Origin of the sequence: Clavibacter sp. VKM Ac-2873 (assembly GCF_015351075.1) — a bacterium.
Classification (GTDB): Bacteria; Actinomycetota; Actinomycetes; order Actinomycetales; family Microbacteriaceae; genus Clavibacter.
In genome coordinates, this window is the sequence record NZ_JADKRS010000003.1 from 224,069 (window position 1) to 399,716 (window position 175,648).

Consider the following 175,648-nt stretch of genomic DNA (forward strand, 5'->3'; position numbering starts at 1 on the left):
GAGCGGCACCCTCATCGACGGCGCGATCATGGTCACGCCGACGGTCGTGACGGCGCAGACCGAGATCCCCGTCGTCTCCATCGACCCGCACACCGGGCCCGCCGACCTGCCGAGCGTCGAGTCCGACAGCCTCGGCGGCGCGCTCCAGGCGACGCGGCACCTCCTCGAGCTCGGGCACCGGCGGATCGGGTTCCTCGCGGGCCGACCGGACCTCCGCTCCGCGAGCCTGCGCGAGGCCGGCTACCGCCGCGCGCTGCAGGACGCCGGCATCGCGTTCGACCCGGCGCTCGTCCGCGCGGGCCTGTTCCTCACCGCGGCCGCGCGGGAGCCGGCGCGCGCCCTGCTCTCGATGCCGGACCGGCCGACCGCGATCTTCGCCGCCAACGACCTCTCGGGCATCGCGATCCTCCAGGTGGCCGCCGAGCTCGGCATGCGCGTGCCCGAGGACCTCTCCGTCATCGGATTCGACGACATCCCGGAGGCCTCGCAGATGACCCCGCCGCTGACCACGATCCGCCAGCCCATGCAGCGCCTCGGCACCACCGCGGTGGACCTGCTCATGTCGCTCATGGCGGGCACCGAGCCGGAGGCCATGCGCGTGCAGCTGCCGACGCGGCTCGTGCGCCGGGCGACGACGGGTCCGCCGCCGCGCAGCCGCTGACCGGCCCCGCGCCTGCCAGGCTGGCCGGATGGATCACGACGACTGGGACGCCCGGGTCGCCGCCTTCTGGGCGAGCGCCGACGACGAGCGCGCCGACGAGACCGTCGCGGAGATGGGCGCGCTGGTCGCCGAGCGGTCGGCCGACGATCCGCGGGCGCTCTTCGAGCTGGCGTGCGCGCACGACTTCGTGGGGCGCGAGGCGGAGGCCGTGCCGCTGTACCGGACAGCCATCGCGGGCGGGTTGGATCCGGAGCACGAGCCGCTCGCGGTGATCCAGCTCGCGAGCTCCCTGCGGAACGTGGGCGAGGCCGCCGAGGCGGTCGCTCTGCTCGAGGCCATGCCCGACGACGCGCACTCGCCCGGCCGCGACGCGTTCCTCGCGCTCGCCCTGCACGACGCCGGCCGCCCGACGGAGGCGCTGGCCCTGGCGCTGCGCCGGCTCGCGCCCACGCTGCCCGAGTACGGGCGCGCGGTCGCGGCCTACGCGGAGGAGCTCGTGGAGCGCAGTCAGGCAGAGGGCTGACGTCCCGATTCCATCCGCGTCACCGCCCGTCGCGCGGTCCGAACGCGGCCATCGCATCACGGTCGCTCGCCGGTCGGCCGACCGCCTCCTCCAGCCAGGCCCGGAAGTCCGGGGTCACCGGTGATGCGGCCGTCTCGCGGATGAGCTCGTCGGCCTCGATGGGCGTGCGTCCGATCGTGACCGCGCCGGCCTCGAGCACCGCCCAGTGGGCGCCACTCCGCCCGCACGGCAGCCCGACGCTCCCGGCGTCGATCACCAGCCGGCCGTCGACGAGCCGGACGAACGGCATGTGGGTGTGGCCGGAGACGACCGTGCGGACAGCGGGGGCCACGTCGCGCAGGACCTCATCCCAGCGCTCCGGGCGGATGTCGATGAGCAGGACCCTCCTCATCGTCCCGCGGGGTGGCATGGCAGAGGAGCACGGGGCCGAAGCCATCGACGTCGACCGTCAGGTGCTCGGGCATGAGCTCGAGGAGCTGCTGATGAGCGGGAGTGAGCTGGGCGGCGCCCCGCACCGAAAGGCGGTCGTCAGCGAGACACACGTCGATCCCATGCGACATGCGCAGCAGTTCTCGGTCGGCGTTGCCGCGGATCAGGACGACGCGGTCGCCGAGGCCGGTGAGGCGGTCGAGCACTTCCGTCGGCTGCGATCCCCACGTGTGGTTCCCGGTCACGACGATCAGCTCGGCCCCCTCGACCGCGGGCTCTCGGAGCACCCGGTCCAACGCGGGGAGCATGCCGTGGATGTCGGAGAGGACGGCGATGGACGACGGTGTGGAACCGTCATGCCACGTGAGGCGGCCTAGGTCGGCCGCGCGCTGCGAGCCAGGTCTGCGACCGGGGGCGATGGAAGCCGCTCCATCGGCATGGACATCTGTCTCCGCCGCATCCGCATCAGTCTGCTTCGCGCGACCGAGGCGGATCGTGGCCTCATCACTCGAGGACGCTCATGGTCGTCTCTGCCACCAGCGCCTTCTGCGAGCGGCTTTCTCGTACGGCGGCAGCGGGGTCGCGTGCCCATCGAAGTCATCCGGTCGTTCACCCCTGCTGTCATCAGGAGCCCGGCCGCTCTCAGCTCGCTGCCGCCGTGCCTGCGCTTCCGCTAGGGCGGCCGAGAGCCGTCCATTGAATCCCATCACGTCATCGCTCCTCACTCCTCTGCCTAATTCCGCACGCGCAGATACGACGGGCGCGCGACACCTCGGCATTTCCTCCTACGAGGATATTGCCCGCACATCGCGGGCCTCCATCTTGTCGCTGACCACCTGCGGCAATGCCATCACAGCGCCGTGTTTCGATTTGTTACCTCGCCCTGTTGCGAATGTGGGATGGTTCCGGCGAGTTGAACCTTGAAGCTCACTTTCAAAAGAGACACCAACGAAAGGAACCATCTGATGAAAAGAAAGCAAATCGCAATTGCATCATTTGTATCCACTGCCGCATTGGCGATGACTGTGGCGACGCCAGCGCAAGCAGCGACCGCGACCTTCTTCGACGGAAGTGCGGCTCCTGATGTCATCTACATGGAGGGGACCGTATATCAAAGCCGTACCGGGATCACGGCCGGATTCACCGAGGAGACGATCACCGGTCTCGCCAACATACAGGTTTGGCTCGGCACAGCCACTACGAATGCGTGGAGCTATGAGGCCACGATCTACGACACCCGGAACTACCGCAAGGGTGCGTTCAGGTGGAAGTCGCCAGGTGAGACCGCCAGCCTCAACGCCAGGGCCACGGCCTTGGATGTCGGCCGGATCCGCAGTGATGCCGTCAACGATTCCACAGCTGCCGAGGTGCACGTCGAAGGCCCTGCCGCCCCGACCTCCGCCTTGGCCCAAGTCGCCTCCGCGTCCGGTTTCTCGAAGGATGACCTGGTCGCAATCGGTCAGTACGAGGGGGTGCAGCTGTGGAAGGCGTCGAACGCGTCCGACACTTTCCTGTTCACGTCCGGCGACTCAGAGGATGACTACGTCACATCCGCCCGGGCGTCTAACATCAGCTTCTCTCAGCGCGCGATCTCCGTCCGAAACAGCATACCGGAAGCGGATGGCGCCGTTCATACTCATCAGTTCGTCCTCACGGACGACGCCCACGAGGCGGATATCGCATCTGTCGATGGCATGAGCAACATCGGACACGACCTGTTCGTGGACACCAGAGCCGACGAGCGCGGAGAAGATCAAATCACCACCTTCGGCGCAGAAGGCACCGTCCTGACGAGCGAAGCCGGTGAGGCAGGTGAGCCCGCCAGCTATGCGTTTGCGCTCTCCGGTACGCAGTGATCGTCTGCGGACGGATGTCTGACTGACGTCGACACGATCTGAGATGGTCTCGGCTCTCCCAGCTCGATGGCCGGGGGAGCACAGCCACCGTCACGATGACTGCGCCCCTCGCCGGCCTCCGCTCCTGGATGCGGCTCGCCTGTCGCGCAGAGCGGACTACACGGCGCGACGCGGCACGGCGGCCGGTCTAGCTATGCGTCAGCGCGAGGGAACGACTAGGCAGCCGGGGTCGTACGCGGAGGGTCCACCGCAGCGGGCGAAGCTTCGAAAGCCGACGGCTCGCCCGCATCCGCCTCCGCCTTCTTCTCGCGCGCCAGCCGGATCGCCGCGCGACCCGACGGCAGCGAGATGGCGACCGTGATCACCACGACGGTGATGATCCCCGCCGCCACGAGCAGCTCCTGCACGCGGAACACGTCCGCGAGCGGGCCGAACGCGACCGCGCCGATCGGGGTCGCGAGCGCCATGACGATCCCGACGTAGCTGAAGACGCGGCCGTGCATCTCGGGCGCGACGGTCTCCTGCACGAGCGTCATGAACGGCGCCGAGAACAGCGGCACGAACAGGCCGATCGCGAACATGAAGCCGTAGAACACCCCGAGGTTCGGGCTGAGGCCGAGGCCCGCGGTGAAGACCGCGAAGCCGAAGCAGCTGACGAGGATCAGGGTCATGCGGTCGGACTTCGCGAACAGCGTCGACACGAGCGCGCCGCCGCCGAGCATGCCGACGCTGAAGGCGATCTCCAGCACCGTCACCATCCACACCTCGGTGCCGTACGTGCGGGCGACCAGCAGCGGCGTGATGAACGACGGCGCGACCGTGAGCAGGAAGATGATCGCGAAGACCACGAGCAGCCAGCGCACGACCGGGTTGCCGCCGATGTAGCGGATCCCCTCGACGAGGTCCTCGCGGTACGTCGACGTCTTGTCCGCGATGGACGCGAGCGTCGGCACGGCCACCGACAGCAGGAACGCGATGCCGATCGCGGCCGTGATCGCGTCGACGAAGAACAGCGGCACGAGCCCGTAGGCGGCGAAGACCGCGCCCGCGGCGGCCGGCGCGAGCAGGGCCATCGCCGACTGGATGGTGCCGAAGATGCCGTTGACGCGCAGCAGCTGCTCAGGCGGCACGATCTGCGGGATCATCGCCTGCACCGCGGGCGTCTGGAACCCGGCGCCGACGGAGCGCACGGCGACCGCGAGCAGGATGATCCAGAGGTCGGTGACGCCGTTCGTCATCAGCAGGGCGAGCGCCAGGGTGACGATGGCGATGCTGCTGTCGGACACGATCACGAGCACGCGCCTGTTCATGCGGTCGGCGAGCGTGCCGCCGAAGATCGAGACGATCCCCTGCGGCAGGAACGCGCAGACCGCGTAGAGCGCGACCGCGAGACCCGACCGGGTCTCGAAGGTGACGTACCACATGACCGCGTACTGGACGAGCATCGAGCCGAACAGCGAGACGGTCTGGCCGCTGAGGAAGAGGGTCGCGTTGCGCTTCCAGCGCGCGGCGACGACGGACTGGTCGGCCGCGCTCATGGCGGGCACGCCGGGCACGTCGGCCTGCGCTGCCGGGTCGCTCATCGGATCCTCGCCGCTCGCTTTTCCTCGGGTGTGGAACGCCAGGTTACGGGGTGGCGCGTGCGGTGCGCTAGGGGTGGGGCATGGCGATCGGAGCTCTGGCTCAGCGCTCCAAGCGAGGCGCGGGCGGGACCGCGGCGCGTTCCGGCAGCCCACCTTCGAGGATGCCCCCGACCATGCGCATCGCCCTCTCGGACAGGCAGTCGCCCGGGTAGTAGGCCTCGAACACCTCCTCGGCACCGCCGACCGAGGAGACACCGCAGATGGTCAGCAGCTGTGCGATGTCCTCGTCATCGCGTCCAGGCCGGTTCGCGTTCAGCTTCATCGCCAACAGCGCCTCCGCCGATGCCAGCTGGATGGTCACGCCGTCCCGGTCGAAGACCGTCTGCCAGTCGACCTCTCGGCCGAACAGCGGGATGAAGCCCTTGCCCGCGTCGTTGATCCAATCGTGCTGCCATCCGCGCCGCATCGCGATGAGCTGCACGACTTCGGCGATGTCCGCATCGAACCGGAGCCGCGCGTCGATGTCGACGGTAGTCTCCCGGTCGAAGAGCCCGAGAGCCAGCGCGGCCCCGCCGAAGATCTGGATCTCGCCGGCGATCCCCCTCTCGAGCAGGATCGTCGCGAGCTCACGCAGCGCCGACTCGAGGTCATGCCTGTCGAGCATCGCCATCTAGACGCTCGCGAGGGTGTCGACGTCGAGCAGGACGCCGTGGCGGAGGAACGCCTCGGGCACTCGCGCGCGATCCACCGGGATGTCGTAGCGGCCCGACCCGAACGTCCACTCGTGGGAGAGGTGTCGCCCATCGGACCTCACCCAGGACGGCAGAGGCAGTCCGCCCTCTTGGAGCCGATGCTCCACCAGCGCGGCGATGGCCGCGTCCCAGTGCTCCGCACCTGTCGGCTGCGGCTCCGCGATGGTGAGGGCGAAGCGGACGGCCTCGTGCTCCGCAGCGAGATCATCGGCGAGCTGGATGAACTGCCGCACCGCGCGATCACCTCGTCGGTCGACGATGCTCCGTGCGATGCCCTCAGCGGCGGAAGCCGCGTCCGCTCGGCGAGTGGGGATGGCTATGAGCTGATGGCCGGTGGCGCGGAGGAGACGATCGACGGTGGTCGAGCTGGGGATCCGGTGACCCGACTCGACCTCCGAGACCGTCGATTGCGCGACGCCCGAGATGCTGCTCAGCTCGCGTTGGGAGAGGCCGCTCGCCCTCCGCGCTGCCTGGAGCACCTGCCCGACCGCCATGCGCGTCCCCCTCCGTGATAGCGAGGATGCTATCAGAAGGCTGCGACGCGCTAGAGGTCCCGGCTCGCCAGCACCACGTCGGAGTCGGAGGGCGTGATCTGCACCGTGCGGATCCGATCCATCGGGAGGCTCGAGGTGGCGGCGAGCAGGCGCGACTCCGCCTGGCCCGCGCCCCAGGTGGCGACGACCGTGCGCGTGCCGTCGTCGTCGATCGCGACGAGGTCGTAGGCGCCCTGGCCGACGCCGCCGCCCGCGTAGGCGCAGCTCCAGTCGAAGCGCGTGCCCCACGGCTGGGGCGTCACGGCGAGCTGCGCGGTCACGCCCTCGGCGAGATCGGAGCGCATGCTCACGGCGTCGGCGGGCAGGCCCACGGACAGGTCCCTGGACGGGTCCGAGGCGGGCGAGGAGGAGGCCGAGGTCGGATCAGCGACGGGCCCGCTCACGCCGGCGCGCAGCGCGGAGCCGAGGCCCGCGCCGCCGACCAGGAGCACGACGGCGGCGGCGGCGAGGATCCAGCCGCCCGTCCGACGCGACAGCGGCACGCGCGCGGCGCCCGCGAGGGGCCGACGCCGACGACGCGGCACCCGGTGGGTCGGCGCCTCCTGCCGCAGCGCGACGGGCTGCGGGACGACGGGCGCCTCGGGCTCGTCCATGAGCGCGATCGCCTCCTCGACGGGCAGCATCCGCAGCACGCCGGGCAGGCCGGAGAACTCGACGAGGGAGCGCATGCACGCGTCGCAGCCCTCGAGGTGGGCTTCGAAGAGCGCGCGGTCGGTGGCGCTCAGGCTGCCCAGCACGTACGCGGCATCCCACTCGTGGATGTCGTCGGCGCGGTCGTTCATCGGGTGACTCCTCGTTCCTGCAGGGCGAGACGGAGCGCCTTGAGCGCGTAGTGGAGGCGGGACTTGATGGTGCCGGGCGGGACGCCCTCGCGTTCCGCCGTCTCCACGACCGTGCGGCCCAGGTGGTAGCAGCTGACGACCGCGCGGCGGTGCTCGGCCGAGAGCGACGCGAGCGCCTCGGCGACGAGCAGACGGTCGATGATGGCGTCGGACGCGTCCGCGACGGGATCCTCCGGCAGCACGTCCGTCGGCGTCTCGCGACCGCGCCAGGCACTGCGCCGGTCGTCGATCACGAGGTTCCGCACGACGGTGAAGAGCCAGCGGCGGGCCGACTCGTCGTCCTCCGCGAGGATCGCGGGCGAGCGCCAGGCCCGCAGCAGCGCCTCCTGCACGACGTCCTCGGCGAGCGCCGGATCGCCCGTGAGCCGAAGCGCGTACCGCTGCAACGCCGGTGCGTGCGCATCGTGCAGCGCCCGCATGCGGGCCGTGCTCTCCGTGGTCATCCGTGCCTCCTCCTCCCACGACGAGACGGACGGCCGGATGGTTCACCGCTCCCGCGAATCATCTCAGGGGGAGCCGCGAACCTGGCAGGAACCTGAGCCCGTGAACCATCTCCGCGGCTGGTCCGTCGTCCCTGGTGTCGGCGCAGCCTCTCGCGGCGATCAGATGAGCACCATCCGGATCAGGAGACCCCCATGCAGAAGAAGACCAAGATCATCCTCGGCACGAGCGCGGCCGTGGTGGTCGTGCTCGGTGTCAGCGCCGCCGCGTTCGGCCCCGCCTTCTACCGCGACGTGATCGTCGGCGCCCCCGCGGCCGCCCCGTCCGTCTCGGCCGACCCCGCCGACTCCACGCTCGACACGAGCAACCTGTCCGGCGAGTGGCAGATCGGCACCGGCAGCACCGCCGGCTACCGCGTCGCCGAGGTGCTCAACGGCACCGACGTGACCGTCGTCGGCAAGACCGAGGACGTCACCGGCAGCATCACCGTCGACGGATCCACCCTCTCGGCCGCGACCGTGAAGGTCGACGTCGCGAGCATCGCCACCGACGCGGCCCCCCGCGACGAGTACTTCCGCAGCACCGCCATGGAGGTCTCGAAGTACCCGGACGCGACCTTCATGCTGACCCAGCCCGTCGACGCGGCCGTGCCCGCCGACGGCCAGGTCGCGACGGTCCAGGCGACCGGCGAGCTGACCATGCACGGCGTGACGCAGACCGTCACCGTGCCGCTGCAGGCCGCGCTCTCGGGCGGCGGCGTGCAGGTGAGCGGATCCATCCCCGTCACCTTCTCCGACTACGGCGTCCAGGCCCCGAGCCTCGGCTTCGTGAGCGTCGAGGACAAGGGCACGGTCGAGTTCCTGGTGTCGGCCACGCCGACGAAGTAGCCGTCGGCGCGGCCATCGGGCCGTGCGGGACGGGAGGGGAGGAGGAGCGCATCCGGGTCGCGCCTCCTCCCCTTCGTGCGTCCCGGGCTAGCCGGCCGAGCGCACGACCGCGGTCAGCGGCCAGAGGCTCTGCTCGAAGGCAGCGCGTCGCCCAGCAGGCGCGCGAACGGCGCGCGGTCCTCCGGGGTCGCGAAGCCGGGCAGCGGCGCGGATCCGTAGAGGTCGTCGTCCGCGTAGCGCGGGAAGACGTGGACGTGGAGGTGCCACACGTCCTGGCCGCCCGCGGTCTCGTTGTGCTGCCGGATCGAGATGCCCGCGCAGCCGTAGGACGCGCGCATCGCGACGGCGACCTCCTGGACGAGGTCCATCACGGCGTGCAGGTCGGCGGGCGTCACGGAGTAGAGGTCGCGGACGTGGATCCGCGGGATCACCAGGGCGTGCCCGCGGTTGCGCGGCCACCAGCGCGGCGCGATGACGGCGATCGCGCGGTCGCGCTCGGCCACCACGTCCTGGGGCAGCGGCGCGACCATCGGCGCGTCGTCGAGCAGCGCGCAGAACGGGCAGGGCGCCTCGACGTCTCCCGGCCCGCTCACGAGGACGACGCCCCGAGCAGCGCCCGGGCCGCGTCGCGCGCGGCCGCCATCGGGCGGGCGAACGTCCCCATGCCGAGCGTCACGAGGCCACCCTCGTAGAGCAGCATCAGCGTGCGGGAGGTGGCGGCCGGATCCGGCACCGCGGCCTCGCGGCACAGGTCCCGGAGCAGCTCGAGCAGCCACGCCTTCTGCCGCATCACCTCGGGGAGCACGTCGTGGCCGTCGTCCTCGTCGCCGAGGTCGCCGGCGCCGAGCTCCGCGCGCGCGTTGATCGCGCTGCAGCCCTTGGGCGTGTTCGCGTCGGCCCAGGTGACGGCCGCGTCGAACACCGCCAGCACCCGGTCGATCCCGGGGTCCGGCGTGCGGGCGAGTCGCGCCGCGAGATGCTCGCGCCAGCGGGCGTCGCGGTGCTGCAGGTACGCCACCACGAGCTGCTCCTTGGAGCCGAAGCGGTCGTAGATCGTCTTCTTGGTGACCCCGGCGGCCGCGGCCACGGCGTCGACGCCGACCACGTGGATCCCCCGCGCGTAGAAGAGCTCGGACGCCGCGTCGAGCACGCGGCGGGCGCCGGGGGTGAGCGGGGCGAGGTCGGGGACGGCGGTGCGCATGCGTCGAATATACCGGTCTGTATAGTCGAGCCCATGATGAGTAGACAGATCGGTATACCTCGGCGGCTCGTGACGTCCGCCGCCGCCGCGGGCTTCGTGCTCGCGTGGAGCTCGGGCTTCCTCATCGCGGCCGTCGGCACGGTCGAGGTGCCCGCGACGACGCTGCTCGTCTGGCGGTTCGCGCCGCTCGCCGTGCTGCTCGTGGGTCTCGTCGTCGTGACGGGCGCGGCCCGCGGGATCGCCCCGCGGACGCTCGGGCGCCAGGCGCTCATCGGCGCGTGCGCGCAGCTCGGCTACTGCGCGTTCGTCTACGCGGCGATCGGCGCGGGGATCGCGACCGGCACGACGGCCCTCATCGACGCCGTGCAGCCGCTCGTCGTCGCGACGCTCGTCGGGCCTCTCCTCGGGCTGCGCGTGCGCGGCGCGCAGTGGGCCGGGCTCGCGCTCGGCGCCGTCGGCGTGGTGCTCGTGGTGCGGTCGCAGGCGGGGGCGGCGGACGCGGATCCGGTCGCCTACCTGCTGCCCGCGGCGGCGATGGCGTGCCTCGTCGCCGGCACGTTCCTCGAGCGCCGGTCGCACGGGCGGCCGCCCGTGCTCGTGACGCTGACCGTGCACGTCGTCGTCACGACGGTCGCGCTCGTGGTCGCCGCGGTGGCGACCGGCACGCTGGTGCCGCCCGCGGATCCGGCGTTCTGGATCACCACGGTGGTCGCCGCGCTCGTGCCGACCCTCGCCGCCTACGGGCTGTACTGGTGGCTGCTCGAGCGGGTCGGGATCACGGCGCTCAACGCGCTGCTGTTCCTGGTCGCGCCGACGACCGCGGTGGCGGGCGCGCTGCTGCTCGGGGAGCGGATCACGCCGGTCACGCTCGCGGGGTTCGCGCTGTGCGGCGCGGGCGTGGCGGCGGTGCTCGCGTCGGAGGCGCGGCGGGCGACCGCGGCGCCCGACGGGGACTCCGCGGACACCGGGCACGCGGACGACCACCCCAGTCCGGGTGCGGATCGTCGCGAGCCGGCCACCCGGGCCGCGAGACGCCCTAGCGTCGGGGCATGAGCGCTCCGCGGACCACCGTCGGCTGGGTGGCGGTGTGCGCGGCCGCCGTCCTCACGATGAGCGGGTGCGCGTTGCCCAGCGGGGCGGGCGGGCTCGCGTCGGAGGACCCGCCGATCATCCTGCCGACGTCCACGGCGACGCCGACACCGACCGTCGACCCCGAGGAGGGCGGCTTCACGGAATGCGCGGACGCCTCCCCCGCCGCGCTCGCCGCCGTGAACGCGAGCATCGCCGCGCATCCCGGGCCTTCCCCGGGCCTCCACCTCGACGGTCTCGAGACCGTCTGGGACGCGGACGAGGAGGTCTGGACGCTGGCCGGCATGGTGGGCCCGATGGGCGAGCCCGTGAGCTCCACGTCCGGGCACATGGTGGCGCTCTGGGCGACGGACCAGGATCCGACCCGCGAGGACTTCGCGGGCACGATCTGGTCGGCCGTCAACGGGTCCGACATGGTCTCCGACGCCCCGCGTCTCGAATCGTTCCGACCACTGACCATGGACGACCCCGACCCGGCGGGGCTCTGGTGCAGCGACCTCTACCCGGAGGCGGACGGCGGCACAGGCGGCTGATCCGCCGCCGGCAGCCCGCGCAACCACACGTCGACCTCGCGGGTCGAGCGCAGCCGCACGATCCGGAGGTGCGGGTGCTCGACGGCTGCGAGCACGACGCGCTTGCGCGTCTTCGCGCGACCGCGCCACCCCCAGCGCACGATGTGGTCGGGGTCGGTGAGGACGGTGCGCATCGGCGGCTCGACGTTGCCGTGCCAGAGCGGCTCGCGGCGCCAGCGGCGGACGACCGTGCGGCGGATCAGCCGCCCCATCTGCACGTCGACGGGCAGGTCCAGCCAGACGAGGGTGTCGGCGCGCGACGGCAGCAGATCCCCGAGCTGGGTCGTGTACTGCCACTCGGTGACCCACGCGTCGCGCGACGAGAAGGCCTCGACGTCGGCGTGGAAGGTGGGCAGCTCCGTCCAGTCGGGGCCGTGGAAGAGGGAGTCCATCTCGGTGTGCGGGAGGCCCGTGCGCTCCTGGATGCGCCGGGCCAACGTGGTCTTGCCGGCTCCCGATGGCCCGCCGATGAGGATGCGCCGGGCGGGCGGATCCAGGCGCTGGAGGGGTCCGAGCATCTCGCGATCCTAGGGCGGGCGGGCGGAGCCCCGTCGGGATGCGCCCCCACCCTCCCTCCCGACGTGACGACCCGGTACCGTGGTGCCGCCCCCGGGCATGGACGCCGACCGGAAGGACCCGATCATCGGATCGCCCTCGCGCGACGACGCGCACCACTCCCCCGTCTTCACGACCGCGACCTCGGCGCCGACCTGGGAGGAGGGGATCCTCGTCGGCAGCGGACGCGTCGGCGCCGTCGCGCACGGGCCGGCCGACGCGATCACCGTCTCCCTCGCGCACGAGCGCTGGTTCCCGCCGGTGAACCCGCGGCCGCACGCTCCCGATCTCCGGCCCCGCATCGACGCCATCCGCCGCGCGCTCCTCGACGGCGACCCGGACACGGCGACCGCCGAGCTGATGGCGGGCGCGCGGGACAGCGGCTACGGCGACGACCTCGTCTGGACGGATCCGCTCGGCATCTGCGCGACCGTCGTGATCCGCACCCCCGGCGGCGTCGCGGGCACGCGGCGCACCATGGACCCGGTCGGGGGCGAGTCCGCGATCGCGTGGACCGACCTCGCCGGCGGCCGCCACGCGCTGCGCCTCCTCGCGCCGCGCGACGGGGAGGCCTGCTGGCTGGCGCTCGAATCCGACCGGGAGACCGAGGCGGTCGTCGAGCTCGGCCTCGGCGCGGGCGACGCGTCGGCCCTCGTCACGGGCGGGCCGGACGCGTCCGCCGCGGTGCGCGCGACCGTGGCGGGAGGGGCGCGCGGGATCCTCACGGCCGAGGCCCGCGCGGGCGACGCCGCGCTGCGGACGGTCACGGCGGTCGACGCGGGCGACCCGGGCAGCGCGTGGGAGGTCGACGGCGGATCCGCGCGCGCGACCGTCCGCACCGGCCCGGGCGCGACGCGGCTGCTGCGCCTGGCCGTCGCGACGGGTCCGGCCGCCGCGGATCCCACGCCCGACGGCCCTCCGGAGCCCGTGTCCGCGTGGGACGACCTGCGCGCCGCCCAGCGCGCGACGCACGGCGCCCTCGTCGGCGCATCCGCCCTCGACCTCGGCGGCGCGACGCCCGCGGGCGACGGCGCCGACCCCACCACCGAGGACCTCTGGGCCGCGGCGCGCGCGGGCGATCCCGCCGCCCGCCGCCGCGTCGTCGAGGTCGCCTACCTCAGCGGTCGCGCCGCGATCGTCTCCTCCACCGGCGAGCTGCCCGCGACGCTGCAGGGCGTGTGGCAGGGCACCTGGCGCCCGGCCTGGTCGGCGGACTACACGCTCAACGGCAACGTGCAGAACGGCGGCATCGCGAGCCTCATCCCCACCGGCACGCCCGAGCTCGCCCGGAGCCTCCTCGAGCTGGTGCTCCCCCACCTCGACGACTTCCGCGAGAACGCGCGCCGCGTGTACGGCGCCGAGGGCATGCTGCTGCCGGCGCGCATGTCCACGCACGGCCGGGCCGACCACTTCGACGCCGACTACCCGATGCCGTTCTGGCAGGGCTGCGGCGGCTGGATCCTCCGCGTCGCGGCCGACCTCGTCGCCACCACCGGCGACCGCGGCATCGTCGACGACCGGCTGTGGGAGCTGGCCCGCGGGGTGCTGCGCTTCGCCGAGACCGCGACCGTGATGGTCGACGGGGTGCGGCGCCTCGTCCCCTCCTACTCGCCGGAGAACACCCCCGGCGGCGAGCGCGTGCCGGCCGCCACCGACGCGACCATGGACGTCGCGATCCTCCGCGACGCCGCCCGCGCCACGGCCCTCCTCGGCCGGGCCCGCGGCGACTCCTCGCTCGACGCACGCTGGGCCGCCGTGGTCCGCGACCTGCCGCCCTACCGCGTGGCCGACGACGGCACGCTCGCCGAGTGGCTGGATCCGCGCTGGCCCGAGCGGATCGCGCACCGCCACGCGTCCCAGCTCCACCCGCTCGGGGACGAGGCGGATCCGGCGTTCGTCGGCGACGGGGACGCGGCCGTCCGCCTCCGCGCCGCGGCCGCGCGGACCGTCGCCGCGAAGATCGCGTGGCGCGCGGAGGACCCGACCGCGTCTCCCGGCCGGATGGTGATGGCGTTCGGCCTGGTGCAGGTGGGGCTCGCGGCGGCGGTCCTCGGCGACGGCGCGTCCGCGCTCACGTGCGTCGAGTGGCTCGCCGTCGACCACTGGAGCCCGACCCTCACGACCCGGCACGACGCGGGCCGCCTCTTCAACCTCGACGCGAGCGGCGGCCTGCCCGCGCTCGTGGCGGCGATGCTGCTCGGGTCCGACGCGGCCTCGCTCGCGGTCCTCCCCGCGCTGCCGGCGGCGTGGGCGCGCGGATCCGTCAGCGGGCTCCGCGCGCGCGGCGGGCTGGTCGTCGACCGGCTCGACTGGGATCCGGAGGGCGCGTCCCTCGTGGTGCGGCGCGTGCCGGGCGCGGAGTGGCTGGCGCCCGCGGACGGCACGACGCTGCGGTTGCCGCGGGCGGCGACGGTGCGGGTGGACGGGCGCGAGCACGACGCCGACGAGCGCATCGCGTTCGGCACGCGGCCGTTCCGGATCGAGCTCCGGTGGCTGCCCGAGCCCGTACCGTGATCCCCGTGCCCGCCACCCCCGCCGCCCTCCTCGCCGCCTACGACGCCCAGCTCCGCACCGACGCCGAGACGCCGAGCGCGCTCGACGTGCGGGAGCTCGGCCCGCTGCGCCTCATCGTCTTCCTCGGCGGACGCGGCTTCATCACGTACGCCGACCTCGGCGGCCTCGACGAGGCCGGCCTGCGCGAGCTCGTCCCCGCCGCGCTCGCGCGCTACCGCGACGACCCCGCGATCGCGACCGTGGAGTGGAAGACCCGGGGCCACGACCACGCCCCCGGGCTCGACGGGATCCTGCGGGAGAACGGCTTCGTGCCCGAGGAGCGCGAGTCGATCATGCTGGGCGAGGCGCGGGCGCTCGCGGTCGACGTGCCGCTCCCCGCGGGCGTGACGCTCCGGCGCATCACCGCGGACGCCGACGTGCGGGCGATGAGCGCCATGCAGGACGAGGTCTTCGGCGACCGGGTCTCCTCCGCCCACGCCGACGCGATCCTCCGCCGCCTCCGGCTCGACGACGGCATGGAGCTGTGGGTCGCCGAGGCCGACGGGCGGATCGTCTCCGCGGGCCGGCTCGAGCCCGTCGCGGGATCCGACTTCGCCGGGCTCTGGGGCGGCGCGACCCTGCCGGAGTGGCGCGGCCGGGGCATCTACCGCGCCCTCACCGCGGCCCGGGCGCGCTCGGCCCTCGCCGCCGGCCGCACGCTGATGCACAGCGACTCGACCGACTTCTCCCGCCCCATCCTCGAGCGCTCCGGCCTCGTCGCCTGCTCGACGACCACGCCGTACGCCTGGACGCGCTGACCGGGTCGGCGTTCCCCACCCGGGGTACCGTTGTCGCGTGAGCATCACGAGCAGCACGACGCCCTCGGGGCGTGGGGAGGTCGTCGGCGGCACGTCCGTCGGCACCAGGTAGTCACCGGATCCGTCGCCGCGCCCCGCTCGGGCCGGCCGCACCCGGCGCCCCGTCGATCCGCGAGGATCCGGCCGCCGTCCCCGACACCCACCTCCGCGGCACCGCCGCGACCCCGCACGAAGGGCTCCACATGCTCCCCCTGACCGAATCCGACATCCGCGCCTCCCTCGTCAACGCGTCGCAGCGCGAGGCGCGCGACCTCCGCCTCCCCGAGGGCTTCGCCGACCTCGCCTGGGACCGCCTGGACTTCCTCGGCTGGCGCGACCCGAAGGCCCCGCAGCGCGGCATCGTCGTCGCGCCCGTGGGTGACGAGCTGATCGGCGTGCTGCTGCAGCAGTCCTCCACCGCACCGCGGTCCCGCGCGCAGTGCACGTGGTGCCAGGACGTGCGCCTGCCGAACCCGGTCGGGTTCTACGGCGCGCGCCGGGCGGGCGCCGCGGGCCGCAACGGCAACACGGTCGGCACGCTCGTGTGCACCGACTTCGAGTGCAGCGCCAACGTGCGGAAGCCCCGGCCGATCCCGTACCTCGGCTTCGACCCCGCGGCGGCGACGGCCCAGCTCATCGACGACCTGCGGACCCGGGTGGCGGCGTTCGCCGCCGACATCGCGTCGACCGCCTGACGCGGGCCGCGAGGGCTGACCCGCGCGACCGCTTCCGCCATGCTCGGAGCATGCTGCTGCGCACCGTGATCCTGTTCGCCCTCGCCGCGGCCGCCGAGATCGGCGGCGCCTGGCTCGTCTGGCAGGCGGTGCGCGAGGCGAAGCCGTGGTGGTGGGCCGGGCTCGGCGTCATGGCTCTCGGCGCCTACGGCTTCATCGCGTCGCTGCAGGCGGACGCGTCGTTCGGGCGGATCCTCGCGGCCTACGGCGGCGTCTTCGTCGCGGGCTCGCTCGTCTGGGGCGCCGTCGTGGACGGCTACCGCCCGGACAGGTGGGACGTGATCGGCTCCGTCATCTGCCTCCTCGGCGTCGCCGTGATCATGTTCGGGCCGCGCGGGCAGGGCGCCTGACGCGAGCGGAGGACGACGGCGCGCGTCCGCCCCGGAGGGCGGACGCGCGCGGTTCGTTGGGTGGGCCGGGCCAGCGCATCGGGGCAGCGGGCCCGACCGGGTCGGTGGGGCGGCTCAGGACTCCGGCGTGCAGAGGGTCGCGAGGGCCGTGCGGAACGCCTTGCGGTGCGCGTCGTCGAGGCCCTGGCCGAGCTCGCCGCGGGCGTTCGTGACGAGGTGGTGGCACGACGCGTCGTCGAGGGCGACGGACGCGGCGCCGATGGCCGGGACGAGCCGGGCGTCGACCGCGTTGATGCGCGGGCGGACGCTCGTGGTGAGGTCGGGCGCGGTCGTCGGCGCCTGCGCGGGGTTCGCGCGCCAGAAGGAGATGAGCGCGTACTGCACCTGCTTGCTCGCGATGATCTGCGCGCGGATGACGCGCTCGGCGGCGACGGGGTCGACCCCGTCGGCCTTCGCCGCGGCGATGGTGGCGTCGATCACGGCCTGCTCGCGCGCGGGATCCGCGACGGCCTTGCCCGACAGGAACTTCGACGCGGCCACGTCGTCGGCGATCTCGAGGCGGTCGAGGGCGGCGGACGCGACGGCGGTGACCGCCTGCTGCTCCGCCGGGTCGCGCGGGCACGCCTGCGCGGGCGCGGCGGCGCCGAGGAGGGCGGCGAGGGTGACGGCGAACGCGGACGTGGCGAGCAGGGCGCGGCGGGGCATGGCGGATCCGTTCGTGAGGAGCGGGCGGAGGGGGCGAGCGCGGGTGGACCGGGTCGGGTGCCGTGAGCTTAGGCAGACGACGCGCCCGGGCGGTCGCCGGAGTCCACAGGCTGCCCCGGTCGGGGGCGCGCGCCCGCGGCGGGCCCGTCGCTAGCGTGGGCGGATGACGACGCCCGACGCCGCCCCCTCATCCGCACCCGCGGCCGCACCCGCACCCGCATCCGCACCCGCACCCGCACCTCACCCGGATCGCGTGATCCGCGGCGCCCGCGGCGCGCTCCTCGCGCTGGCCGTCGGCGTCGCCGCCGCGGTGCTCGGGCTGCTGCCGTGGATCCTCGCGGGCCTGCGCCTCCCGCTGCAGAACCTGTGGCGGGAGGACATCACGTCCGCGGCCGACATGCCCATCGCGCTGCTGCCGTTCAACCAGTACACGGCGGGCCTGCTGGCCGCGGTGATCCTGGTGGGCGGCGGCATCGCGGGCACCGCCGCCCGCGCGCTGCGGTCGCGGCTCCCCCGGCACGGCTCGTGGCTGGTGGTCGCGGGGCTGCTCCTCGTGCAGGTCGTCGCGCTCGTGCAGACCGCCACCGTGACGGCCGACGGGCTCGGCGTGGACGACGTCTCCGGCGCGGGCGGCCGCACGGGCGCGGGCATCAGCGAAGCGCAGGTGTACCTCGTCGCGTTCGTCGCCGGCACCGCGGCGATGGTGCTGCTCGCGGCGGTCGTCGCGGTGCTCCTCGCCCGCGCGTCCGCCGGCCTCGCGGTCGTCGCGGCGGCATTCCCGGTCGTGCTGCTCGGCGAGTGGTCGGGCGGGCTCGTGTCCCCCGGCGAGGACGGGATGCTGAGCGACACGGCGTACGCGATCCTGCCCGTGATCTCGTGGGTGCCGTCCGTCGTGCTCGGCGTCGCCATCGCGCTCACGGGGCTGCGGTCGGTCGGCCGCGTGATCGGGTCGGTCGCCGCGGTGCTGCTGCTCTGGCTCGGGACGGCGGTGGTGGTCGGCGTCACGTACGCCCTGGGCAACCGCAGCATGCTGCGCTACCCGCTCGAGCTGGTGCAGGCGGGCGGCATGGTGGGCGGCGAGGTGCTCCGAGGCCAGGGCGGCGTGCTCGGGCAGCTCGCGGTGGCGGTCGTCGTGGGGATCCTCGGCGCGCTCGTCGCGCGCGCGGTGCGGCGGCGGGCCGTCAGCGCGGGCTGACCGGATCCTCGTCGGCCGGCCGGGCGGGATCCCCGGCTCAGCCCGCGAGCCCGCGCACGAGCCGCGGCAGTTCGCGCATGTCGTCGAAGACGACGGCGCCCGCATCGCGCAGGCGGTCCGCCGGGGTGAGTCCGCCCGCGTAGCCGAGCGCCCGCATGCCCGCGGCGAGCGCGCCCTGGACGCCGTACGGGCTGTCCTCCACGACGACGCAGCGCGCGGGATCCACGCCCATCCGCGACGCCGCGAGGAGGAAGAGGTCGGGCGCCGGCTTGCCGTGCGCGACCTCGGTGGCGCTCGAGATCCGGCCGTCGAAGCGCGGGAGCAGGCCCGTGCGCGCGAGGTTCGCACGGATCTTCGGGTGGTCGCCGCTCGATGCCACGCACGTCGGCGTCGCGATGCGGTCGAGCGCGTCCGCGATGCCGTCGACCGGCCGCAGGTGCTGCTCGAACGCGTCCGCGTACCAGCGCGCGTAGGGCGCGTCCCAGTCGTCGGCGAGGTCGCGGCCGAGGTGCGCGGCGACCTCGGCGGTGAAGGTCGCGTGCGACTTCCCGACGAACCGCTCCACGATCTCCTCGATCGAGAGGTCCCAGCCGAGCTCCGCGAGCACCCGCCGGTCGACCTCCACCGCGAGCACCTCGCTGTCGACGAGGACGCCGTCGCAGTCGAGGATCACCAGGTCGACGGGGGCGCTCACGCCGTCGTGCGCTCCGCCGCGGCGGCGCGCATCACGCCCGACGGGTCCACGAGGACGCGCGCGAAGGCGAGCTCGGCCGCGCCGATCATCAGCCGGTCGGGGCCGAGGGCCGCGCGCCGGATCCGCAGGGCCTCGCGCGCGCCGGGCAGCGCCTGGGCGGTGGCGCGGGCGAGGATGCGGTCGGGATCCGCCGCGTGCAGCGACCCGAGGAACCCGCCGAGCACCACGAGCGACGGGTTGAAGATGTTGACGACGTTGCGCAGCGCGACCGCGAGGTTGTCGATCTGCCGCTCGACCTCTGCCGTGACGGCCGGGTCGCCCGCCGCGAGGGCCGCCGCGAGCACGTCGCCCAGCTCGTCGGCGCGGGCGCGCGGGAGGCCCGTGACCTCGAGCAGCGCGTCCTGGCCGACGGTGGTCTCCAGGCAGCCGACCGCGCCGCAGTGGCAGAGCTCGCCGCCGGAGTCGACGAGGGTGTGGCCGAGCTCGCCGCCGTAGCCCTCCGCGCCGCCGAACGGGCGCCGGCCGATGAGCACGCCGCCGCCGACGCCCGACGCGCCGCCGTTGAGGTAGACGAGGTCGTCGACGTCGCGGCCGGATCCGAACCGGCCCTCGGCGACGGCCGCGAGGCTCGCGTCGTTGGCGGCGAGCGCGGGCAGCCCGGTCGCCTCGGCGAGGAGCCCGGCGAACGGCTCGTCGACCCAGCCGAGGTGCGGCGCGAGGCGCACGAGCCCGCCGTCGAAGCGCACGAGGCCGGGGACCGCGACGCCGATGCCGAGCACGAGGGCATCGGGTCGGGTCGCGCGCAGGCCGACGCGCAGCTCGGCGATGATCGCGGCGGCGAGCCCGGCGGCCTCGGCCGCGGTGGGCACGCCGTCGGTGTCGCGACGGATCCGCTGCTGCACCACGCCGTCGAGGCCGACGAGGCCGACGGTCACGGCGTCGATCTCGGGGTTCACGGCGAAGACGACCACGCGCGGGTCGGCGGAGACGATGGGGCTCGGCCGGCCGACGCGGTTGGTGCCGGGCGGCTCCGACTCGACCACGAGCCCGAGCTCCTGCAGCTCGCCCACGAGGGCCGCGATGGTGGACCGGTTGAGGCCCGTCTCCCGCGTCAGCTCGGAGCGGGACGCGGGGCCGGTCTCGTGCACGATCTGGAGGACGGTCGCGAGGTTGGAGCGGCGGACGTGGTCGGGCGTGGTGCCGCGGGAGCGGGCGTCGCCGGTGGGCGGGATCTCGCGCGAGCGCGGATCCGGCGCGAGCGGCACGACGCCGCCCGCCTCGTCGCCGGTCACTGGATCCCCACCCGACGAGGCTACCCGGCGGCGGCCGGGCGGACGACGGCCGGGGAGCCCGCCGGGACCTCGACGACCGGCGGCCCCTGGAGCGCCTCGCGCACGCCGCGCGCACGCCACGACTCGAGCCGCGCGCGCACGTCGTCGCGCCGCTCGTCGGCGAGCGCGGTCGCGTACGCGCGCTCGAGCACGTCGTCGATCGCGAGCCGCGCGCCCGTGCCCTTCGACTCGATCGCGGCCTCCACCATGGCGAGGCTCATCACGTTGCCGTGCACCTCGCCGTGCGGCCGCGCCCCCGTGCGGAGCGCCCGGACGAACGCGCGCAGCGATCCGGCGATCCCCACGCCGACGGACCCGGCGGGCTCGGGCTCCGCGGGCGGGCCGCCGGGCGCGTCCGGGATCTCGCTCGTGGGCGCGTGGTCGCCGTCCCAGAGCGCGGTGCCGTGCGCGCCGCTCACCCGCCAGGATCCGTTCCACGACGTCTCCGCGCCCGGGCTGCACCAGCTGCCCGTGTAGGCGTACCGCACGCCGCCCTCGAAGGCGAAGACCGCGGTCGCGCCCGCGTCGCCGCGGTACCAGCTCCACGCGGGGTTGTAGGACTCGCAGTAGACGCTCACGGGATCCGCGTCGAGCAGGTACCGCACGGCGTCGAACTGGTGCACGGCCATGTCGAGCAGCAGCACGTCGTCCATCTCCTCGCGGAACCCGCCGAAGCGCGGGGCCTTGAAGAACTCCGTGGTGACGATGCCGACGCCGCCGAGGTCGGCCGCCCGCCGCTTGAGGGCGACGAGGTGGTCGTCGTAGCGGCGCGACTGGCTGACCATGAACAGCTCGCCCGTGACCTCCGCGGCCGCCGCGAGCGACAGGCCCTCGGCGACCGTGAGGGCGACCGGCTTCTCGCCGAGCACCGGGATCCCCGCGAACAGCGCCTGCGTGGTGACGGGATGGTGCGCCCGCGGGATGGTGACGTCGATCACCGCGTCGGGCCGGACGCGCGCGAGGATCTCCCCGAGGTCGGTGGACCACTCCGCCGACGCCCCGTGCGCGGCGGCCCCGGCCCGCGCCGCCTCCTCATCGAGGTCGACGACGCCCACGAGCTCGACGTCGGGATCCTCCGCGACGGCCTGCAGCCACTGCTGGCCCATGCCGCCCGCCCCGACCTGCACGACGCGCAGCCGCGCGCCGTCGGCGGGCGCGACGATCCGATGCGCGGCGCCCGCGCGCTTCCCGACGTCGGTCATCGCTCGAGCGCCCCGGCGTAGTCGGTGCCGTCGTAGTACTCGCCGAGCTCGTAGCGCAGCAGCGTGGGCGTCTCGCGCCGGTCGGGCCGCGCCCACTCGCAGGCGTTCGCGATCACGCGGCGGACGTCGCGGTGGTGGTAGACGGGGAAGTCCTGGTCGCCGGGCGAGAAGAAGAAGATCCGGCCGAAGCCGCGGCGGTAGGTCATGCCGCTGCGGAACACCTCGCCGCCCGTGAAGCCGGAGATGAAGACGAGCTCGTCGGGCGTGGGCACGTCGAAGTACTCGCCGTACATCTCCTGCTCGTCGATGACGATGGGGTTCGGCACGCCGCGCGTGATGGGGTGCTGCGGGTTCACGGTCCACACGAGCTCGCGGTCGTGCTCGCTGCGCCAGCGGAGCGTGCAAGTGGTGCCCATCAGGCGCGTGAAGATCTTCGACCAGTGCCCGGAGTGCAGCACGATGAGCCCCATCCCGTCGAGCACGTGGCGGTGCACGCGCTCGACGACCCGGTCGTCCACCTCGGCGTGGGCCGCGTGGCCCCACCAGGTGAGGACGTCGGTGCGGGCGAGCAGCTCCTCGGTGAGGCCGTGCTCGGGCTGGTCCATCGTCGCGATCTCGACGTGCGCGTCGGGCAGGTTCTCCCGCACGCCCTCGGCGACCGCGCCGTGCATCCCGGTCGGGTAGCGGTCGCGGACGTGCTGCTCGATCTGCTCGTGGCGGTTCTCGCCCCAGACGGTGACGCGGAGCGGGGATGCGGTGTCGGTCATGGTGCCTCTCGGAGGGGTCGCGGGATCCGGGCCACGACGACACCGCGGTCCGCCGTCGCGGACGCAGGCGGGAGCGTCGTCGCGGACCCGATGGCGGCGACGCTAACACCGCGCGGCCGCATCTGTGAACCGGTTAACCAGCGGCGTGTCCGCTCCCGCCCTTTACGCGCGGCCGCCCGGCGCGGATCATGGCGTCCACACCCGAGCTCGAGGAGGAGCGCGTGCGACGACTCACCGCAGGCCTGTTCACGTCCGTCGACGGCGTCGTGGAGTCGCCGCACCTGTTCCAGTTCGACTCGTTCGACCCCGAGCTCGGCGCCGGCCTCGGCCGCATGATCTCGTCGGTCACCACGGCCGTGATGGGCCGCCGCGGCTTCGAGGACTGGTCGGCGCACTGGCCGGCCGCGCCCGCCGACGATCCGTTCGCGGCGTTCGTCAACCCGCTCGAGAAGCTCGTGGCCACGACCACCCTCACGGGCGACCTCGGCTGGAACGCGACGCGCATCGAGGGCGACGCGCTGGCGGCGATCGCGCGGCTGAAGGAGACGGAGGGCGGCGAGATCGCCGTGCTGTCGAGCATCTCGCTCACGCGCGCGCTGCTGTTCGCGGGCCTGCTCGACGAGCTGACCCTCATGGTCCACCCGGTCGTCGCGGGCGCCGGCCGCCGCCTCTTCGAGCCCGACGACCCGACCACGCGGCTGGAGCTGCGCCGCTCCGAGATCACGAGCGCGGGCAACGCGGTGCTGACCTACGCGCGGCGCGCCGCCGACTGATCCGCCTCCCGGCCGGATCCCGCGCGGACCGCGCCCGGACGCGCCGACGCCCCCGATGCGGCATCGGGGGCGTCGGTCGTCGTCGTGAGAGGCGCGGCTAGCGCAGGGTCACGTGCGGGGAGCGGACCGTGTACACGATCCAGTGCGTCCACCGCGTGTCGACGGTGCCCGTCGTCCAGCGGTAGTTCATGCCACGCGAGCAGGCGAAGTCGCTGTAGGACGACACCGTGTAGCGCGCGTTCGCGAGCAGGTCGACGTCGATCTCGGTCCAGATGGGGAGGCCGGACTGGGGCAGGTCGACGCAGCGCGACCAGCCGGGCCGGCCGTTGCCGGGGTTCGGCCCCTGCACCAGGATCGACACGACGACGTCGCCGTACCGCTGCATCTGCGCGGAGAAGCGCACGGTCTGCCGGCGCACGTAGTAGTCGGACGCGGCGACCGGGTCGCCGGCGGGGGCGACGGTGGTCGCGGCGGGAGGGGCGACCGTGGTGGTCGTCGCGGCCGCCGGAGCGGCGGCGGACGCCTGCGCGGCCGGGGCGGTGCCGACGCCGACGAGCGCGGAGCCCGCGATGACGAGGGCGGCGAGGGCGACGCGGGAGCGGCGCGGGCGGGGAGCGGTGGTGCGAGCGTGCACGGGGTTCTCCGATCGGGTGGGGGATGCGGGTGGCGACCCGCGGGACGCCGGTAGGACCGCGACCGGGTGCGGATCAGTCCGCCAGACGAACGTCTGGTGAAGAGCGGGGTCGGGCGCATCGACGGTCGGTCCGGTGAGGGACGGCCCGCGTCGGGCCACGACGCTCCGGGCCCGGCGGAGGACGCGGATCCGGAGACGCAGCGCGCGGCGCCGCGCGCGTGCCGCCCGCCGATAGGGTCGCGGGATGCGGATCTCAGTGCTCTTCGGCGGCGAGAGCGAGGAGCGCGACGTCTCCATCGCCAGCGCCGCGCAGGTCGTCCCGGCCCTCCGGGCGCTCGGGCACGAGGTGGTCGCGGTCGACACCGCGCGCGGCGCGCTCGGCGCGGCCGACGAGGCCCGGATCCTCACCCCCGACGTCGGCGTCCGCCCGCCGACCTCCGCCGAGCTCGCCACCGCGGGCGCGGGCGGATCCGCCGCGGTGCTGCGCCTGCCGACCGACCTCCGCGACAGCGACCTCGTGTTCCTCGCGCTGCACGGCGGATCCGGCGAGGACGGCCGCCTGCAGGCGCTCCTGGAGCTCGCGGGCATCCCGTTCACCGGATCCAGCTCCCTCGGCAGCGCGCTCGCGATGGACAAGGACGTCGCCAAGACGCTGCTGCGCGCCGGCGGCGTTCGGACGCCCGACTGGCTGATCGACCCGGAGCCCGGCGCGGTCGGGCCCGCCCTCGGGTTCCCGGTGGTCGTGAAGCCGACCGGGCAGGGATCCACCGTCGGCCTCTCCGTGGTGCGCGCCGCCGCGGAGCTGCCCGCGGCGCTCGAGCTCGCCGGCCGGCACGGCACGGTCATGGTCGAGCGGTTCGTGCGCGGCCGCGAGCTGACGGTCGGCGTGCTCGACGGCGAGGCGCTCGCGGTCGGCGAGATCGGCGTGCCCGTGGACGAGGCGTTCACCTACGCCGCGAAGTACCAGGCGGGCGCCATCGCGGAGACCTTCCCGGCCGACCTGCCCGACGACGTCGCGGACGAGGCGCGGGCGGCGGCGCTGGCGGCCCACCGGATCCTCCGGCTCGCCGGGTACAGCCGCTCCGACTTCCGCCTCGACGACGCGGGCGCACTGTGGATCATCGAGGCGAACAGCCTCCCGGGCCTCACCGCGACGAGCCTCCTGCCGCAGTCGGCCGCGGCGGTCGGCATCGGCTACCAGGAGCTGTGCGACCGGATCGCGCGCCTCGCGCGGCGAGGTCGCGCGGGCTGACCGCGCGCGCGGCCTGGCGGGTCGCGCTAGCGCGACGGCGCCACCGGCGGCAGCAGCCCCTGCTCGGCGGCGGCCGCGCGGGCGATCAACAGGGTCGGGTCCACGATGCCGCCCGCGGCGATGAGCGCGTCGAGCTCCGCGACGGGCATGCGGACGAGGCGCACCTGCTCGGACGGGTCGGAGCGGTCGGCCGTGCCCGGCGTCGTCGGGGTCGTGCAGGCGAAGACGTGCACGAGCCAGGACGCGCGGCCCGGGTTCACCGCGTAGGTGCGCAGCGGGCGGATCTCCGACGCGACGAGGCCGAGCTCCTCCTCGAGCTCGCGGCGGGCGGACTCGACGGGCTGCTCGCGGGCGTCGCCCGCGCCGCCGGGGAGGTCGAGGATCCACCGCCCGAGCGGATACCGGAACTGGCGCGTCAGGAGCACGTGGTCGCCGTCGATCACGAGGGTCGCGACCGCGAACGGCACGCTCTCGTCCACCTCGTACCTGGTCGCGGATCCGTCGGGCAGCCGCACCTCGTGGTCGACCAGCACCACGCGACCGCGGTGGACGTCGGTGCGCCCGGTCGTGGTCCAGTCGAGCTCGGGTCCGTGATCCGCGTCGGCAGAGGGCATGCAGGGAGCCTAGGGGCGTCGCCGCGCCGGCCGCGGATCCGGCGGTTCAGGCGGCGAGGGCGGCGACGGCGGTGCGGATCCCGAGGAGCACGAGCGTGGCGGCGGCCAGCAGGAGGAGGGCGGCGCGGACTCGCGGGGAGGTCGCCACACCCGGGATGCCCCGCACCAGCGCCCCGAGCAGCGAGAGCCAGCCGAGCATCATCGCCATGTGCACCGCGGCGAAGACGAGGAAGAGCGCGGGCCCGTCGAGGCCCGAGCCGCGCAGGGTGGGGACGACGAGCACGTAGAAGCCGATCGCCTTGACGTTGGTGACGACGGCGACGAACGCCGCGAGCACGAGGCGCGGGCGCAGCCCATCGGGGCGCGCGCCGGCCGGGGCGCGACGCAGCGCGGAGATCCCCGACGCGACGCCCATCCCGACCAGCACCGCGCCGCCGACGATGCCGAGCACGAGGCGCGCCCGCGGATCCCCGGACACGAGCTGGGCGAGCCCGCTGAAGCCGAGGGTCGCCGCGATGAGGAGCACGCCGAGCGCGGTCCCCGCCCAGACGCGCAGCGCCGCGCGTCGGTCCCCTGTCGCGGCGGCGCCGATCGTGAGCGTGAAGCTCGCGCCCGGGCTCACGACGAACGGGAGCGCGGTGGACGCCAGGAGCGCGAGGTTCACCGCGCGCCCGGGCGGGGTCGGGGGAGCACGGGCACGGGGACTCCTCGGGGACGGGGCGACGGACGGTCGCCCCATGATGCCGATCCGGGCGTCGCGCCGGGAGGGCCTTGCGCGGCCGGGCGGATGCGCGCCGGTGCGCCCCGCGGATCAACCGGAGCGGCGGGCCGTGATGGCGACATGCGGCCGGGATCCGGGACCGCGGCGCGTGTGCACCTCGTCCACGGCGAAGCCGGCCGCCCGGATCTCCGCGGCCAGGGCGTCCGGCGACCAGCGCCACGCGCGCGTGACGGCGTGGTCGAAGGGCTCGGCGTCCGGGATCCCGGCGGGGCCCGCGAACCCGCCGACGAGCAGGCCCCCGCCGGGCCGCACCACTCGCGCCAGCTCGCCGAGCGGCACGCCGATCCGCGCGGGCGCGTGGTGGATGAGCGAGTACCAGGCGAGCGCGCCGCCGAGCGCGCCGTCGCCGGCGTCGAGCGCGTCCAGGTCGCCGACCGCGAACGGGACGCCCGGATGCGCGACGCGGGCGTGCGCGACGAAGGCGGGCACGAGGTCCACGCCGCGCGCGTCGAGGCCGCGGGAGGCGAGGAACGCGGTCCAGTGGCCGGGTCCGCACCCGGCGTCGAGCACCTGTCCCGTGATCCCGTCGGCCCATGTCGTGACGAGCGCGAGATCCGCGGGGTGCACCGCGTCGAGGGTGCCGAGGCGCTCCGCGTACTCGGCGGCGCGCGCGGCGTAGGCGGCGGCGACGGTGACGGTGACGGTGTCCGTCATCCCCGGCGGTCCGGGTCCGCGGCCGGTCCGAGCGGGCGCGACCACGCGACCTCGCGCGCCAGCTGGCCGCTCGCGCGGAACGCGACCACCTGGCGGGCGTCCGGCAGCGCGGCGGCCAGCGCGTCGCGATCCGCCGCCGCGAAGCCGAGGCCCTGCCAGAACGGACCCGACCTCCGCGAGAACAGCCAGGCGCGCTCGGCGCCGGCGGCCGCCGCCTCGGCGAGCGCGTGCCGCGCGAGCGTCGAGCCGAGGCCCGCGGACCGCAGCGCGGCCGCGACGGCGACGCTGCGGATCAGCGCGTGCCGTCCGTCCGCGCTGAGCTCGAAGCCGGTGCTCGCGGCGATGCGGCCGTCGGCGTCACGCTGGATCCAGAGCCGCACGCCCGGGTCGTCGAGCCCGGTCACCGTGAGGTCCGCCGCCGCGAGGAAGTCGTGGAGGGCCGGCACGTCCGCGGCACCGACGGGCGAGAGGGCCGTCACAGCGCCTGGCCCACCACGATCCCGAGACCGGCCGCCGCGACGCAGACGACGAGCATCCCGACGCCGTTCGCGAGCGCCGCGCCGATGCGGCCCGCCTGGGCGAGCCGCACCGTCTCGAGGCTCGCGGTGCTGAAGGTCGTGTAGCCGCCCATGAGGCCGCCGCCGAGGATGAGGAGCAGGTCGTGCGGGAGGCCCGCCTGCGCGGCCGCGCCCGTGAGGAGGCCCAGCCCGAGGGATCCGGTGACGTTGATGACGGTCGTGCCCCACGGGTACGCGGAGCCGAGGCGGGCGCGGACGGCGCCGTCGACGAGGAGGCGGAGGGCGGCCCCGACGCCGCCGGCCACGCAGATCAGCGCGAACACGAGCGGACCGGTCACGACGCCGCCCCCGTCGCCCGGCCTGCCGCCGTGCGACGGTGGAGCGCGGCGCCCGCGGCGATCCCGGCGACGGACGCCGCCGCCCCCGCGACGAGCGAGAGCGCGGCGTAGGCGAGCGCGACGCCGAGCGCGGATCCGGCGAGCGACGCCGCGTCGGTGGCGAGCGAGCTGTACGTGGTGAAGCCGCCGAGCACGCCCGTGCCCACGAGCAGGCGGAGCGCGCGGCGGCGGCCCGCGTCGGGCCCCCGCCGGGCGAGCGCCTCCAGCAGGGCGCCGAGCACGAAGGCGCCGACCACGTTGATGAGGAGGATGGTCACGGGCACGCCACCGGCCGGCGCGGGCCAGGTGAGCGCGAGCGCCTCGCGGATCCCCGTGCCCACCGCGCCGCCGAGCGCGACGAGGCCGAGCGACGACCAGCAGAGGTGGACGGGGCGGCCCGGGTCGTCGTCCACCTCGATGTCGCTGTCGAGGGGTGCGCCGTCGCGGACCTCGTGGTCGTCGGGCTGCGCGTGGTCGGTCATGGGGTCTCCCATCTCGGAGGGCATGGCTAGCCGTGAGACAGGGACTGTCGTCGACGAGGGTGTCGAGGTTGGGGACGGCGAGCCCCACCGCCGTGCCGCCCGCGGGAAGCACGGCCATTGAACCACGCGGGTCAGGCGGGTCGCGGCGCGTAGCCTGAGCGGATGCGGACCCGCCCCCTGCTCGTCGCCATCGGGGCCGCCGCCGCGGTCGCCCTCGTCGCCAGCGAGGTCGCGCACCGCCTGGCCAGCACGCGCGGGCTCGATCCGAGACGGGCGGACGCCGAGATCGGCCGCGAGGCGATCGTCGTGCTGGGCTACGGCAACCGCGGCCCGCGCGCCAACGCCATCAACCGGTACCGCGTCCGCGCGGGGCTGCGCTCGATGCATCCGCGCGCCACCTCGAGCACCCTCGTCCTCTGCGGCGGATCGGTGAGGGGCACCGAGCCCGAGGCGCGGATCCTCGCCAGGTACGCCCGCGACGAGCTCGGCTACCGGGGTCCCCTCGTCCTCGAGGACACGAGCACCAGCACGCGCGAGAACATCGCGAACGCGATCCCGTTCCTCGAGGACGCGGACACGATCCGCATCGTCTCCGACTCGGTGCACGCGGCGAAGGCCCGGCCGTACCTCCGCGCGCTGCGGCCGGACCTCGCCGAGCGCCTCGCGCGCGCCGAGGAGTACCGCGTCGGCGAGGTGCCGTGGATGAAGCCGACCGTGCTCGTCGTGCTCCTGCTGAAGCGCTGGGGCCTGGCGTAGGAGCGCAGCCCAGGGTCGCGTAATGCTCGAATACCGCACACGTGATGGGATTTTCCACAGGGGCCAGGGGCGTGCGGGAGGCGCCTGCCCGCCGGCTCCGGAATCGGGCCGGGAATGGCGCCCGTTGCGCGTCCGTGATGTCCGCTGACGGCCCTCTCGGGGCGCCTGTAGATAGTTTCCCTATCATTGCAGGATGACCGCCCTGCCCATTTCCGAGCTCGCCGAACGATCCGGCTGCTCCGTCGCCACCATCAAGTACTACCTGCGCGAGGGGCTGCTCCACCCGGGCGACAAGGTCAACGCCCGCCGGACCGCGTTCGACGAGACGCACCTGGCCCGGCTGCGCCTCGTGCGCGGCCTGATCCACGTGGTCGGCGTCACCATCGAGCAGGCGGGGACGATCCTCGACCTCGTCGCGGATCCCGACCAGAGCGTCGTGGGCGCGATGCGGAAGGCCACGGCGGCGCTCCCCAGCGGGGATCGCTCCACGTCGGCCGGCGAGGCCCCTCCGGCGCGCTCCACCGCGGGCACAGAGGCCCTGCTGGACCGCCTCGGCGTGCAGCACACGGCCGACTCCGTGCCCGTCGCGCAGCTCGATCGGGCGCTCGAGCTCGCCGAGGAGGCGGGGATCGCGCTCGACGAGTCGCAGATCCGCACCTACGTCGACGCGGTGCGGCACATCGCGGACGCGGACTTCTCCCGCGTCCCGTGGTCGGACCCGCAGGGCGCCGTGGAGTTCGCGGTGCTGGGCACGGCCCTCTACGAGCCGGTGCTGCTCGCCCTCCGCCGCGTCGCGCACCACGAGAAGGGCCTCACCCTGGAGCGCGGGGACGCCTGACCGGCTCGGCATGCGCCCCCGCACGGGGCACGGACGACTGCCCGCACGGTGCGGGTGTTGGTTGCGGCTCCCGGCAAAACCCCCAGAACGGGGGGCATTGGACGGAGTCTGGAAATAAGGCCCCGAGAAGCGTCCGCCGCGCGCCGGGAATGGCCGCATCCTCGTTCCACCAGGCAATCCCCAGGATCCTGTGCCCGCGACCCGAGTCGATGAGCCCACTCGCCGACAGACGCTGATCACGATCCTGTCCACAATCGGCCCTTTAGCGTTCAACTACCACGTTCGATGCGTTCGCATGACCCCTTGACAGCGCCGACCTACCATCGGTTACCTTCGTGCTCGACGCCGCCGGCACCCGCCGTGGCACCTCCCGGAGAACGACAGAGGAAGAGGGATGCGGGAAATGGTCGAATCACACGAGGTACGAGGATGGCTGATCGAGAAGATCGCCGTGCGCACGGGCCTGGAAGCGCATGAGGTGCGCCCCGACATGTTCTTCGACGAATTCGAGCTGGATTCCACGGAGGCCCTGGTGCTGGCGGGCGAGCTGGAGGAATGGCTCGGATTCGCGCTCGCCCCCACGGCCCTCTGGTACTTCCCCACCATCGAGAAGCTCGCCGAGCACGTGGCGAGCGCCTCCGAACCCGAGTCCGTCCCCCGCTGAGACCGTGCCCACCGACACGCCTCCCCAGGGGCGACCCCGGGTCCACGTCATCCACCCGGGCACCCTGCCCGCCTCCGCGTACGGGCCGCTGGGCGAGGCGTGCACCGGGGTCGACTGGGGCGTGAGCGACCTCGGCACCCGTCGCGACTACGCCCACGCCGGCTTCGACCCGGCCGCGTCGGACCTCAGCATGGACGAGCTCGTCACGCGGCTCCTCGACGAAGACGGAGCGCTCCTCGACCAGGCGGATCTCCTGGTCGGCTGGTCATTCGGCGGCCTCGTGGCACTCGCGGTCCGCGAGCGCTCCCCCCGGGATCCCGCCGTCCTGCTGCTCGACACGGTGGCACCCACGATCGACGTCGAGGGCTCGCGGACGCACCTCGCGCGCTGGTTCGCCGACTACCTCGGCACCCGCGCGGGACGCCCGCTCGCGGCCCCGCCCCCCGGATCCGACGACAGGCGGGAGCCCCTCGCTGCCCTCCACGGACCCGCCGTCGAGGCGGGCGCCATCGCCCCCGACGTGAGCCGCGGCGGGTTCCTCGCGCTGGCACGCGCCTACACCGGCGGGCTCGAGCGGAACGTGCGGATGACCGCATCACGGGAATGGCCGAGGCCCGCCCGGATCGCGCTCGTGAAACCCGTCGACGGCCTCCTCCCGGAAAGCGCGGCGAACGGCTGGGAGGACGCGGCGGATTCCGTCGAGGTCATCCCGTGCCCCGGCGACCACTATTCGATGCTCTCCGACCCGACGAGTCGCGGGGTGATCGCCGAGCAGATCATCGCCCGCGCCATGGAAATGCGACCGGAATTCTCCGGACATATCACCTCGCACCCGTCGGGTGCCGAGCGGAATTCATCATCTCGATTGGGAGAAGAATGAACGAGAACATCGGCGACGCGGAACTCGACCGTCGTCTGGCGCGCACCCCGCTCGCCGTCGTGGGCATTTCGAGCCTGTTCCCGGGATCCTCCGACGTGGAGGGATTCTGGAATGGCATCGTGGATCGCGTGGATTCCATCCGCGACATCCCGGAATGGCACTGGGACGTCGCCGACCACTATTCGGCGGACCGTTCGGCGCCGGACAAGACCTACTCCCGGCGCGGCGGCTTCATCGACCCGGTGCCGTTCCACCCCATCGAGTTCGGGATCCCGCCGGCACAGCTCGACGTGACCGACGTGCTGCAGCTGCTCAGCCTCGTCGTCACCCGCGACGTGCTGGAGGACGCCCGCGCCGAGGGCAGCGGCTGGTTCGACCGCGAGCGCACGGGCATCGTGCTCGGCGTCACGGGCGCCAACCAGCTGACCCAGCCGCTCTCGGCCCGGCTGCAGACCCCCGCCGTGCGCCGCGCGGCGCGCTCCATCGGCCTGAGCGAGGCCGACGCCGACGAGCTCGCCCGCCGCTTCAGCGCCGGGTTCGCGCCCTGGGAGGAGAACTCGTTCCCCGGGATGCTCGGCAACGTGGTGGCCGGTCGCGTGGCCAACCGCTTCGACCTCGGCGGCATGAACATGACGGTGGACGCGGCCTGCGCCAGCTCCCTCGGCGCCCTCCGCGCGGCCGCGGCCGAGCTCGTGGACCACCGCGCCGACACCATGATCACGGGCGGCTGCGACGCCGAGAACACGATCTTCATGTACCTGTGCTTCTCGAAGACGCCCGCCTTCAGCCCCACGGGCGACGTGCGGCCGTTCGACTCCTCGTCCGACGGCACCCTCATCGGCGAGGGCATCGGCATGCTCGCCCTCCGCCGCCTCGACGACGCCGAGCGCGACGGCAACCGGATCTACTCGGTGATCCGCGGCATCGGCTCGGCGAGCGACGGCCGGTACAAGTCCATCTACGCGCCGCGGGCGAGCGGGCAGCAGCTCGCGCTCCGCCGCGCGTACGAGGACGCCGACTGCTCCCCCACGTCGGTCTCGATCATCGAGGCGCACGGCACGGGCACCGCGGTCGGCGACGCCACCGAGCTCAGCGCCCTCGCCGAGGTGCTGACCGAGAGCGGCGCGGCGGAGTCGTCCATCGGCATCGGATCCGTGAAGTCGCAGATCGGGCACACCAAGGCCGCGGCGGGGGCCGCCGGCCTCATCAAGCTCTCGCTCGCGCTGCAGCACCGCATCCTGCCGCCCACCATCAAGGTCGAGAAGCCCGCGGACGCGTTCACGGGCAGCCCGCTGCACGTGGCCACGCGCACCCGGCCGTGGTTCCGGACCCCCGAGCGGCCCGTGCGCCGCGCGGGCCTGTCCGCCTTCGGGTTCGGGGGCACGAACTTCCACGTGGTGCTCGAGGAGCACCCCCGGTCGCGGGAGCTCGGCAACGCGCTCGACCGCCCCACCGTGTGGCTCTGGACCGCGCCGACCGCCGAGGAGCTCGCCGCCGCGCTGGACGCGGGGGCCGCGCCCGTGCCGTCGGGCACCGCCATCGACGCGGATGCGCCCCGCATCGCCGTGGTCGCCGTGACGGAGGCCGCGCGCGACGCGCTCCTGCCGGCCGCCGCGCGGCGCCTGCGGGAGACGCCGGAGCGCGCGTGGTCCGATCCGCGCGGGATCCACCACCGGCCGGCCGCCCTCCGCGGCACCGTCGGGATCCTCTTCTCCGGCCAGGGCAGCCAGCACGTCGACGCCGGCCTCGGCGCCGTGCTCCGCGAGCCGCTGCTGATGGACGCGCTGGAGGACGCGTACGCGACCCCGGGCCTCGAGCACCTGGCCGCCCTCGCCTACCCGCCGCCGCCCGCCGACGAGGCCGCCGGAGCCGAGGCCGAGCGCGCGCTCCGGGCGACGGAGAACGCGCAGCCCGCCATCGGCGCGCTGTCCGCCGCGCACCACCGGCTCCTCGGCGAGCAGGGGCTCGGGCTCGCCGCATCCGGCTTCGTCGGGCACAGCTTCGGCGAGCTGACGGCGCTCTGGGCGGCCGGGTCCTTCGACCACGGCACGTTCCTCACGCTCGCCCGCGAGCGCGGCCGGGCCATGGCCGACGCGGCGAGCGCGCACGGCGACGCCGGATCCATGGCCGCCGTGCTCGCCGACCGGGAGACCGTCGACCGGCTCCTCGCCGCCAGCGAGGGCGTCCTGCTCTGCAACGCCAACAGCCCGCGCCAGTTCGTCGTCGGCGGGCCCGTCCAGGCCGTCGCCGAGCTCGTGCGCCGGGCCGAGGCCGACGGGATCCGCGTGGTCGAGCTGCCCGTGTCCGCCGCGTTCCACACGCCCGCCGTCGCGGGCGCCGTGGGCGCGTTCGGGGACGCGGTGCGCTCGCACGGCGTCGGCGCCCCGACCCGGGGCGCGGTCTACGCGAACACGGCGGGCGAGGAGTACGGCGAGGACGCCGCGGCGAACGCCCGGATCCTCGCGGACCAGCTCGCCCGGCCCGTGGACTTCGAGCGGGCCGTCCGGCGCATGCACGACGACGGCATCCGGATCCTCGTGGAGTGCGGCCCCGGGAACGTCCTCGGCCGCCTGGCGACGAGCATCCTCGCCGACGACCCCGACGTGCTCGTCGTGAGCGCGGACGCGGGCGACCCCGACGCCTCCCCGCAGGCGCTCGCCACCGCGATCGCGCAGCTCGCCGTCGCCGGCGCGCTCCCGCGCTGGCAGAGCGCGGGCCTCCGCGCACGACCCGCTGCCCGCCCGGGCAAGGGCCCCGCGGTGATGCTCGCGGGCGTGAACCACGTGTCCGCCGACCGCGCGGCCGCGTATGAGGAGCTCCTGGCCACCCCGTACGCGCTCCGCGCCGATGCCCCCCACGAGCAGGACGCCTCCACCGCGCCGCTGCGCGCGTCGACCCCGGCCGACGATCCCACGGCCCCGCGCCCGCGCGCGGAGCTCGTGCCCTCCACCCCCCTCCCGTTCCTCCCGCGAAGCGAGTCATCCACCATGAGCATCACCTCCGCATCCACCGCCACCCGCACCACCCCCGTCTCCGCCGACCAGCTCGACCTCGCGAAGGAGCAGCTGCACGTCCACGCCGCGTTCCTCTCCGGCCAGCAGAACGTCAGCGAGTCCCTGCTCGCGATGCTCGACGGGGGCGCCGGCCGCCTCTCCGTGGACGGGATGCGCGAGATCGTCGCGCAGTGCATCGCCGTCGGCGACGCGCACGTGCAGGTCAACCGCCTGATCACCGGCATCGGCGACGGCGGGGCCGCCCCGGCAACCGCGCTGCCGACCGCGCGGGACGGCGGCGCGCTCCTCGCCCGCCCCCGGGTGGAGGCGACCGCCGCTCCCGCCGAGCCCGCCGCCGGGCTGCACCCCGTGCCCGCGCCGGCGCCCGCGCCCGCCCCGGCACCCGCGCCGACCCCCGCGGCCGCCCCGGCAGCAGCGCCGGCCCCCGCCCCCGCGGCCGCGTCCGCATCCGCCGCCGCGCCGGCCACGACCCCGGCACCCGTCGCCGCGGCACCCGCCGCCGCCGCCGCCCCCGCGGATCCGGCCGCCGAGGTGGACGTCGACGCGCTCGTCCGGGGGATCGTGGCCGAGAAGACCGGCTACTCGGCCGACATCCTCGAGTCCGACATGGGCATCGAGGCGGACCTCGGCATCGACTCGATCAAGCGGGTCGAGATCCTCGGCGCCATCGGCGAGCGCTTCCCCGGCCGCGCGCCGTTCTCGCCCGAGGAGGTCGCCGAGCTGCGGACCCTGGGCGACATCGTCGAGGCGCTCCGCGGCCAGACCACCGGCACCAGCCGGGAGCGCCGCGCGTCCGCCGCCGCGGACGACGAGGAGGCTGCGCCAGGGATCCGCAGGTCGACGGTGCGCTGGGCGCGCATCGCGGGACCCGACCTCCCGGCGACCGTGGCGTCCCGCGTGGTGCGGGTGCGTGACGGATCCGCGTCGGGCATCGCGCCCCGGCTGCGGGACGAGCTCCGGGCGGCCGGGCACGACGTGCGGATCGACGGGGACGGCGACCACGCCGACCACGCGGACGCCGACCTCGTGCTCATCGTCGGCCCCCGCCCGGACGCCGACGCGACGGAGACGCTCGTGGAGGCGCTCGAGGCGGTCCGCGGATTCGCCCTGGCCGTCGCGGACCGCGCGGCCGCGGCCGCCGGCCCGGGTGCCGACGGCGTCCACGCGGCCCCGCAGCTGCTCGCGGTCGGGCTCGTCGACGACCGGGACGGCACCGACGCGCGCGGCATCGCCGCCGCCGGGCTCGCGGGCCTCGTCCGCACGCTGCGCATCGAGCACCCGGGGATCCGGGCCCGCGCCCTGCTCCTCGAGGGCGGCGCGGACGACCCCGCCCCCGCCCTCATCGCCTGGGAGCTCGACGACACCGCCGACGGGCTCGACACCGTCCGGTGGCGCGACGGCCGGCGCGAGGCGCCCGTCGTCGAGCCGGAGGCGCCCGCCCCCGACGCGGACGCCTCCGGCCGGGCCGCCTACGCGGACCTCGGAGCCGGCGACCTGGTGCTCGTGACCGGCGGCGCGCAGGGCATCACGGCCCGCTGCATCCGCGACCTCGCCGCGGCGCACCCCGGCCCGGGCCTCGTCCTCGTCGGGCGCACGCCGCTCGACGAGGAGGAGGGCTGGTCGCGCGGCCTCGCCGAGGAGGCCGACCTCCGCGCCGCGGCCACCGAGCACCTCCGCAGCACCGACCGGCGCCCCACCCCGCGCTCCGTGGGCGCGCTCGTGGCGTCCGTCGCCGCGCGCCGCCAGGTGCGGGACCAGCTCGCCCGGCTCCGCGCGGACGGCACCGAGGTGCACTACGCGAGCGTCGACCTCACCGACCGCGACGCCACCGCCCGCGCCCTCGCGCCGTACGCCGACCGCATCGCCGGCATCGTGCACGGCACCGGCGCCATCGCCGACCGGCTGCTCGTCGACAAGACCCCCGAGGACGCCACGCGCGTCATCTCCACCAAGGTCCGCGGCCTCGAGAACGCGATCGCCGCCCTCGGCGGCACGGCGCGGCTCCGGCACGTGGCCCTGTTCGCCTCGGTCGCCGGCCTCTTCGGCAACCGCGGCCAGTCCGACTACGCCATGGCCAACGCCGTGCTCGACCGCTGGGCCGAGTCCCTCGCCGACCGCCTGCCCGACGCGCACGTGGTCGCCATCGACTGGGGCGCGTGGGAGGGCGGCATGGTCTCCGACGCGGTCCGCGAGCTGTTCCGCTCGCGCGGGTACGCGCTGGTGGGCCAGGACGACGGGGCGCGCCTGTTCGTCGAGCAGTTCGGATCCGCGCGCACGGCGCAGACGCACGTGCTGCTGGGCCCGGCCGAGCCGCTCTCCGGGGATCCGGCGCCGCTGCGTCCCACGCGCAGCGCCCAGCCGCTGGGCGAGCTGCTCGACTCCGAGCTGGTGCACGCCCACGCGCTGGAGGGGCGGCGGATCCTGCCCACGGCCGCGGCCGTGTGCCTGCTGGCGGGCGCCGCGATCCGCCACACCGGGCACGGCATCGCGCGGATCGAGGACATCCGCGTGACCGCGGGCATCGAGGAGGGCACGGGCTCCTCGTTCGCCGTCTCGCTGGAGGAGGGGCCCGCCGCGGCGGACGGCTCCACGACCGTGCGGGCCGCCCTCGCGAGCGTCGGGGACGGGCCCGCGGGCACCGACCGGCCCCGGTTCACGGCCGCGTTCGTGAGCGGATCGGCGGCGACGGCCCTCCCGGCGGGATCCGCGGGATCCGCCGCATCCGCGGGTGCGCTCCCGCCGCTCCGCCCCATCGACCCCTACGCCTCCGGCCTGCTCTTCCACGGCGACGCGCTGCGCGCCGTGACGGGGATCGCCCGGGATGGCGCCGACGTGATCGTGGGGGCGGTGGATCCCGCCGTCCCGCGCCCCGCCGAGACCCGCGGCGCGGGCCCCGTGGACGCCGCGACGCTCGACGTGCTCCTGCAGGCCGCCCTGGTCGCCGCCCACGAGGCCACCGGGATGCGCACGCTGCCGTCGGCCATCGGCACGCTGCGCTGGACGGGGGAGGTGTCGCCGGGAGACGCGCTCACCGTCCGCGCCACCCGGATCGAGGAGCGGCCGGACGGCGTGCGGATGGACCTCGAGGCGCGCACCGGCGACCGCGTGTTCGCGATGCTCGACGGCGTCGTCGTCACCCGCCGGCCCGAGCCCGTGGCCGAGGCCGCCGCGGCGGCCGCCTCCGCGACGACCGCCGAGATCCACGCCGCCTCGCTCCCGACGGCGATCCGCGCATGAGCACCCGGATCGCCGTGGTGGCGATGGACTGCCTGCTGCCCGGCGCCGTCGGGGTGGACGCCTTCGCGGAGCTGCTGACCGACGCCCGCGACGCGCGCGGCGCCGACGACCCCCGCCTCCCGCGCGCCGACTCCGCCGCGGGCGCCGCGTTCGCGTCCCGGCGCGGCGGCTTCCTCGACCAGGACGCCCGGGCACGGGCGCGCGCCGAGAGCGGGCTCGGCCCGGACGCCGACGACGCGCGCTGCTGGGCGTCCTTCGTGGTCCGCCGCGCCCTCGAGGGCGTGGGCGGACCGACGCCGGACCGCTCCCGCACCGGCCTCGTCCTCGGCTGCTACACCTTCCCCACGGAGCGCTCCGCCGCCGTGTCCCTGCCGCTCATCGAGGAGGAGGTGCGCCAGGGGCTGGGCGACGCGGGCTTCGCCACGGTGCCCGGGCGGGTGCCCGCGAGCGCGGATCCGGGCCACGTCGACGCCGCGGGATCCGTGGCCGACGCGGTCGCGGACGCCGCGGGCCTCGGCGGCCAGCGCCTCGTGCTCGACGCGGCGTGCGCATCCGGCCTCTACGCCGTGCGCCTCGCCTGCGACGCGCTCGCGCTCGGCACGGCGGACACGGTCGTCGCGGGCGCGGTCTGCGCGCCCGACCTGCCGCTGCTCCACCTCTCCTTCTCCGACCTCGGCGCGTACGGGCGCGGCGCGTCGGCGCCGTTCCGCGCGGACAGCACGGGGATCCTCACGGGCGAGGGCGCCGCGGTCGTGGTCCTCCGCCGGCTCGACGACGCGCTGCGCGACGGCGACGAGGTGCTCGCGGTCATCGAGGGATCCGCCCTCGTCAACGACGGCGCCGGGCAGCACCCGCTCGTGCCCGGGCAGGCGGGACAGCGCACCTGCTACGAGCTCGCCCACGCCGACGCGGGCATCGCGCCGGCCGACATCGACTACATCGAGTGCCACGCCACGGGCACGCCCGTGGGCGACCGCACCGAGCTGGCGTCGCTCACGGCGCACTTCGGCGAGCGGATGCCGCTGCTCGGGTCGGTGAAGGGCAACATCGGCCACCTGCTGACCGCCGCGGGGATCACGAGCCTCATCAAGGTCGTCGTCGCCATGCGGTCGGGGACCATCCCGGCCACGGTCGGCAGCGCGACCGACGCGCCGTCCCTCCACCCGCACGTCGTCCGCGCCGCCACCCCCTGGCCCGCGACGGACGGCCCGCGTCGCGCCGCCGTGTCCGCGTTCGGGTTCGGCGGCGCCAACGCGCACGTCGTGGTGTCGCACGACCCGGCGGGCGAGCGGGCCGCGACGGCCGCGGCCGTCGCGGACGACGCGGGGCGGGCGGGCGGATCCGGGCCCCTGCCGTGCGTCGCCGTCACGGGCGTCGGCGCGTACGTGGGCGCCGGCGCGCGCGTCGCCGACCTCGCGCACGCCGAGGGCAGCGGCGACCTCGCCGCCCTCGCGGGCGCCGACACCGTCCCGCGCCTCACCGGCACGCCGGCCGACGGCCGCGCGCTCGGGCCCATCGCGCTCGACCCCATCGGCGACCGCATCCCGCCCCGCGACATCCCGCACCTCAACCCGGCCCCGCTCGCCGTCGCGCGCGCGGTCGGCGACGCGTTCGCCGACGCCGACCGCATCGGCGGGCGGGCGGGCGGCGCCGCGCGGCGCTTCGGATCGCGCACGGCCGTCGTCGTCGCGCTCGACCTCGACGCCCGCGCGCACGAGCGCCTCGCGCACCTGCGCGCCGACGAGCTGCTCGCGCGCGTCCTGGAGGCGGGGGCCGTCGACCCGGACCTGGTGCAGACCGTCCGCGACGCGCTGCACTCCCCCCTCAGCGCCACCGAGGTCATGAGCTACATCGGCAGCATCACGGCGTCGCGCATCAGCTCCACCTGGAACCTCACGGGTCCGTCGTTCACGGTCTCCGCCGGGCCGCTCGGCGTGATCCGGGCCGTGGAGGCCGCGCAGCTCCTCCTCGCCGACCCGACGATCGAGGCGGTCGTGGTGGCGGGCGTGGACCTCGCGGTCACCGCCGAGCGCGCCCTCCTGCCGGGCGCGTCCCCGCGACCGCTCGACGCCGCCACCGCGTTCGTCCTGCGCCGACCGGCGGACGCGGACGACGCGTACGCGCTCGTCGACGTCCCCGCGTCCGCCGTCGCCGCCGCCGCTGCCGGGGAGCGCCCCGACGCGGATCCCGCCCCGCAGGCCGTGGACGTGCACGCGCCCACCGCCGCGGAGCGCGCCGACCTCGTCGCCGGCGTCCTCGACGCGCACCCGGACGCCACGGGGATGGCCGTCACCAGCACGCGCGAGACCTGGGGCGACGCCGCCAACGCCGCCGCCGGCCTCATGCTGCTGCGCACGGTCCTCGGGCTCCACGGCCGCGTCCTGCCGGCCACCCGGGCCGACCTCGACCTGCCCGCCGACCTGCGCCTGCGCCTCGACGCGGCGGCGAGCGGCGAGGCGGTCCCCGGCACGCCCTGGCTCCCACGGCGGGGCGCACCCCGGAGCGGGCTGATCCGCGTGCTCGGCCACGACGGCGCGACGGGATCGCTCCGGGTCGTCGAGCCGGCGCTCCGACGGCCGGTGGATCCCGGTGCCGCATGGCGCGCGGGCGGCGGCCGACGGCTCGTGCGCCTGGACGCCGCCACGCGCGAGGACCTCGCCGAGGCGCTGGGCCGCCTCGCCGCCGGCGTCGCGCCCGAGGACCTGCCCGCGACCGCCGGCGGCCCCGAGCGCCTGGCGCTCGTCTGCCGGGATCGCGCGGCCCTCCCCCGCGAGGCCGCCCGCGCCCGCGACGCCCTCGCGTCCCTCGCGCCCGGCGCGCGCTGGGCGGCGCCCGGCGGCAGCAGGTACGCGACCGTGGACCCGGCGCACCCGCCGCGCATCGGCTACGCGTTCCCCGGTGCATTCACCGCCTACCCGCGCTTCGGCGCCGACCTGCTCCGGATGCTGCCCGCGGCGATGGACGCGTTCGACGCGATCGTCGACGAGTCGTCCGAGGAGGTCCGCCTCGGGCGCCTGCACCCGTGGCGCCACGAGGCCGCGTCGCCCGCCGAGCTGATGCGGTACGAGGAGGAGCTGCAGCGCGACGTGCCCTTCATGCTCGGCGTCGGCACGACGTTCGCCATGGCCTACGCCGACCTGCTCCAGGGCGTGACGGGCCGGGCGCCCGCGGCGACCATCGGCTACTCGCTCGGCGCGTCCTCGATGCTGTTCGCCACCCGGCGCTGGGACAGGCACCGCCGCGCGCTCGGGCGGATCATCGCGTCGCCCGTGTTCCAGGACGAGCTCGCCGGGGAGCTCATGACCGTGCGCCGCGCCGTCGGCATGGATGCGTCCACGCCGCTGCACGAGGTGTGGCGCGCGGTCGTCGTGCTCGCGCCGGCCGAGGAGGTGGCGGCGCGCGTCGCCGGATCCCCGCGGCTGCACGTCACGCACGTCAACACCCCGGGCGAGGTCGTCGTCGCGGGTCCCGCGGCGGACGTGCACGCCTTCGTGCACGCGAGCGTATTCCGCACCGCGCCGTCGCCCGTCGTCTCCCCGCTGCACTCGCCGCTCGCGGAGGAGTGGGCGGACGAGCTCACCGCGCTGCACCGCTTCCCGCTCGGCGAGGGCACGGATGCGCTGCTCCTCGACTCGGTCGACGGCCGGCCCCTCCCGGCCACGGCCGACGAGGAGGGGCTGGCCCGCTCCATCGCCCGCTCGGTGATCGAGCCGGTGGACTTCCCGCGACTGGTGGAGGCGATCGCCGCCCACGCCGATCTCGTGCTCGAGGCCGGCCCCGGCGGCACCTGCGCCCGCTGGATCACCGACACCGCCGTCCCCGGGCTCCGCGCCCTCGCGCCCGACCACCGCGGCGCGCCGTTCGGCAGCACCTGGCCCGCGTTCCTGGCCGAGCTGATCACGCAGGGCGTCGACGTGGGGATCGGGGCCCTCGCCCTGGATCCCGTGCCCGAGCCCGCGACCGGTCCGCTCGTCGGCCGCACCACGTCGATCCGCCGGGACGTCGCCGCCGCGTTCGCGCGCGAGCGGACGCCGCGGCGGGAGGCGGAGCCCGCGCCGGTGTCGGTGCCCGTCGCCGCGCCGGAGCCCGCGGTCGCGACCGCCGTCGCGCGCCTGTCCTGGGATCCCCGTGCCGCGGCCCTCGGCCCGTGGTGGCGGCCGGGCGGCGACGCGCCCGCCGTCCCCGCCGCCGCCGTCCCCCGCGCATCCGACGGCGAGGTCGCGGACCTCGTGCTCCACGGCCGTCGGCAGCTGGCCCGCCAGGTCATGCGCGCCCACCGGGACACGCTGCGCTTCCAGCACGCGACGCTCGTCCGGGCCGCACGCGCGCTCCCGGAGGACCCGACCGCCCGCCCGGCCATCGCGCCTCCGGCAGCGGCACCGGCTCCGGATCCCGCGCCGGCTCCCGCCACCACGACCGCGGCCGCCACCGCGACCACGGCCGCCATCTGGGACGAGCAGGACCTCCTCGAGTTCGCGACGGGCGACATCGCCCGCGTGTTCGGCCCCGATTACGCCGAGATCGACGGCTTCGCGACGCGCGTGCGCCTCCCCGCGCCGCCGTACCACTTCGTCTCGCGCGTCGTCGACGTGCAGGGCGAGCGCGGCCGGTTCGAGCGCTCGACCATCACGACCGAGTACGACGTGCCGCTCGACGCCTGGTACCTGGTCGACGACGGGGTGCCGGCGGCCGTCACGATCGAGGCCGGGCAGGGCGACCTGCTCCTCGTCTCGTGGCTCGGCATCGACGCGGAGAACCGCGGGCTCCGCACCTACCGCCTCCTCGACAGCACGCTCGTCTTCCACGGCGACCTGCCGCGGGCGGGGCAGACGCTGCGCTACGAGATCACCATCGAGCGGTTCATCCGCAACGGCCCGACGACCCTGTTCTACTTCGGCTACCGCTGCTACGCCGACGGCGTCCTCATCCTCGAGCTCACGAAGGCGACCGCCGGCTTCTTCAGCCAGGAGGAGCTCGAGGCGCCGCTCGGGATCCTGCCGGAGCCGCAGGGCCCCGAGGTGCCGGCGACCGGGCCCGGGCGCCCGTGGCGGAAGCCGGTCGAGCCGACCGACCACCACGCGCTCGACGCCGCCGACCTCGCCCGGCTCGCCGCGGGCGACGTCGCGGGTGTCTTCGGCCCGCGGCACGGCCAGCCCGCGGGCGCGAACCCCGGGCTCCGACTGCCGACCGCGCAGCTGCGCATGATCGACCGGGTCGAGATCGACCCCGAGGGCGGCAGCCACCGGCTCGGCAAGGTCACCGCGCACCTGGACCTCGATCCCGACGGCTGGTACTTCCGCTGCCACTTCACCGACGACCCGGTGCTCGCCGGATCCCTGGTGGCGGAGGGCGCCGTGCAGGCCCTGCAGGTGCTCCTCCTGCACGAGGGCTTCCACCTGGTGCTGCCGGACGCGCGCTTCCAGACCATCCCGGGCGTCCACACCGAGGTCGCCGTGCGCGGCCAGATCGTGCCGGGCGACGCCCGGCTCCGCTACGAGCTCGACATCCGCGAGCTCGGCCTGCTCCCCCGACCGACGGTCATCGCCGACGTGCTCGTGTACCGCGACGACCAGCCGGTCGTCCGGATGCGGAACTTCGGCGTGCAGATCCGCGAGAAGGAGGGCTCCCCGTACCGCCCGGGGACGGGTGGTCGTTCCCCGTTCCTCGGGCGCCTCTCGAGCCGCGGCGTGCCCACCGTGGTGAACGAGCTGCAGCTGGCGCACGCCGCCCGCGGCGACCTCGGCACCGCGATGGGACCCGAGTTCGACGTCTACGGCGACCGGCGCGCGCCGCACATCCCGAACCGCGACTTCCAGTTCGTGGACCGGATCGAGTCCGTCACGGGCGAGCGCGGCCGGCTCGTGCCCGGGATGGTGATGGTGAGCGAGTACGACGCGCACGCCGACAGCTGGTACCACCGCGAGAACCCGGCGGGGACGATGCCGCACGCCGTCCTCCTCGAGTCGTCGCTGCAGGCCGCGATCCTGCTCGGCTACTACCAGGGCGCGACGCTCGACCAGCCCGCCGTGGAGTTCGCGATCCGCAACCTCGACGGATCCGCCGAGCTCGTCGGGCCGCAGCCCGCGCCCGGCAGCACGATCCGGCAGACGACGACGCTCCTGTTCAGCTCGGCCGTCGAGGGCAACGTGCTGCAGAAGTTCCGCTACGAGCTCGCGGGCGACGACGGCGTGTTCTACCACGGCGAGTCCGTCTTCGGGTACTTCTCGGACGCCGCGCTCGCCACACAGACCGGCCTCGACGCGGGCGCCCGCACGGTCCCGCGCTCGCTCGAAGCGGGATCCGACGCGCCCGACCTGGTCCTCGACGCCGCCGCCCTCGACGCCCGCCACCGGCAGCGGCCCGACCGGCTCGCGCTCCCGGGCGGCCGGCTCGCGCTGTTGGACGAGGTGCGGATCCACCTCGACCAGGGCCCCGCGGGCCTCGGCTCGATCTGGGGCCGCCGCGACGTGACGCCCGACGACTGGTACTTCACGCGCCACTTCCACCGCGACCCGGTGCAGCCCGGCTCTCTCGGCATCGAGTCGATGCTCCAGGCCCTGCAGGTGCTCGCGATCGAGAAGGGGCTCGTCGACGGGTTCCGGGATCCCCGCATCGAGCTCGCGCAGGGCGTGACGACCACGTGGACCTACCGCGGCCAGGTCGCGACCACCGACGCGGACTGCCAGGTGGAGGTCGACATCACGTCGATCGACCGCGCGCCCGGCGCCGTCACCGTCGTCGCCGACAGCTCGCTGTGGAAGGGCGACCTGCGCATCTACGCCGTCACCGGGCTCGCGATCCGCATCCACGACGACACCCCCACCACCGCACGCACCCACGAGGAGACGAACGATGACTGACACCTGGGGCTGGACCGGCCCCGACACCCCCGATCCCTCGGCGGAGGCCCTCGCCCGGGCCCTGCACGACGTGGAGCGCCCCGTCTTCGTGGTCGAGACGGCCGACGGCCCCGCCGTCGTCTCGACCGGCGGGATCTCGGCCGCGCCCAGCGCGCGCCTGCTCGCCGCGGCGGGCGCCGTGGATCCGGACGCCCTCGGCTCCGCGGCGTTCCGCGCGGACCACGGCGTGCGCGCCGCGTACATGGCGGGCGCGATGGCCGGCGGGATCGCCTCGGTCGAGCTCGTCGCGGCCCTCGCGAACTCGGGGTACCTGGCCTCCTACGGCGCGGCGGGGCAGCTCCCCGAGCACATCGACCACGCCGTGGAGCGGATCCGCCGGGCCGCGCCCGGGCGCCCCTTCGCGGTCAACGTCATCCACAGCCCCAGCGAGGCGGCCCTCGAGGACGGCGTGGTCGACGTCCTGCTGGGCCGGGGGGTCCACCTCGTGGAGGCGTCGGCGTACCTCGAGCTCACGGAGCCGCTCGTGCGCTACCGGCTCACCGGAGCGCACCGCACGCCCGACGGGCGCGTCGTGGCGCCGAACCGGGTGATCGCCAAGGTGTCGCGGCCCGAGACGGCCCGGCTGTTCCTCCAGCCGCCGCCCGCCGCGATCGTCCGCCGCCTGGAGGAGCGCGGCGCGATCACGGCGGCCGAGGCCGCCCTCGCCGGCGAGGTGCGCATGGCCGACGACATCACCGCGGAGGCCGACTCGGGCGGGCACACCGACCGGCGGCCGCTGATGCCGCTGCTGTCGAGCATCATCCTGCTGCGGGACCGCATGACGCCGGCGGGCACGGTCGGCCCGCGCGTCGGGGCCGCCGGCGGGCTCGGCACCCCCGAGGCGCTCGCGGCGGCCTTCGCGATGGGCGCGGAGTACGTGGTCACCGGATCGGTGAACCAGTCGTGCGTCGAGTCGGGCACGAGCGACGCGGCCCGCGAGATGCTGGCCGCCGCCGAGCTCACGGACTTCGCCATGGCCCCCGCCGCCGACATGTTCGAGCTCGGCGTGGAGCTGCAGGTGCTCCGGAAGGGCACGATGTTCCCGATGCGGGCGTCGCGCCTGCTGACCATGTACCGGGCGGCCACGTCCCTGGAGGCGCTCGCCCCGGACGACCGCGAGTGGCTCGAGCGCGTGGTGCTGCGGGCGCCCGTCGAGGAGGTCTGGGCGAGCTGCGTGGAGTACTTCACGCGGCGGGATCCGGATCAGCTCACGCGCGCCGCGGGCGATCCCCGCCGCCGGATGGCGCTCGTCTTCCGCTGGTACCTCGGGATGGCCTCCCGCTGGGCGTCCGTCGGCGAGCCGGGCCGCGAGGCCGACTACCAGGTCTGGGCGGGGCCGGCCCTCGGCGCCTTCAACGCCTGGGTCGAGGGCACGCCGCTCGAGCGGCCGGAGGGCCGGCACGTGGCCCGCGTGGCCGACGTGCTCCTCCGCGGCGCCGCCGTCGCGACGCGCGCCACCGTCCTCACGGCGAGCGGGGTGCGCACGGGCGCGGTGGACGCCGCCCGCCTCCTCGACGCGGTGGCCGCGCACGCCGCGGCCGCCGCCGCCCCTGCCCCCGACGACGCGGATGCCGCCGTCCCCGCGGGCGGAGCGCACCGATGACGCTCACCGCTCCCGCGACCGAGACGCGCGCCCCGGACACGGACCTCCGCTGGCTCGGCGACCCGTTCGCCCCCGACAACCCGGCGGGCTTCGCGCAGGCCGTCGCGCGGTCCCGGCGCGGGGTCCGGCCGGTCAAGGTGCTCGAGCGCGCGCGCCGCGCCGGCCTGCACCTCATCTACACGCCGCGGATCTGGGGCGGCGCCCTCGAGGATCCGGTCGCCTCCGGCCGCATCGCCCGCACGCTGGTGGCGCGCGACGCCGACATCATGACGAACCTCCTCATGTCGCTCACGCCCGTGCTCATCAGCGGCCTCCTCGGCGACGACGCGCAGCGGGCGGACGTGGTCGCCACGGTCGTCCGCGGCGGGCACGTCGGCTACGCGCTCTCGGAGCGGCGGCACGGATCCGACCTCCTGCACCTGGAGACGCGCGCCGAGCACGACGGCGACCGCATCACCCTCACCGGCCGCAAGTGGTGGGTCGGCCAGGCGCCCACCGCCGAGCGCCTTGTGGTCATCGCGCGCAGCGGCGAGCGGGGACCGCTCGCGTTCTCGGCCTACGACGTGGCCGCCCCCGCGCCCGGGCTGGCGGTGCGCCCGCCGCACGCCACCGCCGGGTTCCGGGGCACCGAGTTCAGCGACGTGGACCTCGACGGCGTGGTCGTGCCCGGATCCGCGCTCCTCGGCGAGCAGGGCGCCGCGCTCGGCGCCGTGCTCACCTCCCAGTCGATCGTGCGGACGCTGAGCCTGCCCGGCGCGCTCGCGTGCATGGACGCCGACCGGCTGCTGCTCACCCGGCTCTCCGCGGAGATCCGCGGGGGCAAGGCGCTGCGCGACGACGTCGTGTTCCTCGCCGAGGTGGGGCGCATCGCCGCGCGCGTGCTCGCCGCCGAGGCGGTGGCCGAGGCCGCCCTGCGGGAGATGGCGACGGATCCCGCCTCCGCGGTCCTCCGCTCCGCGTTCGCCAAGCACGTCGTGTCGCGCTGCACCCAGGAGGTGCACGACCTGGTGGGCGACGCGCTCTCGACGCGCGGCATCGCGGGCGACGGGGCCTGGGGGATGCACGACAAGGTCGTGAGCGACGCGCGCGCCATCCGCGTCATCGACGGCAGCCCGCTCGCGACCCTCCGCACGGTCGCCGGGTTCCTCCCGCGCTGCGTCGCCGACGCGGGCGAGGAGCCGCCGACCGTCCAGCGGGACGCGGACCTCCGCGGCTTCGACCCGGCCCGGGTCGCGATGACCCCGCCGCGCCGCGACGAGGCCGTCGCGCTCCTCCGCCGGGACGAGGACGCGCTCCGGGCCACGCCGGACGGCGCGTCGCGCGCCCCCATCGGCGCGCTCCTCGCGGCGCTCGACGACTCGACCCGCCGCATCGGCGCCGCGGCCTCCGCCGCGCGCGAGCTCCGGCCGGCCGCGCTCCTCGCCGAGACCCGGCGCCACGCCTGGCTGTCGAGCGCGGCGAGCGCCGTGGTCGCGCGCCGCTCCGGGCTCGTCGGCCCGGTCGCCGCGCGCCTCGGCGGGTGCAGCATCCCGCTCGCCGTGGCCGCGCTGCTGGAGGGCGCCGGTATCCCCGGCGTCGAGCCCTCGGTCGCGGAGGCGGCCGACCTCGGCCGCGCCCTGCTGGACGCGGGCGCCGACGAATTGCGGGAGTGGGGCGGAGATGCCTGAGCGGCGTCCGATGGAACCGTCGACCGATCCCGACGGCCGCGTCCGCCGCCTCGCGCTCGGCCGCGCGTTCGAGTCCGCCATGGGCGACCCGTGGGGCGAGGGTCCGTTCGGGTTCCCCGCCGCCCGGATCCGCGACGAGACCGAGCGCGAGGCGAGCGCCGAGCTCCGGGACCTCCTCGCGACGGGCTTCGTCCGCTGGACCGTGCCCGCCTCCGCGGGCGGCGAGGCGGTCGACGTCGACGAGACGTTCCTCCTCGCCCGCCTGCTCTCCCGCCGCGACCAGTCGCTCGCCGTCACGGCGATGGCCACGACGGTCGGCTACCTCCCGGTGTGGGTGGGCGGCACCGACGCGCAGCGGGCGGACCTCGGCGCCCGGGTGCTCGCGGGCGACCGCGTGGGCTTCGCGCTGTCGGAGCGCACGCACGGCAGCGACGTGCTGGCCAACGAGACGGTCGCGACGCGCGTGCCCGGCGGCTGGAGCGTCGACGGATCCAAGGAGGGCATCGGCAACGCCGAGCACGCGCGCTTCTTCACGTGCGTGGCGCGCACGGGATCCCGGCCCGGCCCCGGCAGCATGTCGATCCTGCTGGTCGACCGCGAGCGCGCCGGCGCCGCCGACGCCGTGCGGGACGCGCGCACCTGGCGGATGACGGGCCTCCGCGGCTTCGCCCTCGGCGACGTGGCGTTCCACGACGCCCGCGTGCCGGACGACGGCCTCGTCGCCCCCGAGGGCCACGGCCTGGAGACGCTGCTGCGCTCCGGTCAGGTCGCGCGGGCGCTCATCACCGCGCTGCCCCTCGGCGGCACCGACACCTCGCTCCGGCTCGCGCTCGACTTCGCGCGCCGCCGGCGGATCTTCGGCGGCCGCGTCTCCGACGCCCCGTACACCCGCCGCCAGCTCGCCGAGTGCTTCGCGCGCCTGATCCTCACGGAGAGCGGCAACACCGCCGCCATCCGCGGGATCCAGGCCTTCCCCGGCCAGGCGGTCGTGCTCAGCAGCGCGGTGAAGTACGCGATCCCGCGGCAGCTGACGGTGATCCAGGACACCCTCACCGACGTCATCGGCGCCCGCCACTTCGACCGCGAGCACCCCCGCTTCTCCCCGCACGCGAAGGCCGTGCGCGACGGCCGGGTGGCGCACTTCGCGGACGGCAACGCGGTCGTGGTCCTCAAGGCCGTCGCGGCGGCGCTCGACCGCGTGCTGCCCGGGGACCACGCGATCACCGCGGCCGGGGATCCGCCTGCCGACCCGTCCGCCGACCCGCGCGACGACCTCGCCCGGGTCGCCGACCTCTCCGCGACGCTGCCCGGCTTCCACCCCCAGCACCAGACGATCGCCGCGCAGGGACCGGACGTCGCGACCGCCGCGCTCGCGGGAGCGGCGCGCCGCCTCGCGGCCCTCGCGGCCGACCCGGCGGAGGGCGACGCGGCGGAGGGCGACGCCGCCAGCGCCGACGCCGGCCCCGCCCTGTCCGCCCTCGCCCGCCGCGCATCCGACGACCTCGCCCGCATCTGGGAGCGCGGCCGCGCCGCCCGCGCCCGGCACGCGCGGGCCCTCGCCGCCGAGGGGCCGCGGTACCTCGCCTCGGCCGGGCCGCTGCGCACGGCCGAGCTCGGCTGCGGGATCGTCATGGCCGGCTGCGCGTGCGCCGCCTGGTCCGGCAACCCCACCGCGCTCGGCACCGCGCGGGAGACGCTCGCGGTCCTCGCGCTCGGCCTCGCCCTCGACGCGGGCACCGCCGACGACGTCGACCCGGGCGTCGTGGAGCTGGTCGCGCGCGTGGCCGAGCGCCTGCACGACGAGGGCCGCCTGTTCTCGTACCTGCCCGTGGAGCTCGCGCCCGAGGCCGAGGAGCCGTCGTGGGCCTGATGCGCGGCAGGTCCGCGACCGCGACCGCGCCGGCCGCCCCGCCCGCGCCCGTCGCCCCGACCGCGCCCGCCGCCCCGGAGTCCCCGCCCCGCGCATCCGTCCTGCTCGCCGGCGCCGCCGACATGCGGGAGCTCGCCCGCCGCCCGCTCGCGCACCAGGCCGATCGCGAGCGGCGCGACGCGATGCGGTCCGAGCGCGCGCGCACCCGCTTCACGGCCAGCCGCGTCCTCGCCGCCGAGCTCCTCGAGCGCCACGACCTCCCCGGCCCGCCGCGCATCACGGCCGACCCCCTCGGCCGGCCGCTGCTCCCCGAGCGCTGCGGCCTGTCGGTGAGCATCTCCCACACCGAGTCGTGGATCGCCGTCGCCCTGTCGTCGAGCCCGAGCTGCGGCGTCGACGTGCAGTCCCCCGTGGATCCGGCGCGCTTCACGACCGTGATCCTGGAGCGGTTCCTGCCGCCCGGCTGGGTCGACCTCCTGGACCGGGAGCTCGACCCCACCCGCCGCTTCACGCGCATGTGGGCCTCCGTGGAGGCCGGCCTCAAGTGGCACGGCACGGGCTTCGCCGTGGGGGTCGACGCCCTCGACTGGCGCACCGACGGCCTCGCCTCCCGGGTCACGGATCCCGCGTCGGGCCGCTCGGCGCGCATCCACGTGCACGACCTCGACGACGGATCCGCCCTCGCCTTCGCGTCGGCCCCCTGCGCGCCCCGCGACGTCGAGCTCGGCACCCTCCGCGAGCGCCTGCGCCTCCCCGACGACACCATCCGATCCCCCGCATCCCCGACCCTCCCAGGAAGAGGTAGACCATGACCGACGCACTCCCCCGGCTCGCGATCATCGGCGCCGGCATCTCCGGCATCGCGGCCGCCTACGAGGCCCGCGACCGCGCCCGCATCGTGATGTACGAGGCCGCTGAACAGCCGGGCGGCCACGCGTGCTCCATCGACGTGGGCCACGGCATCGGCCTCGACACGGGCTTCGTCGTCTTCAACCGCCCCAACTACCCGCGCCTGGCGGCGTTCTTCGCGGAGCTGGGCGTCGAGACGACGCCGCACCGGGGCCAGTTCACCTTCTTCGACCACGTCGGCGGCCGCGTCTACGGCTCCCCGGAGCTCGAGTCGGAGACCGAGCCCGAGGATCCGGAGCTGGCCCTGATCTGGCGCGAGTCGGCGCGCTTCGGCCGGGAGGGCCGCCGCGACTTCCTGCGCGGCCAGGCCGACATGCCGCTCCGCGAGTACCTCGACCGGAACGGGTACGCGCGCTCGTTCCAGGACGGCTACATCGTGCGCCTCAGCACGGCCGTGTGGTCGGCCCCCTTCGACCTCGTCTGGGACATGCCCGCCGCGACCGTGATCGCGTACTTCCTCGCGCACGGCAACAGCTCGCTGGGCGGGCGGGGCGTCGGCTGGGAGACGGTCACGGGCGGATCCCGCCGGTACGTCGACGCCGCCCTCGCGGCCATCCGGCCGGACCTCCGCCTCTCCACCCCGGTCTCCGCCGTCGCCGAGGACGCGGACGGCGTGACCGTCACGACCGCGGCGGGCGACGTCGAGCGCTTCGACGCCGTCGTGATCGCGACGCACGGCGACACCGCGCGGGGGATCCTCGCCACGCCGACCGACGGCCAGCGGCGGGCGCTCGCGGGCATCCGGTACTCCACGAGCCGCATGGTGCTGCACACCGACACGAGCGTGCTGCCCGCCGACCGCGCCCGCTGGACGAGCTGGAACTACGGCGACCACGAGGGCCCCGCCGGGCCCGTGCCGTACGTGGCCTGGTACCTCAACGAGCTCCAGGGCTTCGAGTCGGCGACCGACTACGTGGTCACGCTCGACTACGCGGGCGAGATCGCGCCCGAGCACGTCATCGCCGACCACCGGGTCCAGCACCCGATCATCGACCTGCCGCTCCGGCAGCTGCAGAAGGAGATCCACCGGCTGACCACGAGCGACCGCGTGGCGCTGGCGGGCTCGTACTTCCACTCCTCGGACCTCGGCTGGGACGTGATCGGATCCCACGAGGCCGGGTTCACCTCCGGCACGCGCGCCGCCCGCGCGCTGCTGGCGACGCGGGCGGCGGAGACGCCGCCGGCGGTGACCGGCACGGCCGTCCCCGCCTGATCCGCGGACGCACGCGAGAGGGGCGGCGGGCCGATGCCCGCCGCCCCTCCTCCGTGCCGTCGGGCGCTACCCCTCCGCGAGCTTCTGGTGCACGCGCGTGCGCGCGTCCGGCCACGCGGCGGGGAGCGACGTGCGCGGTGCCTCCCAGAAGACGAACACGCTCGACTTCATGCTCGCCGTCTGGCTGCGCTGCGCCGTGGCGTGCGGCTCCTGGCGCGCGTACGCGTAGATGGCGGCCTTCGACTCCCACGCCGACAGCGTCCAGAACTCGCGCTTGAGCGGCAGCGCCTGGAGCGCGACCCCGACGTTGCCGGACGCGCGACGCGCCTGCAGCCACGCCTTGATGGAGTGCACGAAGAACGCCGGCACCGCGCGCACGGTCGTGAGCTCGAACCGCGAGGCCATGATCACGACCTCGGCGGACGCGGACGCGGAAGCGGTGCGGGATGCGGGCCCGGAGGTCCAGGGGATCATGGGCATGGTCGTTCCTCCATCACACGGTGGCGCCCGCGCGGGCGGGCCGGGCCGGGTCGGCGACGGCGTCGCCTCCGGTGCTGCTCGGGGTCGGTGCGGCCGCGGGCCGGGCGGCGCGCGGCAGGGCGAACATGGCGATGGCGCCCACGCCCGTGATGATCCCGCACGTGAGGAGCGCGGGGCGCATCCCGTCCACGAAGGGCTGGCCGGGCAGGTAGTCGCCGTTGCCGACGAAGATCGCGGTGGCCAGGGCGATGCCGACGGCCATGCCGAGCTGGCGGAGCGTGCTGTTCACGCTCGACGCGATCCCGTGCTCCGACTCCCGGCGCCCCATGAGCACCGCGTTGGCGAGCGGCGCGAAGGTGAGCCCCATGCCGATGCCCGCGACGATCATCGGGACCACGACGGTGCCGTACTCGGTCTGCGCCTCCACCACGGAGGCGATGACGAGGATCGCGCCCGCCTGGAGCGCCAGCCCCACGATGAGCACGGGCTTCACGCCGAACCGCTGCACGATGAACCCGCTGAGCGGCGCGACGACCATGGGCGCGAGCGTCCACGGCGCGGCGCGGAGGCCGGCCTCGAGCGCGCCGTACCCCATCGACACCTGCAGGAACTGGCTGAGCAGGAAGATCGCGCCGAAGACGCCGGCGCTGAACAGCAGGCCGCCCACGTTGGCGAGCGCGAAGGCGCGCTCGCGGAAGAAGCGCAGCGGCAGGAACGCGCGCGGGCTGCGGTGCTCGTGCCAGATGAAGGCGGCGAGCCCCGCGGCCGAGATGGCGAACGCGCCGACGATCTCCGGGGCCGACCAGCCGCGCTCCTCCCCCTCGACGACCGCCCAGATGAGCGGGAGGGTGAACACGATGCCGAGGACGGATCCGGCGCCGTCGAAGCCGAGGCCGGTGCCCTTCGACTCCCGCAGCGCGAGCGCCACGAGCACGAGGGTCACGACGCCGATGGGCACGTTGAGCCAGAAGATGCCGGGCCACGTGAAGCCCTCCACGACGGCGCCGCCGATGATGGGTCCCGCCGCGATGCCGAGGCCGTTGACGCCGCCCCACACGCCGATCGCGATGGGCCGGATCTTCGGCGTGGTCGACGCGGAGACGAGGGCGAGGGAGAGCGGGACGATGCCCGCGGCGCCGAGGCCCTGCAGCGCCCGGGCCGCGATGAGCATCTCGGAGCTGGTCGCCAGCGCCGCGGCCATCGACGCGACCGTGAAGAGCGCGACGCCGCCGAGGAACACCCGGCGGCGGCCGATCCGGTCGCCGAGCGCCGCGACGGGGAGCATGAACGCGGTGAACACCACGCTGTACGAGTTGACGAACCACTGCAGCTGCTCGACGGTCGCGTCGAGGTCCTGCTTGATGATCGGCAGCGCGAAGGTCATGACGAGGCTGTCGAGGGCTGCCATGAACATCGGCAGGGACGCCGCGGTGACGGCGAGGACCACTCCGCGAGGCGGGCGGTCGGCGAGTTCGCGGGACATCGGTCTCCCCTGATAGGTGGTGGGCGGACATGTGGATAGTAGCACTTCCTAGTTGACGCCGACAGGGCCGGATCGCGCACGCAGGGGCCGCCGCCCTGGCCGCGACCGCGTGCCGCCGGTACCGTCGCCGCATGAACGCCCACGGCATCGTCGCCCCGCCCCCGCCGCCGGACGGGCGGAAGGCGAAGGGACCCGCCTCCTACTTCCCGAGCATCGAGACGACGTACGGTCAGCCCGTGCAGCACTGGATCGACCTCGCCGACGCGCGCCTCGACGACGAGACGCACATGCAGGTCGTCGCCTGGCTGAAGGCCGAGCACGGCCTCGGGCACGGGCACGCGAACGCGGTCGTCGCGTTCGTGAAGGCGGCGCGCGCCGCCTGACGCGCGCCCTACCTCATCGAGCGCCCGCGCGCGCGGATCATCCCGAGCGGGCCGCGTCTCCCCAGGCCGCCGCCGCTTCTCCGCGCGGGGGGTTAGCGTCAGCCGCGATGAACACGCTCCGCCCCCTCCTCGTGATGGACTACGCCTTCTCCTACCTCGGTGGGGCCCAGACGGCCGTCGTCCAGCAGGCGCTCGCGCTCGCGCGCGCGGGCCACGCGGTCACCGTCGCGGCACCCGACGCGACCTCCGTCCGCGAGCTGCACGGCACGGGCATCGCCCTGCACGACGTCGCGCCCACCCTGCCCGTGCCCCTCCTCGGCCTGCCGGTGATCCGCGCCGACGCCGCCACCCGTCGCGACCTCGGCGCGCTGATGGAGGCGGCCGGCACCGACCTCATCCTCACCCACTCCGAGCACGGGCTGGCCGCGACCACGCTCCGGCTCGGGCGCGAGCGGGGGATCCCGACCCTGCACACCGTGCACACCTTCTTCCTGCGCGGCCCGGCCTGGGGCGCGTGCCTCGCCCCCGCCGTCACGGCCGTCCACCGCATGATGACCGGGCTGCCGGATCCGCGGGTGCGGCTGGCCCCCCGCCGCCTCGACAGCGCCCTCCGCGGCATGACCCTCGCCGTCTGCCGCGAGGCCGACCTCGTGATCTCCCCCTCCGCGCACCAGGCCGTCGCCCTCCGGCGCGCGGGCCTGCCCGCCGTCGAGGTGCTGTCCAACACGAGCTGCACCGCGCGCGGGGCGTCCGCCGAGCTCCCCGCGAGCGGCGCGCTGCGGCTCGTCTGGGCGGCGCGGTTCGCGCCCGAGAAGCGTCTCGACGTGATGCTCGAGGCGATGGCGCTGGTCGCCGAGAGGAGCGGGCCGGACGCCGTCCACCTCGACCTCGCGGGCGGCCGGCCGCGCGGCGTCACCCCGCCCGGCGTCACCGCGCACGGCCGGGTGTCGACCGCCACGGTCACCGCGCTCCTCCGCGGGGCGCACGCGGCCGTGATCACGTCGCTGGGCTACGACAACCAGCCGATGATCGCCATGGAGGCCTTCGCGGAGGGGCGCCCCGCGCTCGTCAGCGACGCCGTCCTCGCCGCGGAGTTCTGCGGGGCCGCGCTGCTCGCGGACGGCACGGACGCGGAGGGGCTGGCCACGACGATCCTCCGGATGGCCGGCGACCGGCGCCTCCTCGACGCCCCCGCCGGGGAGGCGCGTCGGCTCGCCGCCGCCGTCGCCCCCGCCGCGCACGCGCGCGCCGTCGAGCAGGCGTGCCGTCGCGTGGGCGGCGCGCGGCGCGGATCGGCCTCCGCGTGAGCCGGGTGACCGCGCGACCGGGGGCGCCGGCCGACAGCGGGGCCGCGATCGTGGGATCCTCGTCCGTGCGCATCCTCCTCTCCGTCGTCCGCATCGCCACCGCGATCGCCGCCGTCGTGGGCGTCATCGCCCAGTACCACGTCAACTACGCCTACTGGCAGGACATCGGCGTCACCGGCATCGCCGGCAAGTCGCTCGACTTCGCCCTCTTCTTCACCGTCGACGCGAACCTGCTCGGCGCGGTCGTGCTGATCGTCGGCGGCGTGCGGCTCGCGCGGGGCCGCGTGGCGGATCCGGGGGTCGGCTGGGTCACGCTGCGCCTCGCGTCCACCGTCTACCTCGTCATCACCGGCATCGTCTGGAACCTGCTGCTGCGCGGCCAGCCCCAGCCGGAGCCCCTCAAGCTCGACTGGGCCGACCAGATCGTGCACGTCGCCGTGCCGCTGATCGTGCTGCTCGACTGGATCATCGCGCCCGACCGCCGGCCGCTCCGCGCGGGCGCCATCGGCCGCGTCATCGCGTTCCCCCTCGCCTGGATCCTCGTCACGCTCCTCCGCGGCCCGTTCACCGGCGACGAGGTCTTCCGCACCGCCACCTACTACCCCTACGGGTTCCTGAACCCGGACTCGTCGCCCGGCGGGTACGGCACGGTCGCCGCGTACGTGGTGGGCCTCACGCTCGCGGTCTGCGCGATCACGGGCGCGCTCATCCTCGTCTCGCGGCTCCGCGCCCCGACCGCCCCGCGCCGGGCCGCGGACCCCGCTATACGCTGAGCAGGCGCCCGGCCGACGACCCGGCCCGCGCCGCCCGACCTCGAGGAGCCGCCATCCCGACCATGCGAGAGGTCGCCGCGCGCGCGGGGGTCTCGATCGCCACGGTCTCCTTCGTCGTCAACGGCACCAAGGCCGTCTCCGCGCCGACGCGGCGCGCCGTCACCGAGGCGATGGAGGAGCTCGGCTACCGCAACAACGTCGTGGCCCGCGCGCTCGCCAGCAAGCGCACCCGCATCGTCGCGCTGCTGTTCCCCGCCGACGTGCAGCGCCTCAGCCGCATCGCCCTCGAGATCTTCATGAGCGCCGCCACGCGCGCGTCGGAGCTCGGCTACCACCTCGTGCTCTGGCCCACGGGCACGTCGCCCGACGACGTGTCCGACCTCGTGAGCGGCCGGCTCGTCGACGGCGTGATCGTGATGGAGGTGCGCATGGACGACGCGCGCATCCGGGAGCTCGCCGCGCTCGACGTGCCGTTCGTCTCCATCGGGCGCACCGCCGAGACACGCGACCTGCCGTTCGTCGACATGGACTTCGCGCGCACGGTCGCCGACGGCCTCGACCACCTGCACGGCCTCGGCCACCGCCGGTTCGGGCTCCTGGTGGAGGACCTCGAGGGCGGGCCGCTGCGCGGATACGGCCCGACGACGCGCACCGAGCGGGCGTTCCTCGGGGAGACGGCGGCGCGCGGGCTCGGCGGACGGGTCGCCCGGTGCGCGCCGACGCCCGCGGGAGGACGCGCGGCGGCGGGCGAGCTGCTGGCGGCGGATCCGGGGATCACGGCGATCCTGCTCCTCAACGACCCGGCGGCGCGCGGCCTCATCTCGGGGTTCGACGCGGCGGGGCGACGGGTCCCGGACGACGTCTCGATCCTGTCGCTCGCGTCGTCCGCCGAGGCGGGCGCGCTCGTCGAGCCCGCTCTCAGCACCATGGACGCGCCCGGCCAGGAGCTCGGCCGCCTCGCCGTCGAGATGCTGCTCGCGCGGCTCGACGGCACGGCCGCGGAGCTGCCGCACGCGCTGCTGCCGTGCCCGCTGCACGTGGCCGCGTCGACCGGTCCGGCGCCGGCCGCCCGCTGAGGCGCGGGCGACCGGCTAGCGGCTGCGGCTGCGGTCAGCCGAGCGCGTGATCCGCGGCGACCCGCTCCGGCAGGACGTCGCCCTGCTCGTGGTCGACCCGCGCGAACGTCGCCGACGGTCCCGATGCGGCGTCCGCCCCGGTGCCCTGGTCCGGAGCCGCGAAGATCCCGGCGGAGCCGCCCGTCACGAACCACTGGGTGGCCGCGTCGCCCGGCAGGCGCGAGGGCCGCAGGTAGAGGAGGTACGTGGATCCGCTCGCCAGCATCGCCGCCGGGCCCGGCTGCGCCGCCGTGCCGATCTGCCGCACCTCGATCTCGTTGCCGGCCGCGACGCCGCGCGCGGTCTTCGCGACTGACGTGACCCGCACCGTCGAGACCGTGGCCGGGGCGCTCGGCCCGAGGTCGGCCACCTCGCGCTGCGCGACGACGGTGCCCGTGACGACCTCGACGCTGTCGTCCGCGAGCGCGGAGAGCGAGGCGTAGAGGGTGTGGCGGGATCCGTGGGTGTGCGATCCCGGCCCCGCTTCCATCGGCATGTCCATGCCGGGGTCCATCGGCGCCGCCACGGAGGCGTCGCCCGCGGGGGCGTCCGGGGAGGCCCCCGTGGGCGCGGCGGCGCAGCCGGCCAGCAGGAGCACGCCGGCTCCCAGGGCGAGGGCGGCGACGCGGATCGTCGGTGCGGTCGTGGACGTGTTCGTGTTCATGCGCGTGCCCATCAGTAGAGGGAGTCGATCCCGGCGACCTCGTCGTCGGTGAGGCCGGACACGCCGTCGTCGTAGGCGTCGGATGCCCGGTAGTACATGACGTGGTCGATCCCCGGCACGTGGGCGAGCCCGAGGACGTGCCCCGTCTCGTGCTCCCACACCACCTTCAGCCGGGTGGTGGGCATCGAGTCGTCGAGGTACTCGGTGTTGAGGTGCATCGACGCCGTGTACGTGTGGTCGTCGCCGTCGTAGCTCCAGGTCGAGTAGCCCTCGTAGCCGTCGTCCCCCGCGTCGATGACCTGCGCGCTCCACGGCGAGCCCGTCGTGTCCGCGGTGGTGACGGACGCGTCGGTGCGCGCGGTGTACTCGGCGGCCGCGTCGCCGAGGGCGTCGTGGAACGCGCCCGCGGGCACCGCGGTCGTGTCCACCGTCAGCTTCGCGGTGGGCCAGTGCGGGCCCTCCCGGTTGAAGGCCTGGGCGGGAGCGGCGACGGCGAGCGCGGCCAGCGCGGCGAGGGCCGCGGTGGCGAGCAGGGTGACGCGGCCGCGTCGGCGGGCAGGGGCAGGTGACCTCATGGGACCTCCGGGGATGTGGAGCAGGTGCATCCCGGCGTCCCCGCCCGTGCCTCCCCGCGGCCCGAAGGTAGGGCCCACCCGTCCGCCCGCGCGCGGATCCCTCCCAGGCGGTCGCCCGACGCGCCCGGATCCGCCCGGCCGGGTCAGGCGATCGCTCGACGCGCCCGGATCCGCCCGGCGGGTCAGGCGCCGGCCGGATCCACCGTCGTCCACGCGCTGCCGGCGGCCGAGCTGCGCTCCACGGCGTCGAGCACGCGCTGCACGCGGAGGCCGTCGGCGAAGGACGGCTGGGGCTCCTGGCCCGCGGCGATGTCGTGCACGAGGTCGCGCACCTGGTGGGTGAACGCGTGCTCGTAGCCGAGGCCGTGGCCGGTCGGCCACCACGCGGCGGCGTACGGGTGCTCGGGCTCGGTGACGAGGATCCGCCGGAAGCCCAGCCGGTCGGCGGGCGCGGTCGCGTCGTACAGCTCGATCTCGTTGAGGCGCTCGAGGTCGAAGGAGATGGCGCCGTCGGATCCGCTGAACTCCAGCCGTAGCGCGTTCTTGCGGCCCGTGGCCATGCGGGTCGCCTCGAAGCTGGCGAGCGCGCCGCCGGCGAGCTTCCCGGTGAAGTACGCCGCGTCGTCGACGGTGACCCTGCCGCGCTCGCTCGACGCGACGCCGCCGAGGCCGCGCGTCTCGGCGAGCAGCGGACGCTCCTCGACGAACGTGCGGAGCAGGCCGCTCACCGCGTCGAGCCGCTCGCCGGTGATGAACTGCACCGCGTCGACGATGTGCGCGCCGATGTCGCCGAGCGCGCCGGATCCGGCCGCCTCCTTGTCGAGGCGCCACGTCATGGGGCCCTCGGCGTCGGTCAGCCAGTCCTGCAGGTAGAGCGCGCGCACCTGGCGGAGCTCGCCGAGCGCGCCCTGGGCGACGAGGTCGCGCGCGAACGTGATGGCGGGCACGCGGCGGTAGCTGAAGCCGACCATCGCGCGGATCCCCTTGGCTGCTGCCTTCTCCGCTGCGGCCGCCATGATCTCGGCCTCCTCCACCGTGTTCGCGAGCGGCTTCTCGCACAGCACGTGCTTGCCGGCTTCGAGCGCGGCGACGGCGATCTCCACGTGCGTGCTGCCGGGCGAGCAGATGTCCACGACGTCGATGTCGTCGCGCTCGATGGCGGCGCGCCAGTCGGTCTCCGCACGCTCCCAGCCCCAGCGGTCCGCGGACCCCTGCGTGCGCGCCCGGTCGCGTCCGACGACGGAGACCATGCGCGGCGCGAGCGGCAGGTCGAAGAACGCGGGGGCGACGCGCCAGGCCTGCGAGTGGGCGGCGCCCATGAACCCGTGGCCGACCATCGCGACGCCGAGGGCGCCTCCGGTCTCCGTGGCGGGGGCGGCGGGCTGCGTGTCGGACATGGGACTCCTTCGTCTCATACGGGGTGCGGATCCGCGTGCGGGTGATTCGTTGCGGGTCACGTCAAATGTACGGGGAGGCCGCAGGGCGGGACAAGGCGGGCGGTCAGGACTTCCGTCGCCGGGCCGCCGAGCGCGGCGGCGCGGCTCGGAGGTGCGTGGTGACCGCGCCGAGGATCCGCGCGAGGTGCGCGGCGTCCTCGTCCGACAGAGGTGCGAAGAGCAGGCCGTGCACGGTCTGGATGTGACCGGGGAAGACGGTCGCGAGCACCTCGCGGCCCGCGTCGGTGAGGGCGACCACGGTGCTGCGCTCGTCATCCGGGGACGGCGAGCGGGTGATCAGGCCCCGCTGCTCGAGGAGCTGCGCCTGGTACGTGAGTCCGCTGCGGCTGTAGACGACCCCGTCGGCGAGGTCGGTCATGCGGAGGTGGCCGTCCGGGGTGTCGCCGAGCCGCGCCAGGAGCTGGAACTGCACGTAGCTGAGGCCGCCGGCATCACGGAGCTGCGCCTCGACCGCGGGGCGCAGCAGGCTGCCGACCTCGGTGAACGCGAGGTACGCGTCGAGCTGCGTCGGGGTCAGGGATCGGGGGGCCGGCGTCATGGATCCCATCCTAGGTGTTGCTTCGCATTCGAAGCAGTGTTAGCTTCGGGTCATTGCTTCGAACTCGAAGCACAATCGAAGGGAAGAGACCATGAAGGCAGTGCAGTTCCGGGAGGTCGGCGGACCCGAGGTCCTGGAGATCGTGGACATCGAGGTGCCCGAGCCCGGTGCCGGGCAGGTGCGGATCCGCGTCGTCGCGGCGGCGCACAACGCAGCGGATGCGGGGATGCGGGGTGGCTTCCTGCCGATCCCGATCGAGCTCCCGCACATCCCCGGCTACGACGTGTCGGGCACCGTGGACGCGGTCGGCGCGGACGTGACGGGCCTCGCGGTCGGCGACGACGTGATCGCGTTCCTCCCGATGACGACGGATGGTGGCGCGGCCGAGCAGGTGCTCGCGCCCGCCGAGGCCGTGGTGGCCGCGCCGACCCGGATCCCGCTGGCCGACGCGGCCGCGCTGCCGTCGGTCGCGCTCACCGCGTGGCAGGCGCTCTTCGACGACGGCCGCCTCGAGCGCGGCCAGCGGGTGCTGATCGTCGGCGCCGGCGGCGTGGTCGGCAAGTACGCGATCCAGCTCGCCGCGCGCGCGGGAGCGCATGTCATCGCCACGGCGAGCCCACGCAGCGCCGAGGCCGTCCGCGCCGCCGGAGCGGACGAGGTCGTCGACCGCACGACGACCGACCTCCTCGGCGCGCTCGACGGGCAGGTGGACGTGCTCCTCAACCTCGCGCCACTCGAGCCGGAGACGTTCGGCGCCTACGTGGCGGCCGTGCGCGACGGCGGCGTCGTGGTCAGCACGACCGCCTTCCTGGCGACCCCCGGCGACGAGGCGCGCGGAGTGCGTGCGGCCACGGTGTTCGTGCGGCCCGATCGGGAGAGGCTGGCGGAGCTGGTGTCGCTGGTCGACGCCGGCGCGCTCACGGTGGAAGTGACGCGCCGGATCCCGCTGGAGGGGCTCCCCGCACTGCACGTCGAGGCCGAGGCCGGGCGCATCGCCGGGAAGGTGATCGTCCTCCCCTGAGGTCGCGCCCGATCGCGACGACGGCCGGACCCCCGCGGGGATCCGGCCGTCGTCGTGCGTGGTGCGGGTGCTGCCGTGCCGCTACTCCGCGGAGCGCAGGCGACGGCGGGCGACGAGCGTACCCGCGCCGGCCAGCGCCATCAGGGCGCCGAGGCCGCCGAGGCCGAGGGCCGCGGCGCCGTCCGTGCCCGTGACGGGCAGCGTGTCGTCGTGGTTCGCGGCCGGCTTCGCGATCGGCTTCGGGGCGGTGCCCGCGGGGTCGATCGAGGGCGTGGTGGGCGTCGGGGTCGGGATGCCCGGGACGACCGGTCCGCCTGCGTCCTCGGCCGTCAGCTCGACGGTGCCGCCCTGCGTGAGGCCCGACTCGAGGCCCAGGACGGACACCTTGTAGGTGCCCGGCTGGATGTCGCCGAACAGGATGATCGGCTGCGCGAACATGCCATCGACGTCGGCGCGCACGAGGTCCTTGAGCGAGCGCGTGCTGACGCCCACGCCGCCGGTGGCGTCGCTGAGCTGGATCGCGCGGCCGTCGGGCGCGGTGACCGTGACCTCGACGGCCTCGTAGCGGAGGTAGCCGGTCGCGGTGACCTCGAGGCCGCCGAGCAGGCTGGTCGCCTGGGCGACGGTGGTCGGCGAGATGGTCGAGAACGACGCCTCGGCGCGCACGAACGGGCCGACGGGCGCCTCGGCGAAGCGCACCAGGCCGCGGATCTCGCCCTTGATCGTAAGGTCGAGGCCGACCTGCGTGAGCGTGACGCTCGCGGTCTTCGATCCCTGGAGCAGCTCGGTGAAGCTCGCGGGGAACGCGTACGTGCCGTCCTCGCCGACGATGCCGATGCCGGCGATCGACTTGACGCCCACTGCGTTGAAGTAGCTGGCCGTGACGATGCTGCCCGCGGTGCCGGTGCCGGCGAACGGCACGGCCTCGTTGATCGGGAGGGCGACGCCGCGGTCGGGCGTGGTCCAGGTGAAGGGCAGCTCGACGACGGGGACGGTCGGCTCGAGCGCCGGGAGGCCGGTCGTCGGGGCGCCGGGGGCGGTCGGGACGGCCGGGGTCGGCGTCGTCTCGGCCGGGGCGTCGGCGACGGGGGCGGCCTCGGTGGGCGCGGGGGTCGGCGTCGCGTCGGCGACGGGGGCGTCGGCGGCCGGGGTCGGCGTGGCGGCGGGTGCCTCGACGGACGGCGCGTCGACGGCGACGGGCGCGGAGTCGACCGGGACGGTCTCGGCGTGGGCGGCGGGCGCCATCGCCAGGGGCAGGATCACGAGCGAGGCCGAGAGGCAGGCGCCGGCGGCCGCGCGGCGGAACGACCTGCCGCGACCGGCGGCGGGGGTGGGACGGGTCATGACAGCTCCAGTGGTGCAGGACCGCCCGTGCGCGCCATTGCTGTGCCGCGATCGTGCGGTGGAGGAGACGCGCTCGGGGGTCTCGAGGACGCGTCGGGGAGGTTCAGCTCCCCGATCCCGACTGTAGGGACTTCCTTTCCCCACCTGGGGAGATATGTCGCGCAGTGTGACGCGTGTGACTCGTGATCCCCGGAGTTGCGAGGGTGACTCGCCGCACCGGCCCCCGGATTGGGGTGGCCGCAAGCGGGCCGGTCAGGACGAGGAGGGCGTCAGACGGCGGGCGCGAGCACCAGGTCGTCACCCGCCACGGCGATCAGCGCGACCTGGTCGCGACCCGACCGGCGTCCGGTCACGGACGGCAGGTCGAGGAGCGCGCGCGGGGCGACGAGGTCCCAGCCGGCGTCCGTCAGCCGGTGCACCAGCTCACGACGGGAGAGTCGACGCGTCGGCTCCTCGGCGAGCGCCTGCACGACGACGAGGTCCATGGGATCCAGCGCCAGCGGCACGCCCGCGAGCCACGCCTCGCCCGTGGTCGGGTCGAGCACGAGGTCGCCCGCGGTGATCGTCGCCGGGGCGAGACCGCGCCGGCGGAAGAGCACGCGCAGCGTCTCGACGACCTCCTCGAGGCCGAACGGCTTGGTGACGTAGTCGTCGGCGCCCGCGCCGAAGGCCGCGAGCCGGTCCTCCAGCGAGTCGCGCCCGGTGAGGAACAGGACGGGGGTGGCGACGCCCGCCCGCCGCAGCTCGCCGACCACCTCGACGCCGGAGACGTCGGGCAGCATCATGTCGAGCAGGATCGCGTCGGGCGCGGCATCCACGGCGGCGGCGATCGCGGCGCGGCCGGTGGCGAAGACGCGCACGTCCCAGCCCTCCATCCGCAGCGCGAGCGACAGCAGCTGCGTGATGGGCGCCTCCTCGTCGACCACGAAGACGCGGAGCGCGCGGGGTGCGTCGGGCAGGGCCTGCTCGTCGTCGCGGGCGGCGGGGCTCATGGTGCCGGTCATGCGGATCCTCTTCCGTCGGATGCGCCGCCGGCCCGGGGGGACGGGCCGGCGGCGGGTGCTCCTCGCGGAGCGTGCGGCCGGGGGTGGGCCGCGCCTCCATCCTCGCGAGCGGGGAGCTGCCCGTCGTCATCCGCGGGGACCGTCACGGGTAGTCCCTACGGCGCGCACGGGCAGGGCACCGGAGATGGCGAGGAGGCGCACGGCGCGTCCGCAGGCGGGCCGTGCACGCGCTGCCCCGCGACACCGGCCACGGGATCCGGGAGACTGATCCGCACGCCGACCTCACGGATCACCCCGCCCCGGCGTCTACCCGGTGTGGAGATGATGCAGCCGTTCGACAGGGTCGTGACCGAGCACGGCGCCGTGGTGCTCCGCGTGTGCCGGGCGGTGCTCGGCGGGCACGCGGACGCCGAGGACGCGTGGTCGGAGACGTTCCTGTCGGCTCTCGTCGCGTACCCGCGGCTCGGGCCGCGCGCCGACGTGCGCGCCTGGCTCGTCACCATCGCGCACCGCAAGGCCCTCGACGCGATCCGCGCCCGTCGCCGACGGGCGGTCCCCGTCGACGAGGTGCCCGAGCGGGTCTCGGACCTCGGCGTGCCCGGATCCCGCGATCCCGACCTCTGGCGCGCCGTCGCCGGCCTGCCCGAGCGGCAGCGGCTCGCGGTCGCGTACCGGTACCTCGGCGGGCTGCCGTCCGCGGAGGTGGCGGCGATCGTCGGCGGGACGCCCGAGGCCGTGCGGCGTGCCGCGGCGGACGGGGTCGCGAGCCTCCGTCGGACGATGGGAGCGGATCCGCCCGCCGCCCCGCGCGCACCAGCACCCGCACCCGCACCCGCACGAGGAGGACGACCGTGACCGACCCCGACGACGCCGCCGCGAACCTCGACGCCGCCTTCCTCGACGCCGACGCGCTCGACCGCGCCGACCCGACCGCTACCGCCCTCGCCGCCCTGCGCCTCCGCCTCGCGGACGCCGCCGAGGCCGACGGCGCCCTCGACGTCGGCTTCACCACGATCGACTCCCCGGTCGGCCCGCTGCTGCTCGCCGCCACCGAGCGCGGCCTGATCCGCGTCGCCTACTCCCGCGAGGACCACGACACCGTGCTCGGCGACCTCGCGCGGCGGCTCGGCCCGCGGATCCTCCGCGCCCCGAAGCGCCTCGACCAGGCCGCCCGCGAGCTCGACGAGTACTTCGCCGGCCGCCGCCGCGCATTCGACCTGCCGCTCGACCGCCGCCTGTCGACCGGCTTCCGCGACCGGGTCCAGCGGCTGCTCCCGGAGATCCCGTACGGATCCACGCGCACCTACCGCGAGGTCGCCGAGACCGCCGGCAGCCCGGCGGCCACGCGCGCAGTCGGCACGGCGTGCTCGACGAACCCGCTGCCCGTCGTGATCCCCTGCCACCGCGTCCTCCGCTCCGACGGCACGCTCGGCGGCTACATCGGCGGGCTCGCGGCGAAGACGACGCTGCTGGAGCTGGAGGGGCGGATCTGATCCGGCTCCCCCATCCGGCGGATGCGGGCGCGCCGCGCGGCTGCCTAGCGTGAGGGCATGACCGATCCGATGACGCCCGGCCGCCCCGCGGATCCGCCCGCCGAGGACGACGCCGACTCGAACCCGAACCTCGCGCTCGGCATCGTCTTCGGGATGCTCGGCCTCGTGCTCATGCTCACCCTCGAGGACACGCGCGTCGCCGGGCTGCCGTTCGTGGTCCTCGGCATCACCTACGCCGTGATGGGCATCCGTCCCGCGGCGGCGAAGCGCCGGCGCGCGGCGGCGGACGGCGGGACGCCCCCGCCCCCGCCGGCGTAGACAGGGTCATGGCCACATCGCCCGACCACCCGCGCCTGCTGCAGACCGTGCTCGACGCGCCGGATCCGCGCCGCCTCGCCGAGTTCTACCGCGAGCTCCTCGGCTTCCGGTACCGCCCCGGCGACGAGCCCGACGAGACGGGACCGGATCCGGACTGGCTGGTGCTCGTCGACCACGACGGCGCCCGCCGCCTCGCCTTCCAGCTCGCGCCGGACATGCCCGCACCCCGCTGGCCCGAGGGATCGCCGCCGCAGATGATGCACCTCGACCTCACCGTCGGATCCGGCGCGGACCTCGAACGACACCGGACCCGCGCGGTCGCGCTCGGCGCCGAGGTGCTGCAGGACCGGTCAGCGGATCCGCACGAGCCCCTGTACGTGCTGCGGGATCCCGCCGGCCACCCGTTCTGCGTCTTCGTCGCGCCCGAGCCGCCGGACGCAGCGCAGGCCTGAGCGGCGCCGCGCCGCGGATCAGCGCGCGCCGTACGCCGTCGACCGGCTGCGGTCCGCCCACGCGTCGACGTCGGCGCGCAGGTCGTCGAGCGCGCCTGTGACGATCTCGACCGCGTCGCCGCCGAGCAGCAGGTAGAAGGGAGCGCCCTCCTCGACCGCGTCCACGAGCACCTTCGCGCCGAGCGCCGGGTCGTTCGGCTGCGTGCCGTCGGTGGTGTCGTTCTCCTTGCGGCGCGTGCCCGCGGTCTCGGCGTAGTCGTCGATCACGGTGGCCGACTGCGTGAGCGAGCGGCCGGAGAAGTCGGTGCGGAAGGATCCGGGCGCCACCACGGTCGCGACGATCCCGAGCGGCGCGAGCTCGGTGCGCAGCGCCATGGTCATCTGCTCGATGGCGGCCTTCACGGCGCCGTAGTAGCCGGATCCGGCGCCCGTGCGCGCGGCGCCGATGGACGAGAGGTTCACGATGGTGCCGCTGCGGCGCTGGCGCATGCCGGGCAGCACCGCCTTGATCATGCGGACGCTGCCGTGGAACTGGGTGTCGAACAGGCGCGCGACGTCCTCGTCGTCGCCCTCCTCGACGGCCGCGCGGTAGCCGTAGCCCGCGTTGTTGACGAGCACGTCGACGCCGCCGAAGCGCGCGGTCGCCTCGTCGACCGCGAGCGACACCTGCGCCGGGTCGGTCACGTCGAGGTCGAGTGCGAGGGCGTGCTCGGGGAAGCGGTCGGCGAGGTCCTGCACGGCCGCCGCGTCGCGCGCCGTGACGACGACGTCGTTCCCGCGCGCCAGCGCCTCCTCCGCGAAGGCCCGCCCGAGCCCCGTGGAGCATCCCGTGATCAGCCAGGTCGTCATGCGCGTTCCTCTTCCTCGTGGATGCGGGTGTGGCGGCCCCTCCGGCGCGCCCTCATCGAGGCTAGGCGCATCGCGCGGCGGCAGCACCGCGAGCGGCGGGCGGCCGTCGCCGGGCACGGCACCCGGGATCGGGATGCCGCCCGTGCCCACCTCAGGGGCGTGCAGGCGGCAGCCCGGACCGATCAGTGCTGGATGTCGTGGCAGAAGAAGTACTTGCTCGGGTCGTTCTTGAGCACGCAGACGTCCACGCCCTTGGGGTGGAAGACGTACGCAGCCGCGCCCTGCACGACGGGTGCGGCCTGCGCAGCGGTCGCGGCCAGCGGGGTGAGCGCGAGCGCACCGGCGAGGGCGCCGACTGCCAGCGCGGAGCGCGCGGTGATGGAGCGGGTAGGGCGGATGGGCATGGTGATCCTGCTTTCTCGAGGGGGTGGCCGTCCGGGTCACGCGGGTACTCGAGGACGGATCCGCCACCGAGTCGCGGACGCGGAAGGATGCCCGTGGAATCTAGGGCCCCGCCTCGGCCCGCCCTGCTCCCGCTGCACAGGACGACGGGGACGCCCGTGGAGGAGCCGCTCGGCGGCGACCGGTCTACTGTCGGGACGGATGAGCGACGACGCCCGAGACCCGGCCCCCGATCCCGATCCCGATCCGCGGACGTCGTGGACCGCGCGCCGCGGACCGCTCCTGACCGTCGCCCTCATCGTCGGCATCTCGCCCTTCGCGACCGACCTCTACATCCCCGGCCTGCCTGCCATCGCCACCGACCTCGACGCCTCCACGGCCTCGGTGCAGCTGACGCTCACCGCCTTCCTCGTCGCGTTCGCGGTCGGCCAGCTGGTCATCGGGCCGATCAGCGACGGCGCGGGCCGCCGCCGCATCCTGCTCGCCGGGACCGCGCTCTTCACCCTCGCCAGCGTCGTCTGCGCGATCTCGCCCGACGTGACGACGCTGATCCTCGCCCGCGTCGTGCAGGGCCTGGGCGGTGCTGCCGCCGCTGTCTCGGCCCGCGCCATGGTGGGCGACGCCGCCACCGGCGCCCTCCGCAGCCGCCTCTTCGCGACGCTCGCGGTCGTCAACTCGGTCGGCCCGGTCGTCGCTCCGCTCGTCGGCGGGCTCGTGCTGACCTTCTCGTCCTGGCGCGCCGCGTTCCTCGTGCTGGCCGCGCTGGGACTCGCCCTCACGCTCACCGCGGCGCGCCTGCTGCCGGAGACGCTCGTCCGCTCGGATGCGGGCGGCACCTCCCTCCGCGCGGTGCTGGGTCGCATGGCGGAGCTGCTGAGGATCCCCCGCTTCCGCTGGTACCTCATCACCGGGTGCGCCGCGACCATCGGGTTCTTCTCCTACATCGCCACCTCCTCCTTCGTGTTCCAGGAGCAGTACGGATTCGGCGAGGGGCTCTACACGCTGGTGTTCGCCTCCAACGCGTCCTGCATGATCGCGTCGACCCTGGTCTTCCGCCGCCTCATCGGGCGCTTCGACGAGGACCGCCTCTTCACCATCGGCCTCGCCACCTGCGCGCTCGGCTCGACCCTCGTGCTCGTCGGCGCGCTCGCGGGCACGGGACCCGCGCTGGTCTGGCCGGCCCTCGCCCTCGTCACCGCGGGCTGGGGCTGGGTGATCCCGGGCTCGATCACCCTCACGCAGGCGCTCGGCCACCGCCACCCGGGGACGGCCTCGGCGCTCGTGGGCGGCCTGCAGTTCGGCCTCGGGGGCCTGGCGACGCCGTTCGCGGGCGCGCTCGGCGGCACCGCCACCGCCATGGGCGCGCTGATGTGCGGCTTCATCGTGGTGGGTCTCGCCGCGCAGCTGTGGGCGTCCCGGGCGCGGCACGGCGGCTGATCACGGCGGTCGAGGACACGGGTCGCGGGCCTCTCCCCCGACAGGCGGTGCCCTAGCCTCGGGATGGACGCCTCGCGATGCGTCCACCGCAGCGAGAGGGACGCCTGGACATGGACGCTCCCGATCCGACCCTGCTCGAGTCCGTCGTGCGGCACGCGCTGGCCGCCCCCGTCCCCGGCGTCCGCGTCATCGGCGTCGACGGGCCGTCCGGATCCGGGAAGAGCACCCTCGCGCGTCCCCTCGCCGCGCGGCTGGGCGCCCCCGTCATCGAGGTCGACGACTTCGTGTCCTGGGTCGACTTCTCCGGATGGTGGCCCCGCTTCGAGGAGCAGGTGCTCGCGCCCCTCCTCGCCGGCGAGGACGCCGTGTACCAGCGCCGCGACTGGGCCGGCGACGAGTTCGGGGCCGGGCTCGGGGAGTGGCGGACGGTGCCGTGGGCGCCCGTCGTCGTCATCGAGGGCGTCACCTGCACCCGCGCCGCGACCGCCGACCGCCTCGCCTGCCGCATCTGGGTGGAGGCCCCGGCCGACGAACGGCTCCGCCGCGGCCTCGAGCGCGACGGCCACGGCGCGACCCACCGCGGACGCTGGAAGAGGTGGATGGAGGAGGAGGACGCGTTCTTCCCCGCGGACGGCGCGCGGGACCGGGCCCACTTCCTGGTCACCACCGGCTGACGGGATCCGCGCGGGGTCGCCGCCCCGTTCCTGCACCATGCTGGGCACATGACCCGGACGGCGCCCGCGACCCTGCGCGACGTGGCGCAGGCCGCCGGCGTCTCGACCCAGACCGTGTCGCGCGTCCTCACGAGCCCCGACCGCGTCGCGGCGGCGACCCGGTCCCGCGTGCAGGACGCCATCGACGATCTCGGGTACGTGCCCCACGAGGCCGCGCGGCGGCTCCAGTCGGCCCGGCACCCGGGGACCGGGCGCGGCGGGACGATCGGCGTTCTCGCGCATCAGCTGACCGCCACCGGCCCGGCGGGGATCACGACCGCCGCGATGCGCGAGCTCCAGCGGTCGGGGTACTCCCTCGACGTCGCCTACCTGCCCGACGACGACGTCGACGCGATCACGTCCGTCCTGCGCCGGTTCGCGACCTCGACGGTCGGCGTCCTGGCGATGGCGCAGACCGCGGACGCCCGGCGCGCCGTCCTGGCGGTGGACCTGCCCGTCCCGCTCTTCGTCGACGAGGGGCTCGACCGCGGCACCGCCGACCGCCCGGGGAACGAGGAGCGCATCGGCGTGGCGGCGGCCGAGCACCTGCACCGACGCGGACACCGCTCGGTGCTGCACATCCCGGGACCCGGTGGCTCCCTCTCGGCGACGTACCGGGAGGGGGCGTTCCGCGACGCGTGCGCGACCCGGGGCATGGAGGTCCGGTGCACGCCGCCCGGCGACTGGACCGAGCGGTCGGGCGCGACGGCGATCGAGCGGACGGAGCTCCACGGCGCGACCGCGGTCTTCGCCGCGAACGACGCCATGGCGATCGGCGCCCTCGACGCGCTCGCGCGATCCGGGCTCCGCGTCCCCGAGGACATCGCCGTCCTCGGCGCCGACGACATCCCCGCCGCCGCGTTCGTCACCCCGTCCCTGAGCTCGGTCGCGCACGACCTCGACGAGCAGGGACGTCACGCGGCGAGGACGCTCCTCACGGCGCTCGGCGACGACCACGGGGCCGTCGCCGCCGCCGACCCGGCCTTCTGGGTCGCGATCCGGGAGCGCTCGTCGACCGCGAGCGCGGCGGACCCCCGACCGGATCCGCCCGCGGAGGGGCCAGTCCCCGGCGCCCCTACTCCGGGTCGCAGGGCCACCGCGCCCCGAACGCCGCGCGGACCTTCGTGAGCGCCTTGTCGGGACCCCACGTCTCGACGTCGGAGCAGTCCGCCGTGTACCGCGCCGCGATCACCCCGTGGTCGCCCACGTCCTCGTAGGCGTACCGGGTGGCGTCGTCGCCCTCAGCGGCGACCGTACCTCCGCCGCCGGAGATGGCGATGCGGTCGCCGGACGGGAAGAGGATGGTGGATCCGACGGGGCGGCAGGAGAGTCGTGCGGCGTCCGTGAGCTCGTCGGCCGGGATGTCCCTGGTCGTCGCGCAGGCCGGCTCGGTGAGCTCGTCCGCGCCCAGACGCAGGATTCCCTGGTCGCCGCACCCGCTCACAGCCGCGACGGCGAGGAGCGCCGCCACGACGGCGGCAGGTCTCGTGCGGGGCATGGTGATCATCGTCCTCCCTTGCCGCCCCTGCCGCGGTCTGCCATCGTCGCCTCTCGGTCTCGCCTGAGGTCCCGGTGGTCGAGCAGGGGATCCCGGCCGGCGATCCCCCTCGCCGCCCGCCGCCGACCATCCGCCCAGCGCCCGCCCGCATGACCGCCGCCTCCACGCCCACCCGCCTCCCGCCCGGAAGTGGCACGATGGGCCGACGATGTTGCCGGGCCCGACCGTCGCAGCCGCGAGACGGGGTCCTGGCGCCGCCTCAGGAGGATCACCCGTGCACTGCCCGGATCACGGTCAGATGACGTCACCGCTCCGCCGCGCCACCTCGGCGGCCCGCTCGTGAGCGCGCCGGAGCTGCTGCGCGCGCCCGAGCAGCGACGCGCCCGCGCCGGGATCACCGCCTGGCTCCTCGACGGCCTGCCCGGCGCGTCCGGCGCGCACCCCGGTCCGCACGCCGAGACCGTCGAGAAGACGCACTCCTGGTGGCGCGTCATGTGCCTCACGGGCGTCGACTACTTCTCCACGCTCGGCTACCAGCCCGCCATCGCGGCGGTCGCGGCGGGCCTGCTGTCGCCGCTCGCGACGCTCGTCCTCATCCTCCTGACGCTGCTCGGCGCGCTCCCCGTCTACCGGCGCGTGGCGCGCGAGAGCCCCCGCGGCGAGGGATCCATCGCCATGCTCGAGCGCCTGCTCCCGTGGTGGGGCGGCAAGCTCTTCGTGCTCGTGCTGCTCGGGTTCGCGGCGACGGACTTCCTCATCACCATCACGCTGTCGGCCGCGGATGCGACCGCGCACGCCGTCGAGAACCCGTTCGCGCCGTCGTGGTTCCAGGGCAACGAGGTGCTGCTGACCCTCGTGCTGCTGGCCGCGCTCGCGTTCGTGTTCCTGCGCGGGTTCCGCGAGGCGATCTCGATCGCGGTCGTGCTCGTGGGCGTCTTCCTCACGCTCAACGCCGTCGTGATCGTCGTCTCCCTCTTCCACGTCGCCGGCAACCTGCAGGTCATCGACGACTGGTGGCTCGCCCTCACCGCGCAGCACGGCAACCCGCTCGTGATGGTGGGCATCGCGCTCATCGTCTTCCCGAAGCTCGCGCTCGGCCTCTCCGGATTCGAGACGGGCGTCGCGGTGATGCCGCAGGTGCGCGGCGAGGACGACGCCGACGGGGTGCCGCGCACGCGGATCCACGGCACGAAGCGCCTGCTCGCGACGGCGGCGTTCATCATGAGCGCGTTCCTCATCACGTCGAGCTTCGTCACGACGCTGCTGATCCCCCAGGCCGAGTTCCAGGACGGCGGCAAGGCCAGCGGCCGCGCGCTCGCGTACCTCGCGCACCAGTTCCTCGGCGACGGGTTCGGCACGCTCTACGACATCAGCACGATCTGCATCCTGTGGTTCGCGGGCGCCTCCGCGATGGCCGGGCTCCTCAACATCGTGCCGCGCTACCTGCCGCGCTACGGCATGGCGCCGCACTGGGCCGCAGCCGTGCGCCCGCTCGTGCTCGTCTTCACGGCCATCGCCGTGATCGTGACGCTCGTCTTCCAGGCCGACGTGGACGCGCAGGCGGGCGCCTACGCGACCGGCGTGCTCGTGCTCATCACCTCGGCCTCGGTCGCGGTGACGCTGTCGGCGAAGAAGGCGGGGCAGCGCAAGCGCACGGTCGGCTTCGCGGTCATCGCGGCGGTGTTCGCGTACACGACGGTCGTCAACGTGATTGAGCGGCCGGACGGCGTGCGCATCGCGGCCCTGTTCATCCTCGGGATCCTCGCGGTGTCGATCGTCAGCCGGATCCAGCGCTCGTTCCAGCTGCGCGCGACCTCACTCACGATGGACGAGCAGGCCCGCGCCTTCGTCACCGAGGACGCGGAGGACTACGGCGCGGTGAGCATCATCGCCCACGAGCCGGACGAGCCCGACGAGGCGCTGACGGAGGAGGAGCGCATCGCCGAGTACCGCCGCAAGGCGAGCGACGAGCGGCGCGACAGCGGGATCCCGGCGCGCGCGCCCGTGATCTTCCTCGAGGTGACGCCGGGCGACTCGTCGGAGTTCGAGGAGGACCTCGTGGTGCGCGGCATCGTGCGCTGCGGCTTCCGCGTGCTCCAGGTCACGAGCGGCAACGTCCCCAACACGATCGCGGCCGTGCTGCTCGCCGTGCGCGACCTCACGGGCGTGAAGCCGGGCGTGTACTTCGAGTGGACGGAAGGGTCGCCGGTCGGCAACCTCCTCCGCTTCCTCGTCACGGGCACGGGCGAGGTCGCGCCGGTCACGCGCGAGGTGCTGCGGCGGGCGGAGCCGGTGCGGGCCCGGCGGCCGGACGTGCACGTGAGCTGAGGCGACCTGTGCAGTAGCGCCACGCGCGGAGCGGCAGAGGCCTACGTTCAGCGCGACGTCGATCGGCGTCACGAACCGAATGGAATCCCGTGCGCATCCACGCCCGGGGAGCGACGATGCTCCTCGCCTTGGCAGTCACCATCTCCCTCGATGGCCTCATGGCCGACGCGGCATCCGCCGCGGATAGCGCGAGCGACATGTCCACGCACGCTCTCGTGGAACGGGCGCTCGTCGCAGTCGGTCAGGGCGACCGCACCGATCTCGGATGGACCGCTCCGGATGATCCGGCCGCTTCCCCTGGGCTCACCACGGCATCCGGCACGGTGAGCGTCACGCCTGCCGCTTCGGAGGATTCGCTCGTCCAGGCGAGCTCGGGCGAGGTCCAGGCGGTGACGGTCCTCCGCGACGGAGCCAACACCACGGCCTTCTCCCTCGATCTCCCCGACGGCTTCCGGGCGGTGCCCCGGGGAGCGGGCTTCGATATCGTCGCCCTCGCACCGGACGCGGGGAGCATCACCGCCGGACACATCGACGCTCCGTGGGCGGTCGACGCGCACGGCCGTCCGATCCCGACGCACTTCTCGCTCGACGGGCACACGCTCACGCAGACCATCGTTCCTGGCCAGGCAGCGTTCCCCGTGGTCCTGGACCCGCTCGTGACCTTCGGGCTCGGCAACGCCGCTCAGGGCATCGGGTTCTACGTGAACCTCCTCGGCTCCCAGATGCGCGCGATCGCCGCAGCGGCTGCGTTCCTCGGCTCGGCAGGAGTAGCGACCCTGTGCGCCGGGTCATCGAAGATCCCCAGCGCGGTTCGGTGGTTCATCATCGCGGGCTGCGCAGCGTTCGGCGCTCCGCGACTGGGCGACATCATCAGCTTCGTGAGCCGCGCCTACAAATCCGGCAGCTACGGCTTCTCCACCTGCTACCAGACCCGCGTAGAAGGCAATCGGCCATGGGTCCGGACTGATCATGCGAACTGCGAGTGAGCCGGAGATGACCAGGATGAAGCGCTTCAGACCTTCGGACATCCTCTACCTGGCGATCTTGGTCGGGGTCGGCACGCTCAGTATCGTGCTCCCACAGGACCGCGCTCTCGTTCAGGGGATCGCGATCGGGGCGACAGCGGTCCTCCTGGTGGTCGGGTTCCTCGAGCACCGAGCCCGCAGGCGACGCGAGGCCGACCAGGATGCCTCGCGCGACCGCCCCGAGGGCAGCGGAGCGGATACCCCGCCGGTGACGTGACAGGAGGATCGAGTCAGCCGGGTTGCCCCCTCCTCCACTTTCTCATGACGGGCACGGGCGAGGTCGCCCCCGTCACCCGCGAGGTGCTGCGGCTCGCGGAACCGGTCCGGGCACGGCGGCCGGACGTGCACGTGAGCTGAGGCGGCTCCACGGCTGCCGAGGTCGATGCCGCCAGGCCCCCGCATTCGCCACGGGCCCGCATCTCCCCTATCGTTCACCTGAACGATAACGAGGAGGGCCCGTCCCGATGCCATCGATCGTCCCCATCCGCAGCGCGCTCGTCGGCGCGAGCGCGCGCACCCTGCGCATCGCCGACCGGCCTGACCGCCCCGACCGCCCGAGCACCCCCAGCCGACGGGCCGTCCTCGCGGGCACCGCCGGGATCGCCGGGCTCGGCCTGCTCGCCCTCACCGGATGCAGCACGGGCGCGAGCAGCACCACCATCCCCGAGGCCGCCGCCACCGGCACGCCCGTGCCGGGCGGCCGCCTCCGCGTCGCGCGGCCGGCCGCGTCGGCCGCCGAGACCCTCGACTCCGCCAGCTCGCTCTCCGCGTACGAGTACCTCGGCGCCCTCTACAACCGGCTCGTCAAGCTCGACGAGAAGGGCGAGACGATCCCCGACCTCGCCGAGGAGTGGTCGGCGAGCGCCGACGGCGTCACCTGGACCTTCCGCCTCCGCCGCGACGTGCGCTTCCACGACGGCACGCGCTTCACGGCCGACGACGCGATCGCCTCCATCCAGCACGTCATCGATCCCGCGACGGCCTCCCCGCAGGGCGGCGTGCTCGGGGACATGCTCGACCCGGGCAGCATGTCGGCGCCGGATCCGCACACCCTCGTCTTCCAGCTGAAGACCCCCAACGCGGAGTTCCCGTCGCTGCTCACGGCGTACCAGTGCTACATCGTGCCGGCCGACGCGATCGCGACCATCGGCCGCACCGGCATCGGGACGGGGCCGTTCCGCCTCTCGTCCTTCCACCCCGCGGGATCCGGCAGCGTCGAGGCCTTCGAGGACCACTTCGCCGGTCGGCCGGTGCTCGACGGCATCGACTTCTCCTCCATCCAGGACACGACGGCGCGCGTGAACGCGCTGCTCGCCGGGCAGATCGACCTCATCTCGCAGACCAACCTCGACTTCGCCACGGCCCGCGTCGTCTCCGCGTCGAGCCGCGCCACGGTCGCGCGGGTGGTGGACGCGCAGTGGTACACGATCCCGATGCTCGCCACGAGCGCCGAGTTCCAGGATCCGCTCGTGCGCCAGGCCATGAAGCTCGCGTACGACCCCGAGCAGATCGTCGCGACCGCGCTGCAGGGCACGGGCACGGCCGGCTGGGACAACCCGGTGCCGCCGTCGCTCGCCGCGTTCGTCGACGTCGACCGCGCCTACGACCCCGACCAGGCCAAGGCGCTGCTCGCGAAGGCGGGCGTGCCGGGGCTGCGGACGACGATCCACACCTCCAGCTACGAGTCGGTGTTCACGCCCATGGCGGTCGCCTACCGCGACCAGGTGAAGGCCGCGGGCATCGACCTCACGGTCACGAACGCCTCCTCCGACTCGTACTACACGGAGATCTGGATGCAGAAGCCGCTGATGGTGAGCTACTGGTTCACCGGCCGGCCCATCGACCAGCTGCTCAACCAGATCTTCCGCACCGGCTCCTCCTACAACGAGAGCGCGTGGTCGAACCCGACCTTCGACACGCTCCTCGACGACGCCCGCGCCACGATGGACGACGACAAGCGGCGGATGCTCTACCAGGACGCCCAGCGGATCGTCGTCGAGGACAGCGCCGACATGACGCCCATGTTCGGCGACCGGCTCGTGGGCATCTCGCGCGACGTCGTGAACTACCGCGAGTACGGCTTCGAGTTCGACCACCTCGCGATCGGATTCCGCCGATGAACGTCACCACGCAGGTCCTCCGCCGCCTCGGCACCGCGCTCCTCACGATCGTGCTCGCGTCGCTGTTCGTGTTCCTCGCGATCCAGCTGCTACCCGGCGACGTCGCGCAGCAGCTCCTCGGCCAGGACGCCACCCCCGAGGCCGTCGCGACCCTGCGCGAGTCGCTCGGCCTCGACCGGAACGTGTGGCTGCGCTACGGCGACTGGCTGCTCGGCGCCGCGCGCGGCGACTTCGGCACCTCGCTCGTGAGCGGGGATCCGGTCGGGCCGGCGCTGCTCGTCGCGTTCCGCAACAGCATGCTCATCGCGGTGCCGGCGATGCTCGTCGGCGTGACGCTGTCGCTCGTGCTCGGCGTCGCCGCCGGCGTGCGCCGCGGACGCACCAGCGACTCGGTGATCAGCATCGTGAGCCTCGTCGTGATGAGCGTCCCCGAGTTCATGGTCGCCACCGTGCTCGTGCTGCTGTTCGCCATCACCATCCCGGTCTTCCCCGCCGTGGTGCTCCGCGGTAGCGACGCGACGGTCGCCGAGCTGCTGCCCTCGGTGTGGCTGCCGGTGATCGTGCTGACGCTCGCGATGGCCGCCTACATCGTGCGCACCATGCGCTCGGCGACGATCGACGTGATGGCGTCCGAGTTCGTCACCACGGCCGAGCTCAAGGGGCTCACGACCCGGCAGGTGGTGTGGCGGCACGCGGTGCCGAGCGCGCTGCTGCCGACGCTGAACGTCGTGGCGCTCAACGTCGCCTGGCTGCTCGGCGGCGTCGTCGTGGTGGAGAACGTCTTCAACTACCCGGGCATGGGCAAGCTCATGCTCGAGTCGGTGTTCACGCGCGACCTGCCGACGATCCAGGCCATCGCGCTGCTGAGCGCCGCCGTGTACGTGGTCTGCAACCTGGCGGCCGACCTCGTGGCCCTCGCGCTGGATCCGCGGCTCCGCACGAGGCAGAGCGCGCGCCGCACCCGGCCCGCCCGATCCGCCGCCCGACCCACCACCCGACGGAAGGCCCGCGCATGACCGCGACGCCCCTGCCCACCCGCCGAGGCTCCCGCCTGCGCGGGTGGATGACGCCGCTCCGGGCGTCGACCGCGCTCTCCGTGGGGCTCGCGATCATCGCGATCCACGTCGTGCTCGCGGTGCTCGCGCCGTGGATCGCCGGGCACGACCCGGTCGCGACCGACTCGACCGACGTGCTCTCCGGCACCACGTGGGCGCACTGGCTCGGCACCGACCAGTACGGGCGCGACGTGCTCTCCCGCACCCTCAACGGCGGCCGGTACGCGCTCCTCGTCACCTTCCTCGCGACCACCATCGCCGTCGCGGTCGGCACGGTCGTCGGCTGCGTCACCGCGTACGCCGAGGGCTGGCTCGACGAGGTCGTGATGCGGATCGTGGACGCGCTGCTGAGCGTGCCGTCGATCCTCGCGCTGCTCGTGGTCGTGACGGTGTTCGGATCCGGCCTCGGGGTGATCGTGCTCGCGGTGACGGTCGTGTACGCGCCCGCCGTGACGCGCGTGGTGCGCGGCGCGGCGCGGACCGTGATCACGCAGGACTACGTCACGGCCGCGCGCGCCCGGGGCGAGCGGCCGCTCAGCATCGTGTTCCGCGAGATCCTGCCGAACGTGCTCGACGTCGTGCTCGTGGAGTACGCGATGCGGGCCTCCTGGATCGTGCTGCTCATCTCCTCGCTCTCGTTCCTCGGCTTCGGCGCGAACCCGCCGACGCCCGACTGGGGGCTCATGGTGCAGGAGAACCGCACCGCCCTCACGGTCGTGCCGCTCGGCACGCTCGCGCCCATCGTCGCGCTCGCGACCCTCGTGGTCGGCCTCAACCTCAGCGCCGACGGGCTCAGCAAGTCGCTCGGCGTCGACCGCGCGCAGAGGGGGATCGCATGATGCCCGGCAACGTCGAGGACACCCTCACCGGCCAGGTGCGGCTCGGCACCGTCGTCCGCGTCGCCGACCTCGCCATCTCCTACGCGGCCGGGCGCACCGACGTGCCCGTGGTCCGCGGCGTGAGCTTCGAGATCCGCGCCGGTCGCGCGCTCGGGCTCGTCGGGGAGTCGGGCAGCGGCAAGTCCACGGTCGCCCGGACGCTGCTCGCGCACCTGCGGCGGGGATCCCGCATCGTGGGCGGATCCGTCGAGGTCGCCGGCGACGACGTGTTCGCCCTCTCGCCCGCCGCGACGCGGGAGCTGCGCGGCGGCACCGCGGCGGTCGTCGCGCAGAACGCCGGCCAGGCGCTCACCCCCTCGATGCGCGTGGGCCGCCAGCTCCGCGAGGCGCTCGAGAGCCACGGGCTGCCGAGCGACGACGAGCGGGTCGCGGAGCTGATCCGGCTCGTGCGCCTCCCGGATCCCGCGACCATCGTCCGGCGCTACCCGCACCAGCTCTCCGGCGGGCAGCAGCAGCGCATCGCGATCGCCATGGCCGTCGCCGCGCGCCCCCGGGTGCTCGTGCTCGACGAGCCGACGACCGCGCTCGACGTCGTGACGCAGGCCGCGGTGCTGACCCTGATCCGCGACCTCGCCCGCGAGCTCGGCATGGCCGTGCTGCTCGTCAGCCACGACCTCGGCGTCGTCTCGACGATGGTCGACGAGATCGCGGTGATGCGCGACGGCGTCATCGTGGAGCACCGGCCGACCGCGGAGCTGTTCGCGTCGCCGGAGCACGCGTACACGCGCGAGCTGCTGGCGGCGATCCCGGGCGGCGCCGGCCCGGCGGCCCCGCCCGCCGCCGCCCCCGAGACCCCGATGGTCGTCGCCGACGGCCTCGTCGTCCGCTACGGTCGCGGGCTGCCGCCTGCGGTGTCCGACGTCTCGTTCACCATCGCGCCGCGCGAGACCCTCGCGGTCGTCGGCGAGTCCGGCAGCGGCAAGACCACGCTCGCGACCGCCCTCGCCGGTCTCGTGCCCACCGAGTCGGGCACGTTCCGGTTCGAGGGCGACGGCGTCTCGGGCGACCTGACCTCCGCGGTCGCCGGGCGCTCGCCCGCGCTGCGGCGCGCGGTGCAGCTGGTGTTCCAGAACGCGGACACCTCGCTCAACCCGCGGCGGACCGTCGGCGCGGCGATCGCCCGGCCGCTGAAGCTCTTCACGGGTCGGGCGTCGGCCGAGCGCGTGGGCGAGATCCTCACCGAGGTGGGGCTGTCGCCGGACTTCGCGGCACGGCTCCCGAGCCAGCTCTCGGGCGGCCAGCGGCAGCGCGTCGGGATCGCCCGGGCGCTGGCCGCGGATCCGCAGCTCGTCATCGCGGACGAGATCACGACCGCGCTCGACGTGCGCGTGCAGGCCGAGATCCTCGACCTGCTCGCCGGCCTGCAGCGCGACAAGGGCCTCAGCTGCCTCTTCATCAGCCACGACCTCGCCGTCGTCCGCGGGGTCGCGGACCGCGTGGCCGTGATGACCGGCGGCCGGATCGTGGAGATCGGCCCGACCGAGCGCGTGTTCCGCGGGCCGAACCACCCGTACACGCGGCAGCTGCTCGCCGCGACGCTCGAGCCCGGCGCCACCGAGCTGCCGGCCGTGGAGGACGTGACGGCCACCTGGCGCGACGCCCCGGGTGGCGGGTGGCGGGAGCTCGGCGACGGGCACCGGATCCGGGACTGGGAGGACGCACGATGACCGACGCCGCAGGAGAGACGACCGCGAACGCGACCGAGGCCGGGGCTGGCGACGGGGACGGCGTGACGCATCGCGACGTCTGGATCCCCATGCCCGACGGCACCCCGCTCCACGCCCGCGTCTGGGCGCCCGCGGGCGACGAGCCCGTCCCCGCGCTCCTCGAGTACCTGCCCTACCGGCTGGACGACTGGACCGCGCCGCGCGACAGCGAGCGGCACCCCTGGTACGCGGCCCACGGCTACGCGTCCATCCGGGTCGACATCCGCGGCACGGGATCCTCCGACGGCCTGTTCGTCGACGAGTACTCCGCGCAGGAGCTCGACGACGGCGTCGCGGTCATCGAGTGGATCGCCGCGCAGGACTGGTGCACGGGCGCCGTCGGCGTCTTCGGGATCTCGTGGGGCGGCTTCAACGGCCTGCAGCTCGCGGCCCGCGCGCCCGAGGCCCTCAAGGCCGTGGTGACGGTGTGCTCCACCGACGACCGGTTCGACAACGACGTGCACTACATGGGCGGCGCGGTGCTCGGCATCGACATGGCGGCGTGGGGCGCGACGATGTTCGCGTTCAACTCGCGGCCGCCGCGGCCCGAGGTCGTGGGCGACTGCTGGGTCGGCCGCTGGCGCGAGCGCCTCGAGGCGAACCGGCCGATGACCCCGACCTGGCTCGCGCACCAGGAGCGCGACGACTACTGGCGGCACGGCAGCGTGTGCGAGGACTACTCGTCGATCGGCGCGGCCGTGCTCGCGGTCGGCGGCTGGGCGGATCCGTACCGGGACGCCGTCCTGCGCCTCGTGGAGAACCTCCCCGGTCCCGTGAAGGGCATCGTCGGCCCGTGGTCGCACCAGTACCCGGACCGCGGCCTCGCGCCGGGCCCGTCGATCGGCTTCCTGCAGGAGACGCTGCGCTGGTGGGACCGCTGGCTGAAGGGCGTCGACACCGGCGTGGAGGCGGATCCCGCCCTCCGCGCGTTCCTCAGCGACTCCGAGCCGCCCGCCACGAGCTACCCCGAGCGCACCGGGCGGTGGGTCGCCGCGGAGTCGTGGCCGCCGCCCGCGTCCGACGCCGCCCAGCCCGTGCTGTCGCTGACCGCGTTCCACGGGCCGGCCGCCGTGGGAGACGCCGTCGTGGTCCGCTCCCCGCAGCGCACGGGCCTCGACGCGGGGCGCTTCTTCCCCTTCGGCAACGCGACCGACCTGCCGCCGGACCAGCGCGCCGAGGACGGCCTCTCCGTGTGCTTCGACCTGCTCCTCGACGAGCCGCTCGACGTGCTCGGCAACGTGCTCGTCGACCTCGCGGTCACGAGCGACCTTCCCGACGCGAACCTCGTGTTGCGGCTCTGCGACGTGGCGCCCGACGGCGCGTCCACCCTCGTGACGCGCGGCGCGCTCAACCTGAACACGCGGATCGACCGCGCCCGCAACGACCCGATGGTGCCCGGCTCCGAGGAGGTCGTGCGCGTGCCGCTCGTCTCCACCGGGCACGCGTTCCCCGCGGGGCACCGGCTGCGGATCGCGGTGTCGTCGGCGTACTGGCCGTGGATCTGGCCGCACGCCCACGAGGCGACCCTCGTCGTCGCGCCCTCCCGCAGCGCCGTGACCCTGCCGGTCTGGACGCGCGCGGAGGACGACGGCGTGCGCTTCGCGGAGCCCGAGCAGTCGACGCCGATCGCCATCCAGCGCATCCCGGGCGACTCCGACCTGCCCGAGCGCAGCGTCTCGCACGACGTCGCGACCGGCGAGTGGACGCTCGACGTCGACCCCGGCTACGGCGGATCCCGGATCTACCCCGACGGCCTGGTCTTCACCGAGTCGAGCCGCGAGACGTACCGGATCACCGAGGGCGACCCGACGTCGGCCGTCGCCGAATCGCGCTGGGCCATCGGCATGGAGCAGCCGGGCTGGCGCGCGCGCCTGGAGACGACCTCGCGCGTGACGGCCGACGCGGACGCGTTCCGCATCGTCAACACGCTCCAGGCCTGGGCGCGCGACGGCGGCCCGGATGCGCCGGAGGTGCTCGTCGCCGACCGCGCGTTCGACGACGTCGTGCCGCGGACGTCCGCGTGAGCGCGGGCACGGGCACGAGCACGGGCGCCGCGACCGCGACCGCCGCCCGCCGCGGCGGCAAGCGCGAGAAGCCCGAGGTGCGGCGCGCGATGATCGTCGAGTCGGCGCGCGCGGTGATCCTCCGCCAGGGCCTCACCGCCACCGGCCTCCGCGACATCGCGGCCGAGGGCGGCGTCTCAGTCGGGACCGTGACGTACCACTTCGCGAGCGTGGCGGAGATCCTCGACGAGGTCGTCGTGCTCGAGACCGACCGGTTCTACGCCGGGGCCGTCGAGGAGGTCGACGCGGATCCGGATCCGGTGCACGGCATCCGCCTGCTCGTCGAGCCGCTCTTCGACGGCACCGACGCCTCCGAGGCGCACTGGCGGCTCTGGTCGGACTACTGGACGGCCGTCGCCCGCAAGCCCGCCCTCACGCCCGAGCGCCTCGAGCGCCTCCGCGTGTGGGAGGCGTGCCTCGTCCGCACGATCCGCCGCGGCGTCGATGCCGGCGCGTTCCGTGCGGTGGACGCGCCCGAGGTCGGGCTCAAGCTCGCGGCCTACAGCGACGGGATCGCGACGCAGCTGTCCCAGAAGGTCCCCGGCCTCGACCACGCGCGTGCGCTGGAGTGGATCTGGACCTTCCTCGACGCCGAGCTCGCCGCCGGGACGCCGCTCTTCCGCTGAGCGCCCTGATCGCCTCATCCACCTGCCGGTCGGATCGCGATGCCGGCGATCGCGGCGTCCGCGATCCGGTCGCGGATGACGGGGTCCACCCCCGCCTCCGCGAGCGCCTCGAGACCCCGATGCGTGGTCAGGATCAGCCCGCCGAGCGCCTCGGCGTCCGCGGATGGGTCGACGAGACCCGCGCGCTGCGCCTGCTCGACGAGCTGGCGGCAGCTGTCGAGCAGTCCGTCGAACGCGGCGAGGGAGCGGGCCGCGATGGCGTCGTTCGCCCAGGCGAGTTCAGCGGTCCCCTTCGCCAGGAGGCAGTCGCGCCTCGGGGTGTCGTCCCCCGGCGAGCGCAGCCACGCGTGCAGCCGGACGAGCGCCTGATCCTCCGGCCCCTCGACGAGCGCGGCGACACCACCGGTCGCCTCGGCGCAGTACTCGTCGAACACCCTCTCGAAGAGGGCCTCCTTGTCGCCGAACGCCCCGTACAGGCTGCCCTTGCTGAGGCCGGTCACCCGGGACAGCTCGTCCACCGACGTGCCGTGGTACCCGGTCTCCGTGAACCGCTGGCGCGCCGCCGCCAGCACGTCCTGCTCGTCGAACTTCCGAGGTCGCGCCATGGGCTGATCCTACGCGGTTCTGGACCCTGGGTTCAGAACTTCTGAACTTTCAGTCCAGAACCGGTACGGTGGCTGGCATGACCACTTGCATCACCCCTTCCGAGACCACCGAGTTCGCCGGCAAGCGCGCCATCGTCACCGGTGGCACGCGCGGCATCGGCGCGGCGATCGTGCAGCGGCTGCTCGACGGCGGAGCCTCCGTCGTCGCCACCGCACGCAGCGCCACAGCCGAGACACCCGAGGCGGCCACGTTCATCGCCGGCGACATCAGCACGGTCGACGGCGTGAAGACCCTCGCCGCGGCCGCGCTCGCAGCGCTCGGCGGCGTCGACATCGTCGTCAACAACGCGGGCGCCGCGCGCTTCCACGTCGGCGGCATCGGGACGATCCCCGACGAGGAATGGGTCGACGCGCTCGACCTCAACTACCTCTCCGCCGTACGGGTCACCGACGCCCTGCTGCCGGCGCTCCACGAGGCAGGGGCCGGCAGCGCGATCATCAACATCTCGTCCGCCGCAGCGCTCAACGCGGCCCCGCAGCTCGCTCATTACGGCGCCGCCAAGGCGGCCCTCAACGCGTACGGGAGGACACTGGCCTCCCAGCTCGCGCCCGCGGGGATCCGCGTCGCCACCGTCACCCCCGGCAACGTCCTCACCCCCGGCGCGGATGCGATCCGCCAGGACCTCGCCGATGCCATGGGGATCCCCCTCGAGGCCACCACTTCGGACACCCCGCTCGGGCGCCCGGGCGACCCGCGGGACATCGCGGAGGCGGTCGCCTACCTCGCGTCGGACCGCGCGCAGTGGATCACCGGGTCGAACCTGGTCGTCGACGGCGGCGAGCTCTCCCGCCGCTAGGTCGCGACCGTCCAGCAGGGCGGCCGCGCCGCGGGGCATGATGATCGAGGCGACGCGGCCCGACGGCCCGCGGGACGCCGACCGCCCGCCCACCGCCGAACGCCCGGAGGACCCATGCTCATCGAACCCGTCGACGCCGCCCGCGCCCACGTCAGCGACCACGTCGATCCGGACGACTTCGACGCCTTCTGGGCCGACACCCTCGCCGAGGCCGCGCGGCACGACCTCGACGTGCGGCTCGCGCAGGTGGAGACCGACCTCGCGCTCGTCGACGTGCAGGACGTGACCTTCGCCGGATCCGGCGGCACCGACGTGCGCGCCTGGCTCCGCACCCCCGCGGGCGCGACCGGTCCGCTGCCCACCGTCGTCTCGTACGTCGGCTACGGCGGCGGTCGCGGACGCGCCGAGGAGACGCTGATCTACGCGGCCGCCGGCTTCGCGCACCTGCAGATGGACACGCGCGGCCAGGGCTCGTACTGGAGCGCGGGCGACACCGCCGACCACGGCGAGGCCGGACCCGCGATCCCCGGCTTCATGACCCGCGGGATCGCGTCGCGTGAGACGTACTACTACCGCCGCCTCTTCACCGACGCGGTGCGCGCGGTCGACGTGGCCAGGTCGCTCGACGTCGTGGATCCGGCGCGCATCGCCGTGCAGGGCGGCAGCCAGGGCGGCGGCATGGCCCTCGCGGTCGCCGGCCTCCGCGACGACGTCGCCGCGGTCTCCGCGTACGTGCCGTTCCTCTGCGACATCGAGCGGGCCACCCACATCACCGACGCGTACCCGTACCACGAGGTCGTCGACTACCTGAAGACGCACCGGGGCCGCGGCGCGGACGTGCACGCCGTGCTGCGGTACTTCGACGGCGTCGCGTTCTCCCGCCGCGCGACCGCGCCCGCCCGCTTCTCGGTCGGGCTGATGGACGCGACCTGCCCGCCCTCGACCGTGTACGGGGCCTTCAACGCGTACGCGGGCGAGAAGGAGATCGTCGAGTGGGAGTACAACGGCCACGACGGCGGCGGCATCGACGACGAGCTCGGCACGCTCGCGTTCCTGCGGCGCACGATGGGCTGAGACCGGCCCGGCGACGACCGCCGACGACGCCCGCGGATCCGCACGGGGATGGGGGCGCGAACCGCCCCGCTGTCGGCCGTTCCGCGTACCCTGGGAGCACCTCGCCGGTGGAGCGAGCGGACCGGGAGGACATCATGCCCCGGCCCCGCATCCGCCCCGCGAAGCCCTCCAAGCCGGGCGCCCCGCCGCCGTCCGTGGCCGCCCGCGTCGCCGCGGATCCGGCGCAGAAGGAGGTCCTCGTCGAGGAGGCGCTGCTGCTCGTGGGCGTCGCGCTGCGGATCCAGATGGTGAACCTCATCATCCTGCGCACCCTGCGGGAGCGCCGCCCGTACGACGAGGAGTCGCTCATCGAGGCGCTCCGCGGCGAGCTGGCCGAGCTCATCGGCGAGAAGCGCGGCGAGGCCGAGCGGCTGCGCATGGCGCGCGACCGCGCGGCGCTGCGCGACGGCAAGGGACGCCGGCCCGACGACTACCGCGAGGGCGACGTGCCGGGGCTCCGGCTGCGCGCCGAGATCGCCGAGGAGATGGTGGAGCGGCTGGGTGCGCTCTCGCGCGACCCGGAGGCGCTCCGCGAGGTGCTGGTCATCGCGCGCGACGCGGCGCTCGAGCAGATCGTGCGCGCGCGGCTCGCCCCGCAGCTGCTGCCGGGCGCGTTCCCCGCGGAGGGGCGCGACGACCGGGTCGGCGAGCTGCGCGACGAGCTGGCGCGGCTGGCGGCGGATCGGGAGCGGGCGGCCGAGCGGGCCGAGGCGCGGGATCCGGTCCGCACCCGCGTGCGCACCGGCGGCCGTGGGCGACCGCAGAAGGTCTGACGCCGGACGGCTCCCCGCCTCAGGGCGCGAGCGCGAAGCGGGGCTCGACGCGCTCGCCGGTCGCCGCATCCGCCGCGAGGCTGCCGATGAGCGGCGCGAACTTGGCGCCGTGGCCGGAGCAGGGCGAGACGATCGTGATCCCGTCGACCCGGTCGATCACGAAGTCCTCGCTGGGCGTGCTCGTGAACAGGCACGTCGCCTCCGCGTATGGCACGGGTTCGACGCCCGGCAGGTTGCGGCGCACCCAGTCGACGACGCGGGCGCGGTTGGCCGGATCCACGACGCCGTCCTGGTGCGCGGCCGACGGGATCACGCGCCCGCCGTCGAACTCGGCCACCTTGTGGCCGCGGCCGTCCACGTCGCGGCCGCCGGGGAGCGCGTAGACCTGCATGCGCTCGTCCATGTGGATGGAGGTCGGCACGGCCCGGGCGGGCGGCCCGTCCATGTAGGGGAAGTGGAACACCTGCTCCTGCCGCACGCGCAGCGGCGGGATCCGGTCGAGGGCCGCGCGCGGCAGCGGCAGGGCGCCGCCGAGCAGCTCGGGCAGCCACGCGCCGGCGCCCACCACGACGCTGTCGCCCGCGACGCGGCGGCCGTCGTCGGAGACGACCGCGAAGCCCGCGCCGACCCGCTCGACGGACACGGCTTCCCAGCCCTCGTGCACGACGGCGCCGTGCGCGACCGCGAGGTCGAGCATCGTGCGCACCGCGGCCTCGGCGTCGACGACGCCCGCGGCCGGGTGGAACAGCACGTCGGAGTCGAACGCCATCTCCGGCCAGCGGCCCTCCGCCTCGCGCGCGCCCATCAGCTCGTGCTCGACGCCGACGCGCTCGAGCACGCGCGCGAGCTCGGCGGGGCGGCGCACCAGGCCGGAGTCGACGGATCCGGTCGGGGTCACGAGCCGCGCGCCCGTGGTGCGCTCGAGGCGGTCCCAGAGCACGCGGGCGTCGCGCACGAGGCGCACGTAGAAGGGGTCGTCGTAGGCGTAGCGGAGGATGCGCGCGGACCCGTGCGAGCTGCCGAGCATGCCCGCCGGCCGGTCGCGCTCCAGCACCGTGACCTCGTGCCCGCGGCTCGCGAGCTGCCAGGCGGTGGCCGCCCCCGCGAGCCCCGCGCCGATGACGACATGGTGCGATGCGCGCCCGCGCCCGGTGGATCCCGCCATGCATCCAGGCTACGGGCGCGCGCCGCGGACGACCGGGCCCGGCGGGAGGCCGTAAGCGGTGGGGGCTCCAGCTACCCTGTCGCGATGATCGCCACCCCGCCCGGTCGTCCGTGTGCCTGACGCGAAGGCCACGGCCGCCGTCTACGTCGACGGCTTCAACCTCTACCGCCGGCTGCTGACGCACGAACCATCGCTGAAGTGGCTGGACCTCGCTGCCCTGTGCGACCTGCTGCTCCCGTCCTTCGACGTCGTCCGCGTCCGGTACTTCACCGCGCTCATCCGGGCCACGGCGGGGACGGACCCTCGGAGCCCCGTCCGTCAGCAGGCCTACGTACGCGCCCTCCGCACCTCGCCGAGGGTCTCCGTCCACCTCGGCACGTTCCGGGTGGACAAGCGGACGATGCCCGTCCATCCGGTCCGGTTCGACGCTGACGGCGGGCTCGTCAAGGTCAACGTGCGGAAGACCGAGGAGAAGGGCTCCGACGTGAACCTCGCCGCCCACATGCTGGTCGACGCGTTCCGCGGAGTCTCCGACGCGTGCTTCCTGCTGTCCAACGACTCGGACTTCACCGACGCCTTCCGCCTCGTCCGAGACGAGGCGGGTGCCGAGATCGGTCTCATCTCACCGACGGACCGCCCCTCCGCTTCGCTGCTCGGCGTCGGGCCTGCGCACATCAGGAAGATCCGACGCGGGGCGCTCGAGCGATCGCAGTTCCCGGCCATCATCGGCGACTCCGTCGGGGAGGTCCACAGACCGGAAGCCTGGCGTCACATGGCTGAGGCTCCTTCCGGGGAAGGAGCCTCGCGCCCGGAAGCCGAAGCGACCGGGGGTGTGCCTCCATGTTAGCCGACCCCAGCTCCTCCTGAGGAGAGGCGTCTCGCGACTTGGTCGGCGAGGGAAGGGGGTCAGCTCAATCGAGCAGGATGCCGACGACGACGGCCAGCAGGCCGACCACGGCGAAGGGCAGGGGGGCGAGGTACACCGACCTCGGCGCCGGCTCGTTCGTCCGAGACATGTGATTCAGCGTGCGGAAGAAGCCCACCCCCCACGCCGATGATGCAGACGATGGTCACGAGCTGCAGAGCCTTCGCCAGCAGATCAGGCACGGGCCCGCCTCCGCGACCGCATCGCGCGCACCGTCGCCCACCCGAGCCCCGCGAGGCCGAACAGCACGAGGATGCCGGCGTACAGCCAAGCCGGCGCCTCCCACCGGAACCCGCCCTCGGTCGACAGGTCCGGCACGAGCCCCACGATCAGCAGGCCCAGCATCAGCGTGAACGCCCCGAAGCCCGCGAGCGTGCGCACCTTCCCGCCCTCGACCTCATCCGTGTCGCCCGCGCCCATCCCGCCTCCGCTCGTCCCGCGTCGGAGCGCGGCGTCCCCTCCATCGTGGCCGACGCGGCATCGCCCGGCTGCCACGCGTCCGGGAGGATGGACGCATGACCGCACCCGTCACGCTCACCGCCCGCGCGCTCCTCCTCGACATGGACGGGACGCTCGTCGACTCGACCGCGCTCGTCGAGGGGATCTGGACGATGCTCGCGCACCGCTTCGGCCACGACCCTGCCGACCTCCTGCGACGGATCCACGGCGTGCGCGCCGTCGACAGCATCGCCCGGTTCGCACCCGCCGACACGGACGTTCCCACGCTCCTCGCCGAGCTCGACCGGCTCGAGCTCGACGGCAGCCCCGCGACGGTCGAGATCCCCGGTGCCCGCGACCTCGTCGCGGCGCTGCCCGCCGGATCCCACGCCCTCGTCACGAGCGCCGGCCGCGAGCTCGCGCGCGCCCGCCTCACCGGCGCCGGCGTCCGGGTGCCCGACCTGCTCGTCACCGCCGAGGACGTGGCGGCCGGCAAGCCCGACCCGTCCGGGTACCTGCTCGCGGCATCGCGCCTGGGCGTGGATCCTGCGGACGCGATCGTCTACGAGGACGCCGAGGCCGGGATCCGCGCGGGCCTCGCCGCCGGCATGCGCGTCGTCGTCGTGGGCGACCACGAGAGCGACGCCACCGTCGGCCTCCCCCGCGTCCGCGACCACCGCGGCACGACGGTCGAGGTGCGCGACGGCGTCGTCACGCTCACCCTCCCCGGCGCCTGACGCCGGCCGTGCCCCTGCGGATCCGCCGGGAGGCGCCTACGCGGGAGATGCGATTGGGCCACGTGGCCGAATCCCGCGATACGGTCTTCCCATGACCTCGACGTCCCGCATCCGCCGCCCCGGAGCCCCCTCATGAGGTGGCTCCTCCTCGGCGGCGCCATCGCCTCCGAGGTCACCGCCTCCCTCGCCCTGCAGGCCGCCGTCGACGCGCCCGGCTGGTACGCGCTCGTGGTCGTCGGATACCTGGTCGCGTTCGGCTTCCTCACCCGGGTGCTGAAGGCGGGCATGGCCGTCGGCGTCGCCTACGGGATCTGGGGAGCGGCCGGCGTCGCGCTCACGGCGGTCGGCGCCACGGTGCTGTTCGGGCAGCCGCTCACCGGGCCCATGGTCCTCGGCCTCGTGCTCATCGTCGCGGGCGTGCTGCTGGTCGAGCTCGGCTCGCAGCGCGCGCACGCGGCCCGCGCGGCCGCCGCATCTGCCGCATCCGCCGCCGCAGCACCCACCCGCGCCGCCCCGACCGGCGAGGCCCGCTGATGGCCGGGCTGCTGCTCGCGATCGCCATCGTCACCGAGGTCGTCGCGACCATCTCCCTCAAGCTCGCGACCGACGGCCGGAAGCGCTGGTACGCGGTGGTCGCGGTCGGCTACGTCACGGCGTTCTCGATGCTCGCGGGCGCGCTCTCGCTCGGCCTGCCGATCGGCGTCGCGTACGGCATCTGGGCGGCGACCGGCGTGGCCCTCACGGCGATCCTCGGCCGCGTAATCTTCCGCGACCCGCTGACGCGCACGATGCTGGCGGGCATCGCGCTCATCATCGGCGGCGTGCTGCTCATCGAGCTCGGGCACTGACTCCGCGCGACCGGCTCTGGCACCATGTCCGCATGACATGGACGGACGCGGGCGACCCGCAGCGGTACGGCGCGGGGATCCTGCAGGGCGAGCGGATCCGGCTGCGTGCGCTCGAGGACGCCGACCTGCCCGACCTCGTGCGCTGGTGGCGCGACCCGGAGTGGGCGGTCGTGCAGCAGCTCACGGTGCGGCCTCGGCCCGAGGGCGACGTCGCCGAGATGTTCCGGAAGTGGAGCGACAACGAGCCCGCCGGCGCGGTGGGCTTCTGCGTCACCGACCGGATCTCCGGCCGACTCGTCGGCCACGTGACGCTCTTCGGCGCGAAGCTCCTGACGCGCGCGGCCACTCTCACGGTGATGATCGGATCCGAGCACACGGGCTCCGGCTACGGCACCGACGCCGTCCGCACGCTCGTCGACTACGGCTTCCGGGAGATGGGCCTGAACCGGATCGAGCTGCACGTCTTCGCGTACAACGCCCGCGCCCGCGCGACCTACCGGAAGGTCGGCTTCGTCGAGGAGGGCGTGCTCCGCGAGACGGTCTTCCACGACGGGACGTTCCACGACGAGGTGGTCATGTCGGTGCTGGCGAAGGACTGGTTCGCTCGCTGACGGCCCGCACTACTACGGGTGCGGCGTCTCCCCGCGCTCGAGCATCGCGACGAGCTTCGCGAGCCGGTTCGCGCGGACGGTCGCGTTCGGCGCGGTCGACACCCGGTGGATCACGGCGTAGCGGTTGACCGCGGACAGCGTCGCGAAGGTGGCGGCTGCGGCGGGCGATGCGGCGAGCGCGGCCAGCAGGTCGGCGGGCTCGGCCGCCGACGCCTGGCCCGCGTAGGCGCGCTCCCACCGGCCGTCGGCCTGCGCGCGCTCCACCTCGCGGATCCCGGCCGGCCGCATCCGGCCCTCCGCGGTGAGCGTCGCCACCAGGCCGATGTTGCGCTCCGACCACAGCGACGCCTTCCGCCGGGCGTGAACCGGCGCCGGAAGATCCTGTCGTCGATGCTCGCGGTCTGCCCGTCGATCCATCCGCTGCACAGCGCCTCGTCGAGGGCCTCGGCGTAGGTGAGCGAGGTCGGATCCGTGGTGCCCTTCTTCGCGAGCACGAGCCATACGCCGTCGGACGCCTCCTCGTGCGCGTCGAGCCAGGCGCGCCAGGCGGCCCGGTCGGGGACGGTCAGGACCTCGTGCGCGGCGGCGGGCATGGGTCCGATGCTACGGACGGACCCCGACACCTACCGCGTCGGCATCTCCATCATCCCGTCCGCGGTCATCTGCATCGCGCCGTCACCCGCCATCGGACCCATGTCGCCGAAGGCGGAGGGCGCGGCCGAGGCCGTCTGCGCCCGGCCCGAGCCGCAGGGCACCGTGACGTCGATGGTGGCGGTGTGCGCGGTCTCGTCCATCCCGGCCACGGAGACGGACATGCCGTCGGCGAGCGACACCTTCTCGCCGGGCTGCACGAGCTCGTCGCCGACGCTCGTGTCGCCGGGGCGGATGAGGATCGTCCCCGAGTCCGGCACGGTCGGGTCGGTGCGCAGGATCTGCACGCCGGACGGCCGCTGGACCTTGAAGCCGGAGATCCACAGCGGGTCGTACGCGGACTGGTCGACCACGTCGGCGTACTGCACGTAGTACCGGACCGACGGGCGCTTCGGGTCCGTCCAGGAGATGATGCGCAGCGCGTCGAAGCCCGCGCTCATGGTCTGGATGGGGATGCGCCGCGTGGCGCCGCACGTGGGGACGGCGCGACGCGAGATCAGGCCGATCCGGTCGAGCGAGGGCCCCGACGCCGGGTAGTAGGAGTACGAGGAGCCCATCAGGTCCGTGGTGTTCCCGTACTCGTCGCGCGAGCAGGAGGAGGGCAGCCCGTTCGAGGCGTCGAAGTCCCAGCCGGTGGTGCACCGGATGCCGGAGGCGTGGTGCAGGGAGAGGTTGTGCCCGAGCTCGTGGGTCAGGGCCGCCGGCGTGATGTCCGTGATGTAGGCCGTGCCCCCGGAGTCGATGCCGTCCCCCTGGTCGCCGGAGGAGAAGTCGCCGCACTGCATCCCGCCGGGGGTGAAGGCGACGAGGTCCTTGTCGGGGCCCGGCGTCCAGCCGGTCTGCGCCCGGGCGAAGGTGACGACCGCGTCGGGGTCGGTGCAGACGATGCTCGGGTCGCTCGGCTGGATCCAGTCGGTCACCGACGCGGTGTGGAACTGCACGAAGCCGTTCGACTCGTGCGCCCAGTACGCGGACGCGTCCTGGATGGTGGCGATGGCGTCGTCCCGGGTGAAGTCCCGCCTGGTGCCGGCCGGGGCGATGAGCACCGCCGTGATCTCGTGCACGGCCTTCGCCCCCGCGGGCGCCGACCGCACCACCGTGTACGGAGCCGTCGCCGCCAGCGCGGAGTCGGCCGGCACCGCGGACGTGACGGCCGCCATGAGCAGGAGCCCGGGCAGGATGAGCAGGGTCAGCGGTCTCCGCATGGGGATGCCTCACTCCCCGCGGGCGGGGCTTCACGCCGCAGGAGCTCCGCAACGTCGAGGAAGCTAGCGGACCGCCGCGGTCGCGCGGGGGCCCACCGCACAGGTGACGCGCCGGCCGGACGCCGGACTGCGCCCGTGGCCGCGGCGACTAGAGGACCACCACGAGCTTCCGCGCCGAGACGCCCGCGCGCAGCCGGTCCATCGCGGGCTGGATGCTCTCCAGCCCGGTGCCGACGACCTCCGCCTGCGGCGCCGCGACGTAGCGGCCCTCGGCGAGCGCGTCGGGCAGGAACCGCTCCCAGAGCATCGCGCCGACGCCGTCGTGCATGAGCGCGCTGCCCCAGATGAAGCTCGCCCGGATGCCGCGGACGCGCGCGCGGATCATGAGGGCCGGGGTGGCCGTGCCCATGCGGATCCCGAGGCGCACGAGCGGCAGGCCCACCCGGCCGCCGCGCGGCAGGGTGTCGAAGGAGACGGGCGGGCTCGCCATGCTGACCCGCGTCGCGCCCGTGGCGGCGGCGATGTCGACGGCCGGGCCGCCGGATCCGGTGCCGATGGCGAGCACGCCCGCGACCCCCTGACCGCGCGCCGCGAGGTCCGCCACGATGTCCTGCACCGCCGTCGGGCTCCGGTAGTCGAACGCGCGGCTCGCGCCGAGGGAGCGCACGAGCTCGTGGTTGCGCGGCGAGGCGGTGGTCACGACGTCGTACCCGGCCGCGACCGCGAGCTGGATCGCGTTGAGCCCCACGCTCGTGGATCCGCCCCACACCACCACGGTCTCGCCCGTCGCCGGGGTGGTCGCGTCGGGCGTGCGCAGACCGAGCTGGCCGGCGCCGAACAGCGCGGAGGCGGCGGTCGAGATCCCGAGCGGGAGCACGGCGGCGTCCTCGAAGGGCAGCGCGTCCGGGATCGGCGCCGCGAGGTCGGTGCGCACGACGACGCGCGTCTGGAACCCGCCCTCCGGCGCGTGCCGCCGCCCCTTCTCCATGCCGACCGCGTACGCGACGACCCGGTCGCCCACCGCGAAGCGCGTGACCCCGGGGCCGACCTCCTCGACGACGCCCGCGACGTCCTCGCCGAGCACGGCGGGGTGCGGGAGCCAGCGGTACATGAGGTCGCCCATGTGCTGCTTCATGGTGTCGAGCGGGTTGATCGCGACGGCACGGACGCGGATCGCGACCTCACCCTCCCGGGGCGCGGTCCGCGGCGCGGGGCCGACGGTCAGGTCGGCGGCGGACGAGGCGAGCCAGGCGGCGGATTCGGTGGGCACGGCGGTTCTCCGATCGAGGGGTGCGCTCCGCCTGATGACATCGCGTGTCATCACCATACACGCCGATGACACGTCGTGTCATCAGGTTGATGCCGGGCTGTCACGAGATGCCGTCCCGCCATCGGGTGCCGGTCGATAGATTCGTGTTCCCGTCCGGAAGGAAGCGCCATGACGACCACGCCCTCGGAACCGACCGCCCCGCTCGGCGAGGCGGAGCGGAGCTGGCGCCGACAGGTCGTCGACGAGACCCGCGCGTCGACCACCCTGGAGGGCGGCAGCTCGACGGACGCCATGCGCGATCTGCAGGAGCAGTGGGTCGATGGCCGCATCACCGCCGACGAGCTGCTCGCCGGAGCGCGCCGGCTCCACCCGACCACCGCACCCCGCTGATCCGCATGTCGACGGACGATCGCCCCTGGGAGACGGCGACCAGCCCCGAAGGCCGCTGGGCGGGATACCTCGATCCGAGCACCGGACTGCTCCGCACCCTCTCCGCCGAGCCGCTGGAGACGCAGGCCGAGCTACGGGGCTTCGAGGACGACCACGTGGAAGCACGGTCGATCGAGGCCCGCGTCCGGCCCATCACCGGCTCGTACGGCATCGATCACCTCCAAGCCATCCACCGCCGCCTCTTCCAGGACGTCTACCCGTGGGCGGGCGAGATCCGGACTGTCAACATCTCCAAGGGCATTCCCCCGGAGCCGTTCCTGTCGCCGGAGCACGCCGCGTCCGCCGTGGACCGCACCGCCCGGCGCATGCACGAGGACGGCATGCTGCGCCCGGGCATGGATCACGAGCGCTTCGTCGACCTGCTCGCCCGGAGGTTCTCCGAGATCAACGAGGCGCACCCCTTCCGAGAGGGCAACGGGCGGACCCAGCGCCACTACTTCGACCTGGTGGCGCGTGACGCGGGCCGGCGCATCGACTGGTCCCAGCTCACCTCGGCGCAGAACATCGCCATCTCCGCGAAGGCCCGCGCGGGTCGCCTCGCCCCGCTGCGTGACACCCTGCGCGGCATCGTCACGGTCGCCCCGGTGGGTGCAGGACGTCCCGCGAGCGATGGTGATCTGCGGATCCCGCAGGCGCGGCCGGCCACCGCGCGGACCGCCGATCCCCTCGGCCGCTCCTCGGCGCGACCGGGACGCGGCGGTGGTCGCGGCTCCTGACAGGCGGCGGATCGAGCCACCCGCGAGCCGGCCTCTTGAGCACGGTACGGCCATGGCACGGGATGTCATCACTAGGATCGACGCATGAGCAGATGGCAGCCGGACACGCGCGAGCGCCTGGCCGCCGCCGCTCTCGAGCTGTTCCACGAGCGGGGTTTCGCGGAGACGACCGTGCCCGAGATCACCGCCCGCGCCGGCCTGACGACCCGCACCTTCTTCCGCCACTTCGCCGACAAGCGCGAGGTGCTCTTCGCCGAGGAGGACGAGCTGCCGGCGCTCGTCACGCGCATCATCCGCGAGGCGCCCGCCGACCGCTCGCCGCTCCAGGTCGTCGAGGACGGCTTCCCGGAGGTCGTCGCCTCGCAGTTCGCGGAGGGGCGCGCGACGCTGCTCGCCCGCAAGCGCATCATCGGCGACGACCCGGGGCTGCAGGAGCGCGAGATGCGCAAGGTCCAGGCGATGCAGGAGGCCGTGCGCGCGGGCTTCGTGGAGCGCGGGTCGGATCCGCTCACCGCCGTGCTCGTGGCCCACGCCACCGCGACGGTCTTCGGCGTCTCCATCGGCCGGTGGCTCGCCGACGGCGACGGCACGACCGACCTCGCAGAGGTGCTGCGCGAGACGCTCGACGCGCTCCGCCGGGTGATGGCGGAGGGTGCGTGATGCGGGTTACGTACGACCCGGTCGCGGATGCCGCGTACATCGCGCTCGCGGGGCCGGTCGGTGACGGCGGGGCGGCCACGACGATCCACTCGATCCTGACGCCCGGCGACCGCGGCGAGGTCGCCCTCGACTTCGACGCCGACAGCTGCCTCCTCGGCATCGAGGTGCTGCGCGCGAGCGCGGTGCTGCCGGCGGCGGTGCTGGCGGATGCGGTGCGGATCGGCTAGCTGCCGCGCACCCCCCCTGGGCCTAAGCACGAGTGGTACGCTTTCCGGTACCACCTCAAGGAGCCCAGCATGTCCGCCATCACCGCATCCGACGCGCGTCGGAACCTGTTCGGCCTCATCCAGCAGGTCAACGACGACCACTCCCCGGTGGAGGTCGTCTCCAAGCACGGCAACGCCGTCCTGATCTCGAAGGACGACTTCGACGCCATGACGGAGACGGCCTACCTGCTCCGCAACGCCAAGGGTGCCGAGCGGCTGCTGCGATCGCTGGAGCGCGCGCGACGAGGCGAATTCGAGACGCACGAGCTGATCGAGGAGTGACGCGCCAGCTCTCCTTCGAGTCGGACGGCTGGGAGGACTACACCTATTGGCAGACCCAGGACCGGAAGACGCTGAAGCGGATCAACGCACTTATCCGCGACGTCATGCGCGACCCGTTCGAGGGACCGGGCAAGCCCGAGCCCCTCAAGCACATCCTCTCGGGCGCCTGGTCGCGGCGCATCGACGACGCGAATCGTCTGGTCTACCTGGTCACCGACGCGCACATCGTGATCCTGCAAGCGCGCGATCACTACTGATCGCGGCGCAGCCCTCAGCTCCGCAGCACCTTCTGCATGGGCCGCCCGCGGGCGATCTCGTCGACGAGCTTGTCGAGGATGCGGACCTTCTTCATCAGCGGGTCGTCGATCTCCTCGATGCGGACGCCGCAGATCACGCCGCGGACCTCGTCGGCGAGCGGGTTCATGCGGGCCGCGGCGAAGAAGTCGTGGAAGGTGGTCTCCGCGTCGAGGTGGCGCTGGAGCTCCGCGGCGTCGAAGCCGGTGAGCCAGGTGATGACCTGGTCGACCTCGGCCTACGTATGACCCTTGCGCTCGGCCTTCTTCACGTAGAGCGGGTAGACCGCGGCGAACGGCGTCGTGAAGATGCGGTGCATGTCCGGAGCGTAGGCCGAGGCCGACGCGGGGTCGAGGCCGGGAATAGCCGAGCGCCCCGGCGCGGTTCGACTCCATGCAGACGCATCCACCCGGATCCGTCGCCGTCGAGCACCGAGGAGCGCCCCATGGCCACGAAGATCGGCTTCCTGTCGTTCAACCACTGGCAGGACGTGCGCGGATCCCGCGTGCGCACCGCCCAGGACTCGCTGCTCCAGTCGATCGACCTCGCGGTCGCGGCCGAGGAGATCGGCATCGACGGCGCGTACTTCCGCGTGCACCACTTCGCGCCGCAGCAGGCGTCGCCGTTCCCGCTGCTGGCCGCCATCGCGAGCCGCACCAGCCGGATCGAGATCGGCACCGGCGTCGTCGACATGCGCTACGAGAACCCCCTCTACATGGCGGAGGAGGCGGCCATGACGGACCTCATCGCCAACCGCCGGGTGCAGCTCGGCATCAGCCGCGGATCGCCCGAGCAGGTCGAGGCCGGCTACGAGTCCTTCGGCTACGTGCCGCTCGACGGCGAGACCGACGCCGACATGGCCCGCCGCCACACGGGCCTCTTCCTCCGCGCGCTCGAGGGCGAGGAGCTCGCGACCGCGGCCCCGCAGCGCGGCATGATCGCGGGCGGCGTGGCCATCACGCCGCAGTCGCCGGGCCTCCGCGAACGGATCTGGTGGGGCGCCGGCACGCGCGCGACCGGCCAGTGGGCGGCCGAGCAGGGCATGAACCTCATGTCGTCGACGCTCCTCTCCGAGGACACCGGCGTGCCGCTCGACGTGCTCCAGGCCGAGCAGATCCAGCTGTTCCGCGACGGCTGGGCCGCCGCCGGGCACGCGTGGGAGCCGCGCGTGAGCGTCAGCCGCAGCATCATCCCGATCGTCGACGACGAGTCGGAGATGTACTTCGGGGTCCGCTCGCAGATCGAGGGCCGCGACCAGGTGGGCGAGGTCGGCGGCGAGAAGTGGCGCTTCGGCCGCTCCTACATCGGCACCCCGGAGCGCCTCATCGAGGAGCTCGGAGCCGACCAGGCGATCGCCGCGGCCGACACCCTCCTCGTCACGATCCCCAACCAGCTCGGCGTGGACTTCAACCTGCGCTCGCTCGCGGCGATCAAGCAGATCGGCGAGGCCTTGGGGTGGGACCGGGCCGACGTCGCGGTGGGAGCGTCGGCTTGATTGGTTGACGCCTGCCCGCCGCGCGCTCAGTCGCCGGTCGGCCGCTTGCGCTGCTGCTTCGTCGCGGAGCGCTGCGTCTTGGCCGCGAGGCGCCTCTTCTGGGATCCCTTCGTGGGGCGGGTCGGTCGTCGCGGGGCGGCATCGGGCGCGAGCGCCTCGGCGACGAGCTGACGCAGCCCGTCGATCGCGGCGACCCGGTTGCGCAGCTGCGACCGCTGCTCGGAGACCGTCACCGTGATCGTCCCGGCGACCAGGCGCCGGCCGAGCCGGTCGAGGATCCGCTCCCGCTGCGGGTCGGTGAGCACGAGCGATCCCGCGACGTCCCACGTGAGCTGCACCCGGCTGTCCGACGTGTTGACGTGCTGTCCGCCGGGCCCGGACGACCGCGAGAACCGCCACTGCAGCTCGGCGGCGGGGATGGTCAGCCCCGGCGACACGACGAGATCCATGCGCCAAGGGTCGCATAGTCCGCCTAAATGCCGCTGGAAACCGAGAGCCAATTAAGCGATCAGTGGGCAGGGTTCGACCTACGCTCGCTAGCCAGCACACATTAGGCCAGCCAGACAACACGCACTAAACCCCTGGGAGGCGTAGGCGCGCACCGCTCCCCTCTTCTTACGGACGCGGACTGCCACAAGCCCGGCACGCACGCACGCACGCACGCACGCACGGCAGACATAAGCAATAATGATTTCAATGGCACGGGCTCACCCGCATCAGGTATATGTACGTCGCGGGTATCGGTAGACCAAGAGCCGGAAAACAATACCCCCCCCTACTGGGTTATATACATAGGCACCGACAGGGCTATATATTGGCACTTTAAGCTCAGGCATCCGCGTTCGTGGGCCATTATCATCAGCCAGTCGGCGCTATAAACAGTGTCCAGCTCAGCTTCGGCAATACCATTTCTTCTCGAACGAAAGGCGCACACTTGAGGGATACGTTTCGCGCGTACTATTCATTAGACGAGCAAGAGCTGGAGTCCCTGTGGGCAAATGCGATCATAGTTCTCGACACGAATACGCTGTTAAATTTCTTCCGCTACACGCCGGGGACTAGAGATGAGTTTCTGCGAGTACTCGAAAGCCTGCAGGAAACGCTCTGGCTTCCCTACCAGGTGGGCCTTGAATTTCAAGAGCGACGTCTCGACGTAATTCGAGGAACGTCTGAAGCATTCACTAAAGTTAAGGGCTCTGTCGATTCTGCAAAAAACACCGTATTTAAAACACTCAACGAGTATAAGCATCACCCCTCGTTAAATCGGAGCGAGGTAACGACAGATCTCAACGAACTGTTCGCCGCGTTCACAAAAAAGATCGATGAGCAGCGAGTCACTCACGAGGAGTGGCTTGCGACCGAAGGCGATCCGGAAAAGACATTTTTGAGGATAAGCGCGCTCTATAAGGAGCGAGTGGGGAGCGCATTTTCAGCTGAGCAACTTGTGGAACTGAAGAGCGAGGGTGAAAAGCGTTATGAAGAAAAGGTCCCGCCCGGGTACAAAGATGCGGGTAAGACCAATGGCAATCAATACGGAGATTGGATCCTCTGGAAAGAGATATTAAACAGGGGGAAGCTTGTCAACCAACCAATTATCTTTGTGACAGATGATGCCAAAGAAGATTGGTGGAGAATTGAACACGGCGAAACGCAAGGTCCTCGAATCGAATTAACTGATGAGTACTGGAAAGCATCGGGGCATCGATTGCACATGTATGAGCCCCTGCAATTCTTGCGGCATGCTAAAGTGCGAACCAAAATCCCGGTCAGCGAGGGCTCGCTTGAAGAGGTTAAGGAAGTTTCGAACGCGAGCGATCGCGCGCTTCGGGTACTTCGGGAGCGGCGTGAACGACTTATTCAACAACGAGAAGCTCAAACGCAGAGCATCGAGCGACGCCGCCGGGATTCACTTAATCCGGAGCAACAGGCATCCTTGCGCGCGGAAATTACAGCGTTGCAAGTAGAGCAGCAGGATATGGAAATGCAGCGAGACCGCTTTGCTTCGTCGGTAGACGAGCTCATGTCAAAACTTTCTGGCACTCATAACGAAGATGCCCGAACGGAAGTAATCTCGCGGCTTGCGAACCAGATCTCGCATCGCACGGAGCTCGAAAATCAACTGCAAATTATTGTTCGACGTAGAGCCGAGCTTGAAAGGCAGCTGAGGCGGAGTGACCACAATGAGGATAGAATTTCAGATTTGTGGCTCCGTCGACTACGGTCGCTCGAGGATGAGCTAAAAGAAGTCTCTCTAGCCTTAGATGAGCTGGGTGGGTAGTCATGTGTTATTTGTCTCTCAACAAGCCTTGACTACCCCGCGGAGTAGTTGATGTGCGCACAATAAGCGCCCCAAACGAATAGCAAGATGCCGGGCTGGAGAGGTTCTAGGCAAACATCTCTCTTGGTTCCACTTGGGCGGAACATATCATCGGCGTGTCACCTCGGGCCGCCGCGCCGTCAGGTACAACCGATGCGCCGTGATCACCAGCGCCAGCCACGCGCCGCCGAGGAAGAAGGCAGCCAGCACGTCCGTGAACCAGTGGTGGCCGAGGTAGACGCGGGTGGCGCCGATGGTGACGGCGAAGACCACGGCGACCGTGATCGAGAGCACGCGCGTCGCGCGACGGTGCTGGCGGAGGAGGAGCAGGTAGGCGAGGATCCCGGCGATCGCGACCGCGTTCAGCGTGTGGCCGCTCGGGAACGACGGCGACGTCTCGTACGGCGGCACCGCGTCGGCGAGGTCGGGACGGGCGCGGGCGATGATGTCCTTGCCCGCGATGGTGAGCAGCAGGGATCCGGCGCCGGCCGCGAGCACGAGGATGACCGGGGTCCACGAGCGGCGGCGCACCGCGAGGAACAGCATCGTCACCACCGCGATGATCGGCATGCCGACGACGCCCGCGACGTCCGTGTAGGCGGTCGCCGCGTCGTTCAGCCACGGCGTGCGGATGCCGATCATGAAGGCGAGGAGCGGCCGGTCGAGGCCGGCGACCCCGTCGGCGTCGGTCACGTTGTCGTAGACCTGCGCGGCGATCGCGGCGAGGCCGAACGCGAGCACGAGGCCCACCAGCAGCGTGATCACGAGGGCCCCGTACGGGCCGAGCGCGCGCACGATCCGCTGCACGAGCCGCACCAGCGCGCGGCCGGGCGGCGTCGCCCAGCGGGTGAGGTCGCGCGCGCCGAGGTAGCGGTCGCGGCGGAGCTCGCCCTCGACGCCCCGGTCGGCCGGATCCAGCGGGTCGAGGGGCCTGCGCCTCGGGGTCTCGCTCATGTCGTCCACCTCGTCATCGGCGGAACCCCCGCACGTCCACGCTACCGACGCGGACCGGCGGCGACCTGCGAGCGCGCGTGCCCGGTCCCACCGGGACATCCCTCACCCTGCGGCGGATGCGAGGAGCCGGAGGGCGCCTTCTGCGTGCGCCGCCGCCGCGCGCCGGGAGGGGGCCGGATCCAGGGCCAGCAGACGACGGCGGTGCGCCTCGCCGAGCAGGAGCGAATAGAGGGCCGCCGCCCTGTCCCGGGCATCCCCGATCCCGCCGCCCTCCGCGCGCATGGCGCCCTGCAGCAGCCGGATGGAGTGCCCCGGCCCGGCCGCGTAGAACCGCGCGGCGAGCTCCGGGAAGCGCGGCGCCTCCGCGATGACCGCGCGATGCAGCGCCACCGCCCGATCGGAGTGCAGGACCACCACGATCTCCGTCGCCACATCGATCAGGGATCCCGCGTCCGCCGCCGACGCGCGGAGCCGATCGTGCTCGCGCTCGACCGCGGCGGCGAACAGGGCGGCCTTGTCGCCGATGTCGACGTAGATCGTGCGCTTGGTCACGCCCGCGGCGGCGGCGATCTCGTCGAGCCCGGCCGATCCGAACCCGTGCGCGGCGAACGCCTGGACCGCGCCGTCCAGGATGCGGTCGCGCCGTCCCTCGCGCTCGTCGGCGGTGGGTCTCCCCCGTTTGGCCATGCGTGCCTCCACAAGAATGATACTGTGCAGTCTCATTCAAGGAGGACGCCGTGGCAGCCATCGCGCACATCGCCATCGTCGACGACTGGGAGTCGGCGCGGAACATGGGGGAGTACGAGATCTCCACCCGGGGAGTGAGCCTCGCGGAGGCGGGCTTCGTGCACGCCGTCGCGCTCGACGGCATCCGCCGCGTGCTCGACGACCACTACGCCGACATAGCCTACGGGCTCGTGCTGGTGGTCCTCGACTCCGACGCCCTCGCCGCGGATGGCATCGCCGTCACCGAGGAGACCCCCGGCCTCCCGCACGTGCACGGCGCGCTCCCCACGGAGGGCGACGCGGTGCTGGCCGTGCTCCCGATCGAGAGCGCGGACGGCAGGCTCGTGATCCCGGACCTGCGCCGGTTCGACGGAGGCGCCACCGGCCGGTAGGCGATCCGCGGAAGTCCGCTCGCCGCAGGAGGGCCGCCGCGGATCCCGCCGCGTGCTTCGCTGTAAGGGACGCTGCGACGAGGATCCGCCGGATGGCAGCCGCGAGGACGAAGGAGTCCGCCATGCCCGACATCACGAAGGTCACCGTCCTCGGGGCGGGCGTGCTCGGCGCGCAGATCGCGTTCCAGGCCGCGAACCACGGGAAGACCGTGACGAGCTACGACGTGGACGACGCCGCGCTCGAGGCCGCGCGCGGACGGCTCGACGCGATCGTCGCGCAGTTCGTGTCCGAGACCGGCGAGGAGACGCGGGAGTCCGCGACCGCCGCCGCCGCGGGCATCCGGCTCACGAGCGACCTCGCCGCCTCCGTCGCCGACGCCGACCTCGTGATCGAGGCGGTCCCCGAGCGCCTCGACCTCAAGCAGGACGTCTACCGCCGCATCGCCGACGCCGCTCCCGAGCGCACGGTCTTCGCCACGAACTCGTCGACGCTCCTGCCGAGCGACATCGCCGACTCCACCGGCCGCCCCGACCGCTTCCTCGCGCTGCACTTCGCGAATCACGTGTGGGTGCAGAACACGGCCGAGATCATGGGCACCGAGCGCACGTCGCCCGCGGTGTTCGACCGGGTCGTCGCGTTCGCGGAGGAGATCGGCATGGTCCCGATCCCGCTCAAGAAGGAGCAGCCCGGCTACGTGCTCAACTCGCTCCTCGTGCCGCTGCTGGGGGCGGCTGCGGGCCTCGTGCTGACGGGCGTCGCGGATCCGAAGACGGTCGACACCACCTGGCGCATCGCGACCGGCGCGCCCCTCGGCCCGTTCCAGATCTTCGACCTCATCGGCCTCCGCACCGCCTACGCGGTCTCCGCCGCGAGCGACGAGCCGGGCGCGCAGGCGTGGGCGGCGCACCTCCAGAGCGAGTACCTCGACAAGGGCAAGCTCGGCAGGGAGTCGGGCGAGGGGTTCTACGCGTACCAGTGACGCCCGGGCCCCAGCCAGGTCCCGCCCCGCGCATGCGCCAAGCTGGTCTCCGGCCGCGGACGCCCCGCCGCCGACCCGCGAGGAGGGCACCGCATGATCACCCTGGCCGCCGCATCCGCCATGGCCGTCGTGGCCCTCGGCATGGTCCTCACGCCGGGCCCGAACATGATGTACCTGGTCTCGCGCAGCATCAGCCAGGGCCGTCGTGCGGGACTCGTCTCGTTGGCCGGCACCGGCGTGGGCTTCGTCGTCTACATGACCATGGCCAACGTCGGCCTCGCGGCGGTCTTCGTCGTGGTGCCATGGCTCTACACGGGGCTCAAGGTCGCCGGGGCGGCGTACCTGCTGTGGCTGGCGTGGTCCACGCTGCGCCCGGGCGGCGCCTCCGTCTTCGACACGCGGGACCTGCCGCGCGACTCCACCGCGAAGCTCTTCCGCATGGGGCTCGTCACGAACCTGCTCAACCCGAAGGCCGCGATCATGTACCTCGCGCTCATCCCGCAGTTCGTCGACCGGGGCGCGGGCGACGTCGTCGCGCAGGGCTTCCAGTTGGGGGCGGTGCAGATCCTGGTGAGCCTCGCGGTCAACGCCGGGATCGTCCTCGCGTCCGGCTCGATCGCCGTCTTCCTGCGCGGCCGACCCCGCTGGATGCGCTGGCAGCGCTGGGCCACCGGCGGGCTCCTCGGCGCGGTCGGCGTGAAGCTCGCCATCGAGGCTCCGGCGCCGGCCTAGGTCCCGTCCCAGAGGATCCCGCTACCGCGGACCCGCCGCCCCACCCGCCGCGAACGACCGCGCCGCGCGCGTGACCGCCTCCGACAGCGCGCGCATCGCCGGGGTCTCGACGCGCCGGGCCAGCGACGCGAGGTAGATGGTGCGTGCCGGGATCCGGTCGGCGGGCCGGAACGACACCGCCCGCACGTCCTCGCGGTGCGACGCGAGCGCGAGCCGCGGTGCCATCGCGATGCCGACGCCGGCCGCCACCATCGCCTGGACCTCCTGGTAGTCGTACGCCTCGTACGCGACGTCCGGCCGGATGCCCGCCGCGGCGCAGCTGCGGTAGAGCACGTCCGCCGCCGGATGCCCGCCGTTCCGCGTGATCCACGACTCCCGCCGCAGCGACTTGAGCGACACCCCGTCGCGGATGGGGCTGTCGGCCGCGACGAGCAGCATCGTCTCGTCCTCCACCAGCTTCCGCAGCGCGAGGTGCTTCTCGGCCTCCTCGGTCCACGCGTAGCTCCACAGGAGCGCGAGCTCCACCTCGCCGGAGCTGAGCTTGTCGATCAGCTCGGGCCGGAGCGCCGACTGCACGCGGATCTCGATGCCCGGCCACGCCGCGTGCGCGTCCTTGAGCGCGTCCGCCAGCAACGACGCGCTCACGGTGGGGAAGGACCCGAGCCGCACGGTGCCGTGCTCGAGCCCGCGGATCGCCTCCAGCTCCCCCTCGGCGGCCCGCAGCTCGCGGCGCACCGTGCGCGCCTTGGCCGCGAGCACCTGGCCCGCCTCGGTCAGGCGCATGCCGCGCGGGAGGCGGTCGAGCACGGGCTGGCCGATGAGCTGCTCGAGCTTCGCGATGCGCTGCGACGCCGCCGACGTGGTCATCCGCGAGCGGGCCGCGCCGCCGGTCAGCGTGCCGGTGTCGACCACGTCGAGCAGCAGATCCAACGTGACGAGGTCGAAGGAGGCCATGAGCTGACTTTAGCCCAGCTGAACGGGCACGTAGGAGATCGAGCTTCTGCTTGAGCCTCCGGATTCGTAGCGTGAGCACATCGACGACGACCAGGAGGCCTCGTGAGCATCCCCGCCACCCTCATGCGCGGAGGGACCAGCAAGTGCTGGCTCTTCGACCGCGACGCCGTCCCGGCCGACCGGGACGCGCTCGCCGAGCTCCTCATCGAGCTGTTCGGCGCCGACGACCCGCGGCAGCTCGACGGCGTCGGCGGCGGCACATCCGTGACATCGAAGGCCGTCATCGTGGGCCGGAGCGACGAGCCCGGCATCGACGTCGACTACCTCTTCGCCCAGGTCGCGATCGGCGCGCACGTCGTGGAGTGGGGCAGCAACTGCGGCAACTGCGCCACGGCCGTCGCGCAGTGGTCGGTCGAGCGGTTCGGGCTCGCGGGCGCCGGCGACGCGGCCACCACCGTGCGGATGCGCAACCTCAACACCTCCGCGGTCGTCGTCGCCCAGGTCGCGGGCGCACGGGACGTGAAGGTCTCCGTGCCCGGCGTCCGCGGTTCCGGCACCGCGGTCGACCTCGCGTTCGTCGACCCGGCCGGATCCACCACCGGCTCCCTCTTCCCCACCGGCGCAGTCCGCGAGGAGCTCGTCGTCGACGGCACCGCCTACGAGGTGACCATGGCCGACGCGGGCGCGCCCGTCGTGCTGCTCGCGGCGGCCGACCTCGGACTGCCGGCGGCCGCGACCGAGATCGAGATCCTCGCCGCCGTGCCGCTGCTGCGCCGGATCCGCGCGCACGCCGCCGTCGCGATGGGCATCGCGCCGAGCGTCGCCGAGGCAGGCGACGCGGTGCCGAAGGTCGGCGTCGTCGGCCCGGCCGTCGACCACGTCACCACGCTCGGCCAGGAGGTGCGCGCCGCGGACCACGACGTCTCCGTGCGCATGCTCTCCATGAACGCCGCGCACCCCACCATCGGCCTCACGAGCGCCGTCGCCCTGGCCCTCGCGGCCCGCGAGCCCGGCACCGTGCTCGCGCGCGTCGGCGTGGATCCGGCCACCTCGCCCCTGCGCCTCGGCACCCTCGGCGGACCCTTGCGCGCCGGCGTCGAGGTCGACGCCTCCGGCACGCGGGTCCTGCTCCAGCGGGCGGCCCGCCGCCTCGCGGACTCGGAGCTCCTCACGCACCACGAACCCATCCCGCTCGCCCCCACCCGCTGACGCGTCGCGCGCCCGCGATCACCAGGAGAAGACAGTGTCGTCTATCGAGATCATCCCCCTCATCGGCCTCGTCGTGATGTTCGTCATCGCGACCGTGTTCCCGATCAACATCGGCTTCCTCGGCTTCATCGGGGCCTTCCTCGTGGGCGCCATCGCGTTCGGCTACGACGACAAGGAGATCCTCGAGGTCTTCCCGTCGTCGATCGTGCTCACGATCATCGGCGTCACCTACTTCTTCGGCATGGCGAAGCAGAACGGCACCATCGACCTGATGGTGAGCGCCTGCATCCGTGCCGTGCGCGGGAAGCTCTACCTCATCCCGTGGGTCTTCTTCCTCGTCGCCGCGTTCCTCACCTCGCTCGGCACGTTCAGCCCGGCCGCGGTCGCGCTCATCGCCCCGGCCGCCATGAGCTTCGCCGGCCGCACGCGCATGAGCCCGCTCGTGATGGGGATCATGACGATCAACGGCGCGCACGCCGGCGCCTTCTCGCCCATATCCGTCTCGGGCGTGCTGGTGCGCGACATCGTCGAGGGCAACGGCCTGTCGCTCGACCCGTGGCTGCTGTTCCTCTCCAGCTTCGGGATCAACACGCTCCTGTCGGTGCTGACCGTCGCGGCGTACGCCATCACGAGCCGCGTGAAGACGCTCGAGTACACGGCCACCGGCAGCGTCATGACCATCGAGGACGACACCATCGACGCCGACCACGTGCCGCTCACCCGGGTGCGCATGCTGACGCTCGCGCTCATCGCCGCCATCCTCGTGATCGTGCTGGTGGGCCACCAGCCGATCAGCTTCGTGGCGATCGCCGCGGGAGTCCTCCTGTCCTTCACCGACCTGAAGAGCACGAGCCGGTCGATCGCCGGCATCAGCTGGCCGACCGTGCTGCTGGTCGCCGGCATGATCACCTACATCGCGATGCTCGAGGAGCTCGGCACCATCGACCACCTCGCCGACATGGCCCTGCTCATCGGCGCCCCCGTGGCCGTCGCGCTCGTGCTCTGCTACGTGATCGGCATCTCCTCGGCCTTCGCCTCATCCACGGCGCTGCTCGCGGCGATCATCCCGCTGTCCCTGCCGCTGCTCCAGCTCGGCGAGCTGCCCGTGGTGGGCGTGGTCGCGGCGCTCTCGATCGCGGCCACGGTGGTCGACGTCTCGCCCTTCTCGACGAACGGGGCGCTCGTGCTGGCGAACGCGCAGGGCATCGACCGCACGGTCTTCTACCGGCAGCTGCTGCTCAACGCCGGGGCCGTGGTGGCGGTGGCGCCGCTCATCTGCTGGGTGCTGCTGGTGGTCGTGCCGAACGCCTTCGCCTGATCCGACCGCACGACCCGTGCCGCCGCGGCACGGGAGGGAGAGCATGGAGCATGACCGCACCGATCCGCATCGCCGTCCTCGACGACTACCAGGGCGTCTCCGCCGGCCTCGCCGACTGGGGCGCGATCCCCGGGGCCATCGCCACCGCGTTCCGCGCGCACCTCGGATCCACCGAGGAGGTGATCACCGCGCTCCAGCCCTTCGACGTGGTGGTGGCCATGCGCGAGCGGACCCGGTTCGACCAGGCCGTGCTCTCCGCCCTCCCCGCGCTGCGCCTCCTCGTGACCACGGGACGCGCGAACGCGGCCATCGACCTGGGTGCGGCCGCGCGCGCCGGGATCCTGGTCTCGAGCGGCGCGACCGGCGGCAGCTCGGGAGCCGCCGAGCTCACGTGGGCGCTGATCCTCGCCGCCGTGCGGCACCTCCCCGAGGAGGATCGCCGGGTGCGCGACGGCCTCTGGCAGGGCACCGTCGGCGGCGACCTCCAGGGGCGGCGGCTCGGCATCGTCGGGCTCGGGGCGATCGGCGCGCGCGTCGCCCGGGTCGCGCTCGCCTTCGACATGGAGGTGGCGGCGTGGAGCCGGCACCTGGATCCGGAGCGGGCGCGCGCCCTGGGCGTCATCCCCGTCGACAAGGACGAGCTGATCGCCACCTCCGACGTGCTCAGCGTGCACGCCAAGCTCGACCCGGCATCCGTGGGGCTCATCGGCGCGCGCGACATCGCCGCGATGAAGCCCACGGCGATCCTCGTCAACACCGCCCGCGGCCCGCTCGTCGACGAGGCCGCGCTGTTCGCGGCCCTGCACGCGGGCCGGATCGGCGGCGCCGCGCTCGACGTCTTCGACCGCGAGCCGCTGCCGCTCGACTCGCCGTGGCGGTCGGCGCCGCGCACGGTGCTCACGCCGCACCTCGGCTACGTGACGGACGACACCTACCGCCGCTTCTTCGCCGAGGCGCACGAGAGCGTGGCCGCGTGGGCCGCGGGCGCGCCGATCCGGTTGCTCGGGTGACGAGCCTCGGCTGACGACCCTCGGCTGATCAGCGCGGGCGCGTGCCTGCCGCCGACCCGGGCGCCCCACCGCCGCCCAGCACGAACCGCACCAGCCGCCTCACGCTCTCCGCGTGGTCGCCCTTCCGGCCGAGCACGCGCAGCACGATGACGCCGAGGATCGCCTGGCCGAGCTCCTCGACGGGCGCGTCTGCCGGGAGCTGGCCCGCGCGGATCCCCGAGGCCAGGCGCTCCGAGAGGTCGCGGTCGACGCCGAGGCTCGCGCTCAGGCTGTCGCCGACGGCCGCGTCCTCCGCGGCGGCCGCCACGAGCGAGCGGACGAGCGGGCCGCCGGTCGGGGCGTCGAGCACGGCCAGCACGCCCGTGAGCCAGCGCTCGATGTCGGCGAGGAGGTCGCCCGTGTCGGGCACGGCGAACTCCACCGGCATCAGGCGGCCCTCCGTCATGCACTCGGCGATGAGGGCGCCGCGCGACGGCCACCACCGGTAGATCGTCTGCTTGCCGACGCCGGCCTCCTTGGCGACGCCCTCGATCGTGAGGTGGTCGTAGCCGACGGCGTGGATGAGGCGCACGGTCGCGCCGAGGATCGCCTCGCGGGCCGCCTCGCTGCGGACCCTGCCGGTTCGGTGCTCGTTCACCTGCACAGGGTAGCTCCAGAAACTAGACGAGACGTAGCGTATCGTCGAGCCGTCCGAAGGAGATGACATGGCGTCAGTGCTGTACCGGCTCGGTTCGATGGCCGCGCGTCGCGCGTGGCTCGTGATCGTCTCGTGGGTGGTGATCCTCGGGATCGGCGTGGGCTCGTTCCTCGCGTTCGCCGGCACCCTCGGCAACAGCTTCGACATCCCCGGCACGGCGTCCGGCGCCGTCACCGACGAGCTCGCGCGGACGCTCCCCGACACCGCGGGCGGCACCGGCACGGTCGTGTACCGCACCATCGACGGCTCGGCCTTCACCGACGAGCAGAAGGCCGACATCTCCGCCCTCGCCACCAGCGCGGGCGACCTCCCGGGCGTCGCGCGCGTGGTGGATCCGTTCGCCGTCACGCAGCAGCGCGCCGACCAGGCCGCGCAGCTCACGAGCGGCGACGCGCAGATCACCGCCGGCCGCGCCCAGCTCGACGAGGCGCAGCAGCAGCTCGACGCCGGGAAGGCGCAGCTCGAGGCGGGCCAGCAGCAGCTCACCGCCGCGCGCCAGCAGGCCGAGGCCGCGGGTGCTCCGGCCGCGCAGATCGCCGCGCTCGACGCGCGGCAGGCGCAGCTCGACCAGCAGACCCAGGCGCTCCAGCAGCAGCAGTCCACGGTCGACGCCAACCGCACGCAGCTGGAGTCCGGCGCCGAGCAGGCCGAGCTCGGCCGCACGCTCCTCAGCCTCACGGACGGCATCGGCGTCGTCTCGCAGGACGGCTCGACCGCCATCGTCAACGTCTCCTTCACGGATCCGCGCCTCCAGCTCTCCGAGGAGACCAAGCAGGACGCCATCTCCCACTTCCAGGACTCCCCCGTCGCCGGCACGAGCGTCGACTTCGCGACCGACCTCGCGCAGGGCGTGCCCGAGATCTTCGGCGTCGGCGAGGTCGTCGGACTCGTGTTCGCGGCGATCGTGCTCATCGTGATGCTCGGCACGCTCATCGCCGCGTCGCTGCCCATCGTCACCGCGGTGGTCGGCGTGGGCGTCGGCGTCACCGCATCGCTCGCGTTCTCCGGGGTCGTCTCCATGGCGTCCGTGACCCCGGTGCTGGGCGTGATGCTCGGCCTCGCGGTCGGCATCGACTACTCCCTCTTCATCGTCAACCGGCATCGCAAGCAGATGCTCGCGGGCACGGGCGTGCGCGAGTCGATCGGGCTCGCGAACGGCACGTCGGGCACGGCGGTCGTGTTCGCGGGATCCACCGTGATCGTCGCGCTCCTCGCCCTCAACGTGACGGGCGTGCCGTTCCTCGGGCTGATGGGCACGGTCGGCGCGGTCTGCGTGCTCGTCGCCGTGCTGGTCGCGATCACGCTGACGCCCGCGGTGCTCGGCCTCGCCGGCACGCGCGTGCTGCGGAAGCGCGACCGCGCGCGGATGGCGGCCGCCGACCCGGCCCGCGCGCAGGACGCCGCGGCGACGCTCAAGCCCATGTCGAACGCGCGCGCCGTGCTCACGGTGCTCGGCACGGTCGTCGCCCTGCTCGTCATCGCGATCCCCAGCCTCTCGATGCGGCTGGGCCTCCCCGACGGATCCAGCGAGCCGGCCGGATCCACCAGCCAGCGCGCCTTCACCACGGTCGCCGACGAGTTCGGCGAGGGCGCCAACGGCCCGCTGCTCGTGGTCGCCGACGTGCCCGCGGGCCTCGCCGACGGCGACCTCCTCGCCACGCAGGTCGAGGTCGCGCAGGCGCTGCACGACCTCGACGACGTCGTGGCCGTCGCGCCCGTCGCCAACACCGACGACAACACCGTGCTCGCGTTCCAGGTGCTCCCGCAGGAGGGCCCGAACAGCGCATCCACGGAACGGCTCGTGCAGGACATCCGCGCGCTGCCCGGGCTCGACGGCGGCATCACGCTCGGCGTCGCCGGGCAGGCCGCCACCAACATCGACATCTCGGAGGCGCTGGCCGCCGTGCTGCCGCTCTACCTGCTCGTGGTCGTGGGGCTGTCGCTGCTGATCCTGATCGTGGTGTTCCGCTCGATCCTCCTGCCGCTCATCGCGACCGGCGGGTTCGTGCTGTCGCTGTTCGCGACCTACGGCCTCATCGTCGCCGTGTTCCAGTTCGGCTGGGGCGCGGGGCTCATCGGGCTGGAGAGCCCGGGGCCGATCCTGAGCTTCCTGCCGGTGATCCTCGTCGGGATCCTGTTCGGGCTCGCCATGGACTACCAGCTGTTCCTCGCCAGCGGCATGCGGGAGGCGTACGTGCACGGCGCCGACGCGCGGCTCGCGGTGGTGCAGGGCTTCCGGGCAGGACGCGCGGTCGTCACGGCGGCGGCGCTCATCATGGTGTCGGTGTTCGGCGGCTTCGTCTTCTCGGAGTCGACCATCATCCGCTCGATCGGCTTCGGCCTCGCGTTCGGCGTGCTCCTCGACGCGTTCGTGGTGCGGATGCTGCTGATGCCCGCGCTCATGCACCTGCTGGGCCGCTCGGCCTGGTGGCTGCCGCGCTGGCTCGACCGGATCCTGCCGGACGTCGACATCGAGGGCGCCGCGCTCGAGCGCACGCACCCGCACGCGTCGGCGGCGTCGGCGCCGGATCTCCCGGCCGGCCTCCCGGCGGACGGCGGGCACGGCGCGCACGCGGCCCCGCCCACGGCGTCCACCATCCAGGCCGAGACGGCGGCGGCCCCGCGCGACTGAGCGCACGCCCGGTATCGTCGGAGCGGGCTCGCCGTCGTGCCCGGGAGGCGAGCACCATGACCACGTCCGATCGCCGACCGGGGGCCGCCGACGCACCCGCATCCGCGCGCCTGCCCGTCGTCGTGGTGGGCGCCGGCGTCATGGGCGCGCTGTGGATCCGGATGCTCGCCGACTCCCCGCACGCCGCGCTCGTGGGGGTCGTCGACCTCGACGTGCCGCTCGCGGAGTCCGCCGTGCGCGAGGCCGGGCTCGACGGGATCGCCGTGGGCGCGTCCGTCGCCGAGGTCGCCGCGCGCTCGGGTGCCCGGGCCGTGGTGAACGTGACCGTGCCGCAGGCGCACCGCGTCGTGAACGAGCAGGCGCTCCGCGCGGGCCTCCCGGTGCTGTGCGAGAAGCCGCTCGCGCCGACCGTCGCCGAGGCGCTGCGCCAGGTCGCGCTCGCCGACATCACCGGCGGGCTCCTCATGGTCAGCCAGTCGCGCCGGTACTTCACGCACCTCACCGCCTTCCGCGCGGCCGTCGCGCAGCTCGGGCCGCTCGCGGTCGTGCACGCGCAGTTCCTGCACGAGGACCACGAGCCCGGCTTCCGCGAGCAGATGGCGCATCCGCTGCTCGTCGACATGTCCATCCACCACTTCGACCAGCTGCGCTACGCGACGGGCGAGGAGCCCGTGGCCGTGCGCTGCAGCTCGTGGAACCCTCCGTGGAGCTGGTTCGCGGGCGATGCCGCGGCCACCGCCGACTTCGAGCTCGCGTCCGGCGCGCGCTTCGCGTACGTCGGCAGCCGCTGCACGCCCGGCATGCCCACCTCGTGGAACGCCGACTGGCGCGCGTACGGCGAGCGCGGCGCGGCGCACTGGGACGGCGACGACGTCGTCGGGCTCGACGTCCCGGGCGGCCGGTTCGACGTGCCCGCGCACCCCGAGGGCATCGCCGCGTCGCTCGAGGAGTTCGTCGGATCCCTCCGCGCCGGCACCACCCCGCCGACGGAGGTGCGGCACAACGTGCTCAGCCTCGCGATGGTGGAGGGCGCGATCCGCAGCAGCGAGCGGGGCGGGGGGCGCGTCGTCATCGCCGACCTGCTCGAGGACGCGCTCGCCCAGGCCATCGCCGACGAGCGGAGCGCCGACGTCGCCGATGCGCTGCGCTCCTGGACGAGCGCGGCGGACGGCATCCGCACGCCGGCCTGGGGATCCGCGCCCGCCGCCACCCCGCCCGCCCCGACCGCCCCGCGCGACGCCCGCTGACCGACGCGCCCGCCTCCCGTCCGGCGCCGTCCCATCCCGCCGCGGCAGGCTGGCCTCGACCGCACCTCCCCTCCGTCTCGACAGAAGGAAGCCCGATCATGACCGACAGCACCGCGACCGCGACCGCCACTCCCGCGATCCCCAAGCCCGAGCACCCGCGCCCGCAGTCCACGCGCCCCGACTGGCTGAACCTCAACGGCCCGTGGCAGTTCGAGCGCGACCGCGGCGACAGCGGCCTCGAGCGCGGGCTCCTCGAGCGGGATCTCGCGGAGGAGATCCTCGTGCCGTTCGCCCCGGAGTCCACCGCGTCGGGCGTCGGCGACGTCGACTTCCTCACGGCCGTCTGGTACCGCCGCACCGTGCGGATCCCCGCGGGCTGGAGCGGCCGCCGCGTCCTCCTCCACTTCGGCGCCGTCGACCACGACGCGACCGTGTGGGCGAACGGCGAGGAGGTCGCCCGGCACCGCGGCGGCTTCACGTCGTTCACGGCGGATCTCGGCGTGCGCGCCGACGAGGAGGAGCTGACCATCGTGGTCCGCGCCCGCGACACCCGCGACGAGCCGCAGGCCCGCGGCAAGCAGGCGACCTGGTTCGAGAACACGTCCTGCTTCTACACGCGCACCACCGGGATCTGGCAGACGGTGTGGCTGGAGCCCGTTCCCGATGCCCACATCCGCTCGGCCCACATCGAGCCGCAGCGCGCGGACTCGTCGTTCACCGTCACCCCCGAGCTCTCGCATCGCACGGCGGGCCTGTCGTTCGAAGCGGTGCTCGCGGACGCTGCCGGCGAGATCACGCGGGCGCGGATCCCCGCGGGCGACCTGGGCGCGCGCGTCACGCTCCGCATCCCCGAGGACCGCGTGCGCCTGTGGTCACCCGAGGACCCGCACCTCTACGACATCACGCTGCGCCTGGTCGACGCCTCGGGCGCCGACGACGCCGTGGTCGACGAGGTCGCCTCCTACGGTGGACTCCGCTCCATCGCGATCGACGGCCGCGACGTGCTCCTCAACGGCCGCCGCGTCTTCCAGCGGCTCGTGCTCGACCAGGGCTACTGGCCGGACACCCTGATGACCTCGCCCGACGACGCCGCGCTCGTCCGCGACATCGAGCTGTCGATGGCCGCGGGCTTCAACGGAGCCCGCCTGCACCAGAAGGTGTTCGAGGAGCGCTTCCTCTTCCACGCCGACCGGCTCGGCTACCTGGTGTGGGGCGAGTTCGGCGACTGGGGCGCGGGCGGCGGCCTCGGGAAGGACGCGCAGCAGCCGACGGCGTCGTTCATCACCCAGTGGATCGAGGCGGTCACGCGCGACCGCTCGCACCCGTCGATCGTCGGCTGGTGCCCGCTGAACGAGACGTACCAGGCGATCCACGACCGCATCACCCAGCTCGACGACGTGACCGCCGGCATGTACCTCGCGACGAAGGCGGCGGATCCGAGCCGTCCCGTCCTCGACGCGTCCGGCTACTCGCACCGGGTGCGCGCCGCCGACGTCTACGACTCCCACTCCTACGAGCAGGACCCGGAGGCGTTCCGCCGCGAGCAGGCCGGCCTCGCCGACGGCCGCCCGTTCGTCAACGACCTCGACGGCCGCGCGATCTCCGTGCCGTACGCCGGGCAGCCCTTCTTCGTCTCGGAGTACGGCGGCATCTGGTGGAACCCGGACGAGATCGACCGCCCGCAGGCCGACGCCAGCGACCCGGCGCGCGCCGTCTCGTGGGGCTACGGCGAGCGCGTCGCGAGCGTCGAGGAGTGGCACGCCCGCTTCCGCGGCCTCACCGAGGTGCTGCTCGAGGATCCGCTCATGTTCGGCTACTGCTTCACGCAGCTCACCGACACGTTCCAGGAGCAGAACGGCATCTACGACTTCCACCGCCGCCCCAAGTTCGACATCGCCCGGATCCGCGAGGTGCAGGAGCGGCGGGCGGCGTACGAGATGCGCGACGACGCGTGACCGGCTGCCGCCGCGATCCTGATGGATCACGAGCGCCGGCTCTCGTACCCGGCGACTCACTCTCCCCGGCCCCGTTCCGCTGGACAAGCGTGTCGACGACGAGCTGTCCAGCGCAGCACGCGTCGCGATCACCGTGGCAACGCGAATGGCCGACCGGCTTGCTCGTACACGCGAGGAGGCCGCTCGCACCGGGCAGGGCCGCTCCGAGCACGAGGTGAAGCAGCTCCAGCAGCGCCTCAGGGCCGAGCGCGACGCCGCAGTGGCGAAGGTCTCCGTCGTCGAGCGGCCCGAGTACTGGGAGCGCTCGTCCCTCATGGACCAGGCGTCCATGCACGAGACCGCGCAGCAGTGGAAGGACGCCGACCCGCGGGCCCAGGCAGCCTCCGAGACCATCGGCCGGGAGCTGCGCGAGCGATACGGCATCGACGTCACCAACCCGCAGGCGAACCCCGACGCCGTGCGCGCCGCCCTCCGCGAGCGTGCCGACGTGGAGGCAGCACAGAACGCGGCGGCAGCGGAGAAGTCCGGACGCGGCGAGGCGGCCGTCGAGACGGCCCTCGGCGGCGCCGCGCTCGACGAGGCCGCACGGCTCGACGCGCGCGCCGCGTCAGAGCGCAACGACGGCCAAGCCATCGCCACCGAGCCGAACGCCGATGTCGACACCAGACGAACCGATCGGGCCGCCGAGCTCGAGCTCCAGGCGCGCGAGTACGACTCCCAGGCCGAAGCCGGTGGCGACATCGCCGGTCCCACTCCGGACGAGCTCCGTGAGCTCGCCGAGGACGCCCGCACGCAGGCGCAGCTCCACCGGGAGCCTGCAGAGGTCGGCGCCGCGCAGAGCGCCCCGCAGCAGGCCGCACAGGCCGGCGCCGAGACGAACGCCGCCAGCGACCAGGGCCCGCGAACGCCGAGCGCAGCGCGGGGGAGGCCCACTACGACAGCGCTGAGCGTCAGACGGCGATGGCCGCCGAGCTCGGCCGTCGGGGGGTGCCCCAGCAGACCGTCGACGTCCGCATGCGCGCCGAGGTCGCTCACGGGCGGCCCGCCTCCGAGGCACCCGTCCAGGGGCAGCAGGTGAACGTGCCGCAGACCAAGCGCGGCCGCGGCGCGAACCGCGCCACGGAGCGCATGCAGCAGGACCGGTGACGACGACGAGCGACGCCCGTCCGGCGACTACAGAGCGCTGGACCGAGTACCGGCAGATGCGCGACAACGACGCAGCCCGAGCCGCCCGCGGGGCCCCTCTCGTGAGGAAGCCTCCAGCGACTCCTACTACCGAGACGACATCGGCAAGCCGGGGCGCATGACCAGTCTCGGATCCAGAGTCGACCGGGACCACGAACCACCCCGCACCATCGCCGAGGAGAAGGCATTGATGCAGGCCGACGTCGACAGGCAAGTCACCGCTCTCAGCGATGCCGGAGTCCCGCCGGAAGCGATCTACGTCCAGATGCGGAGCCACCTCGCCGCGACCATGGCCGCCCAGATGCAGCGCGACGCCCAGGCCGCGGAGCTGCTGTCCTACCAGGGGGTCTCAGCCGAGACCCTCACCGCCCACATGCAGGCCTCGATCGAAGCTGGAGACGCCGTGGTCGCGGACCTTCGTGATCGCCTGCTCGCGCCCCAGGCAGATCCGCGACAGGAACGCGCGGACTCGCTGAGGGAGCTCGGCGTGCCCGAGGCCGCGATCGCGGCTCAGATGCGCGCCGGTGCCGCCACCCCGAGCGTGACGACGCAGGCCACCCCGAGTACCGCAACCGCTGATGCGCCACAGACGCGAATGGCGCGGCTCGCAGCTCGAGTCACGGGCCGCAGCGCGCCGCACGCGGCCGCCGAGAGGTAGCCGGGCGAACACGCAGAAGGGGGGGAGCGCGAATGCGCTCCCCCCCCCCTCGTCATGCTCGGTTGGGGTACTCCTCGTCGTCGTAGATCCCCGATGGCTGCCCACCCGGCTCGACGAGCGCCGATGATGGCCGCTGCGTGGGGGTCGTACGCGTTATCGGACATAACGTAAATTATCTGCACAATTCAACGAGCATCATGGAAGCTCACAGCATGGCTGTATTGAGGTCGTACGCGGCCCTGGCGCATTGGATGCCAGTGCACGAATGTGCACAGGCATCCTCTGTTATCAGAAGCTAGGGGTATTGCCGACGATGAGGCGTCAGTTGGACGCCGACGCCTCATCTACGATGAGACGACTGCAACGCAATCGGCTCCAGCAGTTGCATGCTGGAGCCGATTTGGCGTTTAACTCAACGCTGATTCTACTTGCGCGTCTTACCTACCTGAACCGAGCCGCGGACCACGACGACAGCGGTCATGATGATAGCTACGACGAGGAGGGCGAGGATGATGATTTTGAGAGCACCATCTTCCATGTAGTTGAGACCCAGGACAGCGAGGATCACTTCTACCGCGAGTATGACAAGGTAAAGAATTAACATGGGGCGTTTCACGAGGTTCTCTTCTCTTAATCACATTGTGCGTTGATGTCGGCAATTGCGTATCCCAGGCCGCCGACAGAAGCAATGAAGCCGATTGCTGCGGCTGCTCCTGCGAACACGGTGGGAGCGCCGACAACGACTCCGACCCCGGAGGCAAGAACACCGATAGCCGCAAGAATACCGAATGCGATGGCCCCTGCACAGTTGAGGCCGGTGGGATCGGAGTTGTTGATCGGGTTGCATGAGGCGTAGGCGTAGGGCTGCTTCTCCTGGCCGCTGGGATCCATCTGCGTGAAGCGTCCCAGGGTGGCGTCGTAGTAGCGCGCGCCCATCTTGTACAGGTTGGTCGACTCCTGGTAGCCGCCGATGTAGCGCAGCGAGTTCAGTGCGACCGCGCTGTTGGTCGACGTCGCCCGCTCCTCGCCGTAGGGGCTGTAGGAGTACCCGCCTTCCCAGATGCCTGCACCTGAGAACATGCCGATGACAGAGCCGAGCAGATCGGAGACGTAGTAGTGGCTGGACGAGATCCGGAAGCCGACTGCTTCGCCGTCATCGGTACGGCTGTAGTTCTGCACCAGGCTGGCAGACGTGTTCGTCTGGCGTGAGAGACCGAGTAGCGAGTTAGAGAAGGACCGGCCCCCGGTGGCGCTCTGGGTGTCCGTGTTGCCCTCGCCGAAGGCGGCGAAGTTCGTCGCTCCGATGCTCTGGACCTGGCCGCGGTCACCGTAGGTTGCGACGGCGCCGGTGATGCCGTTCTTGACCTGGTTGCCGGCGGCGTCGTAGACCCACTGGGTGGTGTCGTCGCTGGAGCCGACGAGTTGGTTGGCGGCGTTGTACCGGTAGTCCGTGGCGGTGTCCTGCGCTCCGCCAGTACTGCCGGCGCGGATCTGCGAGAGGCGGTTGCCGGCGGCGTCATAGGAGTACGCCCACATGGCGTTGGTATTGCCGCCGGCCTTCTCCTCTGCGATCTCGAGTCGGTTCAGCGAGTCGTACTGGTACGCGGTCACCGCGCCGGCGGGGACGCCTTCTTCCTTGCCGCTGACGCGGGTCTGGATCGTGGTGGTGTCCTTGCCGTCCTTCGCATACGTGTAGGCGACATCAGCGGTCACGTTGCCGGCGGCGTTCTTGGCTTGCACCTGGGTGGTGCGGCCGGACTTGTCGATGGTGGTGACCATCTGTGCGCCGGCCGGGAACACGCGTCGGGTCTCTGCACTGTTCGCGTTGTACTCGAAGAGCGTGCATCCGCTGTTCGCGGCGGGGTTGCCGCTGGTGGGGCAGACTCCGCCGGGCTCGCGCTGGGTGACGAGCTCGTTGGCACCGTTGTAGGTGTTGGTCGTGACGCCGCTGGTGTCCTCGAAGGTGAGGATGTTCCCGGCCGCGTCGTAGCTGTACTTCTGGTTGAGGCCGGCGAGAGCACCGATCTGGCTGGTGGTGTTGCCGAGGGTGTCGTACTCGTACTGCTTGGTCCCGGCGAAGCTGTCGGAGTCGTACTGGACGAGTCCATTCGGGTAGTACGTCTTCGCGAGGGTGCTGCCGTTGGCGAACGTGATGACCGTCTGGCGGTCACGGACGTCATACGCGTACTTGGTCACCTTGCCGCGCGGGTCGGTGACGCTGGTGACGCGAGAGAGCGCGTCGTACGTGTACGTCGTCGCACCCTGCGGCGCCGGCGGGGTGACCTTGATCAGGTTGTACATGCCGTCGTAGTTGTAGCGGGTGACGTTCCCGTTTCCGTCCTTGGCGGAGCAGAGCTGGCCCGGGGAGCCGCCACAGATGGTGTGGTCCCAGTTGTCGTACACGCGCTCGAATTCGACAGCGCCGGTTCCACCGGCGGTGGTGTCCGCCTTCTTGGTGGGGTTGCCGGCGGCGTCGTAGTCGTAGCTGGCGGTGTTGCCGCTGGCGTCGGTGGAGCACTTGACCTGGAAGGAGTCGCCGCCGCTCGAAGCGCAACCGGCGCCAGCCGAGTACACGGCGGAGGCTGCGGCACCGGTGGGCAGCTCGGTCTTCGTGGCGTTGTTGAGGCCGTCGTACTGGAACTTGGTGTCATTGCCGGGCGTGCTGCCGGATCCAAGAGCGTCGGTCGAGGTCTGGATGTCGCTGTTCGCGGTCCAGGTCTGCGAGCGGGTGCGGTTCAGCGGGTTCTTGGTGGAGGTGACGCGGCCCTGGTTGTCGTACGTGAAGGTCGAGGCCTTCCCGTTCGGGTTGGTGACGACGGTGTTGCCGCTGTTGTACGCGAAGTTCGTGACGACGTCGGCCTTGTCCCCGTACGTCGGGGAGGTGGACTTCTGCGTGATCTTGGTGACCTTGTGCGCGGTGTTGTAGCCGAACGTGATCGTCGTCGTACCGGGCGCGGACGGCACGGTCAGCGTGGAGAGCCGGCCCGTGGTGTCGTACGTCATCGTGGTGACGGCACCGCCGGGCTTCTCGATCTTCGTCAGCTGGCCGGAGCCGTTCCGCGTGTACGTGGTCGTGCGGTTGGCCGAGTCGAGGATCGAGGTGATCTTCGGGTCCGTGCCGGTGGTGTGGTTCACGCGCGTGAAGCGGCCGGAGGTGTCCTTGACCGCGTAGGTCGTGGCGGACGTGGTCCAGTCGTTGGTGAGGCCGATGCCGTTGCGGTCCACGTGGTAGATCAGACGCTTCGTGTTCACGTCGAAGTGGTAGGCCTCGCCGTTCTCGTTGTAACGCAGCTGCCAGGTGAACTCGCCCTTGTTGAGGGTGGCCTTGAAGCCGGCCGGGGCGGCCCAGGCGCCGCTGCTGTTCTTGGTGAACTTGGCCTGGAACCCGTTCGGGCCGACGAAGATCGCTTCGGTTTCGCCGCTGTTCACGGAGAGGCCGAAGTCCATGTAGCTCATGACGGAGGACCAGCCGCCGCCGAGGGCGCCGGCGGAGCTCGAGAGGCCGTTGTAGAACCGGTCTGCGCGGACGCCGATGCCCGCGGCCGAGCTCGTGCCGTCGTTCGCGGTCAGGAGCAGGTTGCCGTTGGCCACGTTGACGCGGGCGACCGTGTCGTCGGAGAGCGTGATGTCCTGGAACGACATGTAGGGCAGTGCGCCGAGTCCTGGCGCGCCGACCGGCGTGCCAGCCGGTGCGCGGTTGGCGGTCCCTGCCTTGGTGAGCGAGCGGTCCGAGCTTGGGATCTTCCACTCGGTTGGCTCAGCCGCGGGCGTGCCCGCATCGGCCGGCTCCGCCGAAATGCTGCCGGGCGTCCAGACCGCGTCCTTAGCGGCCTTCTGGGCCTCGTCCTGCATCTGCTTGTTGACCTGCGCAGGATCCTGCGTCTGGTCCTCGAACTGGACCGGCCCTGCGGCGGTCTCGGCGGTGGCCGGCAATGCGCCAAGCCCCGTGATCATCACGGTGCTCGTCGCGATGATCGCGATCGTGCACCTCACTTTGCCGGCCGTACGCCGGCTCAAGACGCGTTGACCGCGCATTTTGCTCCCCTAGTCGTGAGTGGGCATCGTCACCCGTTCCTCAAGCTAGGGGTTTCCTAACAGTTCGGCCTCAAATCGCTGTTTTCACCCCCCACTTCTGGGGCGCTAATCGGCCGGACGCCCCTGTGGGACACAGGGGGTGATCGTTTCGCAAGTCAGCGAAAGGGGGGACAAGCTGCATCTGGCGCTGGGCGCGAGCGGCGCCGGGGCTAAGTTGATGAAATGGGTAGTAGTGGCGCCTGACGGGTGGCCATGATGTGCACCGTGGGTACGAGAATCGTGCCCTGGGAAATCGGGGACAGAAACATGCGAGCACGTCAATATTGGATCACCGCTGCCGTGATTACGGCACTCGGAATTACGTCAGTCGCCCCAGCGTACGGGGCGGGGAACAGTCACGCTTTCGGAAAGGCGTCTACCAAAGTCGCCGTAGGTGAAATGGACGCTGAGTCACAGGATGCGGCTTTCATCGCGGAGGCCACCGGACGACCGTTTGAGGAGGTGTACGCGGAGAAGCACCGTCACATGCTCTTCGGGCAGGCACTCGCGAAGCTGCAGAGCGTCGACGGGTTCGCGTCCGCCGGCAAGGACGCCACCGGACCCGGGTACTGGGTCGCCTTCTCCGGCGACGTACCCGCGGGCGCGCTCGAGCCGTTGAACGAGCTCGCGTCCGACGTGCGCACCACCACGGACGCGCCCCTCACCGCTGAGGAGCGATCGATTGCTGTCGCCGCCGCAGCCCAGAGCGTGCAGGCGCAGCTCGGTGCCGAGAGCGTCGAGGCCAGCATGAGCGAAGACGGCACCACCATCACCGCCGCAGCCGTCCTCCCCGCCACCGCGCCCCTCACCGAGACCAGCGGCGCCGCGGCCGCAGGACAGGCCGCGGCCGAGGCCTCCGTCGACGGCGCGGCGCAGGTGCAGGTGCAGGTCGAGGTCGCTCTGACCGACGACGCTCCGGAACAGGAAGTCCTCTCCGGCGGCACGGCACTCGGCCTCGGCACCACCAGCCAGCTCGCCTGCACCGCCGGATTCACCGTCCGGAACGCCCGCACCGCGGCCACCGGCCTCATCACTGCGTCCCACTGCCCGGACGACCTCAACTACGAGTCCCGCCCCATCCTCACCTTCGAGGGCCGCGGCGACAGCGCCCAGCTCGACCAGCAGTGGTTCAGCTCCACCGAGGCCGCGCAGGGCGAGTTCATCAGCCAGAAGGCCGGCTCCACCCTTCTCCGCCGCAAGGTCACGGCCGTCGCCGCACCCTTTGTCGGCATGTCGGTCTGCAAGTACGGCACCGTCACCGGCAACGGCTGCTCGACCGTGATCAACGGGCCCACCACCACGGTGAACGCGAACGGCGTCACCTACGGGAACCTCTGGCAGGTCCAGAGCTACATCACTGCCGAGGGTGACAGCGGCGGCCCCTGGTTCTACGGCACCACCGCCTACGGCATCCACTACGGCAACGTCCCCCGCGACGGCTCCGACCGCAGCGCCTTCACCTCGGTCACCTCGATCGAGGCAGCCACGGACCTGCGCGTCCTGCGCTAGCCCGCGCGGCACGACGAAGGCCCGCCGCTCACAGAGTGGCGGGCCTTCGTCTCAGGCCCGGTGTGGGTACTCGTCGTCGTCGTAGATCCCCGGTGGTTGCCGGTCGGGCTCGAAGAGCGCCGCCGGCGGCCGCTTGTAGGGCAGCGGCTGTGTGCTGCGAGAAGTCGTTCTCCCGCACGCCGCCGAGGTACGCGAACACGTCGGACGCGGAGAAGAGCTTCAGCATGCCTTCCTTGCCGAACACCGCGACGCCCTGCGACCAGGACTGGAAGACCGACATGATCGGGTCCCGCGCGACCCGAAGTGCGAGCACAGGTCAAGTCCCGCCACCGGCACACGTTCGCGGCCTCGTCGAGGATCCCGACCAGCGGCGCCCGCATGCGGCCGCCGGCGCTGCCGTCCGCGAGGGCCGTTGCCGCCTCGAGGGTCGCCGCGGTGAGGGCGGTGACGAGAGGGCCGGTCGTCCTGCGGGCCGCGACATCTGACCCGATATGGCTCTTCGCACGACGAGAGCCCGCCCCCGCGATCCATCCGGACCACGGGGGCGGGCTCTCGTCGGGGGCGCGCCCGCATCACCTCCCGGCGAGCGACCCGCCGATCCCGCCGACGCTGAAGTACTTGTTCAGCAGGGCGAAGATCAGCACGGGCGGCAGCATCATGATGACCGCGACCGCCATCACCGAGCCCCAGTCGGCCGCGTTCTGCTGGAAGAACGTGTTGAGGCCGATGGGGAGGGTGTACTTCGTGAAGTCCTGCAGGAACAGGAGCGCGATCAGGTAGTCGTTCCACGCCAGCAGGAACGAGAAGATCGCGGTCGACAGGATGCCCGGCAGGGAGTTCCGCAGCACGACGTGGATGAAGCCGCTGAACACGCTCGCGCCGTCCATCCACGCCGCCTCCTCGAGGGTGATGGGGATGGAGTCGATGTAGGCCGCCATCATCCAGATCGCGACCGACATGGTCGACCCGATGTAGATGATCGCCACGCCCTGCAGCGTGTTGATGAGCCCGAGCGCCGAGAACGTGATGAACAGCGGGATCGCCGCGGTCACCACCGGCAGGGCCTGCACCACGAACAGCACGAGCGAGTACCCGGAGACGAGCTTCGACCGCGAGCGGCTGAGCACGTAGCCGGCCGGCGCCGCGATCACGACCGAGACGAGCACGGTCACGAGCGCGACGATGAGGCTGTTTCCGAGCCAGATCATCACGTCGGTGCCGCCGAGCACGCGCTCGAAGTTCTCGAACGTGAACCCGGTGGCCGTGGAGTTCTGCCCCGGCTGGGTGGAGAGGAACAGCACCGCGAGGATGGGCGTGATCACCACAAGCGTGATCACCGCGATGAGCAGGAAGCGCCACCACTGGCCCTTCTGCTCGCGCTGCTTCGCGGAGGTCCGCTTGACGCCCCCGAGGGTCGCCGACGTGGCGCCCCCGACGGCGAGTGCCTGGCTCATTCGATGTCCGCCTTCTTGATCTGCCGGTACAGCAGCGTCGACACGAGGACGAGCACGGCCGTCATCATGAAGGCCACCGCGGTCGCCGGGCCGGTCTGCAGGTTCTGGAACGCCTGCTGGTACGCCAGCACGATCAGCGACGTCGTCGCGTTCACGGGACCGCCCTGCGTGAGCAGGAAGATCGTCGGGAAGTCGTTGACGCAGAAGATCGTCATCAGCACCCAGCTGATGTACGTGGTGCGGGAGATGATCGGGAGGGTCACGCCGCGGAACGCCTGCCACGCGCTCGCGCCGTCCATCTTCGCCGCCTCGTAGACGTTGGTGTCCACCGACGCCAGCGCCGACGACATCATCATCAGCATGAACGGGAAGCTGATCCACACCTTGAAGACGCAGACCACGATCTGCGCCAGCACCGGATCCCCGAGGAAGTTCGCGTCGGGGAACCCGAGCCTGTCCAGGATGATCGGCACCGGGCTCTGCGGCGTCGCCACCAGCCAGTTCCACGAGGTCGCCGAGACGACCACGGGGACGATCCACGGCAGGAGGAGCAGCACCTTGAAGAACCCGTTGCCGGGGATCCGGGTGCGCAGCAGCAGCGCCAGCGCGAGCCCCACGATCCACGACCCGAACACGCCCACGACCGTGAAGACGATCGTGAACGTGGTCGCGTTGCGGAACGACTCCGAGGTGAGCACGTTCGCGTAGTTCTCGAACCCGACGAACGGCGTCTGCCACGGCAGCGTCGACGGCGTGCCCTTCTGGAGGGACTGCAGGAACGAGTACACGACCGGGTAGACGTTGAGCAGCACGAGCAGGAGGAGGGACGGCAGCGCGAACAGCGCCAGCGTCTTCCCCGCCCGGCCGAGCGGCGTCTTCCCGCGGCCCGTCCGCGGCGCGCTCGGCGGGCGGCCGGGGCCGGCCACGCCGACGCCGCGGCGGGCCAGCCCGATCTTGTCCGCGACGCGGGTGTCGCGGGTGTCGACGGCCATCAGATCATCCCGTCCACTTCACGGCCCGGGGGACGACGCGGGTCACGCGCCGGCCTCCAGCTCCTTCTGCAGGGTCTCGAGGGAGGCCTTCGCCGTGACCGTGCCGCCGAGGACCGCCTGCGCGAACGAGATCGTCGGCTGCGTGCCGTCGACCTTGGTCACGTTCTGGAAGACCGTGTTCGAGCCGGGGGCGCCCCACGTCTTCGAGATGGGCTGCCAGTCGTTGAGGATCTTCAGGGTGTTCGGGTCGTCGGCGTAGGCCTCGTCGGCGATGGACTTCAGCGGCGGCAGGCCGATGCCCGTCTGCTTCGTCCAGAGCGACTTCATGTTCTGGTAGTAGTACGTGAGGAACGCCTCGCTGTTCTCCTGGCTCGGCGTCGACTTGTACATCATGATGTTGTTCGGGAAGTAGAGCGCGCCCTTCTCGCCGCCGGGGCCCACGAGCGGGTCGCCCACCACCATCTGCGCGGCCGTCTCGGGCGTCACGTTGGCCGTGGCTCCCGCGCCGTCCCAGAACATGCCGAACGTGCCGGCGTCCATCTGCTGGTACGCGTTGTCGGACGTGTAGGTGGCGCTGCGGGGATCCACGTAGCCGTTCTTCACCATGCCGAGCACCCACTCGACGGCCTGGATGTTGGCGTCGGTGACGACGTCCGGGTTCTGGTCGGCGTCGAAGAGGCCGCCGCCGTTGTTGATCATGTGGGCGACGATCTGGTGGAAGCCGGTGAAGGCGCCGGCGCCCGAGCGGGTGCCGTAGCCGTAGACGCCGATCTTCTTGAGGGCGGCGCACGCGGCCTCGTAGCTGTCCCAGTCGGTCGGCACGTCCGCGCCGGCCTTCTCGAGCAGGTCCTTGCGGTACCAGTACATGCGCATGTCGAGGTTGTACGGGACGGCCGCGTAGCCGTTGGCCGTCTTCAGGGTGTCGACGAGACCGGGCAGGAAGTCGTCGTAGATCCCGTTGCCCTTCCACGTCTCGATGAGGTCGTCGGCGTACGCGATCTTGCCCTGCGACTCGAACAGGAACGCCGTGGTGCCGCCGCCCGAGCTCACGGCCGGGCCGTTGTTGGCGGCGACCGCGGTCGAGAAGGTCTGCGTGAAGTTGGCCCACTGGACCTGCTGGTAGCTCACGGCGCCCATGCCGCTCGCCGGCTTGTAGGCCGCGGAGATCACCTTGTCCTCGGTGAGGAAGGCGGGCGCGCCCCAGGGCATGTTCCAGAACTTGAGGGGCGCGCCGGGCCCCGATGTGCCTCCGCCTCCGCTGCAGGCGGCGAGGAGGCCGACCGCCGCGGCGCCGACGCCCGCGCTCAGGAGGGATCGTCGGGTGAGGCCGTTGCCGAAGGCGCTGGATGACTGCTGTGGCATTTCTGACTCCGTTGTCCGGTGGTGCTGTGTGTGGTGGAAGGGAAGGGGCTGGGTCTAGGGGCGCGCGTCGGCGGCGAGCGCGGGCGCGGCGGCGAGGAGGGAGCGGAGGTCGGCGACGTCGTCGGGCACGCATCGGCCGTGGGCGGCGTCGCGGGCCAGGCGCATCGCCGTGCGGTGGCCGGACTCGAACACGACGGGGAGGTCCTCGCGGCCGGCGGCGTCCGTGACGCTCGCGCGCCCGGGTGCGGCGGTGCCCGGCGCGGGGAGGACGACGTGGGCGGCGCGGTCGCCGACGACGAGCCGGAAGGTCGCGCACGCGTGGGCGTGGGCGGTCACGACCGCGCTCACGATCACGTGGACGCCCGCGGCGGTCCGGCCCGAGAGCATCAGGTGGTCGGGCGTCGACGCGAGCGGCGCGAGCTCCGTCAGCGGGGATCCGACGAGGGCCTGCGTGGTGAGGGCGAGCGCGCGGGCTGCGCCCGGGAGGTCGTCGGTCGACGCGACGGTGGCACGCGCCTCGAACAGGGCGCCGGGGGCGACGAGCCGGTGGATCCGCGGGGCGACCCGGCGGACGGCCTCGTCGTGCCGCCACGGCACGTCGAGCACCACGGGGACGCCCGCCGCGGCCAGGCCGGCCAGCTCGGCATCGGCGGCGGTGCCGGGATCGAGCACGAGGAGGGCGCGCGCGCCGGAGCGGCCCGCGGCCGTCGCGCGACCGGCCCAGCCGTCGCCGCCGGCGACCACGACCACATCGCCCGCGTCGTCCGTGCGGCGGAAGGACTCGGGCAGCGAGGCGAGGGTCGCGACGGCCGCGTGCGCGTGGCTCGCCGACGCCGCGGGGTCGATGCGGAGGGTGAGGGCGGTCATGCCGCGACCTCCGTCCGCGCGGCGCGGGCGTCGGATCCGGTCCCCGTCTCGGCGGGGACGGCGCCGCCCGCGCGGATGATCGCCGCGCTCTGCTCCGCGATGTCGGTCGCGAGGTCGAGGTCGGCGAGCTGCGCCCCCATGTCCACCGGCGCGGCCCGGCCGGTGATCACGTCGTGCACGTGCTCCCACTCGCCGAGGTAGCCGTTGTCGGCGTAGGGGCCCCAGCCGGTGGTGCCGCGGGCGTCGGTGAGGGTGGCGGTGCTGGATCCGGCGTGCACGTAGGAGAGGGAGAAGTCGAGGTGGAGGGTGCGGTCGCGCGCGACGGCGTCGAGCGTCCACTCCGGATCCCACGAGGCGCCGCCGATGCCGTGGATCTCGAGCACGCTCTCCCCCACCATCGCGACGATCTGGTAGCCCCAGGGCCGGAGGGCGCGCGCGCTGATCACGCGCGGGCGCCCGTCGGGCAGGAGGCGACGCGCGAGCGGGAGGTCGTGGATCGCGAGGCCGAGCACGCCGCCGGTGACCGCGAGCGCCTGCGCCTCGACGTCCGGCTCGCCCGCGACGCGCGCGGCAGGGCGGCCGACGATCTCGGTGGCGGAGTCCTCGGAGTCCGGGTTCGGGGGGATGACGGCCGAGATGCGGACGGTGTGCGGCGCGCGGCCGCACGCGTCCCAGGCGTCGGCCGCGGCGATCCACGCGGGGTCGAACGCGTGCATGGTGCCGACGATCACGGGGACGCCGTGCTCGGCGGACGCACGGGCGATGGCCCGGCCCTCCGCGGCGGAGACGGCGAGCGGCTTCTCGCAGAGCACGGCGCGCTTGCCGGCGCGGCACGCGGCGATGACCTGCTCGGCGTGGAAGCGGTTCGGGCTGCCGATGACGACGACGTCGACATCGGGATCCGCGATGAGCGCGTCCGCGTCGGTCGAGTGCCGTGCTCCCGCGCGGGCGGCGACGCGCTCGGCGACCTCGGCGTCGACGTCCATGACGTGGACCACCCGGAAGCGGTCGCCCATGCGCGCCAGCGTCGGCAGGTGGATGGCCTGCCCGACCGGCCCGGCCCCGACCAGGCCCACACCGAACACCTCTTCGCCCACGACGCCCTCGTCCCTAGCAATGATCACCGCGGAACGAATACTGACGCTTCGTTTACGATTGAGTCACTGTACGTCCGGGTCCACGCAGGCACAAGAGGGAGGATCCGCATCGTGACCGAGTCGAGGAGCGCCGGCCCGAAGCGCCGGGCATCACCCGCCCAGGTGGAAACTTTTCCGCTTGCTGACGGGGATCCGAGCCCACATGGAGGTGCCGACGCGACCGGTGGGACTGCCCCGCGCGGCCTCTATTCGGCGGGCGTCCGGCGACGCGCGGAGATCGTCGCCGCAGCTGTACGCGTGTTCGGTATTCGCGGCTACGGCGCCGCCACGATCAAGGAGATCGCCGACGAGGTGGGCGTCTCGCCCGCAGCTGTGCTCCGCTACTTCCGCAAGGAGGAGCTCTTGACGGAGGTGCTCCGGCAGTGGGACCGGCAGCAGCCCTTCGTCTCCGAGGCCGCTCCCGGCCTGCCCGCGATCCGCGCCTTCGTCGACCTGATGCGGTACCACGTGGAGCACCGCGGCTTCCTCGAGCTGTACCTGACCTTCGCGACCGAGACCAGCGACGCGACGCACCCGGCCCACGCGTACATGCGCGGCCGGTACGCCCGCACCATCGCGCAGATCCGCCGCCGCATCGGCGAGGCGGTCGCGCTCGGGCAGGTGCCGCCGATGGACGACGCGACGCTCGACTACGAGGCCGCGTGCTTCCTAGCGATCCTCGACGGCCTCGAGATCCAGTGGATCCACAACCCGACGCTCGACCTGCCCGCCCTCGTCGGCGAGTACGTGGAGCAGTCGATCGCGCGCTGGCGCGGGGGTTCTCGCGCTGCGGTCCCGCCGGGCGCCGCGAGCTGGGACTGAGGTGGGCGACGTGCGCCCCCGCGATCCCGAGCGCGTGCCGCGGATCGTCCGGATCCTCTGGATCGCGGGCTTCGGCATCGGCACCACCACCCACGTCCTCGACATCGTGATCGGCGGGGCGGACGTCTACGCCGGCTTCCCGCTCGTGCTCCGCGCCTTCTGGCTGTCGCTCACGGTGCTGGATCCGCTCGTCATCGCCCTGCTGGCCCGACGGCGCCGCACCGGGGTCGCGCTCGGCAGCGCCGTGATCGTCGCCGACATCGCGGTCAACTGGACGGTGTTCGCGACGATCGGCGGCCTGTCGGTGTGGGGCGTGGTGGACCAGACCCTGTTCGCGATCCTCGTGCTGACCACCGCGCCCACGCTGCTCCGGCGGTGACGACGCCCGGAGGCTGCGGCCCGCTAGCGCCGGCGATCGGCGGCGACGCCCGGTCGGCGACGCCGCGTCAGCGCCCGCCAGCGCGGCTGCTCGGTGATCACCACCGCGACGCACAGCGCCGTCACCGCCACGGCGATCCACGTGGGCCAGATCGCCCAGGCGGCGAGCGACGCCGCGGCCAGCTGCAGCAGCACGAGCAGGATCGTCACGATGCCGGGCGCCGCCACCGGGCCGTCGCCGCCGGGCCGGTCGCCCGGGGTGCTGAACACGGCGGGCAGGCCGATCAGCAGCACGACAGCGCCGACGGCGAGCGGGATCGAGTGCAGCCACAGCGCCCACGGCGTCGCGACCCACGCGACGAGCTCGGCGAGGAAGCGCAGCCCGCCGGCGAGGGGGTCGTGCCCGGGCGGGCGGGGCCGCGTCCCCGGCCGCGTGCCCGCGCGGACGCCGCTCACGATGCGCGCCCGCCGTCGGCCGCCGCCCGCAGGCCGCCGTCGAGGAACGCGACGATCCAGCCGAAGCTCACGTCGATGTCGGTCGCCATCTGGAAGTCGTCGGCGACCTCCAGGGTCGCGAAGCCGTGCAGCGCGCTCCGCAGCATCCGCAGGGCGTGGATCCGGTCGGCCTCGCCCAGCCGGTAGCCGTGCAGCACGGCGGAGAGGGCGCCGAGGGCGCGCTCGCGGGCGGGGTCGAGCGGATCCCCGTCGCCCCGCGACCGCGCGCCGACCGTCGCCGCGTAGCGCCCCGGGTGAGACGTCACGTAGTCGCGCAGCGCGTGCGCGGCGCCGGTGAGGGCCTCCTGGCCCGAGCGGCCCTGCGTCGCGTCGCGCATCGCGTCGCCCGCCTCGACGGTGGCGAGCACGGCGATGCGGTGCTGCAGGTCGGCGAGCGAGGCGACGTGCTTGTAGAGCGACGGCGTCTTGACGCCCAGCCGCTCGGCGACCGCGCCCATGCTGAGGCCCGCGAGGCCGATCTCGTCCGCGAGCGCGGCGCCCGCCTCGGTGACCGTCGCGGCGTCGAGCCCGGCCCTAGGCACGGGTCCCCGGGGTCGTCGCGGCGAGCGTGCGGCCGAGGAACGGCAGCACGAGAGCCAGCACCTGATCCGGCGTCTCGGCGTGGGGGTAGTGCCCGGCGCCGTCGATGACCGCGAGCTCGCCGAGGCCGGCGGGGAGGTCGGCGAGGATCCGCGCGCCCTCGGCCCGCGGATCGGCCCAGTCGGGATCCGCCCCGCCCTCGATCACGAGCATCGGGCACCGCACGTCGGCGAGCCGCGCGCCCGCGTCCGCCGGGCTCGTCTTCGCCATCGCCCGCAGCACGGCCATGCGCTCCGGTCGGCCGAGGCTCGCGCGGATGCGGGCGCTCTCCGCGGCCCAGTCGGCGGGCTTCGTGGGGAAGGCGAGGTCGAGGTACCGCATCCAGCCGGCGAGGCTCCCGGAGAGGAGCACGCGGGCGAGCTGCACGGTGGCCTTCCGATGGGTCGCGGCGCGGAGCAGGCCGCCGAGGTCCGCCGACTGCGCGCGGGTGAACGGCGCGAGCTCGACGACGCCGGAGATGACGTCGGGGGCGTCGGCCGCCGCGATGGTCGCCGCGCCGCCGCTGATGGACTGCCCGACGACGACCGCCGGGCCGCCGAGGTGCCGCACCAGGGCCACGAGGTCGCCCGCGATGTCGGTGCGGCTGTAGCCGCTCCAGCCGGTGCTGGACTCCCCGCAGCCGCGGATGTCGACGTTCGCCACCCGGTAGCCGGCGGCCACGAGCCCGGGCACGAGGAAGCGGTAGGAGCGGCGGCTGTCGCCCATCCCGTGGGCGAGCACGACGAGCGGGCCGTCGCCGACCAGGTCGTAGGCGAGGGTCTCCGCGCCGATGGAAAGGGTGTCGCTCATCGTGTCCTCCCGGGCAGCTAATTGTCTTAGCTAAAAGCTAACACAATTAGCTCCGAAACGGAACAGAGCTTCCGGCCCTACTGCTCGAGAGCCTGACCCACGGCCGCGACCGCGGCGTCGATGCGGGAACCCATCGTCTCGATCGTGAGAGCGTCGGCGCCGTGGGCGGAGGCTCGCCTCGGAAGTCGCGGCAGCGCTGACCGCAGCCGCTCGAGGTAGTCCCGTGCCGGTGACGGACGGACACCGAACAGATCGAGCGCGTCCTCGGCGGCGAACGCCTCGAGCCTCGCCTCGCGATCGCCGAGGAGCGCCAACTGGTGCAGCTCCCCGTTGCCGAGCGGCTCCGGGTTCACGTCGAACACGGGAGCGAGGTCCCAGGCCGTCCCCCGACGAAGGAAGCCGTGGTTGCGCAGATGGTCATCGAGGTTCCCGATGAGCGCACCGAAGACAGAGCGGCGCCATAGCTCCGTCGTGTCGGCGCCGGCCACGCGAGCGAAGTCGACGAGATCGAGCCAGTCGCCTCCGTCCCCGTCGGTGGCCTCGAGAGCGGCCATCGCCGAGATGTACGGGACGCGGACGGCATCGGCGGTGCGGTCGAAGCGCCTCAGGAACAGCACCGTGCGTCGGGTGCCCTCCACCATGATCGCCTTCGTGATGTGCTGCGGGACGTCGATCCCCATCTCGCCCATCACGTCGAGCGTCGCCGCTTCCCATGCCATCACGTCCCACTCGTCGCCGGTGGGCTTGGGGAACTTCGCCAGCCACAGGTCCGCGCCGATCCTCACGTTCGCCTTGGGGCGGGCCCCACCCAGCGAGCCGGTCGCCCGGAAGAGGCGCCGGACCGCGGCGTCGTCGATCTCCGCCTCGCCACGCTCGATCTGGTCGGCGACATGGATGATCTGGGACAGGTCTGCTTCGACGGGGACCCCGGCGCCCGGCGCCATCGCGACACCGCCCTCCCAGAAGCGGGTCGCCCCCTGTCGCCCTTCGTCGTTGACGCCGAGCATCAGCGTGAGCTCGTCGAGGGTGCGGCCGGCGGCACGGTTCTGCACCTTCCGACCCCAGGTGTCCGGTGCCGAGTCGCTGAAGGGGTTGGTGGGAGAGAGCGACTGGGCACCGGGGAACAGACCCAGGGCAGGCACGAGCGCGAACGCGTCCCGCCGTCGCAGGTAGTCCGAGTCGTACTCGAACGATCCGGAGGTCCTCGTGCGGTAGATCCTGCCGGCGAGCACCTCATCGCGGCCGAGCACCGTCGTCACCTCGTAGACGTCAGCCACGCTTGCGCACCCGGACCCGTTCCGGCAGCTTCTCATCGGCCATCAGCCGGCCTCGCTCGGTCCCGAAGGGATCGGTCGCGAGAACGACGGCGTCCATGAGGCCCAGGACGCGCAGGACCCGGAGCGTGATCTCCAGGCTGGTGCCCTGGCCGTTCTCGAGCTTGCTGATGGTCTGCTGCGTCGTCCCGGCACGCTCCGCAACCATCTTCGCCGTCAGTCCCAGCAGCTTCCGCTGGGTGGAGAGGTTGCTCCCGACGGTGCGCATCGCTCGGGAGACGGGGGGAGGCGTGGGCGGCATGACCTCACCTTAGATCAAGCATGCTGCAACTTGAACGGCCTTGCATCAAGCAGATGGGAAGCTACGGCCCGGATGTCCTCGTGGGGCAGCTGGCGCGGCCACGCCCGCGCGTCGCCGCTAGTGCGCCGCGACGCCCTCCGGCATCGGCTCCGCCGGGCGACGCACGAAGAACGACGCGACGATGGCGGCGAGCGAGATGAACCCGCCGATCATGAAGGCCGCCTGCACGCCGGCCGCGGTGGCCGTGACCTCCGACTGCCCGTCGGCGAGGCCCGCGACGGTCGTGGTCGTGAGCACCGTGACGAACAACGCCGTGCCCGCGGCGCCCGCGAGCTGCTGCATCGTGGAGACCGTCGCGCTGCCGTGCGAGTAGAGGCGCGGCGGCAGGGATCCGAGCGCCGAGGTGAGCAGCGGCGTGAACATGAACGCGAGCCCGGCGTTGAGCACCAGGTGCACCGCGATGACCCAGCCGATCGACGTGCCCTCGTGCAGCATCGTGGTCATGCCCCAGAGGGCGATGCTCACGACGATGGCGCCGGGGATCACGAGCGGGCGCGGCCCGACGCGGTCGAACAGGCGGCCGACGATGGGCGACAGGATCGCCATCAGCGCGCCACCCGGGAGCAGCAGCAGACCGGTCTCGAGCGTGCCGAGCTCCAGCACGTTCTGCAGGTAGAGCGGCAGGACGATGAGGCTGCCGAACAGCGCCATCATGCTGACGCTCACCATGATGATCGCGACCACGAACGGGCGGCTGCGGAAGGTGCGCAGGTCCATGAGGGCGCGATCCTGGCGCTGCAGCGAGATCTGACGGGTGATGAACGCGGCGAGCGCGAGCACGCCGACCGTGATCGGGATCCACAGCGGCAGCGGCGCGTCGCCCTCGGCCGACTCGCCCAGGCTCGAGAGGCCGAAGATCAGGCCGCCGAACGCGAGCGTGGAGAGCACGACCGAGAGGATGTCGAACGGCAGCTTCCGCGGGGTCGTGAGGTTCGTGATCTTCCAGAGCCCGAGCGTGAGCGCGACGAGCGCGATGGGCAGCACGATCCAGAACATCCAGCGCCACGACAGCGAGCTGAGGATGAGGCCGGACACCGTCGGGCCGATCGCCGGGGCGACCGCGATGACGATGGAGATGACGCCCATCAGGCGGCCGCGGCGCGCGGCGGGCACGAGGTTGAGGACGGTCGTGAACAGCAGCGGCATCATGATCGCCGTGCCGCTGGCCTGCACGATGCGGCCCACGAGCAGGATCCCGAAGCCGGGCGCGATCGCGGCGATGAGCGTGCCGAGCGAGAACAGCGTCATGGCGGCGCCGAACACCTGGCGCGTGGTGAAGCGCTGGAGGATGAAGCCGGTCGCGGGGATCACGACGGCCATCGTCAGCATGAAGCCCGTCGTGAGCCACTGCGCGGTGGCGGTGGTGATGTCGAGGTCGGCCATGAGGCTCGGCAGCGCGACGCTCATGATCGTCTCGTTGAGGATCACCACGAACGCGGCGACGACGAGCAGGCCGATGACGAGCGGGGCGCCGTGCGGCAGGCGCTCGTCCTCCGGGGTGGCGGCGCGGTCGGATGCGGCGCGATCCGTGGTGGGGAGTGTCTCGCGCCGGGTGTCGGCGGAAGGCGGCGTGCTCATGGGGTTCTCCGGTGGAGTGGATGGCGGGGCGCGCGCGACGGTGCGGGGCCGGGGACGATCCAGATGTCAGACTCGGACCATGTGGCAGTCTATGACACGAACGGCGGATCCGGCAGGTCGGCTCTGCGAGAGGCGGATGACGACATGAGCGCAGCGAGCGACCCGGCGGAGGCGTCTGGCCCCGGCACGACCGGCCTCCGCGAGCGGCGGCGCATGGCGACGACCACCGAGATCAGCGAGGCGGCGCTCGCGCTGTTCGAGGAGCGCGGCATGGCGGCCACGACGATCCACGACATCGCGCAGGCCGCGGGCGTCTCCGACCGCACGTGCTTCCGCTACTTCCCGAGCAAGGAGGAGTCGGTCCTCACGCTCCACCCCGTGTTCGACGCGCCGCTCGACGCGTGGCTCGCCGACGTCGACCGCGGATCCGCCCCGCTCCCCCAGCTCGAGGCCGTCTACGAGCGCGTGCTCGCCAGCCTGGACGGCGACCTCTCCGCCATCGCCCACCAGCAGCTCCGCGTGCGCCGGCTCATGGCCGACGAGCCGCAGCTGCGGTCGGCCGCGGTCTCCATCGACGCGACGCGCTCGTGGGAGCTGGCCGAGCGGATCACGACGGCGTTCGGCGGCCGCATCACCGCCCAGGAGGCGCGTCTCGTGACGGAGCTCGCCGGTGTCGCGGTGCGCGCGGCCTTCGACGAGTGGGCGGATGCGCGCACGGCCGGCCTCGACGCGACCCTGGTCGCCTCCCACGCCGCCGTGCGCCGCCGGCTCCGCGACATCGCGGGCACGGTCTGAGCCCCCTCCGTCGCGCGTCAAATTAACTCTAGGAGCGTTAGAGGTAGTGACGACCGGCGGGACGAACGCCTACCGTCTCAGCCGAACAGGTTCGCCCGGAGCCCGCCCGGCGCCAGCTCGTCGCGGAGGATGCCGCGTCGGCGGAGCACGGGCACGAGGTCGTCGAGCATGCGGTGCAGCGTGACCGGGTGCAGGTCGCCCGAGAGGAGCAGGCCGTCGTTGTCGGCGTCCTCGCCGAGCTCCTCGACGAAGTCGGCGAACGCCTCGGCCGTGCCGACGAACCCGGCTCGCTCGGCGACCAGCCCCTTGCGCGCCTTGCGGGTGAGCAGCTCGCGCAGAGGCGCATCCTCGGTGCCGCCGTAGAGGCCCGCGATGGTGCCGTGCGATACGTGCTCGCCGAAGAGGCCGCGGTCCACCGGGCGGTCGAGGTCGAGACCCGTGAGGTCGGTCTCCAGGTCGCTCGACCAGCCGAGCGCGATCGCCCGCAGCTGCGCGTCGGTCGGGTGCCGCGACGCATCCACGACCCGGCGCGCCTCCTCCTCGCTCGCCACGATCTCGGGCTTCACGACGAAGAGGATCCGGATGTCGCCCGGCCCGCGCCCGTGCGCGGCCGCCGCGTCGAGCACCTTCCCGCGGTACGCGAGGAGCTTCGCGGGCTCGAGCGGCGCGAGGCCGAGCTGCACGTCGGACTGGGTGCCGGCGAAGGACAGGCCGCGCGGGGATCCGCCGGGCGAGACGATCACGGGGTCGCCGAACGCGGAGGGCACGGCGTTGAGCGGCCCGTCGACGGAGAAGTGGGCGCCGCGGTGCTGGAACCCGTCGAGCAGGGATCCGTCGGCGAAGCAATCGGTGGCCGGATCCTCGACGAGCGCGCCGCCGTCCCAGCTGTGCCAGAGGCGGCGGACCACCTCCATCCACTCGTCGGCGCGGTCGTACGCGCCGTCGTGCGAGAGCGGTTCGCGGCCCACGTGCCGGGCGCTCCCGACGTCGGTGACGAGGTTGATCCCGAACCGCCCCGCACTCAGGTGCTGCAGCGTCTGCGCCTGCCGGGCCGCGAGGTACGGAGGCGTGATCCCGGCGTTGATCGTCGGCACGAGGCCGATGCGCGAGGTCGCCGCGAAGAGCCACGGCGCGAGCAGCAGCGGGTCGTGCTTGGGGCCGCCGTACGCGCCGCGGACACGCAGGTCGAGCGTCTCGGGCGAGCCGAGGGAGACGGCGTCCTCCATCACGATGAGCTCGAACCCGGCCTGCTCGAGCTCGCGCGCGGACTGCTGGTAGAGGTCGGGCCGCGTCCAGTCGTGGTTCCACTCGCGGTACGGGTGGCCCCAGCCTTGCGGCCCGAAGCCGCGGGACAGGAACCAGCCGAGGTGCTGGCGGCGCGCCACCGTCAGGATCCGATCGCGCGCGCGGCATCGAGGCCGCGCTCGAGGTCCCGCAGGATGTCGGCGATGTCCTCGATGCCGATGGAGACGCGCAGGAGCCCCGGCCAGATCCCCGCGGCGTCGCGCTCCTCGGGGGTGCGGCCCGCGTGCGTGGTGGACGCCGGGTGCAGCACGAGCGAGCGCACGTCGCCGAGGTGGGTCATGCGGCTGAACAGCCGCACCGCGTCGGTGAACGCCTCGGCCGCGGGCTCGCCGCCCGCGAGCGTGAACGAGAACACGGATCCCTGGCCGTCCGGCAGGTACCTGAGCGCCAGGTCGTGCGACGGGCTCGACTCCAGCCCCGGGTAGTCGACCGACGACACCTCGGGTCGCTGCTCGAGGAAGCGCGCCACCGCGAGCGCGTTGGCGGAATGCCGCTCGACCCGCAGCGAGAGCGTCTCGATCCCCTGCCGCAGCAGGAACGCGTTGAAGGGCGCGGGCGTCGGGCCGAAGCGGGAGGCCACGACCTCGCGGGCGTACGCCACGAACGCGCCGCGGCCGAACCGGTCGGCCCAGCTCGCGCCGCCGAAGGAGCGCTCGGGCTGGGTGAGGTGCGGGAAGAGGTCGGGCCGGGCGGCCCAGTCGAAGGTCCCGCCGTCCACCACCACGCCACCGAGCACCGCGCCGTGGCCCGCGAGGAACTTGCTCGTCGAGTGCACGACGACGTCGGCGCCGTGCTCGATCGGCCGCAGCAGGTAAGGCGTCGCGAGCGTGTCGTCGACCACGAACGGCAGGCCGTGGCGGTGCGCGACGTCGGCGATCCCGGAGAGGTCGAGCAGGTCGTTCTTGGGGTTCGGGATGGGCTCGCCGAACAGCACGCGCGTCTCCGGGGTGATCCGGCTGGCCCACTCGTCGAGGTCGCGGTGGTCGTCCACGAAGTCGACGCCGATGCCGAGCCGGCCGAGGTTCTGGCGGAAGAGCACGCGGTTGCCCTCGTAGACGCTGCTCGAGGAGAGGATCCGGTCGCCGGCCTGGAGGATCGCCAGCAGCGCCGTGGTGGTCGCCGCCTGGCCGCTCGCCAGGAGGATCGCCTCGGTGCCGCCCTCGAGCTCGGCGAGGCGCTTCTCGACCTCGTCGGTCGTGGGGTTGCCGTTGCGCGTGTAGAGGTAGCCCTCGTCGACCCCGGCGAAGCGGTCGCGGGCCTCGGCGAAGCTGTCGAAGACGAAGCCGGCGCTGAGGTGCACGGGCGAGACGCGGGCGCCGTGGTCGCGGTCGATCGCGGATCCGGCGTGGACCTGGCGCGTGGTGAAGCCGGCGGGCACCGGGGCGTCGGAGACCGGTGCGCCGTCGACCGCGCCCTCGCGCGGGGCGGCGGCGCGGATCCCGTCGAGCGCGCTCACGCGCCGAACGCCCGACGCGAGGCGATGGCCGCGCCCTCGACGAGCGCGCCGAGCTTCGCCCACGCCACGTCGGTGGCGACGAACTCGTAGCTCGCGAAGGTCGAGAGGCCGCAGTCGGTGCCGGCGATCACGCGGGTCGGGTCGCCCACGGCGTCGACGACCTCGAGGATCCGCTTGGCGATCACCTGCGGGTGCTCCAGGTAGTTGGTGGTCACGTCCACGACGCCCGGGATGAGCACGGCGCCGTCGGGCAGCGGATGCGCGCGGAACGACGGCGCCTCGTGCTGGTGCGCCGGGTTGCCGAGCGGGATGCTGAACGCGCCCACGTTCGCCCGGTACAGGTGGGGGAGGAGCACGTCGACGGGCACGTCGTCCTGGTGCGGGCCCTGCCAGTTGCCCCAGCACACGTGCAGTCGCACCCTCTCGCGGGGGATGTCGCGGATCGCGTGGTTGAGCGCGTCGACGTGCAGGTCGACGGCGGCGAGGAACTCCTCGAGGGTGGCGTCGCCGAACTGGATCACCCGCTCCATCGCGAGGTCGGGCGCGTCGAGCTGCAGCGTGTGGCCGCGCGCGACGATCGCGTCGTACTCGAGCTTCAGCTGGTCGGCGAGCGCGAAGACGTAGGCGCGGTCGTCGCCGTAGTGCGGGTTCGCGGCGTCGAGCAGCAGGGTCGTCGAGACGATCCCGGGAGTCGCCGCGGAGAAGAACGTGCCGGCGGGCACGAGGCCGTGCCCGGCCTGCACGGCGAGCTCGCGGTCGAACCCGTCGAGGTCCTCCGTGATCCCGGCGAGCGCGGGGTCGTACTCCAGCAGGCCCTGCGCGACCGGCGGATCCCAGACCCGCGCCACCTCGGCCCCCTCCACGATCTGCTTCGCCTGGAACGCGGCGTAGTCGGGGAACTTGATCGAGTCGAGCGTGGGCTTGCGGTGCCCGGCGCCGCCGAAGCCGTCGATGCGCTCGAGCACGTAGGTCGAGAAGCCGACGCGCGGCACCTCGCCGTCGTTGACGACGTCGAGGCCGGTCTCGAGCTGCCGGCGCACGGTGTCGGCGACGGCGGACGCGGTGACCTCCGCGAGCTCGTCCTGGTCGAACGCGCGCCGCTGGTCGCGGGCGACGAGCAGGCGGGTCAGCTCGGGCGTGCGCGGGAGGCTGCCGGCGTGCGTGGTCAGGATGCGGTCGGTCATGCGGGGGCTCCTCGGTGGATGGCGGCGCGGGCGGGGGCGGAAGCGGAGACGGCGGAAGCGGACGACGCGGCGGATCCGACGGCGGCCGCGATCCGGCGCACGGCCTCCCGCAGCACGTCGGGATCGCAGGCGAGGTTGAGGCGCGCGTGGCCGGCGCCCCCGGTGCCGTAGCAGTGGCCGGCGTTGAGGGCGACTCGAGCCCGCTCGAGCAGCACCGCGGCGGGATCGGCACCGAGGCCGAGCGGGCGGAGGTCGAGCCAGGCGAGGTAGCCGGCGGCGGGGCGGTGGTGGACGACGCCGGGCAGGTGCTCGGCGAGGAGGGAGGCGAGGAGCTGGTCGTTCGCGACGATTCGGGCGATGGCATCGTCGAGCCAGTCGGTACAGGAGAACGCGACGACGTTCGCGTGCAGCCCGAGGATGCTCGTGCGACAGGCCACCTCCTCCACGAGGCCGTCGAGCAGCGCGTGGGTGCGCGGATCCCCCGCGATGACGAGCGAGCACTTCGCGCCCGCGAGGTTCCAGCCCTTGCTCGCCGAGGTGACGCAGACGGAGCTCGCGCCGAGCGCCTCGGCCAGCGGCGCGAACGGCGTGAACGTCGCGCCCGGCAGCGTGAGCGGCGCGTGCACCTCGTCGCTGATCACGAGCACGTCGTGGCGGGCGGCCAGCCGGGCGACGGCCGCGAGGGTCCGGGCGTCGTGCACGAGCCCCATCGGGTTGTGCGGGTTGCAGAGGAGGAACGCGTCGACCCCGGACGCGAACGCGCGCTCGAGCCCCGCGAGGTCGAGCGACGCGCGGCCGTCGGACACCAGGAGTGGCACCTCCTCGACGCGCGCGCCCGCCTCCTCCACCAGCTCGAAGAACGGCGGGTACACGGGCGGCGTGACGACCACGCGTCCGCCGCGCGGCACCGCGAGCCGCAGCGTCTCGACGATGCCGACGCTCACGTCGGTGGCGATGCGCACGCGGGACTCGTCCACGGTCCAGCCCCAGCGCTCGCGGGCGAACCGCGCGAAGGCGGGCGCGAGCGGCCCGGGACCGTCGAGGTAGCCGACGTCGGACGCGCGCACGCGCCGCACCAGCTCCTCGACGACGGGCTCGGCGATCGCGTAGTCCATCTCGGCCACGAACAGGGGCAGCACGTCCGCGGGGAACCGCGTCCACTTGATGCTCGTGCGCTGGCCGCGGATCTCGTCGATCGGCGCCGTCGTGACCTCCACCATGGCGGCCATGGTGCCGCCCGCGGGGCAGCGGCCGCGAGCGGGCGCGTCACACGGAGACACGCGCCGACGTCGGCGCCGCTCCCCGGTCACGCCGCGGTGCGCTGCGTGTGGACAGATCCGCTGACCTCCAGGGACCGCTCGCTACGGTGCACCGTCCGACCGCGGGTCCCCGCGCACCCGACCGAGGAGCCCCCCGCATGCGTCATCCCCTGCACCGCGCGCTGCCCCTCCTCTGCGCGGCGGCCGCCCTCGGCGCCGGGTGCGTGGCCGCCCTCGTCGTCGGCACGTCCCTCGTGTCGGGCACCGTCGGGCTGCACCGGCTCCTGCTCGCGGATCCGGTCGCGCCCGCCGCCGCCACCTGAGCCACCGTCCCGCTCACCTCCCCCACCCGCCCCGCCGCCGTACCCGACCGGCGCGCCCCACCCCGACGGAAGCCGCGACATGTCCTCGTACCTCCTCTGCGCCCCGCCCATCTACGGCCACCTGGCGCCGCTCGTCGCCATCGGCCGGGGCCTCGTCGCCCGCGGCGCCGACGTCACCCTGCTGACGGGCGCGAAGTACCGCGAGGTCGTCATCGAGGCCGGGCTCACCTTCGCCGCGCTGCCCGCCGACGTCGACTTCGACGACGCGCAGCTCGACGGCCTGCTCGGCGAGGCCAACGCCGCGCGTGGCGTCGCCGCGATCCGCACGGGCATGATCGCCATGTTCGTGCGCGTGATCCCCGGCCAGCACCGCGCGCTCCTCGCGCTCCTGGAGCAGGGCCGGTTCGACGCGGTGCTCAGCGAGTCGGCGTTCACCGGGGTCGCGCCCTACGTCGAGCTCCCCCGGGCCGACCGCCTCCCCGTCCTGGGGCTGGCGACCACGCCCGTGACGCTCACGAGCGTCGACGCGGCGCCGTTCGGCGCGGCCCTCCCGCCCGGTCGCGGACCGCTCGGCCATCTCCGCGACCGGGCGCTGACGGCGGCGATCCGTCCCGGGCTCACCCGCCCGCTCCGGCGCGCGGTCGACGCCGTGCTCGCCGAGATCGGCGCGGCGCCCTCGCGCACGGACACCTTCGACTTCCCCTACCTCTCCTTCGACGAGCTCTTCCAGCTGAGCGTCTCCGCCCTCGAGTACCCGCGCCGCGAGCTGCCCGACACGGTGCGCTTCGTGGGGCCGCTCCGGCCCGCGACGGGCGGCGCGCACGACGCGGAGCTGCCGGACTGGTGGCCCGACCTGGTCGGCGACCGCCCGGTCGTGCACGTCACCCAGGGCACCATCGACAACGTCGACCTCGGCCGGCTCGTCGTCCCGACGCTGCGCGCGCTCGCCGACGAGGACGTGCTCGTCATCGCCTCCACGGGCGGGCGCCCGCTCGCGGAGCTGGAGCGCGCGCTCGACGGGCCGCTCCCCGCGAACGCGCGCGTGGCGGAGTTCCTCCCCCACGACCTGCTCCTGCCGCTCTGCAGCGCGGTCGTCACCAACGGCGGCTTCGGCGGCGTGCAGCGGACGCTGGCGCACGGCGTGCCGCTGGTGGTCGCGGGATCCACGGAGGACAAGCCCGAGGTCGCGGCCCGCGTCGCCTGGGCCGGATGCGGGAAGGACCTGCGGACGGGCAAACCGCGGCAGAGCGCGATCCGGAGCGCGGTGCGCGACGTCCTCAGCACGCCGTCGTACCGCGCGCGCAGCCGGGAGCTCGCCACCGCGATCGCCGCGCTCCCGGATCCGTTGGACGTCATCGCGGCCGGGCTGGACGCGGCCGTGGCGGCGCGGCGGGGCCCGTCGGCGACGCACGACGCCTGAGCGGGCCGGGCTCGGCCGCTAGCGAGCTAGCTGGCCAGCTGGCCAGTACGGGCGGTACTGCGAGAGCTCTCAGAGGATCCCGCTGATCACGAGCATCACGGCACCGGACGCGAGCAGCCCGACGGAGGACAGCGCGATGCCGCCCCCGATGAGGCGCGGCCGCTCCGCCGGATGCCGTCGCGCCTCGCCGATCCCCCGCCGGACGCCCACGATCCCGATCACGAGGGTGGCGATCGACACGGCAGCGAACAGCACCGCCCCGATCAGCAACTGCGGTTGGGGGACCAGCCAGGCGCCCATGATCGACGCGGCGACCCCCGCCGGCCCGATGAGGCTGAGCCAGCCGAGTCGCCAGGCGCGGGATCGCGGGCGGAGGGCGGCGTCATGCGGATCCGTCATGGGTGCAGGGTATTCGCAGGCCGCGCCTCAGCGACGGCTGCGCGCCCCCGTCGCGGCCCGTGCGGCGACACGGACGCTCACGCGATGCGGATCAGCTTCCGGTTCGCGAACTCGTCGACCGCGTGGCGGCCGAGCTCGCGGCCCGAGCCCGAGCGCTTCACGCCGCCGAAGGGCAGCTCGGCCGCATCGCCGAGCACGAGGTTGACCCAGACCATGCCCGCGTCGATCCCGTCGGCGACCCGCAGCGCCTGCTCCGGATCCGTCGTGTAGACGTACGAGCCGAGGCCGAAGGGGGTGTCGTTCGCGAGCGCGACCGCCTCCTCCTCCGATCGCACGCGGTAGAGCGCGGCGACGGGGCCGAAGAACTCCTCGCGGTAGGCGTCCATCTCGGGGGTCACGTCGGCGAGCACCGCGGGCGGGAACAGGTTGCCCACGGGCTCGCCGCTCGCGAGCACCGTGGCGCCCTGGTCGACCGCGCGGGCCAGCTGCTCCGCGAGCCGCTCGGTCGCGGCGCGCGAGGAGAGCGGGCCGAGCAGGGTGCCGTCGGCCATCGGATCCGCGGGCTGGGCCGCCGTGAGCTCCGCGGTGAAGCGCGCGGCGAAGTCGTCGTAGAGGTGGTCCATCACGAGGAAGCGCTTGGCGCCGTTGCAGGACTGGCCGTTGTTGTCGAGGCGGGCGGCGACGGCGTCCGTGACGGCGGCGTCGAGGTCGTCCGTCGACAGCAGGATGAAGGGGTCGGATCCGCCGAGCTCCAGCACGACCTTCTTCAGGTGCCGCCCGGCGATCTCCGCGACGGCGGCGCCCGCCCGCTCGGATCCCGTGACGGAGACGCCCTGCACGCGCGGGTCGGCGATCACGCCCTCGATCTGCGCGTTCGTCGCGAGCACGCTCACGTACACGCCCGCGTCGGCACCCAGCTCGGCCGCCGCGTCGCGGTACATCTTCTGGATCGCCTCGGCCGACTCCGGGCACTGCGGCGCGTGCTTGAGCAGGATCGCGTTGCCGGTCACGATCGCGGGTCCGGCGAACCGGGCCACCTGGTAGTAGGGGAAGTTCCACGGCATGATCCCGAGCAGCACGCCGAGGCCCGAGCGGCGCACGAACGCGGATCCGGTGCCGTCGGCGAGCGCGATGGCCTCGTCGGCGAGGAACTCCTCGGCGTTCCGCGCGTAGTAGCCGAGGATGTCGGCGGCGAAGTCGACCTCGCCGAGGGCCTGGTCGAGCGGCTTGCCCATCTCGCGCACGATGATCCGCGCCAGCTCGTCCCGGCGCTCCACGTGCAGCTCGGCGACGCGCGCGACGAGGGCGGCGCGCTCGGCGATCGTGGTGCGGCGCGACCAGCCGCGGTACGCGCCCTCGGCGGCGGCGATCGCCTCCTGCAGCTCCTGGTCGGTGATCTCGGGATGCTCGGCGACGGTCTCGCCGGTGGTCGGATCGGTGACGGCGTAGCTGCTCATGGGGGCTCCTCCTCTTGCTGCCGCGCGGGTCACGCGGATGGGCCCACGATATCGAGCGGGTGGCGCTCCCCCCGTTCGCGTCCGGGCCCTTGAGCCGGGGCGCGGACTGTGGGACGTTCGTGAGCGGGGGAGGACGCATCGTCGTCGCCTCGCGCGCATTCCTGGGGGGGGGATCCGATGAGCGACGTCCGGGGTGCCGAGCAGACGAGGGCGATGCGCCCGGGACAACCGCTGGGGCTGCGGCTCGACGCCCGCGTCGACGAGTTCCACGCGCTGCTGCTGCAGTGCCCGCTCGACGAGGTCCGGCCCGCCGGCCGCGACTGGCTCCGCCTCCGGTACGCCGAGATCGTGCCGCTGGTGCTCGGATCCGCGCTGTCGTCCGTCGAGCACGGTCGCCCGCTCCCCGCCTCCTGCCTCGACGACCTGCGAGCGGTCGCCCGACGCAGCGCCGCCGAGCCGGACGTCGACCTCTCCGTCGCCCTCCGCGGTGCCCTGCCCGCGCTCCGCGTCTTCGCGCTGGTGATGCAGGCCGCCGTCGCCGAGCGGAACGGGATGCTCATCGTCGCGATGGCCCGGGCGTCGCACGTGGCGCACGAGCTCGGCACCTGCTGGGTGGAGGCGTGGGCGCAGCACCGGGCGGAGGATGCCGCGCGGCCCGCGGTGCCGGCCGCGGTGCCCGTCGCGGTCACGGTGCCCGTCACCGCGGCGGCGGATCCCGAGGCGGAGCCGGAGCTGGACCTCGTGGCCCGCGCCGCCGACCTCGACGACGTGGAGGAGCGCATGCTCGCCCTCACCGCGTACGGGATGTCGAACGACGAGATCGCGCGGGCCACCTCGTACAGCAGGCAGGCCGTGGCCTGGCACCTCGGCCGCCTCATGCGCAGCTGGAACGCCCCGAACCGCACGCCGCTCGTCTCGGTAGCGTTCGTGCGCGGCGTGATCCGGTCCCGGCGGGTGCGGCGACCCCGCGGCGCGGCGGCGCAGCCCCGTGCCATCACGGGCACGACGGACGACCGCCCCGCCATCCCAGGAGGATGACGGGGCGGTCGCGGTGCAGCGCTCTCGAGGGGATCAGCCGCCGTTGATGCTGATGACGTTGTCCGTCTTCACCTGGTTGCCGAGCACGCCCCAGTTGAGGAAGCCGCCGTCGCCGTTGTTGGTGACGCGACCGGGGCCGTCGAACCAGTAGATGACGTAGCTGCCGCCCTTGATGTCGATGGGCTGCGCATCGACGATCGCGCCGGTGACGTCGATGGGCTGGTTCTTGTTGACGACCGCGACGGTGAGGCGGTCGGGGTTGCCCGCGTTGTAGTACCCCACGTCGAGCGCGGCGAGCACGGCGCCGTTGCGGTCGCCCTGGTCGTTCACCGCCTCGCTGATGGCACCGACGATGGCCACCGGGTCGAGGGTGACGCTGCCCGTGATGGGGCTGTTCACCTCGCTCGATGCAGCGGGTGCCGGCTCTGCGGCCTGGGCGGGGGCCGCGGCGAATCCGCTCAGCCCCGCGATCAGCGCACCGCTCAGGGTGGCCGTGGCGATGATCTTCGTGCTCTTCGACGTCAGCTTGCTCATGATTTCGTCCTCTTCCAATAGGGGTTCGGATTGATCTGTCGTGGTGTCGAATCGGCGATGCCGACGAGGAAGAGACTGCGGCAGGCGGCGCCCCGGCGCACGCGTCCGGGGCGGTCGTTGGTCGGTCGTCCAACGTCCGGCGGGACCCGGCTCGGACGGGTGTATCGGGGCGGCCGCGGTCAGTGCCCGGCGCCGAGGCGGCCGGCGAGGCGGCCGTGCATGGCGGCGGAGGAGTCGTTCATGCCGGTGATCTCCGCGCGCGCGCCGTGGCGCTCGTACTTGTACGTGATGGCGTCGAGGGCCGCGACGGTCGAGGCGTCCCACACGTGGGATCCGGACATGTCGATGACGACGCGCTCCGGGTCGCCCGCGTAGTCGAACTGCGTGGTGAGGTCGTTGCTGGAGGCGAAGAACAGCTCGCCGATCACGGCGTAGTGCGCGGTCTCGACGCCGTCGGCGTCCACCCGCACGGTGCGCTCGACCGTGGCGAAGTGCGCGACGCGGCGGGCGAACACGATCATCGCGGCGATGACGCCGACGATGACGCCGATGGCGAGGTTGTCGGTGAGGACCACGACGATCACCGTGAGCACCATGACGAGCGTCTCGCCCACGGGCATGCGGCGCAGCGTCGACGGCCGGATGCTGTGCCAGTCGAAGGTGCCGACCGAGACCATGACCATCACGGCCACGAGCGCGGCCATCGGGATGATCGCGACGACGTCGCCGAGGCCCACCACGAGGATCAGCAGGAAGACGCCCGCGAGGAACGTGGAGATGCGCGTGCGGGCGCCCGAGGCCTTCACGTTGATCATCGTCTGGCCGATCATCGCGCAGCCGCCCATGCCGCCGAACAGGCCCGAGAGGATGTTGGCGCCGCCCTGGCCGAGCGTCTCGCGGGTCTTGCGCGACGGGGTGTCGGTGATGTCGTCGACGAGCTTCGCGGTCATGAGCGACTCGAGGATCCCGACGAGCGCCAGGGCGAGCGCGTACGGCGCGATGATCCGCAGCGTGTCGAACGTGAGCGGCACGTCCGGGATGAAGAGGGTCGGCAGGCTGTCGGGCAGCGCGCCCTCGTCGCCCACGGTGGGCACGGCGAGCGCGGTGACGACCACCGCGACCGTGACCACGACGATGGCGACGAGCGGCGCCGGGATGACCTTCGTGATCCGCGGCATCACCACGATGATCGCGATCCCCGCCGCGACCAGCGGGTAGACGAGCCACGGCACGCCCACGAGGTTCGGGATCTGCGCGGAGAAGATGAGGATCGCGAGCGCGTTGACGAACCCGACCATCACGCTGCGCGGGATGAATCGCATGAGCTTCGCGACCCCGAGGAGGCCGAGGACGACCTGCAGGATCCCGCCGAGGATGACGGTGGCGATGAGGTAGTCGAGGCCGTGGTCGCGCACGACCGGCGCCACGACGAGCGCGACGGCGCCCGTGGCCGCGGTGATCATGGCGGGCCGGCCGCCGAGGAACGCGATCGCGACGGCCATCACGAACGAGGAGAAGAGGCCGACGCGCGGATCCACGCCGGCGATGATCGAGAACGAGATCGCCTCGGGGATGAGCGCGAGCGCGACCACGAGGCCCGCGAGCACCTCGCGGCTGAGGAGGCGCGGGCTCGTCAGCGCCTGGAGGACGGTGGGGCTGGGATGTCGCGCGGGCGGCGCGACGGCGGTCGGGGTGGCTGTTCCTGAGGCCATGGAGGGACTCCGTTCTGTCGCGGGCTGCGCGCCCGCTCTGATGAGGTCGTGGGCGCGTCGTCGCGCGGGTGACGGGCGGCCGTCCGGACGGCCGGGAGGGGACGGGGATCGGAGCGGGGCTCCTGCGGCCAACCCTAACGTGAAGGGAGGGTTGGCGTCACCTCGGCTCGTCGAGCGGGCGCGCGCGGAGCGCCCCGGCGGACTCCCCGGCGCGGGCATGGGAGACTCGACCCTGACCGCGCATCGCGCACCGCCGCTCCCCACCGTGACACGGACCCCAGTCGACACCGGCTGGTCCCTGATCCGACCGGGCGCGAGACGGCACCAGCACGACGCGCATCGCTCCCGCCCCCGTCGTCCGCGACCCGGCGCCGCACCACCCGTCCTCGCGGACGGCCCCTGAACATCACCGGAGGCACCGTCTCCACGCACGAACCGCGCGAGCACGATCCGCGCACCTCGGCATCACCCGCACGACCTGACCAGAAAGGCACCATGCCTCCCACCTCCCACGCCCACGCCCTCGACATCGCCAAGCCCGGGCGCCTGCCCCGCGGCGGCCTGCGCGTCACGCCCCTCGGCGGCCTCGGCGACGTCGGCCGCAACATGACGCTGTTCGAGTACGAGGGCGAGCTGCTCATCGTCGACTGCGGCGTCCTCTTCCCCGAGGAGAGCCAGCCCGGCATCAACGTGATCCTCCCCGACTTCAGCACCCTGCGCGGGCGCCTCGACAAGATCACGGGCATCGTCCTCACGCACGGCCACGAGGACCACATCGGCGGCGTCCCCTACCTCCTGCAGGAGCGGCCCGACATCCCCATCATCGGATCCCGCCTCACGCTCGCGTTCATCAGCGCGAAGCTCGAGGAGCACAAGATCAAGCCCGTCACGCGCCAGGTCAAGGAGGGCGACCGCATCGGCGCCGGCAAGTTCGACCTCGAGTTCGTCGCCGTGAACCACTCCATCCCCGACGGCCTCGCCGTCGCGATCCGCACCGGCGCCGGCATGGTCCTGCACACGGGCGACTTCAAGATGGACCAGTTCCCGATGGACCGCCGCCTCACCGACCTCGGCGCGTTCGCCCGCCTCGGCGAGGAGGGCGTCGACCTGTTCCTCGTCGACTCCACCAACGCGGAGGTCCCCGGCTTCGTCACCCCGGAGAAGGACATCGCGCCCGCCATCGAGCAGGTGTTCCGCACGGCGCCCAAGCGGATCGTCGTCTCCAGCTTCGCGAGCCACGTGCACCGGATCCAGCAGGTGCTCGACTCCGCCGAGAAGCACGGCCGCAAGGTCTCGTTCGTGGGCCGCTCCATGGTGCGGAACATGAAGATCGCCTCCGACCTCGGCTACCTGCGCATCCCGCGGGGCCTCGTCATCGACCTCAAGGCGCTGAACAAGCTGCCGGATGACAAGGTCACGCTCATCTGCACCGGGTCGCAGGGCGAGCCGATGGCCGCGCTCAGCCGCATGGCGCGCCGCGAGCACATCATCGAGGTGGGCGAGGGCGACACGATCCTCCTGGCCAGCTCGCTCATCCCCGGCAACGAGAACGCCATCTACGGCGTGATCAACGGCCTCATCCGCTGGGGCGCCGACGTCGTGCACAAGGGCAACGCGAAGGTGCACGTCTCCGGCCACGCCAGCGCCGGAGAGCTCGTGTACTGCTACAACATCGTGAAGCCCCGCAACGTGCTGCCCGTGCACGGCGAGTGGCGCCACCTGGTCGCCAACGCCGCGCTCGCGGAGAGCACGGGCGTGAAGAACGCGCTCGTCATCGAGGACGGCGTGAGCGTCGACCTCGTCAACGGCCGCGCCAGCATCTCCGGCCGCGTGCCCGCGCCCTACGTCTTCGTCGACGGCATGACCATCGGCGTCGCCACCGAGGACGCCCTCGAGGAGCGCCGCACGCTCGCCGCCGAGGGGCAGATCACCGTGCTCGGCATCTTCGACGAGAAGGAGCAGAAGCTCATCCACCCGGCCGAGCTCATCACGCGCGGCTTCGTGGAGCACGACGGCTGGATCCCCGAGGCCGAGGCCGCGATCAGCACCGCCCTGAAGAACGCGGCCGCCAAGCGCCACCTCGACGGCGTCGCCGCCGAGCGCGCCATGAGCGACGGCCTGCAGCGCTGGCTCCAGCGCCGCCACCGCCGCACGCCGGTGGTCACGGTGATCGTGGTGGACGCCGACTAGCTCGACCCGCGGAGACGCGACGGGGGCGTGTGCGGGGCTGAGCCCGGCACGCGCCCCTCGTACGATGCAGCATGCCCACCCGGATCCACCTCGCCGCCGACGGCGACCTCGACGCGCTGCAGCGGATCGAGGACGACGCCGACCGCCTGCTCGTCGACCTCCTGGCGCCGGAGGACTGGCCGCCCGCGCCGACCGGGGCGGCGCGGGCCGCGGAGCCGGGGTTCCTGCTCGTCGCGGAGGATCCCGTCGCGGGATCCCGCGGCGGACCCGGCGCCGTGCTCGTCGGCTTCGCGCACGTCCTCGAAGTGGACGGCCTCGCGCACCTGGAGCAGGTCTCCGTGCCGCCCGAGCACGGCCGCCGCGGCCACGGCCGCGCGCTCGTCGAGGCGTCCGCCGCCGAGGGCCGGCGCCGCGGGCACCGGCGGATCACGCTGCGCACGTTCGCGGACGTGCCGTGGAACGCGCCCGCCTACGCGCGCATGGGGTTCGCCGAGGAGCCGCCCGCGACGCCGTTCCACGCGGCGCTCGTGGAGACGGAGGCGCGGCTCGGCCTCGATCGGCTCGGGCGGCGGATCCAGATGGGGCGCGAGCTGGACGCATGATCGACCCGACCGACCTGACGCTCGCCGAGGGCGACCGTCGGCGGCTCATCGTCTGGGCGGCGGCGTGCGGAGCCCGGCTCCTCCCGGCCTTCTCCGCCGAGCGCCCGGACGACGGCCGGCTGCGCGACGCCATCACCGGCGCGGCCGCGTTCGCGGACGGGAGTCTGGGCGTCGGCGCGATGCGATCCCTCGCGTTCGCCTGCCATGCCGCCGCCCGCGACGCCGAATCCGCGGAGGCGACCGCCGTCGCGCGCGCGGTCGGGCAGGCCGCGGCCGTGGCCCACATGGCGGCCCACGGCCGCCAGATCCCGCGGTACACGCGGAAGGCGCTGTCGGGCGAGGCGCTCGTGGCGGAGCTGGAGTGGCAGCGCGAGAATGTGCCCTCGGAGTTCGCCGCGTACGTCTTCGGCTGAGAGGTCCGGCGGCGCGACGGGCCGGGCGGTTGCGCGGCGGACCGGATCCGCGGGCGGCCCGGGCGCGCGCTGCCCGCGGCCGCCACGATCTCCCTCGGGCGCCTGCGGCGCGGTGATCCGCACGCACCGCATCGACGCTGATGCGGCGCGCACCCGACCGTCCCATCGCGCCTCTCCCCGGGACAGGGACCGAGGTCCCGGGACGCCTCCGACCCCGTGCCGCCGCTGCGGCCGGTCAGGCGCCGGCCCACGCGGGCGCGTCCGACGCCGCACCCAGGGGCCGCTCCGCCAGCGGATGGAGGACGCGCGCCTCCGCGCGCGCCAGTGCACGCGCGAGCACGGCGAGGACATCCCCGAGGTCGCCGACTGGACCTGGGCCGACTCGGTCACGGGCAGCGTGCGCGGCGCGAACGTGGGCGTCGGGCAGCTGTCGGTCGCGAGCTCCACGGGCGGGGACGACGAGTAGGGCGGGGCGCGCGGGCCGGACCGCCGGACCGCGCGGGCATCCCGGCCGATAGGCTCCGAGGAGGCCCGGGATCCGGTGCGCGCACGCGTCTCGTGCGGCACCGACGGCTCGGGCGCCGAGGGGAACGGGACGGTCATGCGCGCTCTGAGGATCTTCCGCACGCGACCCGTCCTGCGGGGGCTGCTCTTCTGCGTCGTCGGCGCGCTGATCACCGGGACCGGCGTCTTCGGCATCGTCTCGGCGCTGCACGAGGCGGGCGCGCGCGACGCCCTGACGGACGGCGCCGGCGTCACCGCGGACGCGACGCTGACCGAGGTGGTCACGATCGACTCCGCGACGGACCGCAGCCGGAACTCCGGCAGGGAGGTCTGCCCGCGCTACGGCTTCACGGCCGCCGACGGCTCGACGCACACCGTGCTCGACCGGTCGCAGTGCAGCCGTCGAGCGGCGGACTTCACGATCGGCTCCACCATCCCCGTCGTCTACGACCCGGCGGATCCCGATGGCGCCCTCATCGACACCCCTGAGGCCCGCGGCGGCTCCCGCTTCGGGCTGGTCTTCGCGATCGCGATGACGCTCCTCGGCGGCGGGATCCTGGTCGCCGCGCCGTCCGCCGTGCGACGCGCGCGGCGGAACCGCGAGGCCGAGGACGCGGCGGACGCCGTGCGCGCGGAGATGCCCGCGACGAGCGGTGAGTCGACGGCGTACCCCGAGGTCGCCGCAGCCGCTGCCGCGGCCGGCACCGGCACCGCCGCCGGCACCGCCACGGAGCGGTTCGCGCGCCGGGTGGCGGCCGGCCTCGACGGCACCCCGTTCACGGTGGAGCCGCGACCGGACGGATTCCGCGTGGGGTACGCGCTGGCGGACGCGCGCTGGTGGTCGATCCTCCAGTACTCCGACGTGCGGGACAGCATCACCTACACGGTGCGCGTCGACGAGCGGCGGAACCGGTTCCGCATCACCGACACCCTCCGCACGCTGACCTGGACCGCGGGCGCGACCGGGATGGTGCCGCGTCTCGGGCTGTCGTTCTCGATCGTGTCCGGGCGCGTCCGGTACCGCCGGATCATCCAGCTGGGACTCGTGCCGGGCGGGACCCTCACGGCGTTCAGCCCCGACGCCGAGCGCGCCCGCATCGTGGAGACGGGCCGGTCGCTCGGGCTCCGGCAGGGCGCGGGCCGCTCCACGCTCATCGGCCTGTGGGCGGCGGGCGGCGCGATCGGCCTCTGCATCATCGGCGCGGCGACCGCGCTGCTGATCACGGCGCTGACGCGGTAGTCGCCGGACCCGCGCCGGACTACCGCCCCCTGGCCACCCGCCCGCGCCACAGCAGCCACACGAAGTACGGGGTGCCGACGAGCGCGGTCACGAGGCCCGCGCCGAGCTGGCCCGGGGCGATCACGGTGCGGCCGAGCAGGTCGGCGAGGGTCACGAGGGCGGCGCCCAGCAGGATCGCGACGGGCACGACGCGCGCATGGCGGGATCCGACGAGCGCGCGGGCGGCGTGCGGCGCGACCAGGCCGACGAAGCCGATCACGCCCACCGCCGCGACCGCCGTCGCCGTGAGCACCACCGCGATCGTGAGGGCCAGCAGGCGGGAGCGCCCGAGCGAGACGCCGAGAAGGCGCGGGGTGTCGTCGTCGAGGGCGACGAGGTCGAGCATCCGGTGCCGCGGTGCCGCGACCGCCACCGCGAGCACGAGCGCGGCCAGCACCGGCAGGGCGTCGTCGAATCCGCGGCCGTAGGTGGATCCGGACAGCCAGGTGAGCGCCTTCGCCCCGTTGAACGGGTCGGTGAGCACGATGATCATGCTGATGGCTGCGGCCGTGCCCGCCGAGACGCCGACGCCGATGAGCACGAGCCGGTTCTGCGGGAAGCCGCCGCGCGCGGCGAGGCCGAAGACGACGCCGGCCGCCGCGAGCGCGCCCAGCCCGGCCGCGCCGGCGATGCCCCAGCCGGACGCGAGCGGCGCGGTGGTCACGAACAGCACGGCGCCGAGGCCCGCGCCGCCGGAGACGCCGAGGATCGCGGGATCCGCGAGCGGGTTCCGGGTCACGGCCTGCACGAGCACGCCCGCGAGCGCGAGCGCGGCGCCCGCGAGCACGGCCGCGAGCACGCGCGGCACGCGGGTGTCGAGCACGTAGCTGACGACGGGGCCGGCGGTGCCGCGGATCCCGTTCGCGAGGTCGCCGAGGAGCAGCTTCGCGTCGCCGAGGAGCACGGAGGCGAGGAGCAGGCCGACGAGCACGGCGACCAGCGCGCCGACCACGAGCGCGGCGCGACGGCGGGTGATCACGCCGTGCCGCTCGGTGGGCGCGGGCGTCGCGCTGTCGCGGGTGCGGACGGCCAGCACCACGAGCACGACCGCGCCGATGAGGGAGGTGACGAGCCCGGTCGGCACGGCGACCGACGCCTCGGCGCCGACGACCGCGCGCAGCAGCACGTCGGCGAGCAGCACGACGGCCGCGCCCATGAGGCCCGCGACGGGCACGAAGACCCACGAGCGGCGGACGCCCGGCACGAGCCGGCGCAGCGGCCGCACGAAGGCGGGCGCGTACAGGCCGACGAAGCCGATGGGCCCTGCCACCGTCACGGCGGCGGCGGCGAGCAGCACCGACGCGAGCACGGCGATCACGCGGGTCGCCCGCACGTCCACGCCGAGGCTGCGGGCGGCGTCGTCGCCGAGCCCGAGCGCGTCGAGGCGGCGGGTGATGAGGAGCAGGATCCCGAGCGCGACCACCACGACGGGCGCCATCTGCGCGACCGCGTCGAACCCGTTCTGGCCGATGCCGCCCTGGCCCCAGCGGTAGAGGCCGCTGGTCTGTTGCGGGAAGAGGAGTAGGAGCGCGCTGGTGACGGATCCGAGGCCGAGCGCGAGCGCGCTGCCCGCGAGCACGAGGCGCACGGTGCCGGATCCGAGGCCCGAGACCGCGAGCACGACCGCCGCCGCGACGAGCCCGCCGACGAACGCGACGCCCGCGCCGGCGAGCACCGGCAGCGTGAGCCCGGTGACGGCCGCGACCGCGAGGGCCGCGTACGCGCCCGCGTTCACGGCGAGCGTGTCGGGCGAGGCGAGCACGTTGCGGCTCACCGTCTGGAGGGCGGCGCCGGCGGCGCCGAGGGCGAGGCCCACGAGGATCCCCGCGGCCATGCGCGGCAGCCGGGACGCGACCACGACGGACGCGTCGCCCGGCGTCGCGCGCCCGGTGAGCGCCTCCCACACCTCCCGCGGGCCGACCGCTGCGGTGCCCTGGGTGACGTCGATCACCGCGAGCACCGCCACGACGAGCGCGAGGACGGCGACGACCGCGATCGCCCGCACCGGGATCCGGCCGGCCCCGTCGGCGCGCGCGACGGCGGCGGGCGACGGGGCGGGATCCGGGATCGCCGCCGCGCGGGCCGACGCCTCGGGGGCGTCGGCCGACGGGGGCGCGGTGCGGACGGGAGCGGTCATCGGTTCGGCGGGGTGCGGGTCAGCCGGCCAGCAGGTCGGAGACGGCCTTCGCGTACGCCGTCATCGACGCCGGGCCGCCGAACGCCCAGATGCCGTCGGGCATGCGGTGCACCTCGCCCGCCGTGACGAACGGCAGCGACTGCCAGACGGCGTTGCCGGCGAGCGTCGAGGTGAACGGGTCGTCGCCCTGCGTGGAGTTGGAGTTGTAGAGGAACTGCACGTCACCGATGGTCGTGAGGCCCTCGACGTCGGTGGATCCGAGGCCGTACGCCGGGTCGACCTCGCCCGTCCACGCGTTCTCGAGGCCGAGCTCGGTGGTCACGTCGCCGATGAGGGAGCCCTTCCCGAACGGGCGGACGGTGACGGCTCCGGCGTCCACGTACGCGTCGGCGAACAGGAACTTCGATCCCGCGACCCCGGCCGCGTCGAGCTTCGCCTTCGCGTCGGCCACGGCCTGGTCGTAGCCGTCGATGACCTTCGTCGCCTGGTCCTCGGTGCCCGTCGCCTTCGCGATGAGCTCGAGGTTGTCCTCGCTCTGCTGGATCTGCTTCGCGCCGTCGGCCGACTTCACTTGCAGCACGGGCGCGATCGCCGTGAGCTGCGTCACGGCGTCCGCGGGCAGGTCGTCGGTGGCGACGATGAGGTCGGGCGCGAGCGACGCGATGGTCTCCACGCTCGGCTCGCCGCGCGTGCCGATGTCTGCGGGCTCGTTCACGAGCGGGACGGCCGACGACCAGGCGCTGTAGCCCGCGACGTCCGCGATGCCGACGGGATCCACGCCCAGCGACACGAGGTTCTCCACGACGTTCCACTCGGTGCCGACGACCTTCGTCGCGGGCCCGTCGAGCGTGACCTCCGCGCCGGTGCCGTCGGTGAGGGTGATCTGCTGGCCGGCCGGCGTCGTGCCGGTGCCCGTCGATGCCTCCTCGGTCGTGCCGCATGCGGTCAGCGTGAGGGCTGTCGCGGCGGCGAGGGCGGTCATCGCCAGGGTTCGTCGTCTCGTGATCACGGGTGGAGCCTCTCGTTCCTGTGGTGGTGGCGGGCGACCGCGCGGGTGCGCAGGCTGCCCGTCGTCGGGTCCGCGTGGACCTCGACGGGGATGCCGTAGACCTCGGTGAGGAGGTCGGGGGTGAGCACCTCGGATGGGGTGCCGGTCTTCACGATCCGGCCGTCGGAGAGCAGCGCGACGGTGTCGGCGAGCGCGGCGGCCTGATCGAGGTCGTGGAGGACGACGCCGACGGCGATCGATGCGTCGTCGGCGAGGTCGCGCACCAGGTCGAGGAGCTCGACCTGGTAGCGGAGGTCGAGGTAGGTGGTGGGCTCGTCGAGGAGCAGCACCCCCGTCTCCTGGGCGAGGCAGCTCGCGAGCCAGACGCGCTGGAGCTGGCCGCCGGAGAGCTGGTCGACGCCGCGGTCGGCGAGGGCGACGAGGCCCGTGAGGTCGAGCGCGCGATCCACGGCGGCGCGGCCCTCGGGATCCGCCCCGCCGAATCGGCCGCGGTGCGGGTAGCGGCCGAACTCGACGACGTCGCGGACGCTGAGGCCGCCGGGCGTCGGCCGGCCCTGCGTGAGGAGCGCGACGCGGCGGGCGAAGCGGCGGAGGGAGAGGTCGAGGGCGTCGGACTCGCGGGCGTCGGCGCCGTGCGCCCCTGTCCCGTCGCCGCTCTCGTCGCGCAGCACGAGCGACCCGGAGCGCGCCGCCTGCAGCCGCGCCATCGTCCGCAGCAGCGTCGACTTCCCGCTGCCGTTCGGGCCGACGAGCGCGGTGACGCAGCCCGGCCGGATCTCGAGCCCCGCGCCGTGCACGACCTCCGTGTCGCCGTACGCGACCGTGATGCCGCGGGCCTCGAGGGCGGATGCGGCGGGCGACGCGGGCGTCGGATCCGGATCCGCGGCGCGCGCGATCGGGGCGGTCGAGGCGGGGGAGGTCACGATAGGTGAGGTTAGCCTAACCTCACGTCGGGCGACAACCCGTGGCCGGCGGCGCGGCCCGATCGGCGCCGGCGACCGCTCAGCGCGGCAGGCCCCCCGCGCCCAGCCGATGCGCCCCGCGCAGCCACGCGACGAGCTGCGCCGCCGTGGCATCGGGGGACGACGGCAGCGGATCCGCGCTCGCCAGCGCGTGCGCGATCTCGCCCGGCGCGCTGCCCAGCACGGCGTCGAGCAGCGCGGGGCCCCGCAGCCCGACCTCGCCGAGCAGCTCGACCTCCCGCGCGTTCAGGCCCACCGGGAGGTCGCCGTTGCCGAGGTCGGTGCCGTACGCGATCCGGCCGCCGAGCGCGACGTACCGCCGGGCGTTCTCGAGGGCCGTCGCGAGGTCGGCGCCGTCGTGGATCGCCAGGGTCGAGATCCAGAGCACGTCCCGCTCCGCCGACACCCGCAGCGCCCGGTCGTCCAGCCGCTCGGTCCACGGCACGTGCACGAGCACGTCGGCGCCGGCGCGGATCGCGCGCGCCGCCTGCCCCGCGCCCTCCGCGTGCACGGCGGCCGGGAGCCCGGCGTCGTGCGCGGCGTCGACCAGCGCGGCCAGCACGTCGTCGGCGAGGAGCGGACCGCCGTCGTGCAGCACGATCTTCACCGCGCCGGATCCGCCCGCCCGGGCCTTGGCCACGGCTCCCGCCGCGTCCTCCGCGCGCGCCACCTCGCGCACCGCGGCCGCGGGCGCCCACGCGCGATCGGAGGGGTAACCGCCCAGGGCGGTGTGGAACGGACCCGCGTAGCGGACGGCGACACCGTCCGGCGGCCGGGCGGCGATGCGGGCGATCTCCGCCGGATCCCACCCGAGGTCGACCACGGCCGTGACGGGCGATCCCGCGAGCGCCGCGTGCTCCACGAGGCCGAGGTGCACGTGCCGGTCGACCACGCCGTCGCTGATCGACAGGTCGAGCCGCCCGAGCACCCCCTCCGCCGGGTCGGCGAGCGCCACGAGACCGCCCGTGATCCGCACGACGACCTCGCGGTGGATCCGGTCGAGCCGCAGCTCCCGCACGCGCCAGGTGCCGTCGCGGGCATCCGGTGCGGCCTCGACGGCCCCCTCGTCCATGTGCCTCCCCGGGTCCCGCCGAACCTAGCGCGCCGCGGCATGTGCAGGAGCCGCGCCGCCGGATCCGCGCGGCCCGTAGCCTCATGGACCTCCCGTCCGAGCACAGCCCGAGGTCCCATGCCGCACGCACCGCACCCGCGCACGCCGTCGGCCGCCGGTCCGTGGCGCGCCCGCGGCCCGCACCGCAGCCGCGCGCGCCGCATCGCCCCGGGAGCCGGCGCGTGCTGAGCAGCCCCGATCGCGACGACGACCTCCTGCAGGAGCGGCTCCGCGCGCTGCACGACGTGTGGCCCGGGGATCCCGCCGACGACGACCCGCTCCGCGCGACCCGGCGCGCGGCGGGCGCCCTCGCGGCCCACGACGCCGGCATCCCGCGGCTGCCCGGCCTCGTCCGATACGGGTGCCGCGCGATCCTCCGCCGCCTCGGCGCCAGCGCCGCCGGCCTGCTCCTCCCGCCTGCCGCCGATCTCCCGCCCGCCGCGGATCCCCCGCCGGCCGACGACCCGCCGCCCGCGCACCCCTGACCCTCCCGCGCGCGGTGCCCCCGCATCGCTACCGTGGACCCGTGCCCACCGCCGCCCCGGACCCCGCGCCGATCCCCGCCCCCGCCGCCGCCCGCGGGCTGCCCGCCCCGCGGATCCGGGCATGAGCCGCCCCGGCGCCGCCCCCACCATCCACGACGTGGCCGCGCGCGCGGGCGTGTCCAAGTCCGTCGTCTCCCGCGCGCTCTCCGGCGCGACGGGCGTGGCCCCCGCCACGCAGCAGGCCGTCCGCGCCGCCGCCGCCGCGCTCGGCTACGTCGCCAACGCGCACGCGCGCGGGATGTCGGCGCACCGCACCCACACGCTCGGCGTCCTGGTGCGCGACGCGTCCACGCCCTTCTACGGGCACCTCCTCACGGCGCTCCAGCAGCGGGCGTCGGAGCGCGGGTACCGGGTCGTGACCGCGACGGGCTTCGGCGCCTTCGACGTCGACGAGGAGCGCAAGGCCCTCGAGACGCTCGTCTCGCTGCAGGTCGAGGGGCTCATCGTGTGCAGCGGCGCGCTCCCGGTCGCGGACATCCTGCCGTCCGCGCGCCGGATCCCCACGGTCGTCGCGGGCCGCCCCGAGGTGGACGCGTCGCTCAGCAGCGTCTACTGCGACGAGACGGCGGGTGGCCGCGGGCTCGCCGACCACGTGGCGTCGCTCGGCCACCGCCGCGTCGCCGTGCTCACGCTCCCGCCCACCATCTCGCTCACGATGTCCGCCCGCACCTTCGCGATGCTCGACCGCCTCACCGAGCTCGGCCTCGACGTCCTGCACGTGCGTGGCGAGGAGCACGCGGGCGGGCGCCTCGAGGGCGCGGACGGCATCGCGCAGGCGATCGTCGACGCAGGCGGCGTGACCGCGGTCATGGCGCCGAGCGACGGGTGGGCCCTCGCGATCCTCGACGGCCTCGGCCGCCTCGGCATCACCGCCCCGGCGGACGTCTCCATCACCGGCTACGACGGCCTGCCGCCCTTCACGAGCGCGCTCCTCGGCTTCACCACGTGGAGCCAGCCGGTCCCCGTCATCGGCGCCCTCGCCGTCGACGCGGTGGTCGACCGCATCGACGGCACCGTCACGACCACCTGCCACACCGCGGTCGACGGCGAGCTGATCCCGGGCCGCACGGCCGTCCCGCTCCGCGCCTGACGCGCACCGGACGCCCGCCCGGCTGACGCCGCGCCGCGCCTCGCCGCCCGCACCGCCCGCACCGCCCGTCCATCGTCCGTTCACCCCGCGGCCGCTCCCGCCCGCCCACGGTGTGGCACGGTTGTCGTCGCGTCGTAGGGAACGTTCCCTGCGCTCGCTCGACGCCTGGAGGATCCCCATGGACCACGACGACCCCACCGCCTACGCGCTCGCCGCCCCCGACACCGCGCCCGCGTCGGCCAGCCGGGTCGAGATGCGCCCGTCGCTGCTCCCCCGCGACGACAGCGACCCCTACCGCTACGGGATCTTCCTCCGCCCCGACCCGCGCACCTGCCGGGCCGTGACCGTCGTCACCGACCAGATCCGCGCGCAGTACGGCCTCGTGTCCGCGGGCGCGTTCCCCCCGCACGCGACGCTCATCGGGAGCCAGCCGTTCGGGCACGACGAGGCCCGGGTGATCGCGGCGGTCACCGAGCTCCTCGCCGACCGCCCCGCGTTCCCCGTGCACAACGCGGGCGTCCGCGAGCACGGCTTCGGCTTCGTCTACGACGTGGACGGCCTGCCGGACGGCAGCAAGAACGCCCAGCTGCTCGCGCTCGCGGCGGACATCGACCGCGTCGCGGCCCCGTTCCGCCGGCCCATGGACTCCCCCGAGCACCACTCGTTCGACCCCGCGCGCTTCAGCGCCCACCTCTCGCTCGCCTCGCACGACCTCCTCGTGCGCCCCGACCTGCACGACGAGGTCGGCGCCTTCATCCGCGAGCTCGACGAGCCCGTCCCGACAGGCTTCGTCGGCGACACGGTCGTCATGTACCGCACCGCCAGCCCGGACTGGTCCGGCCGCTGGTGGAACACCCTCACCTGGGAGCACGTGCGCACCTGGACCCTCGGCGGCACCTCCCGCTGAGACCGGATCCGCGGTGGGCGGGGCCTCTCACCCTCGCCTCACCCTCGGATCACCCGCACTTCGTGCACGACATGTCCCCCTAAATGAGGACCGGCGTCGTAGAGTCTTCTCAGCACAGCGGGTTCCCCCGATGCCGCGGTGCGAATGGATGCCCGACGAGCACCTCGCCGCGTCCCCCGCCTGGCGAGGCCGCTCATCAGATCCCTCCGCGATCCGACCCGAACGGACGCGGCAGCAGCAGGAGCCCGGCGCGCACCGTACCCGCGGACGCGCCGGGCTCTTGCTCGGAGCCGAGGGAACGGGTGGCGCCCCGACGTCGGGCGATGTCCGACGCGCGCGCCCCGTCCCCCGTCATCGACCGTGACGCGCGAGGATGGGGGGACGGCCTGAGGGGGACCCATGCGCACGACCGTCTACACGAGCACCGCCACGCGACCCATGAGCGACGACGACCTCGCCGAGCTCCTGGGCGAGTGCATCACGAACAACGAGCAGGCCGGGCTCACGGGCCTGCTCCTGCACCGCGACGGCCGCTTCATGCAGGTGCTCGAGGGCCCGCACGACGCGGTGGAGGCGGTCTACGCGACCATCGAGGCGGATCCCCGCCACACCGACGTGCGCCTGCTGCTCGACGAGGAGATCCCCGCCCGGCAGTTCCCGCAGTGGTCGATGGGCTTCCGCACGGTGGACGACGCGACGCTCCGCCACCTCCGCGGCTACGACGACTTCCTCGACACGCCGGTGTCCGCCGCGGCCCGCCCCGACGCGCCGTCCCGCGCCCGCTGGCTCCTGGAGTGGTTCCGCACCCACCCGGTGTGATCCGCGCGGGCCTCGACACGTGGCCGGAGCGCGTGCGACCATATCGACATTCGTTGTAACGATGATCGATGGGACATGACATGGGACGCTCGCCCCTCGCCGGCACCGGGTCCGGAGCGCGCCTCACGCGCGGCGTCCTGTGGACGGCCATCGCCATCGCCGTGCTCGTGCTGCTCGCGGTCGCCGCGGCTGCCGTCGCGAGCGCGGTGGAGACCCTGCGGACCGGGGTGGTGCACACGTCGCTCGAGATGCGCGGCTCCCTGCCCGCCGAGGCCGACGCCGGCCCCGCCGACCTGCGCTCGGGCGCGTACCGCACGGCCGAGGTGGCGGTGGGCGAGCTGCCCGGCGGGATCGTCGCGCTGCACGTCGTCCGCATCGCGCTGGACGCCTCCGTGGGCATCGCGCTCGCGGGCACCGTCGCGGTCCTCGCCCGGCGGCTGCTCCGGCCGGATCCGCTCGCCCGCCGCCTCAGCCTCGTGGTGACGCTCGCGGGCGGCACCGTGATGATCGCGGCGCTGCTCTCGCTCGCCGCGCGCACGGGCGTCGCGTGGATGGTCGGCGACGCGCTCAACGACCCGGACGTGGGGCTCGACGGGTTCTGGCCCGTCATCGCGGAGGTCGACGCCTCCACCATCGCGCTCGGCTTCGCCCTGATGATCGTGGGCCTCGTGGTCGAGCACGGCGAGACCCTGCAGCGCGACACCCGCGGCCTCGTCTGATGGGCGCCGACGACGACGGCCCCACCGGCGTCCACTGCCGCCTCGACGAGCTGCTCGCCGCGCGCGGCATGACGCTCACGCGGCTGAGCGCGATCGTGGGCGTGAGCCAGGTCAACCTGTCGGTGCTGAAGAACGACCGCGCCCGGGCGATCCGCTACTCGACCCTCGTCGCGGTCTGCCGCGCGCTCGAGTGCGAGATCGGCGAGCTGCTCGTGCTGGATCCGCCGGCCGCCTGACGCGCGCGGCCCGCGGTGGCCGCGGTGTCCGGCGGGTCAGCCGCGCAGCGCCGCCAGCGCCTTCTCCACCCGGCGCTGCCGGGTCTCATCCGTCTTCGCCTCGGCGATCGGATCCACGAGGGCGCGCTGCCGGCTCGACGACAGCGCGCCGAACGCCGCGGCGAGCGCCGGCTCCGCCGCGAGCGCGGCGGCCACCTCCTCCGGGACGACGGCCTCGCGGGGCGCGGCGTCGAGCTCGATGGTCACCTCGACCTCGTCGTCGGCGGCGACGCCCGACGCGGCCCGGTGCACGGCGGCGAGCGGGATCAGGGCCTGCCCGCCCATCGCGCCGACGCTCGTGCGGTAGGTGTAGCCCGCGACGGTGACGACCACGGCGGGCCGCTTGCCCGCGCCCAGCTCCTCGAGCGCCTCCGGGGGCACCGGCAGACCGGTCGCGTTGACGCGGGCCTGCAGGACGCGGGTGCGGAAGGTGGGCATGGCGACTCCTCGGCGAGCGGGCGCGGCACGGGGAGCCGCGGTAGGCCCGAGGCTAGGCCGGGGTGTCCGGCGTCGTCGAGACGGCGACCGTGAACTTCGCGTTCCGGCCCGCCTCGCGCGTGGGGCCGACGATGCGCGCCAGCTGCGGACGGTAGCCGAGCGGGCTGTTGTAGACGGTCCAGAGCTGGCCGCCGGGGCGGAGCATGCGCGCCGCCGCGGCGAACAGGCGCGGCGCGAGGCCCGCGTGCACGGTCGCGCCCGTGTGGAACGGCGGGTTCAGGAGCACGAGGTCGGCGGATCCGTCGGGCACGGTGGATCCCGCGTCGTCGCGCACCACGGTCACCCGGTCGGCGACCCCGTTCGCGGCGACGGTCGCGCGCGCCGAGTCGACGGCCGCCCACGACTGGTCGGTCGCGATGACGCGGATTCCCGGCCGCGCGAGCGCGACGGCCGACGCGATGGCGCCGGTGCCGCACCCGAGGTCGACCGCGACGCGGGCGTCGGCGGGCAGGTCGGTGAGGAAGGAGAGGAGGAAGCGCGTGCCGATGTCGATCTTGGATCCGGCGAAGGCGGCGCCGTGCGCGCGCACCTCGAGGCCGAGGTCGGGGTGGGACGCGCGGCGAGGGTAGGCGGCGGACTCGTCGGCGGTCGGGCGCTGGGGCTCGCGCGCCACGAGGATCCGGGACTTCTGCCGGGCGAGCGTCGCGTGGACGTCGCCGAAGCGGCGGGCGAGCACCTCGGTCATCGCGGGCGTCATGTGCTTCACGCGGCCGCCGGCGAGCACGGTCACGTCGTCGGCGGCGGCACGTGCGACCACGCCCGCCCACTCGTCGAGGGCGTCGAGGCTGCGCGGCAGGCGCGCGACGACGACGCGGGCGCCCACGGCCAGGGCGTCGCCGAGGCCGTGGTGCTCGAGGTCGGCGGTCTCGCCGACCAGCTCCGCGTTGAGGCGGAGGGCCGTCTCGGACGCGAGCGCGTCCTGGTGCACGCGGATCCGCAGGGGATCCACCGCCCCGGCACGACGCAGGGCCGCCGCGGCGCCCAGCGCGAGCGCGCCGTACTGGTCGCCGATCACGACGAGCTCGTCGGGCCGCACCGGACGGCCCGCGTCAGCCGCGGAGGCGAGGAGCGCCACGAGCTCGTCGAGGAGCAGCCGGTCGGCCGCGTCCGCGGCGAAGAGGTTCTCGGCCTCGATGTCGGGCCGGCGGCGCAGCGCACCGAGGTCGAGCAGGTCGTCGGCGGCGGATGCGGATGCGGCGTCGGGAGCGTCGCTCACCGCGCGTCGCGCCCGGCGCCGTCGCGGTCGTCGCCCGGCATCGCGAGCGCCGCCCGGTACAGCACGACCTCGGTCTGCCGCGACGGCCGCACGCCCGCGCGCAGCGACACCACGTCGCCGTCGCCGCGGGCCGCGAACACGCGGCGGCCGGGACGGGACAGCAGCTCGTCGGCGAGCGCCGACTCCAGCTGGCGCACGCGCCCGCGGAGCTCGGACACCTGGTTCTCGAGCTCGAGGATCCGCGCGATGCCCTCCAGGCTCACGCCCTCCGCGCCCAGCCGGGCGACCTCCCGCAGCTGCACGATGTCGCGCATCGAGTAGCGGCGGCTCCGCCCGGCGGTGCGGGTGGGCGACACGAGCCCGAGGCGGTCGTACTGCCGGAGCGTCTGCGGATGCATGCCCGACAGCTCGGCCGCCACGGAGATCACGAAGACGGGGGCGTCCTCGTCCATCGTGTCGCGGGGATCCACGTCAGCTCCTGGCCCGCTCGATGAGCTCCCGGCGCGGGTCCTCCTCGGGACCCGAGCTCGCGAACGCGTCGAGCGCCACGCGCTGGGCGTCGGTGAGCCGCGACGGCACCGCGACCTCGATGCGCGCGAGCAGGTCGCCCGTGCCCTTCGGGGTCGTGACGCCACGGCCCTTGACGCGCAGCACCTTGCCGCTGGACGTGCCGGGCGCGACCTTGAGCCGCACCGGGTCGCCGCCGAGCGTGGGCACCTCGATGGTCGCGCCGAGCGCGGCCTCGGGGAACGTGACAGGCACGTTGACCCGGAGGTTCAGCCCGTCCCGCTCGAACACCGGATGCGGTCGCACGTGCACCGTGAGGATGATGTCGCCCGACGCGCCGCCGTCGCCCGACGGCTCGCCCTTGCCGGCGAGCCGGATCTTCTGCCCGTCGGAGACCCCGGCCGGCACGCGCACCGTGAGGGGGCGGCCGTCGGAGTCCTGCAGGCGCACGACGTCGCCCTGCACCGCGGTGAGGAAGTCGATCGTGGTGGACGCGGTGACGTCGCGCCCCTTGGTGGGCGCGCCGTAGCCCCGGTAGCCGCCGGTCGACTGGCCGAAGCCGCCGTTGCCGAACATGCCGCCGAGGATGTCCTCGAACCCGCCCTGGCTGTACTGCGGCTGGCCGGATCCGAACCCGGCTGCCCGCCGCCCGCGACCGCCGGCCTGCTGGCCGAACATGCCGCCGAACACGTCCTCGAACCCGCCGCCGGGGGCACCGGCACCCGGGGCGCTGAAGCGCGCACCGGATCCCATGGCGCGGATCTGGTCGTACTCCTTGCGCTGCTCCTTGTCGGCCAGCACGGCGTGCGCTTCGCTGATCTCCTTGAAGCGCGACTCGGCGGCCGGATCCGGGTTGCTGTCCGGGTGGTACTGCCGCGCGAGCTTGCGGTAGGCCTTCTTCAGGTCGGCCTCCGAGACGTCCTTGGACACTCCGAGGACCTTGTAGAAGTCCTTGTCGAACCAGTCCTGGCTGGCCATCAGACGCCTCCCTTCTTCGTCGTCTCGTGGTGGGGGCCGCACGACCCGATCCGGGCGCCCGCGCGTGCGGACGCCCGGACCGGGATGGGTGCAGCCGGATCGATGCTGCGGTTGATGGCGCTACTCCGGCTTGTCGACGACGACCTTCGCGGCCCGCAGCAGCGTCTCGCCGATGTAGTAGCCACTCTCGACGACGTCCGCCACGGTGTCCACCTGGACCTCGGGGTTCGGCTTCTGGAAGATCGCCTCGTGCACCTGCGGGTCGAAGGCGTCGCCGACTGCGCCCACCTTGACCAGCCCGATGCGCTCCACGTTCGTCCGCAGCTTGGCGACGATCGCGGTGAGCGGTCCGCCCTCCGCGAGGTCGCCGTGCTTCTCGGCCCGGTCGAGGTCGTCGAGCACCGGGAGGATGCCCTTGACCACGTCGCCGATCGCGCGCTGGCGCTCGACCTCGCGGTTGGCCTCGGTGCGCTTGCGGTAGTTGGCGTACTCGGCGCTGACGCGCTTCAGGTCCGCGAGGTGCTCGGAGTCGCCCTCGGCGGGCTCGGCCCGGGTCTGCTCGATGAGGTCCTGGAGCTCGTCGTCCATGGCGTCGGTCGTCTCGACGTCGGGGCCCTCGGCCTCGACGAACGCGCCGTCCGCGCCGGGGACGGAGGCCGCGTCGGCCGCAGCGCCCGCCGTGGCGTCAGGCCCGGCCGAGGCCGGGGAGGCCGACTGCTCGGCCCCCTCGTCCTCGGGCGTCGTGCCCTCGCCGTTCGCGGTGTCCTCGGTCATCGGTCGGTCTTCTTGTCCTCGTCCTCGTCCACGACCTCGGCGTCGACGATGTCCTCGTCGTCCTTCTTCGCCTCGGGCGCGCCCTCGGCCGCCTCGCCCGCGGCCTGCTCCTGCTGGCCCTGCGCGTAGATGGCCTCGCCGAGCTTGGTCTGGCTCGCGGACAGCTTGTCGAAGGCGGTCTTGACCGCGTCCTCGTCGTCGCCGGCGAGGGCGCTCTTCAGGCCGTCGACGTCGCCCTGGACCTCGGACTTGACGTCCTCGGGCAGCTTGTCGTCGTTCTCCTTGATGAGCTTGTCGATCGAGTAGGCGAGCTGCTCCGCGTTGTTGCGGACCTCGGCCTGCTCGCGGCGCGTCTTGTCCTCCGCCGCGTGCTCCTCGGCCTCGCGCACCATGCGCTCGATGTCCTCCTTGCCGAGCGAGGATCCGCCCGTGATGGTCATCGACTGCTCCTTGCCGGTGCCCTTGTCCTTGGCGGACACGTGCACGATGCCGTTGGCGTCGATGTCGAAGGTGACCTCGACCTGCGGGATCCCGCGGGGCGCCGGCGCGATGCCGGTGAGCTCGAAGGTGCCGAGGTTCTTGTTGTCGCGGGTGAACTCGCGCTCGCCCTGGAAGACCTGGATGGCCACGGACGGCTGGTTGTCGTCTGCCGTGGTGAAGGTCTCGCTGCGCTTGGTCGGGATGGCCGTGTTGCGCTCGATGAGCTTGGTCATGATGCCGCCCTTGGTCTCGATGCCGAGGCTCAGGGGGGTGACGTCGATGAGGAGGACGTCCTTGCGCTCGCCCTTCAGCACGCCGGCCTGGAGCGCGGCGCCGACGGCGACGACCTCGTCCGGGTTGACGCCCTTGTTGGGCTCCTTGCCGCCCGTGAGCTTCTTCACGAGGTCGACGACGGCGGGCATGCGGGTGGATCCGCCGACGAGGACCACGTGGGCCACGTCGCCGACCGAGACGCCGGCCTCGCGGATGACGTCCTCGAAGGGCTTGCGGGTGCGCTCGAGCAGGTCGTTCGTCAGCTCCTCGAACTTGGCGCGGGTGAGCGTCTCGTCGAGGTTGGCCGGGCCGTTCTCCGTGAGGGAGAGGTACGGCAGCTGGATGCTCGTGCTGGTGGAGGAGCTGAGCTCCTTCTTCGCCTGCTCCGCGGCCTCCTTGAGGCGCTGCTTGGCGATCTTGTCGTTGGAGACGTCGACGCCCGTCGACTCCTTGAAGCGCTTGACGAGGTGGTCGACGATGCGCTGGTCCCAGTCGTCGCCGCCGAGGCGGTTGTCGCCCGCGGTGGAGCGGACCTGGATGGTGCTGAAGTCGTCGTCCTTGCCGACCTCGAGGAGGGAGACGTCGAACGTGCCGCCGCCGAGGTCGAAGACGAGGATGAGCTCGTCCTCCTTGCCCCGGTCGAGGCCGTAGGCGAGCGCCGCGGCGGTGGGCTCGTTGATGATGCGGAGCACGTTGAGGCCCGCGATCTCGCCGGCCTCCTTCGTGGCCTGGCGCTCGGCGTCGTTGAAGTACGCCGGGACGGTGATGACGGCGTCGGTGACCGAGTCGCCCAGGTACTGCTCCGCGTCGCGCTTGAGCTTGCCGAGGATGCGGGCGGACAGCTCCTGCGACGTGTACTTCTTGTCGTCGATGCCGACGGTCCAGTCGGTGCCCATGTGGCGCTTGACGGACGAGATGGTGCGGTCGACGTTGGTGACGTTCTGGCGCTTGGCGGTCTCGCCGACCAGCACCTCGCCGTCCTTGGTGAACGCGACGACGGACGGCGTGGTGCGCGCGCCCTCGGCGTTGGCGATGACGGTGGGCTCCCCGCCCTCCAGGACCGAGACCACCGAGTTGGTGGTACCCAGGTCGATTCCTACTGCACGAGCCATGGGGTGTTCTCCTTCTGTTGCCGCGGCGCCCGGATCACGGGGGTCGCTTCGTGGGGTGACGCGGGTGTCCCGCGGAGTCTCGCTCGCGGTGCCGCTTCGTCAGCGGCGTGCTACTTGAGCCGCGATGACTCAACTCTACCCACGGCGAGGCGAGCGTCAAGTCGGAGCCGTGCAAGTTGAGCGATGTCGGCTCAACTCACAGGATCCGGGGTCGTCGACCGGGCCCCGCGAGGGCGATGTGCCCCACCCGGGGGGCCAGAGGGGCGAGACGGGGGCTACTGGTTCACCTAGATCGCTACTGGGCCCCTTTTCCCGGGTCGACCGGCGGATTTAGCGTTGCCGACGCAGGGGCCGGGGGGCCTCCCGGCGTCCCGGATGGGGACGCGATCTCCAGGGGGTGGTCGAGGTGGTGGGTACGCGTGCGCGCCATGCCGCCGGACCGGATCCGGTCGCCTCCGGCGCGCGCTCCCGCCCCGCGATCCGTCGCCTGGCCGCGCTCGCCGCCGCCGCCGTGGGAGCCGCGCTGCTCGTGACCCTGCCCGTCCAGACCGCGACCGCGGCGTCGCAGCTGGTCGCCGAGTCGTTCAGCGGGACGAGCGTCACCGACGCCGCATGGAAGCCGCTCGGCAGCGCGTGCCTCACCCGCGCCACCTCCGCCCCGACGAGCGGGTCGACCATCGGCGTGTGCTCGAGCCGGAACCAGTCGCTGCCCGCGAGCGCGAGCCCCGGCGCCCTCCAGCTCACCGACAACCGCGCCAGCGCGGTCGGCGGCGTCGTCTACGACAACGCGATCCCGGCCAACGGCGGGCTCGACATCAAGTTCGACCAGTACCAGTACGGCACCTCGTCCGGAGGCGCCGACGGCATCGGCTTCTTCCTCACCGACGGATCCGTGCCCCTGACCGCGGCGGGCCCCTCCGGCGGGTCCCTCGGCTACGCCCAGACCACGACCGCGCCGGGCGTCCCGGGCGGCTACCTCGGCATCGGGCTCGACGCGTTCGGCAACTTCTCGAGCCCCACCGAGGGACGCGGCACGGGCTGCACCACCCCGGGCGCCGGCGTCGGCCAGCGCCCCAACGCGATCGCGCTGCGCGGACCCGGCACGGGCCTCACGGGCTACTGCTACCTGACGGGCACCACGCCGGCGACGAGCCTGCGCGCGACCACCACCCTGAGCACGCCCACCACGGACCTCGGCCGGACCATCCGCATCACGGTCTCCTCCGCGCGGCTCCCCGTCGTCACCGTCTACATGGGCGCGACGGCCGGCGCGGCCGCCTCCTCTCTCACGCAGGTCCTGCAGTACACGATGACGACCCCCGCCCCCTCCTCCTACAAGCTCGGCTACCTGGCATCGACGGGCACCTCCACGGACACGCACCTGATCCGCGAGGTGAGCGTGTCGAGCATCGACAACCTGTCCGCCCTCACCCTCGTGAAGCAGATCGACCGGACCACGGCGCAGCCGGCGGCCTACGCCGAGGGGCAGACGATCCCGTACCAGTTCGTGGTCTCGAACACCGCCACGCTCACGCTCTCGAACCTGGCCGTGAACGATCCCCTCATCTCGTCGATCTCCTGCCCGGGCGGCCTGCTCGGGCTGGGCGTGTTCCTCGCCGGCAGGTCGGTGACGTGCACGGGCGTCCACGTCGTGACGCCCGCCGAGGCCGTGTCGAGCACGCTCACGAACACCGCGACGGCGACAGCCGTCCTCACGTTGACGACGCCGGTGTCGAGCACGAGCTCCGTCACCGCCGCGATCGTGACGCCCGCCCCCGCGCTCGCGCTCACCAAGACCGGCGTGCTCACGGACGCGAACGGCAACGGCAAGGCCGACGTCGGCGAGAAGATCGCCTACTCGTTCGTCGGGCGCAACGCCGGGAACGTGTCGCTGCGGCAGGTGGCGGTCACGGATCCGCGCGTCACCGGGATCAGCCCCGCCTCCGTCACCCTCGCGCCCGGCGCCTCCCAGACCTTCACCTCCACCGCGTACACGGTGACCCAGGCCGACGTGGACGCAGCGGTGCCGCTCGTGAACACCGCCACCGTCTCCGGCCAGACCTTCGCCGGCGTGGCCGCCCCGACCGCGACCTCCTCGACGAGCACGCCCGTCAACGGCTCAGCGGCCCTCACGCTCACGAAGGGCGCCACGCTCACGGGCGGCTCCACGGCGGGCGCGACGGTCGCGTACTCCTTCTCCTTCACGAACACCGGCACCGTGCCGCTCACCGGGGTGGCGCTCACGGACCCGCTGCCCGGGCTGTCGGCCGTGACGTACGCGTGGCCGGGCACCGCGGGCACGCTCGCGCCCGGGGCGACCGCCACCGCGACCGCGGGCTACACGGTGCGGCAGTCCGACGTCGACGCGGGGCAGATCGCGAACACGGCGACCGTGCGCGGCGCGAGCTCCGGCGGCGTGCAGGCGCAGGCGACCGCGACCCGCACCGTGACCCTCGACCGCACGTCCACCATGACCCTCACCAAGACGGCGACCCCCGGGAACGTGCCGGCGGCGGGCGGCGTCGTGACGTACGCGTTCCGGCTGGCGAACACCGGCGCGACCACCCTGACGGGCGTCACCATCGCGGATCCGCGCACCGGCGTCTCCGCCCTCGCGTACACGTGGCCGGGGACCGCGGGCACGCTCCTCCCCGGCCAGGTGGTGACCGCCACCGCCACGTACACGGCCACGGCCGCCGACGTGACCGCCGGATCCATCGTCAACACCGCGACCGCCACCGCGACCGCGCCGACCGGGACCATCACCAGCACCGCGACCGCGACCGTGCTCGCCGTGGCCGACCCGCTGCCCGACGCCGCGACGACGCCGCAGGGCGTGCCGGTGGTGATCGACGTGCTCGCCAACGACGGACGCGCCGCGACGGGCGCGACGTTCAGCCGCGCGCAGCTCTCGGCGACGCCGGCGCTCGTCGGCGGCGCGGTGGGCCCCGTGCCCGCGTCGCCGACCGCCGGCAGCGCCACGTGCGTCGCGAGCGGCACCGACCGCGGGCGGTGCACGTACCGGTCGGCGGACGGGTTCACGGGCGTCGACGTCTTCGACTACGCGCTGCAGAGCGGCGCGGGCACCTGGAACGTGCGGGTCACGGTCACCGTCACGGCGGTCAACAGCACGGCCGTCGCGCGGCCCGACCGGCTGGTGGCCACGGTCGGCGGGCCGGACGTGACGATCGACCCCCGGGCGAACGACACCGACGTCGACGGCGACTCCCTCGCGATCACGGGCGCCACCCCGCCCGCGGCCCTGCCCGGGACGTTCAGCTGCACGGCCGTCCTGTGCACGTACCGGCCGCCGGCGACGGGGACGCCGGGATCCACCGTCGTCGCCTACGCGATCACCGACCGCCCCTCGGCGCCCGGCACCGGGCTCGCCGCGGCGTCCACCATCACGGTCCTCCTGGATCCCGCGCCCCTCCTGCCCCGCGGCTTCACGCACCGGGACGACACCGCGCTCGGCGCATCCGCGGGCACCTGGACGAGCACGACGACCGTCACCGCCGCGACCGCGAGCTGCGTCGCCGGCCGCCCGGTCACGGCGGTCGCGTGGAGCGCCGTCCCCGGCGCCACCGACCAGCTCGTCGAGCGCCGCATCGCGGGCACGACGCCCGGCGCGTGGATCACGGTCGCCCGGCTCTCCGGGTCCGCCACCTCGTTCTCGGACGACCGGGTCGGCGAGGCCCGCTCCTACCAGTGGCGCGTCCGACCCGACCTGCAGCGCTGGGTCGGCGTCGCGAGCGCGCCATCCGCCGCCGTCGCCCAGCCGGCGGTCGTCTCCGCGGTGGGCTGCTGATGCCCGCCCCGCCTCCCCCGGTGCCGCATCCGCCGCCCGGCACCGGGCCATCCGACCAGACCGGACGACAGCACCGCACCACCGACACCACCACAGCACGCATCGCATCGCATCGCACGACCCCATCGAGAGGAACGACCATCATGAGCACCACCACAGCACCCGAGACCCGCCGCCCCTGGAAGAAGATCGTCGCCACCGGCGCGATCATCGCCGGAGGCGGAGCCCTCATCGCCGGCGGAGCGTTCGCCATCTTCACCGACTCGGCCTCGACGACGCTCGGCGTCGACGCGGGCCAGCTCGACATCGCCGCGACGGGCAGCTACACCGTCGCGGACATCGCGCCGGGCGACACCGTGCAGCGCCCGATCCTGATCGAGCTGCCGAACGCCACGAACGACGGCAACCTGGTGCAGTCCATCCAGCTGTCGTACGCCGTGACCGGGCAGACGGTCGGGACGGACGACCCCAACGTCCCCGGCGGCGGCGAGTCCATCGTCACGGGCACGGACGGGCTCACCTACAGCCTGCTGACCTGCGTCGGCGGCACCTGGACGGCCGGCCCGACCACCACGCCGACCGGTCCGTACACGTGCGGCGGGACGACGCAGACGACGGGCAGCGGCACGCTCTCCTCCATCACGGGCGCGGGCAACTCCACCACGCTCACGCCGGCGGCCTTCGGCCTCACGCCCACGGCCGACGGCACGTTCCCGAGCGACACGGCCGACGTGACGCTCAACACGCTGATGGTGCTGCAGCTGCCGAACGGCGCCGACAGCGACTACGAGAACGCGTCCGCGCAGCTCACCTTCACGGCGGCGGCGATCCAGCGCGGCGGCCTGCAGCGCTGACCCGGTCCGATCGGGTCCCGGCACTCGCCGGGGCCCGGTCGGCCCGCTCGACCCCGCATCCACGCACCGCAGCACCCGAGGACACGCCCATGCGCGCACGCACCGGAACCGGCATCGCCGCCGTCGCGCTGTGCCTGGCGCTCGGGGCCGCAGCGCCCGCGTCCGGATCCGTGACCACCACGACGGACGCGCCCGCTTCCCCGTCCCCTTCCCCTTCCCCTTTCCCGTCGTCCCCCTGGGACGGCATGCCCCCTCTCGCCCCGGCCGACGGGTCCCTCGAGGTGGAGGAGAGGACCGGCCCCGACATCCCGCTCTCCGGTCTCGCCCCCGGCGACACCGTCGACTGGGCCGCGGACGTCACCAACGTCTCCGGCGCCGGATCCCCGCTCTCCGTGCGCCTCGACTCCATGCGGTCGATGGCCCTCACCGGCGACCCCCTGGGCGGCATCCAGCTGGACGTGCGCCTCTGCGCCGGCGGCTTCGACCCCACGACCTCGTGGATGAGCTGCCCCGGCTTCCTCGACCCCCTCGGCTCCGGCCCCGCCGCCATGCTCGACCACGTCGACACGAGCGCTCCCCTCGCGCCCGGCGAGACCGTCGGGATCCTCGTGCGCATCCGCTTCCCCGCCGAGGCGGACAACGGCATGGAGCGCACCGCCGGCATGCTGCGGGTGAGCTTCGCGCTCACCGACGACACGGGCGCCGTCCCCACGCCGGGCTCCGGAAGCGGATCGGGCACCGGGGCCGGCTCTCCCCCCGCCAGCGTCGGCGGCGGATCCGCGACCGCGTCCGGCCGCGTCCCCCGCGACCTGCTCCCCGTCACGGGCCGCGACATCGCCGCCGCGCTCACGGGCGCCCTGCTCGCCCTCCTCGGCGGCGGGATCCTCTACCTCGTCGCCCGCCGGGACCGCGCCGACGCCGAGGCCGCCTCATGACCCGCGGGCGAGGCGCACCGCGCGGCCCCCTCCGCCGCGCGCTCGGGATCCTGGGCGGGACCGCGACCGTCGTCCTGGTGCTCGCCGTCGTCGGGGTGATCGCGCTCTCCGCGCTCGGCGTCACCCGGTTCGTCCCCGTGCTCTCGAACTCGATGGCGCCGGGCATGCCCGTCGGCTCGCTGGCCATCACGGAACGCGTGCCGCGCGCGGACGTCGCGGTCGGCGACGTGGTCGTCTTCACGGCGCCGCTCGGCCCGAGCGTGCGGGTGATCCACCGCGTGACGCGCGTGTTCGGGCCCGACGACGCGGATCAGCTCGAGGACTGGTCCGCCGACCGCCTCGCCATCCAGACCAAGGGCGACAACAACCCCGCGGGCGATCCGTGGATCGTCACCATCGGCGACGACGCCGTCTGGCGACGCAGCGCCGTCCTGCCCGTGCTGGGGTGGCCGTTCGTCTGGCTGGGCGACCCCACCATCCGGTTGCTCGCCTTCGGCGTCGCGGGCGCGGGGGCGATGGCCTGGGCGCTCAGCGCCGTGTGGCGCCGCCCCGCGCGCGTCGTCTCCGTGGACGGCGGCGGCGCATGAGCGCCCGCGCCCGCCACCGCGGGGGCAGGGGACGCCACGCGCGCGGCACCGGAGCCCGCGTGCGCCCGCTCCTCATCCCGGCGATCTCCGCGGCGCTCGTGCTCGCCGGCGCCGGGACCGCGTACGCCGTGCTCACCGATCGCGCCTCGACGACCGTCTCGGTCACGGCCGGTGCCGTGGCGCTCGGCTGGGGCGGGGGCGGGGCGGATCAGCTCGCCGTCCCCGTCACCGGGCTGCGACCGGGCGACGCGCAGGTGCGGCTCGTGGACCTCGCGAACACGGGCACGATCGCGGTGTCGGACCTCATGGTCACGCTCGGCGGCACGGCCGTGGCGAGCACGTCCGACGGCCTGCAGGTGGCGTTCGACCGCTGCCCGGTCGCCTGGACCGGCGCCCCGGGCACCGCGCTCTGCTCCGGCACGGTGACCTCCGTGGTCGCCGACCGCCCCGCCGCGGGGCGGTTCGCGCTCCCCGACTCCCCGGCCCGCGCGGTCGGCGGTCGGGACCACCTGCGCGTCACGGTGCGGCTCTCCGCGTCCGCGCCCACCACCGCGCAGGGCGCCACCGGATCCGTGACCCTCCGGGTCGACGGCAACCAGCGCGCGGGCATCCAGCGATGACCCCCCACACGTCCCGCTCGGCGACCGCCGCAGCCGGGGATCGACCGTCCAGGGTCACGAAAGCATCACGGGACCCATCGCCCTGGCGAGGGGCGCCGAATGACCCTGCGACTCCAACCGGCGACCACGTCGGCCGCCACAAAAGACAAGGATCCATCATGCGCAATCTCACCAAGTCCGTCTTCGGCCTCGCCACCGCGGGCTTCCTCGTCGTCGGCCTCGCGGCCTGCTCGACCCCCGCCGAGAGCCCGGCGTCCTCGACGTCCTCCGCTCCCGCCGCATCCGCGACGACCGAGGCGAACCCCACCCCGCTCGCGTCGATCCCGACCCTGACCGGCGTCGACACCAAGGTCACCCTCGACTCCGGCTTCACCGGCGCCCTGAAGACCCTGGGCCTGACCCCCGGCGTCATCGGCACCGCGACCCTCGATGGCTCCACCGGCACCCTCGCGTTCCCCATCACCGGCGGCAACGTGAAGTACTTCGACCCCAAGGCCTCCTACCGCCC

171 protein-coding genes and 4 pseudogenes (1 of these 175 only partly in view) are annotated in these 175,648 nt (G+C 73.7%); 97 read left to right on the forward strand and 78 right to left on the reverse strand.

Annotated features, from left to right (window positions below; genetic code table 11):
• Together ITJ44_RS10930 and ITJ44_RS10935 are read left to right on the forward strand one after the other, a co-directional pair.
• Positions 1–661, forward strand: partial view of a LacI family DNA-binding transcriptional regulator gene (locus ITJ44_RS10930; RefSeq protein ID WP_194635426.1) — the 3' portion only. 347 nt of this gene lie to the left of the window's left edge; 661 of the gene's 1,008 nt are visible here — the last part of the coding sequence; the start codon falls outside the window, past its left edge; the stop codon is at positions 659–661.
• A gap of 28 nt (positions 662–689) precedes the next feature.
• Positions 690–1,184: a tetratricopeptide repeat protein gene (locus tag ITJ44_RS10935; protein ID WP_194635428.1), complete on the forward strand. Its 495-nt coding sequence runs from the start codon at positions 690–692 to the stop codon at positions 1,182–1,184.
• A gap of 19 nt (positions 1,185–1,203) precedes the next feature.
• Here the strand turns inward: ITJ44_RS10935 and ITJ44_RS16030 are convergent, their stop codons facing one another.
• Positions 1,204–1,575 carry a metallophosphoesterase gene (locus ITJ44_RS16030; RefSeq protein WP_255524418.1) on the reverse strand — a complete coding sequence of 124 codons (372 nt, stop codon included), beginning with the start codon at positions 1,573–1,575 and terminating at the stop codon, positions 1,204–1,206.
• Entirely contained in the window at positions 1,529–1,921 is a 393-nt protein-coding gene (locus ITJ44_RS16170) for a hypothetical protein (protein ID WP_370551679.1), read from the reverse strand. Before ITJ44_RS16170 ends, ITJ44_RS16030 begins: the two co-directional genes overlap by 47 nt.
• Before the next feature lie 657 nt (positions 1,922–2,578).
• Here ITJ44_RS16170 and ITJ44_RS10945 point away from each other — a divergent pair.
• The gene (locus ITJ44_RS10945; RefSeq protein WP_194635430.1) at positions 2,579–3,469 is read left to right on the forward strand and encodes a hypothetical protein; all 891 of its coding nucleotides are present in this window, start codon (positions 2,579–2,581) and stop codon (positions 3,467–3,469) included.
• A 215-nt stretch (positions 3,470–3,684) separates the two neighbouring features.
• Here the strand turns inward: ITJ44_RS10945 and ITJ44_RS10950 are convergent, their stop codons facing one another.
• From ITJ44_RS10950 to ITJ44_RS10970, 6 genes and pseudogenes are all read right to left on the reverse strand, one after another.
• Entirely contained in the window at positions 3,685–5,052 is a 1,368-nt protein-coding gene (locus tag ITJ44_RS10950) for an MFS transporter (protein WP_194635432.1), read from the reverse strand.
• A 100-nt stretch (positions 5,053–5,152) separates the two neighbouring features.
• A complete protein-coding gene (locus tag ITJ44_RS10955) occupies positions 5,153–5,722 on the reverse strand; it encodes a DUF6036 family nucleotidyltransferase (protein ID WP_228494977.1) in 570 nt (189 codons plus the stop codon).
• Positions 5,723–6,037, reverse strand: a complete 315-nt coding sequence (locus ITJ44_RS16175; protein ID WP_370551688.1) for a hypothetical protein — start codon at positions 6,035–6,037, stop codon at positions 5,723–5,725.
• A gap of 108 nt (positions 6,038–6,145) precedes the next feature.
• A pseudogene (locus ITJ44_RS16180) lies at positions 6,146–6,298 on the reverse strand (helix-turn-helix domain-containing protein); the annotation flags it as partial.
• 50 nt (positions 6,299–6,348) lie between these two features.
• Entirely contained in the window at positions 6,349–7,140 is a 792-nt protein-coding gene (locus tag ITJ44_RS10965) for a zf-HC2 domain-containing protein (protein ID WP_194635436.1), read from the reverse strand.
• Complete coding sequence (locus ITJ44_RS10970) at positions 7,137–7,643, reverse strand: sigma-70 family RNA polymerase sigma factor (protein ID WP_011931510.1); 507 nt, start codon at positions 7,641–7,643, stop codon at positions 7,137–7,139. Before ITJ44_RS10970 ends, ITJ44_RS10965 begins: the two co-directional genes overlap by 4 nt.
• 192 nt (positions 7,644–7,835) lie before the next feature.
• On the opposite strand from ITJ44_RS10970, the gene ITJ44_RS10975 reads away from it, so the two are divergent.
• Complete coding sequence (locus ITJ44_RS10975; protein ID WP_194635438.1) at positions 7,836–8,528, forward strand: YceI family protein; 693 nt, start codon at positions 7,836–7,838, stop codon at positions 8,526–8,528.
• Between the two features lie 113 nt (positions 8,529–8,641).
• On the opposite strand, the gene ITJ44_RS10980 is transcribed toward ITJ44_RS10975, so the two are convergent.
• Positions 8,642–9,121 carry an HIT family protein gene (locus ITJ44_RS10980; RefSeq protein WP_370551680.1) on the reverse strand — a complete coding sequence of 160 codons (480 nt, stop codon included), beginning with the start codon at positions 9,119–9,121 and terminating at the stop codon, positions 8,642–8,644.
• On the reverse strand, positions 9,118–9,729 hold the full coding sequence (locus tag ITJ44_RS10985; RefSeq protein WP_194635440.1) for a TetR/AcrR family transcriptional regulator: 612 nt from the start codon (positions 9,727–9,729) through the stop codon (positions 9,118–9,120). Before ITJ44_RS10985 ends, ITJ44_RS10980 begins: the two co-directional genes overlap by 4 nt.
• Before the next feature lie 33 nt (positions 9,730–9,762).
• Between ITJ44_RS10985 and ITJ44_RS10990 the strand changes: the two genes are divergently transcribed.
• Positions 9,763–10,782, forward strand: coding sequence for a DMT family transporter (locus ITJ44_RS10990; RefSeq protein ID WP_228494978.1), 1,020 nt, complete (start codon positions 9,763–9,765; stop codon positions 10,780–10,782).
• Complete coding sequence (locus ITJ44_RS10995) at positions 10,779–11,351, forward strand: hypothetical protein (RefSeq protein ID WP_194635442.1); 573 nt, start codon at positions 10,779–10,781, stop codon at positions 11,349–11,351. The genes ITJ44_RS10990 and ITJ44_RS10995 overlap by 4 nt, the downstream gene beginning before the upstream one ends.
• Here ITJ44_RS10995 and ITJ44_RS11000 read toward each other — a convergent pair.
• Positions 11,318–11,908, reverse strand: coding sequence for an AAA family ATPase (locus ITJ44_RS11000; RefSeq protein ID WP_194635444.1), 591 nt, complete (start codon positions 11,906–11,908; stop codon positions 11,318–11,320). The two genes, ITJ44_RS10995 and ITJ44_RS11000, sit on opposite strands and share 34 nt — an antisense overlap.
• 79 nt (positions 11,909–11,987) lie before the next feature.
• Between ITJ44_RS11000 and ITJ44_RS11005 the strand changes: the two genes are divergently transcribed.
• From ITJ44_RS11005 to ITJ44_RS11020, 4 genes are all read left to right on the forward strand, one after another.
• Positions 11,988–14,459, forward strand: coding sequence for a glycoside hydrolase family 95-like protein (locus ITJ44_RS11005; RefSeq protein WP_194635446.1), 2,472 nt, complete (start codon positions 11,988–11,990; stop codon positions 14,457–14,459).
• A 5-nt stretch (positions 14,460–14,464) separates the two neighbouring features.
• The gene (locus ITJ44_RS11010) at positions 14,465–15,256 is read left to right on the forward strand and encodes a GNAT family N-acetyltransferase (protein ID WP_194635448.1); all 792 of its coding nucleotides are present in this window, start codon (positions 14,465–14,467) and stop codon (positions 15,254–15,256) included.
• 242 nt (positions 15,257–15,498) lie between these two features.
• Positions 15,499–15,990 (forward strand): FBP domain-containing protein, encoded by a 492-nt coding sequence (locus ITJ44_RS11015; protein WP_194635450.1) that lies wholly within the window; start codon positions 15,499–15,501, stop codon positions 15,988–15,990.
• A 50-nt stretch (positions 15,991–16,040) separates the two neighbouring features.
• Positions 16,041–16,379, forward strand: coding sequence for a YnfA family protein (locus tag ITJ44_RS11020; protein WP_194635452.1), 339 nt, complete (start codon positions 16,041–16,043; stop codon positions 16,377–16,379).
• Between the two features lie 114 nt (positions 16,380–16,493).
• On the opposite strand, the gene aroQ is transcribed toward ITJ44_RS11020, so the two are convergent.
• Positions 16,494–17,084, reverse strand: a complete 591-nt coding sequence (gene aroQ / locus ITJ44_RS11025) for a gamma subclass chorismate mutase AroQ (protein ID WP_194635453.1) — start codon at positions 17,082–17,084, stop codon at positions 16,494–16,496.
• Positions 17,085–17,247: 163 nt separating this feature from the next.
• Between aroQ and ITJ44_RS11030 the strand changes: the two genes are divergently transcribed.
• Positions 17,248–18,279 carry a hypothetical protein gene (locus ITJ44_RS11030; protein ID WP_194635455.1) on the forward strand — a complete coding sequence of 344 codons (1,032 nt, stop codon included), beginning with the start codon at positions 17,248–17,250 and terminating at the stop codon, positions 18,277–18,279.
• Between the two features lie 37 nt (positions 18,280–18,316).
• Here the strand turns inward: ITJ44_RS11030 and ITJ44_RS11035 are convergent, their stop codons facing one another.
• Genes ITJ44_RS11035 through ITJ44_RS11050 form a run of 4 tightly spaced genes read right to left on the reverse strand, consistent with a single transcriptional unit; the run spans position 18,317 to position 22,273 of the window.
• Positions 18,317–18,973 carry an HAD family hydrolase gene (locus ITJ44_RS11035; protein WP_194635457.1) on the reverse strand — a complete coding sequence of 219 codons (657 nt, stop codon included), beginning with the start codon at positions 18,971–18,973 and terminating at the stop codon, positions 18,317–18,319.
• Positions 18,970–20,265 carry an ROK family transcriptional regulator gene (locus ITJ44_RS11040; protein ID WP_194635459.1) on the reverse strand — a complete coding sequence of 432 codons (1,296 nt, stop codon included), beginning with the start codon at positions 20,263–20,265 and terminating at the stop codon, positions 18,970–18,972. The genes ITJ44_RS11035 and ITJ44_RS11040 overlap by 4 nt, the downstream gene beginning before the upstream one ends.
• 20 nt (positions 20,266–20,285) lie before the next feature.
• Positions 20,286–21,506, reverse strand: coding sequence for a Gfo/Idh/MocA family protein (locus ITJ44_RS11045; RefSeq protein ID WP_194635461.1), 1,221 nt, complete (start codon positions 21,504–21,506; stop codon positions 20,286–20,288).
• Positions 21,503–22,273, reverse strand: a complete 771-nt coding sequence (locus ITJ44_RS11050; RefSeq protein WP_194635463.1) for a ThuA domain-containing protein — start codon at positions 22,271–22,273, stop codon at positions 21,503–21,505. The genes ITJ44_RS11045 and ITJ44_RS11050 overlap by 4 nt, the downstream gene beginning before the upstream one ends.
• Before the next feature lie 188 nt (positions 22,274–22,461).
• On the opposite strand from ITJ44_RS11050, the gene ITJ44_RS11055 reads away from it, so the two are divergent.
• Positions 22,462–23,046, forward strand: a complete 585-nt coding sequence (locus ITJ44_RS11055; protein ID WP_194635466.1) for a dihydrofolate reductase family protein — start codon at positions 22,462–22,464, stop codon at positions 23,044–23,046.
• A gap of 97 nt (positions 23,047–23,143) precedes the next feature.
• Here ITJ44_RS11055 and ITJ44_RS11060 read toward each other — a convergent pair whose 3' ends face one another.
• Positions 23,144–23,680, reverse strand: coding sequence for a hypothetical protein (locus ITJ44_RS11060; protein ID WP_194635468.1), 537 nt, complete (start codon positions 23,678–23,680; stop codon positions 23,144–23,146).
• A gap of 244 nt (positions 23,681–23,924) precedes the next feature.
• Between ITJ44_RS11060 and ITJ44_RS11065 the strand changes: the two genes are divergently transcribed.
• Positions 23,925–24,932 carry a D-alanine--D-alanine ligase gene (locus tag ITJ44_RS11065; RefSeq protein WP_194635470.1) on the forward strand — a complete coding sequence of 336 codons (1,008 nt, stop codon included), beginning with the start codon at positions 23,925–23,927 and terminating at the stop codon, positions 24,930–24,932.
• Between the two features lie 26 nt (positions 24,933–24,958).
• On the opposite strand, the gene ITJ44_RS11070 is transcribed toward ITJ44_RS11065, so the two are convergent.
• The 6 genes from ITJ44_RS11070 to ITJ44_RS11095 all read right to left on the reverse strand — a co-directional run bounded on the left by ITJ44_RS11070 (position 24,959) and on the right by ITJ44_RS11095 (position 28,358).
• Positions 24,959–25,546, reverse strand: a complete 588-nt coding sequence (locus ITJ44_RS11070; RefSeq protein WP_194635472.1) for an NUDIX hydrolase — start codon at positions 25,544–25,546, stop codon at positions 24,959–24,961.
• A 46-nt stretch (positions 25,547–25,592) separates the two neighbouring features.
• Entirely contained in the window at positions 25,593–26,210 is a 618-nt protein-coding gene (locus ITJ44_RS11075; RefSeq protein ID WP_194635474.1) for a LysE family transporter, read from the reverse strand.
• Between the two features lie 147 nt (positions 26,211–26,357).
• A complete protein-coding gene (locus tag ITJ44_RS11080) occupies positions 26,358–26,981 on the reverse strand; it encodes a class I SAM-dependent methyltransferase (protein WP_194635476.1) in 624 nt (207 codons plus the stop codon).
• Positions 26,978–27,460: a GNAT family N-acetyltransferase gene (locus ITJ44_RS11085; RefSeq protein WP_194635478.1), complete on the reverse strand. Its 483-nt coding sequence runs from the start codon at positions 27,458–27,460 to the stop codon at positions 26,978–26,980. The genes ITJ44_RS11080 and ITJ44_RS11085 overlap by 4 nt, the downstream gene beginning before the upstream one ends.
• The gene (locus ITJ44_RS11090) at positions 27,457–27,837 is read right to left on the reverse strand and encodes a CrcB family protein (RefSeq protein WP_194635481.1); all 381 of its coding nucleotides are present in this window, start codon (positions 27,835–27,837) and stop codon (positions 27,457–27,459) included. The genes ITJ44_RS11085 and ITJ44_RS11090 overlap by 4 nt, the downstream gene beginning before the upstream one ends.
• On the reverse strand, positions 27,834–28,358 hold the full coding sequence (locus ITJ44_RS11095; RefSeq protein WP_194635483.1) for a CrcB family protein: 525 nt from the start codon (positions 28,356–28,358) through the stop codon (positions 27,834–27,836). The genes ITJ44_RS11090 and ITJ44_RS11095 overlap by 4 nt, the downstream gene beginning before the upstream one ends.
• A gap of 162 nt (positions 28,359–28,520) precedes the next feature.
• Here ITJ44_RS11095 and ITJ44_RS11100 point away from each other — a divergent pair, with 162 nt between their 5' ends.
• The 11 genes from ITJ44_RS11100 (at position 28,521) to ITJ44_RS11150 (ending at position 51,908) form a co-directional block, all read left to right on the forward strand.
• Positions 28,521–29,114 (forward strand): YdcF family protein, encoded by a 594-nt coding sequence (locus ITJ44_RS11100; protein ID WP_194635484.1) that lies wholly within the window; start codon positions 28,521–28,523, stop codon positions 29,112–29,114.
• A gap of 193 nt (positions 29,115–29,307) precedes the next feature.
• Positions 29,308–29,952 (forward strand): MerR family transcriptional regulator, encoded by a 645-nt coding sequence (locus ITJ44_RS11105; protein WP_194635486.1) that lies wholly within the window; start codon positions 29,308–29,310, stop codon positions 29,950–29,952.
• Between the two features lie 403 nt (positions 29,953–30,355).
• On the forward strand, positions 30,356–30,616 hold the full coding sequence (locus tag ITJ44_RS11110; RefSeq protein WP_228494980.1) for an acyl carrier protein: 261 nt from the start codon (positions 30,356–30,358) through the stop codon (positions 30,614–30,616).
• 4 nt (positions 30,617–30,620) lie between these two features.
• A complete protein-coding gene (locus ITJ44_RS11115) occupies positions 30,621–31,496 on the forward strand; it encodes a hypothetical protein (protein ID WP_194635490.1) in 876 nt (291 codons plus the stop codon).
• Positions 31,493–37,747, forward strand: a complete 6,255-nt coding sequence (locus tag ITJ44_RS11120) for a type I polyketide synthase (protein WP_194635492.1) — start codon at positions 31,493–31,495, stop codon at positions 37,745–37,747. Before ITJ44_RS11115 ends, ITJ44_RS11120 begins: the two co-directional genes overlap by 4 nt.
• Positions 37,744–44,607, forward strand: a complete 6,864-nt coding sequence (locus ITJ44_RS11125) for a beta-ketoacyl synthase N-terminal-like domain-containing protein (protein WP_194635494.1) — start codon at positions 37,744–37,746, stop codon at positions 44,605–44,607. Before ITJ44_RS11120 ends, ITJ44_RS11125 begins: the two co-directional genes overlap by 4 nt.
• Positions 44,600–46,249: a PfaD family polyunsaturated fatty acid/polyketide biosynthesis protein gene (locus tag ITJ44_RS11130; protein WP_194635496.1), complete on the forward strand. Its 1,650-nt coding sequence runs from the start codon at positions 44,600–44,602 to the stop codon at positions 46,247–46,249. The genes ITJ44_RS11125 and ITJ44_RS11130 overlap by 8 nt, the downstream gene beginning before the upstream one ends.
• A complete protein-coding gene (locus ITJ44_RS11135; protein ID WP_194635498.1) occupies positions 46,246–47,916 on the forward strand; it encodes an acyl-CoA dehydrogenase family protein in 1,671 nt (556 codons plus the stop codon). The genes ITJ44_RS11130 and ITJ44_RS11135 overlap by 4 nt, the downstream gene beginning before the upstream one ends.
• A 10-nt stretch (positions 47,917–47,926) precedes the next feature.
• Positions 47,927–49,786, forward strand: coding sequence for an acyl-CoA dehydrogenase family protein (locus tag ITJ44_RS11140; RefSeq protein ID WP_194635500.1), 1,860 nt, complete (start codon positions 47,927–47,929; stop codon positions 49,784–49,786).
• The gene (locus tag ITJ44_RS11145; RefSeq protein ID WP_228494981.1) at positions 49,777–50,598 is read left to right on the forward strand and encodes a 4'-phosphopantetheinyl transferase superfamily protein; all 822 of its coding nucleotides are present in this window, start codon (positions 49,777–49,779) and stop codon (positions 50,596–50,598) included. Before ITJ44_RS11140 ends, ITJ44_RS11145 begins: the two co-directional genes overlap by 10 nt.
• Positions 50,595–51,908 carry an NAD(P)/FAD-dependent oxidoreductase gene (locus ITJ44_RS11150; protein ID WP_194635503.1) on the forward strand — a complete coding sequence of 438 codons (1,314 nt, stop codon included), beginning with the start codon at positions 50,595–50,597 and terminating at the stop codon, positions 51,906–51,908. The genes ITJ44_RS11145 and ITJ44_RS11150 overlap by 4 nt, the downstream gene beginning before the upstream one ends.
• 66 nt (positions 51,909–51,974) lie before the next feature.
• Here the strand turns inward: ITJ44_RS11150 and ITJ44_RS11155 are convergent, their stop codons facing one another.
• Positions 51,975–52,388 (reverse strand): hypothetical protein, encoded by a 414-nt coding sequence (locus tag ITJ44_RS11155; protein WP_228494982.1) that lies wholly within the window; start codon positions 52,386–52,388, stop codon positions 51,975–51,977.
• Positions 52,389–52,401: 13 nt separating this feature from the next.
• Positions 52,402–53,871 (reverse strand): DHA2 family efflux MFS transporter permease subunit, encoded by a 1,470-nt coding sequence (locus ITJ44_RS11160; protein WP_194635505.1) that lies wholly within the window; start codon positions 53,869–53,871, stop codon positions 52,402–52,404.
• A gap of 131 nt (positions 53,872–54,002) precedes the next feature.
• On the opposite strand from ITJ44_RS11160, the gene ITJ44_RS11165 reads away from it, so the two are divergent.
• The 4 genes from ITJ44_RS11165 (at position 54,003) to ITJ44_RS11180 (ending at position 57,410) form a co-directional block, all read left to right on the forward strand.
• On the forward strand, positions 54,003–54,254 hold the full coding sequence (locus tag ITJ44_RS11165) for a DUF4287 domain-containing protein (RefSeq protein WP_194635507.1): 252 nt from the start codon (positions 54,003–54,005) through the stop codon (positions 54,252–54,254).
• Positions 54,255–54,361: 107 nt separating this feature from the next.
• Complete coding sequence (locus tag ITJ44_RS11170) at positions 54,362–55,561, forward strand: glycosyltransferase family 4 protein (protein ID WP_194635509.1); 1,200 nt, start codon at positions 54,362–54,364, stop codon at positions 55,559–55,561.
• A 65-nt stretch (positions 55,562–55,626) separates the two neighbouring features.
• Positions 55,627–56,334, forward strand: a complete 708-nt coding sequence (locus ITJ44_RS11175) for a Pr6Pr family membrane protein (RefSeq protein ID WP_370551681.1) — start codon at positions 55,627–55,629, stop codon at positions 56,332–56,334.
• 62 nt (positions 56,335–56,396) lie between these two features.
• Entirely contained in the window at positions 56,397–57,410 is a 1,014-nt protein-coding gene (locus ITJ44_RS11180; protein WP_194635511.1) for a LacI family DNA-binding transcriptional regulator, read from the forward strand.
• 34 nt (positions 57,411–57,444) lie between these two features.
• Here the strand turns inward: ITJ44_RS11180 and ITJ44_RS11185 are convergent, their stop codons facing one another.
• The 4 genes from ITJ44_RS11185 to ITJ44_RS11200 form a co-directional block, all read right to left on the reverse strand.
• Positions 57,445–58,113 (reverse strand): hypothetical protein, encoded by a 669-nt coding sequence (locus ITJ44_RS11185; RefSeq protein ID WP_194635513.1) that lies wholly within the window; start codon positions 58,111–58,113, stop codon positions 57,445–57,447.
• A gap of 11 nt (positions 58,114–58,124) precedes the next feature.
• On the reverse strand, positions 58,125–58,688 hold the full coding sequence (locus ITJ44_RS11190; protein WP_194635515.1) for a matrixin family metalloprotease: 564 nt from the start codon (positions 58,686–58,688) through the stop codon (positions 58,125–58,127).
• 182 nt (positions 58,689–58,870) lie between these two features.
• Positions 58,871–60,085 carry a Gfo/Idh/MocA family protein gene (locus ITJ44_RS11195; protein WP_194635517.1) on the reverse strand — a complete coding sequence of 405 codons (1,215 nt, stop codon included), beginning with the start codon at positions 60,083–60,085 and terminating at the stop codon, positions 58,871–58,873.
• A 103-nt stretch (positions 60,086–60,188) separates the two neighbouring features.
• Complete coding sequence (locus ITJ44_RS11200) at positions 60,189–60,683, reverse strand: MarR family winged helix-turn-helix transcriptional regulator (RefSeq protein ID WP_194635519.1); 495 nt, start codon at positions 60,681–60,683, stop codon at positions 60,189–60,191.
• 91 nt (positions 60,684–60,774) lie between these two features.
• Here ITJ44_RS11200 and ITJ44_RS11205 point away from each other — a divergent pair, with 91 nt between their 5' ends.
• The gene (locus ITJ44_RS11205; RefSeq protein WP_194635522.1) at positions 60,775–61,704 is read left to right on the forward strand and encodes an NADP-dependent oxidoreductase; all 930 of its coding nucleotides are present in this window, start codon (positions 60,775–60,777) and stop codon (positions 61,702–61,704) included.
• Positions 61,705–61,785: 81 nt separating this feature from the next.
• Here ITJ44_RS11205 and ITJ44_RS11210 read toward each other — a convergent pair whose 3' ends face one another.
• Both ITJ44_RS11210 and ITJ44_RS11215 read right to left on the reverse strand, forming a co-directional pair.
• Entirely contained in the window at positions 61,786–63,048 is a 1,263-nt protein-coding gene (locus tag ITJ44_RS11210; RefSeq protein WP_194635524.1) for a sortase, read from the reverse strand.
• Between the two features lie 269 nt (positions 63,049–63,317).
• A complete protein-coding gene (locus tag ITJ44_RS11215) occupies positions 63,318–64,052 on the reverse strand; it encodes a response regulator transcription factor (protein WP_194635526.1) in 735 nt (244 codons plus the stop codon).
• Positions 64,053–64,376: 324 nt separating this feature from the next.
• Between ITJ44_RS11215 and ITJ44_RS11220 the strand changes: the two genes are divergently transcribed.
• From ITJ44_RS11220 to ITJ44_RS11235, 4 genes are read left to right on the forward strand one after another with little or no spacing between them, the layout of a single operon-like run.
• Positions 64,377–64,907 carry an RNA polymerase sigma factor gene (locus ITJ44_RS11220; RefSeq protein WP_194635746.1) on the forward strand — a complete coding sequence of 177 codons (531 nt, stop codon included), beginning with the start codon at positions 64,377–64,379 and terminating at the stop codon, positions 64,905–64,907.
• Complete coding sequence (locus ITJ44_RS11225) at positions 64,904–65,545, forward strand: methylated-DNA--[protein]-cysteine S-methyltransferase (protein WP_194635528.1); 642 nt, start codon at positions 64,904–64,906, stop codon at positions 65,543–65,545. Before ITJ44_RS11220 ends, ITJ44_RS11225 begins: the two co-directional genes overlap by 4 nt.
• 57 nt (positions 65,546–65,602) lie before the next feature.
• A complete protein-coding gene (locus ITJ44_RS11230) occupies positions 65,603–65,863 on the forward strand; it encodes a hypothetical protein (protein ID WP_194635529.1) in 261 nt (86 codons plus the stop codon).
• A gap of 8 nt (positions 65,864–65,871) precedes the next feature.
• Positions 65,872–66,315 carry a VOC family protein gene (locus ITJ44_RS11235; protein ID WP_194635532.1) on the forward strand — a complete coding sequence of 148 codons (444 nt, stop codon included), beginning with the start codon at positions 65,872–65,874 and terminating at the stop codon, positions 66,313–66,315.
• A gap of 18 nt (positions 66,316–66,333) precedes the next feature.
• Here ITJ44_RS11235 and ITJ44_RS11240 read toward each other — a convergent pair whose 3' ends face one another.
• Complete coding sequence (locus ITJ44_RS11240; RefSeq protein ID WP_194635534.1) at positions 66,334–67,164, reverse strand: oxidoreductase; 831 nt, start codon at positions 67,162–67,164, stop codon at positions 66,334–66,336.
• Positions 67,165–67,346: 182 nt separating this feature from the next.
• Positions 67,347–67,568 (reverse strand): hypothetical protein, encoded by a 222-nt coding sequence (locus tag ITJ44_RS11245; protein ID WP_194635536.1) that lies wholly within the window; start codon positions 67,566–67,568, stop codon positions 67,347–67,349.
• Positions 67,569–67,767: 199 nt separating this feature from the next.
• On the opposite strand from ITJ44_RS11245, the gene ITJ44_RS11250 reads away from it, so the two are divergent.
• The 3 genes from ITJ44_RS11250 to ITJ44_RS11260 all read left to right on the forward strand — a co-directional run bounded on the left by ITJ44_RS11250 (position 67,768) and on the right by ITJ44_RS11260 (position 70,844).
• A complete protein-coding gene (locus ITJ44_RS11250) occupies positions 67,768–69,003 on the forward strand; it encodes a multidrug effflux MFS transporter (RefSeq protein ID WP_194635537.1) in 1,236 nt (411 codons plus the stop codon).
• A gap of 110 nt (positions 69,004–69,113) precedes the next feature.
• A complete protein-coding gene (locus ITJ44_RS11255; protein WP_194635539.1) occupies positions 69,114–69,677 on the forward strand; it encodes a uridine kinase in 564 nt (187 codons plus the stop codon).
• Positions 69,678–69,725: 48 nt separating this feature from the next.
• Positions 69,726–70,844, forward strand: coding sequence for a LacI family DNA-binding transcriptional regulator (locus ITJ44_RS11260; RefSeq protein WP_194635541.1), 1,119 nt, complete (start codon positions 69,726–69,728; stop codon positions 70,842–70,844).
• Here ITJ44_RS11260 and ITJ44_RS11265 read toward each other — a convergent pair.
• Positions 70,792–71,214, reverse strand: a complete 423-nt coding sequence (locus ITJ44_RS11265) for a hypothetical protein (protein WP_194635543.1) — start codon at positions 71,212–71,214, stop codon at positions 70,792–70,794. The two genes, ITJ44_RS11260 and ITJ44_RS11265, sit on opposite strands and share 53 nt — an antisense overlap.
• A gap of 339 nt (positions 71,215–71,553) precedes the next feature.
• On the opposite strand from ITJ44_RS11265, the gene ITJ44_RS11270 reads away from it, so the two are divergent.
• The 9 genes from ITJ44_RS11270 (at position 71,554) to ITJ44_RS11310 (ending at position 83,036) form a co-directional block, all read left to right on the forward strand.
• Positions 71,554–73,542: an amino acid transporter gene (locus tag ITJ44_RS11270; protein ID WP_194635545.1), complete on the forward strand. Its 1,989-nt coding sequence runs from the start codon at positions 71,554–71,556 to the stop codon at positions 73,540–73,542.
• A 128-nt stretch (positions 73,543–73,670) separates the two neighbouring features.
• Positions 73,671–74,528 (forward strand): hypothetical protein, encoded by an 858-nt coding sequence (locus ITJ44_RS11275; protein ID WP_228494983.1) that lies wholly within the window; start codon positions 73,671–73,673, stop codon positions 74,526–74,528.
• A gap of 7 nt (positions 74,529–74,535) precedes the next feature.
• Positions 74,536–74,784, forward strand: coding sequence for a hypothetical protein (locus tag ITJ44_RS11280; RefSeq protein WP_194635547.1), 249 nt, complete (start codon positions 74,536–74,538; stop codon positions 74,782–74,784).
• Between the two features lie 247 nt (positions 74,785–75,031).
• The gene (locus tag ITJ44_RS11285) at positions 75,032–76,687 is read left to right on the forward strand and encodes an ABC transporter substrate-binding protein (protein WP_194635549.1); all 1,656 of its coding nucleotides are present in this window, start codon (positions 75,032–75,034) and stop codon (positions 76,685–76,687) included.
• Entirely contained in the window at positions 76,684–77,703 is a 1,020-nt protein-coding gene (locus ITJ44_RS11290) for an ABC transporter permease (protein WP_194635551.1), read from the forward strand. Before ITJ44_RS11285 ends, ITJ44_RS11290 begins: the two co-directional genes overlap by 4 nt.
• Positions 77,700–78,581 (forward strand): ABC transporter permease, encoded by an 882-nt coding sequence (locus ITJ44_RS11295; protein ID WP_194635553.1) that lies wholly within the window; start codon positions 77,700–77,702, stop codon positions 78,579–78,581. The genes ITJ44_RS11290 and ITJ44_RS11295 overlap by 4 nt, the downstream gene beginning before the upstream one ends.
• Positions 78,578–80,308, forward strand: a complete 1,731-nt coding sequence (locus ITJ44_RS11300; protein ID WP_194635555.1) for an ABC transporter ATP-binding protein — start codon at positions 78,578–78,580, stop codon at positions 80,306–80,308. Before ITJ44_RS11295 ends, ITJ44_RS11300 begins: the two co-directional genes overlap by 4 nt.
• Positions 80,305–82,371, forward strand: a complete 2,067-nt coding sequence (locus tag ITJ44_RS11305) for a CocE/NonD family hydrolase (protein WP_194635557.1) — start codon at positions 80,305–80,307, stop codon at positions 82,369–82,371. The genes ITJ44_RS11300 and ITJ44_RS11305 overlap by 4 nt, the downstream gene beginning before the upstream one ends.
• Positions 82,368–83,036 carry a TetR/AcrR family transcriptional regulator gene (locus tag ITJ44_RS11310; RefSeq protein ID WP_194635559.1) on the forward strand — a complete coding sequence of 223 codons (669 nt, stop codon included), beginning with the start codon at positions 82,368–82,370 and terminating at the stop codon, positions 83,034–83,036. The genes ITJ44_RS11305 and ITJ44_RS11310 overlap by 4 nt, the downstream gene beginning before the upstream one ends.
• Before the next feature lie 14 nt (positions 83,037–83,050).
• Here the strand turns inward: ITJ44_RS11310 and ITJ44_RS11315 are convergent, their stop codons facing one another.
• Entirely contained in the window at positions 83,051–83,641 is a 591-nt protein-coding gene (locus tag ITJ44_RS11315; protein WP_194635561.1) for a TetR/AcrR family transcriptional regulator, read from the reverse strand.
• A 77-nt stretch (positions 83,642–83,718) separates the two neighbouring features.
• Between ITJ44_RS11315 and ITJ44_RS11320 the strand changes: the two genes are divergently transcribed.
• The 3 genes from ITJ44_RS11320 to ITJ44_RS11330 all read left to right on the forward strand — a co-directional run bounded on the left by ITJ44_RS11320 (position 83,719) and on the right by ITJ44_RS11330 (position 86,384).
• Positions 83,719–84,498, forward strand: coding sequence for an oxidoreductase (locus ITJ44_RS11320; protein WP_194635563.1), 780 nt, complete (start codon positions 83,719–83,721; stop codon positions 84,496–84,498).
• 114 nt (positions 84,499–84,612) lie between these two features.
• Positions 84,613–85,572, forward strand: coding sequence for an acetylxylan esterase (locus ITJ44_RS11325; RefSeq protein ID WP_194635565.1), 960 nt, complete (start codon positions 84,613–84,615; stop codon positions 85,570–85,572).
• A gap of 134 nt (positions 85,573–85,706) precedes the next feature.
• Positions 85,707–86,384, forward strand: coding sequence for a hypothetical protein (locus ITJ44_RS11330; protein ID WP_228494984.1), 678 nt, complete (start codon positions 85,707–85,709; stop codon positions 86,382–86,384).
• 19 nt (positions 86,385–86,403) lie between these two features.
• Here ITJ44_RS11330 and ITJ44_RS11335 read toward each other — a convergent pair whose 3' ends face one another.
• A complete protein-coding gene (locus tag ITJ44_RS11335) occupies positions 86,404–87,549 on the reverse strand; it encodes an FAD-dependent oxidoreductase (RefSeq protein WP_194635569.1) in 1,146 nt (381 codons plus the stop codon).
• A 112-nt stretch (positions 87,550–87,661) separates the two neighbouring features.
• On the opposite strand from ITJ44_RS11335, the gene ITJ44_RS11340 reads away from it, so the two are divergent.
• Entirely contained in the window at positions 87,662–88,396 is a 735-nt protein-coding gene (locus ITJ44_RS11340; RefSeq protein WP_194635571.1) for an NYN domain-containing protein, read from the forward strand.
• 252 nt (positions 88,397–88,648) lie between these two features.
• Here the strand turns inward: ITJ44_RS11340 and ITJ44_RS11345 are convergent, their stop codons facing one another.
• Entirely contained in the window at positions 88,649–88,894 is a 246-nt protein-coding gene (locus ITJ44_RS11345) for a hypothetical protein (protein ID WP_194635573.1), read from the reverse strand.
• A 95-nt stretch (positions 88,895–88,989) separates the two neighbouring features.
• Here ITJ44_RS11345 and ITJ44_RS11350 point away from each other — a divergent pair, with 95 nt between their 5' ends.
• From ITJ44_RS11350 to ITJ44_RS11365, 4 genes are all read left to right on the forward strand, one after another.
• On the forward strand, positions 88,990–89,649 hold the full coding sequence (locus ITJ44_RS11350) for an HAD-IA family hydrolase (protein WP_194635575.1): 660 nt from the start codon (positions 88,990–88,992) through the stop codon (positions 89,647–89,649).
• Between the two features lie 132 nt (positions 89,650–89,781).
• Positions 89,782–90,183 (forward strand): multidrug efflux SMR transporter, encoded by a 402-nt coding sequence (locus tag ITJ44_RS11355; RefSeq protein ID WP_194635577.1) that lies wholly within the window; start codon positions 89,782–89,784, stop codon positions 90,181–90,183.
• Positions 90,183–90,497 carry a multidrug efflux SMR transporter gene (locus ITJ44_RS11360; RefSeq protein WP_194635579.1) on the forward strand — a complete coding sequence of 105 codons (315 nt, stop codon included), beginning with the start codon at positions 90,183–90,185 and terminating at the stop codon, positions 90,495–90,497. The genes ITJ44_RS11355 and ITJ44_RS11360 overlap by 1 nt, the downstream gene beginning before the upstream one ends.
• 32 nt (positions 90,498–90,529) lie before the next feature.
• A complete protein-coding gene (locus ITJ44_RS11365; protein WP_194635581.1) occupies positions 90,530–91,108 on the forward strand; it encodes a GNAT family N-acetyltransferase in 579 nt (192 codons plus the stop codon).
• Positions 91,109–91,120: 12 nt separating this feature from the next.
• On the opposite strand, the pseudogene ITJ44_RS11370 reads toward ITJ44_RS11365, so the two are convergent.
• The 3 genes and pseudogenes from ITJ44_RS11370 to ITJ44_RS11380 form a co-directional block, all read right to left on the reverse strand.
• Positions 91,121–91,701: pseudogene (locus tag ITJ44_RS11370) on the reverse strand (YdeI family protein).
• A gap of 30 nt (positions 91,702–91,731) precedes the next feature.
• On the reverse strand, positions 91,732–92,964 hold the full coding sequence (locus ITJ44_RS11375) for a hypothetical protein (RefSeq protein WP_194635583.1): 1,233 nt from the start codon (positions 92,962–92,964) through the stop codon (positions 91,732–91,734).
• 148 nt (positions 92,965–93,112) lie between these two features.
• Positions 93,113–94,234 carry a zinc-binding alcohol dehydrogenase family protein gene (locus tag ITJ44_RS11380; RefSeq protein WP_194635586.1) on the reverse strand — a complete coding sequence of 374 codons (1,122 nt, stop codon included), beginning with the start codon at positions 94,232–94,234 and terminating at the stop codon, positions 93,113–93,115.
• A 168-nt stretch (positions 94,235–94,402) separates the two neighbouring features.
• On the opposite strand from ITJ44_RS11380, the gene ITJ44_RS11385 reads away from it, so the two are divergent.
• The 6 genes from ITJ44_RS11385 to ITJ44_RS11410 all read left to right on the forward strand — a co-directional run bounded on the left by ITJ44_RS11385 (position 94,403) and on the right by ITJ44_RS11410 (position 96,865).
• Positions 94,403–94,624 (forward strand): antitoxin VbhA family protein, encoded by a 222-nt coding sequence (locus ITJ44_RS11385; protein WP_194635588.1) that lies wholly within the window; start codon positions 94,403–94,405, stop codon positions 94,622–94,624.
• Positions 94,625–94,629: 5 nt separating this feature from the next.
• Positions 94,630–95,400, forward strand: coding sequence for a Fic family protein (locus tag ITJ44_RS11390; RefSeq protein ID WP_194635590.1), 771 nt, complete (start codon positions 94,630–94,632; stop codon positions 95,398–95,400).
• 84 nt (positions 95,401–95,484) lie between these two features.
• Positions 95,485–96,060 carry a TetR family transcriptional regulator gene (locus ITJ44_RS11395; protein WP_194635592.1) on the forward strand — a complete coding sequence of 192 codons (576 nt, stop codon included), beginning with the start codon at positions 95,485–95,487 and terminating at the stop codon, positions 96,058–96,060.
• The gene (locus tag ITJ44_RS11400) at positions 96,060–96,287 is read left to right on the forward strand and encodes a DUF2283 domain-containing protein (protein WP_194635594.1); all 228 of its coding nucleotides are present in this window, start codon (positions 96,060–96,062) and stop codon (positions 96,285–96,287) included. Before ITJ44_RS11395 ends, ITJ44_RS11400 begins: the two co-directional genes overlap by 1 nt.
• Before the next feature lie 69 nt (positions 96,288–96,356).
• Positions 96,357–96,608: a type II toxin-antitoxin system Phd/YefM family antitoxin gene (locus ITJ44_RS11405; protein WP_194635596.1), complete on the forward strand. Its 252-nt coding sequence runs from the start codon at positions 96,357–96,359 to the stop codon at positions 96,606–96,608.
• On the forward strand, positions 96,605–96,865 hold the full coding sequence (locus ITJ44_RS11410) for a Txe/YoeB family addiction module toxin (RefSeq protein WP_194635598.1): 261 nt from the start codon (positions 96,605–96,607) through the stop codon (positions 96,863–96,865). Before ITJ44_RS11405 ends, ITJ44_RS11410 begins: the two co-directional genes overlap by 4 nt.
• A gap of 14 nt (positions 96,866–96,879) precedes the next feature.
• Here ITJ44_RS11410 and ITJ44_RS11415 read toward each other — a convergent pair.
• Positions 96,880–97,221 (reverse strand): annotated as a pseudogene (locus ITJ44_RS11415) (DUF2200 domain-containing protein).
• Positions 97,222–97,347: 126 nt separating this feature from the next.
• On the opposite strand from ITJ44_RS11415, the gene ITJ44_RS11420 reads away from it, so the two are divergent.
• The gene (locus tag ITJ44_RS11420) at positions 97,348–98,397 is read left to right on the forward strand and encodes an LLM class flavin-dependent oxidoreductase (RefSeq protein WP_194635600.1); all 1,050 of its coding nucleotides are present in this window, start codon (positions 97,348–97,350) and stop codon (positions 98,395–98,397) included.
• A 26-nt stretch (positions 98,398–98,423) separates the two neighbouring features.
• Here the strand turns inward: ITJ44_RS11420 and arfB are convergent, their stop codons facing one another.
• Entirely contained in the window at positions 98,424–98,846 is a 423-nt protein-coding gene (gene arfB / locus ITJ44_RS11425) for an alternative ribosome rescue aminoacyl-tRNA hydrolase ArfB (protein ID WP_194635602.1), read from the reverse strand.
• 485 nt (positions 98,847–99,331) lie between these two features.
• Here arfB and ITJ44_RS11430 point away from each other — a divergent pair, with 485 nt between their 5' ends.
• The gene (locus ITJ44_RS11430) at positions 99,332–100,675 is read left to right on the forward strand and encodes a PIN-like domain-containing protein (RefSeq protein WP_194635604.1); all 1,344 of its coding nucleotides are present in this window, start codon (positions 99,332–99,334) and stop codon (positions 100,673–100,675) included.
• 147 nt (positions 100,676–100,822) lie between these two features.
• On the opposite strand, the gene ITJ44_RS11435 is transcribed toward ITJ44_RS11430, so the two are convergent.
• The gene (locus ITJ44_RS11435) at positions 100,823–101,668 is read right to left on the reverse strand and encodes a phosphatase PAP2 family protein (RefSeq protein WP_194635606.1); all 846 of its coding nucleotides are present in this window, start codon (positions 101,666–101,668) and stop codon (positions 100,823–100,825) included.
• A 102-nt stretch (positions 101,669–101,770) separates the two neighbouring features.
• Positions 101,771–102,355, reverse strand: a complete 585-nt coding sequence (locus tag ITJ44_RS11440) for a TetR/AcrR family transcriptional regulator (protein WP_194635608.1) — start codon at positions 102,353–102,355, stop codon at positions 101,771–101,773.
• A gap of 50 nt (positions 102,356–102,405) precedes the next feature.
• Between ITJ44_RS11440 and ITJ44_RS11445 the strand changes: the two genes are divergently transcribed.
• The 3 genes from ITJ44_RS11445 (at position 102,406) to ITJ44_RS11455 (ending at position 104,498) form a co-directional block, all read left to right on the forward strand.
• Entirely contained in the window at positions 102,406–102,786 is a 381-nt protein-coding gene (locus ITJ44_RS11445) for a DUF952 domain-containing protein (RefSeq protein WP_194635610.1), read from the forward strand.
• 122 nt (positions 102,787–102,908) lie between these two features.
• Positions 102,909–103,766, forward strand: coding sequence for a 3-hydroxyacyl-CoA dehydrogenase (locus ITJ44_RS11450; RefSeq protein WP_194635748.1), 858 nt, complete (start codon positions 102,909–102,911; stop codon positions 103,764–103,766).
• A gap of 93 nt (positions 103,767–103,859) precedes the next feature.
• Positions 103,860–104,498, forward strand: coding sequence for a LysE family translocator (locus ITJ44_RS11455; protein WP_194635612.1), 639 nt, complete (start codon positions 103,860–103,862; stop codon positions 104,496–104,498).
• 21 nt (positions 104,499–104,519) lie between these two features.
• Here the strand turns inward: ITJ44_RS11455 and ITJ44_RS11460 are convergent, their stop codons facing one another.
• Positions 104,520–105,452, reverse strand: coding sequence for a LysR substrate-binding domain-containing protein (locus ITJ44_RS11460; RefSeq protein WP_194635614.1), 933 nt, complete (start codon positions 105,450–105,452; stop codon positions 104,520–104,522).
• Between the two features lie 102 nt (positions 105,453–105,554).
• Between ITJ44_RS11460 and ITJ44_RS11465 the strand changes: the two genes are divergently transcribed.
• The 3 genes from ITJ44_RS11465 to ITJ44_RS11475 are packed head-to-tail and all read left to right on the forward strand — an operon-like array spanning position 105,555 to position 108,989.
• Positions 105,555–106,661 (forward strand): PrpF domain-containing protein, encoded by a 1,107-nt coding sequence (locus ITJ44_RS11465; protein ID WP_194635615.1) that lies wholly within the window; start codon positions 105,555–105,557, stop codon positions 106,659–106,661.
• Positions 106,662–106,695: 34 nt separating this feature from the next.
• Positions 106,696–107,979, forward strand: a complete 1,284-nt coding sequence (locus tag ITJ44_RS16185) for an SLC13 family permease (protein ID WP_194635617.1) — start codon at positions 106,696–106,698, stop codon at positions 107,977–107,979.
• A gap of 50 nt (positions 107,980–108,029) precedes the next feature.
• Positions 108,030–108,989 carry a D-2-hydroxyacid dehydrogenase family protein gene (locus tag ITJ44_RS11475; protein ID WP_194635618.1) on the forward strand — a complete coding sequence of 320 codons (960 nt, stop codon included), beginning with the start codon at positions 108,030–108,032 and terminating at the stop codon, positions 108,987–108,989.
• A gap of 28 nt (positions 108,990–109,017) precedes the next feature.
• Here ITJ44_RS11475 and ITJ44_RS11480 read toward each other — a convergent pair whose 3' ends face one another.
• Positions 109,018–109,626 (reverse strand): TetR/AcrR family transcriptional regulator, encoded by a 609-nt coding sequence (locus ITJ44_RS11480; RefSeq protein ID WP_370551682.1) that lies wholly within the window; start codon positions 109,624–109,626, stop codon positions 109,018–109,020.
• A 67-nt stretch (positions 109,627–109,693) separates the two neighbouring features.
• Here ITJ44_RS11480 and ITJ44_RS11485 point away from each other — a divergent pair, with 67 nt between their 5' ends.
• From ITJ44_RS11485 to ITJ44_RS11505, 5 genes are all read left to right on the forward strand, one after another.
• Entirely contained in the window at positions 109,694–112,318 is a 2,625-nt protein-coding gene (locus ITJ44_RS11485) for an MMPL family transporter (protein WP_194635623.1), read from the forward strand.
• Between the two features lie 56 nt (positions 112,319–112,374).
• Positions 112,375–113,565 carry a Gfo/Idh/MocA family protein gene (locus ITJ44_RS11490; protein ID WP_194635625.1) on the forward strand — a complete coding sequence of 397 codons (1,191 nt, stop codon included), beginning with the start codon at positions 112,375–112,377 and terminating at the stop codon, positions 113,563–113,565.
• A 98-nt stretch (positions 113,566–113,663) separates the two neighbouring features.
• On the forward strand, positions 113,664–115,520 hold the full coding sequence (locus tag ITJ44_RS11495; protein ID WP_194635627.1) for a glycoside hydrolase family 2 protein: 1,857 nt from the start codon (positions 113,664–113,666) through the stop codon (positions 115,518–115,520).
• Between the two features lie 214 nt (positions 115,521–115,734).
• Positions 115,735–116,598 (forward strand): hypothetical protein, encoded by an 864-nt coding sequence (locus ITJ44_RS11500; RefSeq protein ID WP_194635628.1) that lies wholly within the window; start codon positions 115,735–115,737, stop codon positions 116,596–116,598.
• 225 nt (positions 116,599–116,823) lie between these two features.
• Positions 116,824–117,363, forward strand: a complete 540-nt coding sequence (locus tag ITJ44_RS11505; RefSeq protein ID WP_194635630.1) for a hypothetical protein — start codon at positions 116,824–116,826, stop codon at positions 117,361–117,363.
• A 424-nt stretch (positions 117,364–117,787) separates the two neighbouring features.
• Here the strand turns inward: ITJ44_RS11505 and ITJ44_RS11510 are convergent, their stop codons facing one another.
• Positions 117,788–117,967, reverse strand: a complete 180-nt coding sequence (locus ITJ44_RS11510; protein WP_194635632.1) for a hypothetical protein — start codon at positions 117,965–117,967, stop codon at positions 117,788–117,790.
• A gap of 26 nt (positions 117,968–117,993) precedes the next feature.
• A complete protein-coding gene (locus ITJ44_RS11515) occupies positions 117,994–121,005 on the reverse strand; it encodes an RHS repeat-associated core domain-containing protein (RefSeq protein WP_228494987.1) in 3,012 nt (1,003 codons plus the stop codon).
• Positions 121,006–121,078: 73 nt separating this feature from the next.
• Between ITJ44_RS11515 and ITJ44_RS15905 the strand changes: the two genes are divergently transcribed.
• Positions 121,079–121,390 carry a hypothetical protein gene (locus ITJ44_RS15905; protein ID WP_228494988.1) on the forward strand — a complete coding sequence of 104 codons (312 nt, stop codon included), beginning with the start codon at positions 121,079–121,081 and terminating at the stop codon, positions 121,388–121,390.
• A 446-nt stretch (positions 121,391–121,836) separates the two neighbouring features.
• Positions 121,837–122,946 carry a hypothetical protein gene (locus tag ITJ44_RS11520; RefSeq protein WP_194635636.1) on the forward strand — a complete coding sequence of 370 codons (1,110 nt, stop codon included), beginning with the start codon at positions 121,837–121,839 and terminating at the stop codon, positions 122,944–122,946.
• A 28-nt stretch (positions 122,947–122,974) separates the two neighbouring features.
• Here the strand turns inward: ITJ44_RS11520 and ITJ44_RS11525 are convergent, their stop codons facing one another.
• The 6 genes from ITJ44_RS11525 to ITJ44_RS11550 all read right to left on the reverse strand — a co-directional run bounded on the left by ITJ44_RS11525 (position 122,975) and on the right by ITJ44_RS11550 (position 128,718).
• Positions 122,975–123,226 (reverse strand): TraM recognition domain-containing protein, encoded by a 252-nt coding sequence (locus tag ITJ44_RS11525; RefSeq protein ID WP_228494989.1) that lies wholly within the window; start codon positions 123,224–123,226, stop codon positions 122,975–122,977.
• Between the two features lie 292 nt (positions 123,227–123,518).
• Positions 123,519–124,400 carry a carbohydrate ABC transporter permease gene (locus ITJ44_RS11530; RefSeq protein ID WP_194635638.1) on the reverse strand — a complete coding sequence of 294 codons (882 nt, stop codon included), beginning with the start codon at positions 124,398–124,400 and terminating at the stop codon, positions 123,519–123,521.
• Positions 124,397–125,392 (reverse strand): carbohydrate ABC transporter permease, encoded by a 996-nt coding sequence (locus ITJ44_RS11535; RefSeq protein WP_194635640.1) that lies wholly within the window; start codon positions 125,390–125,392, stop codon positions 124,397–124,399. Before ITJ44_RS11535 ends, ITJ44_RS11530 begins: the two co-directional genes overlap by 4 nt.
• Positions 125,393–125,434: 42 nt before the next feature.
• Complete coding sequence (locus ITJ44_RS11540; protein WP_194635642.1) at positions 125,435–126,754, reverse strand: ABC transporter substrate-binding protein; 1,320 nt, start codon at positions 126,752–126,754, stop codon at positions 125,435–125,437.
• Between the two features lie 54 nt (positions 126,755–126,808).
• Positions 126,809–127,621, reverse strand: a complete 813-nt coding sequence (locus tag ITJ44_RS11545) for a hypothetical protein (protein ID WP_194635644.1) — start codon at positions 127,619–127,621, stop codon at positions 126,809–126,811.
• The gene (locus ITJ44_RS11550) at positions 127,618–128,718 is read right to left on the reverse strand and encodes a Gfo/Idh/MocA family protein (protein WP_194635749.1); all 1,101 of its coding nucleotides are present in this window, start codon (positions 128,716–128,718) and stop codon (positions 127,618–127,620) included. The genes ITJ44_RS11545 and ITJ44_RS11550 overlap by 4 nt, the downstream gene beginning before the upstream one ends.
• A 276-nt stretch (positions 128,719–128,994) precedes the next feature.
• Between ITJ44_RS11550 and ITJ44_RS11555 the strand changes: the two genes are divergently transcribed.
• Positions 128,995–129,579 carry a TetR/AcrR family transcriptional regulator gene (locus ITJ44_RS11555; RefSeq protein ID WP_370551687.1) on the forward strand — a complete coding sequence of 195 codons (585 nt, stop codon included), beginning with the start codon at positions 128,995–128,997 and terminating at the stop codon, positions 129,577–129,579.
• A 10-nt stretch (positions 129,580–129,589) separates the two neighbouring features.
• Positions 129,590–129,958, forward strand: coding sequence for a hypothetical protein (locus tag ITJ44_RS11560; RefSeq protein ID WP_194635648.1), 369 nt, complete (start codon positions 129,590–129,592; stop codon positions 129,956–129,958).
• Between the two features lie 23 nt (positions 129,959–129,981).
• Here ITJ44_RS11560 and ITJ44_RS11565 read toward each other — a convergent pair whose 3' ends face one another.
• The 6 genes from ITJ44_RS11565 to ITJ44_RS11590 all read right to left on the reverse strand — a co-directional run bounded on the left by ITJ44_RS11565 (position 129,982) and on the right by ITJ44_RS11590 (position 135,054).
• A complete protein-coding gene (locus ITJ44_RS11565) occupies positions 129,982–130,413 on the reverse strand; it encodes a hypothetical protein (RefSeq protein WP_194635650.1) in 432 nt (143 codons plus the stop codon).
• Positions 130,410–130,994 carry a TetR/AcrR family transcriptional regulator gene (locus ITJ44_RS11570; protein ID WP_194635652.1) on the reverse strand — a complete coding sequence of 195 codons (585 nt, stop codon included), beginning with the start codon at positions 130,992–130,994 and terminating at the stop codon, positions 130,410–130,412. Before ITJ44_RS11570 ends, ITJ44_RS11565 begins: the two co-directional genes overlap by 4 nt.
• Positions 130,987–131,841, reverse strand: a complete 855-nt coding sequence (locus tag ITJ44_RS11575) for an alpha/beta fold hydrolase (RefSeq protein ID WP_194635654.1) — start codon at positions 131,839–131,841, stop codon at positions 130,987–130,989. Before ITJ44_RS11575 ends, ITJ44_RS11570 begins: the two co-directional genes overlap by 8 nt.
• 77 nt (positions 131,842–131,918) lie before the next feature.
• Positions 131,919–133,100 carry a HipA domain-containing protein gene (locus ITJ44_RS11580; RefSeq protein ID WP_194635656.1) on the reverse strand — a complete coding sequence of 394 codons (1,182 nt, stop codon included), beginning with the start codon at positions 133,098–133,100 and terminating at the stop codon, positions 131,919–131,921.
• 10 nt (positions 133,101–133,110) lie between these two features.
• Positions 133,111–133,416, reverse strand: coding sequence for a helix-turn-helix domain-containing protein (locus ITJ44_RS11585; protein WP_194635658.1), 306 nt, complete (start codon positions 133,414–133,416; stop codon positions 133,111–133,113).
• Positions 133,417–133,533: 117 nt separating this feature from the next.
• Entirely contained in the window at positions 133,534–135,054 is a 1,521-nt protein-coding gene (locus tag ITJ44_RS11590; RefSeq protein WP_194635660.1) for a DHA2 family efflux MFS transporter permease subunit, read from the reverse strand.
• Between the two features lie 144 nt (positions 135,055–135,198).
• Here ITJ44_RS11590 and ITJ44_RS11595 point away from each other — a divergent pair, with 144 nt between their 5' ends.
• Positions 135,199–135,849 carry a TetR/AcrR family transcriptional regulator gene (locus ITJ44_RS11595; protein ID WP_194635662.1) on the forward strand — a complete coding sequence of 217 codons (651 nt, stop codon included), beginning with the start codon at positions 135,199–135,201 and terminating at the stop codon, positions 135,847–135,849.
• A 77-nt stretch (positions 135,850–135,926) separates the two neighbouring features.
• Here ITJ44_RS11595 and ITJ44_RS11600 read toward each other — a convergent pair whose 3' ends face one another.
• The 4 genes from ITJ44_RS11600 to ITJ44_RS11615 all read right to left on the reverse strand — a co-directional run bounded on the left by ITJ44_RS11600 (position 135,927) and on the right by ITJ44_RS11615 (position 141,014).
• Complete coding sequence (locus ITJ44_RS11600; protein WP_194635664.1) at positions 135,927–137,234, reverse strand: LLM class flavin-dependent oxidoreductase; 1,308 nt, start codon at positions 137,232–137,234, stop codon at positions 135,927–135,929.
• A gap of 2 nt (positions 137,235–137,236) precedes the next feature.
• Complete coding sequence (locus tag ITJ44_RS11605; RefSeq protein WP_194635750.1) at positions 137,237–138,532, reverse strand: aminotransferase class I/II-fold pyridoxal phosphate-dependent enzyme; 1,296 nt, start codon at positions 138,530–138,532, stop codon at positions 137,237–137,239.
• A gap of 74 nt (positions 138,533–138,606) precedes the next feature.
• The gene (locus ITJ44_RS11610; protein ID WP_194635666.1) at positions 138,607–139,794 is read right to left on the reverse strand and encodes a cobalamin-independent methionine synthase II family protein; all 1,188 of its coding nucleotides are present in this window, start codon (positions 139,792–139,794) and stop codon (positions 138,607–138,609) included.
• Entirely contained in the window at positions 139,791–141,014 is a 1,224-nt protein-coding gene (locus tag ITJ44_RS11615) for a MalY/PatB family protein (protein WP_194635668.1), read from the reverse strand. Before ITJ44_RS11615 ends, ITJ44_RS11610 begins: the two co-directional genes overlap by 4 nt.
• 197 nt (positions 141,015–141,211) lie before the next feature.
• On the opposite strand from ITJ44_RS11615, the gene ITJ44_RS11620 reads away from it, so the two are divergent.
• Together ITJ44_RS11620 and ITJ44_RS11625 are read left to right on the forward strand one after the other, a co-directional pair.
• Positions 141,212–141,376: a hypothetical protein gene (locus ITJ44_RS11620; RefSeq protein ID WP_194635670.1), complete on the forward strand. Its 165-nt coding sequence runs from the start codon at positions 141,212–141,214 to the stop codon at positions 141,374–141,376.
• 79 nt (positions 141,377–141,455) lie between these two features.
• Positions 141,456–142,796 carry a nucleotide disphospho-sugar-binding domain-containing protein gene (locus ITJ44_RS11625; RefSeq protein WP_194635672.1) on the forward strand — a complete coding sequence of 447 codons (1,341 nt, stop codon included), beginning with the start codon at positions 141,456–141,458 and terminating at the stop codon, positions 142,794–142,796.
• Positions 142,797–142,865: 69 nt separating this feature from the next.
• On the opposite strand, the gene ITJ44_RS11630 is transcribed toward ITJ44_RS11625, so the two are convergent.
• Positions 142,866–143,195 (reverse strand): hypothetical protein, encoded by a 330-nt coding sequence (locus ITJ44_RS11630; protein ID WP_194635674.1) that lies wholly within the window; start codon positions 143,193–143,195, stop codon positions 142,866–142,868.
• A 77-nt stretch (positions 143,196–143,272) separates the two neighbouring features.
• A complete protein-coding gene (locus ITJ44_RS11635; RefSeq protein WP_194635675.1) occupies positions 143,273–144,652 on the reverse strand; it encodes an NAD-dependent succinate-semialdehyde dehydrogenase in 1,380 nt (459 codons plus the stop codon).
• Positions 144,653–144,829: 177 nt separating this feature from the next.
• Here ITJ44_RS11635 and ITJ44_RS11640 point away from each other — a divergent pair, with 177 nt between their 5' ends.
• Positions 144,830–145,690, forward strand: coding sequence for a LuxR C-terminal-related transcriptional regulator (locus ITJ44_RS11640; RefSeq protein WP_194635677.1), 861 nt, complete (start codon positions 144,830–144,832; stop codon positions 145,688–145,690).
• Positions 145,691–145,723: 33 nt separating this feature from the next.
• On the opposite strand, the gene ITJ44_RS11645 is transcribed toward ITJ44_RS11640, so the two are convergent.
• A complete protein-coding gene (locus ITJ44_RS11645; RefSeq protein ID WP_194635679.1) occupies positions 145,724–146,224 on the reverse strand; it encodes a hypothetical protein in 501 nt (166 codons plus the stop codon).
• A gap of 179 nt (positions 146,225–146,403) precedes the next feature.
• Positions 146,404–147,936, reverse strand: a complete 1,533-nt coding sequence (locus ITJ44_RS11650) for a SulP family inorganic anion transporter (RefSeq protein WP_194635681.1) — start codon at positions 147,934–147,936, stop codon at positions 146,404–146,406.
• Positions 147,937–148,431: 495 nt separating this feature from the next.
• On the opposite strand from ITJ44_RS11650, the gene ITJ44_RS11655 reads away from it, so the two are divergent.
• The 5 genes from ITJ44_RS11655 (at position 148,432) to ITJ44_RS11675 (ending at position 152,885) form a co-directional block, all read left to right on the forward strand.
• Entirely contained in the window at positions 148,432–150,126 is a 1,695-nt protein-coding gene (locus ITJ44_RS11655) for a ribonuclease J (protein WP_194635684.1), read from the forward strand.
• Positions 150,127–150,197: 71 nt separating this feature from the next.
• A complete protein-coding gene (locus ITJ44_RS11660; protein WP_194635686.1) occupies positions 150,198–150,728 on the forward strand; it encodes a GNAT family N-acetyltransferase in 531 nt (176 codons plus the stop codon).
• On the forward strand, positions 150,725–151,141 hold the full coding sequence (locus tag ITJ44_RS11665) for a putative immunity protein (RefSeq protein ID WP_194635688.1): 417 nt from the start codon (positions 150,725–150,727) through the stop codon (positions 151,139–151,141). The genes ITJ44_RS11660 and ITJ44_RS11665 overlap by 4 nt, the downstream gene beginning before the upstream one ends.
• A 295-nt stretch (positions 151,142–151,436) precedes the next feature.
• Positions 151,437–151,607 carry a hypothetical protein gene (locus tag ITJ44_RS11670; RefSeq protein ID WP_370551683.1) on the forward strand — a complete coding sequence of 57 codons (171 nt, stop codon included), beginning with the start codon at positions 151,437–151,439 and terminating at the stop codon, positions 151,605–151,607.
• Between the two features lie 135 nt (positions 151,608–151,742).
• The gene (locus ITJ44_RS11675; protein ID WP_194635690.1) at positions 151,743–152,885 is read left to right on the forward strand and encodes a DUF3592 domain-containing protein; all 1,143 of its coding nucleotides are present in this window, start codon (positions 151,743–151,745) and stop codon (positions 152,883–152,885) included.
• Between the two features lie 19 nt (positions 152,886–152,904).
• On the opposite strand, the gene ITJ44_RS11680 is transcribed toward ITJ44_RS11675, so the two are convergent.
• The 4 genes from ITJ44_RS11680 to ITJ44_RS11695 all read right to left on the reverse strand — a co-directional run bounded on the left by ITJ44_RS11680 (position 152,905) and on the right by ITJ44_RS11695 (position 158,104).
• A complete protein-coding gene (locus tag ITJ44_RS11680) occupies positions 152,905–155,061 on the reverse strand; it encodes an iron ABC transporter permease (protein ID WP_194635692.1) in 2,157 nt (718 codons plus the stop codon).
• Between the two features lie 19 nt (positions 155,062–155,080).
• Positions 155,081–156,070 (reverse strand): iron-siderophore ABC transporter substrate-binding protein, encoded by a 990-nt coding sequence (locus tag ITJ44_RS11685; protein WP_370551684.1) that lies wholly within the window; start codon positions 156,068–156,070, stop codon positions 155,081–155,083.
• Complete coding sequence (locus tag ITJ44_RS11690; protein ID WP_370551685.1) at positions 156,067–156,993, reverse strand: ABC transporter ATP-binding protein; 927 nt, start codon at positions 156,991–156,993, stop codon at positions 156,067–156,069. Before ITJ44_RS11690 ends, ITJ44_RS11685 begins: the two co-directional genes overlap by 4 nt.
• A gap of 79 nt (positions 156,994–157,072) precedes the next feature.
• A complete protein-coding gene (locus ITJ44_RS11695) occupies positions 157,073–158,104 on the reverse strand; it encodes a hydrolase (RefSeq protein ID WP_194635694.1) in 1,032 nt (343 codons plus the stop codon).
• 221 nt (positions 158,105–158,325) lie between these two features.
• Here ITJ44_RS11695 and ITJ44_RS11700 point away from each other — a divergent pair, with 221 nt between their 5' ends.
• From ITJ44_RS11700 to ITJ44_RS11725, 6 genes are all read left to right on the forward strand, one after another.
• Positions 158,326–158,628, forward strand: coding sequence for a hypothetical protein (locus ITJ44_RS11700; RefSeq protein ID WP_194635696.1), 303 nt, complete (start codon positions 158,326–158,328; stop codon positions 158,626–158,628).
• 121 nt (positions 158,629–158,749) lie between these two features.
• Positions 158,750–159,778: a LacI family DNA-binding transcriptional regulator gene (locus ITJ44_RS11705; RefSeq protein ID WP_194635698.1), complete on the forward strand. Its 1,029-nt coding sequence runs from the start codon at positions 158,750–158,752 to the stop codon at positions 159,776–159,778.
• Positions 159,779–159,956: 178 nt separating this feature from the next.
• Positions 159,957–160,685: a 2'-5' RNA ligase family protein gene (locus ITJ44_RS11710; RefSeq protein ID WP_194635700.1), complete on the forward strand. Its 729-nt coding sequence runs from the start codon at positions 159,957–159,959 to the stop codon at positions 160,683–160,685.
• Between the two features lie 399 nt (positions 160,686–161,084).
• Positions 161,085–161,504 (forward strand): BLUF domain-containing protein, encoded by a 420-nt coding sequence (locus tag ITJ44_RS11715; protein WP_194635702.1) that lies wholly within the window; start codon positions 161,085–161,087, stop codon positions 161,502–161,504.
• Between the two features lie 80 nt (positions 161,505–161,584).
• Entirely contained in the window at positions 161,585–162,223 is a 639-nt protein-coding gene (locus ITJ44_RS11720) for a hypothetical protein (RefSeq protein WP_194635704.1), read from the forward strand.
• Complete coding sequence (locus tag ITJ44_RS11725; protein ID WP_194635706.1) at positions 162,223–162,459, forward strand: helix-turn-helix transcriptional regulator; 237 nt, start codon at positions 162,223–162,225, stop codon at positions 162,457–162,459. The genes ITJ44_RS11720 and ITJ44_RS11725 overlap by 1 nt, the downstream gene beginning before the upstream one ends.
• A 36-nt stretch (positions 162,460–162,495) precedes the next feature.
• On the opposite strand, the gene ITJ44_RS11730 is transcribed toward ITJ44_RS11725, so the two are convergent.
• The 6 genes from ITJ44_RS11730 to dnaK all read right to left on the reverse strand — a co-directional run bounded on the left by ITJ44_RS11730 (position 162,496) and on the right by dnaK (position 168,336).
• The gene (locus tag ITJ44_RS11730) at positions 162,496–162,936 is read right to left on the reverse strand and encodes a YdeI/OmpD-associated family protein (protein WP_194635708.1); all 441 of its coding nucleotides are present in this window, start codon (positions 162,934–162,936) and stop codon (positions 162,496–162,498) included.
• A gap of 52 nt (positions 162,937–162,988) precedes the next feature.
• Positions 162,989–164,212, reverse strand: a complete 1,224-nt coding sequence (locus tag ITJ44_RS11735) for a class I SAM-dependent methyltransferase (RefSeq protein ID WP_194635710.1) — start codon at positions 164,210–164,212, stop codon at positions 162,989–162,991.
• The gene (locus ITJ44_RS11740) at positions 164,209–164,664 is read right to left on the reverse strand and encodes a heat shock protein transcriptional repressor HspR (protein WP_194635753.1); all 456 of its coding nucleotides are present in this window, start codon (positions 164,662–164,664) and stop codon (positions 164,209–164,211) included. Before ITJ44_RS11740 ends, ITJ44_RS11735 begins: the two co-directional genes overlap by 4 nt.
• 19 nt (positions 164,665–164,683) lie before the next feature.
• Positions 164,684–165,697: a DnaJ C-terminal domain-containing protein gene (locus tag ITJ44_RS11745; RefSeq protein WP_194635712.1), complete on the reverse strand. Its 1,014-nt coding sequence runs from the start codon at positions 165,695–165,697 to the stop codon at positions 164,684–164,686.
• 120 nt (positions 165,698–165,817) lie between these two features.
• The gene (locus ITJ44_RS11750; RefSeq protein WP_194635714.1) at positions 165,818–166,471 is read right to left on the reverse strand and encodes a nucleotide exchange factor GrpE; all 654 of its coding nucleotides are present in this window, start codon (positions 166,469–166,471) and stop codon (positions 165,818–165,820) included.
• A complete protein-coding gene (gene dnaK, locus ITJ44_RS11755) occupies positions 166,468–168,336 on the reverse strand; it encodes a molecular chaperone DnaK (protein WP_194635716.1) in 1,869 nt (622 codons plus the stop codon). Before dnaK ends, ITJ44_RS11750 begins: the two co-directional genes overlap by 4 nt.
• Positions 168,337–168,742: 406 nt before the next feature.
• On the opposite strand from dnaK, the gene ITJ44_RS11760 reads away from it, so the two are divergent.
• From ITJ44_RS11760 to ITJ44_RS11785, 6 genes and pseudogenes are all read left to right on the forward strand, one after another.
• Positions 168,743–172,144: an Ig-like domain-containing protein gene (locus ITJ44_RS11760; RefSeq protein WP_194635718.1), complete on the forward strand. Its 3,402-nt coding sequence runs from the start codon at positions 168,743–168,745 to the stop codon at positions 172,142–172,144.
• 143 nt (positions 172,145–172,287) lie between these two features.
• Positions 172,288–172,998: a TasA family protein gene (locus ITJ44_RS11765; RefSeq protein ID WP_194635720.1), complete on the forward strand. Its 711-nt coding sequence runs from the start codon at positions 172,288–172,290 to the stop codon at positions 172,996–172,998.
• A gap of 89 nt (positions 172,999–173,087) precedes the next feature.
• The gene (locus tag ITJ44_RS11770; protein WP_194635722.1) at positions 173,088–173,933 is read left to right on the forward strand and encodes a sortase; all 846 of its coding nucleotides are present in this window, start codon (positions 173,088–173,090) and stop codon (positions 173,931–173,933) included.
• Entirely contained in the window at positions 173,930–174,520 is a 591-nt protein-coding gene (locus ITJ44_RS11775; RefSeq protein ID WP_194635724.1) for a signal peptidase I, read from the forward strand. Before ITJ44_RS11770 ends, ITJ44_RS11775 begins: the two co-directional genes overlap by 4 nt.
• A gap of 59 nt (positions 174,521–174,579) precedes the next feature.
• Positions 174,580–175,140 carry a TasA family protein gene (locus ITJ44_RS11780; RefSeq protein WP_370551686.1) on the forward strand — a complete coding sequence of 187 codons (561 nt, stop codon included), beginning with the start codon at positions 174,580–174,582 and terminating at the stop codon, positions 175,138–175,140.
• 158 nt (positions 175,141–175,298) lie between these two features.
• Positions 175,299–175,648, forward strand: a pseudogene (locus ITJ44_RS11785) (hypothetical protein); the annotation flags it as partial.

Excerpts from the sequence above, each read along its gene's own strand:
- ITJ44_RS11520 (WP_194635636.1), top strand. The coding sequence starts at position 121,837 with ATGGACGCTGAGTCACAGGATGCGGCTTTCATCGCGGAGGCCACCGGA.
- ITJ44_RS11280 (WP_194635547.1), top strand. The coding sequence starts at position 74,536 with ATGACCAGGATGAAGCGCTTCAGACCTTCGGACATCCTCTACCTGGCG.
- ITJ44_RS11345 (WP_194635573.1), bottom strand. The coding sequence starts at position 88,894 with ATGGGCGCGGGCGACACGGATGAGGTCGAGGGCGGGAAGGTGCGCACG.
- ITJ44_RS11070 (WP_194635472.1), bottom strand. The coding sequence starts at position 25,546 with ATGCCCTCTGCCGACGCGGATCACGGACCCGAGCTCGACTGGACCACG.
- ITJ44_RS11265 (WP_194635543.1), bottom strand. The coding sequence starts at position 71,214 with ATGCCCCGCACGAGACCTGCCGCCGTCGTGGCGGCGCTCCTCGCCGTC.
- ITJ44_RS11460 (WP_194635614.1), bottom strand. The coding sequence starts at position 105,452 with ATGGCCTCCTTCGACCTCGTCACGTTGGATCTGCTGCTCGACGTGGTC.
- ITJ44_RS11030 (WP_194635455.1), top strand. The coding sequence starts at position 17,248 with ATGACGACGCCCGACGCCGCCCCCTCATCCGCACCCGCGGCCGCACCC.
- ITJ44_RS11375 (WP_194635583.1), bottom strand. The coding sequence starts at position 92,964 with ATGCGGAGACCGCTGACCCTGCTCATCCTGCCCGGGCTCCTGCTCATG.
- ITJ44_RS11220 (WP_194635746.1), top strand. The coding sequence starts at position 64,377 with ATGCAGCCGTTCGACAGGGTCGTGACCGAGCACGGCGCCGTGGTGCTC.
- ITJ44_RS11350 (WP_194635575.1), top strand. The coding sequence starts at position 88,990 with ATGACCGCACCCGTCACGCTCACCGCCCGCGCGCTCCTCCTCGACATG.
- ITJ44_RS11200 (WP_194635519.1), bottom strand. The coding sequence starts at position 60,683 with ATGACGCCGGCCCCCCGATCCCTGACCCCGACGCAGCTCGACGCGTAC.
- ITJ44_RS11475 (WP_194635618.1), top strand. The coding sequence starts at position 108,030 with ATGACCGCACCGATCCGCATCGCCGTCCTCGACGACTACCAGGGCGTC.
- ITJ44_RS11360 (WP_194635579.1), top strand. The coding sequence starts at position 90,183 with ATGGCCGGGCTGCTGCTCGCGATCGCCATCGTCACCGAGGTCGTCGCG.
- ITJ44_RS11255 (WP_194635539.1), top strand. The coding sequence starts at position 69,114 with ATGGACGCTCCCGATCCGACCCTGCTCGAGTCCGTCGTGCGGCACGCG.
- ITJ44_RS11195 (WP_194635517.1), bottom strand. The coding sequence starts at position 60,085 with ATGTCCGACACGCAGCCCGCCGCCCCCGCCACGGAGACCGGAGGCGCC.
- ITJ44_RS11435 (WP_194635606.1), bottom strand. The coding sequence starts at position 101,668 with ATGAGCGAGACCCCGAGGCGCAGGCCCCTCGACCCGCTGGATCCGGCC.
- ITJ44_RS11290 (WP_194635551.1), top strand. The coding sequence starts at position 76,684 with ATGAACGTCACCACGCAGGTCCTCCGCCGCCTCGGCACCGCGCTCCTC.
- ITJ44_RS16170 (WP_370551679.1), bottom strand. The coding sequence starts at position 1,921 with ATGCTCCCCGCGTTGGACCGGGTGCTCCGAGAGCCCGCGGTCGAGGGG.
- ITJ44_RS11495 (WP_194635627.1), top strand. The coding sequence starts at position 113,664 with ATGACCGACAGCACCGCGACCGCGACCGCCACTCCCGCGATCCCCAAG.
- ITJ44_RS11300 (WP_194635555.1), top strand. The coding sequence starts at position 78,578 with ATGATGCCCGGCAACGTCGAGGACACCCTCACCGGCCAGGTGCGGCTC.
- ITJ44_RS11515 (WP_228494987.1), bottom strand. The coding sequence starts at position 121,005 with ATGTCGTTCCAGGACATCACGCTCTCCGACGACACGGTCGCCCGCGTC.
- ITJ44_RS11130 (WP_194635496.1), top strand. The coding sequence starts at position 44,600 with ATGACTGACACCTGGGGCTGGACCGGCCCCGACACCCCCGATCCCTCG.
- ITJ44_RS11610 (WP_194635666.1), bottom strand. The coding sequence starts at position 139,794 with ATGACCGACCGCATCCTGACCACGCACGCCGGCAGCCTCCCGCGCACG.
- ITJ44_RS10995 (WP_194635442.1), top strand. The coding sequence starts at position 10,779 with ATGAGCGCTCCGCGGACCACCGTCGGCTGGGTGGCGGTGTGCGCGGCC.
- arfB (WP_194635602.1), bottom strand. The coding sequence starts at position 98,846 with ATGGATCTCGTCGTGTCGCCGGGGCTGACCATCCCCGCCGCCGAGCTG.
- ITJ44_RS11455 (WP_194635612.1), top strand. The coding sequence starts at position 103,860 with ATGATCACCCTGGCCGCCGCATCCGCCATGGCCGTCGTGGCCCTCGGC.
- ITJ44_RS11710 (WP_194635700.1), top strand. The coding sequence starts at position 159,957 with ATGGACCACGACGACCCCACCGCCTACGCGCTCGCCGCCCCCGACACC.
- ITJ44_RS11640 (WP_194635677.1), top strand. The coding sequence starts at position 144,830 with ATGAGCGACGTCCGGGGTGCCGAGCAGACGAGGGCGATGCGCCCGGGA.
- ITJ44_RS10950 (WP_194635432.1), bottom strand. The coding sequence starts at position 5,052 with ATGAGCGACCCGGCAGCGCAGGCCGACGTGCCCGGCGTGCCCGCCATG.
- ITJ44_RS11245 (WP_194635536.1), bottom strand. The coding sequence starts at position 67,568 with ATGCCCATCCGCCCTACCCGCTCCATCACCGCGCGCTCCGCGCTGGCA.
- ITJ44_RS11530 (WP_194635638.1), bottom strand. The coding sequence starts at position 124,400 with ATGAGCCAGGCACTCGCCGTCGGGGGCGCCACGTCGGCGACCCTCGGG.
- ITJ44_RS11540 (WP_194635642.1), bottom strand. The coding sequence starts at position 126,754 with ATGCCACAGCAGTCATCCAGCGCCTTCGGCAACGGCCTCACCCGACGA.
- ITJ44_RS11305 (WP_194635557.1), top strand. The coding sequence starts at position 80,305 with ATGACCGACGCCGCAGGAGAGACGACCGCGAACGCGACCGAGGCCGGG.
- ITJ44_RS11745 (WP_194635712.1), bottom strand. The coding sequence starts at position 165,697 with ATGGCCAGCCAGGACTGGTTCGACAAGGACTTCTACAAGGTCCTCGGA.
- ITJ44_RS11705 (WP_194635698.1), top strand. The coding sequence starts at position 158,750 with ATGAGCCGCCCCGGCGCCGCCCCCACCATCCACGACGTGGCCGCGCGC.
- ITJ44_RS11450 (WP_194635748.1), top strand. The coding sequence starts at position 102,909 with ATGCCCGACATCACGAAGGTCACCGTCCTCGGGGCGGGCGTGCTCGGC.
- ITJ44_RS10935 (WP_194635428.1), top strand. The coding sequence starts at position 690 with ATGGATCACGACGACTGGGACGCCCGGGTCGCCGCCTTCTGGGCGAGC.
- ITJ44_RS11585 (WP_194635658.1), bottom strand. The coding sequence starts at position 133,416 with ATGCCGCCCACGCCTCCCCCCGTCTCCCGAGCGATGCGCACCGTCGGG.
- ITJ44_RS11335 (WP_194635569.1), bottom strand. The coding sequence starts at position 87,549 with ATGGCGGGATCCACCGGGCGCGGGCGCGCATCGCACCATGTCGTCATC.
- ITJ44_RS11575 (WP_194635654.1), bottom strand. The coding sequence starts at position 131,841 with ATGAGCGACACCCTTTCCATCGGCGCGGAGACCCTCGCCTACGACCTG.
- ITJ44_RS10975 (WP_194635438.1), top strand. The coding sequence starts at position 7,836 with ATGCAGAAGAAGACCAAGATCATCCTCGGCACGAGCGCGGCCGTGGTG.
- ITJ44_RS10965 (WP_194635436.1), bottom strand. The coding sequence starts at position 7,140 with ATGAACGACCGCGCCGACGACATCCACGAGTGGGATGCCGCGTACGTG.
- ITJ44_RS11065 (WP_194635470.1), top strand. The coding sequence starts at position 23,925 with ATGCGGATCTCAGTGCTCTTCGGCGGCGAGAGCGAGGAGCGCGACGTC.
- ITJ44_RS10985 (WP_194635440.1), bottom strand. The coding sequence starts at position 9,729 with ATGCGCACCGCCGTCCCCGACCTCGCCCCGCTCACCCCCGGCGCCCGC.
- ITJ44_RS10945 (WP_194635430.1), top strand. The coding sequence starts at position 2,579 with ATGAAAAGAAAGCAAATCGCAATTGCATCATTTGTATCCACTGCCGCA.
- ITJ44_RS11630 (WP_194635674.1), bottom strand. The coding sequence starts at position 143,195 with ATGACGGATCCGCATGACGCCGCCCTCCGCCCGCGATCCCGCGCCTGG.
- ITJ44_RS11330 (WP_228494984.1), top strand. The coding sequence starts at position 85,707 with ATGCCCCGGCCCCGCATCCGCCCCGCGAAGCCCTCCAAGCCGGGCGCC.
- ITJ44_RS11660 (WP_194635686.1), top strand. The coding sequence starts at position 150,198 with ATGCCCACCCGGATCCACCTCGCCGCCGACGGCGACCTCGACGCGCTG.
- ITJ44_RS11420 (WP_194635600.1), top strand. The coding sequence starts at position 97,348 with ATGGCCACGAAGATCGGCTTCCTGTCGTTCAACCACTGGCAGGACGTG.
- ITJ44_RS11395 (WP_194635592.1), top strand. The coding sequence starts at position 95,485 with ATGAGCAGATGGCAGCCGGACACGCGCGAGCGCCTGGCCGCCGCCGCT.
- ITJ44_RS11400 (WP_194635594.1), top strand. The coding sequence starts at position 96,060 with ATGCGGGTTACGTACGACCCGGTCGCGGATGCCGCGTACATCGCGCTC.
- ITJ44_RS11730 (WP_194635708.1), bottom strand. The coding sequence starts at position 162,936 with ATGCCCACCTTCCGCACCCGCGTCCTGCAGGCCCGCGTCAACGCGACC.
- ITJ44_RS11185 (WP_194635513.1), bottom strand. The coding sequence starts at position 58,113 with ATGAACACGAACACGTCCACGACCGCACCGACGATCCGCGTCGCCGCC.
- ITJ44_RS11635 (WP_194635675.1), bottom strand. The coding sequence starts at position 144,652 with ATGAGCAGCTACGCCGTCACCGATCCGACCACCGGCGAGACCGTCGCC.
- ITJ44_RS11740 (WP_194635753.1), bottom strand. The coding sequence starts at position 164,664 with ATGGACGAGGACGCCCCCGTCTTCGTGATCTCCGTGGCGGCCGAGCTG.
- ITJ44_RS11045 (WP_194635461.1), bottom strand. The coding sequence starts at position 21,506 with ATGACCGACGTCGGGAAGCGCGCGGGCGCCGCGCATCGGATCGTCGCG.
- ITJ44_RS11015 (WP_194635450.1), top strand. The coding sequence starts at position 15,499 with ATGCTCCCCCTGACCGAATCCGACATCCGCGCCTCCCTCGTCAACGCG.
- ITJ44_RS11750 (WP_194635714.1), bottom strand. The coding sequence starts at position 166,471 with ATGACCGAGGACACCGCGAACGGCGAGGGCACGACGCCCGAGGACGAG.
- ITJ44_RS10990 (WP_228494978.1), top strand. The coding sequence starts at position 9,763 with ATGATGAGTAGACAGATCGGTATACCTCGGCGGCTCGTGACGTCCGCC.
- ITJ44_RS11250 (WP_194635537.1), top strand. The coding sequence starts at position 67,768 with ATGAGCGACGACGCCCGAGACCCGGCCCCCGATCCCGATCCCGATCCG.
- ITJ44_RS11770 (WP_194635722.1), top strand. The coding sequence starts at position 173,088 with ATGCGCGCACGCACCGGAACCGGCATCGCCGCCGTCGCGCTGTGCCTG.
- ITJ44_RS11140 (WP_194635500.1), top strand. The coding sequence starts at position 47,927 with ATGGAACCGTCGACCGATCCCGACGGCCGCGTCCGCCGCCTCGCGCTC.
- ITJ44_RS11160 (WP_194635505.1), bottom strand. The coding sequence starts at position 53,871 with ATGTCCCGCGAACTCGCCGACCGCCCGCCTCGCGGAGTGGTCCTCGCC.
- ITJ44_RS11510 (WP_194635632.1), bottom strand. The coding sequence starts at position 117,967 with ATGTTAATTCTTTACCTTGTCATACTCGCGGTAGAAGTGATCCTCGCT.
- aroQ (WP_194635453.1), bottom strand. The coding sequence starts at position 17,084 with ATGCCCCGCCGCGCCCTGCTCGCCACGTCCGCGTTCGCCGTCACCCTC.
- ITJ44_RS11210 (WP_194635524.1), bottom strand. The coding sequence starts at position 63,048 with ATGACCCGTCCCACCCCCGCCGCCGGTCGCGGCAGGTCGTTCCGCCGC.
- ITJ44_RS11405 (WP_194635596.1), top strand. The coding sequence starts at position 96,357 with ATGTCCGCCATCACCGCATCCGACGCGCGTCGGAACCTGTTCGGCCTC.
- ITJ44_RS11695 (WP_194635694.1), bottom strand. The coding sequence starts at position 158,104 with ATGGACGAGGGGGCCGTCGAGGCCGCACCGGATGCCCGCGACGGCACC.
- dnaK (WP_194635716.1), bottom strand. The coding sequence starts at position 168,336 with ATGGCTCGTGCAGTAGGAATCGACCTGGGTACCACCAACTCGGTGGTC.
- ITJ44_RS11105 (WP_194635486.1), top strand. The coding sequence starts at position 29,308 with ATGACCGCCCTGCCCATTTCCGAGCTCGCCGAACGATCCGGCTGCTCC.
- ITJ44_RS11325 (WP_194635565.1), top strand. The coding sequence starts at position 84,613 with ATGCTCATCGAACCCGTCGACGCCGCCCGCGCCCACGTCAGCGACCAC.
- ITJ44_RS10970 (WP_011931510.1), bottom strand. The coding sequence starts at position 7,643 with ATGACCACGGAGAGCACGGCCCGCATGCGGGCGCTGCACGATGCGCAC.
- ITJ44_RS11725 (WP_194635706.1), top strand. The coding sequence starts at position 162,223 with ATGGGCGCCGACGACGACGGCCCCACCGGCGTCCACTGCCGCCTCGAC.
- ITJ44_RS11390 (WP_194635590.1), top strand. The coding sequence starts at position 94,630 with ATGTCGACGGACGATCGCCCCTGGGAGACGGCGACCAGCCCCGAAGGC.
- ITJ44_RS11020 (WP_194635452.1), top strand. The coding sequence starts at position 16,041 with ATGCTGCTGCGCACCGTGATCCTGTTCGCCCTCGCCGCGGCCGCCGAG.
- ITJ44_RS11125 (WP_194635494.1), top strand. The coding sequence starts at position 37,744 with ATGAGCACCCGGATCGCCGTGGTGGCGATGGACTGCCTGCTGCCCGGC.
- ITJ44_RS11670 (WP_370551683.1), top strand. The coding sequence starts at position 151,437 with ATGGAGGACGCGCGCCTCCGCGCGCGCCAGTGCACGCGCGAGCACGGC.
- ITJ44_RS11385 (WP_194635588.1), top strand. The coding sequence starts at position 94,403 with ATGACGACCACGCCCTCGGAACCGACCGCCCCGCTCGGCGAGGCGGAG.
- ITJ44_RS11720 (WP_194635704.1), top strand. The coding sequence starts at position 161,585 with ATGGGACGCTCGCCCCTCGCCGGCACCGGGTCCGGAGCGCGCCTCACG.
- ITJ44_RS10955 (WP_228494977.1), bottom strand. The coding sequence starts at position 5,722 with ATGGCGATGCTCGACAGGCATGACCTCGAGTCGGCGCTGCGTGAGCTC.
- ITJ44_RS11615 (WP_194635668.1), bottom strand. The coding sequence starts at position 141,014 with ATGGTGGAGGTCACGACGGCGCCGATCGACGAGATCCGCGGCCAGCGC.
- ITJ44_RS11595 (WP_194635662.1), top strand. The coding sequence starts at position 135,199 with ATGAGCGCAGCGAGCGACCCGGCGGAGGCGTCTGGCCCCGGCACGACC.
- ITJ44_RS11315 (WP_194635561.1), bottom strand. The coding sequence starts at position 83,641 with ATGGCGCGACCTCGGAAGTTCGACGAGCAGGACGTGCTGGCGGCGGCG.
- ITJ44_RS11590 (WP_194635660.1), bottom strand. The coding sequence starts at position 135,054 with ATGAGCACGCCGCCTTCCGCCGACACCCGGCGCGAGACACTCCCCACC.
- ITJ44_RS11180 (WP_194635511.1), top strand. The coding sequence starts at position 56,397 with ATGCGAGAGGTCGCCGCGCGCGCGGGGGTCTCGATCGCCACGGTCTCC.
- ITJ44_RS11295 (WP_194635553.1), top strand. The coding sequence starts at position 77,700 with ATGACCGCGACGCCCCTGCCCACCCGCCGAGGCTCCCGCCTGCGCGGG.
- ITJ44_RS11235 (WP_194635532.1), top strand. The coding sequence starts at position 65,872 with ATGGCCACATCGCCCGACCACCCGCGCCTGCTGCAGACCGTGCTCGAC.
- ITJ44_RS16030 (WP_255524418.1), bottom strand. The coding sequence starts at position 1,575 with ATGAGGAGGGTCCTGCTCATCGACATCCGCCCGGAGCGCTGGGATGAG.
- ITJ44_RS11535 (WP_194635640.1), bottom strand. The coding sequence starts at position 125,392 with ATGGCCGTCGACACCCGCGACACCCGCGTCGCGGACAAGATCGGGCTG.
- ITJ44_RS11645 (WP_194635679.1), bottom strand. The coding sequence starts at position 146,224 with ATGAGCAAGCTGACGTCGAAGAGCACGAAGATCATCGCCACGGCCACC.
- ITJ44_RS11355 (WP_194635577.1), top strand. The coding sequence starts at position 89,782 with ATGAGGTGGCTCCTCCTCGGCGGCGCCATCGCCTCCGAGGTCACCGCC.
- ITJ44_RS11715 (WP_194635702.1), top strand. The coding sequence starts at position 161,085 with ATGCGCACGACCGTCTACACGAGCACCGCCACGCGACCCATGAGCGAC.
- ITJ44_RS11625 (WP_194635672.1), top strand. The coding sequence starts at position 141,456 with ATGTCCTCGTACCTCCTCTGCGCCCCGCCCATCTACGGCCACCTGGCG.
- ITJ44_RS11260 (WP_194635541.1), top strand. The coding sequence starts at position 69,726 with ATGACCCGGACGGCGCCCGCGACCCTGCGCGACGTGGCGCAGGCCGCC.
- ITJ44_RS11135 (WP_194635498.1), top strand. The coding sequence starts at position 46,246 with ATGACGCTCACCGCTCCCGCGACCGAGACGCGCGCCCCGGACACGGAC.
- ITJ44_RS11215 (WP_194635526.1), bottom strand. The coding sequence starts at position 64,052 with ATGACCGGCACCATGAGCCCCGCCGCCCGCGACGACGAGCAGGCCCTG.
- ITJ44_RS11165 (WP_194635507.1), top strand. The coding sequence starts at position 54,003 with ATGAACGCCCACGGCATCGTCGCCCCGCCCCCGCCGCCGGACGGGCGG.
- ITJ44_RS11170 (WP_194635509.1), top strand. The coding sequence starts at position 54,362 with ATGAACACGCTCCGCCCCCTCCTCGTGATGGACTACGCCTTCTCCTAC.
- ITJ44_RS11080 (WP_194635476.1), bottom strand. The coding sequence starts at position 26,981 with ATGACGGACACCGTCACCGTCACCGTCGCCGCCGCCTACGCCGCGCGC.
- ITJ44_RS11150 (WP_194635503.1), top strand. The coding sequence starts at position 50,595 with ATGACCGACGCACTCCCCCGGCTCGCGATCATCGGCGCCGGCATCTCC.
- ITJ44_RS11440 (WP_194635608.1), bottom strand. The coding sequence starts at position 102,355 with ATGGCCAAACGGGGGAGACCCACCGCCGACGAGCGCGAGGGACGGCGC.
- ITJ44_RS11525 (WP_228494989.1), bottom strand. The coding sequence starts at position 123,226 with ATGTCGGTCTTCCAGTCCTGGTCGCAGGGCGTCGCGGTGTTCGGCAAG.
- ITJ44_RS11675 (WP_194635690.1), top strand. The coding sequence starts at position 151,743 with ATGCGCGCTCTGAGGATCTTCCGCACGCGACCCGTCCTGCGGGGGCTG.
- ITJ44_RS11620 (WP_194635670.1), top strand. The coding sequence starts at position 141,212 with ATGCGTCATCCCCTGCACCGCGCGCTGCCCCTCCTCTGCGCGGCGGCC.
- ITJ44_RS11095 (WP_194635483.1), bottom strand. The coding sequence starts at position 28,358 with ATGACCGACCACGCGCAGCCCGACGACCACGAGGTCCGCGACGGCGCA.
- ITJ44_RS11665 (WP_194635688.1), top strand. The coding sequence starts at position 150,725 with ATGATCGACCCGACCGACCTGACGCTCGCCGAGGGCGACCGTCGGCGG.
- ITJ44_RS11765 (WP_194635720.1), top strand. The coding sequence starts at position 172,288 with ATGAGCACCACCACAGCACCCGAGACCCGCCGCCCCTGGAAGAAGATC.
- ITJ44_RS11505 (WP_194635630.1), top strand. The coding sequence starts at position 116,824 with ATGACCAGTCTCGGATCCAGAGTCGACCGGGACCACGAACCACCCCGC.
- ITJ44_RS11365 (WP_194635581.1), top strand. The coding sequence starts at position 90,530 with ATGACATGGACGGACGCGGGCGACCCGCAGCGGTACGGCGCGGGGATC.
- ITJ44_RS11110 (WP_228494980.1), top strand. The coding sequence starts at position 30,356 with ATGGTCGAATCACACGAGGTACGAGGATGGCTGATCGAGAAGATCGCC.
- ITJ44_RS11775 (WP_194635724.1), top strand. The coding sequence starts at position 173,930 with ATGACCCGCGGGCGAGGCGCACCGCGCGGCCCCCTCCGCCGCGCGCTC.
- ITJ44_RS11240 (WP_194635534.1), bottom strand. The coding sequence starts at position 67,164 with ATGACGACCTGGCTGATCACGGGATGCTCCACGGGGCTCGGGCGGGCC.
- ITJ44_RS11545 (WP_194635644.1), bottom strand. The coding sequence starts at position 127,621 with ATGACCGCCCTCACCCTCCGCATCGACCCCGCGGCGTCGGCGAGCCAC.
- ITJ44_RS11050 (WP_194635463.1), bottom strand. The coding sequence starts at position 22,273 with ATGACCGACACCGCATCCCCGCTCCGCGTCACCGTCTGGGGCGAGAAC.
- ITJ44_RS11285 (WP_194635549.1), top strand. The coding sequence starts at position 75,032 with ATGCCATCGATCGTCCCCATCCGCAGCGCGCTCGTCGGCGCGAGCGCG.
- ITJ44_RS11490 (WP_194635625.1), top strand. The coding sequence starts at position 112,375 with ATGACCACGTCCGATCGCCGACCGGGGGCCGCCGACGCACCCGCATCC.
- ITJ44_RS11120 (WP_194635492.1), top strand. The coding sequence starts at position 31,493 with ATGAACGAGAACATCGGCGACGCGGAACTCGACCGTCGTCTGGCGCGC.
- ITJ44_RS11655 (WP_194635684.1), top strand. The coding sequence starts at position 148,432 with ATGCCTCCCACCTCCCACGCCCACGCCCTCGACATCGCCAAGCCCGGG.
- ITJ44_RS11155 (WP_228494982.1), bottom strand. The coding sequence starts at position 52,388 with ATGCCCATGATCCCCTGGACCTCCGGGCCCGCATCCCGCACCGCTTCC.
- ITJ44_RS11230 (WP_194635529.1), top strand. The coding sequence starts at position 65,603 with ATGACCGATCCGATGACGCCCGGCCGCCCCGCGGATCCGCCCGCCGAG.
- ITJ44_RS11320 (WP_194635563.1), top strand. The coding sequence starts at position 83,719 with ATGACCACTTGCATCACCCCTTCCGAGACCACCGAGTTCGCCGGCAAG.
- ITJ44_RS11485 (WP_194635623.1), top strand. The coding sequence starts at position 109,694 with ATGGCGTCAGTGCTGTACCGGCTCGGTTCGATGGCCGCGCGTCGCGCG.
- ITJ44_RS11055 (WP_194635466.1), top strand. The coding sequence starts at position 22,462 with ATGGCGTCCACACCCGAGCTCGAGGAGGAGCGCGTGCGACGACTCACC.
- ITJ44_RS11100 (WP_194635484.1), top strand. The coding sequence starts at position 28,521 with ATGCGGACCCGCCCCCTGCTCGTCGCCATCGGGGCCGCCGCCGCGGTC.
- ITJ44_RS11650 (WP_194635681.1), bottom strand. The coding sequence starts at position 147,936 with ATGGCCTCAGGAACAGCCACCCCGACCGCCGTCGCGCCGCCCGCGCGA.
- ITJ44_RS11000 (WP_194635444.1), bottom strand. The coding sequence starts at position 11,908 with ATGCTCGGACCCCTCCAGCGCCTGGATCCGCCCGCCCGGCGCATCCTC.
- ITJ44_RS11190 (WP_194635515.1), bottom strand. The coding sequence starts at position 58,688 with ATGAGGTCACCTGCCCCTGCCCGCCGACGCGGCCGCGTCACCCTGCTC.
- ITJ44_RS11680 (WP_194635692.1), bottom strand. The coding sequence starts at position 155,061 with ATGACCGCTCCCGTCCGCACCGCGCCCCCGTCGGCCGACGCCCCCGAG.
- ITJ44_RS11205 (WP_194635522.1), top strand. The coding sequence starts at position 60,775 with ATGAAGGCAGTGCAGTTCCGGGAGGTCGGCGGACCCGAGGTCCTGGAG.